Here is a 229,683-nt window from a genome sequence, read left to right as displayed (position 1 = left end):
GTCAGCGGAGTCGTCGCGGCCTGCAGCGTGGACACGCGGTGCCGCAGGCGGGACGGCAGGACCTGCTCCAGTTTCGCCAGCGCCCGTACGGACGCCTCCTCCATCCCCTCGACCGCGTGCCCCGCCCCCGCCCGCAGCCCGACCGCGATGGCCACCGCCTCCTCGTCGTCGAGGACGAGCGGGGGCATGGCCTTGCCCGCGACGAGCCGGTAGCCGCCGTCGGAGCCCTTGGTCGCCTGGACGGGGTAGCCCAGTTCGCGCAGGCGGTCGATGTCCCGCCGGACCGTGCGGCGGGAGACCCCGAGCCGGCCGGCGAGCTCGCCGCCGGGCCATTCGCGGGGCGTCTGGAGGAGGGAGAGGAGCGTCAGGAGCCGTGCCGGGGTGTCCGTCGTCATGACTTCGAGAATGCCGTAGAAGTAGGACACGATCTGACCTAATGGAGTCATAGCTTCATGGCATGACCTCCACCGAGACCACCTCCACCGCTCCGCGGCCCGCCGCGGGTGACCGGCGCCGCTGGTTCGCCCTCGCCATCGTGATGACCGCGGCCTTCATGGACCTCGTCGACGTCACGATCGTCAACATCGCCATCCCGTCCATCCGGCAGGACGCCGGCGCCTCCGTCAGCCAGATCCAGTGGATCACCGCGGGTTACGCCCTGGCCTTCGCCGCGGGGCTGATCACCGGAGGGCGGCTCGGTGACATCCACGGGCGCAAGCGGCTGTTCCTCGTCGGGATCGGCGGGTTCACGCTCGCGTCGGCGCTGTGCGGCTTCGCCGCGAACCCGGAGATGCTGGTCGCGGCCCGGATCCTGCAGGGCGGCATGGCGGCGATGATGGTGCCGCAGGTCCTGTCGATCGTGCACGCGACCTTCCCCGCGCACGAGCGCGGCAAGGTGTTCGGGCTGTTCGGCGCGGTCGTCGGGCTGGGGGCCGTGTCCGGTCCGCTGCTCGGGGCGCTGCTGACCGAGTGGAACCTCTTCGGGCTGGAGTGGCGGCCGATCTTCCTCATCAACCTGCCGGTCGGAATCATGGGGCTGGTGCTCGGGAGCCGTTTCATCACCGAGTCCAAGGCCCCGCGGGCGCTGAAGCTGGACCTGGTGGGCGTGGCCATGGTCGTGCTCGGACTGCTGATGCTGCTCTACCCGCTGACCCGCGGCGAGGAGCTGGACTGGCCGGTGTGGGGGTACGTGTCGATGGCCGGCGCACCCCTCGTGTTCGCGGCGCTGGTGGCGTACGAGAGGCGCAAGGCCGCGCGGGACGGGTCGCCGCTGGTCGAGCTGTCGCTGTTCAGGGTGAAGAGCTTCGCGGCCGGGATCGCCGTGCAGACGGTGTTCGGGGTCGGGCTCGGCATCTTCTTCCTGGTGTGGACGCTGTACATGCAGACCGGGCTGGGCTGGAGCCCGCTGCGGGCCGGGCTGACCGGGGTGCCGTTCTCGCTCGCCGTCTCCACGGCCGCGGGACTGTCCGTGCAGGTGCTCGTGCCGCGGTTCGGGCGCGGGGTGCTCCAGGCCGGTGCGCTGCTGATGGCGGTGGGCGTGCTGCTCTACCTGTGGGAGGCCGAGCGGTACGGCATGGCGATCAGCTCGTGGCAGATGGCGTTGCCGCTGGTCGTGATGGGCGTCGGCATGGGCCTGATCGTCGCCCCGCTCACCGACGCGGTGCTCTCCGAGGTGCCGCGCGAGCACGCCGGTTCGGCGTCGGGACTCATCAACACCGTGCAGCAGATGGGCAACGCGCTCGGGCTCGGGCTGGTGTCGGTGGTGTTCTTCGGGGTCATCGGCGACGACCTGCGGCCGGAGCAGGTGGGCCCGGCCTTCGTGGACGCCTTCCAGCACGCGCTCGGATGGGTCGCGGCGGTGATGGGCGTCATCTTCCTGCTGATGTTCGCGCTGCCGAAGCGGCCCGCGCAGCACGTGGAGGGGGCGGCCGAGCTTCCGGCACAGGCGGAGCAGGAGCCCGCACTCGTCTCCTGACATCCGAGATCAGGGGCCCGGTACCGGCTGCGGTACCGGGCCCTCTGCCGTCCCCGGACACAACCGTCCGTTGGAAGCTCCACGGAAGTCCGTTCATGCCCGAATGGCATCCGAACCTGTTTACTTTCCGGAAATCCGGGCGTAGCCTCCCGTCTGAAACCACACGTTCGGGCATCGGTCGGAGGCGAGCGGACATGTACGCACCGGAACGGCAGCAGGAGATCCTCCGGCTCGCCCGTGACGGCGGGCGGGTGGACGTCGTCTCGCTGGCCGAGGAGTTCCAGGTCACCGCCGAGACCATCCGGCGCGACCTGAAGGCCCTCGACCGCGCGGGCCTGCTGCGCCGGGTGCACGGCGGGGCCATCCCGGCCGGGCGCCTCGACTTCGAGCCGGACCTCGCCGAGCGCGAGACGACCGCGGCCGACGAGAAGGACCACATCGCCAAGGCCGCCCTCGCCGAACTGCCGGCCGAGGGCACCCTGATCCTCGACGCCGGTACGACCGTGGCCCGCCTGGCCGCCGCCGTGCCGCTGGAGGCCTCGCTCACCGTCGTCACGCACAGCCTGCCGATCGCGGCCCGCCTCGCGGACCACCCCGGCATCCAGCTCCATCTGGTCGGGGGGCGCGTACGGCACCGTACGCGCGCCGCCGTGGACGCCTGGGCGCTGCGGGCGTACGGCGAGATCCGGGCCGATGTCCTCTTCGTGGCGGCCAACGGCTTCTCCGCCGAGCACGGCCTCACCACTCCCGACCTCGCCGAGGCCGCGGTCAAGCGCGCGGCGCTCGCCGCCGCCCGCCGCGTGGTGCTGCTCGCCGACTCCTCCAAGCACGGCCAGGAGCACTTCGCCCGCTTCGGTGACCTGAGCGATGTGGACCTGCTGATCACCGACAGCGGGCTGAGCCCCGACGACGCCGCCGTGATCGAGCGCGGCGGCACGGAAGTGCTGTGTGTCTAGAAACGAGTGCGCATGATCCTCACGGTCACCCCGAACCCGTCCCTGGACCGTACGTACGAGGTCCCGTCCCTGGAGCGCGGCGAGGTCATCCGCGCCACCGGTGAACGCATGGACCCCGGCGGCAAGGGCGTCAACGTCTCGCGTGCCGTCTCGGCCGCCGGACAGCGCACGGTCGCGGTCCTGCCGCTGGGCGGGGCGCCGGGGGCCCTCGTCGCCGACCTGCTCGACGCGCAGGGCATCGAGGTCGCACCGGTACCGGTCGCCGGAGCCACCCGGTCGAACATCGCGCTCGCCGAGTCGGACGGGGTGCTCACGAAGATCAACGCGCCGGGTCCCGAACTGTCCGCAGCCGAGCAGGAGTTGCTGCTGGAGACGGTCCGCACGCAGTCGCGTGACGCCTCGTGGATCGCGTGCTGCGGAAGCCTGCCCCGCGGGCTCGCGCCCTCCTGGTACGCCGAGGTGGTCGCGCGGGCGCACGCCGGAGGCGCTCGGATCGCGCTGGACGCCTCGGGGCGCGCGCTCCTGGAGGCGCTGCGCGAACGGCCCGACGTGGTCAAGCCGAACGCCGAGGAACTGGCGGAGGCCGTCGGACGCCCCCTGTCCACGGTGGGCGACGCGGTGAAGGCGGCCGAGGAGCTGCGTGAGATGGGTGCGCGGGCGGTGCTCGCGAGCCTGGGCGCCGACGGGCAGCTGCTCGTGGACGGCACGGGTGCCTGGTTCGGCAGCGCGCGCGTGGACGCCGTACGCAGCAATGTCGGCGCCGGCGACTCGTCCCTGGCCGGCTTCCTGATCGCCGGCGGCAGCGGCCCCGGGGCCCTCGCCTCCGCGGTCGCCCACGGCGCGGCGGCCGTTCAGCTGCCCGGCAGCGTCATGCCGACACCGGACGACCTCGACCCGGCCGCGGTGACGGTCACGGCCGAGGTGCCGGTGGACCGTGTGCTGACGGAGCCGGTGACATGACCGGCCCGACGCTTTCCCCAACGGTGGCGAACCGTACGGCGATGAACCACGCCGTGCCGAACCGTACGGCGACCAACCGAGCGGTGGTGAACCCCGCTGCCACCACCCCCGAGACCCCACACCGCTGCACCCCCGTCCCCCTCCCCACCGCCCACCCCACTCCCCGGGCGATACGCGTGCGAAGGAGCCCGCGATGAGCGACATGATCACCGCGGACCTGGTCGATCTCGACCTGTCCGCCGATACCAAGGAAGCGGCGGCGCGTGCCCTCGCCGAGCGCATGGTCGCCCTGGGCCGGGTGACCGACCTGGAGGGCTTCCTCGCCGACGTGGCCGCCCGCGAGGCCCAGATGCCGACCGGCCTCGACGGCGGCATCGGCATCCCGCACTGCCGCAGCGAACACGTCACCGAGCCGACGCTCGCCTTCGGGCGCAGCTCCGCAGGGATCGACTTCGGTGCCGCGGACGGACCCGCCGACCTGATCTTCCTGATCGCCGCACCGGCCGGTGCGGACGACGCCCACCTGACGATCCTCTCCTCCCTCGCGCGGCAGCTGATGAACACCGAGTTCACGGACGCGCTGCGGGCCGCGGGGAACGCGGAGAGCGCGGCCGCGCTGATCCGCGGGGACGAGCCGCCGGCGCAGGACGCCGGCGAAGACTCCGCCGGCGAAGACTCCGTTGCGGCATCGGCGGCGGCCTCCGCCGATGCCGCAACGGCCACTCCCGACGTTCCCGAGGCCCCCTTCCGGATCGTCGCCGTCACCTCCTGCCCGACCGGTATCGCCCACACCTACATGGCGGCCGAGTCCCTGGAGAACGCCGGCCGCGAGGCGGGCGTCGAACTCGTCGTCGAAACCCAGGGCTCGGCCGGCTTCGACCGGCTCGACCCGGCTGTCATCGCGGCGGCGGACGGCGTGATCTTCGCGCACGACGTCCCCGTACGCGACAAGGACCGCTTCGCCGGCAAGCCCACCGTCGACGTCGGCGTGAAGGCGGGCATCAACCGGCCCGCGGAACTCATCACCGAAGTGCGCGCAAAAGCCGTGCGCGGTGAGGTGACGGCGGGCGCCGCGGGCGCGGGGACGCCTGTCGAGCGGGCCGGCGAGCCCGGCGACGGCTACGGCACCAAGCTGCGCAAGTGGCTGATGACCGGCGTGAGTTACATGGTCCCGTTCGTCGCCGCGGGCGGTCTGCTGCTCGCCCTCGGGTTCGCGATCGGCGGCTGGCAGATCGCGAGCGCGCCCTCGGTCATGAAGCACTTCTCCTGGACCGAGATCGACAGCTGGGGCGCCCTGCTGTTCCAGATCGGCCAGGTCGCCTTCGGCTTCCTCATCCCGGTCCTCGCCGGATACATCGCGTACGGCATGGCGGACCGCCCCGGTCTCGTCCCTGGCTTCGTCGGCGGAATGATCGCCTCCAACATCGCCGCGGGCTTCCTCGGCGGTCTGGTCGCCGGTCTGCTGGCCGGTGGTGTGGTCCTCGCGATCCAGCGGATCAAGATCCCGCCGGTGTTGCGCGGCATCATGCCGGTGGTGGTGATCCCGCTGATCTCCTCGCTCATCGTGGGCTTCCTGATGTTCGTAGTGATCGGCAAGCCCATCGCCGAGGCCCAGAAGGGCATGACGGACTGGCTCAACGGCCTCTCCGGTTCCAACGCCATCCTGCTCGGCATCCTGCTCGGCCTGATGATGTGCTTCGACCTCGGCGGCCCGGTCAACAAGGTCGCGTACGCCTTCGCCACCGCCGGAATCGCCGTGCAGGACCCGAGCGACTCCGCGATGAAGGTCATGGCCGCAGTGATGGCCGCGGGCATGGTCCCGCCGCTGGGCATGGCGCTCGCGACCACCGTCCGCAAGAAGCTCTTCACCGAGACCGAGCGCGAGAACGGCAAGGCCGCCTGGGTCCTTGGCGCGTCCTTCATCTCCGAGGGCGCGATCCCGTTCGCGGCGGCCGACCCGCTGCGCGTCATCCCGGCCTCGATGGCGGGCGGCGCGGTCACCGGCGCCCTGTCGATGGCCTTCGGCGCCACCCTGCGCGCCCCGCACGGCGGCATCTTCGTGGTCCCGCTGATCGGCAGCCCGTTCCTCTACCTGATCGCCATCGCGGCGGGCGTGTGCGTCACGACCGCCCTGGTGGTCGGCCTGAAGAGCATGCGCAAGCCGGCGCCGGGGACCACGGCCACCGCGGCGACGGATGCCACCGGCACCCCGGCGACCGAGCGGAAGCAGCCGGTCGCCGCGTGAACCGCGCCCCTTTGGGGCGGCTGTGAGTCGTTCACGGCACCTGCGAGATACGTCACGGTCCGGGGCAGAAGTCCCGGACCGTGGTGTCTACTGGAACGCATGCCTGAGCACCACTCCGTCTACCAGCTGCTTGGTATGACCCTGCTCGTCCTGGTGACCGTCGCCTGGGGGATCGGGCTGGCCTTCATGCTGCGCCGCGGTCGCTACAAGACCGTGCCGTGGCACTACGGACGCGGTCTGCCGGCCCTGCCCCACCAACGACGGGCCGCCCCCGGACGCGAGTGCGTCGAGCTGACCCCGGCGGAGGAGGACGCGTTCGCGGGTCTGGTACGACAACTCGGCGGCGGCCGCTGACACGGGCGCCGCAACCGGGACCTACGTGAGCATCCGCGCCCGGGGTGTGAGCCAGGTCAGGAGACCTGAGCCGCGCGCCGCTCCATGGCGTCGCGGGCCGCGTCCTCGGTGACGTACACCTCGCACATGTGCCGTCCGTCGGGCGTCGCCGTGTGCTCGACCTCCCACAGGGAGATCTCCGCTCCGTCGCGCAGCAGGAACGCATGCTCGTACAGCGAGAAGCCCAGTCCGGCACGCCCCGCCCGGCACGGGCGCCCGAACGCCTGCGTGATCTGGTGGGCGAACGCCTCCGCCAGCCGCGCGGCCGTCTCCGGGCCCGGCCGGTCCGTGTTCTCCGCGCGGCGCAGCAGCCGGCGCGCGTGGTCCGCGGAGTCGTCCGGGACGTAGGCGTGCCGCGGCGCGTACACAGGCGAGAGCTGCACCGTCACCGGGAGCTCGAAGTCCGGGGTGTCGGGCGGTAAGGGAAGCCGCGCGGTCGCCGCACGCAGCTCCTCCTCGTCGACGTACACCTCGTGCTGCGGAACGCTGTCCCGCGCGGTGTTGTGGACGAGCTCCCACAGAGTGAGCGCCGAGCCGTCGGCGAGCAGCCACGTGTGCCGGTACGTCTCCCGGTGCAGCCCCGCGCTGTGATGCGCGGAGTGCAGCGAACTGTCGTACGCCAGCGCGCAGTCCAGTTGCCGTATCGCCTCGTCGGGCAGCTCGAAGGAGTTCAGGGCACGACCGAGGAGCCGCGCGAGATGCTCCTCCGGAGACTCGGGCGACTCGTGTGGTTCGTACGCTGCCGTCTCGTACGGAACGCTCAAGGCTTCTCCCGGCGTTGCTGCATGTCACCTTGTGGGTGCATACCGTAGCCCCTCGGTCGGACATCATGTCCGGGAACCGAGAAAACGTACGCCCGGAAAACGACCGGGCCGCGCGGGAAATTCCCACGCGGCCGACGATCCGTCAAAACCCCCCGGTCAGACAGGGCTTGCGACGATCAGGAGGTGCCGACGGCGCTGCCCGCGACCCACTCGTCCCACGACATGTTCCAGCCGTTCAGCCCGTTGTCGGGCGCCACCGTCTTGTCGGGGGAGTTCTTCACGATCACCACGTCCCCGATCAGCGAGTTGTCGTAGAACCACTTGGCCGGAGTGTCCGACTGCCCGCCCTTGACGTCCCGCAGCCCGACACAGCCGTGGCTGGTGGCGGTGCGCCCGAAGGGCGGATTCCCCTTGTTGTACCAGTAGTTGCCGTGGATGAAGGTCCCCGACTGCGTCAGCCGCATCGCGTCCGGCACGTCGGGGATGTCGTACGCGTTGGCGAGGGCGACCGTCCGGCTGTCCATGCGGATCTTCTTGTACTTCTCGGAGATCACCATCTGCCCGTTGTACGTGGTGAACTCCGGGCTGCCCGTGGAGATCGGCACCGACTGGACGGTCCGCCCGTCCCGCACGACCTTCATGGTCTGGGTGTCCGCGTCCACGGTGGACACCTGCGAGCGCCCCACGGTGAAGCTGACGGTCTTCTCCTGCACGCCGGTGACCCCGCCCGCGCCCTCGACCCCGTCCAGGTCGATCTTCATCGTGACCTTGGAGCCGGCCTTCCAGTACTCCTCGGGCCGGAAGTCGAGCCGCTGCGCCCCGAACCAGTGCCCGACCACCTGCTGCCCACTGCTGGAGCTGACCTCGATGTGGGACTGCACGGCCTTCTTGTCGCTGATCGCCTTGTCGAAGGTGAACGACACCGGCATCCCCACGCCGACCGTCGTGCCGTTGTCCGGCGTGTACGTCCCGACGAAGCTGTTCGCCTTGGAGACGGTCGTGAAGACGGACTTCGCGGTCACGGCCTTGCCGTCCGAGTCCTTCGCCGTCGCGGCTATCTCGTACTTCGTCCCCCGCTCCAGCTGCTCCTCGGGCTTCCAGCCCTTCCCGCCCGCGACCATCTCCCCGGACACTTGCTGCCCCGTGCCGGCCACCGTCATCTTCACGCCGGTCAGCGTGCCGTCGCTGACCTTCACGCCGATCGAGTTGATGGACGCGCCCGTCGAACCGTTCTTGGCGGAGATGGCGATCTGCGCCGCGGAGGTCTTCGCGGGGTCCTTGCCGCCCTTGCCTTCACTCTTGCCGTCGGAGTCGCCTCCGCACGCGGTGAGGGTGAGGGCGCCGACCATCAGGACGGCACAGGCCCCCAGTGCGCGCCGCGCTGCTATGTCCGGCGTTGTCACGGGCTGCTCCAGATTGGTGTGATGTGCGTTGTCCGCTCCACTTGGTCAAGAAAGAGGGACCCGGTCCCCGCCCGGGTTCCCTACCAGCGCGACGAATGCCATCACGTGACAGAACCAGGACGGAATGGGGGTGCCGGGTCAGGTTGTGGGGCGGCTGCGGGTCGGTGGGGGCTGGTCGCGCAGTTCCCCGCGGTGCCGCTGCGCTGGGCTTGGACGGGGCGCCTATCGGGGTGCCGGGTGAGGTTGTCGGGCGGCTGCGGGCCGGTGGGGGCTGGTCGCGCAGTTCCCCGCGCCCCTGGGGGGTGCAGTCACCTGCGCCAGGACGGACACCCAAGGGGCGCGGGGAACTGCGCACAACGCCCGCCCCCACCGAACCCGCACACACAGCCACAGGCATCACTCGCCGTACAGCTCCCGATAGGCCGGCCACACCCCACCCGCCCCCTCCACCGACTCCGCCGCCCACACCGCCCGCACAATCGCGCGCGTCACCACATCCGCACCCGCGGCGAGCACCGCGTTGAGCGCGAGCGGGTCCAAGGCGTCGAGCGGCCGCGCCCCCGTGGCCAGGGCGAACACCGTGTCGCCGTCGTGCAACAGGTGCACCGGCCGCACGGCACGCGCGATGCCGTCGTGCGCGGTCCCCGCCACCTTCTGGGCCTGCGCCTTCGACAGTTCCGCATCCGTGGCCACCACCGCGAGCGTGGTGTTCAGAGGGGGCGGCGCATTCCTCGCCGTGGTCTCGGCGAGCCGCTGTCGCGCCGCGTCGTGCACCCGCTGCTCCGGATACCGCACCCGCCCGTCGAACAACTCCCCGTACAGAACCCCCGTCTCCGGATCCGACACCGCCCCCACCGCGTTGGCCACCACCAACGCCGCCACGGTGATCCCCGAGGGCAGCACGACACTCGCCGTCCCCACCCCGCCCTTCATCGCCCCGACCGCGGCCCCCGTCCCCGCCCCCACACACCCTTCCGCCACCTCCGCACCGAAGGCACTCGCCGCGGCGGCCTCGACAGCGGCCCGCCCGGTCGCCGCGTCCGGCCGGGCCCGGAAGTCACCGCCCCGCCCGAGATCGAAGACACACGCGGCAGGCACGACCGGCACCACATGCGTGGGATCGGGTCCGACCCGCACCCCCCGCCCCTGCTCCTCCAGCCAGGCCATCACCCCGGAGGCCGCGTCCAGCCCGTACGCGCTGCCCCCGGTCAGCACGATCGCCTCGACCTTCTGCACCAGGTTGCGCGGGTCGAGCGCGTCGGTCTCCTTGGTGCCGGGACCTCCGCCGCGCACGTCCACCGCGGCGACGGCCCCGCCCTCCGGGGCGAGCACGACGGTGGTGCCGGTGAGCCAACCGCCGCCGGTACGCGTCGCGTGCCCCACCCGCACCCCGGTGACATCCGTCAGAGCGTCAACTGTCATGGGACCAGTCTCGTCCAGGCACCACCTCGACCCGCCGAGATCAGGAGGTCACGCCACCCGAACTGCCGGCAACGCCGCGAGGAGCAGATGGCCGCTCCCACGGTGCGGGTCCGGCAGGGCCGTACCCTGGATCCATGAGCAGCGCCCCCCGCCCCGAGCCCCGCGAGCCCAAGCCCGCGCTGGTCTTCGACGATCCGCTGGACCAGCAGTCCTCGGACGACACCGACCGAGGCTGGGGCGACCGGCCGCGCACCGACAGCGACAGCGCGGCCGACCTGAAGCGCTTCCTCGACGAGAAGCCGCCCCACCACCTGTGACCGGGCCGCACGGACCTACTCGCTAGCGTCCGTCGTGGCCCGAGCCCCGCTGGGCGACCAGGGCGTCGCGGATCTCCTTGAGGACCTCCAGCTCGGTCACCTCCATGACCTCGCGCGTGCCCTCCTTCGCCTTCCGGCGGGCCTCCATCCGGGCCAGGTACTTCGACATCGGCAGGACCATCAGGAAGTAGACGACGGCCGCGGTGATCACGAACGTGAGCGTGGCTCCGAGGACCGAGCCCCAGAGAATCCGTACGCCCGACGCGTGGTCGCCGGTACCCGTGCAAGGGCCCTTGAGGCACGAGTTGTAGCTGTCGAGGTTCTTCGTGCCGATCGCCCCCACCAGCGGGTTGATCACGCCCTTCACCACCGAGTTGACGATGTTGGTGAAGGCGGCGCCGATGACCACCGCGACTGCCAGATCGATGACATTCCCGCGCATCAGAAAGGCCTTGAAGCCCTCCAGGACGCTCGGCTTCTTCTCGCTCACCCAGAGGCCTCTTCTCGCACGCGCACGTTGTGGAACAAACAGCTCCGCAACCTACGTCAACGCCAGGTGGGCCTGCCCCATGGGGTAGCTCCAAAGGGCGGCTCAACACAGCGTCACCGCCAGCCGTGCCGTCGCGCCCGCGCCCGCGAGGCGTGCCGCCGTGGACCGCGGCACCGAGAGCACGATCAGCGCCCCGCCCTCGCTCACACCGTCCGCCGGCTCCGGCACCTTCGTCACCCGCGCCCCGCGGGCGACCACTCGGGCGTCCCCGCCCAGCGCCGACTCCTCGGCGGCGATGACGTCGACCCGGTCCCCGGGGCGCAGCAGCCGGACCGTCGCACCGTCGGCGATCCGTACCGGCGCCGACACCGTCTCCACGGCCCGGTGTTCGCGCACGGGCCGGGCTGCCGGATGACCCCGCGCCCCGTCGCCGCCCCGAGGGCCCGCCGCCACCAGCGCGGCCGCGGTGACGGCCAGACCGAGCGCCACGGCACGCCTGCGGCTGCGGACGAGTTGCCGTAGTCGATACCGACCGCGTCCTACTCGGACCGGCGCGAAGTGCGGGACCTCGCAGGTCGGGGGAGCGTCGGTGCCGGGCGGGCACGGAAGGAGGGGAGAGGGCGAGGGAGCGAAGGACATGTGGACCACCACCAGCGACGGGACATCGGCTTGCGCTGCCACGATGCGGCCTCGCGCCGAATGCCGCTGAGCCCGGTGGACTACCTGCCGGTTGTGGAAAACTTCCTCACCCGAACGAGGACTTCCGCCTCAACCCGGGCGCCGGCTAGGGCAGTTCGAACCCGGGGTCCATCCCGCCCAGTGCGCCGACGCACAGGCAGTCCCGCTCGTCCTGCGCCGGCAGCGCCGCCACCGCGTCGAACAGCACACCCCGCAGCCGGTCCACGTTCGCCGCGAACACCCGCAGCACCTCGTCGTGCGAGACGCCCTCACCGGTCTCGGCGCCCGCGTCGAGATCGGTGACCAGGGTCAACGACGTGTAGCAGAGTTCCAGTTCGCGGGCGAGGGACGCCTCGGGGTGACCGGTCATGCCCACCACCGACCAGCCTTGCGCCTGGTGCCACAGCGATTCGGCGCGGGTCGAGAAGCGCGGACCCTCGATCACGACGAGCGTGCCGCCGTCCACCGCCTCCCAGTCCCGCCCGCGGGCCGCCTTCAGCGCGGCCGCCCGTCCGGCGGGGCAGTAGGGGTCGGCCAGTGACACGTGCACCACGTTCGGCACGGCCCCGTCCGGCAGCGGCAGCCCGTCGAAGTACGTCCCCGCCCGGGACTTCGTACGGTCGACCAGTTGGTCGGGCACCAGCAGGGTGCCCGGGCCGTATTCCGGGCGCAGTCCGCCCACGGCGCACGGCCCCAGGACCTGGCGTGCTCCCACCGACCTGAGCGCCCACAGGTTGGCCCGGTAGTTGATCCGGTGGGGCGGCAGATGGTGGCCGCGTCCGTGCCGGGGCAGGAAGGCGACCCGCCGGCCGGCGACCTCGCCGAGGAAGAGGGAGTCGCTGGGCGGACCGTAGGGGGTCTCCACCTGGACCTCGGTCACGTCCTCGAGGAACGAGTAGAAGCCCGAGCCGCCGATTACGCCGATCTCTGCGTTCGCCATGAGCAGCACAGTATCCGGCCCCGAAAACCCCCGGCGACCGGCCCGGACAACGCCGAAAACCCTGCCGTCCCGTGACGGCAGGGTTCACAAGTGCGAGCTATGCGGCGGAGCTGCTGCTGGACGAGGTGCCCGAGCTCGACGACTTCGTGTCCGAGGAGGACGAGGAAGACGACGACGAGGACGACTCGGACGACGACGTGGACGTCGACGGCTTCGAGGACGACGACGCCGGCGAGCTGCTCGACGAGGAGCCGCGGCTGTCGTTGCGGTAGAAGCCGGAGCCCTTGAAGACGATGCCGACCGCGGAGAACACCTTCTTGAGGCGGCCCTGGCAATTCGGGCACTCGGTCAGAGCGTCGTCGGTGAACTTCTGCACCGCCTCGAGGCCCTCGCCGCACTCGGTGCACTGGTACTGATAGGTGGGCACTGTCTTCCTCCTGGCACTCTCACTCAATGAGTGCTAACGATGGTCCATAGTGACGCATTCCCGGGGATCAGTCCACTGCCACCGGCACTCGGTGACCGACGCCACGTGCGACCGTCCGCGCGCGAGGCCGGGTGGCGAGGTGTGAACGCAGCGCCACCAGGGTCACCAGGGCGAGCAGTGTGCCGCCCATCGGCACCAGGAACCCGGCGCCGCCCCAGAAGCGGTCCTCCAGCTGTCCGGCGATCGTGACGGCGGCCGCCTGGCCGAGCGCCACCGCCCCGGTCAGCCAGGTGAAGGCCTCGGTGCGGGCGCCGGCCGGGACCAGGTTCTCCACCAGGGTGTAGCCGGTGATCAGGGCGGGCGCGATGCACATGCCGACCAGGAGGCCGAGGCCGGCCAGGACGAGCACCGAGTGCGCGGCCCACAGGCCGGAGGCCGTCAGCGCGAGGGCGCCGTAGGCGACGACCAGCCGCCGCCGGGGGGCCACTTTCCAGGCGATCGCACCGCAGACCAGGCCGGAGAGCATGTTGCCCGCGGCGAAGACGCCGTACAGGACACCGTTCAGGCCGGGCTCGCCGATCGACTCGCTGAACGCGGCCAGGGAGACCTGCATGCCGCCGAAGACGGAACCGATGCCCAGGAAGGTCACGATCAGGACGCGCACCCCGGGGACGCGCAGCGCCGGCGTGTGCTCCACGCGCGTGTGCTCCCCGAGAGCGACGGAGGGCTGCGTGCTCTTCTGCGCGGCGAACAGCAGGCCGCCCAGCAGCGTCAGGGACGCCTCCGTCAGCAGGCCCGCGGCAGGGTGGACGGCGGTGCACAGGGCGGTGGCCAGCAGCGGGCCGAAGACGAAGGTCAGCTCGTCCGTGACGGACTCGAAGGCGGCCGCCGTGGTCATCAGGGGGGAGCCCTGGAGCTTGACTCCCCAGCGGGCGCGCACCATGGGCCCGACCTGCGGCACCGAGGCGCCGGTGGGCACGGCCGCGACGAACAGCGCCCACAAGGGCGCGTGCGCGAGGGCGAGAGCCGTCAGGGACAGGCCCGCCAGGGTGTGCACCAGGACGCCGGGGACCAGCACGGCGCGCTGCCCGTAGCGGTCCGCGAGACGGCCGCTGTAGGGCGCGAACAGCGCCATGGCGACACCGGTGACGGCCGCGACGGCGCCCGCCGCGCCGTAGGAGCCGGTGGTGTGCTGCACGAGCAGCACGAGGGAGAGGGTGAGCATCGCGAACGGCTGGCGTGCCGCGAAGCCGGGGAGCAGGAACGTCCAGGCGCCGCGGGTACGCAGCAGCTGTCCGTATCCCGGGCGGGAGGAGGTGACCGTGGATGCCACGGCCCGTGCCTTTCTGCCGCCTGGTAGCGCGGCTCCCTTTCCCAAGGGAGGGCGCCGAGAGCTGTCCTCTTGCGCGGACTGCGGTAGATGCCGAAGACCGCTCTCAGGGACGTCTCGGCCGCCATACGGTCGCGCCAGCTCTGCGTCAGGCAGAGTTGGTTCGATCAGGGGTCGGTGACCATCGTACAGGGGGCGCGTAACACACCCTTAACGTGCGCTGTCGGTGCCGTCCGTGCCCAGCCAGTCGGCCAGCTTGCCGCCGTGGCCCACCGCGCGCAGCCGCCGTTCGGCGGCGTCGCGGACCGGGTCGGTGGCGACCACGAGGAGTTCGTCCCCGCGCCGCAGCACGGTCGTGGGCAGCGGGACGAACGATTTTTCATCGCGGACGACGAGGGTGACCGCGGCCCCGGCCGGCAGCCGCAGCTCGTTGACCTCGACGCCGTGCATCCGGGACCCGGCGGGGATCGCGACGGACAGCAGGTGCCCGCGCAGCCGCTCCAGGGGCGCCGACTCGATCCCGAGGTCGGCGGCGTCGGAGTCGCCGCCCAGCCGCAGTGTGCGCGCCAGCCAGGGCAGTGTCGGGCCCTGGACGAGGGTGTAGACGACGACCAGGACGAAGACGATGTTGAAGACGCGACGGCTGCCCTCGACACCGCTCACCATGGGGATCGTCGCCAGGATGATGGGCACGGCGCCGCGCAGTCCGGCCCAGGACATGAGCGTCTGCTCCTGCCACGGCACCCGGAACGGCGTCAGGCACAGGAAGACGCTCAGCGGCCGGGCCACCATGGTCAGCACCAGCCCTATGACGAGCCCGGGCAGTACGTCGTCGCCCAGCTCGTGCGGCGTGACCAGCAGGCCGAGCAGGACGAACATGCCGATCTGGGCGATCCAGCCGAGCCCGTCCGCGAAGCCGCGGGTGGCGGGCCAGTGCGGCAGCTTGGCGTTGCCCATCGCCATGGCGGCGAGATAGACCGCGAGGAACCCGCTGCCGTGCGCCAGCGCGCCCGCCGCGTACGCGGTGACCGCGATCGCCATGACCGCGATCGGATACAGGCCGGAGGCGGGCAGGGCGACGTGCCGCAGGCCCCAGGAGCCCAGCCAGCCCACCGCGATGCCGATGGCGGCGCCGATGGCCAGCTCCAGCGTTATCTCGCCGAGCAGCGTGTACCAGTGCTCGACCGGACCGGTCTGGGAGAAGGCGACCACCAGGATGACCACGGGGGCGTCGTTGAAGCCGGACTCGGCCTCCAGGGTGCCCGTCACGCGCGCGGGAAGCGGGATCTTGCGCAGGACCGAGAAGACCGCCGCCGCGTCGGTCGAGGAGACGACCGCCCCGATGATGAGCGCCTGGCGCCATTCGAGGCCGATCAGGTAGTGCGCGGCCGTCGCCGTGACCCCGACGCTCACCGCGACCCCGCCCAGCGCCAGCGCGGTGGCGGCCGGCAGGGCCGGTTTGATCTCCTTCCACTTCGTGCCGAGTCCGCCCTCGGCCAGGATCACGACCAGGGCCGCGTACCCGATGACCTGGGTCAGCTCGGCGTTGTCGAAGTGGATGTCGCCGATGCCGTCCTGGCCCATGGCGATGCCGATCCCCAGGTAGACGAGCAGGCTGGGGAGCCCGCTGCGCGAGGAGATCCGGACCGCTGCCACGGCGACGAGCAGGACGAGCGAGCAGACGAACAGGAGCTGGTTGAGGTGGTGGACAGTCAGCGGCCGTTCCCTTCCCTGGCTCACCGCATCACGCGCGTGTGAGCTCACGTACATAGGACACGAAGCGGTGGAGCAGCGCATCCAAGTACTTCGTTACCTTACCTAACTCTTGACGATTTCTTGACGCTTCGCGCGGCAAGATCGAACGCTCGTCCGCGTTCGTACCCGACTCCGCGTCAAGTCCGCCTGGGCCCTGCGCCTATGGTTGCTCCAGCGCTCAGTCGAAAGCACAGCCCGCCCTGCCGCTCGCGTTAGGACAGCAAGGACAGCGATGCCCCCCACCACCACCGCCTCATCGGGTCAGCAGCCCGGCAAGTCCGGCAGGAAGAAGGGGCGCCGAGCCCGCCTGATCGTTCTCGTCCTCGTACTGGCCGTCATCGGCGGTGTCGCCTTCGGCGGGTACTGGTCGGTGAGCACCGTCCGCGCGTCCTTCCCGCAGACCAAGGGTTCGACGGAGCTCGTGGGCCTGTCGGGCCCCGTGGACGTCAAACGCGACAGTTACGGCATTCCGCAGATCTACGCCTCCTCGGACGAGGACCTGTTCATGGCGCAGGGCTTCGTCCAGGCGCAGGACCGGTTCTACGAGATGGACGTGCGCCGGCACCTGACCTCCGGGCGCCTGTCGGAGATGTTCGGCAAGGGCCAGGTCGAGGACGACGAGTTCCTGCGCACGCTGGGCTGGGACCGGGTCGCGAAGAAGGAGTACGACACCAAACTGTCGGCCTCCACCAAGAAGTACCTCCAGGCCTACGCCAAGGGGGTCAACGCCTACCTCCAGGGCAGGAGCGGCAAGGACATCTCCCTGGAGTACGCGGCGCTCGCCTTCGAGAACGACTACAAGCCCGAGAAGTGGACCCCGGTCGACTCGCTCGCGTGGCTCAAGGCGATGGCCTGGGACCTGCGCGGCAACATGAAGGACGAGATCGACCGCGCCCTGATGACCAGCCGCCTCGGCCCGAAGCAGATCGCCGACCTGTACCCGGAGTACCCGTACAGCCGCAACCAGGCGATCGTCCAGGAGGGCCAGTACAACGAGCTGACCGAGACCTTCGAGCAGAACGGCAGCTCGCAGGAGAACGGCCTGTCCGGCACGGGAACGTCCACGAGCGGCACCGGAACGTCCACGAGCGGCACCGGCACCTCCACGAGCGGCTCGGGAACGGCCGCGGGCGGCACCGGGACGGGCACGTCGGCCTCGACCTCCTCCTCGACCGCCTCGGCCCTCCAGAGCCAGCTCTCCGGTCTCAACGACGTCCTGGACGACATCCCCACGGCCGTCGGCGTCAACGGCCAGGGCATCGGCTCCAACTCGTGGGTCGTCGCCGGCTCGCACACCATCACCGGCAAGCCGCTGCTCGCCAACGACCCGCACCTGTCCGCCTCGCTGCCGTCCGTCTGGTACCAGATGGGCCTGCACTGCCGGACCGTCTCCAGCAAGTGCCAGTACGACGTCTCCGGCTACACCTTCGCGGGCATGCCCGGCGTGATCATCGGACACAACGCGAAGATCGCCTGGGGCATGACGAACTCCGGCGTCGACGTCACCGACCTCTACCTGGAGAAGCTCTCCGGCGACGGCTACCTGTACGGCGGCAAGACGGTTCCCTTCACCACGCGCGAGGAGACCATCAAGGTCGCCGGCGGCACCTCCAAGAAGATCGTCGTCCGTGAGACGAACAACGGCCCCCTGCTCTCCGACCGCTCCGACGAACTCGTGAAGGTCGGCAAGAAGGCCACCGTCGACAACGCGGCCCCCGACCGCGGCGACGGCTACGGCGTCGCGCTGCGCTGGACCGCGCTCGACCCCGGCACCTCCATGGACGCCGTGTTCGCGATGGACAGGGCCTCGGACTGGAGCGAATTCCGCGCGGCGGCCGCGTTGTTCGACGTGCCCTCGCAGAATCTCGTCTACGCCGACTCCGAGAACATCGGCTACACGCTGCCCGGCCGCATCCCGATCCGCGCGAAGGGCGACACCGGTGCCATCCCGGCCCCGGGCTGGAACCCGAAGTACACCTGGACCGGCAAGTACATCGAGCAGGACGAGCTGCCCTACGAGTACAACCCGGAGCGCGGCTACATCGTCACCGCCAACCAGGCCGTGGTCGACAAGGACAAGTACCCCTACACGCTCACCACGGACTGGGGCTACGGCACCCGCAGCCAGCGCATCACCGACCTGATCGAGCAGAAGATCAAGGGCGGCGGCAAGGTCTCCACCGACGACATGCGCCAGATGCAGCTCGACAACAGCAGCGAGATCGCCAAGCTGCTCGTACCGAAGCTGCTGAAGATCGACGTCGAGGACAAGGACGTCCGTCAGGCGCAGGAGCTCCTGGAGGGCTGGGACTACACCCAGGACGCCGACTCGGCCGCGGCCGCCTACTTCAACGCCGTCTGGCGCAACATCCTCAAGCTCGCCTTCGGCAACAAGCTGCCCAAGGAGCTGCGGGTCAAGGGCCAGTGCCTGTGGGTCGACCCGGTCAACACCGTCGGGCCCGCGGACGAGACGGACAAGGTCCGCGAGTGCGGCCAGCGCGACGCCGACCAGGCGCAGCCCGACGGCGGCGACCGCTGGTTCGAGGTGGTGCGCAAGCTCATGGACGACGAGAACAGCGACTGGTGGAAGACCCCGGCCGGCGTGGGCGACCGTCCCAAGGCCGACAACCGCGACGAGTTGTTCAAGCGCGCCTTGATCGACGCCCGCTGGGAGCTGACCGCGAAGCTCGGCAAGGACATCGACACCTGGAGCTGGGGCCGGCTGCACCGCCTGTTCCTGAAGAACCAGACCCTGGGCATCGAGGGCCCCGGCTTCGTCCAGTACATGCTCAACCGCGGCCCCTGGAAGCTCAGCGGCGGTGAGGCGACGGTCAACGCGACCGGCTGGAACGCCGCGGGCGGCTACGGCGTCGTCTGGGTGCCGTCGATGCGCATGGTGGTCAACCTCGGCGACCTCGACAAGTCGAAGTGGATCAACCTCACAGGCGCCTCCGGGCACGCCTACAGCGCGCACTACACCGACCAGACCGGCAAGTGGGTCAAGGGCGAGCTGCTGGACTGGTCCTTCTCGGACGACGCCGTCGACAAGAGCACCACCGACACGCTGGTGCTCAAGCCGTGAGCTGAGGCGGCAGACCGCAAAAGGGCCCTCCACACGCGCGTGGAGGGCCCTTCCTCATGCGGAGGCGCGGAAGCGGCGCACACCCGACGGCGTCACCACCGCGTCCACCGGCCGGTCGTGCGCCTCTTCCGGGACCTGCGCGACGACCTCGGAGTCGTACAGGAGCACCACCAGCGCCGGTCGTGCGCCCGCGCGTTCCAGGCGCGCGAGCACCCGGTCGTACGACCCCCCGCCGCGCCCCAGGCGCATCCCGCGCCCGTCCACCGCGAGGCCGGGCAGCAGCACGACGTCGGCGCCGGTCACGGCGTCCGGGCCCAGACGCTCCCCGGCGGGCTCGAAGAGGGCCATTTTCCCGCCGTGTTGGACGCGCGTGACAGAGCCCTCGCCGGTGTAGGCGCCCCAGTCCAGATCGTTGTCCGGCAGCAGCGCCGGGAGCAGGACCCGCACGCCCCGCTCGCGCAGCGCGTCGAGGAGGGTGAGCGTGCCGGGTTCGCTCCCCACGGAGACGTACGCCGCCACCGTGCGCGCACGCGCCAGCTCGGGCAGCCCGAGGGCCCGGCCGGCCAGCGCGGAAGCCGCTTCCCGCACGTCATCGGCCGTCAACCTGTTCCTCACCGCCAGGTACTCTCGTCGCAACGTTCGCTTGTCAGGCTCGGTGGGACGTCCGACATGACTCAAGGTCTGCACCCGTACCCTTTCAATGCGCTCATATAAGAGCTTATTAACCGGAGCCACAGATTCCAGGCAAAGGCACCGGATAGGGTTGCGGACATGACTCAGTCGCACCCTCGGATCAGCAAGGCTGTCATTCCGGCAGCAGGGCTCGGCACCCGCTTCCTGCCCGCCACCAAGGCCACTCCCAAGGAGATGCTGCCGGTGGTCGACAAGCCGGCGATCCAGTACGTGGTCGAGGAGGCCGTCTCGGCGGGCCTCGATGACGTCCTCATGATCACGGGACGCAACAAGCGCCCCCTGGAGGACCACTTCGACCGCAACTACGAGCTCGAGTCCGCCCTCCAGAAGAAGGGCGACGCCGACCGGCTCGCCAAGGTCCAGCAGTCCAGCGACCTCGCCACCATGCACTACGTGCGCCAGGGCGACCCCCGCGGTCTCGGCCACGCGGTCCTGTGCGCGGCCCCCCACGTGGGCCAGGAGCCCTTCGCGGTCCTCCTCGGCGACGACCTGATCGACGCCCGCGACCCCCTGCTCAAGCGGATGATCGAGGTGCAGGAGCAGCACGGCGGCAGCGTCATCGCGCTCATGGAGGTCGCGCCCGAGCAGATCCACCTCTACGGCTGTGCCGTCGTCGAGGAGACCGAGGACAGCGACGTCGTCCGGGTGAGCGGCCTCGTCGAGAAGCCGGACGCGGCCGACGCCCCGTCGAACTACGCGGTCATCGGCCGCTACGTCCTCGACCCGCGCATCTTCGACATACTCCGCAAGACCGAACCGGGCCGGGGCAACGAGATCCAGCTCACCGACGCGCTCCAGCAGCTCGCGCAGGACGAGAAGGTCGGCGGCCCCGTGCACGGCGTCGTCTTCAAGGGCCGCCGCTATGACACCGGCGACCGCGGCGACTATCTGCGTGCCATTGTCAGACTCGCGTGCGAACGTGAAGACCTGGGCCCGGACTTCCGGACCTGGCTTCGCCGTTACGTAGCCGAGGAGATGTAGGCATTTGAGCAGCGCCGCGCCCCGCCCCGCCGACCAGGACCACCTCTGGTCGGTGGACGAACACCTGGAGGACATCCTCGCGACCGTCCGCCCCCTCGAACCCATCGAGCTGCAACTGCTCGACGCCCAGGGCTGCGTCCTGGTCGAGGACGTCACGGTCCCGGTGTCCCTGCCCCCGTTCGACAACAGCTCCATGGACGGGTACGCGGTACGGGTCGCGGACGTGACGGGCGCGAGCGAGGAGTTCCCGGCCGTCCTGGACGTCGTCGGGGACGTGGCGGCGGGCCAGGCCGAGCTGCTCGAGGTCGGCCCCGGGCAGGCCGCCCGCATCATGACCGGCGCCCCGCTGCCGCCCGGCGCCGAGACCGTCGTGCCCGTCGAGTGGACCGACGGAGGCCTCGGCGAGGGCCCGGTCAGCGGGATGCGCGCCCGCAGCCTCGCCCCCGAGGGCGCCGAGGGGTACGTGCACGTGTACCGGCCCGCCGAGGCACGCGCCCATGTGCGTGCCCAGGGCAGCGACGTCCGCGCCGGCGACCGCGCCCTGGACGCCGGAACCGTCCTCGGCCCGCCGCAGATCGCTCTGCTGGCCGCCATCGGCCGCGGCACCGTCCGCGTGCGCCCGCGCCCGCGCGTGGTCGTCATGTCCACCGGCAGCGAACTCGTCCAGCCCGACGAGGGTCTCGGCACCGGCCAGATCTACGACTCCAACAGCTTCGCCCTCACCGCGGCCGCCCGGGACGCCGGCGCCATCGCCTACCGCGTGGGCGCCGTCGCCGACGACGCCGAGACCCTGCGCGCCACCATCGAGGACCAGCTCGTCCGCGCCGACCTCCTGGTCACCACGGGTGGCGTCAGCGTCGGGGCGTACGACGTCGTCAAGGAGGCGCTGTCCTCCGTCGGCGACGCGGACGAGCCGGGCAGCGGCATCGACTTCCGCAAGCTGGCCATGCAGCCCGGCAAACCCCAGGGCTTCGGCACCATCGGCCCCGACCACACTCCGCTGCTGGCCCTGCCGGGCAACCCGGTGTCGTCGTACGTCTCCTTCGAACTGTTCGTCCGCCCCGCGATCCGCGCCCTCATGGGCCTCGACGACGTCCACCGGCCGCGGACCAGGGCCACCCTGACCGCGGACAAGGCGCTGACCTCGCCCAAGGGCCGCCGGCAGTTCCTGCGCGGCGCGTACGCCGACGGCTTTGTCAGCCCGGTCGGCGGCGCCGGCTCCCACCTGGTGGCCGCCCTCGCACAGGCCGACGCGCTGATCGTCGTACCGGAGGACGTGGAGTCCGTGGAGCCCGGCACCGAGGTCGAAGTGGTCCTGCTCGGCTGACCACTCCAGGTTGGCGGTACCGTGTCGCGCACAACAGGCCGGACCGGGAGCGCCGCACAACCATGAGTACGCAGGACCGACTGACGCACATCGACGAGGCGGGAGCCGCCCGTATGGTCGATGTCTCCGGCAAGGACGTCACCGCACGCACCGCGCGCGCGAGTGGACGCGTCCTCGTCTCGCCCCGAGTGATCGAGCTGCTGCGCGGCGAGGGTGTCCCCAAGGGCGACGCCCTGGCCACCGCGCGGATCGCGGGAATCATGGGCGCCAAACGCACCCCCGACCTCATCCCGCTGTGCCACCCGTTGTCGGTGTCCGGTGTGAAACTGGATCTGTCGGTCGCGGACGACGCCGTGGAGATCCTCGCCACCGTGAAGACCACGGACCGCACGGGCGTCGAGATGGAGGCCCTCACCGCGGTCTCCGTCGCCGCGCTCACCGTGATCGACATGGTCAAGGCGGTCGACAAGGGAGCGGTCATCACGGACGTACGGGTCGAGGAGAAGACGGGCGGCAAGTCGGGCGACTGGAGCCGGGCATGACGTATCGCGCTCTTGTGGTCACCGCGTCCAACCGGGCCGCCGCCGGTGTCTACGAGGACAAGGGCGGCCCGCTGATCGCCGACGGCCTGAAGAGGTTCGGCTTCACCGTCGACGGCCCTCAGGTCGTCCCCGACGGCGACCCCGTGGAGGCCGCCCTGCGAGCCGGTGCCGAGGCCGGATACGACGTCATCGTCACCACCGGCGGCACCGGCATCTCGCCCACCGACCGCACCCCCGAGGCGACCCGCGCGGTGATCGACCACGAGGTGCCGGGCATCGCGGAGGCCATCCGGGCGTTCGGACGCGAGAAGGTGCCGACCGCCGCGCTCTCCCGCGGCCTGGCCGGGGTGGCGGGACGCACGCTGATCGTCAATCTGCCGGGTTCCAGTGGCGGGGTGAAGGACGGACTGGCCGTCCTGGAGCCCCTGTTGATCCACGCCGTCGACCAGATCCGCGGCGGCGACCATCCCAGACCCGGTGCCGGCAGTGGGGGTGCGAGCTGAACAGCCCGTCCTGGCCCGTCGTACTGGCGGACGGCGATGTCGTCCTGAGGCCGATAAAGATGCGCGACCAGCGGGTCTGGCGCGAGGTCAACCGGCGCAACCGGGACTGGCTGCGCCCCTGGGAGGCGACCATCCCGCCGCCCACCCCGAGCGGCCCGATCGCGCACCGCCCGACCTACCGCCAGATGGTCCGCCACCTGAGGTCCGAGGCGAACGCGGGGCGGATGCTGCCGTTCGTCATCGAGTACCGGGGCCAGCTCGTCGGGCAGTTGACGGTCGCCGGGATCACCTGGGGCTCGATGTGCTCGGGGCACGTCGGCTACTGGGTGGACCAGTCCGTGGCCGGGCGCGGAGTGATGCCGACCGCTGTGGCGCTTGTCGTGGACCACTGTTTCCGCACGGTCGGTCTGCACCGCATCGAGGTCTGCATTCGCCCCGAGAACGTGCCCAGCCGACGGGTCGTGGAGAAACTCGGATTCCGCGAGGAGGGACTGCGGCCGCGCTATCTCCACATCGACGGGGCCTGGCGGGACCATCTCGTGTTCGCCCTCACCGCGGAAGAGGTACCCGACGGGCTGCTCAGGCGCTGGCAGCGGGCCCGCTCCAGCGGAACACCGCACGACAATCCCGCATAGCCGGGAAATGGAATACGTGTTCGAAAATGATCGGTGCATGACCGTCTCAGGACATTGAATTCCCGACTGAGGCGGCCTGCTGATCGGATCGGTCGGAAAAAAAGCTCGAAATATCAGCCAGATCGTGCGACACACCGGCGCAATTGGCAGATGGCCTCACGCAAACCCCTCTACCGTGTGAGGCGTGAGCAGCAGCGGCCTCATCTACGCAGTCATTGTCGGGGCCTGGGCCGCCTACTTGGTGCCGATGTGGCTCCGTAGGCAGGACGAGCTGAACGAGGCCCGTCCGACGGAACGCTTCAGCACCGCCATCCGGCTGCTGTCCGGACGGGCGGGCATGGAGCGTCGATACGCCAAGGACCTGCGCGCGCGCTCCGCCGACGAGGGGGAGCACGGCGCCGACGAACCGGATGTCGTCACCGACTCGGTGGACGTCCGGGCCTTCGCCATGCCTCCGACCCGTCCGCAGACCCAGGCGACGGTCCAGCCGCCGGCCTCCGAGCGCCAGGCGCCGCGCGAACACGCGCGGGAAGCCGAGCCGGAGCGCGGGCGGCAGGCGGGGCGGGAAGCAGGGCACGGCGACCCGGCGCGCGCGAAGACCAGCGCGCCCGCGCCCGAACCCGGTGGCGCCCCGACGCGGAAGCAGACACCCGCGTCCGCCGCCCGGCGCACGGCCGCCGCGGAAGCGGCCGCGGCGCGCGCCCGGCGTGTGAAGGTGCTCGCGCGCCGACGGCGTACGACGGTGATGCTCTTTCTCGCCTTCACGCTCGGCGCGATCGTCGCCGCCGTGGGAGGACTCGCCTTCCTGTGGGCGCCCGGCGTGCCCGCGGTGATGCTCAGCGCGTACATCGCGTACCTGCGCTCCCAGGAACGCCGACGCTTCGCCTACCAGATGGACCGGCGCCGCGCCGAGGCCGCCGCCCAGCACCTGCGGGAGCGGGCCCGTCAGCCGCGCCGGCGCGCGTCCGTGAGCACCGGTGCGGACGCCGACGAAGCGGACGAGGGACCAGGGGCGCAGACCGATCCCGGGCTCTCCGCGCTCGCCGCCGACCGGCGCGCCCTCGTCGAGCAGACCGACCACGCCGAGTGGGTCGACCAGCAGCGCGAGCGGCAGCGCAGGCCGGGACACGGGGACAGCTGGGACCCGGTACCGGTGCCGCTGCCGACGTACGTGACCGCGCCGGTCGCTCCGCGGGCCACCGCGGACGTGGACCTCGGCGCGCCGGACGCCTGGAGTTCGGCCCGGTCCAGCACCGTGGCCCCCGAGCACTCCGGCCAGGAGGCGGCGCCCGAAGCGGACGACGGGGGAGCGGCGGACGGGTCCGACGACGCGGACGACAAGCCCGACGCGGACGGCCGTACCGACGCCCGCCGCGCCGCCTCCGCACGCAGGGCACGCGAGCGCGGCCGTACGCCGCTCTTCGACCAGTACGAGGAAGGCGAGCGGCCGCGCGCGGCCAACGAGTGAGGGACGGGGCCGGAATCAGCGGGCCCTGACCAGCCGGGAACGGATTTCCAAGCATCCGGACGGGGATGCTAGAGTTTCACTCGTTGCAAGGGCCTGTGGCGCAGTCCGGTAGCGCACCTCGTTCGCATCGAGGGGGCCAGGGGTTCGAATCCCCTCAGGTCCACGCATCATGAAGACCCGCTCCTGAATCAGGAGCGGGTCTTCTGTCATCCGTGGGGTGGTCTCACAGGGGCTTCGCGAAGCAGCGGCTCTCCTCGAAGTGGCGGTAGTAGCCGAACTTGACGCAGAGTTCGTAGCCGCTGGAGGTGTACAGGGCGATCGCCTCCGGCTGCTTGGTGCCGGTCTCCAGGACCATGCGCAGCCGGCCCGCCGCGCGGGCGTCCTCCTCCAGCGCCGCCAGAACACGGCGGGCGAGACCGCGGCCGCGCATCTGCTCGATCACGTACATGCGCTTGAGCTCGGCGTCGCCGTCCAGGTTGCCCTCGCCGTTCGCGTCCTGGGAACGCCAGCCGCCCGTGGCGACGGGGCTGTCGTTCTCGTCGTACACGATCAGGTACACGCCGTTCGGCGGATCGAAGTCCGTCGGGGCCAGCTCGGTGGCGTCGCCGCCGTCGCCGTAGCGGACGTGGTACTCGGCCTGGACCCGGTCGTTGAGCTTGACGGCGTCGGGGTGGTCGAAGGGGACACGGCGGATCATCATGCCCTCCAGTGTGCCGGTATCGTTCCCGGGTGCTCACTGTGACCTCCGCCAATGTGAACGGGCTGCGCGCCGCCGCGAAGAAGGGCTTCGTGGAGTGGCTCGCGGAGACCTCCGCCGATGTGCTCTGTCTGCAGGAGGTGCGCGCCGAGCCGCAGCAACTGCCCGACAGTGTCCGTGCTCCCGAGGGCTGGCACGTGGTGCACGCGCCCGCCGCCGCCAAGGGCCGCGCCGGCGTCTCCCTCTACACCCGCCGCGAGCCCGACCGGGTCCAGGTCGGCTTCGGGTCGGCCGAGTTCGACACCAGCGGGCGCTACGTCGAGGCGGACCTGCCCGGCGTCACCGTCGCCTCCCTCTACCTGCCCTCCGGCGAGGTCGGCACCGAGCGGCAGGACGAGAAGGTCCGCTTCATGGACGAGTTCCTCGCCCACCTGAAGGACCTGCGGGCACGCTCCGCCGCCGACGGCCGCGAAGTCGTCGTCTGCGGCGACTGGAACATCGCCCACCAGCAGGCCGACCTGAAGAACTGGCGCGCCAACCAGAAGAGCTCCGGGTTCCTGCCGGAGGAGCGCGCCTGGCTCACGCAGGTGTTCGACGAGAACGACGGCGGTTACGTCGACGTCGTGCGCGCACTGCACCCGGACGTCGAGGGGCCGTACTCGTGGTGGTCCTACCGGGGACGGGCCTTCGACAACGATTCAGGATGGCGGATCGACCTCCACGTCTCCACGCCGGGGCTCGCGGCGAAGGCCGTCAAGGGGTATGTCGAACGTGCCGCCACGCACGCCGAGCGCTGGTCGGACCACGCGCCAGTGACGGTCGTCTACGAGCTCTAGCCCACCTTCAGTCCCGCTTCCGCAACCGCCGGTCCAGCGCCAGGGACAGTTCCGCCTCCACCACGCTGCGGGCCAGGGGGCGAAGGCGGTGGAGGTCGTTCTCGTCGGCGTGGCGGAGGACGAGTTCGGCGAACATCTCGGCCAGGGCGTCGGCGTGCTGGCGGACGTGTCTGCCGGCCGCCAGGACTTCGGCGAGGGGGATGCCCTCGCGGACCAGGGCGGAGGAGACGTCCAGGAGGCGGCGGCTGATGTGGACGATCTCGTCGCCGTCGGTGCCGAGGTAGCCGAGGTCGAGCGCGGCCGCGAGGTTCTCCGCGGTGACCTCGCCCTCGAAGCGGGCGGCGAGTTCCTCGGGGGTGAGGCGGACCGGCTCCTCCTCCGTCGGTGCGACTCCCAGGACGTCGGCCACGTCACGGCCGTGGTCCAGGGCCTCGGCGAGTTCCGCGATGCCGGTGAGGGTGTGGCCGCGCTCCAGGAGGGCCGCGATCGTGCGCAGTCGGGCCAGGTGGTGGTCGTCGTACCAGGCGATGCGGCCCTCGCGGCGAGGGGGCGGGATCAGTTTGCGTTCGCGGTAGAAGCGCAGGGTGCGCACTGTGATGCCGGCCAGGCGGGCCAGTTCCTCCATGCGGTATTCGCGCTTCTCCGTCACGCCCGAACTTTATGTCGTACCCCCGGGTACCCGCGGCGGCAGCCGCTGATGTCAACGCCCTTCCCCCCGACCCCTACCCATCGGTACGGAGCTGCTCTACCCTCCGATTGCGCCAGTGTTCACTGGCAGAGTCGGGCAGGGAAGGCAGCGGGCATGGCCGAACACGAACATGTGCGGGTGGCGGTGGTCGGATCCGGGTTCGGAGGACTGGGGGCCGCCGTACGACTGCGGCGGGAGGGTGTCACCGACTTCGTCGTGCTGGAGCGGGCCGACAGTGTGGGCGGCACGTGGCGGGACAACAGTTATCCGGGGTGTGCCTGCGATGTGCCGTCCCATCTGTACTCGTTCTCCTTCGCGCCCCATCCCGACTGGCCGCGCACCTTCTCCGGGCAGGAGCACATCCGCGCCTATCTTGAGCAGGTGACGGACGTCTTCCGGCTCCGCCCGCACATCCGCCTCAACTCCGAGGTGAAGCGGATGACCTGGGACGGCGAGAAGTTGCGGTGGGACATCGAGACAACCAGTGGCCGGCTGTCGGCCGACCTCGTCGTCTCCGCCACCGGGCCGCTCTCCGATCCCAAGATCCCGGACATCCCGGGGCTGGACTCCTTCCCCGGCAAGGTCTTCCACTCCGCCCGCTGGGACCGCGACTACGACCTGCGTGGCAAGCGGATCGCCATGGTGGGGACGGGTGCCTCGGCCATCCAGATCGTCCCGGCCGTCCAGCCGCTCGCCCAGCACGTCACGCTGTTCCAGCGCACCCCGCCCTGGGTCCTGCCCCGCATCGACCGGGCGATCAGCGGCGCCGAGCGCCGGCTGCACCGGCTGCTGCCCTTCACCACCCAGGTCCGGCGCGGACTGCAGTGGGGGATCAGGGAGTTGCAGGTCCAGGCGTTCACCAAGCGCCCGGGTGAGCTCGGTGCCGTGGAGCAGCTGGCCAAGCGGAACATGGCCCGTGCCGTCAAGGACCCGGCCCTTCGCGCCAAGCTCACCCCCGACTACCGCATCGGCTGCAAGCGGATCCTGCTGAGCAGCACCTACTACCCGGCGCTCGCCCAGCCCAACGTGGACGTGGTCGCGAGCGGGCTCAGCCGCGTCGAGGGGTCGACACTCGTCGCCGCCGACGGCACCGAGGCCCAGGTCGACGCGATCGTCTTCGGCACGGGCTTCCACGTCACCGACATGCCGATCGCCGACCGGGTCGTCGGCGCGGACGGGCGGACGCTCGCCGAGGCGTGGAAGGGCGGGATGGAGGCGCTGCGCGGTGCCTCCGCCGCCGGGTTCCCCAACTGGATGACCATCATCGGGCCCAACACCGGCCTCGGGAACTCCTCGATGATCCTCATGATCGAGTCCCAGCTGAACTACCTGGCCGACTTCGTGCGCCAACTCGACGTCCTCGGCGGCCGGGTCGCCCTCGACGCCCGCCCCTCCGCGGTACGGGACTGGAACCACCGGGTGCAGGAGCGCATGAAGCGCACGGTGTGGAACACCGGCGGCTGCACCAGCTGGTACATGGACGCGAACGGCCGCAACACCACGATCTGGCCGGGTACGACGACCGAGTTCCGGCGGGCGACCCGGCGGGTGGACCTCGCCGAGTACGAGGTGCTGCGGCCTGCCGAGCAGCGGGGCGCGGTCACCGAGGAGAGCGCGGAGGCCGCCGTATGAGCCGTATGAGTCATGTCGTCTCCGGGCCGTACGCCCCGCCCGCCCCGGCGCGCGAGCTCACCGCCTTCTCCGCCGACGGCGCTCGCCTGCATGTGGAGGTGCACGGCCCCGAGGACGCGCCCCCCGTCGTCCTCGCCCACGGCTGGACCTGCTCCACCGCCTTCTGGGCCGCCCAGATCCGCGAACTCGCCGTGGACCACCGGGTCATCGCGTACGACCAGCGCGGCCACGGACGCAGCCCGGCGAGCCCCGCCTGCAGTGCGGACGGGCTCGCCGACGACCTCGAGGCCGTGCTGGAGGCGGCCCTCGGGGCAGGCGAGAAGGCGGTGGTCGTCGGTCACTCCATGGGCGGGATGACGGTGATGGCGGCGGCGGAGCGCCCCGCGTTCCGGGACCACGCGGCCGCCGTCCTGCTGTGCAGCACCGGTTCGTCGCGGCTGGTCGCCGAGTCGACCCTCGTCCCGATCCGGGCCGGGCGGCTGCGCACCTGGCTGACCCGGCGCGTCCTCGGGGCGCGGGCGCCGCTCGGACCGGTCACGCCACTGGCCCTGCGGATCCTCAAGTACGGGACGATGGGCCCCGGTTCGGCCCCGCACATGGTGGAGGCGTGCGCGCGAATAGTGCACGCGTGCCCGCGCAAGGTGCGCTACGCCTGGTCGCAGGTCCTCGGTCTGCTCGATCTGGATCACGGCGTACGGCAGCTCACCGCGCCGGTGGCCGTTGTCGTCGGTACGGCCGACCGGCTCACCCCGCCCGTGCACGCACACCGGTTGGCCGCCGCGCTGCCGAACTGCCTCGGGGTCACCGAACTGCCCGGCATCGGCCACATGACACCCATCGAGGCGCCGGAACCGGTCAGCGCGCGGATCCGCGAACTCGTCACCACGTACGTCCAGGTCAAGGAGGGCGCATGAGCAGGGTCGGACTCGAAGGACAGGTCGCGGTCGTCACCGGAGCGGCGCGGGGCGTGGGGGAGTTGCTCGCCCGGAAGCTGTCCGCGCGCGGGGCGAAGGTCGCGCTGGTGGGCCTCGAACCGGACGCGCTCAAGCAGCTCTCCGAGCGGCTGCACGGCGACAGCGACCACTGGTACGCCGACGTCACCGACCACGCGGCGATGGCCCGGGTCGCTCAGGAGGTCAAGGCGCGGTTCGGGAAGGTCGACATCGTGGTCGCCAACGCGGGGGTCGCGACCGGCGGGCCCTTCGTCGACTCCGATCCGGAGGCGTGGCGGCGGGTGATCGAGGTCAACCTCATCGGATCGGCCGTCACCGCCAGGGCGTTCCTGCCGGTGCTGATGGAGAGCCGGGGCTATCTGCTGCAGATCGCCTCCCTCGCCGCGATCACCCCGGCGCCGATGATGACCGCGTACTGCGCGTCCAAGTCCGGTGTTGAGGCGTTCGCGCACAGCCTGCGGGCCGAGGTCGGTCACAAGGGCGTGGGGGTCGGGGTCGGTTATCTGTCGTGGACCGACACGGACATGGTGCGCGGGGCCGACCAGGACGCCGTCATGCGGGAGTTGCGACAGCGGCTGCCGTGGCCGGCCAACAAGACGTATCCGCTGGGTCCGGCGGTCGAGCGGATCGTGGCCGGGATCGAGCGGCGGTCGAGCCATGTGTACGGGCAGGGGTGGCTGCGCGGGATGCAGGGGATGCGCGGGTACCTGCCGGGGCTCATCGGGAGCGTTGGGCAGCGGGAGATGCGGCGGTTCGGACAGCGGTTGGAGGGGATGAGGGTGGGACTCGTCGGTGCAGGTGGGGCGGCGGACGAGGAGGCTCGCGCTACGCACCGTAACTGATCGAAATGCGTTCTTTGTCCGGGCGTGTGAATCTGGTCGAGGCCCCGGCCAGGGGCCTTTCCCCCTCACCCCCACGGGAGTGAACCCACATGGGTATCAAGGACCAGTTCCAGGACAAGTCCGAGCAGTGGCAGCAGCAGGCCAAGCAGAAGGCCGAGCAGGCCAAGGAGAAGGGCCAGCGGAGTCGCCCGGGTCAGGGCCAGGGCCCGGACCGCGACCGCATGCGGGACGAGGAGTCCGAGCGGATGCGCCGCGAGGAGCAGGAGCGGCTCGACCCCGACTTCGACATGTAGGTAGTCGCTGCTTGACGCGTGGGGTGCCCTCTCCTTGTTGGGAGGGCACCCTGCGTTTCGCTGGTTGCGCAGTTCCCCGCGCCCCTAGGGAGTTCCCCTGGGCGGCAGCTTCGGACGGGACCGGTCCGGCACGTCGCGGTAGTCCGGAGGTGTGGCCGGAGGGTTCGTCTTCAGTAGGTTCAGCGCCAGCGTTACCGCGTCGTCCAGTTGGGCGTGGCGGCCCTCCGCCCAGTCCAGCGGGGTGCGCAGGATCTCCAGGTCCGGGGTGACGCCCTGGTTCTCGATCGACCAGCCGTACGCGTCGAACCACGCCGCGTTCATCGGGACGGTGATCACCGTGCCGTCACCGAGCTGGTGGCGGCCGGTCATGCCGACCACTCCGCCCCAGGTGCGCTGGCCCACCACCGGGCCGAGGCCGAGGAGTTTGAAGGCCGCCGTGATCATGTCGCCGTCCGAGGAGGTCGCCTCGTCGGCCAGGGCGACGACCGGGCCGCGCGGGGCGTTCGAGGCGTACGACACCGGCTGGGCGTTTCTCGTCAGGTCCCAGCCAAGGATCGTGCGGGTCAGTTTCTCCACCACCAGCTCGCTGATGTGGCCGCCCGCGTTGCCGCGCACGTCGACGATGAGGGCGGGCCGGGAGACCTCCATGCGCAGGTCCCGGTTGAACTGGGCCCAGCCCGAGCCGCCCATGTCGGGGATGTGCAGATAGCCGCAGCGGCCGCCGCTCAACTCCCGTACGACGGCCCGGCGTTTGGCCACCCAGTCCTGGTAGCGCAGGGGGCGTTCGTCGAGGAGCGGGACCACCGCCACCCGGCGGGCCCCGCCCTCGCCCTCGGCCGGGGCGAACGTCAGCTCCACCGTCGTACCGCCCGCCGCCGCGAGCAGGGGATACGGGCCCGTGACCGCGTCGACCGGGCGGCCGTCCACGTGGGTGAGGACCGCGCCCTCGCGGATGCCCGTGCCGGCCAGCGGGGAGCGGGCCCTGGAGTCCGAGGAGTCGCCGGGCAGGATCCGCCGGACCGTCCAACCCCCGTCTCTGAGAACGAAGTTGGCGCCCAGCAGGCCCTGGCGGCGCTGATAGTGGGATGGGCCCTCGTTGCGGCGGGCGGCGGTGACGTAGGCGTGGGAGGTGCCCAGTTCGCCGAGGACCTCGCGCAGCAGGTCGGCGAACTCGTCGGGGGAGGCGACCCGTTCGAGCAGCGGGCGGTACTGGTCGAGCACCGCGTCCCAGTCGATGCCGCACATCCCCGGGTCCCAGAAGTAGGCCCGGATCAGGCGGCCGGCCTCCTCGTAGGACTGGCGCCACTCGGCGGCCGGGTCGACCTCGTGGAGGATGCGGCGCAGGTCGATCCAGACGGTCGAGTCGCTGTCGCCGGACTCGGTGGCGGGCGTGGCGCGCAGCTCGCCCTCGTCCACCACGACCAGCCGGGAACCGTCGCCGCTGACCGCGAACCAGTCCAGGTGCTCGACCAGTTCGGTCTTCTTCGCCTTGCCGATGGCGAAGTGTTCGAGGGTCGGGCGCTCGGAGGTGTCGTCCGGATCGACGAAGGTCTCGCCGAGGGCCCCCGAGATGGGCCAGCGCAGCCAGACCAGGCCGCCGCCCGCGACGGGGTACAGCGCCGAGTACTTGGAGGCGGGGACCGGGAAGGGGGTCACCCGGCTCTCCAGACCTTCGAGTTCGACGGTCACCGCCCCGCCCTCGCCGTTCTCGTCCTCGACCGGGTCCAGGCCTCCGGCGGCCGGGCGGCCCTCCGGGGTCAGGGCGAAGGGGGACGGGGTGGCCGAGGACAGCGGCACCAGGTAGGGGCGGCAGCCGAGCGGGAAGGACAGATCGCCGGTGTGCACGTCGTAGACCGGGTCGAAGCCCCGCCAGGAGAGGAAGGCCAGGTAGCGGCCGTCGCGGGTGAAGACCGGGTTCTCGTCCTCGAAGCGGCCGTTGGTGACGTCGACGATCAGGCGGTCCCCTCCTCCCTTCGGGGAAATGCGGGCCATCTTGATCTGGCGCAACGAGCGGCCGATCCCCGGGTGCGACCACGTCAGCCAGGCGCCGTCCGGGGAGAAGGCGAGGTCCCGGACCGGGCCGTTGACCGAGCGGACGAGCTCGGTGACCTCGCCGTCGGAGTCCTCCGTGGCGTCGAGGAGCAGCACGCGTCCGTCGTGCGAGGCGATGGCCAGGCGCTCGCCCTGCGGGTCCGAGACCAGCTCCAGGACCCGGCCCAGCCCGCCCGAGGCCGGCCGTCGCGGCTCGCGGTCACCGGTCGCCCGGGGCAGATAGGCGATCTCGACGGCGTCCTCGCCCTCCGCGTCCGTCACGTACGCGACCTGGCCGGCGGAACCGAGCATCTCCGGGAGCCGGACCCGTACCCCCGGGGTGTCCGTGATCGTGCGGGCCGGGCCGTCCCGGTGGGTCAGCCAGTACAGGCTGCCGCGGACGACGACGGCGCTCGCCCGACCCGTCTCGTCGACCGAGATGCCGTCCACGTGCTGGGCGGCGGGCACCTGGTACGTACGGCGTCCGGCGCGCGGGCCGCTCAGCCGTACGTCGAGTTTGCGGGCCTCGGCCGAGAGGTCGTCGACGATCCACAGGTCGCCCCCGCACTGGTACACCACCCGGGTGCCGTCGCTGGCGGCGTGCCGGGCGTAGAAGGCGTCGTGATCGGTGTGGCGGCGCAGGTCGGAGCCGTCGTGGGCGCAGGAGTAGAGGTTGCCGACGCCCTCGTGGTCGGAGAGGAAGGCAATCCGGTCGCCGACGAACATGGGGGAGTGGAGGTGGCCGCCGAGGTCGGGCAGCAGGCGTTCGCCGTGCAGCCAGAGGCGGCCCGTGGCGCCGCCCCGGTAGCGCTTCCACGCGGCCGGTTCGTGCGGCGGGGTGCCGGTGAGGAGCAGGGTCTTGCGGTCGGCGACCTGGATGTCGGAGACCGGGCCCCACGGGAGTTTGTGGCCGGGGGAGCCGTCGGCGGGGACCTTGTAGGCCCAGGTGAAGTAGGAGAAGGGCTCGCCGTGGGAGGCGACGGCGAGGATGGTGCCCCCGTTGTCTCCTTCGGGCGGCGTCCAGCCGGTGACCTGGGTGTCGGCGCTGCCCCAGTAGGTGAGCCGGCGGCCCGGCCCGCCGTCCACGTCCGCGAGGTGGATCTCGGGCACGAGACTGCGCCAGCTCGTATACGCGATGTGGCGGCCGTCGGGCGAGAAGCGCGGGTGGCCGACCTTGGTGCGGTCGACGGTCAGGCGCCAGGCGCGGCCCGGACCGTCGAGTGGGGCCAGCCAGAGGTCGTCCTCGGCCACGAAGCACAACAGGTCGCCGCTCAGATGCGGAAGGCGCAGATAGCTCACCTCCCCATGCTTTTCCCGGGGATGGACCGGAGCAACTTATGAAAAATCGGTCGGCGGTGACTGGCGGACGGCCCGGGTGACCCACAACACGAACGAAACCGTTTCGTTTCGTTGGTGGATGCGCTACATTCGTGTCGTACGAAACAGTGTCGTTCGAACTCCCGGAGCGGAAAGGGTGAGTGACATGACCGAGGTGTCTACCGCGCGTCGTAGCCGTATCACCCCCGAGCGCGAGGCCGAACTGTACGAGGCCGTGCTCGAACTGCTCCGCGAGGTCGGCTACGACGCCCTCACCATGGACGCCGTCGCCGCGCGCACCCGTTCCAGCAAGGCCACGCTCTACCGTCAGTGGGGCGGCAAGGCCGAACTGGTGGCCAAGGCCGTGCGGCACTCCAAGCCGGGCGGTATCGGTCTCGACGCGATCGACACCGGGTCGCTCAAGGGCGACCTGCACGCGCTCACCATGCGCTCGGACGACTGCACGATGGAGCAGAACTCCGCGCTCATGCGGGGGCTGGCCATGGCGATCCACGGCAACCCGGATCTCCTGAAGGCGTTCCGCGCGCATCTCATCGAACCCGAGATGGCGGAGTTCCGCCGAGTGGTGCAGCGGGCGATCGACCGGGGTGAGGTGCGCCCCGACAACCCGGCGATCGAGTTCATGATCCACATGATGATCGGCGGGTTCGCGGCCCGCACGATGATCGACGAGCTGCCGCCGACGCAGGCCTTCCTCCTTTCGTACATCGACGCCGTGGTCCTCCCCGCCCTCGGCGTTCCGACCGACTGACCCCAGTCTCCCTGCAAGCCCTCCACCTGACGTAACCGCTCACGTCGTCGGGCTGATCCCCCCTGCCCCGAAAACCCACGACCTGACCGGGAGTACGCCTTCGTGGCCACTTTCCTCTACCGTCTCGGCCGGCTCGCCTTCCGGCGACGGCACTTCGTCGCCCTGATGTGGGTGGCCCTGCTGACGCTCGCGGGCGTCGGCGCGATCAGTGCCCCCGCCGCCGGATCCACCTCCTTCTCCATCCCTGGCACGGAGGCGCAGAAGGCCTTCGACCTGCTGGAACAGCGTTTCCCCGGAGCCAGTGCCGACGGCGCCACCGGGCGCATGGTCTTCAAGGCGCCCGAGGGCGAGAAGATGACCGACGCCGCCAACAGGACGACCGTCGCGAAGACCGTCAAGGAACTCGGCGACGGCTCCGAGGTCGTCTCCGTCACCGACCCGTTCACGACGAACGCGGTGAGCAAGGACGGCACGGTCGCCTACCTCTCGGTGAAGTACGACGCTCCCGCCGTCGGGCTCAAGGACGCGACCAAGGACGCCCTGGAGACCGCCGGTGACGAAGCCCGGGCCACCGGCCTGACCGTCGACCTCGGAGGCGACGCGCTCCAGGCCCAGCCCGACGCGGGGGGAGTCGGCGAGGCCATCGGTCTCGCCATCGCCGCGGTCGTCCTGGTCATCACCCTGGGCTCGATGATCGCGGCCGGGCTGCCGCTGCTGACCGCGATCATCGGTGTCGGGATCGGCGTCTCCACCATCACCGCCCTCGCCAAGGCGCTCGACCTCGGCAGCACCACCAACACCCTCGCGGCGATGATCGGCCTCGCGGTCGGCATCGACTACGCGCTGTTCATCGTCTCCCGCTACCGCGCCGAGCTGGCCGAGGGCCGCGACCGCGAGGAGGCGGTGGGCCGGGCCACCGGCACCGCCGGTTCCGCGGTGGTCTTCGCGGGCCTGACCGTCGTGATCGCGCTGGCCGGTCTCTCGGTCGTCAACGTGCCGATGCTGACCAAGATGGGCCTCGCCGCGGCCGGCACCGTCGTGATCGCCGTCCTCATCGCGCTGACCATGATCCCGGCGCTGCTCGGATACGCGGGCGGCAAGGTCCGCCCGGCGGGCGAGAAGCGCAAGAAGACCACCGGGAAGGCCGCCTCTTCGGAGAGGCCGGTGAAGCCGGTGAAGCCCAACCTCGGCACCCGCTGGGCGAGCTTCGTCATCCGCCGTCCGGCCGCCGTGCTGCTGCTCGGCGTGGTCGGTCTCGGCGCCGTCGCGCTGCCGGTCAGCCAGTTGGAGCTGGGCCTGCCCGACGACGGTTCGCAGCCGACGTCCACGACCCAGCGCCGCGCCTACGACCTCCTCTCGGAGGGCTTCGGGCCCGGCTTCAACGGCCCCCTGATGATCGTCGTCGACGCCAAGAACAGCGACGACCCGAAGGCCGCGGCCGCCACGGTGACCGACGGGATCAAGGGGCTCCAGGACGTCGTCACGGTCACTCCGGCGACCTTCAACAAGGCCGGCGACACCGCGACCATCACGGTCGTCCCCGACTCCAAGCCGTCCTCGGCCCGGACCGAGGACCTGGTGCACGCCATCCGTGACGACATCGCGTCCAAGGCGGACGCGGACGTCCTGGTCACCGGCACGACGGCGATGAACATCGACTTCTCGCAGAAGCTGAGCGACGCCCTCATCCCGTACCTGGCCCTGGTTGTGGGCCTGGCCTTCCTCCTCCTGATCGTGGTCTTCCGCTCGATCCTCGTCCCGCTGAAGGCGGCCCTCGGCTTCCTGCTGTCGGTGCTCGCCGCGCTCGGTGCCGTGGTCGCGGTCTTCCAGTGGGGCTGGCTCGGCGGTGCGCTCGGCGTCGAGGAGACCGGCCCGATCATGTCGATGATGCCGATCTTCATGGTCGGCGTGGTCTTCGGCCTCGCGATGGACTACGAGGTCTTCCTCGTGACCCGCATGCGCGAGGCGTACGTCCACGGCGAGTCCCCGAGCCAGGCCATCGTCACCGGCTTCAAGCACAGCGCCCGGGTCGTGGTCGCCGCCGCGGTCATCATGATGGCCGTCTTCGGAGGCTTCATCAGCTCCGGCGAGTCGATGATCAAGATGATCGGCTTCGGCCTCGCGATCGCCGTCCTCTTCGACGCGTTCGTGGTCCGCATGGCGATCGTCCCCGCGGTCCTCGCCCTGCTCGGCCACCGCGCCTGGTGGCTGCCGAAGTGGCTGGACCGCGCGCTGCCCAACGTCGACGTCGAGGGCGAGGGCCTGCGTACGCAGGTGGAGAAGGACGCGGACCCGGACGAGGACCGGGAGCTGGTACGCGTCTGACGCCTACCGCGTGAGAGAGGCCGGCCGGTGAGGGGATGCCCTCACCGGCCTTCTTCTGTCGTGGACCGGCCGAGATAGGTGACCGGCCCGGGATCCGGTACGGCGATCTCATGGAAGCCGAGACGGTCGTAGAAGGCACGCGCGGGCGTGTTGGCGGACACCATCGACAGATGTACGGCGGCCACGCCCCGCTCGTGCAGCGCGCGCAGGAAGCTCTCCATGAGCGCGCGCCCGTACCCGCGCCCCTGCCACTCGGGGAGCAGGTCGATGTGCAAGTGGGCGGGGTAGGCGGCGACTTCGGGCACGAGCATCCGCTCGGGGCGGTGCAGGAGCGCGACGATCTCCTCGTCGGGGGTGCGCGGCTCGTGGCGGGGCTCCGGATAGCGGCCGGCCACCAGGGGCAGCCACTTCGCGCGGTAGTTCTCGACGAACCGGGGCGTGTCGGCGGTTCCGACGATGTACCCCACGGCGTGTCCCGCCCCGTCGTCCAGCACGAAGGCCAACTCCGGTTCGAGACGGACGTACGGCGCCGCGAAGGCCGCGGGGAAGACACCGGGGTCCTTGTAGTGCGGGCGGCTGTCCCGGCCGGCGTGGGCGGTGCGGACGCAGATGTCCTCGACGGCGTTGTGGTCGCGCGGGTGGTAGGGGCGAACGGCGGGAGACGGGGTGGGTGGTGGGGTCATCGAAGCATCCTGCACGACGGGAAGCGGGCAGGGGAACGAAGGCGGAAGGCGACGGTGAATTCAGTCGTGACGTTTGTATCCGGCAGCTAACCTGCCGGGCATGACGCCTTCGGACTCTGCAGCCCACCCGCGTTTCGCCGAGGCCCTGCGCGAGTTGGGGCTCGACGGGCTCATCGCGCAGGTCCGCCGCTTCCCGGACGCCACCCGTACCGCCGCCGAGGCCGCCGCGGCCATCGGGTGCGAGCTGAGTGAGATCTGCAAGTCGCTGATCTTCGCGGCGGACGGGGTGCCGGTGCTGGTGCTCATGGACGGGGCTTCCCGGGTCGACCTCGAGCGGGTCCAGGAGGAGCTCGGCGCCGGCAAGGTCACCCGGGCCAAGGCCGACGTCGTACGGGAGACGACCGGGTACGCCATCGGGGGCGTGCCGCCCTTCGGGCACCGTACGAAGACCCGGGTGCTGGCCGATCGCTCGCTGTTCGACCATGACCTCGTCTGGGCCGCCGCCGGCACTCCGTACGCGGTGTTCCCCATCGCGCCCGAGGACCTGGTCGCCCACGCCGGTGCCACCCTCGTGGACGTCCGAGAGCGCACCGCGTGACGCCGGTCGTCACCGCGGCCGTCCTCCTCGCCGCCGTCACGCACGCCTGTTGGAACGCCATCGCGCACCAAGTCACCGACAAGCTGGTCGGGTTCACGCTGATCTCGGGCGGGGGGATGCTCATCGGGCTGGTGATCATCCCGTTCGCGGCGGTCCCGGCGGCGGGCGCGTGGCCGTATCTCCTCGCCTCGTCCTGCATCCACATGGCGTACTACGCGCTGCTGATGACGTCCTTCCGGCTCGGTGACTTCGGGCAGGCGTATCCGATCGCGCGCGGCACCGCGCCCCTGGTCGTGACCGTGCTGGCCGCCCTCTTCGCGCACGAGGTGCCGGACGGGTGGGCCGCCGCCGGAATCGCCCTGTCCTGCGCGGGACTCACCGGCGTCGCGCTGTGGGGGCTGCGCGGCCGCAGGCCCGACTGGGCGGCGATCGGCGCCGCGTTGGCCACCGGACTCACCATCGCCGCGTACACCGTCGTCGACGGGCTCGGCGTGCGCGCCTCCGGCTCCTCCCTCGGGTACATCGCCTGGCTGATGGCGGTACAGGGGGTCGTGATCCCGGTGTACGCCCTCACGCGGTGGCGCGGCCGATCCGTGGCCGTACTGAGGCCGTTCGCCTGGATCGGACTCGTCGGCGCCGCACTGTCCGTCGCCGCGTACGGACTCGTCCTGTGGGCCCAGACCAAGGCCGAACTCGCCCCCGTCGCCGCCCTGCGCGAGTCCTCGATCATCGTCGGCGCGGCCATCGGAGCCGTGTTCTTCAAGGAACGGTTCGGGGCGCCGAGGATCCTCGCGGCGGGGCTGCTGGTCGCGGGCATCGGGCTGATGCTGCACGCCGGTTAGCCGTCCGGCGGACGGGCTTCTCCCAAGCGCTGCCCAAGTCCGGCCCAACGCCGCCCCTTCGTTTGCCTACTTGCCGATGCCTTGACGGTTCGTTCCCTGGGAGTTCAGTCAACCGTCTGCGTCCGGGGTTGGTGTCGTCCCTAAGGTCCCTGCGGACCGCGAAAGAAGGGACGCAAGGGACTCATGGACGCACTCCACGCAGTCCGGGCCCGGGGGATCACCAAGTGCTTCGGTGACGTCGTGGCGCTCGACGGCGTCGACCTTGACGTGACGCGGGGTCAGATCCACGGCCTGGTCGGGCCGAACGGCGCCGGCAAGACGACCCTGCTCGGACTCCTGCTGGGCCTCGCCGTCGCCGACGGCGGGCAACTGGAGATCCTGGGCGTGCCGGTCGGGCGGGCCCTCTCCGCTCCCGACGGGGTCGCCGGATTCGTGGACGGGCCCGGTCTCTACCCCTCGCTCACCGCCCGGCAGAACCTCGCCGCGCTGGCCGGACTCCGCGGCCAGGACGCGCCGACCGCCGGCATCGACGACGTGCTCGACCAGGTCGGGCTCACCGACGTCGCCGACGACAAGGCCCGCGGTTACTCCCTCGGCATGCGTCAGCGACTCGGGCTGGCCGCCGCGCTGCTGACCCGGCCACGGCTGCTGGTGCTCGACGAGCCGTCCAACGGCCTTGACCCGGCCGGTAAACGGCATGTGCACGGAGTCCTGAACCGGCTCACCGCGGACGGCACGAGTGTGGTGCTCTCCAGCCACCGCATGGACGACCTGGAGGCACTGTGCTCCGAGGTCACCATCCTCGCCACCGGGCGGGTCGTGTTCTCGGGCCCGCTCGGCAAACTGGCCGCCGAGAGCCGTGAACTCGACTACCGGGTACGGACGTCCGACCCGGAGGCCGCCCGGCGGCTGGCCGAGGGCACGGACGGCATCCGGATCGTCGACGACACCGGACGGCAGACGCGGGATGCCGACGTGCTCGTCGTGCGCGCACTGGTGCCCGCCCTCGACGACCTGGTGACGCGGCTCGTGACGGCGGGCGTCGCGGTGCGCGAACTCGCGCCCGTGGTCTCGCCCTTGGAGGCCGCTTTCCTGGCCCTGACCGATGATCAGGAGACCAGTAGATGAGTACGACAGTCACCGCGTCCCCCACCCCCGTGCGGCCCGTCTCGGTCCCGCGAAGCTACCGCTTCGAGCTCGTCAAGCTCGTCTCGCAGTGGCGGATCCGCCTCCTCGTCCTCGTCTGCTGGATCGCCCCGGGCCTCTTCGTCGCCGGGGTGAGCGAGCAGAGCACGCTGCCCTCCGACACGCTCTTCGGCCGCTGGATGCACGCCACCGGGTGGGCCGGACCGCTGGTGATCCTCGGTTTCGCGGGTACCTGGGCGCTTCCGCTGCTGACCTCGGTGGTCGCCGGTGACGTGTTCGCCGTCGAGGACCGGCTCGGCACCTGGCGGCACCTGCTGGTGGCGGTCCGCTCGCCGCGGCGGATCTTCGCGGCGAAGGTGCTGGCCAGTCTCACCGTGATCCTGCTGCTCGTGGCCGGCCTGGCCTGCTCCAGCGCCGCGGGCGGGCTCGCGTCCGTCGGCAACCAGCCGCTCGTCGGCCTCGACGGCCACGTGCTGACCCCTTCCGATGCCGCCGGGAGCGTCCTGCTCGCCTGGGTCGCCGCCCTCGCCCCGACCCTGGCCCTCGCCGCGATCGGCCTGCTCGGCTCGGTCGCCCTCGGACGGTCCCCGATGGGACTGCTGCTGCCCCCGCTGGTCGCGCTCGGCATGCAGGTCGCCCAGATGCTGCCGCTGCCCGTCGCCGTACGCCTGGCCCTGCCGGGTTACGCCTTCCTCTCCTGGAACGGCCTGTTCACCGCCCCGGCCCAGCTCGCCCCGCTCCTGATCGGCGTCGCCGTCAGCCTGGCGTGGGCTGTGCTCGCGACCGTACTGGCCCATCTGCTGTTCCTGCGGCGGGACTTCACCAACCTCGCCTGCGACGGTGGCGGGCGCCGCGCGTTCACCGTGGGCGTGCTGCCCCTGGCCGCGCTGACCGCTCTCACCGTCGCGGTGATCGCCACCGCGACCGACTCGACAGGCATCACGCAGGCCAAGGTCCAGCGCTCCCTCGCCACGGCCTTCGCCCACCTCTACCGCCTGCAGACCGAACAACTCCACCGCCCCGCCGTCACCGAGGCCGAGCTCAAGGCCTCGGCGGCGTGCACCAAGAGCGACGGCCAGGCCGCTCAACGGGGGGCGGGCAATGACTGGCGGTGTGTCGTGACCTGGCACCTGCCCGGCGTACCGGTGGCGGGGACGGCTGTCTATCAGCTGGACGTCGGATCGGACGGGCGGTTCGTCGCCGACGGCGACGGACCGAAGGAAGTGAACGGCTACTTCCTGGTGCGAACCTCCACCGGGGACGCACCCAACCCGCTGTGGCAGTTCGACGGCAACGTCGAGCTGCTGGACACCACCTCGAAGGGATAGTCCCATGCAGGTAACTCGGCAGCGCCGCAGCAGCGCGCGGGCCAGACGCCTCAGCCGCCGGACCACGCTGGTGACGGCCGGTATCGCCGTCGCCCTCGGCGTCACCGGCACCGCGGTCGCCTCCACCTACCAGTTCGGCACCCGGCAGGTCGCCCAGGACACCGCCAAGGGCGAGGTCATCTCCAGCGACCAGTACCTCAAGCCGTACGGCAGCCGGACCGTCATCAACGACGGCAAGATCATGTCGTCCACGGTCAGCCCGGACGGCACCCACCTCGCGGCCTCGGTCACCGACGGCGACGCCTCGCTGGTGATCATGGACCTGGCGGCCGGTCAGGTGAAGCAGAAGATCGGCGCCAACGCGGCGGACGACCTGCGCATCACCAGCACCGCGGTCGGCCAGGAGGGACCCGTCTACTCGCCCGACGGCAAGCAGCTGTGGCTGGGCCAGGCGAACGGCTACACGAAGTTCACCGTGAACGCGGACGGCACCCTCTCCGCCCCGACGGCCGTCCCCATCCCGGCCGTCGGCAGCCAGCAGGCGCTCGTGGGCGCCGCGGTGTTCTCGGCGGACGGGTCCACCGTGTACTCCGCGGTCAACGGCCAGAACCGGGTCGTCGCCCTCGACGCCGTCACCGGGACCATCCAGCAGAGCTGGGCCGTCGGCAACGCCCCACGCGGCATCGCGCTGGTCGGCGGCAAGTTGTACGTCAGCAACGAGGGCGGGCGTCCGGCCAGGCCCGGCGAGACGACGATGAACTCCTACGGCACCCAGGTGCCCGCCGACCCCGCCACCGGCGCCGCGACCACCGGCACGGTCAGCGTCATCGACATCCGTGCGGACAAGCCCGTCCGGACCATCGACGTGGGTCTGCACCCGACCGCCGTGTACGCGAAGAACGGCACGGTGTTCGTCACCAACACCGCCGACAACAATGTGTCGGTCATCGACACCCGCAAGGACAAGGTCGTCCAGACCATCGCCACCCAGCCGTGGCCCGAGGCGAAGGTCGGCTACGAGCCCGACGCGGTCACCCTCACCGACGACGGCCACCTGCTGGTGACGCTGGGCCGCGCGAACGCGGTCGCCGTCTACCGGTACAGGTCCCCGAAGGAACCGGCGAGTTACGTCGGCCTGCTCCCCACCGACTACTTCCCCGCCGAGGTCACCACGGTCGGCAAGAAGGTCGTCGTCTCCAACACCCGCGGCATCGACGCCCGCCGCCCCACGGCCGCCTCCGGACACGGCACCCACGACACCACGTCGAGCCTCACCGAGTTCACGCTGCCGAGCGACCTCGTGATCAGGTCCCGGACGGCCAAGGTGTTCCAGCAGAACGGCTGGACGCCCGGCTCGGTCACCACGGCCAAGGGCGCCGGCCACGCCAAGCCGGTCCCGGTCCCGGCCCGCCTCGGCGACCCCTCGACGATCAAGCACGTCTTCCTGCTCGTCAAGGAGAACCGCACCTACGACCAGGTCTACGGCGACCTCCCGCAGGGCGACGGCGACCCGGCGCTCACCACCTTCGGCGCGAACGTCACGCCCAACCAGCACGCCCTGGCCCAGCAGTTCGGCCTCTACGACAACTTCTACGACATCGGCACCAACTCCGCCGAGGGCCACAACTGGCTGATGCAGTCGGACAACCCGGAGTACACCGAGTCCTCCGCCGGTGAGTACACGCGCAGTTACGACACCGAGAACGACGTGCTCGGCCACCAGAAGTCCGGATTCATCTGGACCGGCGCGCAGGCGGCCGGCAAGTCGGTCAAGGACTTCGGCGAGTTCCAGTCGACCGAGTCCAAGCCGGCCGGCGCCACCTGGCAGAACCTGTACTGCGACAGCAAGACCATGGCCGCGACCGGGGCGCAGACCCAGTACCCCATCCAGACCGGCTCGGCGATTCCCTCCCTCAACGACGTGACCGTGCAGGGCTTCCCGATGTTCGACCTCGACGTCCCGGACGTCTACAAGGAACAGATCTGGCAGCAGGACTTCGAGAAGAACGGCCCGGCGAACCTGAACATGTTCTGGTTCTCCAACGACCACACCGGCGGCCCGGCCAACGCGTCCGCCGAGGTCGCCGACAACGACCTCGCCGTTGGCCGCATGGTCGACGAGATCTCCCACAGCAGGTACTGGAAGGACTCGGCGATCTTCGTCGTCGAGGACGACTCCCAGAACGGTCTCGACCACGTCGACGGCCACCGCGCCCCGGTCCAGGTCATCAGCCCCTACGCCCAGCACGGCACCGTCGACAGCCGCTACTACACGCAGATCACCATGATCCGCACCGTCGAGCAGATCCTCGGGATCCACCCGATGAACCAGAAGGACAGCGCGGCCACGCCGATGTACGGGGCCTTCACGGGCAAGCCGGACACCACCCCGTTCACCGCGGTCCCCAACCGCACCTCCCTCACCCTCGGCGTGAGCCCCACGCCCTCCTGCGGCGCGGACACCCCGGCCGCCCAGGACGCCGCCGCGGCACCCGCGCCGACCTCTGCCGCGGTGCCGCAGGCCAAGCAGGTACTCGCCGCGCAGTGGAAGACCTGGGCCTCGCACCAGCGCCTGAGCGGCGCGCACGCCGTGCCGGACTACGCGAACGCCGAGCAGATGAACCGTTACACCTGGTACCAGACGCACGCCTGGACCAAGCCGTACCCCGGCGACAAGTTGGTCTACGCACCGAACGACGTGCCCGGCGCCTACCTCCCGTCGGCGGAGTCCGACGGCTGACGGCTGACGGCTGACGGCTGACGGCGTCTCCGGCGGCCACGTGTGCGGTGGCCGCCGGAGGAGCACTCTGGAAGCAGAGGTTTCCGGAGGTGACCGACATGACGCACACCACTGTGGGATGGCACGTCGAGCTGGAGTTCCGGGAGGACGAACGGCACACGGAGGCGGTCGCGCTGGTGCGCCTGCCCGACGGGAGCGAGGTAAGGGCACGCGGACACGCCAGCCGCCATCGCAGCGACTCGAATCAGCCGCGGGTCGGTGAGGAGGTCGCGGGGGCGCGGGCGCTGAACGAACTCGCGATGCAGTTGCTGACCAAGGCGCACGACGAGATCGACGAGGCGTCCGGGCGGACGTCGCACACGATCAACGTGTAGCCGTCACAGGGCCGCCCGCACCGCCCTGACCAGCGCCTGCGCCCGGGGGTCCGCCGTGACCGTCTTGCGGAAGCCGTTGGTGACATAGCCGAAGGCGATGCCCGTCTCCGGGTCGGCGAAGCCGAGGGAGCCACCACGCCCGGGGTGTCCGAAGGAGCCCGCACCGAGGAACGGCGAGGCGCTGCCGTGCAGCATGTAGCCCAGGCCGAACCGGGTGTTCACGACCAGCACGCGGTCCGGGCCCGCCGACTCCTCGGTGCGGGCGAGTTCGACCGTGGCCGGGGCGAAGAGCCGTACCCCGTCGATCTCGCCGACCAGCGCCGCGTAGATCCTCGCCAGCCCGTCCGCCGTCGCGATGCCGTTGGTGGCGGGCAGGGCGCTCGCCCGGTACTCCGGTGCGTTCTGGTCGGGGAAGGGGGTGATCGCGGCGAAGGCGCGGCGGGTGAGGGAGCCGGGGTCCTCGTAGGCCTCGGTGACGGACCGCTTGGGGCGGGCGCGCAGGGCGCCGGTGGGCTCGGGGCCCTCGACCCGTCCGACCCGTCCCGTCCGTCCGGCGGCTTCCTCCTCCTGCGGCAGCCCGAGCCAGAACTCGGCCCCCAGCGGCCCGGCGATCTCCCGCGCGATCCACTCGCCGGCCCCGCGCCCGGTCACCCGGCGCACCAGCTCGTCCAGGATCCAGCCGTACGTCAGCGCGTGGTACCCGTGGTCCGTGCCGGGCTCCCAGACAGGTGCCTGCGCGGCGACGGCCTCGGGGCCCTTCAGCGGGTCCAGGGCCTGCTCGGGGGTGAGCGGCCGGTCGATCACCGGCAGGCCCGCCCGGTGGTTCAGCACGTGCCGGACCAGCACCCGCTCCTTGCCGCGCGCCTTGAACTCGGGCCAGTACTCCGCCACCGGCGCGTCCAGGTCCAGCGCCCCGCGCTGGTGCAGCAGCAGGGGTACGGCGGCGGCGACGCCCTTGGTCGCCGAGCGCACGACCTGCGCGGTGCCGCGCTCCCAGGGCTCGGTGCCGTCGATGTCCCTGGTACCGGCCCACAGGTCGACCACCTTGCGCCCGTCCCGGTACACGGCGACCGCCGCGCCCCGGTCCCCGAGCGCCTCGAAGTTCCGCGCGAACACGTCCCTGACCGGCTCGAAGCCCTCGGCGACCGCGCCGTTCACGTCCACGCCCGTACTCCTCCTGCTGCCGCCCGGTGCCTGTCTCAGCCAAGCAGAATCGTCACGTCGATGTTCCCGCGGGTCGCGTTCGAGTACGGGCAGACCTCATGAGCCGCGTCCACCAGCTTCGCCGCGAGGCCCGCGTCGAGGATGGGGAGGGAGACGCTCAGGGCGACCGCGAGGCCGTAGCCGCGGTGCTTGTTGGGGCCGATGCCCACCTTCGCGGCGACCGTGGAACCGGTCAGGTCGTAGCCCTCGCGGTTGCCGACGAGGATCAGCGCGTTGTGGAAGCAGGCGCTGTAGCCGGCGGCGAACAGCTGCTCCGGGTTGGTGCCGTTGCCGTCCCCGCCGAGCGCCGGCGGCATCGCGACCTTCAGCTCGATCTGGCCGTCCTGGCTGGTGACGAAGCCGTCCCGGCCGCCGTGGGCGGTGGCCTCGGCGACGTACATGATCTTCGTCGGCCGGGTGTCGACGGCGGTTTCCTCAAGCATGGCTGGTCTCCCCCCGGAGAGGTGCGCGCAAATACATCGTGCACAAGGTACCGGCCGGTAGGTCGGGGCCGGGCCACCAGGGGGTGGCAACCTCGGGTAACAGGTGGTCAGCGGGGGCGCTCGGAAGCCTCGTGCGCCTTTTCCGCGAGCCCCCACAGGTTCTCGCGCAGTCTCGCGGCCTCCGTGGTGTCGAGCCCGGTCGCGGAGAGGAGGGCGCCGGGGACGGCTGCCGCGCGTTCCCTGAGTTCCTCCGCGCGCCCCGTGCACGCCACCAGCACCGAGCGCTCGTCGCTCGCCGCGCGCTCCCGGCGTACGAACCCCGCGCTCTCCAGCCGCTTGAGCAACGGCGAGACCGTGCCGTAGTCGAGGCGCAGGGCGGCTGCCAGCTCCTTCACGGTCGTCTGACCGCGCTCCCACAGCACCAGCAGCACGAGGTACTGCGGATAGGTGAGCCCGAGCTCGTCGAGGAGCGGCCGGTACGCGGCGGTCACCGCGCGCTGGGCGGCGTACAGCGCGAAGCACAACTGGTCGTCCAGCAGCAGCGATCCGGTGTCCTCTTGGTTCGTCACGCGCCCATTGTCACGGACCGCGGATCGAATCCGAAGGGCAACTCCAGCCGGTGGGCCCGCATCAGCTCGTCGTCGGCGAGGAGTTCGGCGGTCCTCCCGTCCGCGGCGATCGTGCCCTCGCTCAGGATCAGCGAGCGCGGGCACAGCTCCAGCGCGTACGGCAGGTCGTGCGTGACCATCAGGACCGTCACGTCCAGCGAGCGCAGGATGTCGGCCAGTTCGCGGCGGGAGGCCGGGTCGAGGTTGGAGGAGGGCTCGTCCAGGACGAGGATCTCCGGCTCCATCGCCAGCACGGTGGCCACCGCCACCCGGCGCCGCTGGCCGAAGGAGAGGTGGTGCGGGGGCCGGTCCTTGAACTCCGCCATGCCGACTTGGGTCAGCGCCCGGTCCACGCGCTCCTCCAGCTCGGGCCCCCTGAGCCCGGCCGCCGCCGGTCCGAACGCCACGTCCTCGCGCACGGTCGGCATGAAGAGCTGGTCGTCGGGGTCCTGGAAGACGATCCCGACCCGGCGCCGGATCTCGGCCATGTGCTTCTTGCCCACGGGCAGCCCGGCGACCTTCACCGTGCCCAGCCCGCCGCTCAGGATGCCGTTGAGGTGCAGCACGAGGGTCGTCTTGCCGGCGCCGTTCGGGCCGAGCAGCGCGACCCGCTCGCCGCGCGCGATCGAGAAGTCCACGCCGAACAGGGCCTGATGCCCGTCGGGGTAGGCGAAGGCGAGGCCGGAGACCTCCAGGGACGCGGTGCTCACAAGGTCGCTCACAGGGCCCATCCCACCACGCAGACGACAAGGGCGGCGACGGGGAGCGCGAGGGCGTACGACCACTGCGCCCGGGACGCGGTCACCTCGTCGATGACCGGCATCGAACCGGCGTACCCCCGGCTGACCATGGCCAGGTGCACGCGCTCGCCGCGCTCGTAGGAGCGGATGAACAGCGCGCCCGCCGACTTCGCGAGGACACCCCAGTGCTTGACGCCGCTCGCTTCGAACCCCCGCGACTCCCGGGCGATCCGCATCCGCCGCATCTCGTCGGTGATGACATCGCCGTAGCGGATCATGAAGGAGGCGATCTGGACCAGCAGTGGCGGGAGCCTGAGCCGTTGCAGTCCGAGCAGCACCGAGCGCAGTTCGGTGGTGGACGCCAGCAGCACCGACGCGGCGACCCCCAGCGTGCCCTTGGCGAGCACGTTCCAGGCGCCCCACAGGCCGCTCACGCTCAGGGAGACCCCGAGCACCTCGACCCGCTCGCCCTCCGCGACGAACGGCATCAGCACCGCGAACGCCACGAACGGCACCTCGATCAGCAGCCGCTTCAGCAGGAAGCCGGCCGGCACGCGCGCGGCGTACGCGACGACGCCCAGGAGGACGGCGTACAGGCCGAACGCCCACATCGCCTCGCGCGGGGTCGAGACGACGACCACCACGAAGCCGAAGGCCGCCGCGAGTTTCGTGTGCGGCGGCAGGGCGTGCACCGGCGAGTGTCCGTGCCGGTAGAGCCGGTGCGCGTGTCCGGCGCCCACGTCAGACGCCCGTCCCGACGGGGCTGGTGTCGGCCGTACGGCGCCTGCGGACCGCCCAGAACACCGTGCTGCCCGCGACGACGGTCACACCGACGCCGATCACGCCCGCCAGCCCCCCGGACAGGCGGGCATCCTCGACGTCCTTCACGCCGTAGTCGGCGAGCGGGGAGTCCGAGGTGGCGTGCTTCTCGGTCTTCGCGTCGATGCCCTTGTCGGCGGCGACCTTCTCCAGGCCGTCGGGGCTGGCGGAGGCGTAGAAGCTGACGAACCCGGCGAGCACCAGGGAGGTGACCAGACCGGTGATCCACACCTTGCGGTGCGAACGGGCGGCGGCGACAGGCGCGGTGTCCGGTACGTCGACCAGCTCACCGTCGACCCGCAGCTTCAGCTTCTGCTGGAGGCCGCGGGCGCCGTACACCAGGTCGGGGCGTACGGCGACGACGGCACCGACGGTCAGCGCGGTGATGGCCGCCTCGCCGATGCCGATCAGGACGTGGACGCCGATCATCGCGGTGGCGACCTTGCCGATGGAGACGTCGGTGGTGCCGCCGACGGCGTAGATCAGGGTGAAGGCGACGGCGGCGGCGGGCACCGAGAGCACGGCGGCCACGAAGGAGGCCGCGGTGATCGAACCGCGCCGGCGCGGGAGCACCTTCACCAGCCCGCGGAAGACGGCGTACGCCACGACCGTGGTGACGACGGCCATGTCGGTGATGTTCACGCCGAGCGCGGTCAGGCCGCCGTCCGCGAAGAGGATGCCCTGCATGAGCAGGACGACCGAGACGCAGAGGACCCCGGTGTAGGGGCCCACGAGGATCGCGGCGAGGGCTCCGCCGAGGAGGTGTCCGCTGGTCCCCGCGGCGACCGGGAAGTTCAGCATCTGCACGGCGAAGATGAACGCCGCGACGAGGCCGGCCAGGGGCGCGGTGCGTTCGTCCAGTTCACGGCGGGCGCCGCGCAGGCTCACCGCGACGGCGGCCGCGGCGACGACTCCGGTCGCTGCCGAGATGGGGGCGTCTATGAATCCGTCAGGCACATGCACCGTTCGATGATAGTGGCTTGTTGCGAACTCTTTGCAAGAGGGCCTTGTCGCGAACAGCAACTCACGGGCTTTCGGCCCAGGGGGCGGAACACGGGAAATGTGCGACTCTGGGAGGGGGGTGGACGCACAGCTTCCGCACAGGTCACGCAGCGTGAGAGGGCCGTCACGATGTCCGTAGTCGAACAGTACGCGCGAGCCCACATCGTTTCGGACGCGGACATCGCCGAGGACGAGGCAGTCCCGGTGGTCCTGCGCTACGACCCGGAGACCGACCCGCGCTCGGTACGGATCGGTCTGCCGGGCACCCACGAGTGGACCTTCTCGCGAGCCCTGCTGGAGCAGGGACTCAGGGCTCCGGTCGGCACCGGCGAGGTGCGGGTGTGGCCGTGCGGACGGGTGCAGGCCGTGGTGGAGTTCCACTCGCCGCAGGGCGTGTCGGTGGTGCAGTTCGAGCAGAAGGCCCTGCTCAGGTTCCTGCGACGGACGTACACGGCCACGGCACCCGTACGGGGTTAGCCGTGCGGGCTCAGCCGCCCATCTTCAGCAGGGTCGCCACGATCGGGCCCGCCGTGTCGCCGCCGTGGCCGCCCGCCTGGACCACGCCCGCCGCCGCGAGGTCGCCCCGGTACGCGGTGAACCAGCCGTTCGGCTTCTTCTGGCCGTCGACCTCCGCGGAGCCGGTCTTCGCGCCGACGTTGCCGTACACCCCGGACATCGCCTCGGCCGCCGTGCCGTAGCCCGCCGTGTACGCCATCAGCTCACGCAGCTGCGAGAGCGTGCCCGCCGACATCGTGCGCGAGGCGGTGGCCAGCGTGCGGCCGTCGACCGAGGGGGAGACCAGGTAGGGCTGCTTGAAGGTGCCCGACTCCACGGTGGCGGAGACCGACGCCATGTTCAGCGGGTTCATCCGCACCCCGCCCTGGCCGATGAGCGAGGCCGCCTTCTGGGCCGCGCTCTGCACCGGCACCGAGCCGTCGAAGGACGGGACGCCGATCGCCCAGTTGTTCATCGACAGGCCGAAGACCTGTTGGGCCTGCTTGGTCAGGCTGTCGTTGTCCAGCTTGCCCGCCTGGCTGATGAAGGCGGTGTTGCAGGAGCGGGCGAAGCTCGCCTTGAAGGTGCCGCCCTTGATCTCGAACTTGTCGTCGTTCTGGAACTTCCAGCCGCCGTACGTGAAGTACTTCGGGCACGGGTGCGCCTTGTCCGGCGAGGCGAGGTCCTTCTCGATCAGCAGCGAGGAGGTGATGACCTTCATCGTGGAACCCGGGGCGAGGGAGCCCTGGAGGGCGGTGTCGAAGCCGTGGCTCGCGTTCGCCACCGCGAGGATCTCGCCGGTCGAGGGGCGCAGGACCACGACGGAGGACCGCGCCTGCTTGGCGACCTGCGCCTCGGCCGCCGCCTGGAGCGTCGGGTTCAGGGTGGTCTTCACGGTGCCCGGGGTGCCCTTGCTGAGCTCCACCAGCGTCTTGTCGGAGGACTTGGAGTCCTTCCCGCGGACCACCCGCAGCTCGATGCCGGCCTTGCCGCCGGCCTTCTTGCCGTACTTCTCGCGCAGGCCGTCCAGGACCGTGCCGAGGGACGGGTACTTCGCCTCGGTGATCTCGCCGCCGTCCCGGTCGACCGCCTTGATCGGCGGGGTCCCGGACTCCCCGGTGACCAGGGTGTCCCCGTCCTTCAGGTCGGGGTGCACGACCGAGGCGGTCCAGCCGACCCGCGGCTTCCCGGTGGCGGTGTCGCGGACGACGGTCAGTGCACTGTCGTACGTCAGCGGCTTGCTGGTGCCCTTGTACGTCACCGTCGCCTTGACGGAGAAGGGCACCTTGTCGCCGGCGCGGGTGCCCGGGGTGAGGGTGACACCGGTGATGTGGGCGTCCTTGGCGTAGCCGGTGAGCAGGGCGGTGGCGGCCTTGGTGTCGCTCGTCGCGGCGGCCGCCGCGCTCACCCTGCCCTGCTGCCAGGAGGTGAGGAAGGTGGTTGCGGTGGTGGTGACCTCGGTCGCCGACAGCGGGCCGGTCTTGACCTTCGGCTTGTGGTCCGCGGCGGACACGGACGTGTTCTGCGTCCGGTCGTCGGCCGCGGCCCCGGCGCCGTACAGCGCGTAGCCGCCGAGGCCGGCGCCGGCGACGACCACGGCGATCAGCCCGCCGACCACGGCGGGCCTGGTCTTCCGTCGCTCGGCGACGCGCCTTCTGTTACCCACGACTTACGCTTCCTCCGCGCTTCTCAGGGTCCCCGTTGCCCTCATGCACCTCAACGACTGCCACAGCCTAGAGTCCCTGTCCTGCGCGGGTGACGTCAGCCGGCGGCTCGTAGCACAGCTGCGACAATCGGGCCGGCCGCGTCGCCGCCGTGGCCGCCCTCCTCCGTCATGGCCGCCGCGGCCATGTCGTTGCGGAAGCCGGTGAACCAGCTGTTGGACACCTGCTGTCCGTCGACCTCCGCGGAACCGGTCTTCGCGCCGATGTCCCCGCCGAGCCCCGCCATCGCCCTGGCCGCCGTGCCCTGGGTCGCGGTGAGCCGCATCATCTGCTTCAGCTGGGAGGCGGTGTTGTACGGCAGCCCCTTGGCGGTGGCCAGTTCGCGGCTGTCGAGCTTCGGCGAGACCAGGTAGGGCTGGCGGAAGGCGCCGGTGATCGCGGTGGCCGTCACCGAGGCCATGTTCAGCGGGTTCATCTGGACCTGGCCCTGGCCTATCGCGTTCGCCGCGCGGTCCGGACCGCTGACCGCGGGCACCTTCCCGTCGAAGGAGACGATGCCGGTCTTCCAGTCCTCGCCGATCCCGAACCGGTTCTGGGCCTCCAGCGTCAGCGACTCGTCGGTCAGCGGCTTCTCGTCGATCAGCTTGATGAAGGCGGTGTTGCAGGACCGCATGAAGCTGTTGGCCAGCGAGGCGCTCTCGTTGGGCTGCATGCCGGTGAGGTTCTTGAAGGTCTGCCCCTGCCACACGGCGTCCGGCGGACAGGGCGCCGGGCCGTTCATCGAGGTCACGCCGTTGTCGATGAGCATCGCGGCGGTGATGATCTTCATGGTGGAGCCGGGGGCCTTGGTGCCCTCGAAGGCCGCGTTGAAGCCGTCCGTACGGTTGTTGGCCACGGCCAGCACCTCGCCGGTGCTGGGCTTGACGGCGACGACCGACGACTGGCCGTACAGCTTCACCGCCTTCTCGGCGGCCGCCTGCGCGCTCGCGCTGATGGTGGTCTGCAACTTCCCCGCCCTGCCCTCGGCGAGGGTCAGCAGCGAGGTGTCGGGGCTCTGGTCCGGGTGCTTGATGACCAGCTCGATGCCGGGGGTGCCGCCGGCCTCGCTGCCGTACCTCTCGCGCAGGGCGTCCAGGACCGGGCCGAGCGAGGGGTACTTCTCCTTGGTCAGCACCTTGCCGTCCCGGGCCACCGCCTCGATGGACGGGTTCGCGGACTTGCCGGTGACGAGCCGGTCGTCCCGCTGGAGCTTCGGGTACACCAGGGCGGGCTGCCAGTCGACGAGCGCCTTGCCGGTGGTCACCCCGCGCACGACGGTCAGCTTGCTCGTGTACGCCAGCGGCTTCGACTTGCCGTCGTACGACACCGTCGCCTTCACGCTGTACGGCACGGTCGCGCCGGTCGCCGTGCCGGGCGTGATGTGCACCCGGCCGATGTGCGCGTCCGCCCCGTAGGCCGTCAGCAGTACCTCGGCCGCCGTGCCGTTGTTCGTCAGCGCGGCCGCGCTCGCCGCGTCACCCTTCTCCCAGGCGGCGAAGAAGTCCTTGGAGGTCTCCTTGACCTCGTCGGCGGTGGGGGGCCCGCTCCGCTTGGTCTCCCCGACCCCGCCGCTCCCGTCGTCGCTCAACGCCGACACGAAGTTGTACGCCCCGTACCCGGCCCCGCCGACCATCACGGCGAACACCGTGCTGACGACAGCGACCTTCACCCCCTTGGCCATGGTGTGGCCCCCTCCCCGATTTCCCCGTTGTTGTGGGAACTCTAAGCGGGAGGTGTGACACGCGGGGTAAGAGTTTCCTGATTCGCCGGAGCAAGTGCTCAATCACATACGTGAATATCAGCCCGCTATACCCAGGTATCCAGCCACATCCGCGACCGCCAGTCGTCGATCGGAATGCTCGTGCCGGTGTACAGGGGCCAGAAGTAGATGAAGTTCCAGGTGATCAGCAGGACCAGGACTCCGGCCGCCGTGGCGCCTGCCACCCGGCGGGTCTCGGTGGCGCGTGGCGGGCCGAGGAGGGCGCCGACGAGCATGGCCACGGCCAGGCAGAGGAACGGCAGGAAGACGATCGTGTAGAAGAAGAAGATCGTGCGTTCCTGGTAGTTGAACCAGGGGAGGTACCCGGCCGCGATCCCGCAGGCGATGGCGCCGGCCCGCCAGTCGCGGCGGAAGAACCAGCGCCACAGGACGTACAGGACCGCGAAGCAGGCGGCCCACCACAGCAGCGGTGTGCCGATCGCGAGGACCTCACGCGCGCACTTCTCGCCCGCGTTCACCGGGCAGCCGTCGGTGCCGGGCGCGGGGGACTCGTAGAAGTACGAGACCGGGCGGCCGTCGACGATCCAGCTCCACGGGTTGGACATGTACGTGTGCGGCGAGGACAGGTGGACGTTGAAGTTGTAGACCTCGTGCTCGTAGTGGACCAGGCTGCGCCACCAGTCGGGCAGGAAGGTCCAGCTGCCGCCCTTGCCGTCGTTCGCGGCCCAGTTGCGGTAGTAGCCGCCGGTGCCGTCGGCGGGGGAGAGGATCCAGCCGATCCACGAGGTGATGTAGGTGACGACCGCGACCGGCACCATGGCCAGGAACGCGATGCCGAGGTCGTACTTGAGGACCGCCACATAAGGCTCACGGGCGCCCGCGACCTTGCGGGAGCCGACGTCCCACAGGACCGTCATGATGCCGAAGGCGATGAGGAAGAACACGCCGTTCCATTTGGTGCCGATGGCCAGACCGAGGAGCAGGCCCGCCAGCCAGCGGTAGGGGCGCCACCCCAGGCGCAGGGTGTCCGCGATGTGCGCGTCGGGGCGCACGAGGCCGTAGGAGTCGACCGGCAGCGCGGCCGCGAGTTTCTCCCGTGCCCGGTCGCGGTCGATGACCAGGCAGGCGAACGCGGCGAGCACGAAGAACATCAGCACACCGTCGAGCAGCGCGGTCCGCGCCATCACGAAGGCCAGGCCGTCCACGGTCATCAGCGCGCCCGCCAGGCAGCCCAGGAACGTGGAGCGGAAGAGGCGGCGGCCCACCCGGCACACGATCAGCACCGACAGCGTCCCCAGCAGCGCCGTCATGAACCGCCAGCCGAACGGGTCGAACCCGAACATCAGCTCGCCGAGTCCGATGACGTACTTGCCGACCGGCGGATGCACGACATAGGCGGCGTCGGTCGGCAGCGCGACGTGCCCGTTCGAGGACAGGATCTGGCTGTCGACGTTCTTGCCCCAGCTGAGCTCGAAGCCGCGGTGGACGAGCGCCCACGCGTCCTTGGCGTAGTACGTCTCGTCGAATATCACCTTCTTCGGGCTGCCCAGGTTCCAGAACCGCATCAGCCCCGCCACCAGCGTCACCAGCAGCGGACCCAGCCAGCCCGACCAGCGCGTGACCCGCTCGGCGAGCGCCCCGGGCACGCCCAGGACCTGCCACATCCGCGGGCTCGGCGCGACGAAGGGCGGCACCAGGCGCTCACGCACATCGCTGCCCGTCTCGGCCGTGTAGCCGAAACGGCGCAGCCTCTGCTGCCATGACGGCCGCCGGTCCTGGGGGGCCTGGTCCTGCCGGGTGTCCGTGGAGGACGCGGTACTGGTCACCGCGCCATCGTAAGGAACGGCGCTGTGTGAGTCCCGTGCATGGGCGGATGCGTCCCCTTCGGGGCGTCCCTGGGAGGATGGGGACGTGACTGGAACCCTTGTCTTGGCGGGCACCCCCATCGGCGACATCGCGGACGCTCCTCCCCGGCTCGCGGAGGAACTGGCCGGGGCCGACGTGGTCGCGGCCGAGGACACCCGGCGGCTGCGGCGGCTGACCCAGGGGCTCGGCGTGACGCCCAAGGGGCGGATCGTGTCCTACTTCGAGGGCAACGAGGCCGCCCGTACGCCCGAACTCGTCGAGGAACTCCTCGGCGGTGCGCGCGTGCTGCTCGTCACCGACGCCGGGATGCCCTCGGTGTCCGACCCCGGGTACCGGCTGGTGGCCGCGGCCGTGGAGAAGGACATCCGGGTCACCGCCGTACCGGGACCGTCCGCGGTGCTCACCGCGCTCGCGCTGTCCGGGCTGCCCGTGGACCGGTTCTGCTTCGAGGGGTTCCTGCCGCGCAAGGGCGGGGAGCGGCTGTCGCGGCTGCGGGAGGTCGCCGACGAGCGGCGCACCCTGGTGTACTTCGAGGCTCCGCACCGGCTCGACGACACCCTGGCGGCCATGGCCGAGGTGTTCGGGGCGGAGCGGCGGGCGGCGGTGTGCCGGGAGCTGACGAAGACGTACGAGGAGGTCAAGCGGGGGGCGCTGGGCGCGCTCGCCGAGTGGGCCGCGGACGGGGTCCGCGGGGAGATCACCGTCGTCGTCGAGGGGGCGCCCGAGAAGGGGGCCGGGGAGATCGACGACGTGGAACTGGTGCGCAGGGTGCGGGTGCGCGAGGAGGCGGGGGAGCGGCGCAAGGAGGCCATCGCCGCGGTGGCCGTCGAGGCCCAGGTCCCCAAGAGGGTCGTTTTCGACGCGGTCGTCGCGGCGAAGAACGCCACTCCCTGACCCGCCGCATGAGGTGGGTCACACCCCCTCTGAGCAGGGCGCATGACTTCTGAGCGTGCGCCCCATGTGCTCGCAAAGCGGTGTCTCGGAATGCAAAGCTCCGGGCCCCCTGGCGGGGCGGTTTGGCAAGCAACGCCCAAATCGGCTCCAACAGTCGGCAGGGCTGTCGCCTTCGTGCCCCGGGAGGCGTCCACTGGGGTGAGGGACGTACCCGTCCTTCGAACCAGCGGACACACAGGAGCTGGAATGAGCGAGATCGCAGGGCACCCCGGTGCGACGGCAGTCGTCAACGAGTCCTACTCCTTCGCCTGCATGCGCTGCGGGCACGGGTGGGAGCAGTCGTACGAGATAGAGCACCACGTCGACGGCGACGGTCGCGAGTTCGTGCAGTACTGGGTCGACGGACGGGTCGTGCCCTCGCCGCTCTCCAGGCCCTCGTGCGAGAACTGCGACCACCACGTCGTACGGATCATGCGGCCCGGCCGGGTCGCCTCCGCCCGTGACGCGGCGCACCGCGGGCAGCCCGCGCCCGCCGCCGGGCCCGTGCAGGCGCCGGCGGGCGGGGGCGAGGCGTCCGCCCAGGAGCACCACTGGCACCTGGCCGACCTGCTGCACGTCTTCCAGCGCAAGGCGGGCTGACCGCTCCGGCATCCGGGTGGGCATGCCCCTTTCGTAGGATCGGGGCATGCCTTCGAACAGCCCCCGCGAGAAGAACGCGGCCCCGCCGCTCCCGGCGCCCCTGCGGGTCCCGGTCGCCGACTCCCACACCCACCTGGACATGCAGGACGGGACCGTGGAGGAGGGGCTCGCCAAAGCCGCGTCGGTCGGGGTGACCACGGTCGTCCAGGTGGGCTGCGACGTACGGGGCTCCCGCTGGGCGGCCGAGACGGCGGACCGGTACGACGCCGTCCACGCCACCGTCGCCCTGCACCCCAACGAGGCGCCCCGGATCGTCCACGGCGACCCCGACGGCTGGTCCCGGCAGGGGGCGCGCAAGGCGGGGGGCACGGCGGCGCTCGACGAGGCGCTCGCCGAGATCGACCGCCTGGCCGGGCTCCCGCAGGTCAAGGGCGTCGGCGAGACCGGCCTCGATCACTTCCGCACCGGGCCCGAGGGCAAGGAGGCGCAGGAGGCGTCCTTCCGCGCCCACATCGAGATGGCCAAGCGGCACGGCAAGGCGCTCGTCATCCACGACCGGGACGCCCACGCGGACGTCCTGCGCGTGCTGAAGGAGGAGGGCGCCCCCGAGCGCACCGTCTTCCACTGCTACTCCGGTGACGCCGAGATGGCGCGGATCTGCGCCGCCGCCGGATACTTCATGTCCTTCGCCGGCAACGTCACCTTCAAGAACGCCCAGAATCTGCGGGACGCGGTGGCCGTGGCCCCGCTGGAGCTGTTGCTGGTGGAGACGGACGCGCCCTTTCTGACGCCGGCGCCGTACCGCGGACGGCCCAACGTCCCCTATCTCATTCCGGTCACGGTGCGTGCCATGGCCGCCGTGCGCGGCATCGACGAGGACGCGCTGGCCACGGCACTCGCCGCCAACACCGCACGCGCCTTCGGGTACTGACCCCCTCGAACGTAACTCCGGGTAGCCGAGTCGCTTTGGAGAGTGACGGTGGCTCCGCTAGGTTCTGTGGGCCCGATCCGGACCCCTCTGGACCCCTCGGCCCCTGGAGCGTGTCGGCGTGAGCAACTCGCAGTACGAGACGTATCAGGCGTACGAGCCGTACGAACCCCTGCCGTACGGCGGTTTCGACGCGCCCCCCGCCGATCCGCACACCGTGGAGACCCTCGCGTACGGCGTGTACGGGGCGCCGGAGGCGGCGCGGACGCTGGCGTACGAGGACACGTACAGGCCCGCGTACGAGGCCCCGGAGCCGGTGCTTCCGCAGCAGACACAGGGGCGGCGGGCGGCCCGCCGGCGTCGGGCGCGGTACACCGAGCGGCCGGACAGCGCGATGCGCCGGCTGCTTCCGCAGGCGCTGGTCGTCGCGTTCCTCGCGGGCGGCACCACGGCCTTCGTCGCCAAGGACAAGGCGATCGAGCTGAGCGTGGACGGCAAGCCGCGCACCCTGCACACCTTCGCGGACGACGTGAGTGAACTGCTCGCCGAGGAGGGCGTCGCCGTCGGTGCGCACGACGTGGTCGCGCCCGCGCCCGGCGAACCGCTCGCCAGCGGGGACGAGATCGCGGTCCGGTACGGGCGTCCCCTGCGGCTCACCCTCGACGGACACCGGCGTGAGGTGTGGACCACGGCACGGACCGTGGACGGAGCGCTCGAACAGCTCGGGGTGCGAGCGGAGGGCGCGTATGTGTCCACCTCGCGCTCCCAGCGGATCGGACGGGAGGGGCTCGCGCTCGACGTGCGGACCGAGCGGTCCGTGACGATCATGGCCGACGGCCGGGCGCGCACGATCCGGACGAACGCGGCGACCGTGGCGGAGGCCGTCGAGCAGGCCGGGGTCACCCTGAGCGGGATGGACACCACCTCGGTGGCGCCGGAGAGCTTTCCCCGCGAGGGGCAGACCGTCACGGTGCTGCGGATCACCGCGACGAGGGAAGTGCGCGAGGAGCAGATCCCCTTCCGCGTACGGCGGAGCGAGGACGCCACCGTCTTCAGGGGCACCGAGATCGTGGAACAGGCGGGCCGGCCGGGGATCCGGCGGGTCACGTACTCCCTGCGCACCGTCAACGGCGTGAAGCAGAAGCCGCGGCGGCTCAGGACCGAGGTGGTGCGCGAGCCACGGGACCAGGTGGTGAGAGTCGGAACGAAACCGATGCCCACCTCCGTGCAGGGCGCGGACCACCTGAACTGGCAGGGCCTGGCGCACTGCGAGTCCGGCGGCCGCCCGAACGCGGTGGACCCCTCGGGGACCTACGGCGGCCTCTACCAGTTCGACACCAGGACCTGGCAGGCGCTGGGCGGCTCGGGACGACCGCAGGACGCCCCCGCCGCGGAGCAGACGTTGCGGGCGAAGAAGTTGTACGTACGGCGCGGGGCGAGCCCCTGGCCGCACTGCGGCGGCCGGTTGCACGGGTGAGTGAAGCACCACCCCCGCCCCGTACCCTTGGGGCCGTGAGCAGCAGCCCCTCCCCAGACGCCCTCCTCGGCCCCGCCGACATCCGTGAACTCGCGGCCGTCCTAGGGGTCCGCCCCACCAAGCAGCGCGGCCAGAACTTCGTGATCGACGCGAACACGGTCCGCCGTATCGTCCGGACCGCGGGCGTCCGCCCCGACGACGTGGTGGTGGAGGTGGGGCCCGGGCTCGGCTCGCTCACCCTGGCGCTGCTGGAAGCGGCCGACCGTGTCACCGCCGTCGAGATCGACGACGTACTCGCCTCCGCGCTGCCCGCCACCATCGCGGCCCGCATGCCCGACCGCGCGGACCGGTTCGCGCTGGTGCACTCCGACGCCATGCACGTCAGCGACCTCCCCGGCCCCGCGCCGACCGCACTCGTCGCGAACCTCCCCTACAACGTCGCCGTACCCGTGCTGCTGCACATGCTCGAGACCTTCCCGAGCATCGAGCGCACCCTCGTCATGGTGCAGGCCGAGGTCGCCGACCGGCTCGCCGCGCCGCCCGGCTCGAAGGTGTACGGCGTCCCGTCCGTGAAGGCCAACTGGTACGCCGAGGTCAAGCGGGCCGGGTCGATCGGGCGCACCGTCTTCTGGCCGGCGCCGAACGTCGACAGCGGGCTCGTCGCGCTCATCCGCAGGACCGAGCCGATCAAGACCACCGCGTCGAGGCGCGAGGTGTTCGCCGTCGTGGACGCCGCCTTCGCCCAGCGCCGCAAGACCCTGCGGGCCGCGCTCGCCGGGTGGGCGGGTTCGGCCGCGGCCGCCGAGACCGCCCTCGTGGCGGCCGGGGTCTCGCCCCAGGCCCGTGGTGAGTCGCTCACCGTCGAGGAGTTCGCGCGGATTGCCGAGAACAAGGAGTCCAGTCAGCAGTGAGCGTCACCGTCCGCGTCCCCGCCAAGGTCAACGTCCAGCTCGCCGTCGGCGCCGCCCGCCCCGACGGCTTCCACGACCTGGCCAACGTCTTCCTCGCGGTCGGCCTCTACGACGAGGTGACCGTGACGCCGGCCGAGGAGCTCCGCGTCACCTGCTCGGGTCCGGACGCCGGCCAGGTGCCCCTGGACCGTACGAACCTGGCGGCGCGCGCGGCAATCGCCCTCGCCAAGCGCCACGGTCTGGATCCCGCCGTGCACCTCCACATCGCCAAGGACATCCCCGTCGCCGGCGGCATGGCGGGCGGCAGCGCGGACGGCGCCGGCGCGCTGCTGGCCTGCGACGCGCTGTGGGGTACGGGTGCTTCCCGCGGCGAACTGCTCGACATCTGCGCCGAGTTGGGCAGTGACGTGCCGTTCAGCCTGGTCGGCGGGGCCGCGCTCGGCACCGGGCGCGGGGAGAAGCTCAGGACGCTCGACGTCGGCGGCACCTTCTCGTGGGTGTTCGCCATGGCCGGGCGCGGGCTGTCGACCCCGGCCGTCTTCCGGGAGTTCGACCGGCTCACCGAGGGCCTCGACATCCCCGAGCCCGTGGCCTCCGAGTACCTGCTCGACGCGCTGGCCGGGGGCGACCCGGACGCGCTCGCCGCCGCCGTCTCCAACGACCTCCAGCCCGCGGCCCTCTCGCTCTTCCCGGAACTCGCCGGCACCCTCGCGGCCGGCAGCGCCGCGGGCGCCCTCGCCGGGCTCGTCTCTGGATCGGGCCCGACCACGGCGTTCCTCGCCCGCGACAGCGAGGCGGCGGCGAGGATCGCGGACGCCCTGCGCGCCTCCGGCACCTGCCGGACGGTGCGGGTCGCGTCGGGGCCGGCGCCGGGTGCGACGGTGATGGGGGCGTAGCGGGCGGACTACCCTGGAGGGTCGATCGATCCCCCTGGGCAGGAGAGAAATGGCCGTCAATCTGGTCAATGTCGAGAACGTCAGCAAGGTGTACGGCACCCGTGCCCTGCTGGACGGTGTCTCGCTCGGCGTCTCCGAGGGCGATCGCATCGGCGTCGTGGGCCGCAACGGCGACGGCAAGACCACCCTGATCCGCATGCTCGCCAAGCTGGAGGACACCGACACCGGACGCGTCACGCACTCCGGCGGACTGCGCCTCGGGGTCCTCACCCAGCACGACTCCCTCGACCCGGCCGCCACCGTCCGGCACGAGGTCATCCGGGACATGGCCGACCACGAGTGGGCCGGCAACTCCAAGATCCGCGACGTGCTGACCGGACTGTTCGGCGGACTCGACCTGCCCGGCTTCCCGCAGGGCCTCGACACCGTCATCGCGCCGCTCTCCGGTGGCGAGCGCCGCCGTATCGCCCTCGCCAAGCTGCTCATCGAGGAACAGGACCTGATCGTCCTCGACGAGCCCACCAACCACCTCGACGTCGAGGGCATCGCCTGGCTGGCGAAGCACCTGCGCGAGCGGCGCTCGGCCCTCGTCTGCGTCACCCACGACCGGTGGTTCCTCGACCAGGTCTGCACCCGCATGTGGGACGTGCAGAAGGGCGACGTCTTCGAGTACGAGGGCGGGTACTCCGACTACGTCTTCGCGCGTGCCGAGCGCGAGCGGATCGCCGCCACCGAGGAGACCAAGCGGCAGAACCTCGTCCGCAAGGAGCTGGCCTGGCTCAGGCGCGGCGCCCCCGCGCGTACGTCCAAGCCGCGGTTCCGTGTCGAGGCCGCCAACGAGCTCATCGCCGACGTGCCGCCGCCGCGGGACAGCAGCGAACTGATGAAGTTCGCGTCGACGCGGCTGGGCAAGACCGTCTTCGAGCTGGAGGACGTGACCGTCCAGGCCGGGCCCAAGGTCCTGCTGAAGCATGTGACGTGGCAGCTGGGCCCCGGGGACCGGATCGGTCTCGTCGGGGTCAACGGGGCCGGGAAGACGTCCTTGCTGCGCGCGATGGCCGAGGCCGCGTGGACCGAGGGCGAGACCCAGCCCGCGGCCGGGCGGGTCGTGGTCGGCAGGACCGTCAAGCTCGCCTACCTGTCCCAGGAGGTCGCCGAACTCGACCCCGCCCTGCGGGTGTTGGAGGCCGTCCAGCAGGTGCGGGAGCGCGTCGACCTCGGCAAGGGGCGCGAGATGACCGCCGGGCAACTGTGCGAGACCTTCGGCTTCAACAAGGAGAAGCAGTGGACGCCGGTCGGGGACCTGTCCGGTGGTGAGCGGCGGCGGCTGCAGCTGCTGCGGCTGCTGATGGACGAGCCGAACGTGCTGTTCCTGGACGAGCCGACGAACGATCTGGACATCGAGACGCTGACCCATCTGGAGGACGTCCTCGACGGCTGGCCCGGCTCGATGATCGTCATCTCCCACGACCGGTTCTTCGTCGAGCGCACGACCGACCGGGTCTTCGCGCTGCTCGGGGACGCCAGCCTGCGGATGCTGCCCCGGGGCATCGACGAGTACCTGGAGCGACGGCAGCGGATGGAGGAGGCGGCCGCGGCTTCGGCGCCGGTGGTGGTGAAGCCGGTGGCCGAGAAGAGCTCCGCGGATCAGCGGACCGCCAAGAAGGAGCTCCAGAAGATCGAGCGGCAGCTCGACAAGATCTCCGAGAAGGAGAGCAAGCTGCACGCCCGGATCGCCGACAACGCCACCGACTTCGCGAAGGTGGCCTCCCTCGACGCCGAGCTGCGCGATCTGGCCGGGGAGCGGGAAGAGCTGGAGATGCGGTGGCTGGAGCTGGCCGAGGACGCGTGAAGGTGCGGCACGTGAAGGTGCGGCACATCGTCCTCGAACGACAGGAAAGCCAGGAATTCAGTCCTTCCGGGACACTTCTCACCGGTAGGGGAAGCGCAACGTCGAACTAGCGTGTAGCTTCCGGGGGCATGAAGGGCGGTGGGGCCTTCACGCGGATCCATGGGGGGACTGGGGGGTTGCTCGATGGGAGTTCGGCTCATGGTGGTCGACGACCACCGATTGCTCGCCGAGGCGCTGGCCTCGGCGTTGAAACTGCGCGGGCACCGGGTGCTCGCGGCGGCCGCGCCTGCCGCGGGGGCGGCGGAGCTGGTGATCAGCCGGGCGCCCGAGGTGTGCCTGCTGGGGACGGCCACGCCGGCCGAACCGGGGATGTTCGACCCGGTCGTGAAGATCAAGGCGGAGCGGCCGCAGGTGGCGGTGCTGGTGCTGGGGCCGGTGCCGAGTCCGCGCGGGATCGCGGCCGCCTTTGCTGCGGGGGCCTGCGGTTATGTGCGGCACGACGAGCGGATCGAGGGGGTCGAGCGGGCGATCATGAAGGCCCGCGCGGGGGAGGCGGCGGTCGCCCCGCAGTTGCTTCAGGGGGCCTTCAGCGAGCTGCTCAATCCCGCGGCCCAGCCGGACGACGAGGGGCAGCGGCTGCTGCAGATGCTGACGCCTCGGGAGGTGGAGGTGCTGGTGCGGGTGGCCGACGGGGAGGACACGCGGCTGATCGCGGCGGGGATGGGGATAGCGCCGTCCACTGCGCGCACGCATGTGCAGCGGGTGCTGATGAAACTGGGGGTGGGGTCTCGGTTGGAGGCGGCGGCCTTGGCTGCGCGGACGGGGTTGTTGGACCGGGCGGGGCCGGTGGGAGGGCCTCCGGCGGGTTGACGGGTGGGTGCGGGTGCGGGTGCGGGCGCGGTGGGGGCGGGCGTCGTGCGCAGTTCCCCGCGCCCCTGAATGCCTGCGGCGGCCCGTTGCGGTCCGGGAGGTGCCGGGGTGGGGGTGTCCGTACACGGGAGCACGAGTCCCACCCAGGGGCGCGGGGAACTGCGCGACCGGCCCCCACCGTCCCGCAGTCGCCCGACCACCTGACCCGGCACCTCCCTGGGCGCTGTCGCTACTCGGTCCGTTCCTCACTCGGCGCCGGCGCCGGAGGAGGCGTTGGGCGCATCTTCAGCCAGACCAGGAAGAAGATGCCCAGGAGCAGCATGCCGAGGCCGGTCCAGAGGTTGATGTTGATGCCCTCTGCCTTGTCGAGGGTGGCGTCGGAGGGGTTGATGCCGGCGATCGTGACGATGATGCCGTAGAGGACGAACAGGCCGCCGATGATGCGGCGCAGGTCGAAGATGCGGGCCGCGGTGGCCGACTTGGCCTGGAGTTCGGAGACTTCCCGCTGGACGTCGTGTTCGGACATGGTTCCTCGATTCGGCCGGGATCAGAACGAGAACGGGATGTAGCAGACGGCCGCCAGCACCACCGCGCCCCAGCCCAGCAGGGCCGGCCTGCGGTACCAGGCGTCGTCACCGACGGCGGGGGGCTCGGTCATGCCGGGGGACGTCGTGCCGTAGACGAGGCCCTGGAGTTCCTCGGCGGGCTTGGGGGCCGTGAACAGGGAGACGGCGACCATGACCACCGCGCCCGCCACGAAGCCCACGATCGCGGAGACGAAGTTGGCGCCCTGGTCGGAGGGGATGTCGATGATGCCCTGCTTGTAGATCCAGAAGTAGTTCACCATCGCCGCGACCGTGCCGGCCAGCAGGCCCCAGAAGCCGGACTTCACGGACGCGCGCTTCCAGAACATGCCGACGATGAAGACGACGAACATCGGCACGTTGAAGAAGGAGAACAGCGTCTGGAGGTAGCTCATGATGTTCGAGAAGGACGAGGCGAGGAACGCTGTTCCCACTGACGCGCAGACGCCGATCACCGTGATCAGGCGGCCGAAGCGGACGTAGTACGTGTCGTCACGGCCCCGCACCACATAGCGGCCCCAGATGTCGTTCGTGAACACCGTGTTGAAGGACGAGACGTTGGCGGCCATGCCCGCCATGAAGGCGGCCAGGAGACCGGTGACCGCGATGCCCAGGACGCCGTTCGGCAGGAGCTGTTCCATCAGGTAGGGGATGGCGTCGTTGTACTGGTAGCCCGAGTCGGCGGTGCCGAAGCCGGGGATCAGGGCCGCCGCCGTCAGACCCGGGATCATCACCAGGAACACGATGAAGATCTTGGGGAAGGCCGCGATGAGGGGGGTGCGCTGGGCCGCGCTCAGGTTCTTCGCCGACAGCGCCCGCTGGACCTCGGCGAAGTTCGTCGTCCAGTAGCCGAAGGACAGGACGAAGCCGAGGCCCAGCACGATCGTCAGCCAGTTCGCACCCAGCGGGTTCGCGCTGCCGATGCCCGTACCGCCCCACGCCGTCGTGAAGTCGGCGCCGTGCTCCGCCGTCAGCTTGTCGGTCAGGCCGTCCCAGCCGCCGACCTTCTTCAGGCCCAGGACGACCAGGGGGATCAGGGCCGCCAGGATCACGAAGAACTGGAGGACCTCGTTGTAGATCGCGGAGGACAGGCCGCCGAGGGTGATGTAGGCGAGCACGAAGGCGCCGGCCACGACGATGGCCACCCACTGCGGCCAGCCCAGCAGGGCCTCGACCACGATCGCCAGGGCGTAGAGGTTCACGCCCGCGATCAGGATGGCCGCGAAGGCGAAGAGGGCCGAGCTGAGCAGGTGGGCCCACTTGTCGAAGCGCAGCAGGAGCATCTCGGGGACCGAGCGCACCTTGCTGCCGTAGTAGAAGGGCATCATCACCAGGCCGAGGAAGACCATGGCCGGGATGGCGCCGATCCAGTACCAGTGGACCGTGTAGGCGCCGTACTGCGCGCTGTTGGCGGCCATCCCCAGGATCTCCGTGGCGGCCAGGTTGGCGGAGATGAAGGCGAGACCCGTGATCCAGGCAGGCAGTGAGCGGCCGGAGAGGAAGAAGTCCAGGCTCGTCTTCACCGAGCGGCGGGCCGCGAAGCCGATGCCGAGGACCACGACGAAGTAGATCCCGAGGATCGTGTAGTCGAGCCAGTTGGTGGGGAGCCTCAGCTCGGCCGCGAGGTATGCGGTTTCTACGCCTTTTGTGGGGTTTTGCATAGTCAGCAATTGAACACCTCGACTGATGCGCTTTGTTTGATTCCGATGTTGACGCGACTGCGCGGTTATGGTTACTTGTGTTTAGTTATGTTTGACTGAAGGAGTCCAGCGGTGAAGAAGACCTCGACCCGGCTGGCCGACGGTCGCGAGCTCATCTACTACGACCTGCGCGACGACACCGTCCGCGACGCCGTGGACCGGCGGCCGCTGGAGCGGACTGTCACCACGTCCGAGGTTCGTCGGGATCCGCTGCTCGGCGACTCCGTGGCCATCGCCTCGCACCGACAGGGGCGCACCTACCACCCGCCCGCCGACGAGTGCCCGCTGTGCCCCTCGCAGGGTGAGCGGCTGAGTGAGATCCCGGACTCGTCGTACGACGCCGTGGTCTTCGAGAACCGTTTCCCCTCGCTGGCCGGTGACTCGGGCCGTTGTGAGGTCGTCTGCTTCACCTCGGACCACAACGCGTCCTTCGCGGACCTCACGGAGGAGCAGGCACGGCTCGTCCTGGACGCATGGACCGACCGGACGTCGGAGCTGTCGCATCTGCCCTCCGTGGAGCAGGTCTTCTGTTTCGAGAACCGGGGTGCGGAGATCGGTGTGACCCTGGGTCACCCCCATGGCCAGATCTACGCCTACCCCTTCACCACGCCGCGCACCGCCCTGATGCTGCGTTCTCTCGCGGCCCACAAGGAGGCGACCGGAGGGGAGAACCTCTTCGACGCCGTCGTGGCGAGCGAGCTCGCCGGTGAGCGGGTCGTCCTGGAGGGTGAGCACTGGGTCGCCTTCGTGCCCCACGCGGCGCACTGGCCGTACGAGGTGCACCTGTATCCCAAGCGCCGGGTGCCGGATCTGCTCGGCCTGGACGAGGAGGCCCGCACAGAGTTCCCCAAGGTCTATCTGGAACTCTTGAGGTGCTTCGACCGGATCTTCGGGGACAGTGAGCCCGCTACGCCGTACATCGCCGCCTGGCACCAGGCGCCTTTCGGTCAGCTGGAGGAGTTCGAGGGCGTGAGCCGCGACGACTTCGCGCTGCATCTCGAGCTTTTCACCATTCGCCGTACGTCCGGCAAGCTGAAGTTCCTCGCGGGCTCCGAGTCGGGCATGAACGTCTTCATCAACGACATCAGTCCGGAAGCCGCGGCACAGCGACTGCGAGAGGTAGCGAGTTCATGAAGTACCTGGTGACAGGTGGCGCGGGGTATGTCGGCGGGGTCGTGGCCCAGCACTTGCTGGAGGCGGGGCACGAGGTCGTCGTCCTCGACAACCTCTCCACCGGCTTCCGCGAGGGTGTCCCGGCCGGGGCCGCCTTCATCGAGGGTGACATCCGCGACGCCGCCAAGTGGCTCGACCGCTCTTTCGACGGCGTGCTCCACTTCGCCGCGTCCTCGCAGGTCGGCGAGTCGGTCGTGAAGCCCGAGAAGTACTGGGAGAACAACGTCGGCGGCACCATGGCGCTGCTCGGCGCGATGCGCGAGGCCGGTGTCAAGAAGCTCGTCTTCTCCTCCACGGCCGCCACGTACGGGGAGCCCGAGGAGGTGCCGATCGTCGAGTCGGCGCCGACCAGGCCCACCAACCCGTACGGCGCCTCCAAGCTCGCCGTCGACTTCATGATCACCAGCGAGGCGAACGCGCACGGCCTCGGTGCCGTGTCCCTGCGCTACTTCAACGTGGCCGGCGCGTACGGCAGGCAGGGCGAGCGGCACGACCCCGAGTCGCACCTCATCCCGCTGATCCTCCAGGTCGCCCAGGGCAAGCGGGAGGCGATCAACGTCTTCGGCGAGGACTACCCGACCCCGGACGGCACCTGCGTGCGCGACTACATCCACGTCGCCGACCTGGCCGAGGCCCACCTCCTCGCCATCGAGGCGGCCACCGCGGGCGAGCACCTCATCTGCAACCTCGGCAACGGCGAGGGTTTCTCCGTCCGCCAGGTCATCGAGACCGTCCGACAGGTAACCGGGCACCCGATCCCCGAGGTCGTGGCCCCGCGCCGGGGCGGCGACCCGGCCACCCTGGTCGCCTCCGCCGCCACCGCCCGCGAGAAGCTGGGCTGGAACCCGTCCCGCGCGGATCTCGCGGGGATCGTCGCGGACGCGTGGGAGTTCGCTCAGACCATCGCAGGGGAGCAGTAGTGGCGGCACAGCAGGTCCGGGACGGTTTCGTCGAGCTCTACGGAACCGAGCCCGAGGGTGTCTGGTCGGCGCCGGGCCGCGTCAACCTCATCGGTGAGCACACCGACTACAACGACGGCTTCGTGATGCCCTTCGCGCTGCCGCACACCGCGGTCGCGGCCGTCTCCCGGCGCACGGACGGCGTCCTGCGCCTGCACTCCTCGGACGTCGAGGGCGGGGTCGTGGAACTGCGCCTGGACGACCTCGCGCCGGAGAGCGACCGGAACTGGACCGCGTACCCGGCCGGTGTCGTCTGGGCGCTGCGCGAGGCCGGACACCCCGTCACCGGCGCGGACGTCCATCTGACCTCCACGGTCCCCGCGGGCGCGGGCCTGTCCTCCTCGGCGGCCCTGGAGGTCGTCGTCGCGCTCGCGCTGAACGACCTGTACGACCTCGGCCTCCAGCGCTGGCAGCTGGCCCGGCTGTGCCAGCGCGCCGAGAACGTCTACGTCGGCGCCCCCACCGGGATCATGGACCAGACCGCGTCCGCCTGCTGCGAGGCCGGCCACGCCCTGTTCCTCGACACCCGGGACCTCTCCCAGAAGCAGATCCCCTTCGACCTCGCCGCCGAGGGCATGGTCCTGCTCGTCGTCGACACCCGCGTCAAGCACTCGCACAGCGAGGGTGAGTACGGCAAGCGCCGTGCGGGCTGCGAGCGGGGCGCGGCACTGCTGGGCGTGGACGCGCTGCGGGACATCCCCTACGGCGAGCTCGACGCGGCCCTCGGCCGGCTCGGCGACGACGAGGAGGCCGTACGCCTGGTCCGCCACATCGTCACCGAGGACGAGCGGGTCGAGAAGACCGTCGCCCTGCTGGAGTCGGGCGAGACCCGCGCGATCGGCCCCGTGCTGATCGCCGGACACGCCTCGCTGCGCGACGACTTCCGGATCTCCTGCCCGGAGCTGGACCTGGTCGTCGACACCGCCCTCGCCTCGGGTGCCCTGGGCGCGCGGATGACCGGCGGCGGCTTCGGCGGCTCGGCGATCGTGCTGGCGGAGGCGGCCGACGTGGAGACGATCACCAAGGCGGTCCAAGAGGCCTTCGCCGGGGCGGAGTTCACCGCCCCGCGGGTGTTCGAGGCGGTGCCCTCGGCCGGAGCGCGGCGCCTGGTCTGAGACCGGCCGACCGCTGTTTTGCCCGGCTTGATCCGAACTTGGGGAAAGCCGGGCCTCTCCCTGACATACGCCCCAGTAACGTCGGAGCGTGAGTCGAGGGCGCCTTCGCATCCTGTCGGCGATCGGCATCGGCTGCTACGCGCTCGCCGCGATCGTCGGCTTCTACCTCCTGGCGGACCACCAGGGCTACGGTCTTCTGGTGCCCCTGTGGATCGCGCACGGCGTGCTCCTCGCCCTGCTGCTGACGAAGCTGTGCGCGGACGGGACGGGCCTGTCCGCGGCACTGCTGGTGGTGGGGGCCTCCCTGATGGCCGTCCACATCGCCGACCTGGCCCGCGACGACCTCACCCTGGAGCGGCGGGGCGAACGGATCACCGCCACCGTCGTACGCGACTGGCCCGCCCCGGACCGGGGGCGGCAGACGGACACCTACGACTACGCCCTCGCCCGCCACGACGGCAGCAGGCTCCCGGGCCCCGCCCTCCAGGCCGGCTCCGGCAGCTTCGCCGTGGGGCAGACCGTCACCGTGCTCGCGGACCCCGAGGGCGTCCTGCGTCCCCACATCCCGGGCGACGCGGACGCGACCGGTGACGTGCTGGGCGTAGGAGCGCTGGCGCTGATCGCGCTCGGCGTCGTCGCGGCCACCACCCGCCGGGGCGCGACCGTCGCCCGCCGGCGGGAGGAACGGGCCAGGGTGGCGGAACAGGAACACACGCTCCGCGAGGCACTGCGCACGGCCTCGGCCGACGACCACGGGGTCATCGAGGTGCACCCCGCGCACTACCCCGACGTCTCGCACCGCCGCGCGGCCGGTATCGCCGGGCAGCTGGGGCTTGAGCCGGCGGACGAGCCGGGCTCCTGGCGCTTCAGACGGTGAGCCGCTTGGTCAGCGTGTACTCCGTGGCCCCCGGCGGATAGTCCGGGATCACGCACACCACCTCGTAGCCCTGCTTCTTGTAGAACTCCGGCGCCTGGAAGTCCCACGTCTCCAGGCGTGCGGCGGTGCAGCCGCGGCCGCGCCGGGCCATGCGCTCCGCCCGTGCCAGCAACTGCGAACCCAGGCCCGCCCCGCGGTGCCGTCCGTCCACCCACAGACAGGTCACGTGCAGCCAGCTCGTCCAGGTGTGGCCGACCAGTCCGCCCGCGAGAGCTCCGGAGTCGTCCAACGCCCAGACGTGGAGCGGAAGTTCCCGTTCACCTGGGGTTCCGCGCAGCGCGCGCAGCACCGGGGAGGCCGCCGTGTTGGTGTCCCGCAGCCGCTTGCGGAGCAGATCCTGCCGGGCTTTGTCGACTTCTGTCTCCAGACGAAACATGCGGCTCACCATAAACGCAGCGGACAGCCAGTTCTGCAAATAACCTTCCGCTCCTGCCCCCCGGCCGTACCCTGATGAACAGCACCGGTGGGGGCCGGTGCTGATCAGGGGGCGAGACAGTAGTCGGGTACGGCGCCCGAAGTGGGGGTAGCAGTTCTTGCGCGGCGGCGGCCGTGCGGCCATCGCGCTTCGGGCGTCGTACCCGCGGCGGTGTCGTCCCCGAGTCGTCCTCAGACGAAGACGATGGGGTATCCCCTGCTCTTCGAGAGCTTGGGGAAGGGGGTTTCGTGGTTCGTATCCGAGTCCTGGTCGTCGACGACCATCGCATCTTCGCCGAGTCGCTCGCCGCCGCACTGGCGGCCGAGCCCGACGTGGAGGTCTCCGCGGCCGGCAGCGGTCCCGCCGCGCTGCGCAGTCTGGAGCGCGCGGCCGCCGAGGGCCGCCGTTTCGACGTGCTGCTCGTCGACGCCGATCTGGGCGGCAACGTCCAGGGCATCAGGCCCGCCGTGTCCGTGCCGGACGCCAACGAGGACGGGCTGGTCGACGGCATATCGCTGGTCGCCGGGGTCCGTACGGGGCAGCCGGCGGTCCGTATCGTCGTGCTCGCCGAGAAGGACGATCCGCGGCGGGCGGCGCTCGCCCTGCAGGCCGGCGCCTCGGGCTGGGTGGCCAAGGACTGCTCGCTGTCCCGGCTGCTCACCGTCATCCGGGGGGTGCTGCGCGACGAGACGCATCTGCCGCCCGCCCTGCTCACCGGCGTGCTGCGGGAACTCACCGCCGCCCGCAAGCACCGCACCGAGAGCGAGCGGCTGGTGGAGTCCCTCACCCCGCGCGAGCGGGAGGTGCTGCGCTGCATGGTGGCCGGGCTCGGCCGCAAGGCGGTCGCGGAGAGACTGTTCCTGTCCCCGCACACCGTGCGCACCCACATGCAGAACGTCCTCGGCAAACTGGGCGTCCACTCCACCCTGGCCGCCGTCGCCCTGGCGCGGCGCGCGGGCGTGGGACCGGTGGACCTAGCCGGGGATGTTGTCGAACGGGGCGGTCAGCTGGCGTAGCAGCCCGGCCAGTTCCCCGCGCTGGGCGCGGGAGAGCTCGGCGAGGATCGCGCGCTCCTGTTCCAGCAGGCCGGCGAGAGCCTGGTCCGCGCGGTCCTGGCCGTCCTCGGTGAGCCGGACCAGCACCCCGCGCCGGTCGCTCGGATCGGGCAGCCGCTCCACCAGGCCCTTCTTGGCCAGCCGGTCGATGCGGTTGGTCATCGTGCCCGAGGTGACCAGGGTCTGCGTCAGAAGCTGCCCCGGCGAGAGCTGATACGGCGTCCCCGCGCGCCGGAGCGCGGTCAGCACATCGAACTCCCAGGGCTCCAGGCTGTGCTCCGCGAAGGCCAGCCGGCGTGCCCGGTCCAGATGCCGGGCCAGTCTGCTCACCCGGCTGAGCACCTCGAGCGGTTCCACGTCGAGGTCAGGGCGCTCCCGGCGCCACGCAGCGACCAGCCGATCGACCTCGTCCTCCATGACGATCAGTGTAGTGGTTGTGTCGATGTGAAGTCTCTTGATGTGAAGCATCTTGACATCAAGATAAAAAGTTGAGGACAGTGGATCCCATGACGACTTGGGACCCTGCCCAGTACCTCCGCCACGCGGACCACCGCGCCCGCCCCTTCACCGACCTCCTCGCCCGCGTCCCGGAACTTCCGGGGGACGCGCCCGTGATCGCCGACCTGGGCTGCGGCCCCGGCAACGTGACGACGCTGCTCGCCGCGCGCTGGCCCACGGCCCGCATCACCGGCTACGACAACTCGGCCGAGATGCTCGACAAGGCGCGGGTCGAGTACGCGGGCCCCACGCCCGGCGGCGGCAGCCTCGACTTCGCCCACGCGGACGTCCGCACCTGGACGCCCGCACAGCCGTACGACCTCATCGTCAGCAACGCCACGCTCCAGTGGGTGCCGGGGCACGTCTCCCGCTTCCCGGACTGGATCGAGGGCCTCGCCCCCGGCGGCACCTTCGCCTTCCAGGTCCCCGGCAACTTCGACTCCCCGAGCCACCGCCTGATGCGCGACCTCGCCGGGGCGATGGGCCTCGCGGAGACCCTGCGCCACGACGACGCCGTCCTCGCCGCCCAGGACTACCTGACGGCGCTGGCCGACCTGGGCTGCGAGGTGGACGCGTGGGAGACGACGTACGTGCACCTGTTGCAGGGGGAGGACCCGGTCCTGGACTGGGTGAAGGGCACCGGTCTGCGCCCGGTCCTGGCCGCCCTCGCCGACGACCCGGCGGCGCGGGAGAGCTTCCTGGACGAGTACCGGGCAGCCCTGCGCGAGGCGTATCCGGCGGGCCGGCACGGCACACCGTTCCCGTTCCGCCGCATCTTCGCGGTGGCCCGCAGGGAGGGCTGATGCCAGTCCTGCGACCCCGTGGGCAACCGGCTGGAGTTCGTGGTTTGACCGGGGCGGTCCGGGTCACCCGCAGTGATGACAGCGGACTCTGCTAGCGCTGGGAGTGAGTACGGTGGCGGAAGACCAGAAGGCCAAGGCCAAGAAGGAACAGGTCAAGGGCAAGGCCAAGGAAGCCGTGGGCCGTGCGGTCGGCAACGAGCGCATGGAGGCCGAGGGTCGCGCGGGGCAGTCCAAGGGCGACGCGCGCCAGGCCAAGGAAAAGGCCAAGGACACCTTCAAGCACTGACACCCACGCGAACGCAGCGGCCCGTGCACCCCTGGGTGCACGGGCCGTCGGCGTAGTTCCGGTGACGGGTCAGCTCTTGCGGCGGCCTATCAGGCGCGGCTTCGCCTCCAGGCCGTCCAGGCCGTGCCAGGCCAGGTTCACCAGATGTGCCGCCACCTCGGCCTTCTTCGGGCGGCGCACGTCGAGCCACCACTGGCCGGTCAGGGCGACCATGCCGACCAGGGCCTGGGCGTAGAGGGGGGCGAGCTTCGGGTCGAAGCCGCGTCGCTTGAACTCGCGGCCCAGGATGTCCTCGACCTGGGTGGCGATGTCCGAGATCAGGGAGGCGAAGGACCCCGTGGACTGGGGGATCGGGGAGTCGCGGACCAGGATGCGGAAGCCGTCGGTGTGCTCCTCGATGTAGTCGAGGAGGGCGAAGGCCGCCTGTTCGCACAGTTCGCGGGGGTGGCCGGCGGTCAGGGAACTCGTCACCATGTCCAGCAGGCGCCGCATCTCACGGTCCACCACCACCGCGTACAGCCCCTCCTTGCCGCCGAAGTGCTCGTACACCACCGGCTTGGAGACGCCCGCCTTCGCGGCGATCTCCTCCACCGACGTGGCCTCGAAGCCCTTCGAGGCGAAGAGTGTGCGACCGATCTCCAGAAGCTGGGCGCGGCGCTCGGCCCCCGTCATCCGGGTGCGCCGCACGCGCCGCGGCTTCGCTTCGCTGCTCGGGGTACTGCTGGAGTCGGTCGCCACGGCGTCCATCATGCCGCCTCGGCGGCCTCCTCCTTGCGCCCGGAGCCGTCCCCGCCCGTGATCCGGCGTGAATCGATACGCGAGCGTGACGGCCAGCGCACGTCGTACGCCCAGCCCAGCATCTCGAACCAGCGGATGATCCGCGCCGAGGAGTCCACCTGCCCCCGCATCACCCCGTGCCGCGCCGAGGTCGGGTCGGCGTGGTGCAGGTTGTGCCAGGACTCACCGCAGGACAGCACGGCCAGCCACCACACGTTGCCCGAGCGGTCCCGCGACTTGAAGGGCCGCTTGCCGACCGCGTGACAGATCGAGTTGATCGACCAGGTCACGTGGTGCAGCAGGCAGACGCGGACCAGGGAGCCCCAGAAGAAGCCGGTGAACGCGCCCCACCAGGACATCGTCACCAGACCACCGATCACGGCGGGCAGGGCGAGGGAGAGCATCGTCCAGTAGAGGAACTGCCGGGAGATCGCCCGGATGGCCCCGTCCTTGATCAGATCGGGGGCGTACTTTTCCTGCGGGGTGCGCTCCTCGTCGAACATCCAGCCGATGTGCGCCCACCACAGGCCCTTCATCAGCGCCGGAAGGGTCTCGCCGAAACGCCACGGCGAATGCGGGTCGCCCTCGGCGTCCGAGAACTTGTGGTGCTTGCGGTGGTCGGCGACCCAGCGCACCAGCGGGCCCTCCACCGCCAGTGAGCCGGCGATGGCGAGCGCGATGCGCAGCGGGCGCTTCGCCTTGAAGGAGCCGTGGGTGAAGTAGCGGTGGAAGCCGATCGTGACGCCGTGGCAGCCCAGGAAGTAGAAGAAGACCAGCAGACCGAGGTCCAGCCAGCTCACTCCCCAGCCCCACGCCAGCGGCACCGCCGCGAGGAGCGCGAGGAAGGGGACGACGATGAAGAGGAGAAGGGCGAGCTGCTCGACCGTCCCCTTCGTCTCGCCGCCAAGGGTCGCTGCGGGGTGTGGGGGGTCGTCATTTGGCTTCGGGGCGTCTGCGATCACATCGGAGCGCGTGGTCATGGGCGTCCCCTGTGGGGTTTCGAGGATTGGAGACTGGTGCCGGGGTGCGGGAATCCTTCACGGGGGTCCGTGACGACGGTCCCTACGGTTCCGTAACCTACGGCATCGTAAGTATGGCAGTGGGGCGCCCGGCGGCAAGAGCCCGAGAGTCTGCGCGTCCGCATGGACACCTATCCTTGGAGTCGGTCGGACAGCGCGGTCCGCTCTGAATTCTTCCCGGATGGCCCGGCCGTATGCGGCGGCTGCCGCACGACCGCACTCCGGGTTCCCCTGCCGGACGAGCTTCAACACTGCAAGGAGCCGCACCTGTGAGCAGTGCCGACGACCTGACCATGAGCGCCACGTCGACCAGTACCGAGCTGCGCGCCGACATCCGACGGCTGGGCGACCTCCTGGGCGAGACCCTCGTCCGCCAGGAGGGCCCCGAGCTGCTGGACCTCGTCGAGAAGGTGCGCCGCCTCACCCGTGAGGACGGCGAGGCCGCCGCCGAGCTGCTGCGTGGCATCGAACTGGAGACCGCCGCCAAGCTGGTGCGCGCCTTCTCCACCTACTTCCACCTGGCCAACGTCACCGAGCAGGTGCACCGTGGCCGCGAACTGCGGGCCAGACGCGCCGCCGAGGGCGGCCTTCTCGCCCGTACGGCCGACCGCCTCAAGGACGCCGACCCCGAGCACCTGCGCCAGACCGTCTCCAACCTCAACGTCCGCCCGGTCTTCACCGCCCACCCGACCGAGGCCGCCCGCCGCTCGGTGCTGAACAAGCTCCGCCGGATCGCCGCGCTCCTGGAGTTGCCCGTCATAGAGGCGGACCGGCGCCGCTACGACACCCGTCTGGCCGAGAACATCGACCTCGTCTGGCAGACCGACGAGCTGCGCGTGGTGCGCCCCGAGCCCGCCGACGAGGCCCGCAACGCCATCTACTACCTCGACGAGCTGCACGCCGGCGCCGTCGGGGACGTCCTGGAGGACCTGACGGCCGAGCTGGAGCGCGTCGGCGTCAAGATCCCCGACGCGACCCGCCCCCTGACCTTCGGCACCTGGATCGGCGGCGACCGCGACGGCAACCCCAACGTCACGCCCCAGGTCACCTGGGACGTCCTGATCCTCCAGCACGAGCACGGCATCAACGACGCCCTGGAGCTCATCGACGAGCTGCGCGGCTTCCTGTCGAACTCCATCCGCTACACCGGCGCCACCGAGGAGCTCCTGGAGTCCCTCAAGCTCGACCTGGAGCGCCTGCCGGAGATCAGCCCCCGCTACAAGCGCCTCAACGCCGAGGAGCCGTACCGTCTCAAGGCCACCTGCATCCGGCAGAAGCTGGAGAACACCAAGACCCGCCTGGCCAAGGGCATCCCGCACGAGGACGGCCGCGACTACCTCGGCACCGGCGAACTGCTGCACGACCTGACCCTGATCCAGACCTCGCTCCGGGAACACCGCGGCGGGCTCTTCGCCGACGGCCGGATGAACCGCACCATCCGCACCCTGTCCGCCTTCGGTCTCCAGCTCGCCACCATGGACGTCCGCGAGCACGCCGACGCCCACCACCACGCCCTCGGCCAGCTCTTCGACCGGCTCGGCGAGGAGTCCTGGCGGTATGTGGACATGCCCCGCGAGTACCGGGCCAAGCTGCTCGCGAAGGAGCTGCGCTCGCGCCGGCCCCTCGCGCCGACCCCGGCTCCGGTCGACGCGGCCGGCGAGAAGACCCTCGGGGTCTTCCAGACCGTGAAGCGGGCCCTGGAGGTCTTCGGACCCGAGGTCATCGAGTCGTACATCATCTCCATGTGCCAGGGCGCCGACGACGTCTTCGCGGCGGCCGTGCTGGCCCGCGAGGCCGGCCTGCTCGACCTGCACGCCGGCTGGGCGAAGATCGGCATCGTGCCGCTCCTGGAGACCACCGACGAGCTCAAGGCCGCCGACACCATCCTGGAGGACATGCTCTCCGACCCCTCGTACCGCAGGCTCGTGGCGCTGCGCGGGGACGTCCAGGAGGTCATGCTCGGCTACTCCGACTCCTCCAAGTTCGGCGGCATCACGACCAGCCAGTGGGAGATCCACCGGGCCCAGCGGCGGCTGCGCGACGTCGCCCACCGGTACGGCGTCCGGCTGCGCCTGTTCCACGGCCGCGGCGGCACCGTCGGCCGCGGCGGCGGCCCCTCCCACGACGCCATCCTCGCCCAGCCCTGGGGCACCCTGGAGGGCGAGATCAAGGTGACCGAACAGGGCGAGGTCATCTCGGACAAGTACCTCGTGCCGTCCCTGGCCCGGGAGAACCTGGAACTCACGGTCGCCGCCACCCTCCAGGCGTCCGCCCTGCACACCGCGCCCCGCCAGTCCGACGAGGCCCTGGCCCGCTGGGACGCGGCCATGGACGTGGTGTCGGACGCCGCGCACGCCGCGTACCGCAGGCTCGTCGAGGACCCGGACCTGCCGACGTACTTCCTCGCGTCGACGCCGGTGGACCAGCTCGCCGACCTGCACCTCGGCTCACGGCCCTCCCGACGCCCCGGCTCGGGCGTCTCCCTCGACGGACTGCGGGCCATCCCGTGGGTGTTCGGCTGGACCCAGTCCCGGCAGATCGTGCCCGGCTGGTTCGGCGTCGGCTCCGGTCTGAAGGCGCTGCGCGAGGCGGGCCTGGACACCGTGCTCGACGAGATGCACGAGCAGTGGCACTTCTTCCGGAACTTCATCTCCAACGTCGAGATGACGCTCGCGAAGACCGACCTGCGCATCGCCCGCCACTACGTCGAGACCCTCGTCCCCGCCGAGCTCCAGCACGTCTTCGCCGACATCGAGGCGGAGCACGAGCTCACCGTCCGCGAGGTCCTGAAGATCACGGGCGAGGCCGAACTCCTCGACGCCACCCCGGTCCTGAAGCAGACGTTCGCCATCCGCGACGCCTACCTGGACCCGATCTCCTACCTGCAGGTGACGCTGCTCAAGCGCCACCGCGAGGCGGCCGCCGCCGGCGAACCCGCCGACCCGCTGCTGGCCCGAGCCCTGCTCCTCACGGTCAACGGCGTGGCCGCGGGTCTGCGCAACACCGGCTGACCTCCGGACACGAAAAAGCGGTGCCCCCGAGACTCGGGGGCACCGCTTTTTCGGTTCTACGTCAGGCCCGGCGCCGCCTGACCACGAGGTAACCGCCCGCCGCCGTCAGCGCGGCGGCGACCCCCGCCAGCAGGCCGACGGGAGCGCTGTTGCCGGTCTCGGCGAGGTCACCGGTGGAGCCCTGCGCGGAAGCGGATGCGGAGGGAGAGGCCGACGCGGAGGCCCCGGCCTCGGCGGATCCGCCGGGCTCGGTGCTGGGGTCGGCACTGGGCTCCGAGCCGGGCTCGCCGCTGGGAGACGCGGACTCGCCCGACCCCGGAGTACCGGAGGCCGACGTGCTGGGCGTGGCCGTACCGCCGCCGCCTTCCTCCTCCGTGCAGTCGGTCCAGAAGACCTTGTGCTTGGCGGCGCCCTTCTCTCCCTCGAAGTTCCAGAAGAGCTTGTAGTGCCCGTCGGGCAGCGACAGGTCCTCCGTACGGCCGTGCCCGTCGGAGTCCAGCGTGATCTCGCCGGACTGCACGGTGTCGCCCTTGACCTCGGCCGTCGGAGCCCAGGCCTCGATGTGCCAGTCGACCTCCTGGACGGCGTCGAAGCCGAAGGCGTCGAGGTAGAAGGTGCAGACGTGCGGCTCGTTCTTGCGGAGCTCTTCGCCGGTGGCGGCGTCGTGGATCTTCACGGTGCCGTTGTCACCGGGAGCGGTGGCGTGGGCGGCGGGGGCGACCAGGAAGGCCGCCGAGGCGACGGCGGACAGGACGCCGAAGCGGGTGAGGGTGCGCATGGGGCAGTAATCCATCTTCGAGAGTGGAACGGGAAGATGTGGAGGGGGCGGCTCAGCTTCCAGCGCGGACTGACCTCTGGTCAATCACGAACAGAGAACACTCAGGTTCTCCACAGAAGCAGAGAACGGCGAAAGCCGTCAGACGGTCACGAAAGCCGCCGTGAGCAGCGCGAATCCCGACCCCGCCAGCACCCACGCGAGCCGGGTCCGGCGCAACCCGCCCGCCACGACCACCGACGCGAGCAACAGCGCCCCGCCCATCGGCACCCAGGAATAGAGCACGCCGGCCGGTCCGGACCGTACGAGCTCATCGGTGCCGGGCTTGACCACGACCGGGTAGGTCTGCCCCTTGCGCACGGCCACGGTGTTCTCGATGACGGCCCGCGCCCGTGCCCGCGACCCGTGGGACAACGGGGTGTACGGGCCCGTGCAGGCATCCTCGGCACACCGCGTCACCTTGACCCTGCCCTGCTCACGGCCCTTGGTGAGCATCACGTACTGGGCGCTGCCCCAGGACGCCCACACCCCGGCGATCAGGATCACCAGCGCGAGGGTGCCCATCGACGCGAACCGCCCGAACCGCAGTGCGGCGGTCGAGGTCCGGCGGGCGGAGGCGGCGAGGGCAGGCATGGCCGGGATCATTGGCCATGGGATTACGCAAGTCAATTCGGGCTAGGAGTTGTACGTGCTCTGCGCCCGCTCGAGCCCCTCGATCACCAGAGCCTCCACCGCGTCGGCCGCGCGGTCCACGAAGTAGCCGAGCTCCTTGCGCTCGCTCGACGAGAAGTCCTTCAGCACGAAGTCCGCGACCTCCATACGGCCCGGCGGGCGCCCGATCCCGAACCGCACCCGGTGGTACTCCGACCCGAACGCCTTCGTCATCGACTTCAGCCCGTTGTGACCGTTGTCCCCGCCGCCCAGCTTCAGCCGCAGGGTGCCGTAGCCGATGTCCAGCTCGTCGTGGATCGCCACGATGTTGGCGACCGGCACCTTGTAGAAGTCCTTGAGCGCGTTCACCGGACCGCCGGACACATTCATGAAGGACATCGGCTTCGCCAGAATCACCCGCCGGTTCGCGGGGCCGGGCGGACCGATCCGCCCCTCCACGACCTGCGCCTGCGCTTTCCCGGCCCGCTTGAACCGGCCCCCGACCCGCTCGGCCAGCAGATCGGCCACCATGAAGCCCACGTTGTGCCGATGGCCCGCGTACTCGGGTCCCGGATTGCCCAGTCCCACGATGAGCCAGGGCCCGTTGGCGTCGGTCGTCACGTCCATGTCTCCTTGATACGTGGTCTCCGTGCTGTCCGGCCTCCGTGATACGCGCCGACCGCCGCCCCCGAAGGGAGCGGCGGCCGACAGCCGGTATCGCGGCGAGGATCAGGCCTCGGTGGACTCGGACTCGCCCTCCGCCGGGGCCTCCTCGGCCTGGGCGGCCAGGATCTGGAGGACGACCGCGTCCTCGTCCGTCAGCAGCGTGGTGCCCTCGGGCAGCGGGATGTCCTTGGCGAGGATGGAGTCACCGGCCTCCAGGCCCGCGATGGAGACGGTGACCGACTCCGGGATGTGCGTGGCCTCGGCCTCGACGTTCAGCGTGCTGAGCACGTGCTCCAGCAGGTAGGCGCCCGGCGCCAGCTCGCCCTCGGTGTGGACGTAGACCTCGACGTTGACCTTCTCGCCGCGGTTCACCAGGAGCAGGTCGACGTGCTCGAGGAAGCCCTTGATGGCGTCGCGCTGCACGGCCTTCGGGATCGCCAGCTGGGTCTTGCCCTCGATGTCCAGGGTGAGCAGGACGTTCGGGGTACGCAGGGCGAGCTGAAGCTCGTGGCCCGGCAGCGTGATGTGCACCGGCTCGGCACCGTGACCGTAGACCACGGCGGGAACCTTGCTGTCACGGCGGATACGGCGGGCGGCACCCTTGCCGAACTCGGTGCGGGTCTCAGCGGTGAGCTTGACGTCGGCCATGGTCACTCCTCGTAGAACAGTTGGGGAAGGGGTCACCCGGCCAAACAATCGGCCTGCTACGAAGAGCGCGTCGATAACGGACCGCCGGCACCTGCGCGAACAGGTACGGCCTCCCTCGCCGAGCAACTTCAGCAGCTTACTCGGAGGGGGAGGCCGTCACCAAAACGATCTTCTGCAGAACCCTTACTGCTCGTCGAACAGGCTGGTCACGGACCCGTCCTCGAACACCTCACGCACCGCGCTCGCGATCGTCGGCGCGATCGACAGCACCGTCAGCTTGTCCAGGTCCGCACCCAGCTCACCCGGCGTCGGCAGGGTGTTGGTGAACACGAACTCGCCCACCCGGGAGTTCTTCAGCCGGTCCGCGGCCGGACCGGACAGCACACCGTGGGTGGCCGTCACGATGACGTCCTCCGCGCCGTGCGCGAACAGCGCGTCCGCGGCGGCGCAGATGGTGCCACCCGTGTCGATCATGTCGTCGACCAGGACACACACCCGACCCTTGACCTCGCCCACGACCTCGTGGACCGTCACCTGGTTCGCCACGTCCTTGTCGCGCCGCTTGTGCACGATCGCCAGCGGCGCACCCAGCCGGTCGCACCAGCGGTCCGCGACCCGCACCCGGCCCGCGTCCGGGGACACGACCGTCAGCTTGTTCCGGTCGACCTTGCGGCCCACGTAGTCCGCCAGCAGCGGAAGCGCGAACAGGTGGTCCACCGGACCGTCGAAGAAGCCCTGGATCTGGTCCGTGTGCAGATCGACGGTGAGGAGGCGGTCCGCACCCGCCGTCTTCATCAGGTCCGCGATCAGCCGCGCCGAGATCGGTTCACGGCCACGGTGCTTCTTGTCCTGCCGCGCGTAACCGTAGAACGGCACGATGACCGTGATGGAGCGGGCCGACGCACGCTTCAGCGCGTCGATCATGATCAGCTGCTCCATGATCCACTGGTTGATCGGAGCCGTGTGGCTCTGGATCACGAAGCAGTCCGCGCCACGCGCCGACTCCTGGTAACGGACGTAGATCTCGCCGTTCGCGAAGTCGAAGGCCTTGGTCGGGACGACCCCGACACCCAACTGCTGGGCGACCTCCTCGGCAAGCTCGGGGTGGGCGCGGCCGGAGAAGAACATCATCTTCTTCTCGCCGGTCGTCTTGATCCCGGTCACAGCTGTCTCCTCAGAGGTGTTTCAACTGGGTGTGCAGTTATCACGGTACGACGACTTCGGCGCACGTGTTTCCGGTCAGTCCTCGCTCGAGCCCTCCCGGGAAGCCGCCTCGGCGGCCTGCGCCGCCGCGCTCCCCGGACGCTTGCGGGCCACCCAGCCCTCGATATTCCGCTGCTGGCCACGGGCCACGGCCAGCGAACCGGGCGGCACATCCTTCGTGATCACCGACCCCGCGGCGGTGTACGCGCCGTCCCCGACCGTGACAGGCGCCACAAACATGTTGTCCGAACCCGTACGGCAGTGCGACCCGACGGTCGTGTGGTGCTTGTCCTGACCGTCGTAGTTCACGAACACGCTCGCGGCACCGATGTTCGTGTACTCACCGATCGTCGCGTCCCCGACATAGGAGAGATGCGGGACCTTCGTCCCCTCCCCGATGGAGGCGTTCTTCGTCTCGACGTACGTCCCGATCTTGCCTTTCGCGCCCAGCCGGGTGCCGGGACGGAGATAGGCGTACGGCCCGACGCTCGCGCCGGCGCCGATGTGGGCGCTGTCGGAGACCGTGGTGTCGACCCGGGCGCCGGCTTCGACGACGGTGTCCTTCAGCCGGCTGTTGGGGCCCACCTCGGCGCCCTCACCCACATGCGTCGAGCCGTGCAGCTGCGTGCCCGGGTGGACGACGGCGTCCTGCCCGAAGGTGACGGTGACGTCGACCCAGGTGGTGGCCGGGTCGATGACGGTGACCCCGGAGAGCATGGCGCGGGTCAGCAGCCGGTCGTTGAGGATCCGCCGTGCCTCGGAGAGCTGCACCCGGTTGTTGATCCCGGCGATCTCATGGTGATCGGCGGCGACACACGCACCGACGCGGTGCCCGGCCTCGCGCAGAATGCCGAGCACGTCCGTCAGGTACTCCTCGCCCTGGGAGTTGTCGGTCCGCACCTTGCCCAGCGCGTCCGCGAGCAACTGCCCGTCGAAGGCGAAGACTCCGGAGTTGATCTCCCGGATGGCCCGCTGCGTCTCGGAGGCGTCCTTGTGCTCGACGATCTCGGTCACGGCACCGGTGGTCTCGTCCCGCACGATCCGCCCGTACCCCGTCGCGTCCGGCACCTCGGCGCTCAGCACGGTGACCGCGTTCCCGTCCGCGGAGTGCGTGGCGGCAAGGGCGTTGAGGGTCTCGCCGGTCAGCAGGGGGGTGTCCCCGCACACGACGACGACGGTCCCCTCGACGCGGCCGCCGAGCTCCTCCAACGCCATCCGTACGGCGTGCCCGGTGCCGTTCTGCTGCGCCTGCACGGCCGTGCGCACGTCGGCGTCGGTGCCGGCGAGGTGGGCGGTGACCTTCTCCCGGGCGTGCCCCACGACCACGACGAGGTTCTCGGGGTCCAACTCACGGGCGGCGGCGAGCACATGACCCACGAGGGACCGTCCGCACAGCTCATGCAGGACCTTGGGTGTGGCCGACTTCATACGGGTGCCCTCACCCGCTGCGAGAACAACGACGGCTGCCGGGCGAATGGCGCTCACGGGATGCCCTTCGGCTGTGGAGGGGGTGGGGTGACATCCGCAGGATACCGGGGCGTTTCCGGGGGGACATGAGAGTGGGCCCCGACAGTGCTGTCAGGGCCCGAACAGGGTGCGAAGAAGATGCGGCTCCCCCGCCAGGACTCGAACCCGGACAGATGGCACCAAAAGCCACAGTGCTGCCAATTACACCACGGGGGAACAACTTCGGCTAAACCGGACATCTGGTCAGGCTGCCGAGTGGCGGCTCCTACTATGCCGTACCACCAGCCCTCGACGCGACGGTGTAGATCGACGCGCTCGGGCGGTTTCGTGGTCGATCGGTCACTCAAGGTGGTGTAGGCCAGTCGTCGAAATGCACCGGAAAACCTGCGGGCGCCGAACGTAGGCTGGAGGCATGACCACGACGGGGGAAGACACCACCGCGGCTCAGACGGGGCCGTGGTGGTGGGCACGGTGGCGTAGTGCGGTGCTGGACGTGGGCCTGGCGTCCGCGTCCGCGGTGGAGTGTGCGTTCGAGGGGATCCGGTTCGCCGAGGACGCGGGGATCCCGATGGCCGCGGGGATCGTGTTCGGGGTGCTGGCGGGGTCGGTGCTGGTCGTCCGGCGCAAGTGGCCGATCGCCGTCGTGCTGGTGAGCATCGCCATCACGCCCGCCCAGATGGGCTACCTCATGGGCATCGTCGGCCTGTACACGCTCGCCGCGTCCGAGCTGCCGCGCCGGATCATCGGCTCGCTGGCGGGGATGTCCCTCGTCGGGATGCTGATCGTGATGTTCGTGCGGGTGCGGCAGGACATGGCCCACGACGAACTGGACCTGGGGGACTGGTTCGTCCCCTTCGCCTCGATCACCACCGCGATCGGCATGACCGCCCCGCCGCTGCTGCTCGGGCTGTACGTCGGGGCCCGGCGCCGGCTCATGGAGAGCCTGCGGGAGCGGGCCGACGACCTGGAGCGGGAGCTGCAGCTGCTGGCCGAGCGGGCCGAGGAGCGGGCCGAGTGGGCGCGGGGCGAGGAGCGGACCCGTATCGCCCGCGAGATGCACGACGTCGTCGCGCACCGGGTGAGCCTGATGGTGGTGCACGCGGCCGCGCTTCAGGCCGTCGCCCGCAAGGACCCCGAGAAGGCCGTCAGGAACGCCGCGCTGGTGGGGGACATGGGGCGGCAGGCGCTCACCGAGCTGCGGGAGATGCTCGGGGTGCTGCGCAGCGGGGACGGGTTCGGGCGCCAGGAGCGGGCGGCGGTGCCGCTCGTCGCGGTGGGCGTGGCGGCGGCCGCGGCGGCCTCCCGGGTCGTGGACGAGGCCGACGGGCCGTGCCTGGACGATCTGGAGACGCTGATCGGGCAGTCGGCCGCGGCGGGGATGGCCGTGGATCTGTCCGTGGAGGGCGATGTGCGGTCGTACGCCGCGCAGATCGAGCAGACGGCGTTCCGCGTGGTGCAGGAGGCGTTGACCAACGTCCACAAGCACGCCGCGGGTGCGAAGACGCACGTACGGCTGGCGCACCGGGTGTCGGAGATCGCGATGCAGGTGGAGAACGAACCGCCGCCGGAGGTGCCGTCGCTCGCGTCGGCCCGGCTGCCGTCGGGGGGCAACGGCCTGGTGGGGATGAAGGAGCGGGTCTCCGCGCTGGGCGGGGTGTTCGTGTCGGGGCCGACGGAGGCGGGGGGTTTCCGGGTGTCGGCGGTGATTCCGGCGGCGTAGGCGCCTCGCGTCAGCCCGCGCCCCTTGCGTCAGCCCGCGACGAGACGGGCCGGTTCGATGCCGGAGACGAGGCCGGTCAGGGCCTGGTCGATGTCGGGGCCGAGGTACCAGTCGCCGGTGTGGTCGAGGGCGTAGACGCGGCCCTCGGTGTCGATGGCGAGGAGGGCCTGGGTGTCGGTCTCGGCGCCGACGGGGCAGACCTCGGTGTCGAGGGCGCGGCCGAGGTCGGCGAGGGTGCGGGCCATGTGGAGGCCGTGCAGGGGGTCGAGGTGGAGGTGGGCGGGGGCGACCTGGCGGCCGGGGCCGGCGGGGGTCAGGTGCAGTCCGCCGAACTCGGCCCAGGCCTCGACGGCGGCCGGGAACACGGCGTGCCGGTGTCCGGCCGGTGAGGTGTGCTCGCGCAGGGCGTCGGCCCAGATCTCGGCCTGCTTTATGTCCCAACGTCCGGGCTGCCAGCCGGCGGCGCGCAGAGCGGCGTCGACGGGGACGGGGAAGCGGGTGGTACCGGTGCGGTCGGGGTGCATCTGCCCTTCGCGTTCGTCGAGGTCATGGGTGGGCGCCGGGGTGCGTGGGGCGCCGTCGTACGGGTGGTACGGGTCGTGCCGGTGGGGGGTGTCAGCCGCCGTTCGTCGTCGGGTCGACGATGCGTACGCCGAAGTGGGCGCTCAGGGCGGTGCAGGCGCGGCAGGGGGTGGCGAAGCTGCCGTGCAGCGGGTCGCCGTCCTCGCGGATGCGGCGGGCGGTGAGTTTGGCCTGCTTGAGGGCGCGGCGGGCCTCGCCGTTGGTCATCGGCTTGCGGGCGGCGCGCTTGCTGCGGGCGGCGTCGGCGGCGGCGATGTGCCGGGATATGAGCATGGTCTCGGCGCAGCGGCCGGTGAAGCGGTCGCGCCGGTCGCTGCCGAGGGTGTCGAGGAAGTCCTGGACGAGCGGGTGCAGCGGTGGGGCCTGGTCGCCGCGGGCTGCGGTGGAGGTGAGGGTGGTGCCGCGCACGGAGAGGGCGGCGGCGACCGTGGGCAGTATGCCGTCGCGGCGGTGGCGGAGCACGGGCGCCTGGGGTCTTTCGGCGCTGCTCCAGCCGATGCGGGGATCGCCGTGGGCGCCGGCGTGCGGGCCGCCGTTCGCGCCGGTCGTCGTGGGCGTGTGCGGTCCTGTGTCCGGTCCCGTCTGCGTCGTGTTCATGATCGTCATCCCCTCCCGAGCATCCCCCCGGAGGTCACAGACTGCCAAATGGCGTGGCTCGCGGGGAAGCTGGGGCGTGCGACACGCCCGGGTTCGGGCGGGCTGTCACGGTGGGGTGACGGCTGGTCACGGAAGCGGAGGGGGCCTGGCCGGTGCCCGGTGACCGGTGTCGTCGTACCGCATAGGCTGTCGGCACCGCGATCCAAGTGGTCGCCGCGATGCGCGCGGTTGACGCGTGGAGACGGACGAGACAGTCGATACGGCGCGTGGCGGCCCTGCATTTGCCCAGGGTCGCCGCGGGTCGTACCAGAGCGCCGCAGGGGGCTTTCGCCATGACGACAGGTCGGCTCGGGCAACAAGCCGCGCCGCCGAACGCGGCCTATGCCGGGCAGGTCGTGCACTTTCCGGATCCGGTCCGGGCCGCGCGTCACCCGAGAGGGGTACGGGTGGACGAGCATGGCTACCCCGACTTCTCGCCCTACGCGCGTGCCGCCGCGGAGATCGCCGAGCCGCCGGAGGGCTTCGGGGTCGACGAGTTGCGGCTGACGGACTACGTCTCGGCGAACGCGGCGCTCGCCGCGACCGGTCACGACCTGTGGGACACGGTGCCGGCGGTGGCGACGCCGCACGGCTGGACGTGGCATCACGTGGTGGGTTCGCGGCGGCTCGAGCTGGTCCCCGTCGAGGTGAAGGCGCTGCTGCGGCATCACGGGGGGATCGCGACGACGCGTGTCGACCAGAACAAGCGGGGGACGCGGCCGTTGCAGGAGACGCGGCCGGCGCACTTCGGTCTGCCGAAGTCGGCCGTCGCCGTGACGGAGTCACAGGTGCAGGGGGTCGAGGAGGATCTCGGCTACCGGCTGCCGGGCGCGTACCGCTCCTTCCTGAAGGCGGCGGGCGGATCGGCCCCGGTGGGCACCGCCCTGGACGCGGAGCTGGGGCTCCTGGTCGACCAGCCGTTCTTCACGGTCCGCGACGAGGCGGCGGTCAACGACCTCGTGTACGTCAACAAGTGCCTGCGGGACCACCTGACGAAGGACTACCTCGGTGTCGGCTTCGTCCAGGGCGGTCTGCTGGCCGTGAAGGTGAAGGGCGAGGGCATCGGATCGGTCTGGTTCTGCGCCTACGACGACGCGCGCGACGTCGACCCTTCGATGCCGCCGGCCGAGCGCGTGGAACGTCTGCTGCTGCCCTGCGGCGCGGACTTCGACGTGTTCCTGTCCCGACTGGCCGGTAATCCGCCGGAGTTGGAGACGGTGGCGAACCTGATGGTGGACGGCGGGTTCGCCCGTTCCGTTCCCGTGTCTTCTTCCGTGTCGGGGGAGTGAGCTTCAGCGATGGTGACGTTCGCGCAGGCGCAGGAGCGCGCGGAAGAGTGGATCAACGGGGATGTGCCGTCGTACCAGCACCGTGAGGTGCGGGTGCGGGAGTTCGACCTCGGGTTCGTGGTGTGGGCCGAGGACCGGGCGGAGGGGCCCCGTTCGGACGGGGGCGCGCAGCGGCTGGTGATCGCCCGGGACAGCGGGGACGCCACGCTGTGGCCCTCGCTGCCGGTGGGCGAGGTGATTCGCCGGTACGAGGAGGAGTACGGGCGGGAGGCCGGGGGTGGCGACGGGGACGCGGGGGCCGCGTCCGCGGCGTCCCGGGTCGATCTGAATCAGACGTCGTTCCTTCTCTCGCCGCCGGAGTGGTTGCAGGACGCGGCGGACAAGTTGGGGATCGGCGGGCCCGGGGGAGCGGGTGCCGGTTCGGGCGCCGCGCCGGGGGTGCCTGCCGAGGCGAGGCCGTGGACCGGGACCGACACCAACGGGGGCGAGGATCTCTCGGTGGCGTTGCCGGAGACGGTGTTCTCGGCGCCGGTGAGCGGTGACGGGGGCGGGGTCGGTGGCGGTGGTCGCGGTACGGGGGAAGAGGCTTCGGCGGTCTTGGAGGGGTCGGAGATCTCTGAGGTCTCGGAGGACTCCGAGGGGTCGGAGGGCTTGGAGGGCTTGGACTCCAGGACTGCGCGGATTTCCGGGGGCGGTCGGTCGTCGTCCGGGGTGCCGTCTGCGTACGGCTACCCGCAGGGGGCTGGTGGGGGTGCGGGGGCGTCTCAGCCGCAGGGTGTGCCTGGCGCTCCCGGTGCTCCGGGGCCCGCGCCGAGTGCCGGGGACATCGCCGATGTCGCCACCAGCAAGTTGGCACCTCCCTCGCGGGGGGCGCAGGCCGGGGGACCGACCCCGCCGCCTCCGCCGGGTCCCCCCGGGGTGCCCGGTGCACAGCCGGGGAACTCGCCCACGCCGCCCCCTCCCGGTGCGCCGGGGGGCGGGTATGTGCCCACCCAGTTCGTGTCGGCGCCGGGTGTCGAGGGGCCTTCGGGGTCGGGGGCGCCGTCGGCCCCTGGTGCTCCCACTGCGGGTGCGCCGGGCGGTTACGGGTTCCCGGGTGCTCCGCAGCCGTCCGGTGGGCCGGGCGGGCCTCAGGCTCCTGGCGCTCACGGTGCGGCACAGTTCCCGAGCGCTCCGGGTGAACCCGCCGGTCGTCGGTCCCCCGGTGTCCCGGGCGCACCGCAAGCGCCCGGTGCCCCCGGTGCGCCGCACCCTCCTGGCGACCCCGGGATTCCGCGGAACGTACCCGGAGCCGTGCATCACGCGGAAACCGTGCTGTCCGCACCTCCGGTGAGCGGCGGCCCCGGCGTGCCTCCGCCGCCGCAGGCCCCCGGCTCTCCCGGTGCCCCGGGCGCTCCCGGTATCCCCGGCGCCGCTCCGGGTGCTCCGCAGCCGATGCCGCCCGGCGCGATGCCGCCCCCGCCTCCGGGTGCCGTACCGTCCCCGGGCCCGATGCCTCCGCCGGGCGGGCCGATGCCGGGGCACCCCGCAGCCGGACAGCCCACACCGGGCCACCCCGCTCCCGTGCACCCCGCCCCCGCTCCGCCGCCGGCCTACGGCTACCCCCAGCAGTCGCAGCCCACCGTCGGGCCCGGGTACCAGGCCGTCCTTCGGTACCGTGCGCAGGACGGGTCGGAGCAGCAGTTGATCCGGCGGTCGGCGCCGGGGACGCCGCACCCGGAGTGGCAGATCTTCCACGAGCTGCGCGGCATGAACGTCCCCCCGGACCAAGTGCTGGAGCTGCACACCGAGTTGGAGTCCTGCGAGCTGCCGGGGGCGTACTGCGCGCGGATGATCCGCGAACAGTGGCCGCAGGCGCGGATCGCGAGCATCGCCCCGTACGGCACGGATCACGCGAGCCGTCAGCAGGGCATGCAGCAACTGCTGGCCCATCAGGGGGAGTTGCACCAGGTGGCGGACGGCCCCGCCCGTCCCGCGCCGGTGCGTGCGCCGTTGCCGCCCGTGCAGGCCGCGCCGCCGATCCCGCCGGAGGGTGTGGCGCAGGAGCTGGCCGGGGCTTTCGGGCCGGGGATCTTCCGGTTCGAGCAGGTCGCGGTGGACCGCCAGGGCGTGCCGCCGGTCGTCGCGCACTCGCTGGTCGTGGCGGGGCTGCCGCTGGACATGGGCCCGTTCTTCTGGGCACAGGCCCAGCCGGGGCGGCCGGTGCCGACGCTGGCCGAGCTGGCGGCCGAGCGCGGGGTGCGGCCGGCCTCCGACGCGGGCTCGTACCTCGTCATGGGCAGCGACTTCGGCAAGGCGATCTGTGTGCAGTACGGCACGGCCAACATCGTCGCCGTGCCCGTGGAGTCCGGGCCGGGTGGTGCGCCGGTACCGCCGCAGTTCGTGAACACGGGCCTGCCCGAGTTCCAGCGCTGTCTGGCACTGCTCGGCCGGATGTGGCGCCTTCGCTTCGGCCTGAACCAGGAGCAGGCGGGCCGCTGGACCGTCGACTTCCAGGCCCAGCTGGCCTCGCTCGATCCGGCGGCGCTGGGTTCGCCGGAGAGCTGGTGGTCGGTGTTGCTCGAACAGATGTGGGACGGGCTGCTGTGACGCCCGGCCGCCGCTGAGCCACGCGCGTGGAGGGCCGGACCCGGTCGTGTGACCGGGTCCGGCCCTTTTGTGCGCGCATCCGATTTGTGCGCGCATCCGATGACGCGACGACCCCGTGTCGACCTCGTGCCCCTCCGGAGCCTTTCTGCGGAGTGTCGCGTTATGAACATTTCCGTCCGATACATCAAGATGTGCGCGAAATCATCATTTCGCGTCCGTTTGCGTGGTCGGTGGAGAGGGGTTCCAGGATGAGCAGCGCACCGGTGTCGCCCCCGGGGTTCGTGGCCGTACGGGGGCGCGGCTACCGCCCCGAACAGGTGGACGCGTACGCCGCCGCCCTGTCCCGGGACCGCGACGCCGCCTGGGAACGGGCCGCCCGGCTCACCGTGCTCGCCCGGGAGATGGAGGCCGAGGCGGTGCGGATGCGGGAGGTCGTGGCGACGCTGGTCCCGCAGGCGTACGAGGCCCTCGGCGAGGGGGCGCGGCACCTCTTCGAGCTGGGGCAGGAGGAGGCCGCGGCCGTTCGGGAGAGAGGGCGGCAGGAGGCGCAGCGCCTCACGGACGAGGCGCGGGCGCACGCCGACGGTCTACTGGGTGCCGCACAGGCGCACGCCGATGCCGTGCGCGCCGAGGCCGACGAACGCGCTCGTCAGCGGCTGCTCGTCGCGCGCGCCGAGGCCGACGAGATCCGTGTCACCGCCCGGCGTGAGGTGAAACAGGGGCGCGGGGAGGCGCTCGCCGCGTTGCGCGACGTACGCCAGCGCACCATCGCGATGCTCGCCGAGCAGGCCAAGGAGCAGGCGGAGCGGTGGGCCGAGGTGGAGCGGGCCGAGGAGAAACGGATGGCCGAGGCGGACGCGCGGGACTCCGAACGGGTGGCGCGGGCGGAGGCGGCTCTGTCGGACGCGCGGCGGGAGTTCGCGGAGGCGGAGGCATCGCTGGGCCGGCGCGAGGAGGACGCACGCGCGCGTGCGGCGGAGATCCTCGCGGAGGCGCGGGCCCAGGAGGAGCGGATCGCCGACGAGACGGAACGGGTACTGCGGAAGCACGCGGAGCGCTGGGACGAGATGCAGGCACAGATGGACCACGTACGCAGCAGCCTGACGGCCCTCACGGGGAGAGCGGCAACGGAGTAACAGCGTGCGACGCCGGCCCGACCGGACCGGTCAGCCGACAGCGCAGTCCCAACACCGGCCACCCGCACCCACCCAGGACCGACAGCGCAGTCCAGACACCGGCCACCCGCACCCACCCAGCACCGACAGCGCAGCCCCGACGCCAGCCACCCGCACCCACCCAGGGGCGCGGGGAACTGCGCGACCAGCCCCCACCGACCCGCAGCCGGGCCAGCCGAGCCAGTTGGGGCGGCCGGGCCGGGCAGGCCACCCGCCCAGCGGCGCAGACCCGACACCGTTCACCCGCACCCACCCAGGGGCGCGGGGAACTGCGCGCCAAGCCCCCACCGACCCGCACCCGACACTCAACGCCCCCCGACTCACCCCCTCCGCACAGCCCCCGCCAAGATCCACCCCTCCACCGCCTCGTACTGCCGCCGCTGCTCCTCCGCCTTCCGCCGCCCGGAGGCGACCGTCCCCAGCCATCCGAACAAGAACCCCGCCGGAATCGACACCAGCCCCGTCGTCGTGAACGGCAGCCAGTTGAAGTCGGCCTCGGGGAACGCGGACACAGGTGACCCGGAGACGAGATTCGTGCCCGGCATCAGCAGGAGCACCGTCACCGTGCCGCCGATCAGCGTGCACAGCAGCCCCGTTCGCGTGTAGCGCCGCCAGAACAGGCTGTACACGAGCGCCGGCGCCAGCGCGGACGCGCCGACGCAGAAGGACAGGATCACCAGCGGCTGCAGACTGCGGTGCTGGATCAGCGTCGCGAGGAAGATCGTGGGGACACCGACCGCCAGCGCCGACACCCGGGCCAGCAGGATCTCCCGGTGCGCCGGCATCGACCGCGCCCGCGCCGCGAACACGTCGTGCGCCAGGGAGTTGGCGCAGGCGAGGATCATGCCGGCGACGGACGCGAGCAGGGTGAGGAAGAGCGCCGTGGTGACCGTCGTGAAGAGAAACGTCTCTCCGGTCGACACCTCGGGCCCGAACACCGCCCGCGAGCCCAACAGATACGCCGTGTTCCCCTGCGGATCCGCCTCCGCGATCACCGCCCGCCCGATCATCGCCGTCGCCCCGACCCCGACAACCGTGATGACCAGGACGAACACGGCCACCGACGACACCGCCCACGACATCGAACGGCGCACCTGACGGGCGCTGGACGCGGTGTACATGCGCATGGTGACGTGCGGCAGACACGCCCCGCCGATGACGACCGCGAGCTGCGAGGTGATCATGTCGAGGCGCGGATACGGCCCGCCCGCGAACTCCAGCCCCGAGCGCAGGTAGTCCGGCCCCACCCCGCTCTGCCGGGCCGCCGTGTCGAACAGCGCCGCGGGGTTCCAGTCGAACCGGTGCATGACGAGTACGGCGATCACGGCGCCCGAGCCGAGGAGCATGACGATCTTCAGGATCTGGATGAGGGCGGTGCCCTTCATGCCGCCGATGGCCGCGTAGCTGATCATCAGGATGCCGAGGCCGATGATGAAGCCGGTCTTCAGCGAGTCGCCGGAGAACCCGAGGAGGAACGCCAGCAGTTGGCCCGCGCCGGCGAGCTGCACCAGCATCAGCGGCAGCAGTGCGGCGAGGGTGACCACGCACGCGGCGACACGTACCGCACGTCCCGGCATCCGGCGTGCGAGCGCGTCGCCCATGGTGAACCGGCCCGCGTTGCGCAGGGGTTCGGCCAGCAGGAACATCAGCAGCATCAGCGACAGGACCGTGCTCAGCGCGAGGACGATGCCGTCGTAGCCGCAGAGCGCGATGACGCCGCCCGTGCCGAGGACGGTCGCGGCGGAGATGTAGTCGCCCGCGATGGCGAGGCCGTTGCGCAGGGCGGACAGGGAGTTGTAGCCGGTGTAGAACTCGTCGAGGTCGTCGCGGTCCGGGCCGGTCATCACGCACAGCAGGAGGGTGATGGTGGCGACGGCGGAGAACGCCACCAGGCTCATCGCCTGGGCGGAGTCGCTGAAGCCGGTCATCGCGCCGCCGCCCCTCGCCGGGCGTCCACCTCGGACTGCTTGCGGATGCGGTCCGCGAGCGGGTCGACGTAGCGGCGCGCGGTGTGCTCGTAGACGGCGATCGCCAGCCAGGTGACGGGCAGTTGGAGCAGGGCGAGGAGCAGTCCTGTGGGCAGTCCGTCGGTGACGCTGCTCGCCATGAAGGACGGCGCGTACGCGGACAGCACCAGGAAGAGCGTGAAGTAACCGAGCGCGGTGAGCGTGGCGGTGCGCCGCTGCCAGCGGTAGGCGCTGCGCAGGATCCGCAGGTCGCTGTGGTGGCCGAGCGGATCGCGGTGGCTGGGGCGGTGCCGGGCCGGTTGGGGCGGCGGGGCGGGGGGCTGCCAGGGATAGGTGGGGTACGGCTGTGACGGGTCGTAAGACACCCGGTGCTCCTTGCGAGGCTCGGGTCCGGCGCGGCGGACCGCAGGGAGTTGGGGGGTGGACGGGGGAGCGGAGCCCCGCACGTTACTCGGCGGTCCGGAGTTGTACAGCCCTTTCGACAAACTGATCGGTCGGTATGCGCTTACTTCTCTGACCTGCGGTGTTACCCCCGTTAACTCAGACTTTTGGTCTCACCGGAGCGTGCTCGGTCCCTTACACCGGGCGCATGGACGGCTCGCTCACTGCTCCTCGAGCACCGGGAACCGCCGCGGCGCCAGCACCAGCAGCACCGCGAACGCCAGGGCCGCCGCGCATCCCGCGCCCACGTAGACCGCGTGCACCGCGTCCGCGATGGCCGCGCGGGTGGCCTCCGGGGCCGTGCCGGCGTCCAACGCGCGCGTGATGGAGTCGAGGTCGCTCGCGCCGCCCAGGCGACTCGCCAGGACGCCGTTCGCGACCGCGCCGAAGACCGCCGCGCCCACCGTCTGGCCGGTCTGGCGGCAGAAGAGGACGGAGGCCGTCGTCGTGCCGCGTTCCGCCCAGCCGACCGTCGACTGGACCCCGACGATCAGGGGGAGTTGGAACAGGCCCAGCGCACCGCCCAGGAGCAGCATCAGCAGGGTCGGTTGCCAGGCCGCGCCCGGGTAGGGGAGGAAGGGGAAGGCGAACAGGATCAGGGCGGCCGTACCGATGCCCAGCATCGCCGTGTTGCGGAAGCCGATGCGCCGGTAGACGTGCTGGCTCAGGGCCGCCGACACCGGCCAGCTCAACGTCCATACGGACAGCACGAATCCGGCGGCGACCGGGGCGAGGCCGAGCACCGACTGGGCGTACGTCGGCAGGAAGACCGTGGGGGCCACCATGAGGAGTCCCAGGGCGCCCAGGGCCAGGTTCACCGCGGCGATCGTGCGGCGGCGCCAGACCCAGCCGGGGATGATCGGCTCGGCCGCCCGGCGTTCGATCAGGACCACGGCGGCCACCAGGGCGAGTCCCGTGCCGAACAGGCCCAGCGACGGCCACGACAGCCACGGCCAGGCCACCCCGCCCTGCACGAGCGCCGTCAGCAGCACACCGCCGCACGCGAACACCGCGAGCGCGCCCGCCCAGTCGACACGCGTACGCGTGGCCGTCGTTCCGCGCAAGGAGCGCTGCGGCTCGTGCAGGTGACGGGCGACCAGCCACAGCGCGACCGCGCCGATCGGCAGGTTCACCAGGAAGATCCACCGCCAGTCCGCGTACGCCGCGAGCACCCCGCCGATCCCCGGCCCCGCTACCGCCGCCACCGCCCACACCGTGGACAGCTTGGCCTGGATCTTCGGGCGCTGCTCCAGCGGGTAGAGATCGGCGGCGAGCGTCTGGACCGTGCCCTGCAGGGCCCCGCCGCCGAGCCCCTGCACGATCCGGAACGCGATCAGCGCCCCCATGTTCCACGCCACCGCGCACAGCAGCGAGCCGAGCAGGAACAGCGCCGAGCCCGCGATCAGCACCGGCTTGCGCCCGAAGGTGTCGGACAGCTTGCCGTACACCGGCAGCGTCACCGTCACGGCCAGCAGATAGCCGGAGAACAGCCAGGAGAAGACCGAGAAACCGCCCAGGTCGCCGACGATCTGCGGGACCGCCGTGGAGACGATGGTGGCGTCCAGGGCCGCGAGCGCCATCGCGAGCATCAGGGCGGCCACGACGGCCCCGCGCCGGTTCGTGGAGACGTGCCGCGCGGGCTCCCGTATCGCCGGCTTCGTGTCGTCCACGCGGATTCCTTCCCCCTGCATCTATCTGCCGGCGACCACTCTCCCACTTGCCCCTCACGTGGCGGCAGGGTGCAGTCTCGGTGCGGCCGAGGGTGGAGCCGACCCCTAGATCGCGTCCACCTGGCGGTGGACTGCCCCTAGGGGTACCTCCGCACTACGGCTGGGGGAGGGTTCGTACCGCCGGAGGAGGAGAAGGGCCATGGTCCGTCCTTAACCTGGCTTTACGCCGCTGGGGAGCGGTGGGGGAGGGGCGACCGGATCGGCGGGGGTGGGGTTTTCCCCCGTAGAAGAGGGTGCTGAGCACCAGGGCGCCGCACCGCCGCACGGCACCAGACTGAACGCCGTACCCAAGCAGGCACCAGTACGTACCGAACGCCGGGCGGCCCCGGCGGCTCATTTGCTGACCGATATAGGAGACTTACCGTGACATCGGCTGTAACCATCACCAGGCACGGGGGCACTGGAGGGCGTACGGCCGTTGCCGCGCGGGCGCGGCAGGTCGTCAAGGCGTACGGGTCCGGGGAGACCCGGGTCGTCGCCCTGGACCAGGTGGACGTGGACATCGCTCGCGGACAGTTCACCGCGATCATGGGCCCCTCGGGGTCCGGCAAGTCCACCCTCATGCACTGCCTCGCCGGTCTCGACACCGTGACGAGCGGTCAGATCCACCTCGACGACACCGAGATCACCGGTCTGAAGGACAAGAAGCTCACCCAACTGCGCCGGGACCGCGTCGGGTTCATCTTCCAGGCCTTCAACCTGCTGCCGACGCTCAACGCGCTCGAGAACATCACGCTGCCCATGGACATCGCCGGGCGCAAGCCGGACAAGCAGTGGCTCGCGCGGGTCGTCGACACCGTGGGGCTCTCGGACCGGCTCAAGCACCGGCCCACCCAGCTCTCCGGCGGACAGCAGCAGCGCGTCGCCGTGGCCCGCGCCCTGGCCGCGCGTCCCGAGATCATCTTCGGTGACGAGCCGACCGGAAACCTCGACTCGCGCGCGGGCGCCGAGGTACTGGGCTTCCTGCGCCGCTCCGTCGACGAGCTCGGGCAGACCATCGTCATGGTCACGCACGACCCGGTGGCCGCCTCGTACGCGGACCGTGTGCTGTACCTCGCCGACGGCCGGATCGTCGACGAGATGCACAAGCCGACCGCGGAGGCCGTCCTGGACCGCATGAAGGACTTCGACGCCCGGGGGCGCACGTCATGACCGTCATGAAGACCTCCATGCGCAACTTCTTCGCGCACAAGGGACGCATGGCCCTGTCGGCTGTGGCGGTCCTGCTGTCGGTCGCCTTCGTCTGCGGGACGCTGGTGTTCACCGACACGATGAACACCACCTTCGACAAGCTCTTCGCGGCCACCTCCTCGGACGTGACGGTGAGCGCCAAGGGCGCCTCCGACAGCGGCGAGACCACCTCGGACAACGGCAAGCCGCCGGTCATGCCGGCCTCCGTGCTCGGCAAGGTGCGCCAGGCGCAGGGCGTGCAGACGGCGGAGGGGACCGTCTTCTCGACCTCGGTGACCGTCGTGGACGCCGACAAGGACAGCCTCTCGCCGTCCGGCGGCGGCCCGACCATCGTCGGCAACTGGAACCGCAACGACGCCCGCACCATGAAGATCACCTCCGGTGCGGCGCCGAAGAACTCCGGCCAGGTCATGGTCGACAAGGACACCGTCGACAAGCACCACCTGAAGCTCGGTGACGAGATCGGCGTGATCAGCGCGGTCGGCACGCACACCGCGAAGATCTCCGGCGTCGCCGAGTTCGAGGTCACCAACCCCGGTGCGGCGATCTTCTACCTGGACACCAGGACCGCCCAGAAGACGCTCGTCGGTGAGTCGAACGTGTTCACGAACGTCAACGTCACGGCCGCGTCCGGGGTCACCGACGACCAGCTCAAGAAGAACGTCGCCGCCGAACTCGGCGGCTCTTACAAGGTGCAGACGGCCAAGGAGACCGCCGACGCCAACCAGAAGGACGTCGAGGGCTTCATGAACGTCATGAAGTACGCGATGCTCGGCTTCGCCGGGATCGCCTTCCTCGTCGGCATCTTCCTGATCATCAACACCTTCTCGATGCTGGTCGCGCAGCGGACGAGGGAGATCGGGCTGATGCGGGCCGTCGGCTCCTCCCGCGGACAGGTCAACCGGTCCGTGCTGGTCGAGGCGCTCCTCCTGGGCGTGTTCGGATCGGTGCTCGGGGTCGGCGCGGGCGTCGGGCTCGCGGTCGGTCTGATGAAGCTCATGGGCTCCCTGGGCATCCACCTGTCGACCAGCGACCTGACCATCGCCTGGACGACCCCGGTGGTCGGCCTGCTCCTCGGCGTGGTCGTCACCGTCCTCGCCGCCTGGCTGCCGGCCCGCCGCGCCGGCAAGGTCTCCCCGATGGCCGCCCTGCGCGACGCGGGCGCCCCGGCCGACGCCAAGGCGGGCCGCGTACGGGCCCTGCTGGGCACGGTGCTGACCGGCGCCGGTGCGGGCCTGCTCTACCTGGCCGCCACCGCCGACAAGGCCAAGGAGGGCTCCGCCTGGCTGGGCCTCGGCGTGGTGTTCTCCCTGATCGGCTTCGTCGTGATCGGCCCGCTCCTCGCGGGCGTCGTGGTGCGCGTCCTGGGCGCGATCGTCCTCAGGATGTTCGGCCCGATCGGCCGCCTGGCCGAGCGCAACGCCCTGCGCAACTCGCGCCGTACCGGTGCCACGGGCGCCGCCCTGATGATCGGCCTCGCGCTGGTCGCCTGTCTGGCGGTCGTCGGCTCGTCCATGGTCGCCTCGGCGACGGACGAGCTCGACAAGACGGTCGGCACCGACTTCATCATCCAGTCCGACAGCGGGCAGCTGGTCACCCCGGCCGCGGTCAGGGCCGTGAAGGACACCCCGGGCCTGGCGCACGTCACCGAGTACAGGACGACGGAGGCCGACTACACGACCCCCGACGGCAAGACGCTCAAGGACACCGACATCACGGCGGCCGACCCGACGTACGCGACCGACCTGCAGACCAAGACGGTGGCGGGCGAGCTCGCCGACGCCTACAAGCCCGACTCGATGTCCGTGCACGAGAAGTTCGCCAAGGCGCACGGCATCCACCTGGGCTCGAAGATCAAGGTCGCCTTCAAGGACGGCGCGACCGCCGAGCTGACGGTCCGGGCGATCACCAGCAGCGACGTCGTCATCGACGCCGGCTCGAAGTACATCTCGATCGCCACGCTCGCCAAGTACGTGCCGGCCGACAAGATGCCGCTCGACCAGTTGGTCTTCGCCAACGCCGAGGACGGGCAGCAGGACGCCGCGTACAAGTCCCTGAAGTCGGCGCTGCACGAGTACCCGCAGTACACCGTGCGCGACCAGACCGACTACAAGGAGGCGTTCAAGGACCAGATCGGCCAGCTCCTGAACATGATCTACGGCCTGCTGGCCCTCGCGATCATCGTCGCCATCCTGGGTGTCGTGAACACTCTGGCGCTCTCGGTGGTCGAGCGGACCCGGGAGATCGGCCTCATGCGGGCGATCGGCCTCTCGCGGCGCCAGCTGCGGCGGATGATCCGCATGGAGTCGGTGGTGATCGCCCTCTTCGGCGCACTGCTGGGGCTGGGTCTGGGCATGGGCTGGGGCGCCACCGCCCAGAAGCTCCTCGCCCTGGAGGGCCTGAAGGTCCTGGACATCCCCTGGCCGACGATCATCGGGGTCTTCGTCGGCTCGGCCTTCGTGGGCCTGTTCGCCGCCCTCGTCCCGGCGTTCCGGGCGGGCCGGATGAACGTCCTGAACGCGATCGCGACCGAGTAGCCACCCCTGGGGACGGGGGAACACGGGGGAACGCCCGGCGCCGAGAAGTCACGGGGGACTTCTCGGCGCCGGGTTCTTTGCCGTCCCCGGCAAGCAGCTCGCGGGTTCTTCGCCGTCCACCGGGCACCCGGGGGTGAGACGGAGTTGTCCACAGGGCACTCGCCGGCGGGGCAGGGTTGTCCACAGGCTCCGACGGCGGGGCCGGCGCCGTCGTAGGCTGGAGACCCCCCGGCCCTTCGTTGTGTCGGGTCCTTCGCGTTGCCCACCCCCCGAAAACCCCCGGACGAAAGCCGCCCCGAATGAGCCTGCACGGTCTGCTCGACGCCGTCGTCAAGGATCCCGCCCTCGCGGAAGCGATCACGGCGGCCCAGGACGGCAACCGCATGCACGTCGACCTGGTCGGCCCCCCGGCGGCCCGCCCCTTCGCGATCGCCGCACTCGCGCGTGAGGCCGGCCGGCCGGTGCTCGCGGTGACGGCGACGGGCCGTGAGGCGGAGGACCTGGCCGCCGCCCTGCGCTCCCTGCTCCCCTCGGAAGGGGTCGTGGAGTACCCGTCCTGGGAGACCCTCCCGCACGAGCGCCTCAGCCCCCGCTCCGACACCGTCGGCCGCCGTCTGGCCGTTCTGCGGCGCCTGTCCCACCCCCGCCCCGACGACCCCGAGACCGGCCCGGTCTCCGTGGTCGTCGCGCCTGTACGATCCGTGCTCCAGCCGCAGGTCAAGGGCCTCGGCGACCTGGAACCTGTGGCCCTGCGGACCGGCCAGACCGCCGACCTGAACGCGATCGTGGAGGCCCTCGCCGCCGCCGCGTACGCGCGCGTGGAGCTCGTCGAGAAGCGGGGCGAGTTCGCCGTACGAGGCGGCATCCTCGACGTCTTCCCACCCACCGAGGAACACCCCCTGCGCGTGGAGTTCTGGGGCGACGACGTCGAGGAGATCCGCTACTTCAAGGTCGCCGACCAGCGCTCCCTGGAGGTCGCCGATCACGGCCTGTGGGCCCCGCCCTGCCGCGAACTGCTCCTGACGGACGACGTACGCGCACGTGCGCGTGCCCTCGCCGAGGAGCACCCGGAGCTCGGCGACCTGCTCGGCAGGATCGCCGAGGGGATCGCCGTGGAGGGCATGGAGTCCCTGGCTCCGGTCCTCGTCGACGACATGGAACTGCTGATCGACGTCCTGCCCAAGGGCTCCATGGCCGTCGTCTGCGATCCGGAGCGGGTCCGCACGCGTGCGTCCGACCTCGTGGCCACCTCGCAGGAGTTCCTCCAGGCCTCCTGGGCGGCCACCGCGGGCGGCGGCGAGGCGCCCATCGACGTCGGCGCGGCCTCCCTGTGGTCGATCGCCGACGTCCGCGACCGCGCGCGCGAGCTGGACATGATGTGGTGGTCGGTGTCGCCGTTCGCCGCGGATCTCGAACTGGAGGCGGACACCCTCAAGCTCGGCATGCACGCGCCCGAGACCTACCGCGGCGACACCGCCAAGGCGCTCGCCGACACCAAGGGCTGGCTCGCCGACGGCTGGCGCGCGGTCTTCGTGACCGAGGCGCACGGCCCCGCGGCCCGTACCGTCGAGGTGCTCGGCGGCGAGGGCATCGCGGCCCGCCTCGACGCGGAGCTCGAATCCCTGAGCCCGTCCGTCGTGCACGTGGCGTGCGGCTCCATCGAGTACGGCTTCGTCGACCCGGCGCTCAGACTCGCCGTCCTGACGGAGACCGACCTGACCGGGCAGAAGGCGGCCGGCAAGGACGGCGCCCGGATGCCCGCCCGGCGCCGCAAGACGATCGACCCGCTCACCCTGGAGGCGGGCGACTACATCGTCCACGAACAGCACGGCGTGGGCCGCTACATCGAGATGGTCCAGCGGACCGTGCAGGGCGCCACGCGCGAGTACCTCGTCGTCGAGTACGCCCCCGCCAAGCGCGGCCAGCCCGGCGACCGGCTCTACATCCCCACCGACCAGCTGGAGCAGATCACCAAGTACGTCGGCGGCGAGTCCCCCACGCTGCACCGGCTCGGCGGCGCCGACTGGACCAAGACCAAGGCACGCGCGAAGAAGGCCGTCAAGGAGATCGCCGCCGACCTGATCAAGCTGTACAGCGCGCGCATGGCGGCCCCCGGGTACACCTTCGGCCCGGACACCCCGTGGCAGCGCGAGCTGGAGGACGCCTTCCCGTACGTGGAGACGCCCGACCAGCTCACCACCATCGCCGAGGTCAAGGAGGACATGGAGAAGTCGGTCCCCATGGACCGCCTGATCTGCGGCGACGTCGGCTACGGCAAGACGGAGATCGCGGTCAGGGCAGCCTTCAAGGCCGTCCAGGACGGCAAGCAGGTCGCCGTCCTCGTCCCGACGACCCTGCTGGTGCAGCAGCACTTCGGGACGTTCAGCGAGCGGTACTCCCAGTTCCCCGTGGTCGTGAAGGCGCTCAGCCGCTTCCAGACCGACACCGAGGCGAAGGCCACCCTGGAGGGCCTGCGCGAGGGCTCCGTGGACGTCGTCATCGGCACCCACCGGCTGTTCTCCTCGGAGACCAAATTCAAGGATCTCGGCCTGGTCATCGTCGACGAGGAGCAGCGCTTCGGCGTCGAGCACAAGGAGCAGCTGAAGAAGCTCCGCGCCAACGTCGACGTGCTGACCATGTCCGCGACGCCGATCCCCAGGACCTTGGAGATGGCGGTCACCGGCATCCGCGAGATGTCGACGATCACCACGCCCCCGGAGGAGCGCCACCCGGTGCTCACCTTCGTCGGGCCGTACGAGGAGAAGCAGATCGGTGCCGCCATCCGCCGTGAACTGCTGCGCGAGGGCCAGGTCTTCTACATCCACAACCGGGTCGAGTCGATCGACCGGGCGGCCGCGCGGCTGCGCGAGATCGTCCCCGAGGCGCGGATCGCCATCGCCCACGGCCAGATGTCGGAGCAGGCCCTGGAACAGGTCGTCGTCGACTTCTGGGAGAAGAAGTTCGACGTCCTCGTCTCGACCACGATCGTCGAGTCGGGCATCGACATCGCCAACGCGAACACGCTGATCGTGGAGCGCGGCGACAACTTCGGCCTGTCCCAGCTGCACCAGCTGCGCGGCCGGGTGGGCCGTGGCCGCGAGCGCGGTTACGCCTACTTCCTGTACCCGCCGGAGAAGCCGCTGACGGAGACGGCACACGAACGCCTCGCGACGATCGCCCAGCACACCGAGATGGGCGCGGGCATGTACGTCGCGATGAAGGACCTCGAGATCCGCGGCGCGGGCAACCTCCTCGGCGGCGAGCAGTCCGGGCACATCGCGGGCGTCGGCTTCGACCTGTACGTCCGCATGGTCGGCGAGGCCGTCGCGGACTACCGGGCCTCCCTGGAGGGCGGCGTCGAGGAGGAACCGCCGCTGGAGGTCAAGATCGAGCTCCCGGTCGACGCGCACGTCCCGCACGACTACGCGCCGGGCGAGCGGCTGCGCCTGCAGGCCTACCGCGCGATCGCCTCGGTGAACACCGAGGAGGACATCAAGGCCGTACGCGAGGAACTCGTCGACCGGTACGGCAAGTTGCCCGAGCCGGTGGAGAACCTGCTGCTGGTGGCCGGGCTTCGGATGCTCGCCCGCGCGTGTGGCGTCGGCGAGGTCGTCCTCCAGGGCACCAACATCCGCTTCGCACCGGTGGAGCTGCGGGAGTCCCAGGAACTGCGGCTCAAGCGGCTCTACCCGGGCACCGTCATCAAGCCGGCCGCACACCAGGTGCTGGTACCGCGCCCGAAGACCGCGAAGGTCGGCGGAAAGCCGCTGGTCGGGCGGGAGTTGCTGGGGTGGGTGGGGGAATTCCTCACGTCGATCCTGGGGTCTTGACGGGGTGAGTCGGGGGCGGGCGGCGCGGGGGCGTCGGGTGTTCGGGCGTGCCGGTTGCGCGACGCGGCGCCGTCGTCAGGGGTCCTGCCGGTGGGCGTGTGCCGGGTGATGTCTCCGGCCGGCCGGGCTCTTGCAGGGACGGCCGCCCATGGTCGCCTCCCCGGCGCGGGGAGGCCCCGGCCAAGTCCCCTCGCTCAGGGCGCGACCCGGTCGAGTCGCTCGCCGCGATCGGCGCCGCGTCCGTGGAGCGCTTCGAGAGCCGAGGCTGGAGCGCCGGGGAGTGGCAGTCCGCGCGCGGGCGTCCGACGGCCCGTGGTGTGGTCGGCGAGCACGGCGAGGCGGCCAGGGATGCCGGCCGCGGCCTCCGCCACCGCGGCCAAGTCGCCGCTGTTGCTCGGCAACTTCTGGAGCGCAGTGCTCTCCTCCGGACCTCTCCCGCCCGGGACGACCCTCGGCATCGGCAAGTCGGGCCGTGATAGGCAGGACGGATGCTCGGACGACTCCCCCTCGCGGAACAACTGGACGCGTTCCGTTCCACGCTCGGCCGGAACGAGATCCTGACCGAGGTGATGGCCAGGACGGCGACGCTTGACCTGCCGGGCTGGTACGTGACGGCGGGCTGCCTGTTCCAGACGGTGTGGAACGTGGTCACCGGCAGACCCCCGGCCCACGGCATCAGGGACTACGACGTCTTCTACTTCGACGACAGCGACCTCTCCTGGCAGGCCGAGGACGTCGTGGTCAAGGCAGGCCAGGAGGTGTTCGGCGGCCTGCAGGCCGAGGTGGAGATCCGCAACGAGGCCCGGGTGCACCTCTGGTACGAGCGGAAGTTCCAAGTGCCGTGCCCGCCGCACGACTCCACCGAGTCCGCGATCGACCGCTTCGCCGCGACCACGTGCTGTCTGGGCGTGCGGCTGGAGCCCGATGGTGAGTGGCGTGTCTACGCGCCCCACGGACTGTCCGACGTGTTCAACCTTGTGGTCCGGCCCAACCCGGTGCTCGCTCCGAGAGAGGTCTACGAGGCCAAGACCGCGCGCTGGAAGGGGGAATGGCCGGAGCTCACGGTGCTGCCGTGGCCGGCCGGTCCACCGGCATGACCCCTCGGGCACGCGAAACCGCCCGCGGGGCTGTGTCGCCCGTTCGGTCGTTGACGCCCTGGACCTCCTGAATGCCGCGGTGCGCCCGCTGGCTACGGTGTGCGTGACGTCGTTCGAGGGAAGGCGCTTCCTGCGGGGGCGGACCGGGTTGCAAGGGGAGGGGCGCACGTGATGCGTCTGAGGGGCGGGGCTGCGGCCGCCGTCGTGCTGGTGTTCGCCGTGGCCGGGTGCAAGGCGGAGACGACCACAGGATCCGGCGGTCCCGAGGAGACCGGAGGCGCGGGCGGTTCGGGTGCGGCCCTGAGCGCTGCCGAGTCGCTCACCGTGAAGGGGCGCGCCCCCAAGACGGGTTATGAGCGGGAGAAGTTCGGCACCGCGTGGGCGGACACCGACTCGAACGAGTGCGACACCCGCGACGACATACTCAAACGTGACCTGGAGGACGTGAAGTTCACCCGCGGGGACTGCAAGGTCTCCTACGGCGTGCTCGAGTCGGATCCGTACTCGGGCAAGGAGGTGACCTACCGCCGGGGTCGCAGCCAGGTGGACATCGACCACGTGGTCGCGCTCTCCGACGCCTGGCAGAAGGGGGCCAAGTACTGGGACCCCAGCAAGCGGATAGCTCTCGCCAACGACCCGCTCAACCTCCTGGCCGTCGATGCGAGCACCAACCGTTCCAAGGGGGACGGTGACACGGCGACCTGGCTGCCGCCGAACAAGGCGTACCGGTGCACGTATGTGGCCGCCCAGGTCGCGGTGAAGAAGAAGTACGACCTGTGGGTCACGGCCGCCGAGAAGTCCGCGATGGAGAAGGTCCTCTCGGGCTGCCCCGGCCAGAAGCTCCCGGCCGGCGGCAATCCGACGGCGGCGCCGCCGCGGTTCCACGCCGACTGAGGGCCGGGCCGTCGGCGGGAGGGAAATGCGCCTTCCGGCGGGGCGGGGCCGTGCCTACGGTGATCGTATGGAGCTGAAGATTTCGACTCTCGCCGAGCGTCCCGAGATGCGGGAGCGCGTTCTCGGCATGGCCAGCAGCTGGCCCGAGTTCGTCACCGAGGACCTCGTGGGCAACGCCCACTACGCACGGATCTCCGGCGAACTCCCCGAGTACGTGCTGTTCGCCGAGGACGAGCGGGGCGAGGTCGTCGCGCACGGCCACAGCGTGCCCTTCGCCCTCCACACCGAGGGCCGCGGCGAACTGCCCGCCCGCGGCTGGGACGAGGTGCTGGTGTGGGCCTTCAGCGACCTGCGCCGTGGCGTACGGCCCGACACGGTCAGCGCGATCTCGGTCGTCGTCGATCCGCGCGTCCAGGGCCACGGGCTGTCCGCCCGGATGCTCTCGGCGATGCGTGACAACGCCCGCGCCCAGGGCTTCGGCGAGGTCGTCGCCCCCGTCCGCCCCAGCGCCAAGCACCTGGAACCGCACACCCCGATCGAGGAGTACGCCCGTCGCGTACGCCCCGACGGCCTGCCGCACGATCCCTGGCTGCGCGTGCACGTCCGGGCCGGTGCCCAGGTGCACGCCGTGGCGCCGGCCTCCATGACGGTGTCCGGCTCGCTGGAGCAGTGGCGCCGCTGGACCGGACTGCCCTTCGACGCCCAGGGTGACATCGAGGTGCCCGGGGCGCTGGTGCCGGTGCGGTGCGAGCCGGAGCGCGGGTACGCGGTGTATGTCGAGCCCAACGTGTGGATGCGGCACGCCCTTTGAGCGTGCCGCATCCGCGGGGACCGCGCCCAGGCGCACCGGTCCCGGTGGCTCAGCCGCCCAGGGCGTCGAGGTCCAGGATCTCGCCGGCCGGCTTCTGCGCAGGGACCGGTTCGTCGAAGTCGCTGAAGGTGACGGACCCCTGGTCGGCACCGGCCGTGCTGTCCATGCGCAGCAGATACGGCTTGCCCTCGGTGGCGACGTACAGCGTGTAGCGCTCCTTGCCGTCCTTCTCGTGCAGCGTGATCGCCGGTGTCCCGTCGACGGTGGCCGTCTTGCCGCGGGTGGCGTCGGAGTTGCCGTCCTCGGCGCCGTCGAGCACCGTGCCCAGGTCGCAGAAGTCCTCGAACTCCTTGGCGTCCGCGCCCGTCGCCTTCGACTTGGTCCACTTGCCGGCCAGCATGGCCACGGCCGCGTCGGTGTCCGCCTTCGACTCACCCTTGCCCTGCTCGCGCAGAAGCGTCTCGTCGAACTTCATGTACACGGTGTCGCCGGTCTTGATCAGGTCGGCCTTGCCCTTGCCGCCCATGCCGATGGTGCCGGCGCACTCGCCCTTCTTGTTCGCGAGGACGTCGAGGCTGATGGTGCCGCCGCTCTCGTCGTCGGGGATGTCCCCCTTCACTCGCAGCGAAGAGGCGTCGGTCGTGGCCTGCATGGCCCGGTCGGCTATCTCACCGCCGGTCAGCCCGGCGAAGGGCTCCTTCTTCGCGGCCGACTTGCCCGGCGCGGCGGATGCGCTGGACGCGCTCGTCCCGCTGTCGGCCTTGTCCTGGCCCGGCTGGCAGCCGGTGAGTCCTGCGGTGGCCGCGGCGGCGATGCAGAGAGCGGCGAGTGCGGTACGACGCATGGCGATTCCTTGGTGGGGATGCGGTGGTGTGAGGTCATGAGATGCGGGGCGCGCTGTGCGTGGGGTGCGGCCATGGGCGACCACCGTCACGCGGCAGTCGCTCGTTCGCTGGGTCAATAAGACCAGAGGCTGTGAACCGAGTCAACACGATTCACGCGAACCACTGGGTACACGGCGTGAATGGGTGGATCTTGCGTGCATCGGTATGCTCGGCGTCACACGCGGCCGCAGGGCTGGTGCGGTACGACGAGGGGAGCGGGCGGGTGCAGGACAACGCGACTGAGGTGACCGCCGCCGGTATCGCACGGCTGGCCGGTGTGGGCCGCGCGGCCGTCAGCAACTGGCGCCGCCGACACGCCGACTTCCCGAGGCCCGTCGGCGGCACCGAGACCAGCCCCTCCTTCGCGCTAGCCGAGGTCGAGTCCTGGCTGCGCAAGCAGGGAAAACTCGCCGAGGTCCCCCTCCGTGAACGCGTCTGGCAGCAGCTCTCCGGCCACCCCGACGGCCCGGTCACCGCACTGATCCACGCGGGCTGCGTCCTGCTGCTGATCCACGACCGCCCGCCGGTCTGGCTGGAGGTGAGCGCCGGCTCCGACGAGCGCCTGGCGGAGATGCTCCCGGGGGCGCTGCGGGAGGTGTTCACACCACGATTCGGGGCTGAGTCGGCAACGGGCACCGCGTCGGTCAAGAGCAGCTCTTCCGCTGTGAACACCCTGGAGTCGGTTCACCCCGCCGTCCACACCCCCACCGCCCCGGAACTCCTCCCCTCCGCCCCTCTCCTGCGCGGCGTCGCCGAGCTGGCCGCCGAGCTGGGCGCCCGCCAGACCTTCGAGTTCCTGCTCGGCCGGCACCTCGACGCCAACCCGCGCCAGTACACGCTCACCCCCGCCGACCTGGCCGGTCTCATGGCCGACCTCGCCGGCCCCGCCCGCACCGTCCTGGACCCGGCCTGCGGCACCGGCGCCCTCCTGCGGGCCGCCGCCACCCGTCCCGACCAGCAGCTCTACGCACAGGACAGCGCCCCCGAACTCGCCGCGCTCACCACGCTCCGACTCGCCCTGCACACCTGGTCCACCGTGCGCGGCGCCACTGGCGACACCCTGCGCGCCGACGCCCACCCGCACCTGCGCGCCGACGTCGTGCTGTGCCACCCGCCGTTCAACGAGCGCAACTGGGGCCACGACGAACTCGCCTACGACCCCCGCTGGGAGTACGGCTTCCCCGCCCGCACCGAGTCCGAGCTGGCCTGGGTCCAGCACGCGCTCGCCCGCCTCAAGGACGGCGGCGCCGGTGTCCTGCTCATGCCGCCCGCGGCAGCGTCCCGCCGCTCCGGCCGCCGTATCCGCGCCGACCTGCTGCGCCGCGGTGCCCTGCGCGCCGTGATCGCCCTTCCGGTCGGGGCGGCACCGCCGTACAACATCCCCCTGCACCTGTGGGTGCTGCGCCGCCCGGAGAGGGCGCCCGCGCAGCCGGAGGTGCTCCTCGTCGACGTGGGGCAGTTCGCCGGTGAGGGGCGGGGCGGGGCGGACTGGCGGACCGTGCGCGAAGCCGTCCTCGACGCCTGGCAGGCCTTCGGACGACCCGGCCGCTTCACCGAACGGCCCGGTCTGGCACGCGCGCTGCCCGTCATCGACCTCCTCGACGACGACGTGGACCTCGCCCCCGCCCGCCATCTGCCGCCCCCCTCGGCGGCCGACGGCGCCGAACAGCTCACGGCGGTGCGCGAGTTGCTCGGGGAGACCCTGCGCCTGACCGCGGACCTCGCCCCGCCGCGCGCCGACACCGCGCACCCCGCGCGGTGGCCGCTCATCACCATCGGCGAACTCGCGCGCGGGGGCGCCCTGATGCTGCGCACGGGTGGAAGCGGCGGCCACGCACGCGTGCCCGTCCTCACCGACCACGACGTCCTCTCCGGCACCGTCCCCTCCGGGACGCTGCCCGAGAGCGACGAGGAGGCCGTACTGACCGAAGTGGGCGATGTCGTCGTACCGGTGCTCGGCGGGGGCTCGATGGCGCGCGTGATCGACGCGACGACCGGGGGAGCCGCCCTAGGGCGCAACCTCGTGCTGCTGCGCCCCGATCCCGCGGCGCTCGACCCCTGGTTCCTCGCCGGCTTCCTGCGCGGCACCGCCAACAACCGCCAGGCCAGCAGCTACGCCTCCACCGCGACCCGCCTGGACGTGCGCAGGCTCCAGTTGCCCCGCCTCCCGCTCGACGAACAACGGCGCTACGGCGAACGCTTCCGCACGCTCGACGAGTTCGAGCGTGCGCTCCGGCACGCGGGTCGGCTCGGGGAGCAGCTCGTGCGCGGGATGTACGACGGGCTCACCGATGGAACGGTCGCGCCCGACTGATCAGGACGACAACGGTTCGGTACAACCCGTGACCGGTTGTCGGTATCGGCCTATACGCTCGAACCCCACATCGAATCCCGGTTCAGGAGCGTTCATGTACGGCCACGGCGCGGTGCCGCCCGCCCGCAGCTCGGGCACCGTCATCACCTTGCGCGTGCTGCTCGCCGCCGCCGGTTTCCTCTCGTGCGGCCTGCTCGCCTGCGCTCCGCTGCTCCGGGTCGCCTTCCTGCGCGGACGGTCGGTCGACTGGGTGCTGGCATGGGCGAGCCTTCCGCTGTCCATCGCGTGCTTCGCGGTGGTCGGCACCCTGCCGGAGAGCGACGCCCGGACCGACGTCGCCATGGGGCTGGTCATGCTCTTCGGCCTCTTCAGCAGCGTCTACTTCCTGGTGATCGACATCCGGGTGCACCAGCAGAGGCGGTTCGCCGGCTACCCGCCGCCCCAGGGCCCGACCGTCCACAGCGGCTACGGCTATCCGCAGCCGACGCCGCCGTACACCTCCACGCTCCTGCATCAGCCACAGCCTCAGGGGCAGCCGCAACCTCATTCGCAGCCACTGGTTCCTCCGGCCCCTGCCCCTGCCCCTGCCCCTGGCCCCGGCGTCGTCCCGCCCCCGCCGCCGCAGCGCCCGGCGCCCGCCCGCATCGACCAGGTGCGCGCCGAACTCGACGAGCTCAGCGACTATCTGCGCAAGCACGAAGGCAGCCAAGGCGGCAGCCACGACGGCAACCCCGAGGGCGGCAGGTGACCGCGGCGGCAGGACGTGTCGTCGCCGACCGCTACGCACTGTCCACGCTCATCGGGCAGGGCGGCATGGGACAGGTGTGGACGGCCTACGACCAACGGCTGGACCGGCGCGTGGCGGTGAAGCTGCTGCGCCCCGACAAGGTGGCCGGGCAGGAGGCCGACGAGCTGCGCCGCCGGTTCGTGCGGGAGTGCCGGGTGACCGCGCAGGTCGACCACCCCGGGCTCGTCACCGTGCACGACGCGGGCAGCGAGGGCGAGGAGCTGTTCCTCGTCATGCAGTACGTCGACGGCGCGGACCTCTCCGACCATCTCGCCGAGCACGACCCGTACCCCTGGCAGTGGGCGGTCGCGGTCGCCGCGCAACTGTGCGCCGTACTGAGCGCCGTGCACGCCGTGCCGATCGTCCACCGCGACCTCAAGCCGCGCAACGTGATGGTGAAGCAGGACGGCACGGTCACCGTCCTCGACCTCGGCGTCGCCTCCGTCATGGACACCGACACCACCCGCCTCACCCACACCGGCTCACCGATCGGCTCGCCCGCCTACATGGCGCCCGAGCAGGCCATGGGCGGCGCGGTCGGCCCGTACACCGACCTGTACGCACTCGGCGTACTGCTCCACGAACTCCTCAGCGGCGACGTCCCGTTCGCCGGCTCCACCGCGCTCGGCGTACTGCACCGGCACCTGTACGAGCCTCCGCTGCCCGTGCGCCGCACCCGCCCCGAGGTCCCCGAGGCCCTCGAAGCGCTCGTCCTGCGGCTGCTCGCCAAGGACCCGCAGCACCGCCCGGCCTCCGCACAGGACGTCTACGAGGACCTGGCGCTGCTCCTGCCCGCGCGCGGAACGCCCACCGGAGCACCCCTGGACCCCACACGCCCCTTCCTCCGTCCGCACGCCCCCTGGCCGGACCGCGCGCGTACGCCCGCGCACCAGCCCGCTCCCGTCTCACCCGCCCCCGACAAGGCCGAGAAGCCGGACGTCGCGCGCGCGGTCGACGAGGTCAAGCAGCTCCTCGGCGAGGGCCGCATCACCCAGGCCGTCGACATCCTCGGCGCCATCCTGCCCGCGGCCGCCGAACAGCACGGCGCCAACTCCCCGGTCGTACGCACCCTGCGCAAGCAGTACGCCGCCACCCTCATGGACGACGGCCAGTACCGGCGCGCCCTGCCCGAACTGCGCCGCCTCGCCGACGAACGCGCCACCGAGGCCGGCCACGCCGACCCGCAGTCCCTGCGCTTCCGCTACGACGCCGCCCAGTGCCTGGAACAACTCGGCGAACCCGCGGCCGCACTGGCCGAGTACCGGGCCCTGCTGCCGTACTACGAGAACCAGTACGTGGCCGGCGACCCCGAACTCGCCCACGACGTCCGCCGCCGCATCGGCCACCTCCTGCTCGCCGTCGGCGACCGGGCCGCCGCCCACGACACCCTCGTGCGGCTGCTGCACGACGTGGAGCGCGTCCAGGGACCGGGTCACCCGCTCGCGGTGGAGGTCCGCCGGACGCTCCAGTGGCTGGGACAGGTGCGGGGCTAGGGGCTGGGCTAGGGGCGGGTCACAAGGCCCCGCCGCTTGGCTCTACGCTTCGTTTCCACCAAGTACGCATGTACAGCACAATCACGGCACGATCACCGGCACGAGCAACAGCACATCCAGGGGTGGGGTAGTCCATGTCGTCCAGGTCCAGCCATCGGCAGTCGAAGAAGCGCAGATACATCACGTGGGGCGTCGCCGGAGCCGCCGTGGTCGCCGGCGCGGGCCTCGCCGCGCAGAGCTCGATGGCCGCGACCACCTGGCCCGCGCAGAAGACGTACACCGGCCGCGCCTTCGACACCTGCGCGGCCCCCTCCCTGTCCGCGATGAAGGCATGGAAGGGCGGCCTCTACGGCGCCGCCGCCGTCTACGTCGGCGGCAAGAACCGCGGCTGCGCCCAGCCCAACCTCACCGCCTCCTGGGTCAAGTCCGTCAGCACGGCCGGCTGGAAGCTCATCCCGCTCTACGTCGGCGCCCAGCCGCCCTGCCAGACCGGCTCCAGCCCCGAGAAGCTCACCGCCTCCACCGCCGCCTCCCTGGGCGCGAAGGACGGCGCGGACGCGGTCGCCAAGGCCTCCGCGCTCGGCATGAAGACCGGCAGCCCGATCTACCTGGACATGGAGGCGTACGACATCACGAACAAGGCGTGCAACGACGCCGTGCTCACCTATGTGCGCGCCTTCGACAAGACCTTGCGCGCGAAGACGTACCGCGCGGGCTACTACGGCTTCACCAGCTCCAGTGCCAAGGCGATCGCCAACGCGACCGACAAGACGGACCTGCCGGGCAACCTCTGGTACGCGCTGTGGGACAAGCAGAACACCACGACGGCGGACTGGCCGTTCGGCAAGACCCAGTACACCGATCACAGCCGCGGCCACCAGTACATGGTCAACAGCAAGGAGACGCGGAACGGCTACACGATCACCGTGGACCGCGACGCCTGGGACGGCCCGGTGGCCATCACCGGCTGACCCCGGCACGCGCGCGTGCGTGCGGTGAATGCGCGGCGGTGCCCGAAGTCCCGGCGAATCGTTGGTCGAATGGGTTGGCCAGAGCCGGTCCCCTGCCTACCATCGATCACCGCAAGACCTTGTGCACCGTCGCACAATCTCCTCGGGAGGCCTCCTTGCACCGCCGTCGTCGCACCGCGCTCGTCCTCTCCGCCGCCCTCGCCGCCGCGGCACCCCTGCTCACCGCCTGCGGAAACGAGGCGCATCCCGGCGCTGCGGCCGTCGTCGGCGGGCAGCGGATCACCGTCTCCCAGCTGGAGAACCGGGTGACCGAGGTGCGTGACGCGCAGCGGGCCGCCGTCACGGACGAGACGCAGTACAAGCAGGCCATCGCCAAGACCGGCACTCTCACCCGTGACGTCCTGCACGGCATGGTCCTGGACCGGGTACTGCACCGGGCGGCCGCCGACGCGGGCGTGTCCGTGACCCGCAAGGAGGTCCAGGAGCTGCGGTCCGGCCTGGAGGAGCAGGCGGGCGGCGCCAAGGGCCTGGAGACGACCTGGCTCCAGCGGTACGGCATCGCACCCGAACGCCTCGACGACAACCTCCGCCTCCAGCTGGAGGCCCAGAAACTCGCCGGGAAGCTCGGCACCGACACCAGCGACCCCGCCTTCTGGAACGCCCTGAGCAAGGCGTCCAGGCAACTCGACGTCGACCTCAACCCGCGCTACGGCACCTGGGACGTCAAGAAGAGCACCCGCGTCGACGCCAAGACCCCGTGGGTACGGGAGGTCACGGCGGCGGGGAGCGAACAGACCGCGTAGCGACCAGAGCTCGCAGGGAACGGAGCCGCAGCGGAAAAGGGCGCAGCAGGCAGAGTGCGCGGCGGGCGGATGATCGTACGATCACCCCGCCACCCCCTGCCTGTGGACAACCCGATCGCCCCGTCGGCGCCGTGCGTTAGCTTCGAACTGTGAACGCAACCGGCTTCGAGCCCGCCCCCGACCAGGACACCGACCCGGCGTCCGCCCCCGGCCGCATCGTCCTGCTCACCACCAGCCACCGCGTCGCCCCCGGCCTGCTGTCCTGGCCCGCCTGGCAGGCGCTGCACGAAGCGGACCGTGTTCTGTGCGCGGACGGTGCCCACCCTCAGCTGCCGTATCTGCGGGAGGCGGGGATACCGGTCGACGAGACGGCCCCGACCGCGGAGGAACTGGTCCGAGCGTGCGCGGGCGGATACACGGTGGTCGTGGTGGCCACGGGTGAGGGCGAGCCGGCCCTCACGGACGGTCTGGCCCGCCTCGCCGGATCCGGACGCGTGCAGATGCCCGCGCTGGAGCTGCTCCCCGCCTCATACGACCTGCCCGGCGCCCGGCTCCTCGACCTCGTCCAGGTCATGGACCGCATCCGCGCCGAGTGCCCGTGGTCCTCCCAGCAGACCCACGAGGGCCTCGCGAAGTACGGCATCGAGGAGGCGTACGAACTCGTCGAGGCGATCGAGGAGGGCGACCGCGACGAACTGCGCGAGGAACTCGGGGACGTGCTGCTCCAGGTCGTCTTCCACTCCCGGATCGCCGAGGAGGACCCGGACGCGCCCTTCTCCGTCGACGACGTCGCCGGTGGCATCGTCGCCAAACTCATCCACCGCCACCCGCACGTCTTCGGCGACGAGACGGCCAGCACCCCCGAAGAGGTCAAGGCCCACTGGCTGCGCACCAAGGCGATAGAGAAACAGCGCACCTCGGTGACCGAGGGCATCCCCCTCGGCCAGCCCGGCCTCGCCCTCGCGGCCAAGCTGGCGTCGAGGGTGCGGACGGCGGGGCTGGACGTCCCCCTCCCGAAGACCGAGGGCATCGGCTACGAACTCCTCGCCCTGGCCACCCGCGCCGAGGCCGAGGGCGTCGACCCGGAGGCGGCGCTGAGGGCTGCGGCACGGGTGTATCGGGACGCGATCCGGGAGGTGGAGGGGTCAGGGGGGCTGAGGGGATGAGAGGGGGGAAGTAGCGCCGGTTGGGTGGGGGAGGGGCCTGGCAGGTGGGAGGAGGGAGGGCCCTCGGCACGTGAGGGAAACGGCAACGAGAACACCCCCCCACCCCGCCGGATAACGTCAAGGAGTGACCGACCAGCCCCCCGCCACCCCCGCCGCCCCCGCCTCCCCTACCTCCCCCGCCCCCGAGCTCTTCACCTGGGAGTTCGCCACCGACCCCTACCCCGCCTACGCCTGGCTCCGGGAGCACGCCCCCGTACACAGGACCCGGTTGCCCAGTGGGGTGGAGGCCTGGCTCGTCACGCGGTACGGCGATGCCAAGCAGGCCCTCGCCGACCAGCGGCTCAGCAAGAACCCGGCGCATCACGACGAGCCCGCGCACGCCAAGGGCAAGACCGGTATTCCGGGGGAACGCAAGGCGGAGCTGATGACGCATCTGCTGAACATCGACCCACCGGACCACACCAGGCTCCGACGGCTCGTCAGCAAGGCGTTCACGCCCAGGAGGGTCGCCGAGTTCGCCCCCCGGGTGCAGGAGTTGACCGACCGTCTCATCGACGGCTTCGCGGCCACGGGCACCGCCGACCTCATCCACGAGTTCGCCTTCCCGCTCCCCATCTACGCGATCTGCGACCTGCTCGGCGTCCCGCGCGAGGACCAGGACGACTTCCGGGACTGGGCGGGCATGATGATCCGTCACGGCGGCGGGCCGCGAGGCGGGGTGGCGCGGTCCGTGAAGAAGATGCGCGGCTATCTCGCCGAGCTCATCCACCGGAAGCGGGAAGCGCTGCCCGACGAGCCCCCTCCCGGTGAGGACCTCATCTCCGCGCTCATCCGCGCCTCCGACCACGGGGAGCACCTCACCGAGAACGAAGCCGCGGCCATGGCCTTCATCCTCTTGTTCGCAGGTTTCGAAACCACCGTCAATTTGATCGGAAACGGCGCCTACGCCCTCCTCACCCACCCCGAGCAGCGCGACCGGCTGCAGGAATCCCTGGCCAGGCAGGAGAGGGGCCTCCTGGAGACCGGTGTGGAGGAACTGCTGCGGTACGACGGCCCGGTGGAACTGGCCACCTGGCGGTTCGCCACCGAACCCCTGCGGATCGGCGGGCAGGACATCGCCGCGGGTGACCCGGTGCTCGTCGTGCTCGCCGCCGCGGACCGGGATCCGGAGCGGTTCGCCGACCCCGACGTGCTCGATCTGTCCCGCCGTGACAATCAGCACCTCGGTTACGGCCACGGCATCCACTACTGCCTCGGTGCCCCGCTCGCCCGCCTGGAGGGCCAGACCGCGCTCGCCACCCTCCTCACCCGCCTCCCGGATCTCCAACTGGCGGTCGATTCGGCTGATTTGCGGTGGCGCGGGGGCCTCATCATGCGTGGACTGCGTACTTTGCCCGTGGAGTTCACGCCCGTCCGGTAATCGACCGAGAGGCCCGGCCTGTCCCCGCATGGAGCGGGTAAACATGACGAGTCCTCAAGTTTGTGATCCTCACGTGATCTACGCGGCATTAACTTGTGACAAGTGATCGAACCCCTATACGTTCACGGACCAGCGCGGTGCCCCGCACCACTCGCCGCGCCGGTATTTGCTGTCTCGGGAAAGGTCCCCTCATGCTCTCCGGGAACGGTCGTCACCGTCGCCCCCGTCAGGCTCCCGCTCTCCTTGTGGCGGCCGGTGTGACGGGCTCCGCCATCGCGATCCCACTGCTCGGAGCAACCGGGGCGAGCGCCGCCACCGGCACCACCTGGGACCGGGTCGCGGAGTGCGAGAGTGGCGGCTCCTGGAGCGCCAACGACGCCAACGGCTACTACGGCGGCCTCCAGATGTCCCAGGAGAACTGGGAGAAGTACGGCGGCCTCGAATACGCCGAGACGGCGGACCTGGCCAGCCGTAACCAGCAGATAGCCGTGGCCGAGAAGCTCCTCGCGGACCAGGGCATCGCCGCCTGGCCCACCTGCGGTCTGCTCGGCGGTCTCAGCAAGGACTCGAGTGCGGCCGACGTCGACACGGGCGTGGGGAGCGAGACGCCCTCGCCCTCGGCATCCGACTCGTCGACATCATCCGGTTCGTCCGGATCGTCTGGTTCCTCCGACTCGTCGGGCGCCGGGGAGTCTTCCGGTCTGCTCGGCGCGCTGGACGGTTCGTCCGCCACGCCCTCGCCGTCGGCCACCGCCTCCAATGGCGACAGTTCGGCCAAGTCGGGCAAAAAGAACTCTTCGCCTTCCAAGGGATCCGCCGCGGAGGACGCACAGCCTTCCGACAACTCGCCCGTGGTCAGCCCGGAAGAGGACGAAGCGGACAAGTCGTGGCAGCAGGGCAGCTCTTCGGCCCTCGTGGACGTCGGCGCCCTCGGTTCCGGCAAGCACCGCGGCGGCAGCGCCGAGGAGATTGCGACGAAGAGCACAGCCTCCTCCCCGGCCGGCCGGCATGCCGCGGGCACCTACACCGTCCAGGAGGGCGACTCGCTCGCCTCCATCGCCGACTCCCTTGGCCTCGACGGCGGATGGCGTGCCCTCTACGCCGAGAACAAGGACCGCATCGGGGCCGACCCGAGCGGCATCGTCGCCGGTCAGACCCTCGACACAGGGGTTGAATAGGGCTGAAAAGGCCTGAAAAACAGCGGGAGTTCACGTCACACTTCGCACTGAATGTCCATATTGGTGAAAGTGTGGGATGAGTCTCAGAAGCCCTGATCGTCTTTGAAATTCCGCCGAGCCCGTGTCTACGGTCGTGACCGCTCGGCAACCCGAGCCCCGTCCGTCGCAACGCCGAATCCTGCCAGCGACGGAACGGGAACAGTCGTCGCGTCAAGCGCCGTAGGCAGGAGCGGGGGACCCAAGGTAAGCGCCGGGCCCAGCAGTTCACGCTGGACCGGCTTGGGGTGAAGCCGCGCATCGCGAGATGTGCGGCCGGGCAACTCAACCGGCCCGAACCCGACAGCTCACCTCGTAGGCGTCGGTGAGGGGATCCACCATGCTGTTTTCCGGTAAGGGCAAGCACCGTCGTCCGTCCAAGGCCACCCGTGCCGCCGCGCTTGCCGGTGTCACCGGTGTCGCCATCGCCGCCCCGCTGATGGCGGCCGGCAACGCCTCCGCCGCCACCGCCTCCGAGTGGGACACCGTCGCCCAGTGCGAGTCCGGCGGCAACTGGTCCATCAACACCGGCAACGGCTACTACGGCGGCCTGCAGTTCTCGGCCTCCACCTGGGCCGCGTACGGCGGCACGCAGTACGCCGCGCAGGCCAACCAGGCCAGCAAGTCCCAGCAGATCGCCGTCGCCGAGAAGGTCCTCGCCTCCCAGGGCAAGGGTGCCTGGCCGGTCTGCGGCAAGGGCCTGTCCAGCGCCGGCTACAGCGGCAGCAGCTCGTCCTCCTCCAGCTCCTCGAACTCCAGCTCCTCGAACACGAGCAGCCGTTCGACCGAGAAGCAGAGCGCCTCGCGTTCGGCGGACCGTCCGGCCGCCAAGAAGACCGTCACCACCCCGACCGGCAAGAAGGTCAAGAAGGGTGACGGCGAGTACAAGGTCGTCAAGGGTGACACCCTCAGCTCGATCGCCGAGAAGCACAAGGTCAAGGGCGGCTGGCAGAAGCTGTTCAAGCTGAACAAGGACATCATCACCGACGCGGACTTCATCTACCCGGGTCAGCAGCTGCACCTCAAGTAGGGCCCAGCTGAACCACAGCGCCCTCACAACCGTGTCCTTCAGGATGAAGGCCTCGTGAGGGTCGCCCCCCGTCCCCACGGGCTCCCCGCTCCGGTGCGTGTTCCCCCGTACGCACCGGGGCGGGGTTTTTTCATGTCCCGTCGAGGCACGTCTTTGTTCAGTTCGGAAACAATTTACTCTCGGTTCTGTCCAGGGGGCGGTCCACACGGTGGCCGAACCCCCGGAGCCGGTTAGGCTCGGTCTCGCAGAACCCACCGCGGTCCCGGCGGACCGTGTCACATCCCAAGAAGGAGATGCTCGTGCCGTCCATCGACGTCGTCGTAGCCCGGGAAATCCTGGACTCCCGAGGCAACCCCACGGTCGAGGTCGAGGTCGGCCTCGACGACGGCAGCACCGGTCGTGCCGCCGTCCCCTCCGGCGCCTCCACGGGCGCCTTCGAGGCCATCGAGCTCCGCGACGGTGACCCGAACCGCTACCACGGCAAGGGTGTCGAGAAGGCCGTGCTGGCCGTCATCGAGCAGATCGGCCCGGAGCTCGTCGGGTACGACGCCACCGAGCAGCGTCTGATCGACCAGGCGATGTTCGACCTGGACGCCACCGACAACAAGGGCTCCCTCGGCGCCAACGCCATCCTCGGCGTCTCGCTCGCCGTCGCCCACGCCGCCTCCGAGGCCAGCGACCTCCCGCTCTTCCGCTACCTGGGCGGCCCGAACGCGCACCTGCTGCCGGTGCCGATGATGAACATCCTGAACGGCGGCTCGCACGCCGACTCCAACGTGGACATCCAGGAGTTCATGATTGCCCCGATCGGCGCGGAGTCCTTCTCCGAGGCCCTGCGCTGGGGCGCCGAGGTCTACCACACCCTCAAGAAGGTGCTGAAGACCAAGGGCCTGTCCACCGGCCTCGGCGACGAGGGCGGCTTCGCCCCGAACCTGGAGTCCAACCGCGCCGCGCTCGACCTCATCATCGAGGCCGTCAAGCAGGCCGGCTACGTCCCCGGCGAGCAGATCGCGCTCGCGCTCGACGTCGCCGCGTCCGAGTTCTACAAGGACGGCACGTACGAGTTCGAGGGCAAGTCCCGCTCGGCCGCCGAGATGACCGAGTACTACGAGGAGCTCGTGGCGGCCTACCCGCTCGTCTCCATCGAGGACCCGCTGTTCGAGGACGACTGGGCCGGCTGGAAGGTCATCACCGACAAGCTGGGCGACAAGGTCCAGATCGTCGGCGACGACCTGTTCGTCACCAACCCGGAGCGCCTGGCCCGCGGTATCGAGGAGGGCAGCGCCAACGCCCTGCTCGTCAAGGTGAACCAGATCGGCTCGCTGACCGAGACCCTGGACGCCGTCGAGATGGCCCAGCGCAACGGCTTCAAGTGCATGATGTCCCACCGCTCCGGCGAGACCGAGGACGTCACCATCGCCGACCTCGCCGTCGCGGTGAACTGCGGCCAGATCAAGACCGGCGCCCCGGCCCGCTCGGACCGCGTCGCCAAGTACAACCAGCTCCTGCGCATCGAGGAGATCCTCGACGACGCGGCGGTGTACGCCGGCCGCAGCGCGTTCCCGCGCTTCAAGGGCTGAGCAGCTTCAAGGGCTGACCCAAGCAGGGCCAAGCCTTAGCCAGTCGTACGTACGTCCCCGTACCGGTCCCGTACCGTGTGCGGGGACGTACGTACGTAGAAGGGGAGGCGGAGAGCCGATGGCCGTGAAGGACCGGGACCGTTTCTCCACCACGACCAGGATCAGGCTGCTCGGCGAGCAGACCGCGGCCCGGGTCTACCGTTCCCAGACCAAGCGGCAGGCCCGCCGCTCCCGGCTGACCGGCCGGGCCGCGCTGCTCGCCCTCGTGCTGTGCACGCTGGTGGTGGCGCTGGCGTACCCGATAAGGCAGTACGTCTCCCAGCGCGCCGAGATCGCCGATCTCCAGCGGGAGAAGGCGCGGGCCGCCGAGCGGGTCGAGAAGCTGCGCGACCTCAAGGCGCGCTGGCAGGACGACGCGTACGCGGAGCAGCAGATCCGGCAGCGGCTGCACTACGTGCTGCCGGGGGAGACGGGCTTCGTCGTCGTCGACCCGGACGCGGCGCGGCAGTCCCGCGCCGACCTGGGCGCGGCCGACCGCCCCTGGTACGCGAACGTCTGGGACGGGGTCGACAAGTCCGACGCTTCCGACCAGTGAACCGACCGATGGACCGATAGAAAGACAGGCATGGAAACGCCTCCGCCCTCCACCCCGCGCACCGAGCCGACCGACGCGGATGTCGAGGCCTTCAAGCAGCAGCTCGGGCGGCCGCCGCGCGGGCTGCGGGCGATCGCGCACCGGTGCCCGTGCGGGCAGCCGGACGTCGTGGAGACCGCGCCCCGGCTGCCGGACGGCACGCCCTTCCCGACGACGTACTACCTGACGTGCCCGCGCGCCGCCTCGGCGATCGGCACGCTGGAGGCGAACGGCGTCATGAAGGAGATGACGGAGCGGCTGCAGAGCGATCCGGAGCTCGCGAAGGCGTACCGGGCCGCGCACGAGGACTACCTCGCGCGCCGCGACGCCATCGAGGTCCTGGAGGGCTTTCCGAGCGCGGGCGGCATGCCGGACCGGGTGAAGTGCCTGCACGTGCTGGTGGGCCACTCGCTGGCCGCCGGCCCGGGCGTCAACCCGCTGGGCGACGAGGCGATCGCGATGCTGCCGGAGTGGTGGCGCAAGGGGGCCTGCGTGACCCTGACCGAGCAGCAGGAGGACCCCAAGTGACCCGTGTCGCCGCCGTCGACTGCGGTACGAACTCGATCCGGCTCCTCGTCGCGGACTGCGACCCGGAGACCGGTGAACTGGTCGACCTGGACCGGCGTATGACCATCGTGCGGCTCGGGCAGGGGGTCGACCGGACCGGGCGGCTCGCGCCCGAGGCGCTGGAGCGGACCTTCGCCGCGTGCCGGGAGTACGCGGCGGTCATCAAGGAGCACGGGGCCGAGCGGCTGCGGTTCGTCGCCACCTCCGCCTCCCGGGACGCCGAGAACCGGGACGAGTTCGTGCGCGGGGTCCTGGACATCCTCGGGGTCGAGCCCGAGGTCATCTCCGGGGACCAGGAGGCGGAGTTCTCCTTCACCGGGGCGACCAAGGAGCTGGGGGGCAGCGACCACCTGGCCAGGCCCTACCTCGTGGTGGACATCGGCGGCGGGTCGACGGAGTTCGTGGTGGGCGACGACCATGTGCGTGCCGCACGTTCCGTGGACATCGGCTGTGTGCGGATGACCGAACGGCATCTGGTGCGGGACGGGGTCGTCAGCGACCCGCCCACCGACGCGCAGATCGCCGCCATGAGGAGCGACATCGAGGCCGCTCTCGACCTCGCCGAGGAGACCGTCCCGCTGCGCGAGGCACGCACGCTGGTGGGGCTCGCCGGGTCCGTCACCACCGTGTCGGCGATCGCGCAGGAGCTGCCCGAGTACGACTCGGAGGCCATCCACCACTCCCGGGTCTCCCACGACCGCGTCCGCGAGATCACCGACTGGCTGCTGCACTCCACCCACGCCGAGCGCGCGGCCGTGCCCTCCATGCATCCGGGGCGCGTGGACGTCATCGCCGCCGGGGCCCTCGTACTCCTCGCGATCATGGAGCGGATCGGGGCCGAGGAGGTCGTCGTGAGCGAGCACGACATCCTCGACGGCATCGCGTGGTCGATCGCGTAGGCGCTGTCGGCACCTCTGCTGAGCAGGCAGAACAACGTATGAGCGCGTTCGGGGGGCCCTTCGGGGCCCCTCTTTGACGTGTCGCCGAGAAAGTTCGTGAAGTTCTTCACAAGGAATTGGGTCCCGTCGGACGACGAATGTGGTCCGGTTGACCCTTCCGGGGGCTCAACACCCGTGTGAACACGTTCAAAACGGTGGGATGCGGGCTTCGGGGGAGGGGTGCACGCGGGGTCCGCGAGGGCCCCTCACGGGACCGGTTCCGGCACGGAGAGGCAGCTCACGCGGCATTGACAACGGGTCGCCGGATACGCTGGTTCCCGTTCCGCGCCATGACGTGGATCACGCGAGTCGCGGAGGATAACACACCCCTTGCAAGAGCTTGTGAAGGGGCGCACGAGCGACCCCCCTGAGGCGGGTGGATACTCGATGGCATGAGCACCACGGAGCGTCCCAGGATCCTCGTAGTAGGCGGTGGGTACGTAGGCCTGTACGCAGCTCGGCGCATTCTCAAGAAGATGCGCTACGGCGAGGCGACCGTCACGGTCGTCGACCCCCGGTCGTACATGACCTACCAGCCCTTCCTCCCCGAAACCGCCGCCGGCAACATCTCCCCGCGCCACGTCGTCGTCCCGCTGCGACGTGTGCTGCCGAAGGCGGAGGTGCTCACCGGCCGGGTCACCACCATCGACCAGGACCGCAAGGTCGCCACGATCGCCCCCCTCGTGGGTGAGGCGTACGAGCTGCCCTTCGACTACCTGGTGATCGCGCTCGGCGCGGTCTCCCGCACCTTCCCGATCCCCGGCCTCGCCGAGCAGGGCATCGGCATGAAGGGCATCGAGGAGGCCATCGGCCTGCGCAACCACGTGCTTGAGCAGCTCGACAAGGCCGACTCCACGACCGACGAGGAGATCCGCCGCAAGGCGCTCACCTTCGTCTTCATCGGCGGTGGCTTCGCGGGTGCGGAGACCATCGGCGAGGTCGAGGACATGGCCCGCGACGCGGCCAAGTACTACAGCAACGTCTCGCGCGAGGACATGCGGTTCATCCTCGTCGACGCCGCCGACAAGATCCTTCCCGAGGTCGGCCCCAAGCTCGGCCAGTACGGCAAGGAGCACCTGGAGAGCCGGGGCGTGGAGATCTACCTCTCCACCTCGATGGACTCCTGCGTCGACGGCCACGTGGTCCTCAAGAACGGCCTGGAGGTCGACTCCAGCACCATCGTGTGGACCGCCGGCGTCAAGCCGAACCCGGTCCTTTCCCGCTACGGCCTCCCGCTGGGCCCGCGCGGTCACGTGGACACCGCCCCGACCCTCCAGGTCCAGGGCACCGACTACATCTGGGCCGCCGGCGACAACGCCCAGGTCCCGGACGTCGCCGCCCGCAAGGCCGGCGTCGAGAACGCCTGGTGCCCGCCGAACGCCCAGCACGCGCTGCGCCAGGCGCGGGTCCTCGGCGACAACGTGATCTCCGGGATGCGGGGCTTCCCGCAGAAGGAGTACAGCCACTCCAACAAGGGTGCTGTCGCGGGTCTCGGCCTGCACAAGGGCGTCGCGATGATCGTCATGGGCAAGATGAAGATCAAGCTCAAGGGCCGTCTCGCCTGGTACATGCACCGCGGCTACCACGGTCTGGCCATGCCGACCTGGAACCGCAAGATCCGCGTCTTCGCCGACTGGACCCTCGGCATGTTCCTCAAGCGCGAGGTCGTCTCCCTCGGCGCCATGGAGAACCCGCGCGAGGAGTTCTACGAGGCCGCGCGGCCCGTGCCGGCCGCCGAGCCGAAGAAGACCGAGGCGAAGGCCTCCTGACTCCCTCCGGTCACCTGACCGGTCCGGGTCGCTGATCCACCCCGAAGGACCTCCCGCCATCCGTGGTGCGGGAGGTCCTTCGGCGTTCCCGCGCTTCCCGTGCCCACCGGGTGTACATGGCTGCTACATGTGTTTTGCCCAGACGTGACCCGTCGAAGGGACTGCGCTCCGGCATGGCGCTGTTTACCCGGGTGGACAATTCCGGGATCCTCGTCACGGAGGTGTGCGCCATGGCAGGTGCCGCGCTGCGGCTCAGAGCCCTCTTCGAGCAGTTGCTGGGAGTACCGCTACCGGTGCGGATCCGCGCCTGGGACGGTTCGGAGGCCGGGCCGCCCGACGCGCCCGCGCTGGTCGTGCGCAACCGGCGTGCCGTACGCCGGCTGCTGTTCAAACCGGGCGAGCTGGGGCTGGCCCGCGCCTGGGTCGCGGGAGACGTGGACGTCGACGGCGACCTCTACACCGCCCTCGGCCTGATCTCCGGACTCGTCTGGGAGCGCGGGGAGGACGCCAGGACCCTCTGGCAGGCCCTGCGCGAACCCGAGGTGCGCTCCGCCGTACGCGGACTCGTCGCCCTCGCCGGGCCGCCGCTGCCGCCCGCCCCGCCGCCCGAGGAGGTCCGCCGGGTCCGCGGCCATCTGCACACCCGGCGCAGCGACAAACGGGCCATCAGCCACCACTACGACGTCGGCAACTCCTTCTACGAGATCGTCCTCGGCCCGTCGATGGTGTACTCGTGCGCCTACTGGGCGGCGCCCGAACCCGAGGGCACCCTGGAGCAGGCCCAGCGCGACAAGCTGGACCTCGTCTGCCGCAAGCTCGGCCTGACGTCCGGTCAGAGACTCCTCGACGTCGGCTGCGGCTGGGGTTCGATGGCCATCCACGCCGCCCGCGAGTACGGCGTGAGCGTCGTCGGCATCACCCTCTCCCAGGAGCAGGCGGCCTACGCCCGCAAGCGCGTCGCCGACGAGGGGCTCACCGACCGCGTCGAGATCCGGGTGCAGGACTACCGGGACGTCACCGACGGGCCGTACGACGCCATCTCCTCCATCGGCATGGCCGAACACGTGGGCGCCGAACGGTACCTGGAGTACGCCGAGGACCTGCTCAAGCTGTTGAAGCCCGGCGGACGGCTCCTCAACCACCAGATCGCCCGGCGCCCGCACACCGACGAATCGGCTTACCACGTCGACGAGTTCATCGATTCCTACGTCTTCCCCGACGGCGAACTCGCCCCCCTCGGCACCACCGTGACCATGCTGGAGCGGGCCGGGTTCGAGGTGCGGGACGTCGAGTCGATCCGCGAGCACTACGCCCACACCCTGCGCCGCTGGGTCACCAACCTGGAGGCCCAGTGGCAGCGCGCGGTCCGGATCGCCGGCCCCGGGCGGGCCCGGGTGTGGCTGCTGTACATGGCCGCGAGCGCCCTGGCCTTCGAACGCAACCGCATCGGCGTCAACCAGGTCCTCGCCGTCAGAGGCACCGAATCCGGTGCGTCCGGGCTGCCGTTGCGCGCCCGCACCTGGAACTGAGGCGAGCGGTCCACGAGTGGGGGCCCGTTGCCGGGCAACGGGCCCCCACTGTCGTACGGCCGGCTCGGCTCACTCGGCCTTGATCGCCGCCAGCATGTTCATGCGGGCCGCTCGGCGGGCCGGCCACAGGGCGGCGAGGATGCCGACCGTCGCCGCGAGCAGCAGGAAGACCGCCATCCGGGCCCAGGGCAGGACGAGTTCGTACGTGGCCATCTTCGTGCCGAGGAGCTCACCGGCCGCCCAGCCGAAGAAGACGCCCAGGCCGATGCCGAGGACCCCGCCGAACAGGGAGATGACCAGGGACTCCAGACGGACCATCCGCTTGATGCCCTTGCGGTCCAGGCCGATCGCGCGGAGCATGCCGATCTCCTGGGAGCGCTCGAACACCGACATCGCGAGGGTGTTGATGACCCCGAGGACCGCGACGATCACCGCCATCGCCAGGAGGCCGTAGAGCATGTTCAGCATCAGTGTGAACATCTGCGCGATGGAGTCGGACAGGTCCTTCTTGTCCTGGACCTTGATGGCCGGGTTGGAGCCGAGGGCCTTCTCCAGCCGGTCCTTGGCCGCGTCGGAGGCGCCGTCGGACGTCTTCAGCATGACCTGCATGTCGGACAGGTCGCTCAGGTGCGGACTGAGCGTCGCGGTGTCGAGCATGATGCCGCTGATCAGCTCGTTGCCCTCGTAGACCCCGGCGACCGTGAGCTTCTGCGCCTTGCCGTCCTCGTAGTGGACGGTGAAGGTGGAACCCGCCTTCCAGCCGAAGGACTTGGCCCTGTCCTTGTCCACGACCACCTCGCTGCCGCCGACCTTGAACGCGCCGTCGTCCATCTTGAGGTCGGTCAGCTCACCGATCGCCGAGCCGTTGACGCCCGTCAGGTACTCGGTCTCGCCGTCGATGCGGGAGGCCGCGTTGCGCAGCGGGCTGACGGCGGTGACGTCGTCGACCTTCGCCAGCTTCTTCTCGACGTCCGCCGAGAGTTCGTTGCCGTTCGCCATGGAGACGACGTAGTCCGCCTTGACGGCCGCCGACGCCATCTTGTCGATCGACTTCTGGAGACTGCCCGCCATCACCGTCATGCCGGTGATCAGAGTGAGGCCGATCATCAGCGCGGAGGCCGTGGCGGCCGTACGGCGCGGATTGCGCACCGAGTTCTGGCGGGCCAGCTTCCCGGAGACGCCGAACACACGCAGCAGCGGGGCCGCGGCCGCGATCAGCGGGCGGGACAGGAGAGGGGTGAGGATGAAGACGCCGATGATCAGCAGGACCGCGCCCATGCCCATGGGAGCCTGGCCGTCCGAGCCCTCCATGGTCGTCGCGGCCAGGATGACGGCGACCCCCGCCCCGCTGAACAGCGCGCCCAGCGTGTTGCGCAGCACCAGCGACTTGGTGGTCGCCTTGGCGTGCACACTGCTCATCGCCGCGACCGGCGGGATCTTCGCGGCCCTGCGGCCCGGGAGCCAGGCCGCCAGCATGGTGATCAGGACGCCGACCGCGAGAGCCGTGCCCACCGTGCCCGGCGTGATGATGAGCGGTCCGTCCGGGACCGTCGCCCCGAGCGTGCCCATCAGCGACCTGAGCCCGGCCCCGATGCCGATGCCGGCCACGAGACCCGTCACGGCGGCGATCAGGCCCACCACGAACGCCTCGATCAGCACCGACCGCGTGACCTGCCTGCGAGACGCGCCGACCGCCCTGAGCAGGGCCAGCTCCTTGGTGCGCTGGGCGACCAGCATGGTGAAGGTGTTGGCGATGATGAAGGTGCCGACGAACAGCGCGATGCCGGCGAAGACCAGCAGGCCCTGCTTGAGACCGGCCATCGAGGAGGAGATCAACTCGGCCTGACTGTCGGCGAGTTCCTTCCCGGTCTCGGTCTCCACCAGATTGGCGGGGAGCGCCTTGTCCAGCGCCGCGCGCAGCGCGGTCTGGGAGGTGCCGGAGGCCGCCTTCACGTCGATCTCGTCGTACGTCCCCGGCTTGCCGAACAGTTTCTGGGCGGTGGCCGTGTCGAACAGCGCGAGGCTGCCGCCGGCGGCGACATTGCCGTCGTCGGTGGTGAAGATGCCGGTGACGACCGGCTTGAGGACCGGGCCGTCGACCGAGATGCGTACGGTGTCGCCGACCTTGTAGCCGGCCCGCTTCGCGGTCTCGGAGTCGATCGCGACCTGGTTCGCGCCGTGCGGCGCGGCGCCCTCGGCGAGCGGGTACCGGGGGTCCTTGTCCCCGTAGTAGTTGCCGCCCTGCGACTGGAAGCCGCCGCCGACGAGCTTGCCGTCCTTGTCGGCGATGGCGGTGAAGCCGCTCACCACGCCGATGGCGTTCGCGGCGCCCGGAACCCCGGCGCTCTTCTCCAGCAGCGCCTGGGTCAGATCGGGGTTCTTCCCGATCGTGTTGCCCTTGTCCTCACGGGACTTGGCGGTGACGGCGACGTCGACCTGGTCGAAGCCCTTGGCCGAACTCTTCTGGAAGGCCTCGGAGATGGTGTTGGTGAAGACGAGGGTGCCGGACACGAACGCCACGCCGAGCATCACGGCGAGCACGGTCATGAGCAGTCTGGCCTTGTGCGCGAGTACGTTGCGCAGGGCGGTGCGGAACATCAGGAGGTGCGGCCCTTCGCGTCGAACTGCTTCAGGAAATCAAGCACGTTGTCGGCCGTGGGCTTGTACATCTCGTCCACGATCCGGCCGTCCGCGAGGAACACCACCCGGTCCGCGTACGCCGCGGCCACCGGGTCGTGGGTCACCATGACGACCGTCTGCCCCAGCTCCCGGACCGAGTTGCGCAGGAAGCCCAGGACCTCGGCGCCGGCGCGCGAGTCGAGGTTTCCGGTCGGCTCGTCACCGAAGATGATGTCGGGCTTGGACGCGAGAGCCCGGGCGACGGCGACGCGCTGCTGCTGGCCGCCGGAGAGCTGGGCGGGGCGATGGCTGAGGCGGTCCCGCAGCCCGACCATCCCGATGACCGACTCCAGCCACTGCTTGTCCGGCTTGCGGCCGGCGATGTCCATCGGGAGGGTGATGTTCTCCAGGGCCGTCAGGGTCGGCAGCAGGTTGAACGCCTGGAAGATGAAGCCGATCTTGTCCCGCCGCAGCTTGGTCAGCTGCTTGTCCTTCAGGGAGCCCAGCTCGGTGTCGCCGATGCGGACCGAACCGGAGGAGAAGGTGTCGAGGCCGGCCACGCAGTGCATCAGCGTGGACTTGCCGGAACCGGACGGGCCCATGATCGCGGTGAACTCGGCCTGGCGGAACTCGACGGTGACCCGGTCCAGGGCGACCACCTGGGTCTCGCCCTGTCCGTAGATCTTCGAAAGATCCGTGGCGCGTGCGGCCACGGTGGTGGGCCGGCCGGCGACGGTTGTGGTGGTCACGGGATGGAACTCCTAGCGGGACGACATCGTTGAAGGACGTCTTCCATCGTGGTCGCCGGATCCCGTCGTGTAGTCAGCCGCAGTTCTGGTTCCGAAGGCAGACTTCGGAGGGACCGCGCCGCTCGGTGTCATACCTGGGGATGACGGCGGCCCCTGGGGCATGCGCGAAGAACAGGTGGAGCGTCCTCGTTCGGGCGGTGAAATTCCGTCATTCCGCATGCGCGGCCGGGTGCCGCGCGTAACGCTATTGGCAAGTGCGGATGGCGTGTTCCACGGTCTGATGCACCCTCAGGCGCCAATAAAATAAGACAACATCGGTCCGCCCGTCCGCTGTTCGGGGGATGTATCCCGATAGGCTCGGAACCTCGACGCGGAGCCCATGGCCTGCCCGGATGGTGGAATGCAGACACGGCGAGCTTAAACCTCGCTGCCCCTTCGCGGGCGTGCCGGTTCAAGTCCGGCTCCGGGCACTTTTCCGCCCACGCGAGTTCTCACGCGTGGGCCGGCCGTCCTGTCGTCAGCCCTCGTAGACGGTCAGTACGGCACCGTCGATCTCGATCCGGCGGCCGGCGCGCAGGCCGTCGCGGCGCAGTGTTCTCAGACAGGTGTGGAACAGGGGCAGCTCGTCCGCGTCCAGGACGGCGGCGGCCAGTTCCACGAGTTCGGTCACTGACTGATCGGTCAGTACCTCGGGCAGCTCACCGGAGAGCAGAACGACTGATTCTCCGGCGGGCCCGCGGACCACGGCCGTGGCCGGCCCGCCATGCACGAACAACACATTCCCCCCTGGGAGCCCGGGGTCGTACGGCTCTCGCTCCTCGGGCAGGACGAGAGACTAGCGGGGGAGTCCGGCACTTTCGGGCACAGTCGAATTCTTTTTCCGACTCCTCGGAAGAGTGAACATCCGCGGTCGCGGAGCGCCGGGACCGGCTTCCGGACGGTCACTTGGGGGGCGCGGGGTGTGGGGGGTTGCGCGCTTGGGGTGGTCTCGGAAGACGCGGGCGCGGGGGGCGTGCGTGCAGGGCGGGCCGGCGCGGATCCGGTGGCATGCGGCGTCGGGGGCGCAGGGCGCCGGTGGGGTGTGGGCTCGGGGTTGAGGAGGGTCCTCCTCGGGGGGTGGGCCGGGCTTCGGGTGGTCGCTTGTGCGGTGCGGGCGGCGTGAGCCTTACGGGCTGGGGCCGCAGGGGCGCGCGCGGCGGGTTGTTGGAAGGCCGGCGCCGAGGCGGGCGGGCTCCAGGTGGCCGTGTGCGCGGCGCGGAGCCGGTCCCTCGGGGGCGCTCGCGGGGTACGGCCTCAGGCGGGCGGGGCGGTCTCCGGTGGTCGCCCGCGTGGTGCGGGGGCCGAAGCGCGGCCGGGTGGGGTGGCTCGAACGGCCGCTCGGCGGCGTCCGGGTGGGCGTGGCGCCGGGGTGGGTCGGCTGGGAGCCCCGCCTGCGCTGTGCGGAGCCGGGAGCCTCGCCGCGTGGGCCGGGTCCGGACGGCCGCCCGCCCGCCCGGCGTGGGGGCGGGGGCCGGCGGCTACTTCTTGGGGGTGCGGTCCAGCAGGGACTCAACAAGGGCGGCCACGTGGCGGCGGTCGTCGGGTGAGAGTTTCTGGAGGCTGGCGATCAGGAGGTCCACCTCGGGGTCGGCCGGGTGGGCGACGGTGCCGGCCGGGGTGCCGTACACGTGGATGCCGCAGGCCTCCGCGGCGGCGCGGCGGACGGTGTCCAACGGGAGTTCCAGGCCCTTGGACAGTCCCTCCAGGGTCGTCGACTGGGGCATGCGGACGACGCGGTCGGTGGTCGCCAGGTGGTGGACGGTGGAACGCGGGATGCCGCCGCGGCGCGCCACGTCGCCGTAGGACCAGCCCTTGCGGTCCAGGCGCTCACGGATCAACTGCTGGAGTGCGTTGGCCACGGGTGGGTCACTTCCTGCTCGCCGCTCGGCGGAACCGTCCATGTCGGGGCCGATTCTACGGGCGGCCCCACCCGCCGCCGAAAGGGTGATTCCCCGAACGGGTTGCGCAGTGGCCCCACGAGGCCCTAGTGTCCAATCTCGTTGGACAGCACGTCCGACCAAGTTGGACAGAGTGTGGGGGGAACCTGACTCGGTCCGACCGGAAATGCCCATCCCTGAGGGGGAATTGATCATGATGGACGCTCACGAGCTCGAGGCCGAGTCCGCGGAACTGCTGCCCGGCCGCGAGGCCCTCGGCCGTCTGAAGTTCAGCTTCAACAAGACGACCAACGTCACCAAGCACATCGCCAACGTCGAGGCCCACAACTCGTCCCTGGCCGTCAACGACCACTCCCTGGCCTCGGCCGCCGCCTCGCAGGCCGGCCAGAACATCACGGTCACCCAGTAACACCCGCGCACCACCTCGAACCCGATCCGCATCACCTGAAAGGACGTCCGACATGAGCATGGACATGCACGAGCTGGAGACCGAGTCCGCCGAGCTGCTGCCGGGCCGCGAGGCCCTGGGCCGTCTGAAGTTCAGCTTCAACAAGACGACCAACGTCACCAAGCACATCGCCAACATCCAGGCGGACAACCAGTCCGCGGCGCTCAACGACCACTCCTCCTACTCGGTCGCCGAGTCGCAGGCCTCGCAGTCGATCGTCGTCAAGCAGTAGCGCCGGCGTGATCCGGCCGTCGGGGTGGGCCGCCCGTACCAGCGGTGCGGTCCACCCCGACGGCCGTGCCAGGGGGGAAGCGGGGAGGACGTGGGGGGAGACCACATATGACAGTGCTCGGAGACGGGCCCCCGACGCTGTGCGACCCGGGGCCGGTGCCCGGGCCGGGCGGCTGGCCGGTGACGTACGAGCAGGTGGCGACGGGCAGCCTGCCGGTCGTCGACCAGCGGCTCGTGCCGCGGCTGAGCGCGGGACTGCGACTGCACGGCGAGTACCAGGGATCGGGCTTCACCGAGCCCAAGTACATCGCCCGTCGGGGGGACGGGCAGGTCGTACAGCTGTCGCGGCTGCTGTACCTCGTGGCGTCGTCCGTGGACGGCGAACGCGACACCGAGTCGATCGCCCACCGGGTGAGCGCGAGATTCGGCCGCGAGGTCAGCGGCGAGAACATCCGCTTCCTGGTGGAGAAGAAGCTCGAACCGCTCGGGGTCACGGTCCCCGAGGGCCAGGAGAGCGACGAGGTCGACGCACCGCGCTCCGACCTGCTGCTCGCCCTCAAGGGCCACCGGATCATCTTCGACGAGCGGCGCACGGCACGGATCGCGCGGATGTTCGCGTGGCTGCACCGGCCGGTCGTGGTCGCGGCCGTGCTGCTCACGACCGTGGCCATGGACGTGTGGCTGTTCGGTTTCTTCGGGGCGATCGAGCCGGTCCTGGAGGTCCTCGACCAGCCGGTGCTGATCCTCATCGTCTTCGCCCTGACCGTGGCCTCGCTCGTCTTCCACGAGTTCGGTCACGCCTCCGCGTGCAGTTACGGCGGCGCCCGGCCCGGGTGCATCGGCTGCGGGATCTTCCTCATCTGGCCGTCGATGTACACGGACGTGACGGACGTGTACCGGATCGGACGCGGCGGCCGGATCAGGACCGACCTGGGCGGCGTCTACTTCAACGTGGTCTTCATGCTCGGCATGGCCGGGCTGTACTTCGCCACGGGGGAGCCGTTCTTCCTGGCCGCCGTGTATCTCGGGCACTTCGAGATCCTCGAACAGCTGATGCCGGCGGTGCGGCTGGACGGCTACTACATCCTGGGCGACCTCGCCGGGGTCCCGGACCTCTACGGCAAGATCAAGCCGATCCTGCTCGGACTGGTGCCGGGCAGGAAGGGACGGGCCGCGCGCAAAGAGGTCGCCGGGCTGAAGAAGTCGGCGCGGACCATCGTCGCCGCGTGGGTGCTCACCATGGTCCCGCTGATCATCGGCGAGATGGGCTACGCGCTGTGGAACCTGCCCCGGATCATCGCCACGATGACCCGGTCCATGGTCGAGCAGTTCTCCGGCACCGGGTCGGCCTTCGCGGACGGCCGGCTCGTCGAGGGGCTCGTCGGGGTGCTGGGCTGTCTGATGCTGCTGATCCCGATGGGCGGTGTCGTCTATCTCACCGTGAAGATCGGGGGGCGGATCCTGCGGGCCGCGAAGCGGTCCACGGCGGGGCGGCCCCGGTTGCGGGTGGCGCTGTGCGCGGTGGTCCTCGCCGGGCTGACCGGTCTCAGCTACGCCTGGACGTCCGGACTGACGCCCCAGCCGCTCCCGAAGAAGCCCCCGATCGCGCCGATCCTCCAGCCCGGGGTCTCGACGGAGGAACCACGGCCCCGGCAGGCCACGACCCCCGACGGCGACGCCTCGACGTCGGACACGGACACCTCGGCCGACCCGGCGGGCACCGGTCCCGGTGCGGGCTCACCCTCGGCGGGCCGTTCCCAGGACTCCGCCGCGCCCACCCCGGGGGCGTCCTCCGACGCCTCGACGTCCGCCGCACCGGCGTCGTCGGCGACAGCACCGGGCTCGGCGTCGGGGGGTTCCTCCCGCGGGGCGGCGTCCTCGACGCAGGGCACGTCGGCGGACCCGGAACCCTCCTCCCCCGGCACGGAACCGGCCACCCCCGTCTCGTCCCCGACCCCGTCGGAGAGCATCCCGCCCTCACCCGTCGAGACGCCGTCACCATCAGCGGCCAGCGGGTCACCGGGGGCGTCCTGAGGGGGGAAGGGCGACAACCGATCGGACGGCGGGGGGAGGACCGGTGGCCGCCTGCCGCCGTGGGCCGACCGTCCGTATCCCCGCTGCGGGCTGACAGCCCGTGTCCCCGCCGTGGGCCGACGGCCCGTATCCCACCTCCCCACACCCGCCCCCGCCCCCGCGCCCCTACTCATCCATCCACCCGAGGAGACCCCTTGAGCAGCCACCGAAAACCCCGTACCTCCAGCCCGTTGACCCGGCGTGCCGTTCGCGTGGGGCTGTTCGCCGCCGGTGTCGCCGGTGTGGCGACCGCCGTGCCGGCACAGGCCGCCACCGGCGGGCCCACCAAGGTCGCCGTCGCGTCGGACCACGTCTTCAGCCACGCCGACCGCCACGACCACACCGAGGAGAAGGACTCGTTCACCATCCGGCAGTTCGGCAAGGTGAACGCCGCCGCCGTGCGCAACCAGGCCAACGCGGTCTCCTCGGGCTGCACCGCCGACGACGACTGCCGTTCGGTCGCGCTGTCGTTCCAGATCGTCACCGTCGCGGGCGAGCACACCCGCCTGAACGCCGTGAACCTCAGCGACGCCGCCAACAAGAGCTGCACCGGCTGCCAGACCCTGGCCGGCGCCTACCAGTTCGTGGTCTCCACGCCCGCCCCGCTCACCCTCGACTCCGCCCACCGCCGCCAACTCGCCGACATCCACCGCCGACTGGACGCCCTGACCCGCTCCGACGTCCCCGCGACCGACCTGCGCACGCGCGCCGACGCCCTCGCCGCCGAGGTCAACACCGTCCTCGAGGACGCCGTGGCCCACGCTCCGAAGGGGGACGCGCAGGAGGACGTCACCATGCACCGCCACCTGGACGGCTGGCCCGGCCGCTGACCCGTCCGGCCGCCGGGCCCGCGGCAGCCTTCCGCGGGCCCGGCGGCCGCACAGACCGTTGACATCGGCAGACCTCGGGCGCAGACTCGCCACACGAAAATGAAAGAAATTTCACCAGGCGAACAGCGACCATAGAGGTCTCCGAAGGGAACGCCCGTGCGCACCACTGTCGGCATCATCGGAGCCGGCCCCGCCGGCCTCCTCCTCGCCCGGCTCCTCCACAACGCCGGCATCGACTCGGTCGTCCTGGAGAGCCGCGACCGCGCCTACGTCGAGCACCGCCAGCGCGCCGGGATCCTGGAGCAGGGCACGGTCGACGTGCTGCGCGCGGCCGGCGCCGGGGAGCGCATGGACCGCGAGGGACTCCCGCACGACGGCATCGAGCTGCGCCACGACAGGAAGCGCCACCGCGTCGACTTCCCCGCCCTCACCGGCGGCCGGTCCGTGATGGTCTACGCCCAGACCGAGGTCTGCAAGGACCTCATCGCCCTCCAGCTCAAGGACGGCGGCCCGCTGCTGTTCGAGGCGGAGGCCCTGGCCGTCGAGGGCGCCGACACCGACACCCCGCGCGTCCGGTTCCGGCACGAGGGGCGCGAGGACGTCCTGGAGTGCGAGTACGTCGTCGGCTGCGACGGCTTCTGGGGAGTGGCGAGGAAGGCGATCCCCGCCGAACTGACCCAGGTCTTCGAACGGACGTACCCCTTCGCCTGGCTCGGCATCCTCGCCGACGTCCCGCCCTCCCACGACGAACTCGTCTACGCCCGCCACGACCGCGGCTTCGCCCTGCTTTCCATGCGCTCCCCGTCCGTCTCCCGCCTCTACCTCCAGGTCCCGGAGGGCACGGACGCCGAGAGCTGGGGCGACGAGGAGATCTGGGACGAACTCGAGCGCCGCTTCGAGACGGACGACGACTGGAAGCTCGACAGGGGACCGATCACCCAGAAGTCGGTCACCCCGATGCGCTCCTACGTCCACGAGCCCATGCGCCACGGCCGTCTCTTCCTCGCCGGCGACGCGGCGCACATCGTCCCGCCCACCGGCGCCAAGGGCCTGAACCTCGCCGTGGGGGACGTCGTGACCTTCGCGAGGGCACTGACCCACCAAAAGGAGACCGGTTCGGCCGAGCACCTCGACGCGTACTCGGAGACCTGCCTGCGGCGGGTGTGGCAGGCCGAACGGTTCTCGTACGACATGACGAGCCTCCTGCACCGGGCGCCCGACGCCACTCCCTTCGAGGACCGGATGCAGCGGGCCCGGCTGGAGCGGATCGCCGGGTCGCGGGCCGCCGAGACCGACCTTGCCGAGGGCTACACCGGCTTCCCCTTCGAGTGAGGCCCCTCCGGTGCCGGGAATCACGCGTACGCGTAGCGTGTTGGCCAGCACATCGAGGGAAGATCCTCCTCAAGCACTAGGGTCATTCCTTTGCCTACCCATTACTCTTGAGGGCAAGGTCCACACACGGTGGCCATGGAGGAGTGAAATGAGGAGCAGCAACCCGGTCTTCTCGCGACGGGGGTTCAGCCGCGACAACGGCTACGCGGGCTTCAACACCGCGCCGCAGGCCGGGGCCGCAGCCGTGGGCACGCAGGGCAACCCCTACGCGCAGCCGCAGGGCAACCCGTACGCGACCAACCCCTATGCCCAGGACCTTCAGCAGGGCGCGCCGCCGCAGACCCCGGTGACCACCGGCCGGATGACGATGGACGACGTCGTCCTGCGCACCGGCACCACGCTCGGCATCCTGATCGTCACCGCCGCGCTCGCCTGGGCGCTGCTGCCCGTCGACGACGCCAACATCGGCCGCTCGTACGGCATCGGCATCGGTGCCGCGCTGGTCGGCATGGTCCTGGCGTTCGTGCAGTCCTTCAAGCGCAAGGCCTCGCCCGCGCTGATCGTGTCGTACGCCGCGTTCGAAGGTGTGTTCCTCGGCGTCGTCTCCAGCGTGGTCGACAACCGCATCGCGAGCGGCGCGGCCATGCAGGCCGTGATCGGCACGCTGGCGGTCTTCGCCGCCGTGCTCGTGGCGTACAAGGCAGGCTGGATCCGCGTCAACCGGCGGTTCTACGGCTTCGTCATGGCGGCCGCGCTCGGCTTCATGCTGCTGATGGTGGTCAACCTGCTGTTCGCCGCCTTCGGCGGCGGTGACGGCCTCGGCTTCCGCAGCGGCGGCCTCGGCATTCTGTTCGGCATCATCGGTGTCCTGCTCGGCGCGTGCTTCCTCGCCCTCGACTTCAAGCAGGTCGAGGACGGCATCGCCTACGGCGCCCCGCGCGAGGAGGCGTGGCTGGCCGCGTTCGGTCTCACGCTGACGCTGGTGTGGATCTACATGGAGTTCCTGCGGCTCGTCGCGATCCTCAACAGCAGCGACTAGTCCTCGACGGTCGCACGGTTCGTACGGCGAAGGGCCCCCGGTCGCAACCGGGGGCCCTTCGGCATGTGCGCAGCTCAGAAGTACCTGCGCGCGGCCCTCCTCAGGTCGTACTCGTGGATGATCGCCTTGGCGTGGCCGTACGCGAGGTTGTGTTCGTGGCGGAGCCAGCTGACCTTTTCCTCGAAGCGGAAGAGCGCCGGGCCTTCGTCGACGGTGCGGAGCCAGTCGGAGACTTCACGACCGGTGCAATGGGGGATGCGGGCGAGCATGTTGCGGTGGGTCTCCTCGGAGAGGACGTGGGACATCGGCGCCTCCGGACGCAAAGGGGATGTAAGCCGGTCCTTCAGGTCACGGTGCCTGAGCCTTCGCCCGTTGGCAACAGTCCCGGTGGGACACGTACGGTTGGCCGGTGGCTGATACTTCGCGTCTGACCCGGGCTGTGGACCACTTCGCCGACCGTCTGCGGGCCGCTCCGCAGAGCCGGCTGCAACGGGGCGCCGCCGCCGAAGCACTGGGCCTGGCCCGGGAGTTCGCCCGCCGGACGCAGGCCCTGGAGGAGCCCGGGACCGAGCCGCGCGAGATGCCGGACGTGGGCATGTTCGCCGCCGCCGACCAGATCACCGTGGCCGTGCACGACTTGGCCCTCGTCCTGACGGACGAGGGCCAAGTGGAAGAAGCACTGGAACTGGTGGCGCAGGCCCAGCGGCGTGCCGGAGTGTGACTCCCGCGCCGCAGCCCGGCTCCTACAGGGACGCTATGACCCGGTCCGCCAGGATGTAGACGTTCTCCTCGCCGCAGGCGAACGTCAGCGTGTACGCGCCCGAGACCCCCGAGCCGCCCAGCAGTACCGGGGTCTCGCCCGCGCGCAGGGCCGCGGAGAGGCGTTCGGCCGTCTCGCGGTGGCCCGGGGTCATGCAGAGCGTCGTGCCGTCGGCGAAGACGTAGACGTCCAGGGTGCCGAGGGGGCCCGGGCGGACGTCGGCCAGTTCGGTGCCGGAGGCGGCCAGTTCCTCCAGGGCCGCCACCGTGCGCTCATGGTCGCCCACGGTCGGTGAGCCGACCGGCACGAAGTCCGGGTGGGAGGGGTGACGGCGCCGGGCCGCGGCCAGTTCGGGACTCTCCCCGGCGAACTCGTCCGCGTCGGCCGAGGACTCCGACACCGACTCCAGCGGCTCCAGGCCCACGAAATCGGCCTGCCGGGGCAGGAACAGCTCACTGTCGGGCAGGCCGAGCAGCGAGGGTGCGTCGGAGGCTTCACGGGCCTCCTGGGCGGCCCAGAAGGCCCGCGCCTCGGCGAGCTCACGCTCGCGCTCCTCGGCGAGGGCCTCGGCCACGGCGGCGCGTATCTCGTCGACGTCAGCGGCGGGACGGGCGGCCGGCACGAGACCCCGTACCGAGGCGGGGTTGTTCCTGGCGAGCTCGGTGTGCAGGGCGGCGACCTGTCGGCGCAGCACCATGAGGGTGCGCAGAACAGCGACGCCCACGGCGCCCGTGGCGGCCGTGGTGACCAGCAAGGCGATCGGCATGGCGCTCACTGACGTACTCCCGGTTCAAAGTCGACCCCCGACTTCCTACATCAGCTTGAAGGGCGGACTATCCAGCTGTCAGTGCGTAACGTCACGAATCGGACAGGACTTTGGGTCCGGGGTTCGTGGTGAAACGGCTCTGAGCTGCGCAAATCCCTCTGGGGAGGGAGATAGGTCACATCCTGAGGGAGATTGGATCACAAATCGGCCCAGAACCTTGGGGTTTCCCAGGTTCTGGGCCGGAGGGTGACACTCAGTCCCCGTACGCACACGGAGAGTTGGGGATCAGCTCAGGCGCTCGATGACCATCGCCATGCCCTGGCCGCCGCCCACGCACATGGTCTCCAGACCGAACTGCTTGTCGTGGAACTGGAGGGAGTTGATGAGCGTGCCGGTGATCCGGGCGCCGGTCATGCCGAAGGGGTGGCCGACGGCGATCGCGCCGCCGTTCACGTTCAGCTTCTCCAGCGGGATGTTCAACTCGCGGTAGGAGGGGATCACCTGGGCGGCGAACGCCTCGTTGATCTCGACCAGGTCGATGTCGTCGATCGTGAGACCGGCGCGGCGCAGGGCCTGGTTCGACGCGTCCACCGGGCCCAGACCCATGATCTCGGGGGACAGACCCGAGACCCCGGTCGACACGATGCGGGCGAGCGGGGTCAGACCGAGCTCGCGGGCCTTGGTGTCGGACATGATCACGACCGCGGCGGCACCGTCGTTGAGCGGGCAGCAGTTGGCGGCGGTGACCAGGCCGTCGGGGCGGAACACCGGCTTGAGGCCCTGGACGCCTTCGAGCGTGACACCGGCGCGCGGGCCGTCGTCCTTGGAGACGACCGTGCCGTCGGGCAGCGTGACCGGGGTGATCTCGCGCTCCCAGAAACCGTTCTTGATGGCTTCCTCGGCGAGGTTCTGCGAGCGGACACCGAACTCGTCCATGTCCTGGCGGGTGATGCCCTTGAGACGGGCCAGGTTCTCGGCGGTCTGTCCCATCGCGATGTACGGGTCGGGGAGCAGACCGTCCTCGCGCGGGTCGTGCCAGGTCGTGCCCTCCTGGGCGGCGGTGGCCGCGGTGCGGGCCTGCGCCTCGTCGAAGAGCGGGTTGGTGGTGCCCGGGAGGCCGTCCGAGCTGCCCTTGGCGTAGCGGGAGACCGTCTCGACACCGGCCGAGATGAAGACGTCGCCCTCGCCGGCCTTGATGGCGTGCAGGGCCATGCGGCTCGTCTGCAGCGAGGAGGAACAGTAACGGGTGATCGTGCAGCCCGGCAGGTGGTCCATGCCCATCTGCACGGCGACGATGCGGCCCAGGTTGTAGCCCTGCTCGCCGCCGGGGAGGCCGCAGCCGAGCATCAGGTCGTCGATGTCGCGCGGGTCCAGCTCGGGGACCTTGGCGAGGGCGGCCTGGATGATCGTGGCGGTGAGGTCGTCGGGGCGCAGGTCCTTGAGCGAGCCCTTGACGGCGCGGCCGATGGGGGAGCGGGCGGTCGAGACGATCACGGCTTCGGGCATCACGGCTCCATTGGCGTACGGGGTGTTCTTCCGACTGGGCTGCTTGGGAAGTTACCCGTACGTATGGCCTGGGTCACGGGGATGACGGTGTGACCTATGTCTAAGCGCTTGCTTTCCTCGCCTCGGCCGCCCCGCCACCCCCACCCGGCCCCCCGCACCTCACACACCCGACGGACGGGGATCGCCCGGACCGGCGGTCGCGGCAGGGGTCGGCTCCGTTGCCCGCACCCGCCGCCTCCGCCTGCGCTTCAGTAGTGCCCAGGGCCCCGTCGGACCCGTCGGCATCGCGGCCGCGACCTCCGTGCCCGCCTCCGAGGCCGCCTCCGCCGCCGCCCTCGCCACCGGCAGGAAGCCCTCGCGGCGGGAGACGTCCGGACGGTCCTCGTCGGCCGGCCACAGGCTCAGGGCCGCGCACACCGTCGGCAGCACCGCCATCGCCGCCGTCGCATAACCCTCCGCCGAGGGGTGGTAGTGGTCCGGACCGAACAGCTCGCGCGGATTCGCCTCGAACTCCGGGCCCAGCAGATCGCCCAGCGACACCGTGCGGCCGCCCTGTTCCACCGCGCCGATCGTCTGGGCCGCCGCCAGCTGACGCGAGGCCCGGCGGGCCAGCCACCGCAGCGGCTGCTGTACCGGCTCGATCGTCCCCAGGTCGGGACAGGTGCCGACCACGACCTCGGCACCGGCGGTGCGCAGCCGCCGTACCGCCGAGGACAGATGCCGCACCGAACGCGTCGCCGGCATCCGGTGCGTGACGTCATTCGCACCGATCATGATCACGCAGATGTCCGGGACCCGGTCGGGGTCGGCCAGCGTCAGCGCCACCTGCCGGTCCAGATCGTCCGAGGTGGCCCCGGGGAGGGCGACATTACGGAGCTCCACCGGACGCTCCGCCACCGCAGCCAGACCGGACGCCAGCAGCGCGCCCGGCGTCTGCCCCGCCCGGTTGACCCCCTGGCCCGCGGCCGTCGAGTCGCCCAGTATGGTCAGCCGCAGCGCCGGCTCGCCCGCGGTGGCATAGACGTGGCCGTACCGGCCCTCGGCCCGCGGGACGTGCGGCGGCGTCGTGCCGTTGGCCACCTGCCGCCTGGCCAGCCGTACCTCCGCCAGCAGCAGGCCCATGGCCGCCGCGCCGGCCAGACCGATCCCGCCGCCGCCGTATGCCGCGCCGGCCGCGATCCGCCGGGCCACCCTCGCCCTCGACATGCTCGTCATACGTCGCCGCCACCTCCGTCGTACCCGCTACACCCACTCCTTGCCCCGCACGGACGGTGGCCCAATCCCCACCGGGAGTGAACGGCCGTCATGGCGCCCGATCAGGCCATAGGCTGGCTGGACCACTGGACCACTTCTTTTGCAAGCATCCGGAGACAACGGTGCAATTCCACGACTCGATGATCAGCCTCGTCGGCAACACCCCGCTGGTGAGGCTCAACAGCGTGACCAAGGGCATCAAGGCGACCGTCCTGGCCAAGGTCGAGTACTTCAACCCCGGCGGCTCCGTGAAGGACCGCATCGCCCTGCGCATGATCGAGGCGGCGGAGGAGAGCGGGGCGCTGAAGCCCGGGGGCACCATCGTCGAGCCGACCAGCGGCAACACCGGGGTCGGGCTCGCCATCGTGGCGCAGCAGAAGGGGTACAAGTGCATCTTCGTGTGCCCCGACAAGGTGTCCACCGACAAGATCAACGTCCTTCGGGCCTACGGCGCCGAGGTCGTCGTCTGCCCGACCGCCGTGGACCCCGAGCACCCGGACTCGTACTACAACGTCTCCGACCGGCTGGTGCGCGAGACGCCCGGCGCGTGGAAGCCCGACCAGTACTCCAACCCCAACAACCCGCTCTCGCACTATCACTCCACCGGCCCCGAGCTGTGGGAGCAGACGGAGGGGAAGATCACCCACTTCGTGGCGGGCGTCGGCACCGGCGGCACCATCTCCGGCACCGGCCGGTACCTCAAGGACTCCAGCGACGGCAAGGTCCAGGTCATCGGCGCCGACCCCGAGGGGTCCGTGTACTCCGGCGGGTCCGGGCGGCCGTATCTCGTCGAGGGCGTCGGTGAGGACTTCTGGCCGACCGCCTACGACCGGACCGTCGCCGACGAGATCGTCGCGGTGTCGGACAAGGACTCCTTCCAGATGACCCGCCGCCTCGCCAAGGAGGAGGGCCTGCTGGTGGGCGGCTCCTGCGGCATGGCCGTCGTCGCGGCCCTGCGCGTCGCCGAGCGCCTGGACGAGAACGGCGTCGTGGTGGTCCTGCTCCCGGACAGCGGACGCGGGTACCTCTCGAAGATCTTCAATGATGAGTGGATGGCCGACTACGGTTTCCTGGAGGACGAGGGTCCCAGCGCCCGCGTCGCCGACGTCCTCAACGACAAGGTGCACGGCGCCATCCCCTCTCTCGTCCACATGCACCCGGACGAGACGGTGGGCGAGGCCATCGAGGTGCTGCGGGAGTACGGCGTCTCGCAGATGCCGATCGTCAAGCCGGGCGCCGGTCACCCGGACGTGATGGCCGCGGAGGTCGTCGGCTCCGTCGTCGAGCGCGAGCTGCTGGACGCCCTGTTCACCCAGCGGGCCTCGCTGGAGGACCCGCTGGAGAAGCACATGTCGCCCCCGCTGCCCCAGGTGGGCTCCGGTGAACCGGTCGGCGACCTGATGTCGGTCCTCGGCTCGGCGGACGCCGCGATCGTCCTCGTGGAGGGCAAGCCCACCGGAGTCATCAGCCGCCAGGACCTGCTCGCCTTCCTCGCCAAGGGCGGGAAGTAGCGGCAAACGTCCGGTGAACCCCGGATGACGGCGGCGGACTTGCGGTTTCCTACCGTAAGGGTGGACTTCGCGGAACTGGTACGAGGGCGTCACGTCCGCGCAGCACACGCTTAACACGGGTCCGGCACATTGGTGGATGTCGGCAGGGCGGGAGCGGCTCCCCGCCCCGGCCGGCGCCGAACGTCCAAGGACCTCCGGAGCGGCTCCCGGACCTCCATGGACGCCGGACGTGAGACCTGGCCTGACCCGGTCCACGTCCCTCGCGGGGACCGCCGTCGTCCCGCCCCCCGGTAACGGGGGTGCGGCGGTCCCCGCGCATATTCTTTTCTGCTCTTTTCTGCTCTTTCCTACGCGCTCGTGCTGGTCCAACTGGCCAGCAGCGCAAGCCTCTCCGCCGTCTCCGACCCCGGCTCCGGCGTGTACGCCACGAGCGTCCGGTCGGGGGTCTCCGGCAGAACCAGGGACTCGTACGGCAGGGTCAGCAGGCCCGCCACCGGGTGCCGGACGCGTTTGACGCCGTACATGCACGCCTTGACCTGGTGGTCGGCCCACAGCCGGCGGAAGTCCTCGCTCTTGAGGGAGAGTTCGCCGACGAGGTCGCGCAGTGCGGGGTCGTCGGGGTGGGCGCCCGCGTTCAGGCGCAGATGGGCCACGCTCTGGGAGGCGACCGCGGCGAAGTCGGGATAGAGGTCGCGGCCCTCCGGCTCCAGGAAGAGCTGGCGGACGATGTTGCGGCGGGCGGGAGCCATGCGGCTGTAGCCGCTCAGCGCGTCGGCGAGGGCGTTCCAGGCGAGCACGTCCATCCTGGGCCCGAGGACGAAGGCGGGGGTGCGGTCCATGCTGTCGAGCAGCAGTTGGACCCCGGGGCGCACGCCTGGCGCGGCCTCGCGGCGCGGGCCCGCCTTCTTCCTCGTCGGCCGGGCCACCGCACGCAGATAGGCGTGCTCGGTCTCGTCCAGGCGCAGCACGCGCGCGATGGCGTCCAGGACCGCGTCCGAAACTCCCCCGGACTTCGTCCCGGAGGGGCCCCCAGGCCCCCTGCCCTGCTCCAGCCGGATGTAGTAGTCGACGCTCACTCCGGCCAGTTGCGCCACCTCTTCCCGGCGCAGACCGGGCACGCGGCGCCTGCCGTGCGAGGGCAGCCCCACCTCCTCGGGCCGGATGCGGGCGCGGCGTGAGCGCAGGAAGTCTCCGAGGTCCCCGTCCATGGGTTCGATCGTAGGGGAGATCGCGGTTTCGAACCTGGTACTGGCAGACCCAGGAAAAGCGCATCCCTGGGTACGGCTGCCCGGACGCCGCAGGGTGGTGGACGAGGCCGGGGAGCGACCCCGGCGGAGATCCCACCGAGGAGCACATCGATGTCGTACGAGAATCTGGCCGGACGTACCGCCGTCGTCACCGGAGCGGCGAGCGGCATCGGAGAGGCCACGGCCGCGCTGCTGGCCGCGCAGGGGGCGCGGGTCGCGCTGCTCGCGCGGCGCGGTGAGCGGCTGGAGGCGATCGCCGGGAAGATCCGGGCCGACGGCGGTCAGGCGCTGGCCGTGGTCGCCGACGTCACCGACGACGCGTCCGTGGCGGCGGCCGTGGAGAGCGTCCACGCCGCCTACGGCACCGTCGACCTGGTCGTGAACAACGCGGGCGTGATGCTGCCGAACCCGATCGCCGACGCCCGTGTCGACGAGTGGCAGCGGATGATCGACACCAATGTCACCGGCGTTCTGCGCGTCATCGGGGCCCTCGCCGCTGACCTGAACGAGGCGGCCGCGCAGGGGCGCAGCGCGGACCTGGTGAACGTCTCGTCCATCGGCGCGCACGTCACCAACTTCACCAACTACGCGGTGTACGGGGCGACGAAGGCCGCGGTCACCCATCTCTCGGCGCTGCTGCGCACCGAGTTCGGGCCGCGAGGGGTGCGGGTCACCAACATCGAGCCCGGGCTGACGGAGAGTGAGCTGACCACGCACATCGACGACGACGGGCTGCGGGAGCAGGTCGTCGGGATGGCCGAGGCGATGGGCACGCTGGCGGCCACGGAGCTCGCCGACCTCGTCGCCTACGTCACCAGCCGGCCGCGGCACGTCAATCTGCGGCAGGTCATGGTGCTGCCGACCGCGCAGGTGTGAGCGTCGGGTCAGCCCTCCCAGTCGCTGCTCGGGGAGGACGGCTTCGCGCGGCGGCCCCGGAAGAGGTCCGGGTTGACGCGCAGCGCCTGGAAGGCGTTGACGCCGACGATGCCGACCCAGGAGACCAGCAGACCGGGCAGGTGGGCGACGCCGCCGCCGATCGCGGAGAGCGGGATCGCCAGCACCAGGGAGACGATGCCGAAGCCGAAGCGTTCGCCGAAGGAGTCGGTGGACTTGGGGGAGCGGGCGCCCCGGGCCGTGACCATCTGCTGCTCGGCGAGCTGCCGGCGCAGGCGGCGGTCCACGGCGCCGTCGATCCGCTGGTCGACCTTCTCCAGGAACGAGTCGACCAGCGCGGACTCGTACTCCTCGCCCAGTTCCCTGCGGGCCTGCAGGGTGGCGTTGAGTTCCTTCTTGAGTTCGGGGTCCCGCTCATCCATTGGGGTCATGGAACCCACGGTAGGCAGCCGGAACGCCCGCTGCACTGGGGTTATCCCCCCTGTTGCGGCGGGGGTCCTTCCTAGCCTTCTTCCTACGCCAGCCCGTGCTGCTTCGCGTACGCGTTCGCCACGTCCTCCGGGTCCTTCTTGTCGTTGTCGACCTGGCTGTTGAGCCGGGTGAGCTGCTCGGTGGTGAGGACGTTCCCGAGGCGGGCGAGCGCCTTGCGGACGGTGTCGTCGGCCTTGCGGTCGGCGACGAGGGGGACGATGTGCTGGCTGGGGATGAGGTTCTTGGGGTCGGTCAGCACGACCCAGTCGTGGGCCGCGATGTCGGTGTCGGTGGTGAAGAGGTTCGCCACGTCGACGTCGCCCTTCTTCAGGGCGCCCTTGACCAGGGGGCCGTCCGAGTCGAGGGACTTGAACTCCTTGAACTCGACGCCGTACACGTCCTTGAGGCCGACCGCGCCCACCCGGCGCTTCTTGACCTCGGGGGCGGCGCCGATGACCAGCTCGCCGTTCTGCTTCGCGAGGTCGGCGAGGGTGGTCAGGCCGTACTTGCGTGCGGTCGCCCGGGTGACGACGAAGCAGTCGGAGTCGGCCGCCTGCCCGTACGGGAGCACCTGGAGTCCGGCGGGCAGGGCCAGGGTGAGGGCGTTCTGCATGGTGCCGGGCTCGGCGGAGGCGTCCTTCGGGGCGAGGTAGTTGAGGAGGGCGCCCTGGTACTCGGGCAGCAGGTCGATGTCGCCCGCCTTGAGGGCCGGGATCACGATCTCGCGGGTGCCGAGGTTGGGGCGGACCCTGACCTTCACGCCGGCCTGCTGGAGCACGGCCGCGTACAGGTATCCGAGGACCTGGTTCTCGGTGAAGTTGGCGGTGCCGATGGTGACCCCGCCCTTGCTGGAGCCGCTGCCACCGGCGGCCGTGCCGCCGCCGTCGAGGGAGGTGACGCCGCTGGAGCAGGCGGCGAGGGCGGGGACGGAGGCCGCTGCGAAGAGGCCGCCGAGGAGGGTGCGTCGGTTCATCGGGGGTCCTTACTCGGTGCGGTGGCGGAAGAGGAAGCGCTGGAGGGCGGAGAGCGACAGGTCGAGGGTCACGGCGATCACGGCGACCAGCACCGCCCCGCCGAGCACCTGGACCAGGTCGCGCTGGGCGAGGCCGTCGAAGACGTAGCGGCCCAGGCCGCCGAAGGAGACGTAGGCCGCGATGGTCGCGGTGGCGACGACCTGGATCAGTGCCAGGCGCAGGCCGGTCATGATCAGGGGGAGGGCGAGGGGCAGTTCGATCCGGAAGAGGACCTGGTGGCCGCGCATGCCCTGGCCGCGGGCGGCGTCGCGTACGTCCGGGTCGACGGCGGTCATGCCGGCGTAGGTGTTGGTGACGATCGCCGGGACCGCGAGGGCGACCAGGGCGACGTAGACCGGGAGCATGGACAGGCCGCCGGCCAGGAAGACCAGCACGACCAGGCCGACGGTCGGCAGGGCGCGGCCGAAGGAGGCGAGGTTGATCGCGAGGAAGGCCCCCTTGCCGGTGTGGCCGATCAGCAGGCCGAGGGGGAGGCCGATCGCGGCCGCGACGAGGGTCGCGAGGAGCGAGTACTGGAGGTGCTCGGCGAGGCGGTGGGCGATGCCGTCGGTTCCCGTCCACTGGGAGCCGCTGGTCAGCCAGGAGCCGAGGTTCTTGATGAGTTCGTACATGTCAGGCTCGCCTCCGCCGCCACGGTGTCAGGACGTACTGAAGGGCCACCAGCAGGGCGTCCGCGACCACGGCGAGCAGAAGCGTGAGGACCACGCCCACGATCACCGGGGTCGGGAAGTCGCGCTGGAAGCCGTCGGTGAAGAGCTGGCCGAGGCCGCCGTCGCCGATGTAGGTGGCGACCGAGACCAGGGAGATCGACATGACGGTCGCGATCCGCACGCCCGCCATGATCACCGGGAGCGCGAGGGGGAGTTCGACGGTGAGGAGCGTGCGCAGGGAGCGCGTGCCCATCGCCTTCGCGGCCTCCTTGGTCTTCGCGGGGACCGAGTCCAGGCCCTCGACGGTGTTCCGCAGCAGGACGACCAGGGTGTAGACCGTCAGGCCGATCACGGTCGTGGTGCGGGTCAGGCCGCTGACCGGCAGCAGAAGCACGAAGATCGCGATGGACGGGATCGTGAACAGGACGTTCGAGAGCCCGAGCAGGAAGCCGCGCAGGGGGCGGATCCGGTGGGCGACCACCGCGAGGGGCAGCGAGATCAGCAGGCCGAGGAAGACGGCGCTGAGGGCTGCCTGGAGGTGGGAGACCGTGAGGGTGGTCAGGTCGTCGGTGTGGCCGGATATCCACGACCAGTCGATGGTCATGCGGCCACCCGGGCTTCCGAGTGGGCGCGGCCGGCGTGCCGGTGGATGTCGTCGCGGGAGGTGACACCGGTCAGGATGCCGTCGGCGTCGACGCGGGCGACCAGACCGGTGGGGGAGGCGAGGGACTCGTCGAGGGCGGCGAGCAGGGAGTCACCGTCCTTCAGGGGCCGTACGGGGACCTCGGTCACCTGCGAGGCCCAGTGGAGGGGCTTGCCCGCCTCGTCGAGTACGAGGGCCCAGGTGTCCCCCTCCGGTGCCGGGCCCTGCGGGACCTCGGCCAGGGTCTTCAGCGAGAGCAGCTTCAGGCCGCGCTCGGCGCCGAGGAAGTCGGCCACGAAGTCGTCGGCCGGGCGTGCGAGGAGTTCGGCGGGCGGGGCGCACTGGACGAGGTGACCGCCGGTGCGGAAGATCGCGATGCGGTCGCCGAGGCGTACGGCTTCGTCGATGTCGTGGGTGACGAAGACGATGGTCTTGTTCAACTCCTTCTGGAGTCGGAGCAGTTCGTCCTGGAGCTGGGTGCGCACCACCGGGTCGACCGCGCCGAAGGGTTCGTCCATGAGGAGGACCGGCGGGTCGGCGGCGAGGGCGCGGGCGACGCCGACCCGCTGCTGCTGGCCGCCGGAGAGCTGGTGCGGGTACCGCTTGCCGGCCTCGGCGGTCAGGCCGACGGTCTCCAGCAGTTCCGCCGCCCGGGCCCGGGCCTTCCTGCGGCCGTGGCCGAGCAGGAGCGGGACGGTGGCGATGTTGTCCAGCACCGTGCGGTGCGGGAAGAGGCCGGACTGCTGGATGACGTAGCCGATGGAGCGGCGCAGTTCGGCCGCGTCCTGGTCGGTGACGTCCTTGCCGCCGACCTTGATGGTGCCGGAGGTCGGTTCGACCATCCGGTTGATCATTCTGAGGGTGGTCGTCTTGCCGCAACCGGAGGATCCGACGAGGACGGTCACGCCGCCTTCCGGCATGTCGAGGGTGAGATCGTGCACTGCTGTCGTGCCGTTGGGGAAGCGCTTGTGGACCGTGTCGAACTGGATCATGAGATGTCCCTTGCCCGGCTGTATAACGTCATGCAGAGTTCTCGGTAGCTGAATAGGTTGTCAACGGTTCGGTGTTAATCCGAGGTAACGGATGACCGCCAGGCAAGATCAGGTGTCCGCTTGAGGGGAGTTTGGGCTTGATGTCGTCTCGGATCGTGGACGCGTCGGATCCCGTCGCGGTCGGGCACACCGGTCTGGTGGTCCTCGACGGGATCGCACTCGACGTCGCGGACGTGGTCCGCCTCGCCGACGGGAGCGCGCGGCCGGTGCCCGGGACCGACGCGATGAAGCGGGTCACGGAGTCCTGGGACGTCGCCCGGCAGATCGCCGCGACCGGGCGCGTCTACGGCCGCTCGACCGGCGTCGGCGCGAACCGGAACGAGGACGTGCCCACCGAGGCGGCCGCCGAACACGGGCTGCGGCTGCTGCGCAGCCACGCCGGCGCGATCGGCGAGGAACTCCCCGCCCGGCAGGTCCGCGCGATGCTCGCGGTACGGGCCAACCAGCTCCTGGCGGGCGGCGCGGGCCTGCGGCCGACGGTCGTCACGGCCCTGTGCGAGGCGCTGGAGAGCGGCGCGTACCCGGTCGTCAACGAGTTCGGCTCGGTGGGCACCGGGGACATCGCGGCACTGGCCCAGGTGGGGCTGGCGCTGGCGGGGGAGCATCCCTGGAGGGAGGCCGGCGCCCCCGAGCCCCAGCTCCTCGACAACAACGACGCCCTCGCCTTCATCAGCAGCAACGCCCTCACGCTCGCCCAGGCCGCCCTCGCGCTGCACGAGCTGCGCGGGCTCGTCGAGGCCACGCAGGTCGTCGGGGCGCTGTCGCTGCTCGCTGTGGACGGGTCGCACGAGGCGTACGCCGCTCCCGTGCACGCGGCCCGGCCGCACCGCGGGTCCGTCGAAGTGGCCCGGCGGATGCGGCAGTTGATCGGCGCCGAGGACCGGCCCACCCCACCGCTGGGCCGCATCCAGGACCCGTACGGCTTCCGGTGCCTGCCCCAGATCCACGGGCCCGCCCACGACGCGGCCGACGCCCTGGAGGAGGTCCTCGCGATCGAGATCAACGCGGCCGCCGAGAACCCCCTCATCTGTCCCGAGGACATGGCCGCCTACCACCACGGCGGCTTCTACCAGGCCCAACTCGCCCTCGCCCTGGACCACTTCAGGCTGGCCCTCACCCAGGTCGCCCGTCTGTCCACGTCCCGGCTCTCCACGCTCAACGAGCCCGCCTTCACCCGCCTCAGGCCCTTCCTCGCCGACCCGGAGCCCGCCTCCTCCGGCGTGATGATCCTGGAGTACGCCGCCGGAGCCGCCCTCGGCGATCTGCGGGCCTTCTCCGCGCCCGCCTCGCTCGGCCACGCTGTACTCTCCCGGGGCGTCGAGGAACAGGCCAGCTTCGCCTCGCTCGCCGCCCGTCAGACACTGCGCGCGTGCGGCGCGTACCGTCTCGTCGTCGGCTGCGAACTCGTGGCCGCCGTACGGGCGCTGCGCCAGCGCGACCTCCGGCCCGACCCGGACCTCCCGGTGGGCCGCGCGCTGGAACTCGCCGAGGCGGTGCTCGAAGAGGACCCGGCCGACCGGCCGCTCACGGGCGACGTGACGGCGGCGGCCGCGCTGCTCGACCGGTTCACGGACATCTGGAGGGGGATCGAGGCATGAGCGACATGGGCGGGGCGATGGGCGGGGCGGGTGTGACGGACACGCCCGCGGGACGGCTTCAGGCACTGTTCGAGGGGCACCGGCTCACGCCGACCCAGCGGCGCATCGCGCACAGCATGGTGCGGCGGGCCGCCGACGTGCCCTTCCTGTCCAGCGTGGAGCTGGCCGAACTGGCCGGGGTCAGTCAGCCCTCCGTCACCCGCTTCGCCGTCGCCCTCGGCTTCGACGGCTACCCCGCCCTGCGCCGGCACCTGCGTGAGGTCGCGCCCGCCGAACAGACGGCGGCCTCGGCGTCGTACAACGAGTACCAGCAGGCCGTCGAGGCCGAGATCGAGAACCTCAGGCATCTGGCGGAGGTCCTCGCCGACCCGCGACCGGTGCAGAGGGCCGGGCGGCTGCTCGCCGCCTCCCGCCCGCTGCCGGTGCTCGGACTGCGGGCCGCCGCCTCCCAGGCGTACGGCTTCGCGTACTTCGCCGCCAAGGTCCATCCGGACGTACGGCTGCTCAACGAGGGCGGCACGATGATCCACGACCGGATCGACGCCGCCGTCCGCGCGGGCGCCTCGGCCCTGCTGTGCTTCGCGCTGCCCCGGCATCCCCGCGAGGTCGTCGACACCCTCGCCTACGCCAAGGAGGCGGGCCTGAGCGTCGTCACGGTCGCCGACTCCGCCTTCGCCCCGGTCGCCAAGGTCTCCGACCTGCTGCTGCCCGCCGCCGTCGGCACCGGCCTCGCGTTCGACACGGCCTGCGCGCCCATGCTGCTCGGCCGGGTGCTGCTGGAGGCGATGTGCGACGACCTGCCGGACGCGCAGGCCCGGCTTGAGGAGTTCGACGTGCGGGCCGCTTCCCGCGGACTCTTCGTCGAGTAGGGCGTTTTTTCACACTCGTCTCACGTTCGCTCGCTACTCTCCCGGACCGGCAGGACTGTGCCAGGACGACGAGGAGGCGGGACGTGGCACGTGCAGATCGCAGGGTTCAGGGGCTGGCTCGGGTGGCCGTCGTCGTGCGCGCCGGGGCGGCGCCCCTGTGGTGGCTCGGAGTGTTCGCGGCGGGCGTCGGGCTGCTGATCCCGGGCCTGACCGGGCGCCGGATCGGGGTGATGGCGGGCGCGGCGCTGTTCGTCGTCGCGGTCGCCGTGGTGTCGTACGGTCGTCGCAAGCGGTACACGGAGCTGGGGCGGGCGGCCGCTCGCGCGGGCCGGCACGACGTGCTCCAGGACCGTGCGGTCAGTGTGCGCAACTGGCGCCGCGGGCACCGCTGGTGGCTGCTGCTGGCCTGGCTGGTCGCACTGGGGAGTTCGTTCGCGGTGCCCGTCGCGGGCGGCATGCTGCTCGCCGGGTGCGGTACGGGCCTGCGGCTCAAGGCCGCCTGGCTGGGGCGGCTCGAGCGGGCCGAGGACGCGCTGCTGTGGGTGCGGGTCGACTGGCTCGCCGCGAACGGCGGACGCCCGGCCGGCAAGGCGGTCAAGGCGTACCGCAGCACGGGTATCGCGGCGGGCGACGCGGCCCCGGGAGGAGCGCGCCGCCGCACCGCGGCACTCGTCTAGTTCCGGTGCTCCCGGGTCACACCTCCAGGTCGTTCTCGATCTGCCTGAGCTGGTGGCGGGCCATCGCGAGGTTGGACCGCTTGGCGTCCAGGACCAGGTAGAGGAAGAGGCCGTTGCCGCCGCGTCCGCTGATCAGGCGGATCAGGTGGTACTGGTCGGACAGGGTGATCAGGATGTCCTCGATCTGGGCCTTGAGGCCGAGGTGCTCCATCGTGCGCATCTTCGCGCGGACCACGTCGGTGTTGCCGGCGGCGGCCACGTTCAAATCGAAGGTCTTGCTGCCGCCCATGGTGCCGAGCGCCATGCCGCTGGTGTAGTCGACGAGCGCGACGCCGGTCGCGCCCTCGATGGAGGCGAGAGCCTCTTTCAGCGCGGTTTCGGTGTTGGCCATGACTGTGTCTCCTCGGTTCTCTAACTTTCGGTGGTGGTGGTGCGGGCCGCCGTCGGTGCGGTGGCCGCGGCGCGCGGGTCCTCGGGCTTGGCCCGGGATGTGCGAGCCGCTCTGGCACGTGCCGGAGCGGGCTTCGCGGGCGCCTTCGTGATGGCTTCGGTGTGCTCGGCGGCCGCGTCGCCGACGAGCTCTGCGATCCGGGCGCCCGCACGGCGGCCCTCCAGATGGAGGCGGCCGACGTTGACCCGGTCCTGCGCGAGCAGCGTGACGACGGCCCCGGCGCCCGCCGGGTACGTGGCGACGTAGCCGTACACGCCCCGCACGAGCAGTTCGCGCAGGTCCCCCTGGCCGGTCCCGTCGGCCAGCCGGGCGGCGAGCGCCCGGGTGGCCCCGGTGAGCGCGGCCACGGTCTCCGGATCGACGCCCGGGGTGTCCTGGGCCAGGACGAGACCGTCGGCGTCGGCCGCGAGGGCGCCGGTGAGCTGCGGCACCCTGGCTCTGAGCCGGCGCAGCTCCTCCAGGATCGCGTCCTGAGCTGCTGCCATCAGGTCTCTCCTCTCGGCGCGGGTCCGCTGCCGTTCAAAGGGCCTCCAGCGCATCCCTGAGCCTCTTCAGCAAGGTGACGTGGGGATCGACGGGCTCGACGGGTCCGACGAGGGAACCGTCGCCCGGCGGTCCGGGCCGAGGCTCGGTGAAGGACACCGCCGGGCGGGGCGAGACCACTCCGGCCGCCACCAGCCGCCGTATGTCCACCAGGGTGTGGAAGGCCGGGCGGCCCAGCTCGCGCGCGATCTGCGACGCCGTGCGGACGCCGTCCACGTGGGCCAGCACCGCCTGCCGCCGGGCCGGGAGCGGCGGGGGCGCGGGGCGGTGCTCCCGGGTCAGCGGCGCCTCGTCCGGCAGGGCGTCCGGCCAGATGCGGTGCAGCAGGTCGCGGCGGCGCAGGGTCTCGCGCTCCAGGTCGGCGACCGGGACGGGACGCGGGACACCGGGGGGGTCGTCGGGTTCCCGGGGCACGCCGGCGGGCTCGTCCGGTCCGTCCTCGGTGCCGTAGCGGAAGCGGCCGGGGGTGCTGCTCGGGGCGAGGGCGAAGTAGGCCGCGTCGTACAGCGCGGTCAGCCGGCACAGCTCCAGGGCGCCCGCGGTGAGCAGTCCGCCCGCGACCAGCCTGCGGCCCGCCCAGTGGACGACCTCGGCGCCGGTGAGGCGGCGGGCCCCGGTGCCGGCGCCGCCGGTGCTCGCGATGCTCTCGGCCAGGGCCTGCCGCCAGATGTCGGCGTCCAGCGTGCCGTGGGCGGCGAGGAGGACGTCGGCGCCGGGGGCGGCCGGGCTCTCGGCGTGCACCACCTTGCCGTCGGCGAGGTGCAGGGTGCCGCGCTCGCGCACCAGGACTCCGGTGGCGCGCTCGGCGGCCAGCCGGGTCAGCATCGGCGAGACACCGCCCCAGCCGCGGTCCAGGGCGGACGCCTTGTCGCGCACCGGCAGCCTGGGCGGCGGGGTGGCGGGCGTGGTTCTGACGGCCGTCATCCGAGCTCCAGCCGTCCGGCCATCTCGCCGAGCCGGATCCGGGCCAGTGCGAGGTTGCCTTCCGCGCGGGCCAGCCACAGGTGCAGGAACACACTGCTGTCGAAGGACGTCGGCACGAACCGCAGGACGTGGTAGCTGTCCCGGTTGCTGAGGATGAGGTCCTCGACCGGTGGGTCCGGCTCCGGCCCGCCGGCCCCCGCCTCAGTGGCCGGGGAACTCCCGGAGGCGAAGGCGCGCTGCTCGGCGGCGAGCCGGGCGAGCTCGGCGGCCTCCGCGGCGGCCGCCTCCTGGTCGCCGCCGGGGGCTTCCCCCACGGCGCCCAGGGCCAGCCCGCTGATCCAGTCGACCAGCGCGGCCCCCCGCGCACCCGGCAGTCGCATGGCTTCCAGCAGGCACTCGTCGATTCCCTGCACCGTGGCTCCCCTCCCGCCTGGGGTTCGGCTGAGTGACGCCGAAACTACGCAACGTGTGCGCGACGGGTGAGGAATCTGGCATTTTCCGGTGGAACATGCTCCGGGTGGCTAGAGTGGGTCAACTTGCCTTGCTTGCGCGGGCATTGATCAGCGCACCCGCCGGGCGCGTGTCAACTGCTCCCGGGTGCGCGGAGGGTGGTGAGCGCACCGGCGTGCGCCCCTCCGGATTCGGCCACGATCGAGGCGAGCGTCTGGGGATCCCGCACGGTCGCGAAGCGGATGCCTCCCGCATGGTCGGGGGCGAAGCCGTAAATGCCCGGCCGGGCCAGCGAGTTGTACGCGTAGTGGTGCGCGAAGTAGTACGCGCCCGTGTCCAGCGCCGCCGCGTAGTCCCCCTGGTCGAGCAACGGCAGCGCACGCCCCTCGGCGAGCAGGTCGCCCGCGAAACACGCCGGACCGGCGACGTCCTGCACCACCTCGGGCCCGCTCTTGGGCCGCCCCTTGCCGTCGTACGCGGCGATCCTCAGCGGCCACGACCCCGGTACGTACACCGTCCGCGTCGCCACCTGCACGCCCGCGTGCGTCACCGCGACCGGCCGCCCGCCCGCGCTCTTGGCGTACTCCACCCGCGCCACGATCGTGCCGTGCTTGGCCAGCAGTGACCGGCCGAACTCGGTGACCAGCCCGTACCGCCCGTCGAACAGCCCCGGCACCGCCTCCTTGAGCGTGCGCGCGTACTGCGTGTACGTCGGTGTCGTCACGTCCGAGGCGAAGTTCACCGGCAGCCCGCCGCCGATGTCGATCGTGTCGATCTGCGGCCGCCCGATCCGCCGGTTGATCTCCTCGGCGAGCGCGTACGTCTGCGCGACCCCCTCGGTCATCAGGGAGAGCGGGATGCCCTGCGAGCCGGTGTGCGCGTGCAGCCGGGAAAGCCAGGGCCGGTCGAGATAGGCGCGCACGACCCACTCGCGCGCCCCCTCGTCCCGCAGTGCCACCCCGAACTTCGAGGTCGCCGTGGCCGTGGAGGTCGCCCCGATGGAGCCGCCGCCGACCTGCGGGTTGACCCGGATGCCGAGCGGCGAGCGGCTGACCGCGGACCGCATGAGGCCGTCGATGCGGTCCAGCTCCTGCGGGTTGTCCGCGTTGACGGCGATCCCCAGCGCCAGCGCCTCCCTGAGTTCGGCCGGCGTCTTGGCGGGCGAGTCCAGGACCGTCCGGTCCGGCGACAGCCCCGCCGCGCGCGCCAGCGCGAGTTCGCCCGGGCTCGCCACCTCCGCGCCGATGCCCTCCTCGCGCAGCAGCCGCAGCACCGGCACCAGCGGGGTCGCCTTCACCGCGAAGGCGTGCAGCACCGGGGTGCCCGGCGCGGTGACCTCGGCGAAGGCCGCGCGGAGCTCCGCCGCGGACTCCCGGATGCCGGTGACGTCGAGCAGCCCGACGATGGGGGAGTCCGGTCCCAGCAGGCCCTGCTCCACCGCCGCCCGCACCGCCTCGTCCCGGCGGGCGGTCCGTCCTTCGCCGGTGTTGCCGTACTCGTCCATCACGTCCCCGTCCTGCTCGTCACCCGCGCCTTGGATGTCCAGCCAAACATCCCTGTCCTACCGACGCTGACGCGAGAACGTATTGACTAGTTCTATTCAGAAAGCCAGGATGTGAATATCGACAGTCCGCAGCAGAGGCCCCCAGGAGGCAGACCATGTCAGGACCCCGCCCCGTCCGAGCGCCGCGCGGTACGGAACTGAGCGCCCTGGGATGGCAGCAGGAGGCCGCCCTGCGGATGCTCCAGAACAACCTGGACCCCGAGGTCGCCGAACACCCCGACAAGCTCGTCGTCTACGGCGGCACCGGCAAGGCCGCCCGTGACTGGCGCTCCTTCGACGCCATGGTCCGCACCCTGCGCACCCTCAAGCAGGACGAGACCATGCTGGTCCAGTCCGGCCGCCCCGTCGGCGTCATGCAGACCCACGAGTGGGCCCCGCGTGTCCTGATCGCCAACTCCAACCTCGTCGGCGACTGGGCCAACTGGGAGGAGTTCCGCCGCCTGGAGGCCCTCGGCCTGACCATGTACGGCCAGATGACCGCCGGTTCCTGGATCTACATCGGCACCCAGGGCATCCTCCAGGGCACCTACGAGACCTTCTCCGCCGTCGCCGCCAAGAAGTTCGGCGGCACCCTGGCCGGGACCATCACCCTCACCGCCGGCCTCGGCGGCATGGGCGGCGCCCAGCCCCTCGCGGTCACCATGAACGACGGCGTCGCGATCTGTATCGACGTCGACCCGCGCGCGATCGAGCGCCGCATCGAGCACCGCTACCTGGACGTGAAGGCCGACTCCCTGGAGCACGCCCTCCAGCTCGCCGTCGAGGCCCGCGACGCCCGCCGCCCGCTCTCCATCGGCCTCCTCGGCAACGCGGCCGAACTGCTCCCGCGCATGCTCGCCGAGGGCGCTCCCATCGACATCGTCACCGACCAGACCTCGGCCCACGACCCGCTGGCGTATCTGCCGGTGGGCGTGGACTTCGACGACATGGCCGACGCGGCCGCCAAGGACCCGGCGGGCTTCACCACGCGGGCCCGCGAGTCGATGGCCCGCCATGTCGAGGCCATGGTCGGCTTCATGGACGCCGGTGCCGAGGTCTTCGACTACGGCAACTCGATCCGGGGCGAGGCCCGACTCGCCGGGTACGACCGGGCGTTCGCCTTCCCCGGGTTCGTCCCCGCCTACATCCGGCCGCTGTTCTGCGAGGGCAAGGGCCCCTTCCGCTGGGCCGCGCTGTCCGGTGAGGCGTCCGACATCGCCAAGACCGACAAGGCGATCCTGGAACTGTTCCCCGAGAACGAGTCCCTCGCCCGCTGGATCAAGATGGCCGGAGAGCGGGTCCACTTCCAGGGCCTGCCCGCGCGCATCTGCTGGCTCGGCTACGGCGAGCGCGACAAGGCCGGCGAGCGCTTCAACGACATGGTGGCGAGCGGAGAGCTGGCGGCACCGCTGGCCATCGGACGGGATCACCTGGACGCCGGGTCCGTCGCCTCCCCGTACCGGGAGACCGAGGCCATGCTCGACGGCTCCGACGCGATCGCCGACTGGCCGCTGCTGAACGCCATGGTCAATGTGGCGTCGGGCGCGTCCTGGGTGTCGATCCACCACGGGGGCGGCGTGGGCATGGGCCGGTCCATCCACGCCGGTCAGGTGACGGTGGCCGACGGCACGAAGCTGGGCGGGGAGAAGGTCCGGCGCGTGCTGACCAACGACCCCGGCATGGGCGTCATCCGGCATGTGGACGCCGGATACGACATCGCGGAGTCCGTCGCCGACGAGCGGGGCGTGCGCGTGCCGATGCGTGAAGGTGAGGACGCGTGACGGTGGACGGCGACTCCGGAACGGCTCGACGCCCCGGCACCTCCTCCTTTCACGAGATGTGGCGCGAGCTGCTCCCCATCGGCCGGCACCCCGGCTCGCACGGCTACCGCCGGTTCGCCTGGACCGGGGCCGACACCGAATGCCGGGCCTGGTTCAAGGAGCAGGCCGAAGCCCGAGGACTGACCTACGAGGTCGACCGGAACGGCAACCAGTGGGCCTGGCTGGGCGACCCCGACCGGGGGGACGCCGTCGTCACCGGGTCGCACCTGGACTCCGTACCCGACGGGGGCGCCTTCGACGGACCCCTCGGAGTCGTGTCCTCCTTCGCCGCGCTCGACGAACTCCGGGCGCGGCGGGCCGAGTTCACCAAGCCCCTCGCCCTCGTCAACTTCGGTGACGAGGAGGGCGCCCGCTTCGGGCTCGCCTGCGTCGGGTCCCGCCTCACCGCCGGGCAGCTCACCGCCGAGCAGGCGCACCTGCTGACCGACGGGGACGGCGTCACGCTCCCGCGGGCCATGGAGGCCGCCGGACACGACCCCGACGCCATCGGCGCCGACCCGGAGCGGCTCGCCCGCATCGGCGCCTTCGTCGAGCTGCACGTCGAGCAGGGCAGGGCGTTGGACCTCTCCGGGGACCGGGTCGGCATCGCGAGCGCCATCTGGCCGCACGGCCGCTGGCGGTTCGACTTCCGCGGCGAGGCCAATCACGCCGGGACGACCCGCCTCGTGGACCGGCGCGACCCCATGCTGTCGTACGCCGAGACCGTGCTCGCGGCCCGCCGGGAGGCCGAACTCGCCGGTGCCGTCGCCACCTTCGGCAAGATCGCCGTCGAGCCGAACGGCGTCAACGCCATCCCCTCCCTGGTGCGCGGCTGGCTCGACTCCCGCGCCGCCGACCAGGAGAGCCTCGACCAGGTGGTCGGCGGCATCGAGAAGGCGGCCGGGGAGTACGCGCAGGCGCACGGCATCGCCCTCGACGTGGTCCGGGAGTCCTTCACCCCCGTCGTCGAGTTCGACCACGCCCTGCGCGACGAACTCGCCCGCATCCTGGGCACCGACACCGATCTCAAGGTGCCCGTCCTGGGAACCGGAGCCGGACACGACGCCGGGATCCTCTCCGGGCACATCCCGACCGCCATGCTGTTCGTGCGCAACCCCACCGGCGTCTCGCACTCCCCGGCGGAGTTCGCCGCCGAGGACGACTGCGTGGCCGGCGTCCTCGCGCTCGCCGACGTACTGGAAGGGCTGGCCTGCAGGTGACAGCGAAGACCTACTGGCTGGAGCACGCCTGGCTCGGCACCCACGTCGAGCCGGGCGTGGCCGTGACGGTGTCGACCAGCGGCTCCGCCGCGGGGGCGGACGGCCGGATCGCCTCCGTCCGCACGGACACCGACACCCCGCCCCCCGGCGCCGAGATCCTGCGCGGACTGACCCTGCCGGGCCTGGCCAACGCCCACTCGCACGCCTTCCACCGGGCCCTGCGCGGCACCGTCCAGGTCGGCTCCGGAACCTTCTGGACCTGGCGCGAGGTCATGTACGCCACCGCCGGCCGGCTCACCCCCGACACCTACCGCGACCTCGCCCGTGCCGTGTACGCGGAGATGGCGCTGGCCGGTGTCACGGCGGTGGGCGAGTTCCACTACCTGCACCACGCCCCCGGCGGCACCCCCTACGCCGACCCCAACGCCATGGGCGAGGCGCTGATCGAGGCCGCCGCCGACGCCGGCATCCGCATCACCCTCCTCGACACCGCCTACCTCTCCGCCGGCTTCGGGCAGCCGCCCAACACCCACCAACTGCGCTTCTCCGACGGCAGCGCGCAGGCCTGGGCCGAACGCTGTTCAGTTCTCAAGGACCGGGATCACGCGAGGATCGGTGCGGCGATCCACTCCGTACGGGCCGTGCCCGCCGCCCAGTTGGCGACCGTGGCGCGCTGGGCCGAGGAGCGGCGGGCCCCGCTCCACGTCCACCTGTCCGAGCAGACCGCCGAGAACGACGCGTGCCGTGCCGCCCACGGGTGCACGCCCACCGAACTGCTCGCCGAGCACGGTGTCCTCGGGCCGCGCACCACCGGCGTCCACAACACCCACCTCACCGACGAGGACATCGCGCTGATCGGCGGCAGCGGCACCGGCACCTGCATGTGCCCGACGACCGAGCGGGACCTCGCCGACGGCATCGGACCGGCCGTGGCCCTCCAGAGGGCGGGCTCGCCCCTGTCCCTCGGCTCCGACAGCCACGCCGTCATCGACCTGCTCGAAGAGGCACGCGCGATGGAGCTCGACGAGCGCCTGCGCACCCGCACGCGAGGTCACTGGACGGCGGCGGCCCTCCTGCGGGCGGCCTCGGCCGACGGCCACGCGGCCCTCGGCTGGGACGGTGCGGGCACCCTGGAGCCCGGTGCGCTCGCCGACTTCACCACCGTCGCGCTCGACTCGGTCAGGACGGCAGGGCCGCCTCCGCGGCTCGGGGCCGAGACGGCCGTATTCGCCGCGTCGGCAGCAGACGTGTCGCACACGGTCGTGGGAGGCCGGCACGTCGTGCGGGACGGGGTCCACGCGCTGGTGCCGGATGTGCCGAAAGCCCTCGCGGACGCCGTCGCAGCGCTGCACGGATGACACCGGGCCGCCCGCCCCCACGGCGGCCCGCCCCCGAACCCGCCCCCACCGCAGACCAGGCCACCGAGGACGCCATGAGCAACGCGACGACCGTCAGCCCCGCCCACTCCGCGAGCACCGCAAGCACGCTCATCACCAACATCGCCGCCCTGGTCACCAATGACCCCTCCCTCGGTGACGGAACCCCCCTCGGACTGATCCAGGGCGCGGCCGTCGTCATCGAGGGCGATCGCGTCGTGTGGACCGGTGATCAAAGCAAAGCACCCGCCACTGACAATCGGGTCGACGCGGGCGGCCGGGCGGTCCTGCCCGGCTTCGTCGACTCCCACAGCCACCTCGTCTTCGCGGGCGACCGCACCCAGGAGTTCAACGCCCGCATGTCGGGGCGGCCCTACAGCGCGGGCGGCATCCGTACGACGGTCGCCGCGACCCGCGCCGCCACGGACGCCGAACTGGAGGCGAACCTCACCCGCTACCTCGCCGAGGCCCTCCGCCAGGGCACGACCACCTTCGAGACCAAGTCCGGCTACGGCCTGACCGTCGGGGACGAGGCGAGGGCCCTGCGCATCGCCGCCGCCCACACCGACGAGGTCACCTACCTCGGCGCCCACATCGTGTCGCCCGACTACGCGCACGACCCGGCGGCCTACGTCTCCCTCGTCACCGGCGAGATGCTCGACGCCTGCGCCCCGTACGCCCGTTGGATCGACGTCTTCTGCGAGAAGGGTGCCTTCGACGGCGACCAGGCCCGCGCGATCCTCACGGCCGGCAAGGCGAAGGGCCTGCACCCCCGCGTCCACGCCAACCAGCTCTCCCACGGCCCCGGCGTACAGCTGGCCGTCGAGGTCGACGCGGCCAGCGCCGACCACTGCACCCACCTCACCGCCGAGGACGTGGACGCCCTGGCGAACAGCCGTACGGTCGCCACGCTCCTGCCCGGCGCCGAGTTCTCCACGCGCGCCGAGTGGCCCGACGCCCGCCGCCTCCTGGACGCCGGCGTCACCGTCGCCCTGTCCACGGACTGCAACCCGGGCTCCTCCTTCACCTCCTCGGTCCCCTTCTGCATCGCCCTCGCGGTACGCGACATGCGGATGACCCCCGACGAGGCCCTCTGGTCGGCCACGGCGGGCGGAGCGGCCGCCCTCCGCCGCGACGACATCGGCCGCCTCACCCCGGGCGCCCAGGCCGACCTGATCCTCCTGGACGCCCCGAGCCATGTGCACCTGGCCTACCGGCCGGGGGTGCCGCTGGTCAGCGGAGTCTGGCGGCGCGGCACACGCGTGGTCTGACGGCAGCCGCCGCTACGCCGCTCCCGCCCGCCACCGCTGCTCCGCGCCCCCGGTCAGCGGCTCCAGCGAGACCTTGGCCCCGCCTCCCGGTGTCATCCCCGTCGCGATGGCGATCGCCGGGCGGATCACCCCGTCGGGGTCGACCGTGAAGCGCAGGTTGTCGCCGTTGCGGCCCTCGACCGAGTCGCAGGACCAGATGCCGAGGCCCTTGTCGACGTCGCCGCGGCTGTCCAGGCAGAAGTCGGGGTCGGCGGACGACTGGAGGACGCCTCGGGCGGTGTCGACGCGCCAGCGCTGGGAGCCGGCCGAGGTGCAGGGGGCCGTGACGACGTCCGTGCCCTCGGCGAAGTCGCCGTGGACGTCCAGGCAGCGTCCCGTGGCGACGTTGACCACCTGGGCGTAGGAGCCGCCCGGCGCGCGGAAGGGCGGCGGACTCGTCCGGCGGGGCGGTGCCGGGCTCTTCGTGGGGGAGGGGGTCGGCGGCCTGGTCGACGGGGAGGGGGACGGCGAGGGCGAGACCGTCGTCGTCACCGTCACCTGCGGTGGGCCGGGCAGCGCCACGCCCACTGAAGCAGAGGCCGAAGCCGAGGCCGACACGTCCGCCGGAGAGTCGCCCTCCTGCGGCACCAGGAACAGCAACAGCGGCACCAGAGCCACTCCCAGCGCCGCCGAGGCCAGGACGAGCGGACGCGGCCTCGGCCACGTGCCGGACGCCGTACGGGACCCCGCCCGCGGTCGTGCCTGCGGCTCGGGCGCGCTCCGCGCCGCGTACGCCGCCCCGCCCCACGGCAGCAGACCCTCCGCCAGGGCCGCCCGCGGAGTGTCCCGCAGCGCGCACAGTTCCTCGTGGGCCGCCGTGCAGTGCGGGCAGTGGGCCATGTGGGCGTGCAGGTCGGCGCTGACGCGGGGGCTGTCCGGTCGTACGGACTCCTCGATGAGGCGGTGGAAGTCCGCGCACCGGGGGTCGTCCGAGGCGGCCAGGCGCAGTCTCAGGCACGTGCGGGCCAGGGAGTGCAGGGCCCCCTCCGTGCCGTGGACCACGTCCGCGCGGGTGAGGCCCAGGTGGTCGGCGGTGCGCTGCTCCGGCTCGCCCTCCACCAGGCCGTACCAGACGAGGCCCTGGGTGCGGGCCGGCAGCGACTCGAAGGCGGCGAGCACGGGCGGCACCGGGCCCGCCGGCCCCGCCGTGTTCAGGAGCAGCAGGACGCCCGGGTCCAGGCCCGCCGCGCGGTCGTCGCCGGCCCACGCGGCCGCCGACCGGGCCGTCAGCAGCAGGAGCCGGTGGCGCCACGGGACGCCGGGGTCGACCCCGCGGGCGGTCTCCCGGGCGGCGAGGGTGAAGGTCTGCGCGGCCAGCTGCCGGGCGGCGCTCTCCCCGGCCGTGCAGAGGCGGGCGTAGGCCAGCACCGAGGGCTGGTGGCGGGCGCGAAGCTCCACCAGGGCCGCGTACGCCGTGGCCGTGTCGGCGCGCAGCAGCTCCGTGAGCCGGGCGTCGGACGCCCCGTCGGGGCGAGTCATGCGCACCCTCCTCCTGACGTACCGGCCAGTCTGTGAGGGACCATAGTGAGGGAAGCGCACCGTGGGGGAAAGGGTTTCGCCGAGTAACCGCGACGGGCCCCGCACGCACGGTGCCCGGTGTCCCACCGGACACCGGGCACACGCGCAGGTCAGTGGTGCCGACGCGTCACTCCTCGACGGTCAGCGCCTTGCGCAGTCGTACCAGAGTCCGCGACAGCAGCCGCGAGACATGCATCTGCGAGATCCCGAGCTCGTCGCCGATCTCCGACTGGGTCATGCCCGCGACGAAGCGCAGCGAGAGGATCTGACGGTCCCGGGAAGGGAGTGCGGCGATCAGCGGCTTCAGGGACTCGACGTACTCGATGCCCTCGAGGCCGTGGTCCTCGTAACCGATCCGGTCGGCCAGCGCGCTCTCGGAGTCGTCCTCCTCCGGCTGGGCGTCCAGCGAGGCGGCGGTGTACGCGTTGGACGCCGCCATGCCCTCGACGACCTGCTCCTTCGAGAGCCCGAGGCGTTCGGCGAGCTCGCCCACGGTGGGGGCGCGGTCGAGCTTCTGGGCCAGCTCGTCGCCTGCCTTGGCCAGGTCGAGCCGGAGCTCCTGGAGGCGGCGCGGGACCCGCACCGACCAGGACGTGTCGCGGAAGAAGCGCTTGATCTCGCCGACGATGGTTGGCATCGCGAAGGTGGGGAACTCCACCCCCCGGCTGAGTTCGAAGCGGTCGATCGCCTTGATCAGGCCGATGGTGCCGACCTGGATGATGTCCTCCATCGGCTCACTGCGGGAGCGGAAGCGGGAGGCGGCGAACTTGACCAGGGCGAGATTCAGTTCGACGAGCGTGTTGCGGACGTACGAATACTCGTGCGTGCCCTCCTCCAGCGACTCCAGCCGCGCGAAGAGGGTCTTGGAGAGGGCTCGCGCGTCCACGGCCCCCACCTCTTCGAAGGGCGGGATGTCCGGGAGCCCGGCGAGCACATCGTCATCGCCGTTCTGCTCGATGGGATTCAGATGTTCCGGGGGGGATGTCGACGTCGCCTGTGGGGTATGCGAGGCGTCGAGCCGGGGTGACATGATGTCCTCCATCGTTCTCGGCATATGGCTGCCGAAGCCAGTTCGTGCACTGCGGTGTGCGGCGCCTCCAAAGCCGACCGTGTCGAGTACGTGTCTGTACTAGCCCTACCCGGTTTCCCGACACGATCGCAAGTGCGTTCTGTGCGGTTATGTCCGTTTGTGAATGATTGTTCGGGTGTCGGAGGGTGTGGAGAAGGCGTAGTGTTCGAGGGCGTCATCAGCAGCCACGACGTCGGGAGAGAGAGACGGCATGGACCGCGGGACGGTCGGCAGCGCACAGTCTGGCCGGCTTCTGGTTGAGGTGCGGCAAGAGGGCTCCAGCGCCGTCGTGACTCCAGCAGGTGAGTTGGATCACCACACGGCCGATTTGTTGCGTGAGCCACTCGAGGAGTGCCTCGCCAAGGGGAAGAGCCGGCTTGTCGTCGACTGCACACGGCTGGAGTTCTGTGACTCCACCGGACTGAATGTGCTGCTGGGGGCACGGCTGAAGGCCGAGGCGGCAGGGGGTGCCGTACATCTTGCGGGCATGCTGCCCGTCGTGGCACGGGTCTTCGAGATCACGGGGGCCGACGCGGTCTTCACCGTGCACGACACGCTGGAGGAGGCCCTGGCCGACGAGCCCGGTGACTGAGGCGGCGAGTCGGGTGGCGGCCCCGGTGGCCCCGCTCATGCCCCGTTCGTCTCCTCCGGCCGGTGTCCACCGGGTGTCACACCCCTTATGGCGGACATACGTCCCGAATGGAGGGGTGTTCTACCCGTCCGCCCGGGCAGGAGACATCCGTACTGACTGTTCGGTGAGCGACCACGCAGCGACGTTTTGAATCGTGAACCGGTGAATCGGTGAGGTGAAGCGCTGATGAGCACCACCCGGCCCTACTCGCCGGGCGACCGTGACCCGGAGCCCGGCGTGGAGCCTGGCGGCGAAGCAGAGGTGCCGACGGGACGGCAGGTCCGCCGGCTGAGCTTCGAGGGGGAGAGCGGGGTCGTCCCGCTCGCGCGCGACTTCACCCGGCAGGCGCTGTACGCGTGGGGGTGGCTGCCGGCGGCGTCCGCGGACCAGCGGGCCGCCGCGGAGGACGTGCTGCTGGTCGTCTCGGAGCTGGTGACGAACGCGTGTCTGCACGCGGAGGGCCCGGACCAGCTGTGGATCTCCTGCGACAACAAGGTGATCCGGCTCGAGGTGTCGGACCGCGGGACCGGACAGCCGGCGCCTCGCACTCCGCACCGGGCGGGACGGCCCGGCGGGCACGGCATGTTCATCGTGCAGCGCCTCTGCCTCGACTGGGGAGTGGTACGGGCTCCCGGGATGACCGGCAAGACCGTGTGGGCGGAGCTCGGCGCACCCGCCTAGCCGCCGTCCGGCGCTCTCCCGCGGGTGTCCCCACAGTTCCGCCACTTACTTTCTCTTCCTTCCTCCGGTGCCCCGGCGTACCTTGACGGCCGATCTGATGTGCCGTCAGGAACGAGTAAGGGGAGCGGAACCGTGTCGTACCCGAAACGAACCGCCGCGCTCGCGTCCGTCGCGGCTCTGGCCGGCTCGGCGGTGCTGATGGCCGCCCCCGCTGCCCGTGCCGCGGTCGTGAACGTCAACTACCAGTGCAAGACGCCGATCGGTGACAAGAGCGCCGTCTCGCCCATCGACATCAAGGGCGTCAAGAGCGGCGGCGGCTACAAGCTCACCATGTCCTGGCAGAAGGGCGTCTCCTCCAGCCCGGTCGACCTCGGCAAGGGCGCGATGAACCCGAGCGCGACCATCAAGCTGGGCGGCGCGGACAGCGGGACCGTGAACGTGACCGGGCCCGCCAACCAGGCCGTGGTCCCCGCCAACACCCCCATCAAGATCAACGACCTGACCGGGACGTACACCCCGAAGAAGTCCGGCAAGGTCACCTTCACACCGGGCGTGCTCACCATCAAGGCACTCGGTACGACGACCACCTGCACGCCGACCAACAGCCCCGGCGCCGCGCTGACCCTGGACGTCACCGCCGCCTCGGGCTCCTCCGGCGGCACTCAGAGCGACAGCGGCGGCGACGAGAGCGCCGCACTCCCGCAGACCGGCCCCGAGGACTCGGCGATCGCTCTCGGCACGCTCGGCGGCACGGTGCTGCTCGCCGGCGCGGCGGGCACGCTGTGGCTGACCCGGCGCCACCAGGCCGCCCGCGTACGCCGCTGAGCGGCCCGGTCCAGGCGGTCCGGCCCGCCCGGCGCCGCGGTGGCGGGCGCCGGTCGGTCTCTCGTACGGCGCCCGAGGCGTCGTACGGCCGCATCCGGGCCCGAATCCCCGGTACGGAAGCCGAGTTGACGGGAGCGACGACGTGAGCCCGAGTGGCAGGGTGCGGTGGGCGGTGCTGGCGGCGGTGCTCGCGCTGCTGCTCGCGCCGCTCGCGGGGACGGCGGCCGCGGCGGACAAGCCGAGCGTGAAGCTGTCCAAGTCCCAGGCGGGGACCGGCGGTTCGATCACCGTGAGCGGCAGCGGCTGGCGCGAGCGGGCGCTGCTGATGATCCTGGTGTGCGGACAGGCGGTGCCCTCGCGCGGAGTGCCGGGCGGCACCAACTCCTGTGCCAACGCGGACGGCCGGGCCGTCACGACGGACGCGAAGGGGCGCTTCAGCAGGAAGCTGCCCGTCGCCGAGCCGCCGGTGCCCTGTCCCTGCGTGGTGCACGTGGCCACCGTGACCGGGGCGAAGGCCGAGGCCGACGCGATCTTCCAGGTGGCCGGGCACGCCGTGGAACCGCTGCCCGCCCAGACGGACGGCGGGCGGCTGTCCGTCCTCACCGACACCGCGCTCGACGGCTCCGGGGGCCTGCTCACCTGGTTCGGGGCGCCCCCCGCCCGCACCCTCGTGTTCACCGTCGGAAACGTCGGCACCTCCGCCGTCCGGAACCCGGTCTTCCAAGTGGGCACCGCGCACGGCGTGTTCGCCCCGCAGTGGGAGGAACAGCAGTGGCGCGGCACGATCAGGCCGGGCGGGAAGGCGCGGATCGAACTGCCCGTCGAGCTCACGGGCGGCGCGCACGGCGAGTACACCGTCTCGCTGAAGTACGGCGGCAAGGTACTGGCCGAGCAGCCCTGGGGAGTGGGCCGGCCCTGGGGCGTGACCCTGTTCTGGATCCTGGTCTGCCTGGTGGTGCCCGCGGCGCTGTTCCGCATCGGCATGGCGGTGGTGGACCGGGTACGGCCCCGGCCCGCCGGAGGTGTCCGGCACCGCGGCCTGCGGCTGCCCGAACTCGCCCTGCGCCTGCCGGGGTTCAAGCCCTCCACGGCCGCGCACGCGGCCCCCTCGACGTCCACCCTGCCGTGGTTCACCCCGGACGCCGATCCGGGCACGGCCGGTGGCCGGCTCTCCGCACCGCACGACGACAGCCCGACGAGTCCCACGACTCCCACCAGAGAGGGTTCCACGTGAGCAAGCGAAGGAGAGTCCCACCGGCCGGCGGGCCGCGACGAGCGAGCGCGGCCGGTGCGGCGCTGGTGCTGGCCGGTGCGGGCGTGGTCCTGGGCCTCGCGGCCGGCCCCGCCCAGGCCGCGGAGGTGTCGTTCGCGACCCGGTGCGTGCCGCCCGCCGGCGTCGGCCTCGACCCCGTCGACGGCACCACCAAGGTCGAGATCACCGCTCCGGCCGGCGCGAAGGCCGGTGACGAGATCGACGTGGTGTGGAAGTTCACCCAGGCCGCGTCCAAGAACCCGAACATCATCGACCTGCCGGCGAACTCGGTCCAGCCGACCGGGACGTTGAAGGTGTCCGGCGCGCAGAGCGCCGACCTCGCGATGACCGGCCCGCGCGAGAACCCGGCCATCCCCAAGGGCGGCGCCATGGTGCTGTCCGACATGAAGGGCACGCTGAAGCTGACGGCGGCCGGGCAGGTCACCCTGACGCCCGGCGCCTACACGGTGAACGCGATGGGCACGAACACGGTGTGCACGCCGACGGAGACGGTTCCGGCGGCGGGGACGATCGACGTGGCCGCGGGGAACGGCACGTCGACACCGACCCCGACACCGACGCCTGATCCGACGGACACCGCCACCCCCACACCGACGCCCACCCCGACCGACACGGCCACGGCCGGCCCGAGCGCCACCTCCTCCGACGACGGCCAGACCGACTTCACCGGCAAGGCGGTCGACATCCCCTACACCTGCCAGTCGCCCCTCGGCGAGAAGAAGGCCACCTCCACGATCCAGGTCAACGCCAAGAAGAACGGCGGCAGTTACGGCCTGACCGTGCAGTTCAAGAACTCCCCGATGGACAGCCCCGCCGACATCCCGGCGAACTCGGTCAAGCCCTCCATGGACGTGGTGCTGGGCGGCGACGACACGGGCTCGGTCCATGTCGAGGGCCCCACCAACTCCGCGGCCATCAAGTCGGGCGACCCGATAGAGATCCCGGACATGACGGGCACGTACAAGCCGGGTGCGACCGGGGAGTCGACACTGTCGCCGGGTGTGCTGACGATCGAGGCCCTGGGTACGACCACGACCTGCAAGCCGGACAAGACGCAGGTCTCCCTGACCCTGACCACGAAGGAGCAGGAGGGCGGGGCGTCGGGTGGTTCGTCGTCCTCCGGCGGCTCCTCGTCCGGTACGTCGACGAGCGGCGGCCTGGCTGCCACGGGCGCGGACGACCACGCGGCCCTGAAGGCGCTGGGCCTGGTGGCGGGCACGGCGGTGCTGCTGGGCGGCGCGATCTTCACCTTCATGCCGGGAAGGCGGACCAGGTAACGCGCTCAGGGGCGCGGGGAACCGCGCACGGCACGTGAAGCGACGGGGCCGTCGGAACCCACCCGGATTCCAACGGCCCCGTCGTTTCTGGTGCCGGCCCTAACGAACGTCCCCCATGAGGGACTTCACCTTGCGCCGGTACATCCACACGGCGAACCCGGCGAGAGCCGCCAGCGCCGCCTCACCGAACACCGCGGGGGTCCCGCTGAGGTCGGCCCCGGCGATCGCCGGGTTGGACAGCAGGCCGGTGATCGAGTCGCCGGCGGTGACCGCGAGGAACCAGACGCCCATCATCTGCGAGGCGTACTTCGCGGGAGCCATCTTCGTCGTCACCGACAGGCCGACCGGGGAGAGGCACAGCTCACCCACGGTCTGGATGAAGTAGATGCCCACCAGCCACATCGGGCTGACCGCGGTGCCGTTCGCCGCCATCGCGATCGGGATCAGGAAGAAGAAGAACGAGACGCCGACCAGGAACAGACCCATCGCGAACTTCACGATGGTGCCGGGCTCCTTGCCCTTGCGGTTCAGCCACACCCACAGCCAGGCGAAGACCGGGGCCAGCGCCATGATGAACAGCGGGTTCAACGACTGGTACCAGGAGGTCGGGAAGGCGAAGCCGAGCAGGGAGCCGGCCGTCTTCTGGTCGTTCGAGCCGAACGCCTGGACCGTGGACGCGCCCTGGTCGTAGATCATCCAGAACAGGGCGGCCGCGACGAAGAACCAGATGTAGCCGGACATCTTCGACTGCTCGCCGGCCGTCAGCTCCTTGTCCCGCTTGATGCGCAGCAGCACACCCGCCGGGACGACCAGGCCGATGACGGTGAGCGGGATCATCGCCCAGTTCAGTGTGAAGTGGCCGGTGATGCCGACGACGCCGTAGAAGACGGTCGCGGCGATCAGCCAGAACAGGCCCTTGCGCAGCCAGGCCGCGCGCTCCTCGGCCGCCAGCGGCTTGGGGACGACGTTGCTGACCGGGCTCAGGTTGCGGGTGCCGAGCAGGAACGCGGCCAGACCGATCGCCATGCCGACCGCGGCCATGCCGAAGCCGAGGTGCCAGCTGACCTCCTGGCCGACGGTGCCGACGGCCAGCGGGGCGAAGAAGGCGCCCGCGTTGATGCCCATGTAGAAGATCGTGAAGCCGCCGTCGCGGCGCGGGTCGTCCGGGCCGTCGTACAGGTGGCCCACCATCGTGGAGATGTTGGCCTTGAGCAGCCCGGAACCGGCCGCGACGAGCGCGAGGCCGGCGAAGAACGGCGCCTGGCCACCGGGCAGCGCCAGCGTGAGATGGCCGGCCATGATCGTGACGGCGGCGATGGCGACCGTCTTGCGGGGGCCCCAGACGCGGTCGCCGAGCCAGCCGCCGGGCATGGCGAGCAGATAGACCATCGCCGAGTAGACGGAGACGATCACGGTGGTGGTCGCGAGGTCCATCGCGAGGCCGCCGCCCATGCTGCCCTTGCCGGCGTCGGGGCCGCCGGAGAGCAGGTAGACGGTGAGCAGGGCTTTCATCCCGTAGTAGGAGAACCTCTCCCACATCTCGGTCATGAAGAGGGTGGCCAGTCCGCGGGGGTGGCCGAAGAAGGCTTTGTCGGAACCGGGGGTGCCCTCAGTCACCGAGTCCTTCGTCAGGCTGGACGCCATGGTCGTTCCTTGCTGGTGGGGATCACCGCACACAAAAGAGACCTTCAGCGACGGATGCGCGCCAAAGGTCCCCACGATGCGACAGGCAGTTGATTCACCATACGACAGGATACTGACGGAAATGGAAGGACTTGAGAGGTGAATCACAGGTGACCGAGGAACCGTACACCTGATTTCTAAGGTCCTTACTGAATTGGCACCCCATAGTCACAGGTTCACCCCCCAGCCATGAAAGGTAAGAACCACTGGGTCGTGATCACACCCCAGCATGTGTCAGGAGCGGTCTACCATCAGCTCATGACCCGTGTACTGCTCGCCGAGGACGATGCGTCCATTTCGGAGCCGCTGGCCCGCGCCCTGCGCCGGGAAGGGTACGAGGTCGAGGTGCGTGAGGACGGCCCCACCGCACTCGACGCCGGAATGCAGGGCGGCATCGACCTGGTCGTCCTCGACCTGGGTCTGCCCGGCATGGACGGCCTCGAGGTGGCCCGCCGACTGCGCGCCGAGGGCCACGCCGTACCGATCCTCATCCTGACCGCACGTGCCGACGAGGTGGACACCGTCGTCGGTCTCGACGCGGGCGCCGACGACTACGTGACCAAGCCCTTCCGCCTCGCCGAGCTGCTCGCCCGGGTCCGGGCCCTGCTGCGGCGCGGGGCGGCCGAGCCGGCCCAGCCGCCGGCCACCCACGGGGTGCGGATCGACGTCGAGTCGCACCGGGCGTGGATGGGCGACGAGGAACTCCAGCTCACCGCGAAGGAGTTCGACCTGCTCCGGGTCCTGGTGCGGGACGCGGGCCGCGTGGTGACCCGGGACCAGCTGATGCGCGAGGTCTGGGACACCACGTGGTGGTCCTCGACCAAGACGCTCGACATGCACATCTCCTGGCTCCGCAAGAAGCTCGGCGACGACGCGGCCAACCCGCGGTACATCGCGACGGTACGAGGAGTGGGCTTCCGCTTCGAGAAGAGCTGAACCCCCGGGTATCCGTCGGGGTATCCGGCCGGCAGGTAAGAGGACATGCGCCGTCGACTGATCCAGTCCACGCTCGCCGTGGTGCTCGTGGTGATCGCCGTCTTCGGCGTCTCCCTCGTCATCGTCGAGACCCGCACCATCAGCAACAGCGCCCAGGAGCGGGTGGATTCCGAGGCGATCCGGCTGGCCGGGATCGTGGACAGCCGGCTCTTCGCCGCGGAGGACGTGACCGCGGAGATCCTGCGCGACCAGGTCGCGCAGGAACGGTACGCCGTGATCCGGATTCCCGGGCAGGACCCGATCGAGGTCGGTGCCCGGCCCACCGGTGAGGTCATCCGCTCCACCGAGAAGGGCGAGGAGGGCGAGACGGTCACCGTGCAGGAGCCGCGCTCCTCGGTGACCCGGGAGGTCGGCCGTACGCTCCTGATCATCGGTCTGGTGGCACTGCTCGCGGTGATCGCCGCGGTGCTGCTCGCGATCCGCCAGGCCAACAAGCTGGCCTCACCGCTGACCGACCTCGCCGAGACCGCGGAACGCCTCGGCTCCGGCGACCCACGGCCCCGGCACAAGCGCTACGGCGTCCCGGAGCTGGACCGGGTCGCCGATGTGCTGGACTCCTCGGCCGAGCGCATCGCGCGCATGCTGACGGCGGAGCGGCGCCTGGCCGCCGACGCCTCCCACCAGCTCCGCACGCCCCTGACGGCCCTGTCCATGCGTCTGGAGGAGATCACCCTCACCGACGACCCGGACACGGTGAAGGAGGAGGCGAACGTCGCGCTGACCCAGGTGGAGCGCCTGACGGACGTGGTCGAACGGCTGCTGACCAACTCCCGCGACCCCCGGGCCGGCAACGCGGTCACCTTCGACCTCGACGAGGTCATCCAGCAGCAGCTCGCGGAGTGGCGGCCCGCCTACCGCAGTGCGGGCCGGGCGATCGTCAGCTCGGGCAAACGGCACCTCACGGCTGTCGGTACGCCGGGTGCGGTGGCCCAGGTCCTGGCCGCGCTGATCGAGAACTCCCTCATGCACGGCGGCGGCACGGTGGCGCTGCGCACCCGCGTCACCGGCAACCAGGCCGTCATCGAGGTCACCGACGAGGGCCCCGGCGTCCCCGCCGACCTCGGCGCCCGCATCTTCGAGCGCACGATCAGCGGCCGCAACTCCACGGGCATCGGCCTCGCGGTCGCCCGAGACCTGGCGGAGGCCGACGGCGGCCGCCTGGAAATGCTCCAGGCCCAGCCCCCGGTCTTCGGCCTGTTCCTCTCCCGCACCCCGCTGAAGTCGTCACTGCCGGACGAGGACGAGCCGACGGTGCGGTGAGCCTCCGGCGGGTGAGCGGGGTCGGGTGCGGGTTCGGTGGGGGCGGGTGTTTTTGCGCAGTTCCCCGCGCCCCTGGGTGCCTGCGGCGGCCCGTTGCGGTCCGGTGGGGGTTTGTGTAGCGCGTGCGGTGTCAGAGTGCTCGCTGCCGGGGGCGGCCCTTGCGGGTGGCTGCCTGTTCCACTTCCTCCAGGAAGTGCTCCGCGCTCGCCACCGCCTCGCGGGCCGGGAGGGTCTTGAAGACCCAGCTGCGGTAGGACCAGAAGCGGAAGAGGGTGGCTATGCCGATGCCGACGAACTTGAAGATGTTGCTCTGCAGGGGGCTGTCCCAGCCGAAGCCGTAGGTCGCGGCGTACAGGATGCCGTTCTCGATGACCAGGCCGACCACGCTGAACAGCAGGAACAGGGTCAGTTCCTTCGTACGGCCGCTCTTGTCGCGGTCGCGGTAGGTGAAGTAACGGAACCCTATGTAGTTGAAGACGATCGACACCACCGTGGCGACAACACTCGCCCGGACCACCGGCAGGTCGGTGAGATGCCGGACGACGTTGAAGACGACGAGGTTGACGAGGAGCCCCGCTCCGCCGACCGCACCGAATTTGGCGACCTCGCGAAGGACCCTTCGCAGCCCTGAGGAACCATGTCCCATGGTCGTACAGGCCCCCAGTCGATTGGATTCGTCAACTCAGCCCATGCTAACCACCCGTCTTGCCCGTTTGCCTGTGGATGAACTCACACACAGGGAAACAAGCTGGTAAGAGGACCGGTAAGAGGCGCGGGATCCGGCCGCCGTGGCGCGACCGATACCCTGGGGTCGTGACGTTCCCGGTAGTCGGCATGGTCGGCGGGGGCCAGCTCGCGCGTATGACACACGAGGCAGGCATCCCGCTCGGCATCAGGTTCAAGCTCCTCAGTGACACCCCTCAGGATTCCGCGGCGCAGGTGGTGAGCGACGTCGTCATCGGCGACTATCGCGACCTCGACACGCTGCGCGAGTTCGCGCGCGGGTGCGATGTGATCACCTTCGATCACGAACACGTGCCCACCGAGCACCTCAGGGCCCTGGAGGCGGACGGCATCCCCGTGCGCCCCGGCCCCGACGCGCTCGTGCACGCCCAGGACAAGGGCGTGATGCGCGCGAGACTCGACGCGATCGGCGTGCCGTGCCCACGGCACCGGATCGTCAGCGATCCCGAGGACGTGGCGGCCTTCGCGGCGGAGGGCGACGGCTTCCCCGTCGTCCTCAAGACCGTCCGCGGCGGCTACGACGGCAAGGGCGTGTGGGTGGTCGACTCCGCCGAGGAGGCCGAAGACCCCTTCCGGGCCGGCGTCCCCGTCCTCGCGGAGGAGAAGGTCGGCTACGTCCGCGAGCTGGCCGCCAACGTCGTACGGTCGCCGCACGGCCAGGCCGTCGCCTACCCGGTCGTCGAGTCCCAGCAGGTGAACGGCGTCTGCGACACCGTGATCGCCCCCGCGCCCGGCCTCGACGAGACCCTCGCCCTCAAGGCCGAGGAGCTGGCCCTCAACATCGCCAAGGAACTGGACGTCGTCGGCCACCTCGCCGTCGAGCTGTTCCAGACCCGCGACGGCCGCATCCTCGTCAACGAACTCGCGATGCGCCCGCACAACTCCGGCCACTGGTCGATGGACGGCGCGATCACCTCCCAGTTCGCCAACCACGTCCGGGCCGTCCTCGACCTGCCGCTCGGCGACCCGCGCCCCCGCGCGAAGTGGACCGTGATGGTCAACGTCCTCGGCGGCGACTTCCCCGACATGTACTCCGCGTACCTGCACTGCATGGCCCGCGACCCCAAGCTGAAGATCCATATGTACGGCAAGGACGTGAAGCCCGGCCGCAAGGTGGGCCACGTCAACACCTACGGCGACGACCTGGACGACGTTCTCGAACGCGCACGTCACGCTGCCGGCTACCTGAGAGGCACGATCACCGAATGAGCCCCGTTGTTGGCATCGTCATGGGTTCGGACTCCGACTGGCCCGTCATGGAGGCCGCCGCCCAGGCCCTCGACGAGTTCGAGATCGCGTACGAGGTGGACGTCGTCTCCGCGCACCGCATGCCGCGCGAGATGATCGCGTACGGCGAGCAGGCGGCCGAGCGGGGCCTCAAGGTGATCATCGCCGGCGCGGGTGGGGCCGCCCACCTTCCCGGCATGCTCGCCTCCGTCACCCCCCTCCCGGTCATCGGGGTCCCGGTCCCGCTGAAGTACCTCGACGGCATGGACTCGCTGCTTTCCATCGTGCAGATGCCGGCCGGCGTCCCCGTCGCGACCGTCTCCGTCGGCGGCGCCCGCAACGCCGGGCTGCTCGCGGCCCGCATCCTCGCCGCGCACGACGAGGAACTCCTCGGCCGGATGCGGGAGTTCCAGCAGGAGCTCAACGACCAGGCCACCGAGAAGGGCAAGCGCCTGCGGTCCAAGGTCGAGGGCTCCAACGGCTTCGGCTTCGGCAAGTGACGGCCACCGGTTCGGCGGCGACGGCCCGGGAGCTCCTCGCCGAGTTCCCGGTCGTCGACGGCCACAACGACCTCCCGTGGGCGCTGCGCGAACAGGTCCGCTACGACCTCGACGCGCGGGACATCGCCGCCGACCAGTCGGCCCATCTGCACACCGACCTGGCGCGGCTCAGGGCCGGCGGGGTGGGCGCGCAGTACTGGTCGGTGTACGTGCGCTCGGACCTGCCCGGCGCGGTACCGGCAACACTGGAACAGATCGACTGCGTACGGCAGTTGATCGCGCGGTACCCGTCGCAGTTGCGGGCCGCGCTCACCGCCGCGGACATGGAGGCGGCGCGCGCGGAAGGCCGTATCGCCTCGCTCATGGGCGCCGAGGGCGGCCACTCCATCGCCAACTCCCTCGCCACGCTACGCGCGTTGTACGCGCTCGGCGTGCGTTACATGACCCTCACCCACAACGACAACGTGGACTGGGCGGATTCGGCGACGGACGAACCCGGCGTCGGGGGGCTCTCGGCCTTCGGCCGTGCGGTGGTTGGGGAGATGAACCGCGAGGGCATGCTCGTGGACCTCTCGCACGTGGCGGCGACGACCATGCGGGACGCGCTGGACGCGAGCGAGGCACCGGTGATCTTCTCGCACTCCTCCGCGCGGGCCGTGTGCGACCACCCGCGCAACATCCCCGACGACGTCCTGGAACGCCTCCCGTCCAACGGCGGCATGGCGATGGTGACGTTCGTCCCGAAGTTCGTCCTCCAGGCCGCCGTGGACTGGACGGCCGCGGCCGACGAGAACATGCGCGAGCACGGCTTCCACCACCTCGCGACCACGCCCGAGGCGATGAAGGTGCACCGCTCCTTCGAGGAGCGCAACCCGCGCCCGGTCGCCACGGTCTCGACGGTCGCCGACCACCTGGACCACATGCGCGAGGTGGCCGGCGTGGACCACATCGGCATCGGCGGCGACTACGACGGCACGGCGTTCACCCCGGACGGCCTCGACGACGTATCCGGTTATCCCCACCTCATCGCCGAACTCCTGGACCGCGGCTGGTCCCGCGCCGACCTCGCCAAGCTCACCTGGCAGAACGCGGTCCGGGTGCTGGGCGCGGCGGAGGACGTGGCACGGGAGCTGCAGGCGAAGCGAGGCCCGTCCAACGCGACGCTCTCCGAGCTCGACGGCTGAGGGCCCGGGGCCCGCGTACGTCAGCGGCGCCACGACGGCCGAGGACGACGGCGGGCCCGGTGGCCGGGCGGCGTGCGGTACCCGGACCGGCGTACCCCCGAACGCCCCGCCCACCAGGAAGGCCCCCGCGCTCCGTGCGACGGTGACCGTACGGCGATCAGGAAGATCACGACGTACGGAGCCCGTCATGGCAGACCTCCAGGACGAACTGCAGCCCGCGGCCGACGTGGAAGAGCTGCCCCGGGTCTTCGGGGCCGTGCCGGAGCTGTACACCCCGGGCTCCGGCCAGGGCGGCGAGCTCCTGGAGCGGGCCCGGGCACTCCTGGCCGCACACCCCGTCGCCGACGGCTACAGCGGACTGCCCTGGGCGCTGCGCCACCTGCCCTGGTTCGACCTGGAGGTCGGCGAGAGCGCCGTGGACACGGACGTACCGAGGCTCAGGGAGGGGCATGTGGGCGCCCTGATGTGGTCGCTGCACCTGCCCGAGGGGCTCGACGGGGACCGGGCCGTCGGCGCCACCCTGGAACAGCTCGACCTGGTGAAGACCGTCGTACGCAACCATCCCGAGGGCCTGCGCCTGGCCCGCACCGCGGGACAGGCCACCGACGCCCACAACTGCGGCCGCATCGCCGTCCTGCTCGGCCCCGCCGGTGCCGCCGCACTCGGCGACTCGCTCGGGATCCTGCGCTCCCTGCACGCCCTCGGCCTGCGTGCCCTCACCCTGACCGGGGTGTCCTGGGCGAGCGAGGCGGGGCTGACCCGGTTCGGCGAGGAGGTGCTGCGCGAGATGAACCGGCTCGGAGTCCTCGCCGACCTCTCCGGTGCCTCCGACGCCACTGTCCGGCGGACCCTGACGGTGGCCAAGGCGCCCGTGCTCTTCACCCGCTCCGCCGCCCGCGCCCTGCGCCCCCACCCGGCCAACCTCCCCGACGACCTGCTCGCCCGGCTCGGCGCCGCGAAGGGCCTGTGCATGGTGCCGCTGACCGCCGAGCAGACCGGCCCGACGGTCCGGGACGTCGCCGACCACCTCGACCATGTGCGCGCGGTCGCCGGTGCCGAGTCCGTGGGCCTGTCCGGCACCTACGACGCCGGCACCGCCCACCCACAGGAGCTCGGCGACGCCTCCTGCTACCCCCACCTGGTCGCCGAGCTGCTGCGCCGCGGCTGGGACGAGGCCGAGCTCGCCCTGCTGACCTGGGGCAACGTCCAGCGGCTGCTGCGCGAGTCCGACTTCACCGCGCAGGCGGCCCAGATGCGGCGCGAGCCGTCCACGGCGAAGATCGCGGACCTCGACGGCTGACCGGACCTACAGCGGGTCGATCCGGCACAGGCAGAACGGATGCCCCGCCGGATCCGCGTACACCCGGAAGTCCTCCTTGTCCTCGGCGTGCAGCAGCCGTGCGCCCAGCGCCAGCACCTTGGCCTCGGCCGCGTCGATCTCCTCCCACGTGGTCCCGCCGTCGAAGTCCAGGTGGAACTGCTGGGAGTTGCGGTCCGCCCGCGGCCACTCGGGCGGGGTGAGTCCCGGGGCGCTCTGGAAGGCCAGCCGGGGGCCGCCGGGGACGCGCAGGACCACCCAGTCGGGGTCGTCGTCCTCCGGGGTGCCGCCCACGATCCCGGCGTAGAAACGGGCGAGCGCGCGGGGGTCGGGGCAGTCGATCACGACGGAACGGAAACGTGCGACGGTCACGAGAGATCCTCCTGGTCAGGACAGTTTGTTCAGCAGGCGCAGAGGCAGAACGGGTGCCCAGCCGGGTCCGCGTACACACGGAACGTGCGGGAGCGGTCCTCGGTGTCCAGCGGCTTCGCCCCGAGCGCCAGCACCTCCTTCTCGGCCGCGTCCAGGTCCTGGACGGTCAGGTCCAGGTGGAACTGCTGCGAGGCGTCGGGGGCCGGCCACTTCGGCGGTACGAAACCGGGGGCGGCCTGGAAGGCCAGCGACGGTCCGCCGGGGGTCCTGAGGTCCACCCACTCGCCCTCGCCCTCGACGGTGCCGCCGAGGACAGCGGCGTAGAAACCGGCGAGCGCGCGGGGGTCAGGACAGTCCAGTACGACGGCTCCGAGTCCGGCGACGGCCATGGCTTCCTCCTTGAAGCGCGGTTACCTGTAGAAGCGGGTAACCAGTAACGGTTACCGCATGCTCCCGCATCGGGGGTAACGTCGCAAGGGAATTGCCTAGCTAGGTAGCGTGCAGCCATGAGTGAGCGATCCCCCGCGCCCGGGGGACTGGCCCTGGTCGAGTCCCTGGTGAACACCGTGGACCTGGAGTCGGGTGCCGATTCGCTGGACACCCCGGAGGGGCGGGAGCGGTTCGGGATCGCCGAGGGCGAGGTGGCGCAGGCGCGTGAACTCCGGGAGTCGCTGCGGGTCGCGCTGCTGGCCCATGCCGGGCATCCGCCGCATCGCGCGGTGACGCCGCTCGGGGAGTTGCTGGCGGCGGCGCCCCTGGTCCTGACGGTGGCCGCCTCGGACGGCTCGGCCGCCCTCGCCCCCGCCGACGCCCGGCCCCTGCTCTCCCGCGTCGCCGCCGCCGTCGCCGAGTCGCTGGTCGCGGGCACCTGGATCCGCCTGAAGGCCTGTGAGGCCGTGGACTGTCACTGGGCGTACTACGACCGGAGCCCGGCGGGGCGGGGCCGGTGGTGCTCCATGCAGGTGTGCGGGGCGCGCGCGAAGATGCGGCGGTACCGGGGGAAGAGCACGCCCTAGGGGCACCTGGGTGGGGGTGGTCGGGAGGGTGCGGCCAGGACGGCCGCCGCACCCGCCTACGCGCCCTCCTCACCTCCGCGCGGGGCGCTCGCCGCGGCCCGCGACCCCACCAGGAGCAGGCACAGCACCGAGACCCCTGCCACCAGACCGGCCAGCACCAGCAGCGGGTCCAGCGGCCGGACCGTGGACGCGGCCGTCTGGGTCACAGCCGGCTGCGCCGCCTGCGAGGACTGCGGCGACGGTGCCATCTGCGGTACGGCGCCCTGGGACGCCGTGGGGGAGGGCGACGAGCCGGCACGGGGCGCCGCGGCGCTGCGGCTCGTCGTCATGCCCGGCATCGTGGAGTGCTGTTCCTGACTCGTGGCCGGCTGTGTGTGCTCGTGTTGCGTCGGGGCCGCCGGGGTGGGTTTCGGAGCCGGGGCCGCCGCCCGGACCGTGATGCCCGCCGTCATGTCCGGGTGGACCGTGCAGACGTAGCCGTAGGAGCCGGCCGTGGTGAAGGTGAAGCTCCAGCTCTGGCCCTTGTTCAGCATGGGGGAGTGGATCGAGAGCGGGCCGGAGGTGGTCTTCACGTCGTGCGGGGCCGTGTCGTAGTTGGTCCAGGTGACCGTGGACCCCGCGGGCACGCTCAAGGACGCCGGCGAGAAGGCGTACCCCTTCATGGCCACGGAGTAGCCCGCCGCCGACGCCTCGTGGCCGTACGGCAGCATCCCCAGGGCGAGCAGGGCGAGCACCGCCGCGGCTCGCAGCACCCCCCTCACGCGAACTCCACCGCGACGAGCAGCCTGAGGCGCGTGGCCGGCAGCCGCCACGGCAGCCGGAATCCGGTGGCCCGGCGCAGCAGCCGGTACGGCAGCTTGGCCGTGCCCACGACGAGCAGCCGGTCCTCGGCCCGCTCGACCACCCGCAGCCGCAGCAGGACGGGGAAGGCGACGTCGTTCAGGTGGAGGTCGCCGGTGAGCTGGAGCCGGTCGCCGGGGACCGCGTCGACCTGCTCGGAGGTGAGGACGGCCCGCAGTTCACGGTCGTCGAACTCGAAGCGGAACGACGGCTGTGCGGCGTCCAGGGGCATCTCCATGGACGCCCCGGCGAGCGGTACCCGCCGGCGCCGTACCGGCAAAGGCCCGTACCAGGCGGTGAGTTCGGCGAGCGAGCGGCCCGGGGCCACGGTGAGGTGCCGGGGCGGAGGAACGGTGGGCAGGGTGACGGTTGTCATCCCGAACTCCTTGGAAAGCGGTTCCCGAAATGTGGTGAGGGTGTGGAGAATGGTCATGGACGCCGTTCCGGCCGGCTGAGCCCCGGCCGGAACGGCGTCCACCCATGTGTCAGCAGTTGGCGGTGAGGAAGTCCGTGGTGGGCGTGAGCATGTGCCCGGCCCAGACGGTGTGCATCTTCACGTAGCTGTCGACGTCGAGCAGGTCGGTGACCTGCTGTCCGAGCGATTCCTCCAGGTGTGCCGAGTAGATGTGCTGGAGCAGCACGGTGAGGGTGTCGTCGGCCACCGAGCCACCGTCACTGACGGCCGGCTTGAGGATGGACTCGATCCACACGGTGTGCATCTTGAGGTACGAGTCGAGCGCAAGCGCGTCCTGCACCTGCTGGCCCGGGGACTCCGACAGGTGCGCCGCGTAGAGGTGCTGCAGGATCGGCAGCAGCTCGTTGTCGATGCTGGCGCACTGCTCGGAGCCGGAGCCACCGCCGGAGGTCGGTGTGGCCGTCGGGGTGGCGGTGGGCGTGCCGGTGGGCTTCACCGTCGGGGTGGGGGTGGCCGTCGGAGTGGCCGTGGGGGTGCCGGTCGGCTTCACGGTCGGGGTGGGCGTGGGCGTCGTACCGCCACCGCCACCGCCGCCGGACGCGGCGACCACCTTCACGGACGACACCATGTCCGGGTGCACCGCGCAGTAGTACTCGTACGTCCCCACCTTGGTGAAGGTGTACGACCACGACTGACCCTGCTTGAGAGTCCCCGAGTCGAAGGCCACCGGGGCCTTGGTCGTGGTCACCGTGTGCGGGGCGCTGTCGTGGTTGGTCCACTGGACGGTCTGGCCGGCCTCGACGACGAGCTGCTTACCGTCGCCGAACTTGTAGCTCATGATGTCGACCTGGTAGTCCGGCTTGGCGGCCGCGGCAGGCTGGACCTCGGCAGCGGCGGCAGCGGGCGCCTGAGCCGCGCCCGCGGTCTGCTGCGAGGAACTCGTGGCACTCGAGGCCACGTTCAGCAGTCCGAGACTGAGCACGGCCGCGAGTGCCGCGCCGAGCCCCACGAACAGCAGGGACCGGCCCCCGGACCTACCGGCCTCGGCCGTCGGCGGCTGGAGCCGCCGCTCGCCGGTCTCATCGCTTCTTTTCACTTCAACTCCTATTGTTTCCCAGGGAGTTGTTTCCCATGGAGTTCAGCGGCCAGGATCGGCCGTGACCAGCAGACTCGTCACGGCGAGGACGACGAGGACCAGCCCCGTCTCGACCGCGACCGAGTAACCGAAGGGCCGCACGGTGGCGGCGTCGCCGCGCAGCAGCACGGCGAGATCGAGACGGGTGCGCACCCACTGGCGGCTCGCGTACGCGGCCACCAGGACGCCCCCGAGGACGGCCGTCTTGACGAGCAGCAGATGCCCGTACGAGGTGTGCAGCAGGGCGCCGTACGACCCCACCACCTGCCAGGCGAGCACCAGCCCGGCGCCGACGATGCCCGTGACGCTCACGGCCGCGAGCTTCGAGTAGCCCGGCACGACCCGCGCCAGCTCTCCGGCCCGGCGGCGCGGCAGTACGGCCAGCGCGAGCATGGCGAGCCCGCCGATCCACAGCGCGGCCCCCAGCAGGTGCACGAAGTCGGCGACGGCGCCCCAAGTGGGCTCGCTGCCCTCGGAGTTGTGGCCCGTCATCCCGGTCGTGCGCAGCAGCCCGAAGGTCACGGCGAGGGCGCCCACCCGCCAGCCCGGCGAGCGGGAGGTGGCCGGGCCGCCCTGGAGCAGGGCGCTGAGCACCACGGCCCCGAGCACCCACATCAGCCCGCGCGCGGCGAGCACGATGCCGGGTTCGGTGGCCAGGACGTCCGCGTAGGTCGCCGGGCGCAGGGCGTCCCGCAGGCCGCCGAGGGAGGTGTAGGCGCCCTGGAGTCCGACGGCCGCCACGGTCGCCAGCAGCCCGACCGGCCAGGCGAGCCCCAGCAGCACCCGGGCCCGCGGTTCGTGGGTGCCGCCCGGCCACAGGAGCGCGACGAACGCCAGTCCGCCGACGAACAGGGCCAGCGCGAGATATCCGGCCCAGCGGGCGGCGACGAGACCCTTGCGGACCGAGGGGGACGGTCCGGGAGCGGCGGCAGGGGTCTCGTCGCCGCTGGCCTTTGTGGCGGCCGCGCCGGCGGTGAAGGCGATCCGGCCGGAGGAGGCGTGCCCGTCCTTCTCGTCCACGACGGACCAGACGACGGCGAACTTCCCGTCCGCCGGGCTGTTGAGGGCGACCCGCACGACACTCTTCTTCGCCGTGTGCGACACCGGCAGCCGGTCGCCGTCCACCGTCAGCACCCGTACGTCGGCCAGGTCGACGGCCTCGTCGAAGGTGAGGACGAGGCTGCCGGGCGCCTTCTTCAGGTCGGCCCCGTCCTTGGGGGAGGAGCTCACCAACCCGGTGTGGGCGACGGCGGGCTGGACCGCGCCGAACAGGGCGCAGAGCAGGGCGGCGAGGAGCAACAGGGTCCGGCGCAGGGTCCTCACGGGGTCGCCTCCGGCTGCGGGGAGGCGGAGGCCGGGGCGAGGATGCCGCCCAGGAGGCTCGAGGCGGGGGCGAGCCCGACGCAGGGAGAGGAGGTCGGCGACGGGGAGGGGGTCGCCGCCGGGCCGTCCAGGAGGCCGAACACGGAGTCGGTGACCCCGACGAGCAGCGGCTGTACGAGGGTGACCTCGCCGTCCGCGCAGGTGCCCGAGGGGGAGGGCGCGGGGGTGGTGGGCGCGGGCGTGGTGGGTGTGGGGGACCCGGTGCCCGGGACCGGCGTGGTCCCGTGGCCGGCGTGCCCGCCGCCCTGGCCGCCACCGGAGCCGACGGGGACGGTACCGGTCACCACGCCCCCGCCGCCGGTGCCGTACCCGCCGCCGTATCCGAGGCCTCCGCCGACTCCGCCGATTCCACCGGCTCCACCGACTCCGCCGTACGACGGCAACTCCCCGGATCCCCCCGGGGCTTGACCGGCCCCCGGGGAGGTCGTCGTCGGTGCCATGGCGGCCGGCGGGGTGACCGCCGGAGCGGCCTCGGCCGCGCCGGAGGCGGGGGCGCCGATGCCCGACGCGTAGCCCAGCACGATCACCACGGTGCCGACGAGCGCCCCGGCGACCAGTTCGTCGCGGTGGTCGCGGGCGGAGGCTCGGGTCGCCCTGCGGAACAAGGGCATGACTCACTCCTGACATGCTCATCTCAATCCGACCGGAGAACGCGGCCGATGACGAACAGTGGAGTGGAGGGTGGATTCCGCATCACTACGCACCGGTTAACCGATGGTTGCCTACCTCTCCATTACGGGGGTGCGGTCTGTGAGAACGGTCGATTCCGCACTGTGCTCGAATGCAAATCGAACTCGTGTTGAGGATTCCGGGGAGGGCTGGCATATGCCTGGTTTGGAGGTGCTTCCGGCCACCACGACACGACAGGGCCCCGGCGCTGGAGTACGCCGGGGCCCTGTGCGGCCTGCTTTCGGGATCAGGCGGTCGGCCGCCCCATCGCCCGGTACGTCCACCCGGCCTTCCGCCACAGCACCGGATCCAGGGCGTTGCGGCCGTCCAGGACGACCTTTGCCGTCGCGACCTCGCCGAGGGCCGCCGGGTCCAGTTCGCGGAACTCCCGCCACTCCGTGAGGTGGAGGACGACGTCGGCACCCCGGACCGCGTCCACGGCGGTGTCGGCGTAGCCGAGGGTCGGGAACAGGCGGCGGGCGTTGTCCATGCCCTTCGGGTCGTAGACCGTGACCTGGCCGCCCTGGAGGTGGATCTGCCCGGCGACGTTCAGCGCGGGGGAGTCGCGGACGTCGTCCGAGTCGGGCTTGAAGGTGGCGCCGAGCACCGCGACCCGCTTGCCGAGGAACGGTCCGCCGCCCAGGATCTGCCGGGCCAGCTCCACCATCTGGCCGCGCTGACGCATGTTGATCGAGTCGATCTCGCGCAGGAACGTCAGCGCCTGGTCGGCGCCGAGCTCACCCGCCCGGGCCATGAAGGCGCGGATGTCCTTCGGCAGACAGCCGCCGCCGAAGCCGATCCCGGCCCGCAGGAACTTCTTCCCGATCCGGTCGTCGTAGCCGATGGCCTCCGCCAGCTTCGCCACATCGCCGTCCGCGGCCTCGCACACCTCCGCCATGGCGTTGATGAAGGAGATCTTCGTGGCCAGGAAGGAGTTCGCGGAGGTCTTCACCAGCTCGGCCGTCGGGAAGTCCGTCACCACGAACGGCGTGCCCTCGCCGAGCGGCGTCGCGTACACCTCGCGCAGCAGCTTCTCCGCGCGCTCGCTGCGCACGCCGACGACGATCCGGTCCGGGTGCAGCGTGTCGTCCACCGCGAAGCCCTCGCGCAGGAACTCGGGGTTCCAGGCCAGCTCGGCGTCCGCGCCGGCGGGGGAGTGGTCGGCCAGGTAGCGGGCCAGCCGGTCGGCGGAACCCACCGGCACCGTCGACTTGCCGACGACCAGGGCCGGGCGGGTCAGGTGCGGGGCCAGAGAGGCGATCGCGGAGTCGACGTACGACATGTCGCAGGCGTACTCGCCGTGCCGCTGCGGGGTGTTCACGCAGACGAAGTGCACGTCACCGAAGGCGCCGACCTCGGCGAAGTCCATGGTGAAGCGGAGCCGGCCGGTGGAGCCCTCGATGCCGGCGACATGCTTGCGCAGCAGGTCCTCCAGGCCGGGCTCGTACATCGGGACCTCGCCCCGCTGGAGCATCTCGATCTTCTCGGGCACCACGTCGAGCCCCAGGACCTCGAAACCGAGCTCGGCCAAGGCCGCGGCGTGGGTGGCGCCGAGGTAGCCGGTGCCGATCACGGTGATCTTGAGGGCCATGGAGACTCCAGAAAGGGGGACGGTCCGGTGCGCGCCCGAGCATAGTCGGAGCGCCTGACGGGCAGCTTTCCCGCTGTCGCCAAGCTCACGTCGTCACTCCCGTGGGCGGACCCCTAAAATTTGAGTTACTTAACGGTAATTAGCACAGGCATTGCAGCGTCCTTGGAGCGTGAGAGACCTTGGCCGGATCGGCTGACTTCGACCTGTACCGCCCGTCCGAGGAGCACGACATGCTCCGGGACGCCATCCGCTCGCTGGTGGAGGCGAAGATCGCGCCCTACGCCGCAGCGGTCGACGAGGAGGCCCGCTTCCCGCGCGAGGCGCTGGACGCGCTGGTGGCCAACGACCTGCACGCCGTGCACGTCCCCGAGGAGTTCGGCGGCGCGGGCGCCGACGCGCTGGCCACGGTGATCGTGATCGAGGAGGTCGCACGCGCCTGCGTGAGCTCCTCCCTCATCCCCGCCGTGAACAAGCTGGGCTCGCTCCCGGTGATCCTCTCGGGTTCCGAGGACCTGAAGAAGAAGTACCTGTCGCCGCTCGCCAAGGGCGACGCGATGTTCTCCTACGCCCTCTCCGAGCCGGACGCCGGCTCCGACGCGGCCGGCATGAAGACCAAGGCGGTCCGCGACGGCGACCACTGGATCCTCAACGGCGTCAAGCGCTGGATCACCAACGCGGGCGAGTCCGAGTACTACACGGTGATGGCCGTGACGGACCCGACGAAGCGCTCGAAGGGCATCTCGGCGTTCGTCGTCGAGAAGTCCGACGAGGGCGTCTCCTTCGGCGCCCCGGAGAAGAAGCTCGGCATCAAGGGCTCCCCGACCCGCGAGGTCTACTTCGACAACGTCCGCATCCCCGCCGACCGCATCATCGGCGAGGAGGGCACCGGCTTCGCCACCGCGATGAAGACCCTGGACCACACCCGCATCACCATCGCCGCCCAGGCCCTCGGTGTCGCCCAGGGCGCCTTCGACTACGCCAAGGGCTACGTCCAGGAGCGCAAGCAGTTCGGCAAGGCCATCGCCGACTTCCAGGGCATCCAGTTCATGCTCGCCGACATGGCCATGAAGATCGAGGCCGCCCGTGCCCTGACCTACCAGGCCGCGGCCGCCTCGGAGCGCCTCGACAAGAACCTCACCTTCCAGGGCGCGGCGGCCAAGTGCTTCGCCTCGGACGTGGCCATGGAGGTCACCACGGACGCGGTCCAGCTCCTCGGCGGGTACGGGTACACCCGGGACTACCCGGTGGAGCGGATGATGCGCGACGCGAAGATCACGCAGATCTACGAGGGCACGAACCAGGTCCAGCGGATCGTGATGGCGCGCAACCTGCCGTAACCGGTCGGCGTGGCGACGACCGAGCCCCCGGACGCGTTCCGGGGGCTTTGTCGTACTGCGGGTGGGGCATTCCGGGGCGGATTGGTCGCGTCCGTCCGATGGCGCACGGCCGGGGAGGGGCGTAGGACGGAAGGGCACGGGGGCCCGTCCCGGGCCCCCGCGTCCCCGAGGAGGAGCCATGACCCAGGCCGAGAGCATGACCGCGATGAGCAAGGAGATGCAGGACTGCGTGGCGGCGTGCATGGAGTGCCACAGCGTCTGCGAGGAGACCATGAGCTCCTGCATGCAGATGGGCGGCCAGGCGCAGATGCAGATCATGCGCGCGCTCATCGACTGTGCCGAGATGACCCGCATGTGCGCGGACATGATGATGCGCCGCTCGCCCATGTCGGCCGAGATGTGCGCGATGTGCGCCAAGGCGTGCGAGATGTGCGCCGAGGCGTGTATGTCCATGCCGGACGATCCCCAGATGATGCGCTGCGCACAGGCGTGTCGTCGCTGTATGGAGACCTGTCGCGCGATGTCGGGCATGGCGATGTGACGCCGGCCGGCTGACAGCGGTCCAGGGGCCGGGGGCATCCGCCGGGATGTCCCCGGCCCTGGGTGCGGCAGGCTGGGGTCCATGACACACGCGAACGCGACCGAGGCCTTCGACGCCGCCGAGCGCGAGATGTGGAAGGACCGCACCGAGGCCTACGCCGGCAGCTTCGCGCGCCTGTGCGCCCATCCCGTGGAGGCCCTGCTGGACGCCGCCGGGGTCGAGGCGGGTACGCGCGTCCTCGACGTCGGCACCGGCACCGGTACGGCGGCCGTGGCGGCGCGGGCGCGCGACGCCCTGGTGAGTGCCGTGGACGCCGATGCCGGGATGGTGGCGGCGGCGCGGGCCCGCGGGGTCGACGCGCGCACCGGTGTACTTCCTGAACTCCCTTACGGTGACGGCGAGTTCGATGCCGTCGTCGGCAACTTCGTCCTCAACCACGTGGGCCGCCCCCGAGCCGCCCTCGCCGAACTCCACCGCCTCCTGCGCCCCGGCGGCCGGATCGCCCTCACGACGTGGAGCGCCCGGCGCGGCGCGGGACAGGACCTGCTCGGCCGGGCCTGCGAGGCGGGCGGGGCCGTACCGCCGGCCTACCTCCCGCGGCTGGATCCGCCGCAGGACTGGAGCCGTACGGCGGACGGCCTCGCCGAACTGCTCGGTGAGGCCGGATTCATCGAGGCGGAGGCGGCCGAACTCGCCTGGGACCACCGGGCCGGTGTCGAGGAGTGGTGGAGCGGTGCCGCGGGCGGTGTCGCCACGATAGGACTGGTCGTCACCTCGCAGGACCCGGGGACCGTCGTACGGATCCGGCGGGAGTACGACCGGCTGTGTGCCGAACACACGGTGGCGGAAGGGCGGTTGGCCCTTCCGCACATCGCGCTGCTCGGTTCGGGACGGCGGGCTTGAGGGCCCTGGCCCTCAGTTGCCCGAGACAGTGAACCTCAGTTGCCCGAGACCGTGACCTTCTCGTCGTTCTTCAGCTCGTCGACCAGCGTCTTGACCTTGGCCTTGTCCCAGACCAGGTTGCCGCCCGTGGAGCCGGAGATCGGCATGTTCATGGACGTGCCGTCACCGCCGTTGACGCCCTTCATCGCCCAGAACATCTTGCCCAGGTCGTACAGGCCCATGTCCTTGTCGACGATCAGCGAGTCCAGGCCCGCGCCCATCGTCGGGTAGAGCTTGAAGGGGTTCAGGATGGTGCTCGGGGTGGCGACCTGGTTGGCGAGCGCGTTGAGGAACTTCTGCTGGTTCTTCGTGCGGTCGAGGTCGGAGCCCGCGAGGGCGTACCGGGTGCGGACGAAGGCGAGCGCCTGGTCGCCGTTCAGGGTCTGCTTGCCCGCGGTGAAGTCGGCACCGGACTTGGTGTCCTTCATGCCGCCCTTCGGGATGTCGATCTCGACCCCGCCGACCGCGTCCACGATGTTCGCGAAGCCGGCGAAGCCGATCTCGACGTAGTGGTCGATCTTCAGGCCGGTGTTGTACTCGACCGTGCGCACCAGCAGCTCGGGGCCGTCCTCGGCGTAGGCGGCGTTCAGCTTCACGTGCCGGCCCGTGCCCTTGTACGTCTTGCCGGACTCGGAGCCGACGAAGCTCGGGATCTCCACGTTCGAGTCACGCGGCAGCGAGATCAGGGTGTCGCCGTTGCTGCCGGTGTGCAGGATCATCATCGAGTCGGTGCGCTTGCCCGCGGCGGAGCCGGTGTGCAGCTGCTTCTTCTGCTCGGAGGAGAGCCCGGCGCGGCTGTCGGAGCCGACGATCAGGTAGTTGGTGCCGTCGCCCTGGTCCGGCCGGTCGATGACCTTGGACAGGTCGACCTCGCGGTTGAGCTTGGAGTCGGCCCAGAAGTAGGTGGAGACGGTCGTCACGACCAGGCCGGTGATGACGACGATCGCGGTCCACTTGATCCGCTTGCGCCAGTTCGGCGCGGGCCGCGGACCACGGCCGCCGCCCGGATCGCCGGGGTCGCCGTAACCGCCGCCCCCGGAGCCGCCGTAGACCTGGCCCGTGTTGTAGCCGCTGTCGTACGCGTCGTAGTCACCGCCGCCGTGACCCTGGCCGTTGACGTACGACGGCTGCTGGGGCACGCCGTTTCCGTACGGCGGCGCGGACGGGCTCCGGCGGCCGTACGCGCCCTGCCCGGGCGCCCCCTGATCGCGGCGGACCTGCCGCATCACGCGGGCGCTCTCGGGCTGTGCGCTCGCGCTGCCGCGTCCGTACCGGTCGCGGTCGTCGCCGGACCATCCCTCGGGCCAATCGTTCATGGGGCCCAGTGTGCAGGTACCCGCTGGGGCCTATACAAGGGTCGTCGGAAAATCAGGTCAGCGCTGTTGCCAAGCTGACACAAATTCCCGAATTGTCATCAGGCATAGGGTGAGGGACATGACAGACCAGGCCACCGCCGCCGCACCAGGCACACCGGAGATCCCGGAGACGCCGGAGATCCCCGGCAAGCCCACCTCGGCGTCCCGCACCACGCTGAGCCACATCATGACCCAGGCCGACACCAACCTCCTCGGTACCGTGCACGGTGGCGTGATCATGAAGCTGGTGGACGACGCGGCTGGCGCGGTGGCCGGCCGTCACAGCGGCGGGCCCGCGGTCACCGCCTCCATGGACGAGATGGCGTTCCTGGAGCCGGTCCGGGTGGGTGACCTCGTCCATGTGAAGGCGCAGGTCAACTGGACCGGCCGGACCTCGATGGAGGTCGGTGTGCGGGTCCTGGCGGAGCGCTGGAACGAGTCCACGCCCGCCACCCAGGTCGGCTCCGCCTACCTCGTCTTCGCGGCGGTCGACGCCGACGGCAGGCCGCGCCGGGTCCCTCCGGTGCTCCCGGAGACGGAACGCGATGAGCGCCGTTACCAGGAGGCGCAGATCCGCCGCACCCACCGCCTCGCGCGCCGCCGGGCGATCATGGAGCTGCGGGAGAAGCGGGCGGCGGAGGGGTTCGAGGACTGAGCCCGCCCCGTGAGAGAGCTCACGGACAGCGCTCCGCCTACACGCACCCCACCTCGTCCCCCGTGACCACTCCGAACTCCCCCTGCAGCTCGTCCTCGGCCCGTACCTTGCGTACCCGGTCGAAGTCCGTGCCCGCGAGCACCTTCAGCACCGCCCCCTGGCCCTTCACCGCCCGCAGTTCGCTTCCGGGCAGGGCCGCCGCCAGGGAGCGGGCCGAGCGGTCCCAGCGGGGGTCGTAGGCGATGACCGTGCGCTTCAGGGTGCGGTCGGCCGAGTCGACCGGGTTGCCCGTCGTACGGAATCCCGTCGAGGCCAGTGCCGCGTCGACCCGCTTGCCGAGTCCGTCCGTCGCCGTGCCGTTCTCGACCTGGACGCGGATCTGCTGCGGGGAGACCGGGACCAGCATGGCCCTGCTCTTCGGCTGGTGCGCGGCCAGCGGCTGGTCCTCGCGCAGGGCCTTGAAGAGCCGCTCGGACTTCACGGGGTCCCACTTCAGAGTCGAGCCCACGCCCTTGACGGCGTATCCCATCTGTCCGATCGGCACGGTCGTGAACTCCGAGGAGGAGGGGGAGAAGTTCCGCATCGCCCGGCCCAGGTCGAGCAGTTCGTCCGTGCCGAAGCCCTTGTCGGCCCGTACGGAGCCGAGGACGGCCCGGGCCACATCGCGGAACTTCATCGGGTTCAGGAGGACGCCCGACGAGGTGGCCCGCCCGATCAGTGCCGCCAGGAAGCGCTGCTGCCGCTTCATCCGGCCGAGGTCGGAGGAGCCGTCGGCGTGCCGGGCGCGGACGTACTGGAGTGCCTGCCCGCCCATCAGCCGGTGCCGGCCCGCCGCGAGGTCGAGGCCGGTGTACGCGTCCTTCAGCGGGTCGGCGTTGCAGATCTCGACGCCGCCGAGCACGTCCACCGTCCTCATGAAGCTGGTGAAGTCGACCTCCAGATAGTGGTCGATCTTCACATGGGTCATGGACTCCACGGTCCGGACGGTCAGCTGCGGCCCGCCCTCCGCGTACGCCGCGTTGATCTTGATGGGGTGTCCGTGATGGCGCTCCCCCGTGGTCGCGTCGACGTGCGCCGGGGTCGTGGCGTACGAGTCGCGCGGCAGGCTCACCACGCTCGCCCGCTCCCGGTCGTCCGAGATGTGCACGATCATGATCGTGTCGGTGCAGTGGCAGGGTGCTCCGCCCAGCCGGTACTTCTGGCGCTCCGCCTCGGTGATCCTGTCGCGGCCGTCGGTGCCGACCAGCAGCACGTTCATGCCGTGTCCGGCGCGCGGCCGGTTCTTCATGTCCTTGAAGGGGTCCACGCGCGTGATGTCCGCGTCGAGGCTGGTCATCACCGCGTGCCCGATCCCGGCGGAGGCGAGCACGACGACGGACAGGGTGGTCACCGCCCGCATGGCCCAGCGGGGCCGCTTGCGTGGTGCGGGGGGCCGCGGGGGCCTGCGCTGCGGGGGGCGAGGGCGGGCGGCGGAGGGCCGGGGGGGTGTGGTGGGCATGCGGGGACACCTCCGCGAGGAACAGCCGAACGAGGGATCTTGAGCACCGTAGGCCCATACGATCTGCGACGACCGGCGCCGCCCCGGGCGGGGCGCGATGGTGTCCCCCGTTCGCGGTAACGTGAGCACCCTATGAACGCCAAGCCCGACGTGCGGCCCCCCGCTGTGTCTGTGATCATGCCCGTCCTCAACGAGGAGCGGCATCTGCGCGGAGCCGTCGAAGCGATCCTCGCGCAGGAGTACGCCGGCGAGATGGAGGTCGTGATCGCCCTCGGTCCCTCCACGGACCGCACGGACGAGATCGCGGCCCAGCTCGTGGCCGAGACTGCATCTTTTCAAAGCAAGCGCGTCCACACCGTCCCGAACCCCACCGGCCGCACCCCCGCCGCCCTCAACGCCGCGATCAAGGCCTCCCGCCATCCGATCGTCGTCCGCGTCGACGGGCACGGCATGCTCTCGCCGAACTACATCGCGACCGCCGTACGGCTCCTGGAGGAGACCGGCGCGCAGAACGTCGGCGGCATCATGCACGCCGAGGGCGAGAACGACTGGGAGCACGCGGTCGCCGCCGCGATGACCTCGAAGATCGGCGTGGGCAACGCGGCCTTCCACACGGGCGGTGCGGCGCAGGCCGCCGAGACCGTGTACCTCGGGGTGTTCCGCCGTGAGGCCCTCGAGCAACAGGGCGGCTACAACGAGGAGTTCATCCGCGCCCAGGACTGGGAGCTGAACTTCCGGATCCGTGAGGCGGGCGGGCTCATCTGGTTCTCGCCCGAGCTCAGGGTGTCGTACCGCCCGCGGCCGAGTGTGAAGGCCCTCGCCAAGCAGTACAAGGACTACGGCCGTTGGCGGCACGTCGTCGCCCGCTACCACGAGGGCTCCATCAACCTGCGCTACCTCGCTCCGCCGGCCGCGGTGTGCGCGATCGCGGCCGGGATCGTGGCCGGCGCCGCGCTGACCCCGCTCGGCTTCGTGATCCCCGGCGGCTATCTCGCGGCGATCGTCCTCGGCTCGCTGCCCGCGGGCAAGGGGCTGCCGCTGAAGGCACGGCTCCAGATCCCCGTCGCCCTCGCCACCATGCACATGTCGTGGGGCTACGGCTTTCTGACCAGCCCGCGCTCCCTGGCCAGGCGGGTCATCGCCTCGCGGCGGCCGGCCGTGCTGAACAAGGTGTGAACTCAAGGACGGCGCCCCTCAGGACCGAGGGGCGCCTTCGTCACCAGGTGAAGCCCGGGTTGACGTGCATGCAGGCCGTGTCGTCCGCGCCGTTGAGGGCCTCAGCGGTCTTCGGGGTCGTGTCGTCCTCCTTGGGCGCCTTGTACGTCGCCCCCTCGCGCCAGTCGGCGCCCACGACGAGCGTGACCCCGGAGACATCGGTCGACTTCTTCACCGAACTCACAGGGATACCCAGGGACTTGGCGACCGCCTCGGCGTCGCCCCGCAGTTCCGCGCTCGGATAGCGCACGAGCGTCGTCGCCTCGCTCAGTGACGCGGAACGGTCGGAGACGGCCTTCTCGAAGCCCTTGTCCACCAGCAGCGCGGCCACCGTGCTCGCGCGTCCGCGCGCCGCGGCCAGGCTGTCGGTGCGGGTGCCGTTCTGGACCAGGACCCCGATCTCGTCCTTGGCGGCGGCCGGGTCGTCGGAGGCCGCCTCGGTCTTGCCGGCGGTCGCCTTCTTCGCGTCCTTGCCGTCCAGCGCGATGTCCTCGCGCACCAGCCGGAAGAGCTGCTCGGCGTCCTCGGTGGGCTCCACGCGCGCGCCGACGTAGCGGTTGGGCATGGTCGTCATGGTGATGCGCGCCGGCTCCACCTTGCGCAGCTCGTTGCTGAGGTCGTAGAGCTTCTTCACGGTGCCGAGCCCCGAGTCGACGGTGACGGCCTTCGTGGCCTGCTCGGCGAGCTTGCGCAGCTTGTTCGGGCTGCTGAGGGTGGCGTTGTCGCGCAGCTCGCGCACCATCGAGTTCATGTACATGTGCTGGGCCTTCGCGCGGGCGAGGTCGCTGCCGTCCTCGAAGCCGTAGCGGGTGCGCAGCCACTGCAGGGCCTGCTCGCCCTTGACCGGGTGCGTGCCCTTCTCCAGCTTCAGGCCGGAGCCGTGGCCCTGGCTGTCCCGCGAGAGGATGTTGGCGTCCACGCAGACCGGCACGCCGCCGATGGCGTCGGCCATGGACACCACGCCGGAGAAGTCGACCATCATGAAGTGGTCGATGTGGATGCCGGTGAGTTCCTGCCAGGTGGCCACCGTGCAGCCAGGACCGCCGTGGCCGAGGCTCTGGTTGGCCATCACCCGCCCGTCGCTCGCCGCGTACACCTTGCCGTCGTCCGGGTCGGTGCACTTGGGGACCTTGACGAGGGTGTCGCGGGGCATGCTGACGACCGAGAGGTTGCTGCGGTCGGCGGACAGGTGCAGCAGCATCTGCACGTCGGCGAGCGGCGTGGAGCCGAAGGTCTCCTTGGCGCCGCCGAGTTCCTGGTTCTCCTTGCTGTCCCGGGCGTCGGAGCCGATCAGCAGGATGTTCAGCGGGGTCTGGCCCGCTGCGTTCGGCGTCGGCTCGGCGACCTTGTTGTCGCCCAGGTTCAGGTCGTCCTGCTCGATGTTGGAGTTCAGGTGCCGGTAGTAGAGGTAGCCGGTTCCGGCCACCGCGAGTATCAGCACCGCGAGCGTGGCCGCGGACCATCTGAGCATCTGGTGTTTGCGCGGCGCCCTGCGGCTGCCGTGCCCGCTGTCCCCCTCGGTCGCCGGCGCGACTTCCTGCACGCTGTATTGCGTTGTCAACGTTCCCGTCCTCCCCACCCACCCCACCGGACCCGCGGTCATGCCACGGGCCCGCCGCACGTCTTAGACATACGACGGGGCCGTGAGGTTGCCCTATGAACCTGTGCGAGACCTGGGACCCGCCTCCGGGGGCCTCAGCTCGCGCACTGCGCCTTGTCGGCGGTGGACTTCTCCACGCCCGGCGTGGCGGCCGTGGCGGAGCTGAGCTTCACGCCCGCGCCCTTGAAGTCCTTGCCCAGGGTGAGGGTCATGGCGGGCAGGCCCTGGGAGTTGGTGACGCTCTTGCCGGGCTTCAGCGCGGAACCCGACAGGCCCATGATGTCCGCGAGGCGGCGGGCCTGGTCGGCCTGGTCGGGGGCGTACTCCAGGGTCGTCCTCGCGAGCGCCGCGTCGGCGTTGCCCGCGTTCTCGGACTTGGTCACGCCCGCCTCGGTCTGGAGGTAGGACAGCTGTTGCTGCGCGCTGCCCGCGACCGCACCGCCGTTGAGGATACGCACCCGTACGTCGGAGGCGGCGGACTTGGCGCCCTTGAGCCGGGCCGCGACCTCCGCCTTCTCCTTCTTCTCCTGCTTCTTGACCTCGGTGAAGGACACGTCGTTCTTGATCGCGTCGAAAATGGCGGGGGCCTGCGTCTCGTTGACGACCACCGTCGCCTTGACCGTCTCGGCGGGGTTGTCCTTGACCGGGATCGTCATGAAGCTGATGTTCTTCGTCGGCACCTTCTTCAGCTCCAGGGCGATGTCCTTGAGCACGCCGACCTTGCCGATCGCCTTGTCCACGGTCAGCGCGCCGGTCGCGGCCTCCGCCAGCTTCAGCAGCTTGGCGGGGCTGGTCAGGGTGTCGCCGGAGGTCATCTTGCGCATCAGCGAGCCCAGGAACTGCTGCTGCACCTTGATCCGGTCCAGGTCGCCCTCGTTGCCGAAGGCGTGCCGGGTGCGCACGAAGGCGAGGGCCTGCTCGCCCTCCACCTTCGACGTGCCCGCGGGCAGGACGAGCTTCGACTTCTTGTCGTTGACGGCCTTCTCCACGCAGACCTCGACGCCGTCGACCGCGGTGGTCAGGGTCTTCACGGCGTTGAAGTCGGCCATCACGAAGTGCTGGGGCTTGATGCCGGTGGTGGCCTCGACCGTGCGCATCGTGCAGCCCGGGTCGCGGCCGCTCTCACCGAGGCTCCTGTTGAAGCGGACGTCCTCCTGCCCCGCGACGACCTTCTGTGAGCCGTCCTCCTGCTTGGTCTCGCAGTCGGGTATGTCGACGATCAGGTCGCGCGGGATGCTGAGCGCGGTCGCGTTCGTCCGGTCCTTGGCCACGTGCAGCAGGATGTTGGTGTCGGCGTGGCCCACGCTGCCCGCGTCGCCGTAGCCCTCGTTGCCCTCACCGGTGCGCTTGTCGGTGCCGATGATGAGGATGTCGAAGGCCTCGTCCTTGCTGAAGTTGCTCGCGGCCGCGTCGCCGACATCGGCCGTGCCGACGTTGCCCTCCAGGTGCTTGAGGTAGACGTAGCCCGTCGTGGCACCGGCGACCAGGACGAAGGCCATGGTGCCGCCGGTCCACAGCAGCGCCTTCTTCGCCTTCGACTTCTTCTTGACCGGCCGGCGTCCGCGCCGCCCCGGCAGCGGTTCCTCGGGCGGCGCGCCCCGGCGCCTGCGCGGCGGCGGGACGTCCCGGCCGGGGGCCACGGGCGTGGTCGTACGACCACGCGGTGCTCCCGGCCGATTCGGGGAGGGCGCGGATCCCCGCTGACCGGGGACGGCCGACTGCGGTGCGGAAGGGCCCAGTCGCAGTTCGTATTCACCGGTGTTCGGATTGAGCACCCACTGGTCGGCGGGGTCGACGTCGTCCGCCCGCCCACGGCCTTGTGCGTCCACGGTTGTCCGAATCCTCCGTCAGGGCCACGCGGCGATCGCTGGATCGCTCACCCTATCCGCCCGGTCGGGCCTTGAGCGACGTGAGTTGTTCCCGTGCCGATTCTGCAAACAGGTACGTACGCCAGGACCCCAGCGTTCGACTACCACTGGTACACCCCGTACACGTCCATGCACTGCCCGGTGTCCGAGCCGTTGATGGCGTCCGTATTGCCCGGGAGATCACCGGCCCTGGCCTCGGACTGCTTCGGATACGCCGTCCCGGTACGCCAGTCGGCGCCCACGACGAGGGTGACCCCGGAGACATCGGTCGACTTCTTCACCGAACTCAAGGGAATTCCCAGGGACTTGGCGACGCGCTGGGCGTCACCCTCCAGATCGGCGCTCGGGTAGCGCACCACGGTCCGGTCCTCGGAGAGGCCCGCCGTCGCGTCCTTGGACGCCTGCGAGAAACCTTTCCGCACGAGCTCCTCGGCGATCGTGCCGGCGCGTCCGCCCACCGGGCCGAGCGTGGAGGTGGCCGTCGCGTTCTGCACGAGGACGCCGATCTCGCCGTCGGGCGCGGAAGGGGCCTTGGTGGCCTGCGCGGTCTTCTTCCCGGCGGAGCTCTTGCCGTTCTTGCCGTTCTTGTCGAGGGGCACGTCGTCGCGGAGCATCTCCCAGAGCTTGTCGGCGTTCGCGCCGTCGGGTACGACGTGGTCCTCGTTCTTAGGGTCCTGGACGTTCGGCATCGTCACCGAGGTGATGCGGTCCGTCGGCACCGACTTGAGCTGCATGCCCAGGTCGTAGAGGTCCTTGACCGAGCCGATCTCCTCGGACACCTTCAGGGACTTGGTGGCCGCCTCGGCCAGGCCCATCAGCCGCGGGGTGTCGGTGAAGACGTTCTGCCCCTTGAGCGTGCGCATCATCGAGTTCAGGTACATGTGCTGGGCCCTGGCCCGCATCAGGTCGCTGCCCCAGGCGTGCCGGGTGCGCAGCCACTGCAGGGCCTGCTTGCCCTTGACCTTGTGCGTGCCCGCCTTCATCTTCAGCCCGGAGCCGCCGGACACGTCGCGCGTCGGGCGGTCCCACACGTTCTGCTTCACACAGACGGAGACCCCGCCGATGGCGTCCGCCATCCGCACCACGCCGGAGAAGTCGATCGTCATCCAGTGGTCGATGTAGACGCCGGTGAGGTTCTGCCAGGTGGCGAGCGTGCAGCCCGCGCCGCCGCGGGCCAGGGAGAGGTTGATGATGTCGGTGGTCGCCGGGTACGTCCTGCCGGTGTCCGGGTCGGTGCACTTGGGGATGTCGACGCGGGTGTCGCGCGGGATGCTCACCATTGCCGCGCTCTTGCGGTCCGCGGACAGGTGGATGAGCATCTGCACATCGCCCAGCGGCGGGTTGCCGCGGTTGTCCCTGCTGCCGCCGAGCTTCACGTTCTCGTCGGAGTTACGGCTGTCCGAGCCGATCAGCAGGATGTTCAGCGGCGTCTGCCCGGCCGCGTTGGCCCCGGCCTTGTGTGCCTTGGAGTCACCGCTGCTGCGCTCACCCTTGCGGATGTTGTCGTTGAGATGCTGGTAGTAGAGGTATCCGGCGCCGGCCGTGCCGAGTATCAGCACGGCGAGCGTGGTCGCCGACCATCTCAGCACCCGGTGCTTGCGCTGGGCCCTGGCCCGCCGCCGCCCGTGCCGCCCGGGTTTCTCCGGACCGGCCCCCTGGGCGGGCCGTACATCCGCCCGCGCCCCCTCCTCGTGCACACTGCTGTGCCCCATCCCCTGTCTCCCCACCCTCACGCGCCGAACGAACGAAAAGACCTGCCGTACGACTGGTTAGACGCACGACAGGTCTCTTAGGTCACCGCGGAGCCGGCTCTCACTTGGCGCACTCGACCTTGTCGGCCGTGGACTGCTGCACCCCCTCGGGTGCCTTCGTCGCCGTGGTGAAGGAGACCCCGGCGCCCTTGAAGTCCTTGCCGAGGGTCAGGGTCATGGTGGGCAGGCCCTGGGAGTTGGTGACGCTCTTGCCGGGCTTCAGCGCCGAACCGGACAGCCCCATGATGGCCGCGAGGCGCCGCGCCTGGGCTGCCTGGTCGGGGGCGTACTCCAGGGTCGTCTTCGCCAGCGCCGCGTCCGCGTTGCCCGCGTTCTCCGACTTCAGCACGCCCTCCTCGTTCTGGAGGTACTCCAGCTCGGCCTGCGCGCTGCCCGCCACCGCACCGCCGTTGAGGATGCGCACCCGCACCTCGGACGCGGCGGACTTGGTGCCCTTCAGACGGGCCGCCGCCTCCGCGGCCTCCGCACTCTTGGAGGCGCTCGCCTTCTTCTTGACCTCGGTGAACGACACGTCGTTCTTGATCATGTCGAAGACCGTGGGGGCCGTCTCGTTGTTGAGGACGACCGTCGCCTTCACCTTCTCCGCCGGGTTGTCGACAACCGGCACGGTGGCGAACGTCAGGTTCTTCACGTTCAGCTTGCCCAGCTCCAGGCCGAGGTCCTTCAGCTTGCCGATGCTGTCGAGCTGCGAGTCGACGGTCAGCGCCTTCGTGCCCGCCTCGGCCAGCTTCAGCATCTTCGCCGGGTTGGTGAGCGTGTCGTTCGACTTCAGCTTGCGCATCAGCGCGCTCAGGAACTGCTGCTGCAGCCCGATCCGGCTCAGGTCACCGCCGAAGCCGACCGAGTGCCGGGTGCGCACGAACGCGAGGGCCTGCTCGCCCGAGATGGTGTGCGTGCCCTTGGACAGCTTGAGCTTGGAGTCCTCGTCGTCGATGTCCTTGGCCAGACAGACCTCGACTCCGCCGACCGCCGTGGTCAGCGTCTTGACCGCGTTGAAGTCGGCCACCATGAAGTTGTCGGCCTGGATCCCGGTGAGCTCCGTCACGGTCCGTACCGTGCAGCTGGGGGTGCGTTCGTCCTGACCGAGGCTGGTGTTGAAGCGGACGTCGTCGCTGCCCGGGATGACCTTGGTGGTGCCGTCCTCCTGCGTGGTCGGGCAGTCCGGCACATCCACGATCAGGTCGCGCGGGATGCTCAGCGCGGTCGCGTTCGTCCGGTCCTTGGAGACGTGCAGCAGGATCGTGGTGTCCGCGTGCCCGACGCTGTCCTTGTCGCCGTAGCTGCCGTTGCCCTTGCCGGTCCGCTTGTCGGTGCCGATCAGCAGGATGTTGATCGCCTTGTCGGACTGGAAGCCACCGGTGCTCGCGCCGTCGTCGGAGACGGAGGTGATGTTCCCGTTGAGGTGGCGGATGTAGAGGTAGCCGCCGCCCGCGGCCGCGACGAGCACGAAGGCCATCGTGCCGCCGGTCCACAGCAGCGCCTTCTTCGCCGTCGACTTCTTCTTGACGGGCCGGCGTCCGCGCCGCCCCGGCAGCGGTTCCTCGGGCGGCGCGCCCCGGCGCCTGCGCGGCGGCGGGACGTCCCGGCCGGGGACCACCGGAGTGGTCGTACGGCCGACGGGCGTGCCCGCCCTGCTGGGGGAGGGCATGGATCTACGGGGACCGGGAACACCCGACTGCGGTGCGGAAGGGGTCAGTCGCAGTTCGTATTCACCGGTGTGCGGGTTGAGTACCCACTGGTCGGCGGGGTCGATTTCGCCCGCCCGCCCACGGCCTTGTGCGTCCACGGTTGCTGAATCCTCCGTCGGCCGGATGCACCGGATCGCTCACACTAGCCGTCCGATTCGCCGACAGGGTACGGCGGTGACGCATTCCACGTCCCTACAACCGGGCAATCCGCCCATTTGCCCGGACGCGGCTTCGTCACCTTGGCAAACGCTTTACCCGCAGGTGTCCTGGGCGGCCGTGTTGCCGCGGAAGGCGGGGGTCCCGTCGCCGTTCTCAGATTCTCCATAGGGTTCTTCGTCATGAGAATCTTCTGAAACCTTCGGGGCTTTCTCCGTCACCTTCACCGGCGCATCCTTGCGCAACCGTTCGAAAAGCCGCCGGGCCTCGGGTTCGACGAGTTGATCACGATTGGCGTCGTAGACGTACGACTCCCGCGGCACGGTGAGGAATTGCACCCGCTCGGTGGGGATGTGCCTGAGTCCGCGTACGAGTTCGTACAGCCCGCGCAGACTCGCCAGTGCGGGATCGGTGGTGAGCGAGGAAGTCGCCGCGTCCAGCACGGGATAGAGCTTCACCGGATTCAGCAGTACGTCATTGCTCTGCACCTTGTTGACGAGTGCCCCGAGAAAGCGCTGCTGACGGTCCATCCGGCCGGTGTCGCTGCCGTTGCCGAGGGACTTGCGGGCCCGCACATAGCCGAGCGCCTCCTCGCCGTTCAGCGTCACCCGCCCGGCCGGAAGCCGCAGCCTGGCCGCCTTGTCGTCGATCGGTTCGGCGAGGCAGACATCGACCCCGTCGACGGCGTCCACCATGTCCTTGAAGCCATGGAAGTCGACGACCATGTGATGGTCCACGCGAATGTTCGTGAGTTTCTCGACGGTCCGGATCGTGCAGGCCGAACCGCCCAGCTGGAAGGCGTGGTTGAACATCGCGAACATGGGCTCACTGCGGGTCCCGTCCCGCCCCAGACAGGCCGGCACGTCCACCATCAGGTCCCGCGGCAGCGACACGGCGGTCGCGGCCCGCCGCCCGGCGGCCAGATGCAACAGGATCGTGGTGTCCGACCGCGCGGTCCCGGAGTCCCGCCCGTACCGCGCGTTCCCGTCGCCCGCCCGTGAGTCGGACCCGATCAGCAGGATGTTCTGCGCGCCCTTGACGAGCGAGGTCGGCCGGTCCTTCTCGTACCGGGCGAGCTCCGCGGCGGCGGCGTCGTCCGCGGTGATGTTCCCGTCGAGCTTGGCGTAGACGGCCCATCCGGTACCGCCGGCCGCCGTGGCGACCACGGCGCCGGCGAGCCCGGCACCGCGCAGCCACCGCCGTCGGCGCCGGCGTATGAACCCTTCACCGTCGGCCGACGCCCCGAGGCCGGGCCCGAGGCCGCGAGCAGTGTCGGTCACGAGTCGGCCCACCCCTCATGGCGTACGGGTCTGTCCGTACGACCATGACGCGTACCGCTTCCCGGGGGCGGCCGGTACTGCTCCACTCGGGTGACCGCACCCGGCGTCCGGCCGTCCGGTCACCGGCGTACGGCCGTGACCCGCTCACTCTCGATCCGCTTGGTGAGCCCTTCCTCGCCCAACTGCTCCAGATGACGGCACAGCACCACGGACCCCCCGTTGGCGAGCGCCCCGTACAGCCCGGCGTTCAACCCGTCCCACGTGTCGTACGACAGCCCCGACAGCACGCGATCCCCCGTCCCCTCGGCCCGGGCCCGCTCGACGACCTCCGCAGCGCTGAACTCCCGGCCGGCCACGACCAGCGCGGGCCCGTCCGGATCCACCGGCGCGAACGGAACGAACCGGTCACCCTGGCTCGGTACCTCCACGGCGTAGTCCACGAACCCGTCCGGCGTCTGCGGGAACCGGCCGCCCAGCGGCCGCAGGGCGAGAGCGACCCGCTCCCCGGAACACGCCCGGGCCGCCGCCAGCGAATCCGGCCCGCTCACCACGACGTCCGCCGCCGAAGGGTCGCCGCCCACGTCCGCGACCACCCCCACCGACGCACACGCCAGCAGCCACACCGCCGTCTGCCAGTGCGCGGGCAGCAGCAGCGCCACCCGGTCGCCGGGTGCCGCGGCGAGGTCGCCCTGGAGGAGGTTCGAGGTCTTGGCCACCCAATTGGCGAAGGTGGCCACGGACAATTCGACCCGTTCACCCGTGGCGTCGTCGTAGAAGGTCACCAGGGGGCGTCCGGGGTCCGCGGCGAGCGCGGAACGCAGCAGGTCGGCAGGGGTGCGATCGGTGGCGTTCATCCGCGAAAGCGTACGCGGGCCCGCGGCCGGACACCTCCGCGCGGGGCCACCGGTTCGGCGCAACGGCACCCGACGGCCCGTCAGTTCCCCGATGGACAGATTTATATGACTATGTCCAGGATCGGGAGCATGCGTGGACTTCTTGCTTCCTCGGTCGGCGTCACCTGCGCGGTCGCCCTCGCCCTTCCCCTCACCTCGTCCGCGGTCGCGGCGAGACCGGTGTCCTCCGCTGCCGTGAGACCGGCATCGGGCGCGGGAGCCCTCGGGGGCACCCAGTCGCTGCCCCTCGCGCCCCTCACCTCCCGGGACCGCACCCTCGCCCCGGTCGCCGAACAGGGCCTGCCACGCCGGGATGTCCGGCACTTCTCCCTCGTGGGCGTCATCTGGGACGACCCGGACGCCGTCCTGAACGGCCGCGTCCAGGTCCGCACCCGAGCGGTCGGCGCCGACACCTGGTCGGGCTGGCAGGACCTGGAGATCCACAACGACGACGCCGCCGACCCCGGCACGGCCGAGCGCACCTCCGGCCGCGTCCACGGCGCCACGGCACCGCTGTGGGTGGGCGACTCCGACGGAGTGGAGGTACGAGTCCGCGCCGAGGCCGACCGCAGGACCGAGGACACGGCCCGCGGCTCCCGTACGGCGACGACGACCGCCCCGCTTCCCGCCGGTCTGCGTCTGGAACTCGTGGACCCGGGGGAGAGCGCACCGGCGCCCACCGGCGAGGAGAGCGCGGCCGGCGCACCCCGGCGCGCTCTCGCACCACGCCCCGCGCCCACCGCCGACCCCGCCGATGCCGACGCCGCCAATGACGCTTCCGCCGCCAACTCCGGTCTCGTCGGCCTCGGCGCCACCGAGATCCCGGCGCTGGACCGGCAGCAGACCGAGCAGGAACTGTTCGCCCTGCGTGCGGCGGAGTTGACGGGGCAGCAGCGGGTGAAGCCGTACATCGGGCCGCGCCCGCGCATCGTCACCCGGCACGGCTGGGGCGCCGACGAGGGGCTGCGCGAGCGGACGTTCGTCTACACGAAGAAGGTCAAGGCGGCCTTCGTGCACCACACGGCGTCCGGCAACGGGTACCGCTGTACGCAGGCGGCCTCGCTCATTCGCGGTATCTACCGCTACCACGTCAAGAGCATGGGCTGGCGGGACATCGGCTACAACTTCCTCGTCGACAAGTGCGGAAACATCTACGAGGGCCGGGCGGGCGGCGTGGCGAGGCCGGTCCTCGGCGCCCACACCCTCGGCTTCAACTCCAACAGCATGGGGATCGCCGTTCTCGGCAGCTACGGCGCCAAGAAGCCGCCCGCCGCCGCGACGAGGGCCATCGCACAACTCGCCGCGTGGAAGCTCGGCCTGCACGGCGCCAACCCCAAGGGCAAGACGTATCTGAAGTCGGGCGGTGGCAACCGCTATCCGAAGGGTAAGAAGGTACGACTGAACGTGATCTCCGGTCACCGGGACGGCTTCGCCACGGAGTGCCCCGGACGGCAGCTCTATCGCAAACTCGGATCCACCCGCACGACAGCCGCCCGTCTCCAGGGCCGTTGACGGTCGGTTCGTACACCCGTTTCACCGCCGTCGGGGGGCAGGCGCGAATGCCGCACGGCCGCCGAAGGTGCAGCACAACGGTCTGCATACACTGGCCGGTCGAAAGGCAGTTCGGGCCGGTCCCGGGCAGGAAGCGGAGACGACAGGTGACAGAAGCGATCCTCCTGGTCGGCGGCAAGGGCACGAGGCTGCGGCCCCTCACGGTGCACACCCCGAAGCCCATGGTCCGCGCGGCAGGCGTCCCCTTCCTCACCCATCAGCTGGCCCGGGCCAGAGCGGCGGGCGTCGACCACATCGTCCTCGCGACGAGCTACCTCGCGGAGGTCTTCGAGCCGTACTTCGGCGACGGTTCGTCCCTCGGGCTCCACCTCGAGTACGTCACCGAGGAGGAGCCCCTCGGCACGGGCGGCGCGATCCGCAACGTGGCCGCCCGGCTGCACTCCGCCCCCGACGACCCGGTCCTGATCTTCAACGGTGACATCCTGACGGGCCTGGACATCAGGGCGCTGGTGCGCACACACGAGACCACGGGCGCCGACGTCTCCCTCCACCTCACCAAGGTGACGGACCCCCGGGCCTACGGACTGGTCCCCACCGACGACACGGGCCGGGTCCTCGCCTTCCTGGAAAAACCCCAGAGCCCCGAGGAGATCGTCACCGACCAGATCAACGCGGGCGCCTACGTCTTTCGCCGCTCGGTCATCGACACGATCCCGCAGGGCCGTCCGGTCTCGGTCGAACGCGAGACGTTCCCCGAACTCCTGTCGGCCGGAGCCCACCTCCAGGGCATGGTGGACTCGACGTACTGGCTCGACCTCGGCACCCCCGCCGCCTTCGTCCGCGGCTCGGCGGACCTGGTCCTCGGCCGGGCCCCCTCCCCGGCGGTACCCGGCCGCTGCGGCGACCGCCTGATACTGCCCACGGCAAGGGTCGCCGCCGACGCGAAGCTGACGGGCGGCACGGTGGTCGGCGAGGGCGCGTACATCGCGCAGGGCGCGCGAGTCGCCGGCTCGACGATCCTGCCGGGCGCGGTGATCGAACCGGGCGCCGTCATCACCGACTCCCTGATCGGCACCAGGGCCCGCGTGGGCGAACGCTCGGTCCTCACGGGCACGGTCATCGGCGACGGCGCGATCATCGGCGCCGACAACGAGCTGAGGGACGGCGCGCGGGTCTGGTGCGACGCGCAGATCCCGGCGGGAGCGGTCCGCTTCTCGTCGGACCAGTGAATCCGGAAAACCAGCCCCGACGGCGCCCCCACACCGGTCACAACCGCCCGATGTCTCCCCGGGTCATCTTCGGCGCCCGCCTGGGAGGCGTACGCCCACTCAGCAGGATCAACCGAGCCGCCCGATGCCGCTGCCCCGCGTACGGCTCCAGCAACGACAACATCGCCGCGTCATCCGCGTCCCGGTCCCCGGCGAGCGCGAACCCCACGATCCCCGGCAGATGCAGATCCCCCACGGTCACCGCGTCCGCCGCGCCGTGACTGCGCTGCACCACCTCCGCGGAGGTCCACGGCCCCACCCCCGGCACGACCTCCAACCGGGCCTGCGCGGCGGCCGGAGACATGCCCACCGCCTCCTCCAGCCGCGCGGCCACCCGCACGGCCCGCAGGATCGTCGAGGCCCGCTTGTTGTCCACCCCGGCCCGGTGCCACTCCCACGACGGAATCAACGCCCAGGTCCGGGGCGCCGGCATCACCCACAGCCGCCCACCCGCCGCGGGCCCGGGCGCCGGCTCCCCGAACTTCCGCACCAGCATCCGCCAGGCCCGGTACGCCTCGTCGGTGGTGACCTTCTGCTCCAGCACGGAAGGGATCAACGACTCCAGCACCAGCCCGGTCCGCGTCAGCCGCAACCCAGGCCGCCGATGCCAGGAATGCGCCACGACCCGATGCCGGGGCACGAAGGCGGAAGGATCGTCCGCGGCCCCGAGCAGCTCCGGCAGCCGCGCGAGCAGCCACTCACCCCCCGGCCCCCACGCCTCACCGCGCACCTCACCGCCGTACACGCACACCCGCAGGGTCCCCGGCCCGGCGGGCGTACGGCTGGCCCGCCACACGGACCCGTCCGGAAGAGCCCGGAAGGTGGGATCAGCGGGCCCGCGCCGCAGCGCCCCGAGCACCAGCCCGAGATCGACGGGCCACCCCGGCGTCCACCTCCGCACCAGCGGGGCCTGCACCGGCGCCGCTTCCCGCCGGGCGGCGGGCACGACGACCTCCCCGCCGCGCGTGGTCGTACGCGTGGGTCGCGGAGCGAAACGTCCTGCCACGAGTGAAGTCCTGGGATACGAGAGGAACCGGGGGAGCAGCCCTATGAGACTAGGCGCAAGCAGAGGTCCACTACCGCACCTCGATGAAGCTCCCCGCGTCCCGCTCCGGCCGGGGCCGGGGCTCCTCCGCCGGATGCCCGACCGCCACAGCCCCCATCGGATCCCAGTCCTCCGGCAGCCCCAGCACCTCGCGCACCACATCGCGGCAGAACATCGTGGACGACACCCACGCCGACCCCAGCCGCTCCCCGGCCAGCGCGACGAGGAAGTTCTGCACCCCGGCCCCCGCGGCGACGACGAACATCTCCCGCTCGGCCGCGTCCCGGCGCACATCGCCGTACGTGTGCGATCCGTCCATCACCAGACAGGGCACGACGAGATACGGCGCCTTGCGCAGCACGTCCCCGCGCCGCACCCGCTTGGCTATGGACTCCTCGGACTTCCCGTCCCGCCGCAGATCGGCGATCCAGGCGTCCCGCATGGCGTCCAGCAGCCCGGTCCGCGAGGCCTCGGACTCCAGCAGCACGAACCGCCACGGCGTGGTGTGGTGCGGCGCCGGCGCGGTGACGGCCGCGGCGACGGCCCGTCGCACGGCTCCGGGGTCGACGGGCTCGTCCGTGAAGGCCCGTACGGTACGGCGCTGGGTGACCGCCTCCCGGACCGCCTCCGAGGTGCCCAGCCGGAACATGTCGTCGCGCGCGTGGCGCACCATGGCCCGCGCCCCCTCCCCGTGACCCTCTGCCACGACATGCGCCAGCCCGCGCACGACGGCGACGGGCAGCCCGGCCGCCTTGCCCTTGACGAGATCACCGGCGGCGGCCAGTTCGTCGGCCGTCGCGACGACGGTCGCGCTCAGCGGATTGCCGTACGTGTCCGTCCCGCCCCGCAGATCGTCCAGCACCCGCACCCCGGCGGCGCCGATCGCGACATCGGTGAGCCCGGCGCGCCAGGGCCGCCCGAAGGTGTCGGTGACGACCACCCCGACGTCGACCCCGAGGGCGTCCCGCAGCCCGTCCCGGATCGCCCGCGCGGACGCGTCCGGGGCCTCGGGCAGCAACAGCACGGTCCCCGCAGGGGTGTTGGAGGCGTCCACCCCGGCGGCGGCCATCACCAGCCCCTGCCGGTTCTCCACGATCCTTAGCGGCCCGCGCCGCGCCACGACCCGCACGGTCTCGGCGTCGATCGCGGCCTCCCGGTCGCCCGCCTCGACGACCCGCCCCTCCGCCTTGGACACGATCTTCGAGGTGACGAGCAGAACGTCCCCGTCCACAAGCCCCGGCTCGGCGCCGGCGATCAGCTTGGCGAGATCGTCCCCCCGCGCGACCTCGGGCAGCCCGGAGACGGCCCACACGCGGTAACCCCCGCCCACCGCGCCACCGACAGCGTCGGACCCGGCCACCGCTTCCGGCGTCTCCGCCGCGCCCCGCGTCCCCTGCGACGCCTCGCTGCTCACGCTCCGCGCACCTCCTCCGCCCACTCCAGCGCCTCCTGTGCCATCCGCGCGGTCGCGTCGAGGTCGGTCATCATCAGCGGTACGGCCCGGCAGCGGATGCCGGCCGACTCGATCCGCTCGACCGCGCCGGCGTCCACGGTGTCGACGAGCCAGCCGTCCAGCAGCCCCGAGCCGTAGTGCTCGGCGACCGCCGCGGCCGTGGACTCGACGCCGACCGCTGCCAGCACCTTGTCCGCCATGCCGCGCACGGGCGCGTCCCCGACGATGGGGGACAGGCCCACGACGGGCACCCCGGCCTCGGCGATCGCCTCACGGATACCGGGCACGGCGAGGATGGTGCCGACGGACACGACGGGGTTGGACGGCGGGAACAGCACGACGTCCGCCTCCGCGATCGCCTCCAGGACCCCCGGCGCCGGCTTGGACTGCTCCGCGCCCACCGGCACGACCGCGTGGGCCGGCACGGACGCCCGCAGCCGCACCCAGTACTCCTGGAAGTGCACGGCCTTGCGCTCACCGTCGACCTCGACCGCGACATGCGTCTCGACCCGGTCGTCGGTCATCGGGATCAGCCGCACCCCCGGCTTCCACCGGTCGCACAGCGCCTCGGTCACCGCGCTCAGCGGATACCCGGCACCGATCATCTGCGTCCGCACGATGTGCGTGGCGAAGTCCCGGTCCCCGAGCCCGAACCACTCGGGCCCCACCCCGTACGCGGCGAGCTCCTCCTTGAGGTGGAAGGTCTCGTCTGCCCGCCCCCAGCCCTGCTCCTCGTTGATGCCGCCGCCGAGCGTGTACATCACCGTGTCGAGGTCCGGGCAGACCTTCAGTCCGAAGAGGTGGATGTCGTCCCCGGTGTTGCCGATGACCGTGATGTCCGCGTCCGGCGCGGCCTGCTTCAGACCACGCAGGAAACGGGCACCACCGATGCCGCCTGCCAGAACCACGATTCGCATGGAAGCCAGTCTTGCAGGCGGGTACGACATCGCGTCACGCGGTTACGACGTCCACCTCGTCGTAGGACTCACGGGCGGTGCAGGCCGTGTACATCGGCATCTCCGTCAGGCCCGGGTAGTAGACGTGCAGGCTCACCGCCGGCTCCAGCGCGTCGTTGACGACCTCGTGCACGTACCCCGGCGCGAACACCCGCTGCCCTCCCGCCCCCAGCGTGCGCGTGCCGCGTTCGGTCCGCTCGGTCAGCGCCCCCTCCAGGACGGTGAGGACCCCGGAGGAGCGGCCGTGGTCGTGCAGCCCGCTGCCCTGACCGGGGACCCAGGACAGCAGCCACACCTCGTAGCCGGGCCCGGTACGCAGCCGGTGGTACCAGCGGCTCGCCGCGTCGTACTGGACGAGGTGCGCCCACTGCGAGCGGTCGGCGGCGAGGGAGCGGGCGAGTCCGACGAAGTCGGCGACGGTGGCCGGGTGCTCGCTGGGGGCCTGGAGGAGGTGCGGGACCTCGAGGAGGTCGCCGGCGATCTGGAGGTCGTTGTCGCTGTTCATGGGGTGCGGTGGTCCTCGGCGAAGAGTGGGGGCTGGCTGGGTGTCACGTACCGTCCGCCCGGCTCACGGGAAGACAGGAATGCCCTGGTGCGGGCGGGGCACAAGCAGCCGAGTCACGGTGGACTCAGGAGCAGCCGGAGCGCGATGGGCTCAACAGCTGGAACAGCAACAACAGCTACAGCGAGCGCGGGCAGCACCGTGGGACCCGGCCGTGCGGGTCGAGGTGAGTGCCAAGTTCGCGAGCATGCCCACAAGGACAGCGGCTCACACCTTCACTGTCAACTCGACACCCTGGAAGTGGGACATGTTTCACCTCATCCGGTCCATCTCCATGGTGAAAGGTTTGTTCAGGCGTCGACCGGGACACATGGCGCACAACCGGGCGCACGGGCCGTGAGTTCACCGCGACTTCCCCGGGTGCGTACGGAACGAGTTCGAACTGACGGGCGTCCTTCCCTGCACAGGTCCCCAAGGCCTGGCGCGGCTCGGTAGCCCTCTCGGGTCTCGTCTGCCTGTCAAGGTTTATGCCGATTTGAACACTTTCAGCTAGGCCTTGGTTCCGCAGAGTGAATAAGGGGCCCAATAGCAGATCTCGGCTTGACTCGCCCGGAGCAGCACACTTGTAATTTCACTCGTGTCGTTCAGCCGAAATCGGTAACGGCCGTCACACGGGGACGCGAAGACAGACGAGGGGCGCACATGACCGAGCTGGTGCAGCAACTGCTGGTCGACGACGCGGACGAGGAACTCGGCTGGCAGGAGCGCGCACTGTGCGCCCAGACCGACCCCGAGTCCTTCTTTCCCGAGAAGGGCGGCTCCACCCGCGAGGCCAAGAAGGTCTGCCTCTCCTGCGAGGTCCGCTCCGAGTGCCTCGAATACGCCCTCGCCAACGACGAGCGCTTCGGCATCTGGGGTGGCCTGTCGGAACGCGAACGCCGCAGGCTGAAGAAGGCCGCCGTCTGAGGCGAGACAGGCTCCACCGCACTTTCCGTACGCAACCGAACGGCCCGTCGCACCTGGGTTATCCACAGGCGGCGGGCCGTCGTCCTGCCCAGCCGATAGTGTGGGCGCTCGTCCGAGACGCCTCGCCGCCCCCTCAGGGCACAGGCGTCCACCGCAGTCCACCGAACCGGGGCCCGTACCTCGATGTCCGTGCACAGCCACACGGCAGCCCAAGACCTCGCTGCCACCCCTGAGTTCCCGCGCCATGTGGTGACCGCGGTGCTCGTCTCCCACGACGGCGCCCGCTGGCTGCCCGACGCGCTCGCCGGGCTGCTCGGCCAGGAGCGCCCCGTCCAGTTCGCCATGGCCGCCGACACCGGCAGCGCGGACGACTCGGCCCAGCTGGTCACCGACGCCCTCGGCGCCGACCGGGTCCTGCACCTCGCCCGGCGCACCGGCTTCGGCCAGGCCGTCGAGGAGGCGAACCGCACCGCCCCCCTCCTCACCCCGGACGAGCTGCCGTACCTCAAGCGACCGAGCGGCTGGGACCCGGTCACGCGCACGTGGCGCGACGACGCCTACGACCTGCCGGAGCTGCCGCACGGCGAGCCGGTCCAGTGGCTGTGGCTGCTGCACGACGACTGCGCCCCCGAGCCCGACGCCCTGGCCCAGCTGCTGCGCGTCGTGGACAACGAACTGGACCTCGGCCGCGACGACGTCGCCGTCGTGGGCCCCAAGCTCCGCGGCTGGTACGACAAGCGGCAGCTCCTGGAGGTCGGCGTCTCCATCGCCAACTCCGGCCGCCGCTGGACGGGCCTGGACCGCCGCGAACAGGACCAGGGCCAGCACGACCACGTCCGGTCCGTCCTGTCGGTGTCCACCGCCGGCATGCTGATCCGCCGCGACCTCTTCGAGCAGCTCGGCGGCTTCGACCGGCGCCTGCCGCTCATGCGGGACGACGTCGACCTGTGCTGGCGCGCCCAGGCCGCCGGCCACCGCGTCCTCATCGCCCCCGAGGCCGTCGTACGCCATGCCGAGGCGGCCTCCCGTGAGCGCCGTGCCGTCGACTGCGCGGGCCGCACCACCGCCTCCCCGCACAAGGTCGACAAGGCCGGCGCCGCCTACACCCTGCTCGTCAACGCCCGTACGGCGGCGCTGCCCTGGGTGCTGGTGCGCCTGGTCGTCGGCACCCTGCTGCGGACCGTCGCCTACCTCGTCGGCAAGGTCCCCGGACAGGCTCTCGACGAGATCCGGGGTCTCCTCGGCACCCTGCTGCGGCCCGAGCGGATCATCGCCGGGCGGAACAGGCGCGGCACGCCGGTCGTCGACAAGGACGAGCTCAGACAGCTGTTCCCGCCGCCCGGCGCGACCGTGCGGGCCACCGTGGAGCAGGTCGCGGGCAACCTCTTCGGCGGCTCCGACGCCGAGGCATCCACGGCGGGACGCCACGGCGGCGGCATCGAGTCCGGCCCCGGCGGCGACGACGCCGAATTCCTGGAGATCGAACAGTTCGCCCGCCTCAAGCGCATCGCCCGCAAGCCGGGCCCGGTGCTCTTCCTGGCGCTGCTGCTGGTCGCCCTGGTCGCCTGCCGCAACCTCCTGGGCGGCGGCGCGCTGTCGGGCGGTGCCCTGCTGCCCGCGCCCGCCGACGCGAGCGAGCTGTGGTCGCGCTACGCGGACGCGTGGCACGCGGTGGGCGCCGGCGGCACCCCGTCCGCGCCGCCCTACCTGGCGATCATCGCCGCGCTGTCCTCCGTGCTGTTCGGCTCGACCGGTCTCGCCCTGACGGTCCTGCTGGTCTGCTCGGTGCCACTGGCCGGCTTCACGGCGTACTTCGCCTCCCGCCCGCTCGTCGAGTCCCGCCTTCTGCGCGCGTGGGCGGCCGTCGTCTACGCCTTCCTGCCCGCCGCCACCGGAGCCCTCGCCGGCGGCCGCGTCGGCACCGCCGTCCTCGCCGTCCTGCTGCCGCTCCTCGCGCGCGCGGGCGTCGCGGCCGGCGGCCTGACGCGCAGCACGGGCGCGCGTGGCAGTTGGCGCGCCACCTGGGCGTTCGCCCTCCTGCTCACGATCACCACCGCGTTCACGCCGATCATCTGGCCGATCACGCTGATCCTCGGCATCGGCCTGCTCGCCGTGCGCCGCACCGACATCACCGCCTACGGCCTGCGCTTTTTGGCCCAGTTCGGCACCCCCCTGCTGGTCCTCGCGCCCTGGTCGCTGTCGCTGCTCCCGTTCGGGTTCTTCCAGCAGGCGGGCCTGGAATACGGCTCCTCGGCCGCCTCCGCCCTCGACCTGCTCGGCGCGAGCCCCGGCGGACCCGGCACAGTCGACGGGCTGATGCTCATCGGCGTGGTGCTGGCAGCCCTGGCCGCTCTGCTGCGCAGCGAGCGGCAGTTCGGCATCTGGACGGCCTGGGCGGTGGCCCTGGTCGGCCTCGTCTTCGCGGTCCTGTCCAACGAATCGACCTGGGCCGGCCCCGCCACCCTCGTCTACGGCCTCGCCCTGCTCGCCGCCGCCGTGCTCGGCGCCGACGGGGCACGCGCACGCGTGGCCGAGCAGAGCTTCGGCTGGCGCCAGCCGGTCGCCGCCCTGATCGCCTTCGCCTCCGCCGCGGGCCCGCTGCTCGTCGCCGCCGGCTGGATGATCGGCGGCGCCGACGGACCGCTGGAGCGCCGCGACCCCGTCCAGGTGCCCGCGTTCGTCGCCGAGGAGAGCGGTACCCGCGACCAGGCCCGCACCCTCGTCCTCGACAGCGACTCCTCCGCCCACGTCGGCTACATGCTGGTGCGCGGCTCCGGCGCCCGCCTCGGCGACGCCGAACTCGCCGCGGCCGACGGTGAGAACGGCAAGCTGGACAAGGTCGTCGCCAACCTCGTCGCCGGCTCCGGCGCCGATCAGGCGGACCAGCTCGGCGGTTTCGCCGTGCGGTACGTCCTCGTCCACAAGGGCGCGCCCCGCGAGGTCACGCGCGTACTGGACGCCACGCCGGGCCTGACCCGGCTCAGCCAGCAGGACGGCAGCGGACTGTGGCGGGTCGACCAGGAGGTCGCGCGCGCGACGATCGTCGCGAAGTCCGGTGCGGGCACCGCGCAGCCGGTGGCCGCGGGCCCCGTCGACATCCACACCACGATCCCGTCCGGCGCCGACGGCCGCATCCTGCGCCTCGCCGACACCGCCGACGAGGGCTGGACGGCCACCCTGGACGGCAGCCCGCTCACCCGCACCACCGTCGACGGCTGGGCCCAGGGCTTCGAACTGCCCGCCTCCGGCGGCAAGCTGGACGTCACCTTCGACGACCCCTTCACCCACACCCTATGGCTGTGGATCCAGGGCTTCCTCGCCGTCGTCCTCGTGGTGATGGCCCTGCCCGGCCGCCGCCGTGACGTCGACGACGACCTCCCCGAGGAGCCGACGGTCCCCGCCCAGGCCGTGGCCGGCGAGGGCCGCCGCGCCCGCCGACTGCGCGCCCAGGCCGAGGCCGAGGAGAGCACCGGACCCGAGGACTTCCCCGCACCTCCGCAGGAGGCCCCCGCCGCGGTCCCGCAGCAGCAGTCCTACGGCGACTGGGACGCCCCGAGCCACGCGAACGCCGAGTACGGCACCTACGCCGGTGACCAGTACCAGGACACCGCCCAGCAGTACCCGGCGGGCGGCTACGACCAGCAGCCGTACCAGGCGGACCCCTACCAGGGCGGCCAGTACGACCCGTACGCCTACGGCGGGCAGAACCAGCAGACGCCGTACGACCAGACGTACGGCGGCCAGTACGAGCAGCAGCAGTACGACCAGGGCTACGACCCCGCGTACGACCCGGCGCAGCAGCAACCGGACCCCACCGGCAGTGAGCGCCCCGACGGGAGTCAGCAGTGAACCGCACCACCGTGTCCCTCATCGCCGGCACCGCCGCGCTCGCCGCCGTCACCGGGTTCGCCACGCTCAGCTCACCGAAGGCCGCGGGCACCGCCGGGACGGCCGTCGCGCTGCCCGTGGAGCGCACCAGCCTGCTGTGCCCGCAGCCCAGCACCTCCGACATAGCGGAGACGTCGTACACGTCCTTCACGCCCGTCACCAAGGACGCGGGGAGCGGCGGCAGGGCCGAACTCCAGGCGGCGGCCGAGGAATCGGACGGCAAGAGCAAGGGCAAGGGCAAGGGCAAGGGCAAGGGCAAGGGCAAGAAGGCCGGCAAGCCGGTCCTCGAACCCGGGGAGCCCGGCAAGCCCGCCACCGGTGACACCTCCGGCGGTGACGCACCGGCGCTCGTCGGCACCGCCGAGGGGGAGTTCGCGCCGGGCTGGACCGTCCAGGAGACCACCGAGGTCGCCGCGGGCTCCGGACGAGGGCTGCAGGGCGTCAACTGCTCGGCTCCCGACACCGAGTTCTGGTTTCCGGGCGCGAGCACGGCCGCCGACCGCACCGACTACGTGCATCTGACCAACCCCGACGACTCCGCCGCCGTCGTCGACATCGAGCTCTACGGCAAGGACGGCGCCCTGGACTCCACGCTGGGGGAGGGCATCACGGTCGCGCCGCACTCCAGCGACCCGATCCTGCTGTCCACGCTCACCGAGGAGAAGCAGGAGAACCTCACCGTCCATGTGAATGTCCGCAGCGGGCGCGTGGGCGCGGCCGTGCAGGCGCTGGACGACAAGCTCGGCGGCGACTGGCTGGCAGCATCCACCGACCCGTCCGGCAGCCTGGTGCTGCCCGGCATCCCGAAGGACGCCACCGCGGTGCGCCTGGTCGCCTTCGCGCCCGGCGACTCCGACGCCGACCTGAAGGTGCAGCTCGCATCCCCGTCCGGCCTGATCACCCCCGCCGGGAACGAGACGCTGCATGTGAAGGCCGGCATGACGGCCTCCGCCGACCTAGGTGACGTCACGCGCGGGGAGGCCGGTTCGCTGGTCCTGACCTCCACCGACACCTCCGTGCCGGTGGTCGCCGCGCTGCGGGTCGTCCGCGGCAAGGGCGACGACCAGGAGACGGCCTTCATCCCGGCCACGCGTCCCGTCGGCACCCGCGCGACGGTCGCCGACAACAGCGCCAAGGGCACCACGCTGTCCCTGACCGCCCCCACGCGCGGGGCCACCGTCAAGGTCACGGCCTCGGCGGGCAGCGAGGGCGGCGAGGCCGTCTCGAAGACGTTCACCCTCAAGGCGGGCACCACCCAGAATGTGGAGGCCCCCACCCCGACCGGCCTCAAGGGCACGTACGCCCTCACGGTGGAGCACGTCTCGGGCGGCCCGGTCTACGGCGCCCGCACCCTGGCGGCGACGGAGGACGGCGTCCCGGGCTTCACCATCCAGGCGCTCCCGAACGACCGGGGCATGGTGGCCGTGCCGGAGGCCGACCAGGACCTGTCCGTGCTCCAGAAGTAGCCCGGGACGATCCGCGGGCGGTTCAGTCCTCGCCGTACCGCGGATCGACCGTCTCGGGAGTGAGCCCCAGCAGCTCGGCCACCTGCTCCACGACGATCTCGTGCACCAGCGCCGCCCGCTCGTCGCGTCCCTTGGTGCGGATCTCCACCGGGCGCCGGTAGACGACCACGCGCGCGGGGCGCCCCTCACGCGCGGCGATCGTCCCGCCGAGCGGTACCGCCTCGTCGTTCCAGGACTGTCCGTCCAGCCGGGGTACCTCCAGGACCAGGAAGTCGATGTCGGCGAGCTGCGGCCAGCGCCGCTCAAGGCGCTCCACGGAGTCCTGCACCAGGTCCGCGAACGCCTCCGCCCGGCTCGCGGCGAGCGGCACCTGCGGCGGGGCGATCGGCCCGCGCATGCCCCGTCCGTGGCGATCACGGCGGCGGGGCCCGGGGCTGGTGGCGCGGGGCGGTACGGGGTTGTCCATCACTGGTGAAGGGTAATCCTCGCCGCCCTCCGGCGCCCGACCCCCACGCGGTACCCCGGACGCGGTCCTAAACCACGTACGCCCACCTCGTACGGCGTGTCGGCAGTTGGCCATTCCAGCCAAGGTTTCGGCTCGATTCCATATCTCTCCGAGCCGTCGATCTCAAGCCAATTGGCATGGTTTGGGTCGAGTGGTGACCGGACTCAGATGTGTTCGGTCCCTCGAAAAGGGGCGTCCGCGCAGGTCATGGTGGTGTGATCGGAGTGGCGTGTGGGGCGTTTCACAGCACGACACGGTGGAGTGACCTGGGGGAGAGTCGTCGCGGCCCGCTCAAGAGTGCGGTACCGTCCAACGTCGTGAGCCCTGTACGTCGCTGTTCGCGCACCGCTTGCGGCCGTCCCGCCGTCGCGACGCTGACGTACGTCTACGCCGACTCGACCGCGGTCCTCGGCCCGCTCGCCACCTACGCCGAACCCCACTGCTACGACCTGTGCGCCGAGCATTCCGAGCGCCTCACCGCCCCGCGCGGCTGGGAAGTCGTCCGGCTCCTCGACGCCTCGGCTCCGGCCCGGCCCAGCGGGGACGACCTGGAAGCGCTTGCCAACGCCGTGCGCGAGGCGGCCCGTCCGCAGGAGCGCGCCGCCGAGGCGGGCGGGGCCCGGCGGGCCGACCCGATGGAGGTCGCGCGCCGAGGTCATCTCCGGGTGCTGCGCTCTCCCGACAACTGACCTGTCCTGTCTCCTGCGGGCATCTCCTGCGGGCGTCGGAGTCCACTCGGCTCCCGCACAACCCGCTGTCACTGGCTACGGGTAGTTTGTGGTGACCGACAGGACTTTCAGAAGGGTTGGCCGTGGCTGATCTGTCACAGCTCGTGAAGGCGTACGACGTGCGCGGAGTCGTTCCCGACCAGTGGGACGAGACGCTCGCCGAGCTCTTCGGTGCCGCCTTCGTCCAGGTGACCGGGGCGAGCGCCATCGTGACGGGTCACGACATGCGGCCCACGTCTCCCGCCCTGTCGCGCGCCTTCGCCCGCGGAGCGGCCGCCCTCGGTGTGGACGTCACCGAGATCGGGCTGTGCTCGACCGACCAGCTGTACTACGCCTCCGGCGCGCTGAACCTGCCGGGCGCGATGTTCACGGCCTCCCACAATCCCGCCCAGTACAACGGCATCAAGATGTGCCGCGCGGGCGCCGCCCCGGTCGGCCAGGACACCGGGCTCGCCGAGATCCGCGAACTGGTCGAGCGGTGGAGCGAGACGGGCGCCCCGGAGCCGGCGGCCTCGACGGGGACGATCACCGATCGGGACACGCTGGAGGACTACGCGGCCCACCTGCTCTCCCTCGTCGACCTGACCTCCATCCGCCCCCTGAAGGTCGTCGTCGACGCGGGCAACGGCATGGGCGGCCACACCGTCCCGACCGTCTTCGCCGGACTACCCCTGGACACCGTCCCGATGTACTTCGAGCTGGACGGCACCTTCCCGAACCACGAGGCCAACCCCCTCGACCCGGCCAACATCGTCGACCTCCAGAAGCGCGTCCGCGAGGAGGGCGCCGACCTCGGCATCGCCTTCGACGGCGACGCCGACCGCTGCTTCGTCGTCGACGAGCACGGCGACCCGGTCTCCCCGTCCGCCGTCACCGCCCTCGTGGCCTCCCGGGAGCTCGCCAGGCACGGCGGCAAGGGCACGGTCATCCACAACCTGATCACGTCCTGGTCGGTCCCGGAGGTCGTCGAGGAGAACGGCGGCACACCGGTACGCACACGCGTGGGCCACTCCTTCATCAAGGCCGAGATGGCGAGGACCGGCGCCATCTTCGGCGGCGAGCACTCCGCGCACTACTACTTCAAGGACTTCTGGAACGCCGACACGGGCATGCTGGCGGCCCTGCACGTCCTGGCCGCGCTGGGGGGCCAGGAGGGCCCGCTGTCGTCCCTGGTGGCCCAGTACGACCGCTACGTCGGCTCCGGCGAGATCAACTCCACGGTCGCCGACCAGGCAGGCCGCTTGGAGGCCATAAAGACGGCCTACGAGGGCCAGGAGGGCGTGCAGCTCGACGAACTGGACGGCCTCACGATCACCACCCCCGACTGGTGGTTCAACGTCCGCCCCTCCAACACCGAACCCCTCCTGCGCCTGAACGCCGAGGCCAGGGACGAGGCGACGATGACGAAGGTCAGGGACGAGGTACTGGCGGTCATCAGGGCCTGACGGAACTCCCGGACCGAGGCGTGTTCGTGGGGCGAACCGCCGGCCGGTGCTGGGTGGGAGGCGCCGGCACGCATGCCCCATCCCGGACCCCGCAGGGTTGCTGCGCACAAGGCGGTCGGCCCGAGCATCGCAGTTCGTCCGGCCCGTGAGTGCGGGGCGCACCTCGATGGCCGACGGGGCCGGGTGGCGGGGCCTGGTCGGATTTGAGGCGGATCCCCGCGAGGCCGGGGACCGGCCCCGGCGGAGGTGCAGGGGCGGAGCCAGGGCCCCAGTGGCCGCAGATCTGTGGCCATTTCGCGCACCCGTCGCGGGGCGGGGCCCGGGAGGGGGCTGGAGCGGAGCCCGGTGGGCCCGGGCGGTCGCAGATCCGAGCCAGTCCAGCCAGTCCACGGGACACGTCCCCTCGCCCCAGTCGCTGTCCACGCGGCGCAGCCCCCGCGCGGGGCGAACCCGCGACGGGACCCCAACCGGCGACCTCGCCCCAACCCCCGCGCCCAACTCTCCCCGGCGGTACCCTGACCAGGCACATCCGCACAAGCAGCCGTATCGCCCCGAAGGGAACCCCCATGCCGCTCGAAGCCGGCCTCCTGGAGATCCTCGCCTGCCCGGCCTGTCACGCCCCCCTCAAGGACCAGGACAGCGAGCTGATCTGCACCGGCCGGGACTGCGGCCTGGCGTACCCCGTCCGCGACGGCATCCCCGTTCTCCTCGTCGACGAGGCCCGCCGCCCCGCGTAACGCCCCGCTGTCGCCGTAGGCGGGACAGCTCCCCGCTGCCGTGAGCGACAACGACACAGCGACCCACAGCGACCCCGGTGTCCCGGACCCGCGCGACCGACGACACCCGGTGAAGCGACAAGCCGGCGTCCCGGAGACCCGGCGATCGGAGGCTGCCGCCCATGCTCGACGAATCGCTGCTGGACACCCCCGAGGCCCTCTCGGAGGCCGACCGCCGAGGCCTGCTCCGCGGCGCCGCGGAGGCCGGCGCCCGCGTCCGCACAGCGGCCCGGCTCGCCGTCGAGGCCGGGGTGAACGACCTCAAGCCCGACGGCCGCCCGCGCGCGATCCTCATCGCGGGCCCCGGCGCCGCCGCCACCCACGTCGCCGACCTCCTCGGCACGCTCGCCGGCGCCGGCAGCCCCGTCACCCGCCTCGCCCCCACCGGCGTCGCCCCCGCCGCGGGCGCCCTGCGCTGGGAACTCCCGGGCTGGGCGGGCTCGGTCGACCTGCTTCTGATCGCGACCCCCGACGGCACTGAGCCGGGCCTGTCCCTGCTCGCCGACCAGGCCTACCGCCGCGGTTGCACGGTTGTCGCCGTGGCCCCCGCCCGCACCCCGCTCTTCGAGGCGGTCGAGGGCGCCCACGGCCTGTTCGTGCCCATGGCGACCGCCCCGTACGAGCAGGACACGTCCCTCACCGCATCCGCCCCCGGCGTCCTGTGGGCCCTGCTCACCCCGCTCCTCGCGATCCTCGACCGCACCGGCCTGCTCACCGCCCCGCCCGACACCCTCGAGAAGATCGCCGGTCGCCTCGACCACATCGCCGAGCGCTGCGGCCCCGCCATCGCGACCTACAGCAACCCGGCCAAGACCCTCGCCTCCGAACTCGCCGACGCGCTCCCGGTGATCTGGACCGAGGGCACCTCCGCAGGCCCGGCGGGCCGTCGTTTCGCCGCGGCCCTCGCCGAGCTCTCCGGCCGCCCGTCCGTGGTCTGCGAACTGCCCGAAGCCCTCGCCGCGCACAGCACGCTGCTCGCCGGACCGCTGGCCGCCAGCGCCGACCCCGACGACTTCTTCCGCGACCGTGTCGAGGAGTCCCCCGCGCTACGCGCACGCGTGGTGCTCCTTCGCGACCGTCCGATCGGCGGACTCAGCGCCGCCCCGGCCGCCCGTGACCTGGCCCTGAGCCACGACACGCCGATCAGCGAGCTGGAACCGGAGCCCGGGGGCGAGATCGAGACCCTCGCGGAACTGATCGCCGTCACGGATTTCGCCGCCGTTTACCTGGCGCTCGCCTCGGGGGCCTGACGTTTACGGGACGCCCTGAAAGCCGTACGTGGAGAAAGAGCCTGATGGACCGCCTCGAGAACACCGTCCGCCCCTACGCCTGGGGATCCACCACCGCCATCCCCGAACTCCTCGGCATCCGGCCGACCGGTGAACCGCAGGCGGAGATGTGGATGGGCGCCCACCCGGGAGCCCCCTCACGCACCGGCCGGGGCACCCTCGCCGAGGTCATCGACGCGGACCCGGAGAAGGAGCTCGGCGCCGAGGCGGTCGCCAAGTTCGGCCCCCGCCTGCCCTTCCTGCTCAAGATCCTCGCCGCGGGCGCCCCGCTCTCCCTCCAGGTGCACCCCGACCTCGCCCAGGCGAAGGAGGGTTACGACGACGAGGAGCGCCGCGGCATCCCCGTGGACGCGGGCCACCGCAACTACAAGGACGCCAACCACAAGCCCGAACTGATCTGCGCGCTCACGGAGTTCGACGGCCTGTGCGGCTTCCGTGAACCCGCGCGCGCGGCCGAGCTGCTCGACGCGCTCGGTGTCGACTCCCTCAAGCCGTACGTCGACCTCCTGCACGCCCGCCCCGAGGAGGCGGCCCTGCGCGAGGTCCTGACGGCCGTCCTGACCGCCGACCGCGAGGAGATGGCCCACACGGTCACCGAGGCCGCGGCCGCCTGCGCCCGCCTCGGCGGCGACCACGCCCCCTACGCCGCCATCGCCCACCATTACCCGGGTGACCCGGGCGTCATCGCCGCGATGCTCCTCCACCACGTCCGGCTCCAGCCCGGCGAGGCCCTGTTCCTCGGCGCCGGCATCCCGCACGCCTACCTCAGCGGCCTCGGCGTCGAGATCATGGCCAACTCCGACAACGTCCTGCGCTGCGGCCTGACCCCCAAGCACGTCGACGTCCCCGAGCTCCTGCGCATCGTCCGCTTCGAGGCCGCCGACCCGGGCGTACTGCGCCCCGAGGCGTCCCCCGACGGCGAGGAGGTCTACGAGACCCCCATCGACGAGTTCCGACTGTCCCGGTATGTCCTTCCCGAGGGCGTCGCCCCGCACGACCTGACCCGTCCGACCCCGCAGATTGTGCTCTGCACGGCAGGTTCCGTGCGAGTCGGGGCAGACGAACTGAGCCCCGGCCAGTCGGTGTTCGTACCGGCGGGCGAGAAGGCCGAGGTGTCGGGCGCGGGCACGGTCTTCCGGGCGACCGTGATCGTGTGACCGACATGGACCACTGAGACGTGTGATCGTATGACCGGCCCTGTGGACGGCTGAGACGTCCGTGCCGGCGGGGCTGCAAGAATGGCCCTCCGGCAAAGGACGGGCAAAGAGCCTGGACGGCGTAGAGGCACTTGAGGCGAAGGGACAACGCGACCAGATGAGCGCGTCAGGCGGAACCAGGGCGATCGTGGCGGCACTCGGCGCCAACCTCGCGATCGCGGCATCGAAGTTCGTGGCGTTCGCGTTCAGCGGCTCGTCCTCGATGCTCGCCGAGGGCGTGCACTCGCTCGCCGACTCCGGAAACCAGTTCCTGCTGCTCGTCGGCGGCAAGAAGGCCCAGCGCGAGGCCACCCCGCAACACCCCTTCGGCTACGGCCGCGAGCGCTACATCTACGCCTTCCTGGTCTCCATCGTCCTCTTCTCGGTCGGCGGCATGTTCGCCGTCTACGAGGGCTACGAGAAGATCAAGCACCCGCACGAGATCGAGCACTGGTACTGGCCGGTCGGTGTCCTCGTCTTCGCGATCATTGCCGAGGGCTTCTCCTTCCGGACGGCCATCAAGGAGTCCAACCCGCTGCGCGGCGACCTCTCCTGGAAGGAGTTCGTGCGCCGCGCCAAGGCGCCCGAGCTCCCGGTCGTGCTCCTGGAGGACTTCGGCGCACTCGTCGGCCTGGTCCTCGCCCTCGGCGGCGTCGGCCTGGCCCTGCTCACCGGCGACGGCATCTGGGACGGCATCGGCACCCTCTGCATCGGCATCCTGCTCATCCTGATCGCCCTGGTCCTGGCGGCGGAGACCAAGTCCCTGCTGCTCGGCGAGGCCGCCGGCGTCGAGGCGGTCCAGAAGATCGAGGCCGCGATCGTCGACGGCCACACCGTCACCGGCATCATCCACATGCGCACGCTCCACCTCGGCCCCGAGGAACTGCTGGTCGCCGCCAAGATCGCCGTCCAGCACGACGACACGGCCGGCGAAGTCGCCTCCGCGATCAACGCGGCCGAGTCCCGCATCCGCGAGGCCGTCCCGATCGCCCGTGTCATCTACCTCGAACCGGACATCTACAGCGAGGCCGAGGCCCTCAAGGGCCCCGACCGCGAGGCGACCCCGGGGGGACCGGCACAGCACCCCGCCGAGCACTGATCACCGGTCCGCAGCGGCCGTACGGGCCCGCGTTCCCGCAAACGGGTGCGCGGGCCCTTCGCTCACCTGATCTCGCTCAGCACGTCCAGCACAGCCCTCTTGTCCGGCGCCGTGAGAAGCCGCTCCCGGAATCCGGTGTCCATCAGCCTGCGCGACAACAGGGCCAGGATGCGCAGGTGTTCGTCGCCCGCGGCCGCCTCCGGCACGGAGATCATGAAGACCAGCCTGGCCTTCGTACCGTCCAGCGAGCCCCACTCGATGCCTTCGGCGGACCGTGCGAACCCGACGACGGGCGCGGTCACGGCGTCCGTCTTGGCATGCGGGATCGCTATCTCCTCCCCGAGTCCGGTGGTTCCCTGCTCCTCCCGCCGCAAGGCGGTGGCGATCAGCTCGTCCACGTCCACCACCTTGCCGGTCCGTGCGAGCAACTCCGCCATCTCCCGTACGGCCGCCGCCTTGTCCCGGGCATCGAGGCCGACCTTCACGGCCTGGTCGGTGAGATAGCCGGAGAGGACCTCGCGAGGGGCCTCCGCCGCGACGGCTCCGTCGGCAGCTGCCGCGTGGACACTGCTGGCTTCGGCCCCGGCGCCGCCTGTCCTGGCGGCCACATCGACGTCGACTTCAGCATCAACATCCGCATCCGCACCGACCTCGGCACTGGCGTCGGGTTCCGCGGCTTTCGGAGACTCGGCCGGTGTCGTCTCCGTGACAGGCGTGGGCGTGCTCAGCGGCGTGACGATTCGCTGTGCCACCACGGCTCCGGCGGCCCCTCCGGCCGCCGCACCGGCGCCCACCCCGACCAGCTCGGGCTCGAGCGGTTCGCCCACGCCCGGTCCGGTCACACGCGGCCCGGCCACCGGCGCCGCGTTCTTGCGCCGCCGCTCACCGATGTCGACCAGCATGACCGTCGTCAGCGCGGTGGCCACCGTGCCGATCAGCACGGCCATGAAGAACACCGGTACCCCGCTCACCGCACCCAGCACTGCCACGATCGGCCCGCCGTGCGGCACCGCGTCCTCGACCCCGGCGACACCGGCGATCGCGCCGGCCACCGCGCCACCGAGCATGTTGGCCGGGATGACCTGCGCGGGGCGCGCCGCCGCGAACGGGATCGCACCCTCGGAGATGCCGAAGCAGCCCATGAACAACGCGGCCAGCCCCGTCTCCCGCTCCTGCTCGGTGTAGAGCCGCTTTCGTATCAGCGTGGCCAGGCCCTGTCCCAGCGGCATGACGGGGATCGCGGCCGCGCACATGCCCATGACCGTCTGGTTGCCGGTCGCGATCAGCCCCGTGCCGAACAGGAACGCCGTCTTGTTGACCGGGCCGCCCATGTCGAACGCGATCATGAGCCCCAGAACCGCCCCCAGCAGGATCGCGCTGGTGCCGGTCATCCCGCCGAGCCAGTCGGTGAGGTGCTCGAACACCCAGGAGATCGGCTGCCCGATGACGTAGATGAAGAACAACCCGAGCGCCGTGGTCGCCACGATCGGGATCACGATGATCGGCATGATCGGCTGCACGAACTTCGGGACCCTGACCTTCTTGATCCACAGCACGAGATACCCGGCGAGGAACCCGGTCACGATCGCCCCGATGAACCCGGCGCCCGCCTTCGAGTCGTACAGCGACCCCGTGTTCGCGATCCAGCCGCCGATCATGCCGGGGGCGAGGGCCGGGCGGTCCCCGATGGCATAGGCGATGTATCCGGAAAGGATCGGCACCATCAGCGTGAAGCCGATGACGCCGATGTTGTTGACGTCCATCCAGAAGGAGTCCTTCGGGATGACCAGACCGCCGGACGGGTCGGTGTGCCCGCCGAGCGAGAGCGAGATCGCGATCAGCAGACCGCCGACCACCACGAACGGAATCATGTAGCTGACCCCGTTCATCAGCGCCTTGTAGCCGACGCTCCGCTCCTTGCCGCCGCCCGAGACGGACGCGGCCGGGGCCTCGCCCGACGTGTGCACCGGCGCCGACCGCACCCGCTCGATCAACCGCTCAGGTTGGTGAATCCCCTCCGCCACTCCCACGGTCAGAACCCGCTTGCCCACGAAACGGCTCAGGTCCACGTCCTTGTCCGCGGCGACGATGATCCCGTCCGCGGTGCTGACATCGTTGTCATCCAGGACGTTTTCAGCCCCGATCGATCCCTGCGTCTCCACCTTCATGTCGATGCCACGGCTCGCGGCGGCCTGCGCGAGCTTCTCCGCGGCCATGTACGTGTGCGCGATGCCGGTCGGGCACGCGGTCACCGCCAGCAGCTTCACCCGCTGTTGCTCTCTGCCGCCGCCCGTGGGGGGAGGTCCGTCCGGATTGGTCACGTCGATCTCCTCACGCCTTTGCCACACGGAAACGCCGCCCCGGACGCCCCGCAAGATCGATCAGCTGTGCCGATCGCTTCACATCTCCCCTCACCTGCCCAGGCCGCCCAAGGAGCAAAAGTTCCCGGATGACCTGGTCGGTTACCGCACGTTGCCGCCCGTTTCCCAGTTCGTACGCCGGCTGTCACCGCCGTCACGGCACCCTGTCAGGACGGCTGACGACACCCGGCCCGCGTCCCGGACCACGGCTCGTGATCGGCCTGATGTATTCGGAGGCGGACTGGGGTGCCCCGGCCGACCGGTGTAGCTTGGGACGGAGCCAGACGTCGCTGCTGATGGCGGTCGGGCGGTCCGCACGCGGACCGGCCGAGGGAGAGAGGGCCTCCGACGGACTGCGCTGCGCGCACCGGGCATGCCTGTGTCCTCTTCGGGCACCCCTGTGTCCGCCGCCGCGCAGACGAGCAGTACTTCCGCGCCCCAAACCCGAGGAGCAGCACCACATGACGACTGTCGACAACCGACAGGACTTCAAGGTCGCCGACCTCTCCCTGGCCGAGTTCGGCCGCAAGGAGATCACCCTCGCCGAGCACGAGATGCCCGGCCTGATGTCGATCCGCAAGGAGTACGCCGAGACGCAGCCGCTCGCCGGCGCCCGCGTCACCGGCTCCCTGCACATGACCGTGCAGACCGCCGTCCTCATCGAGACGCTCGTCGCCCTGGGTGCCGAGGTCCGCTGGGCGTCCTGCAACATCTTCTCCACCCAGGACCACGCGGCCGCCGCCATCGCCGTCGGCCCGAACGGCACCGTGGACAACCCCCAGGGTGTCCCGGTCTTCGCCTGGAAGGGCGAGACTCTGGAGGAGTACTGGTGGTGCACGGAGCAGGCGCTGACCTGGCCGAACACCCCCACCGGCGGCCCGAACATGATCCTGGACGACGGCGGTGACGCCACCCTCCTCGTCCACCAGGGCGTCGAGTACGAGAAGGCCGGCAAGGTCCCCTCCGTCGACACCGCCGAGTCCGACGAGCACCGCTGCGTCCTCGAACTCCTGCACCGCACCATCACCGACGGCTCGCAGAAGTGGACCCAGCTGGCCTCCGAGATCCGCGGCGTGACCGAGGAGACCACGACCGGCGTGCACCGCCTGTACGAGATGCAGCGCGACGGGGTTCTCCTGTTCCCGGCGATCAACGTGAACGACGCCGTGACCAAGTCGAAGTTCGACAACAAGTACGGCTGCCGGCACTCCCTGATCGACGGCATCAACCGTGCCACCGACGTCCTGATCGGCGGCAAGACCGCGGTCGTCCTGGGCTATGGCGATGTGGGCAAGGGCTGCGCGGAGTCGCTGCGCGGCCAGGGCGCCCGCGTCATCGTCACGGAGATCGACCCGATCTGCGCGCTGCAGGCGGCGATGGACGGCTACCAGGTCACGACGCTGGACGAGGTCGTCGAGACGGCCGACATCTTTATCACCACGACCGGCAACAAGGACATCATCATGGCCTCGGACATGGCCAGGATGAAGCACCAGGCGATCGTCGGGAACATCGGTCACTTCGACAACGAGATCGACATGGCCGGTCTCGCCAAGATCCCCGGCATCGTCAAGGACGAGGTCAAGCCGCAGGTCCACACCTGGAAGTTCCCCGACGGCAAGGTGCTCATCGTGCTGTCCGAGGGCCGCCTGCTGAACCTGGGCAACGCCACCGGCCACCCGTCGTTCGTGATGTCCAACTCCTTCGCGGACCAGACCCTGGCCCAGATCGAGCTGTTCACCAAGCCCGACGAGTACCCGACCGACGTCTACGTGCTGCCCAAGCACCTCGACGAGAAGGTCGCCCGCCTCCACCTGGACGCGCTCGGCGTGAAGCTGACCCGGCTGCGCCCGGAGCAGGCGGCGTACATCGGTGTCGAGGTCGACGGCCCGTACAAGTCGGACCACTACCGCTACTGAGCCGTACGGCACAGCAGTAGTACCTCCGAGGCAGGCCCCCGCACCCCCGTGTCGGGGGCCTGCCCCTTTGGCCTTGTGGACCCTTCTTCGGCCCTGCTTCCTCGCCGTGTGACCGTCAGGCCGGACAGCCCGTCAGAACCCAGGACACCCATGCCCCGCGGCCGTTATTCGCTCCACGATCCGCACGATCACACCCCCCTCGCGGAAGAACACTTCCAATGCGCCCCCGGCCCGTCCGGCTGGCGCTACGTCTCTCAACTGACCACCCCCGCGGGAGGTCACAGCGGCTCGGTCGACCTCACCCTCGACGAGCTCGGCCGCCCCATCCGTCTCGAACTGCACGCCGGGAGCTGGCAGGTGCGCGGTGCCGCGCTCGACGGCGTCACCTGGGTCCGCACGGACCCCACCGGGACCCACGCCACGGAAGGCAATGTCCCCGCCCACGCCTTCACCGGCACATCCCCCGCGTTCCTTGTCGCCACCACCCGTCTCCTGCGCCTCACCCCCTCCGCATCAGCAACTCGCGTACGCCTCGTGGCCTTCACGGAACCCGTCCTCGCCCCGCGCACCGTGGACCAGTCCTGGACCTTGCTGAAAAGAGAAGCACACGCCACTGACAACGGCCCGCTGACCGTGGAGGAATACCAGGTCACAGCGCTGGACACGGGCGAGCAGCACACCGTGCACATCGCCGGGGACGTGGTCCTCGCAGCCCCCGGAATCGAGCTGGAGGACCTCGAGTCACCGCCGTCGACGTTCCCCGAAACACCGCTCGACTGAACCGACCTCAGCGGATGCCCCCTCCGGCATCTGTGGGGCCGCGAGCACCGGCAGGATCACGCCGGCGGGACGAACCCGGAGGCGGGCCTGCCCTCCGACGGCACCGCGGGCGGGGGTCCGTCGGAGGACTCCTCGACCTGGACCCCAGGACGTTCCATGACCGGAGTCGCCTCGACGCCGTACGAGACAGGCGGCTGAGGAGAGGACGGATCCGCGGGCCGCGCCCCGGGGTAGGGGTAGCCGGCCTGCATCCCGAACGCAGGCCCGGGCACCACGCCAGGAGACGCCCCGGCCCCCGCCGCAACGCCGCCGAACGCCCGCCGGGACTCGCGGGCCTGCCGCTCCTGCACCACCGCCGCCAGATACGCGCCCGGCGGTACGTCCCGCGGCACCGGAGCCCCCGTACGCGCCGCGAGATCGGACGCCAGCCGCTCCGCCATGGCCCAGCCGACCTGGGGATCGAGTTGGTGCATCCGCGTCAGGTACTGACGGATGGCAAGCCACAGGCCATCGGGAACCGCCGACAGATCGAGTGGGGAGAACCGGCCGGCCAGCCAGGGCGGAGGCGGCGGCACGAATCCGCTCGGTGCCACGGGAATCCGCTCCCGCACGACCAGCGTCCCGGCGAACACATCACCGAGCCGACGCCCACGCGCCGAGACAAGCGAGGCGATACAGGCCACGACTCCGAACGTCATCAGAATCTCGACCACACCGATCGCACCCCGCACCAGCGCATGCCGGAACCGGATGGGCCCGCCGTCGTCCCGCACCACACGGAGCCCCACAGCGAGCTTCCCCAACGACCGACCATGGCTGAGCGTCTCGACCGCGATCGGCCCACCCACCAGGACGAGCAGGAACGCGGCGATGGACAGCGCCACCTGGGCCGCGTCGTCCAAAGACGCGGAAGCGGCCACCACCGCGACAGTCACGGCGATGTACACGACCACGGCCACGATCAGATCAATCAGCACGGCCAACGCCCTGCTGGGCAGCCTCGCGGGGCGCAATTCAAGCGCCACCGCCTCGCCCGTCACCAGCTCACTCACGCCCGCCGTCCTTCCCTGACCTGCCTCGTGAACGACCAGTCTGCCAAGCTGAGGGCGCATCGCGCCGCAGTACGACAAGCTGACATCCACGACGGACCGCCGACGATCAGCCGAGGAGCAGGCAAACCGATGGACCTCGACGTCTTCGTCACCGCCCACCGAGCCGAGTGGGACCGCCTCGACGCCCTGCTCCGGCGCCAGCGCCGCCTCAACGGCGTCGAGACGGACGAACTCGTCGCCCTCTACCAGCGCACCGCCACTCACCTCTCCCTGATCCAGTCCAGCGCCCCCGACCCCCAGCTCACCGGCCGACTCAGCCAACTCGTGGCACGCGCGCGTAGTGCCGTCACAGGAACCCGCCGCGCCTCTTGGCGCGATGTCACCCGCTTCCTGGCATACGGCTTCCCCGCCGCGGTCTACCGATCGCGACACTGGTGGGTGCCCACTGCGCTGCTGTCCACGGTCGTCGCAGCCCTCCTCGGCTGGTGGATCGGCACCCATCCAGAGGTGCAGTCCTCCATCGCGGCCCCCAGCGAACTACGCGAGCTCACCCGCCCCGGCGGCCAGTACGAGACGTACTACTCCAGCCATCCCGCCGCGTCCTTCGCCGCTCAGGTCTGGACGAACAACGCACAGGCCGCTGCAACATGTCTGGTCCTGGGCATCTTCCTGGGCCTCCCGGTGCTCTGGATCCTGTTCCAGAACATGCTCAACCTCGGTGTGGGCGTCGGCCTGATGTCCTCGGCCGGCCGCCTCGACACCTTTCTCGGCCTCGTACTTCCGCACGGACTCCTCGAACTCACCGCGGTGTTCGTCGCCGCCGGCACAGGTCTGCGTCTCGGCTGGACCTTGATCGATCCGGGCCCCCGCTCCCGACGGACCGCCCTGGCAGAGGAGGGCCGAGCCGCTGTGGGCATGGCGATAGGCCTCGCCCTGGTCCTGTTCATCTCGGGCGCCATAGAAGGCTTCGTCACGCCCTCGGGTCTGCCCACCTGGGCCCGCATAGCCATCGGGATCGTCGCGGAGCTGACCTTCCTCGCCTACGTCTTTGTCCTGGGCGGCCGGGCGGCGCGTGCGGGTGACACGGGCGACGTCGAGGCAACCGAACGCAGCGCCACCGTCCCTACTGCTGCTTGATGTGCGGGGGACCGTACCGAGCTGCTACTGTCTCCTTCGCCCCACAGGAGCCGTTGACACGGACGCTGTGGGGAGGTAGATTCGAACAGTTGCCTGGAGCCGGGTTCATCCCGCTCGGCAGCGGTGAGTGTCTGTCTGCTTCTGGAAATCCTGATTTCAAAGAAGCTACTTCCCGATAAATCGGAAACAGATGGCCGGTCAGTCCGGCCCGAAACTTCTGATAATGTTGGGAGCGCCGGAAAGGGAAACGCGAGAGCGGGAACCTGGAAAGCACCGAGGAAATCGGAACCGGAAACGGTCTGATAGAGTCGGAAACGCAAGACCGAAG

Annotated in this window: 204 protein-coding genes, 3 tRNA genes and 1 riboswitch (1 of these 208 only partly in view); of the genes, 117 read left to right on the top strand and 90 right to left on the bottom strand. The window is 71.1% G+C overall.

Going from position 1 to position 229,683, the window contains the following annotated elements:
* A protein-coding gene (locus ACGFWE_RS30310; protein WP_393603463.1) for a helix-turn-helix transcriptional regulator crosses the window boundary here: on the bottom strand, positions 1-395 show its beginning. It extends 619 nt beyond the left edge of the window; only the first 395 of its 1,014 coding nucleotides appear in the window; the start codon lies at positions 393-395; its stop codon lies off the left edge, out of view.
* A gap of 62 nt (positions 396-457) precedes the next feature.
* Between ACGFWE_RS30310 and ACGFWE_RS30305 the strand changes: the two genes are divergently transcribed.
* The 5 genes from ACGFWE_RS30305 (at position 458) to ACGFWE_RS30285 (ending at position 6,490) form a co-directional block, all read left to right on the top strand.
* Positions 458-1,975 carry an MFS transporter gene (locus ACGFWE_RS30305; protein WP_352388453.1) on the top strand — a complete coding sequence of 506 codons (1,518 nt, stop codon included), beginning with the start codon at positions 458-460 and terminating at the stop codon, positions 1,973-1,975.
* A gap of 194 nt (positions 1,976-2,169) precedes the next feature.
* A complete protein-coding gene (locus tag ACGFWE_RS30300; protein WP_393603011.1) occupies positions 2,170-2,931 on the top strand; it encodes a DeoR/GlpR family DNA-binding transcription regulator in 762 nt (253 codons plus the stop codon).
* Between the two features lie 12 nt (positions 2,932-2,943).
* Positions 2,944-3,891, top strand: coding sequence for a 1-phosphofructokinase (gene pfkB, locus ACGFWE_RS30295; protein ID WP_393603009.1), 948 nt, complete (start codon positions 2,944-2,946; stop codon positions 3,889-3,891).
* A 193-nt stretch (positions 3,892-4,084) separates the two neighbouring features.
* On the top strand, positions 4,085-6,136 hold the full coding sequence (locus tag ACGFWE_RS30290) for a fructose-specific PTS transporter subunit EIIC (protein WP_393603007.1): 2,052 nt from the start codon (positions 4,085-4,087) through the stop codon (positions 6,134-6,136).
* A gap of 99 nt (positions 6,137-6,235) precedes the next feature.
* Positions 6,236-6,490, top strand: a complete 255-nt coding sequence (locus ACGFWE_RS30285) for a hypothetical protein (protein ID WP_352388445.1) — start codon at positions 6,236-6,238, stop codon at positions 6,488-6,490.
* Positions 6,491-6,546: 56 nt separating this feature from the next.
* Here ACGFWE_RS30285 and ACGFWE_RS30280 read toward each other — a convergent pair whose 3' ends face one another.
* The 3 genes from ACGFWE_RS30280 to ACGFWE_RS30270 form a co-directional block, all read right to left on the bottom strand.
* Positions 6,547-7,293: a DUF6227 family protein gene (locus ACGFWE_RS30280; RefSeq protein WP_352388443.1), complete on the bottom strand. Its 747-nt coding sequence runs from the start codon at positions 7,291-7,293 to the stop codon at positions 6,547-6,549.
* A 176-nt stretch (positions 7,294-7,469) separates the two neighbouring features.
* Complete coding sequence (locus ACGFWE_RS30275) at positions 7,470-8,696, bottom strand: Ig-like domain-containing protein (RefSeq protein WP_393603004.1); 1,227 nt, start codon at positions 8,694-8,696, stop codon at positions 7,470-7,472.
* Positions 8,697-9,092: 396 nt separating this feature from the next.
* Entirely contained in the window at positions 9,093-10,118 is a 1,026-nt protein-coding gene (locus ACGFWE_RS30270) for a P1 family peptidase (protein ID WP_393603002.1), read from the bottom strand.
* A 134-nt stretch (positions 10,119-10,252) separates the two neighbouring features.
* Here ACGFWE_RS30270 and ACGFWE_RS30265 point away from each other — a divergent pair, with 134 nt between their 5' ends.
* Positions 10,253-10,435: a hypothetical protein gene (locus ACGFWE_RS30265; RefSeq protein WP_352388437.1), complete on the top strand. Its 183-nt coding sequence runs from the start codon at positions 10,253-10,255 to the stop codon at positions 10,433-10,435.
* A gap of 22 nt (positions 10,436-10,457) precedes the next feature.
* Here the strand turns inward: ACGFWE_RS30265 and mscL are convergent, their stop codons facing one another.
* The 6 genes from mscL to ACGFWE_RS30235 all read right to left on the bottom strand — a co-directional run bounded on the left by mscL (position 10,458) and on the right by ACGFWE_RS30235 (position 16,070).
* Positions 10,458-10,925: a large conductance mechanosensitive channel protein MscL gene (gene mscL / locus ACGFWE_RS30260; protein WP_352388435.1), complete on the bottom strand. Its 468-nt coding sequence runs from the start codon at positions 10,923-10,925 to the stop codon at positions 10,458-10,460.
* 102 nt (positions 10,926-11,027) lie between these two features.
* On the bottom strand, positions 11,028-11,564 hold the full coding sequence (locus tag ACGFWE_RS30255) for a hypothetical protein (RefSeq protein ID WP_352388888.1): 537 nt from the start codon (positions 11,562-11,564) through the stop codon (positions 11,028-11,030).
* Between the two features lie 145 nt (positions 11,565-11,709).
* Positions 11,710-12,543: an S-methyl-5'-thioadenosine phosphorylase gene (locus ACGFWE_RS30250; RefSeq protein WP_393603000.1), complete on the bottom strand. Its 834-nt coding sequence runs from the start codon at positions 12,541-12,543 to the stop codon at positions 11,710-11,712.
* Between the two features lie 97 nt (positions 12,544-12,640).
* On the bottom strand, positions 12,641-12,970 hold the full coding sequence (locus tag ACGFWE_RS30245) for an FmdB family zinc ribbon protein (protein WP_352388430.1): 330 nt from the start codon (positions 12,968-12,970) through the stop codon (positions 12,641-12,643).
* A gap of 67 nt (positions 12,971-13,037) precedes the next feature.
* On the bottom strand, positions 13,038-14,303 hold the full coding sequence (locus ACGFWE_RS30240; RefSeq protein ID WP_352388428.1) for an MFS transporter: 1,266 nt from the start codon (positions 14,301-14,303) through the stop codon (positions 13,038-13,040).
* Positions 14,304-14,510: 207 nt separating this feature from the next.
* Positions 14,511-16,070, bottom strand: coding sequence for a potassium/proton antiporter (locus tag ACGFWE_RS30235; RefSeq protein WP_352388426.1), 1,560 nt, complete (start codon positions 16,068-16,070; stop codon positions 14,511-14,513).
* Between the two features lie 217 nt (positions 16,071-16,287).
* Here ACGFWE_RS30235 and ACGFWE_RS30230 point away from each other — a divergent pair, with 217 nt between their 5' ends.
* Positions 16,288-19,137 (top strand): penicillin acylase family protein, encoded by a 2,850-nt coding sequence (locus ACGFWE_RS30230; RefSeq protein WP_393602997.1) that lies wholly within the window; start codon positions 16,288-16,290, stop codon positions 19,135-19,137.
* Between the two features lie 54 nt (positions 19,138-19,191).
* Here the strand turns inward: ACGFWE_RS30230 and ACGFWE_RS30225 are convergent, their stop codons facing one another.
* A complete protein-coding gene (locus ACGFWE_RS30225) occupies positions 19,192-19,815 on the bottom strand; it encodes a 5-formyltetrahydrofolate cyclo-ligase (protein ID WP_352388422.1) in 624 nt (207 codons plus the stop codon).
* A gap of 93 nt (positions 19,816-19,908) precedes the next feature.
* On the opposite strand from ACGFWE_RS30225, the gene galU reads away from it, so the two are divergent.
* From galU to ACGFWE_RS30190, 7 genes are all read left to right on the top strand, one after another.
* A complete protein-coding gene (gene galU / locus ACGFWE_RS30220; protein WP_352388420.1) occupies positions 19,909-20,811 on the top strand; it encodes a UTP--glucose-1-phosphate uridylyltransferase GalU in 903 nt (300 codons plus the stop codon).
* 4 nt (positions 20,812-20,815) lie between these two features.
* A complete protein-coding gene (gene glp / locus ACGFWE_RS30215) occupies positions 20,816-22,138 on the top strand; it encodes a gephyrin-like molybdotransferase Glp (protein ID WP_393602994.1) in 1,323 nt (440 codons plus the stop codon).
* A 62-nt stretch (positions 22,139-22,200) separates the two neighbouring features.
* Positions 22,201-22,680, top strand: coding sequence for a cyclic pyranopterin monophosphate synthase MoaC (moaC, locus tag ACGFWE_RS30210; RefSeq protein WP_053852462.1), 480 nt, complete (start codon positions 22,201-22,203; stop codon positions 22,678-22,680).
* On the top strand, positions 22,677-23,183 hold the full coding sequence (locus ACGFWE_RS30205) for a MogA/MoaB family molybdenum cofactor biosynthesis protein (protein ID WP_352388415.1): 507 nt from the start codon (positions 22,677-22,679) through the stop codon (positions 23,181-23,183). The genes moaC and ACGFWE_RS30205 overlap by 4 nt, the downstream gene beginning before the upstream one ends.
* Positions 23,180-23,818, top strand: a complete 639-nt coding sequence (locus tag ACGFWE_RS30200) for a GNAT family protein (RefSeq protein ID WP_352388887.1) — start codon at positions 23,180-23,182, stop codon at positions 23,816-23,818. Before ACGFWE_RS30205 ends, ACGFWE_RS30200 begins: the two co-directional genes overlap by 4 nt.
* A 184-nt stretch (positions 23,819-24,002) precedes the next feature.
* On the top strand, positions 24,003-25,286 hold the full coding sequence (gene glpR / locus ACGFWE_RS30195) for a gephyrin-like molybdotransferase receptor GlpR (RefSeq protein ID WP_393602992.1): 1,284 nt from the start codon (positions 24,003-24,005) through the stop codon (positions 25,284-25,286).
* A gap of 89 nt (positions 25,287-25,375) precedes the next feature.
* Positions 25,376-25,449: transfer RNA gene (locus ACGFWE_RS30190), tRNA-Ala, on the top strand.
* A 60-nt stretch (positions 25,450-25,509) separates the two neighbouring features.
* On the opposite strand, the gene ACGFWE_RS30185 is transcribed toward ACGFWE_RS30190, so the two are convergent.
* Positions 25,510-25,986, bottom strand: coding sequence for a GNAT family N-acetyltransferase (locus tag ACGFWE_RS30185; protein ID WP_352388411.1), 477 nt, complete (start codon positions 25,984-25,986; stop codon positions 25,510-25,512).
* 29 nt (positions 25,987-26,015) lie between these two features.
* On the opposite strand from ACGFWE_RS30185, the gene ACGFWE_RS30180 reads away from it, so the two are divergent.
* Positions 26,016-26,819, top strand: coding sequence for an exodeoxyribonuclease III (locus ACGFWE_RS30180; protein ID WP_352388409.1), 804 nt, complete (start codon positions 26,016-26,018; stop codon positions 26,817-26,819).
* Between the two features lie 7 nt (positions 26,820-26,826).
* Here ACGFWE_RS30180 and ACGFWE_RS30175 read toward each other — a convergent pair whose 3' ends face one another.
* Complete coding sequence (locus ACGFWE_RS30175; RefSeq protein ID WP_352388407.1) at positions 26,827-27,468, bottom strand: MerR family transcriptional regulator; 642 nt, start codon at positions 27,466-27,468, stop codon at positions 26,827-26,829.
* 153 nt (positions 27,469-27,621) lie between these two features.
* On the opposite strand from ACGFWE_RS30175, the gene ACGFWE_RS30170 reads away from it, so the two are divergent.
* The 4 genes from ACGFWE_RS30170 to ACGFWE_RS30155 all read left to right on the top strand — a co-directional run bounded on the left by ACGFWE_RS30170 (position 27,622) and on the right by ACGFWE_RS30155 (position 31,227).
* Positions 27,622-29,139, top strand: coding sequence for a flavin-containing monooxygenase (locus ACGFWE_RS30170; protein WP_393602989.1), 1,518 nt, complete (start codon positions 27,622-27,624; stop codon positions 29,137-29,139).
* A complete protein-coding gene (locus tag ACGFWE_RS30165) occupies positions 29,136-30,053 on the top strand; it encodes an alpha/beta fold hydrolase (RefSeq protein WP_393602987.1) in 918 nt (305 codons plus the stop codon). The genes ACGFWE_RS30170 and ACGFWE_RS30165 overlap by 4 nt, the downstream gene beginning before the upstream one ends.
* Complete coding sequence (locus ACGFWE_RS30160) at positions 30,050-30,934, top strand: SDR family oxidoreductase (protein WP_393602985.1); 885 nt, start codon at positions 30,050-30,052, stop codon at positions 30,932-30,934. Before ACGFWE_RS30165 ends, ACGFWE_RS30160 begins: the two co-directional genes overlap by 4 nt.
* An 89-nt stretch (positions 30,935-31,023) precedes the next feature.
* The gene (locus ACGFWE_RS30155; protein WP_352388399.1) at positions 31,024-31,227 is read left to right on the top strand and encodes a hypothetical protein; all 204 of its coding nucleotides are present in this window, start codon (positions 31,024-31,026) and stop codon (positions 31,225-31,227) included.
* 84 nt (positions 31,228-31,311) lie between these two features.
* Here the strand turns inward: ACGFWE_RS30155 and ACGFWE_RS30150 are convergent, their stop codons facing one another.
* A complete protein-coding gene (locus tag ACGFWE_RS30150; RefSeq protein ID WP_393602983.1) occupies positions 31,312-34,557 on the bottom strand; it encodes a S41 family peptidase in 3,246 nt (1,081 codons plus the stop codon).
* A gap of 184 nt (positions 34,558-34,741) precedes the next feature.
* Here ACGFWE_RS30150 and ACGFWE_RS30145 point away from each other — a divergent pair, with 184 nt between their 5' ends.
* Both ACGFWE_RS30145 and ACGFWE_RS30140 read left to right on the top strand, forming a co-directional pair.
* Positions 34,742-35,347: a TetR/AcrR family transcriptional regulator gene (locus tag ACGFWE_RS30145; protein WP_352388395.1), complete on the top strand. Its 606-nt coding sequence runs from the start codon at positions 34,742-34,744 to the stop codon at positions 35,345-35,347.
* Between the two features lie 102 nt (positions 35,348-35,449).
* A complete protein-coding gene (locus ACGFWE_RS30140; RefSeq protein WP_393602981.1) occupies positions 35,450-37,672 on the top strand; it encodes an MMPL family transporter in 2,223 nt (740 codons plus the stop codon).
* Positions 37,673-37,713: 41 nt separating this feature from the next.
* Here the strand turns inward: ACGFWE_RS30140 and ACGFWE_RS30135 are convergent, their stop codons facing one another.
* A complete protein-coding gene (locus ACGFWE_RS30135) occupies positions 37,714-38,355 on the bottom strand; it encodes a GNAT family N-acetyltransferase (protein ID WP_393602979.1) in 642 nt (213 codons plus the stop codon).
* Positions 38,356-38,455: 100 nt separating this feature from the next.
* Here ACGFWE_RS30135 and ACGFWE_RS30130 point away from each other — a divergent pair, with 100 nt between their 5' ends.
* From ACGFWE_RS30130 to ACGFWE_RS30105, 6 genes are all read left to right on the top strand, one after another.
* Complete coding sequence (locus ACGFWE_RS30130) at positions 38,456-38,953, top strand: YbaK/EbsC family protein (RefSeq protein ID WP_393602977.1); 498 nt, start codon at positions 38,456-38,458, stop codon at positions 38,951-38,953.
* Positions 38,950-39,795, top strand: coding sequence for an EamA family transporter (locus ACGFWE_RS30125; protein ID WP_393602975.1), 846 nt, complete (start codon positions 38,950-38,952; stop codon positions 39,793-39,795). Before ACGFWE_RS30130 ends, ACGFWE_RS30125 begins: the two co-directional genes overlap by 4 nt.
* A 183-nt stretch (positions 39,796-39,978) precedes the next feature.
* The gene (locus tag ACGFWE_RS30120; protein WP_393602973.1) at positions 39,979-40,923 is read left to right on the top strand and encodes an ABC transporter ATP-binding protein; all 945 of its coding nucleotides are present in this window, start codon (positions 39,979-39,981) and stop codon (positions 40,921-40,923) included.
* Complete coding sequence (locus ACGFWE_RS30115; protein ID WP_393602971.1) at positions 40,920-42,269, top strand: ABC transporter permease; 1,350 nt, start codon at positions 40,920-40,922, stop codon at positions 42,267-42,269. The genes ACGFWE_RS30120 and ACGFWE_RS30115 overlap by 4 nt, the downstream gene beginning before the upstream one ends.
* Before the next feature lie 4 nt (positions 42,270-42,273).
* Complete coding sequence (locus tag ACGFWE_RS30110; protein WP_393602969.1) at positions 42,274-45,009, top strand: phosphoesterase; 2,736 nt, start codon at positions 42,274-42,276, stop codon at positions 45,007-45,009.
* Positions 45,010-45,107: 98 nt separating this feature from the next.
* The gene (locus ACGFWE_RS30105) at positions 45,108-45,383 is read left to right on the top strand and encodes a DUF1876 domain-containing protein (protein WP_352388379.1); all 276 of its coding nucleotides are present in this window, start codon (positions 45,108-45,110) and stop codon (positions 45,381-45,383) included.
* Between the two features lie 3 nt (positions 45,384-45,386).
* On the opposite strand, the gene ACGFWE_RS30100 is transcribed toward ACGFWE_RS30105, so the two are convergent.
* The 6 genes from ACGFWE_RS30100 to ACGFWE_RS30075 form a co-directional block, all read right to left on the bottom strand.
* Entirely contained in the window at positions 45,387-46,547 is a 1,161-nt protein-coding gene (locus ACGFWE_RS30100) for a serine hydrolase domain-containing protein (protein WP_393602967.1), read from the bottom strand.
* A gap of 35 nt (positions 46,548-46,582) precedes the next feature.
* Positions 46,583-47,029 (bottom strand): organic hydroperoxide resistance protein, encoded by a 447-nt coding sequence (locus tag ACGFWE_RS30095; RefSeq protein ID WP_352388375.1) that lies wholly within the window; start codon positions 47,027-47,029, stop codon positions 46,583-46,585.
* Between the two features lie 107 nt (positions 47,030-47,136).
* On the bottom strand, positions 47,137-47,598 hold the full coding sequence (locus ACGFWE_RS30090) for a MarR family transcriptional regulator (RefSeq protein WP_352388373.1): 462 nt from the start codon (positions 47,596-47,598) through the stop codon (positions 47,137-47,139).
* Entirely contained in the window at positions 47,595-48,368 is a 774-nt protein-coding gene (locus tag ACGFWE_RS30085) for an ABC transporter ATP-binding protein (protein WP_352388371.1), read from the bottom strand. Before ACGFWE_RS30085 ends, ACGFWE_RS30090 begins: the two co-directional genes overlap by 4 nt.
* Positions 48,356-49,117 carry a cobalt ECF transporter T component CbiQ gene (cbiQ, locus tag ACGFWE_RS30080; RefSeq protein WP_352388369.1) on the bottom strand — a complete coding sequence of 254 codons (762 nt, stop codon included), beginning with the start codon at positions 49,115-49,117 and terminating at the stop codon, positions 48,356-48,358. Before cbiQ ends, ACGFWE_RS30085 begins: the two co-directional genes overlap by 13 nt.
* 1 nt (position 49,118) lies before the next feature.
* Positions 49,119-50,159 carry an energy-coupling factor ABC transporter permease gene (locus ACGFWE_RS30075; RefSeq protein ID WP_352388367.1) on the bottom strand — a complete coding sequence of 347 codons (1,041 nt, stop codon included), beginning with the start codon at positions 50,157-50,159 and terminating at the stop codon, positions 49,119-49,121.
* A gap of 168 nt (positions 50,160-50,327) precedes the next feature.
* Between ACGFWE_RS30075 and ACGFWE_RS30070 the strand changes: the two genes are divergently transcribed.
* Positions 50,328-50,675: an SsgA family sporulation/cell division regulator gene (locus ACGFWE_RS30070; RefSeq protein WP_352388365.1), complete on the top strand. Its 348-nt coding sequence runs from the start codon at positions 50,328-50,330 to the stop codon at positions 50,673-50,675.
* Between the two features lie 10 nt (positions 50,676-50,685).
* On the opposite strand, the gene ACGFWE_RS30065 is transcribed toward ACGFWE_RS30070, so the two are convergent.
* The 3 genes from ACGFWE_RS30065 to ACGFWE_RS30055 form a co-directional block, all read right to left on the bottom strand.
* Positions 50,686-52,359 (bottom strand): penicillin-binding transpeptidase domain-containing protein, encoded by a 1,674-nt coding sequence (locus ACGFWE_RS30065; protein ID WP_352388363.1) that lies wholly within the window; start codon positions 52,357-52,359, stop codon positions 50,686-50,688.
* 95 nt (positions 52,360-52,454) lie between these two features.
* Positions 52,455-54,077, bottom strand: coding sequence for a penicillin-binding transpeptidase domain-containing protein (locus tag ACGFWE_RS30060; protein WP_352388361.1), 1,623 nt, complete (start codon positions 54,075-54,077; stop codon positions 52,455-52,457).
* A 125-nt stretch (positions 54,078-54,202) separates the two neighbouring features.
* Positions 54,203-55,942, bottom strand: coding sequence for a dolichyl-phosphate-mannose--protein mannosyltransferase (locus ACGFWE_RS30055; protein WP_393602962.1), 1,740 nt, complete (start codon positions 55,940-55,942; stop codon positions 54,203-54,205).
* 85 nt (positions 55,943-56,027) lie between these two features.
* Between ACGFWE_RS30055 and rsmI the strand changes: the two genes are divergently transcribed.
* The 8 genes from rsmI to ACGFWE_RS30015 all read left to right on the top strand — a co-directional run bounded on the left by rsmI (position 56,028) and on the right by ACGFWE_RS30015 (position 64,449).
* Complete coding sequence (rsmI, locus tag ACGFWE_RS30050) at positions 56,028-56,876, top strand: 16S rRNA (cytidine(1402)-2'-O)-methyltransferase (RefSeq protein WP_352388357.1); 849 nt, start codon at positions 56,028-56,030, stop codon at positions 56,874-56,876.
* Positions 56,877-57,122: 246 nt separating this feature from the next.
* Positions 57,123-57,515 (top strand): hypothetical protein, encoded by a 393-nt coding sequence (locus ACGFWE_RS30045; protein WP_393602960.1) that lies wholly within the window; start codon positions 57,123-57,125, stop codon positions 57,513-57,515.
* A gap of 46 nt (positions 57,516-57,561) precedes the next feature.
* On the top strand, positions 57,562-58,446 hold the full coding sequence (locus ACGFWE_RS30040; RefSeq protein ID WP_393602958.1) for a TatD family hydrolase: 885 nt from the start codon (positions 57,562-57,564) through the stop codon (positions 58,444-58,446).
* Positions 58,447-58,564: 118 nt separating this feature from the next.
* On the top strand, positions 58,565-59,920 hold the full coding sequence (locus ACGFWE_RS30035; protein ID WP_393602956.1) for a ubiquitin-like domain-containing protein: 1,356 nt from the start codon (positions 58,565-58,567) through the stop codon (positions 59,918-59,920).
* 35 nt (positions 59,921-59,955) lie between these two features.
* Positions 59,956-60,831 (top strand): 16S rRNA (adenine(1518)-N(6)/adenine(1519)-N(6))-dimethyltransferase RsmA, encoded by an 876-nt coding sequence (rsmA, locus tag ACGFWE_RS30030; RefSeq protein WP_393602954.1) that lies wholly within the window; start codon positions 59,956-59,958, stop codon positions 60,829-60,831.
* Complete coding sequence (locus ACGFWE_RS30025) at positions 60,828-61,727, top strand: 4-(cytidine 5'-diphospho)-2-C-methyl-D-erythritol kinase (RefSeq protein ID WP_393602952.1); 900 nt, start codon at positions 60,828-60,830, stop codon at positions 61,725-61,727. The genes rsmA and ACGFWE_RS30025 overlap by 4 nt, the downstream gene beginning before the upstream one ends.
* A 49-nt stretch (positions 61,728-61,776) precedes the next feature.
* On the top strand, positions 61,777-63,579 hold the full coding sequence (locus ACGFWE_RS30020) for an ABC-F family ATP-binding cassette domain-containing protein (RefSeq protein WP_393602950.1): 1,803 nt from the start codon (positions 61,777-61,779) through the stop codon (positions 63,577-63,579).
* 183 nt (positions 63,580-63,762) lie between these two features.
* A complete protein-coding gene (locus tag ACGFWE_RS30015) occupies positions 63,763-64,449 on the top strand; it encodes a LuxR C-terminal-related transcriptional regulator (protein WP_352388343.1) in 687 nt (228 codons plus the stop codon).
* 229 nt (positions 64,450-64,678) lie between these two features.
* On the opposite strand, the gene ACGFWE_RS30010 is transcribed toward ACGFWE_RS30015, so the two are convergent.
* Positions 64,679-64,975, bottom strand: a complete 297-nt coding sequence (locus ACGFWE_RS30010) for a hypothetical protein (protein ID WP_352388341.1) — start codon at positions 64,973-64,975, stop codon at positions 64,679-64,681.
* A gap of 21 nt (positions 64,976-64,996) precedes the next feature.
* Positions 64,997-66,694 carry a sodium:solute symporter family protein gene (locus tag ACGFWE_RS30005; RefSeq protein ID WP_352388886.1) on the bottom strand — a complete coding sequence of 566 codons (1,698 nt, stop codon included), beginning with the start codon at positions 66,692-66,694 and terminating at the stop codon, positions 64,997-64,999.
* Between the two features lie 111 nt (positions 66,695-66,805).
* Between ACGFWE_RS30005 and galT the strand changes: the two genes are divergently transcribed.
* The 4 genes from galT (at position 66,806) to ACGFWE_RS29985 (ending at position 70,857) form a co-directional block, all read left to right on the top strand.
* Complete coding sequence (gene galT / locus ACGFWE_RS30000) at positions 66,806-67,867, top strand: galactose-1-phosphate uridylyltransferase (RefSeq protein ID WP_393602947.1); 1,062 nt, start codon at positions 66,806-66,808, stop codon at positions 67,865-67,867.
* Positions 67,864-68,826, top strand: a complete 963-nt coding sequence (galE, locus tag ACGFWE_RS29995) for a UDP-glucose 4-epimerase GalE (RefSeq protein WP_352388337.1) — start codon at positions 67,864-67,866, stop codon at positions 68,824-68,826. Before galT ends, galE begins: the two co-directional genes overlap by 4 nt.
* Positions 68,826-69,980, top strand: a complete 1,155-nt coding sequence (galK, locus tag ACGFWE_RS29990; RefSeq protein ID WP_393602945.1) for a galactokinase — start codon at positions 68,826-68,828, stop codon at positions 69,978-69,980. Before galE ends, galK begins: the two co-directional genes overlap by 1 nt.
* A gap of 88 nt (positions 69,981-70,068) precedes the next feature.
* The gene (locus tag ACGFWE_RS29985; RefSeq protein ID WP_393602943.1) at positions 70,069-70,857 is read left to right on the top strand and encodes a hypothetical protein; all 789 of its coding nucleotides are present in this window, start codon (positions 70,069-70,071) and stop codon (positions 70,855-70,857) included.
* On the opposite strand, the gene ACGFWE_RS29980 is transcribed toward ACGFWE_RS29985, so the two are convergent.
* Complete coding sequence (locus tag ACGFWE_RS29980) at positions 70,847-71,305, bottom strand: N-acetyltransferase (protein ID WP_352388331.1); 459 nt, start codon at positions 71,303-71,305, stop codon at positions 70,847-70,849. The genes ACGFWE_RS29985 and ACGFWE_RS29980 overlap by 11 nt on opposite strands.
* Before the next feature lie 275 nt (positions 71,306-71,580).
* Between ACGFWE_RS29980 and ACGFWE_RS29975 the strand changes: the two genes are divergently transcribed.
* Positions 71,581-72,348: a response regulator transcription factor gene (locus tag ACGFWE_RS29975; RefSeq protein ID WP_352388329.1), complete on the top strand. Its 768-nt coding sequence runs from the start codon at positions 71,581-71,583 to the stop codon at positions 72,346-72,348.
* On the opposite strand, the gene ACGFWE_RS29970 is transcribed toward ACGFWE_RS29975, so the two are convergent.
* Positions 72,307-72,804 carry a MarR family transcriptional regulator gene (locus ACGFWE_RS29970; protein ID WP_352388327.1) on the bottom strand — a complete coding sequence of 166 codons (498 nt, stop codon included), beginning with the start codon at positions 72,802-72,804 and terminating at the stop codon, positions 72,307-72,309. The two genes, ACGFWE_RS29975 and ACGFWE_RS29970, sit on opposite strands and share 42 nt — an antisense overlap.
* Positions 72,805-72,893: 89 nt before the next feature.
* Here ACGFWE_RS29970 and ACGFWE_RS29965 point away from each other — a divergent pair, with 89 nt between their 5' ends.
* Positions 72,894-73,688: a trans-aconitate 2-methyltransferase gene (locus tag ACGFWE_RS29965; RefSeq protein WP_352388325.1), complete on the top strand. Its 795-nt coding sequence runs from the start codon at positions 72,894-72,896 to the stop codon at positions 73,686-73,688.
* Between the two features lie 112 nt (positions 73,689-73,800).
* Positions 73,801-73,974 (top strand): CsbD family protein, encoded by a 174-nt coding sequence (locus tag ACGFWE_RS29960; protein ID WP_352388323.1) that lies wholly within the window; start codon positions 73,801-73,803, stop codon positions 73,972-73,974.
* Positions 73,975-74,043: 69 nt separating this feature from the next.
* On the opposite strand, the gene ACGFWE_RS29955 is transcribed toward ACGFWE_RS29960, so the two are convergent.
* Positions 74,044-74,724: a TetR/AcrR family transcriptional regulator gene (locus ACGFWE_RS29955; RefSeq protein WP_352388321.1), complete on the bottom strand. Its 681-nt coding sequence runs from the start codon at positions 74,722-74,724 to the stop codon at positions 74,044-74,046.
* Positions 74,721-75,731, bottom strand: coding sequence for a fatty acid desaturase (locus tag ACGFWE_RS29950; RefSeq protein ID WP_352388318.1), 1,011 nt, complete (start codon positions 75,729-75,731; stop codon positions 74,721-74,723). The genes ACGFWE_RS29955 and ACGFWE_RS29950 overlap by 4 nt, the downstream gene beginning before the upstream one ends.
* Positions 75,732-76,039: 308 nt before the next feature.
* On the opposite strand from ACGFWE_RS29950, the gene ppc reads away from it, so the two are divergent.
* Positions 76,040-78,781, top strand: coding sequence for a phosphoenolpyruvate carboxylase (gene ppc, locus ACGFWE_RS29945; protein ID WP_393602939.1), 2,742 nt, complete (start codon positions 76,040-76,042; stop codon positions 78,779-78,781).
* A gap of 61 nt (positions 78,782-78,842) precedes the next feature.
* On the opposite strand, the gene ACGFWE_RS29940 is transcribed toward ppc, so the two are convergent.
* The 7 genes from ACGFWE_RS29940 to ACGFWE_RS29910 form a co-directional block, all read right to left on the bottom strand.
* Positions 78,843-79,559, bottom strand: coding sequence for an LPXTG cell wall anchor domain-containing protein (locus ACGFWE_RS29940; protein WP_352388314.1), 717 nt, complete (start codon positions 79,557-79,559; stop codon positions 78,843-78,845).
* Between the two features lie 138 nt (positions 79,560-79,697).
* Positions 79,698-80,201: a hypothetical protein gene (locus tag ACGFWE_RS29935; RefSeq protein WP_352388312.1), complete on the bottom strand. Its 504-nt coding sequence runs from the start codon at positions 80,199-80,201 to the stop codon at positions 79,698-79,700.
* A gap of 30 nt (positions 80,202-80,231) precedes the next feature.
* On the bottom strand, positions 80,232-80,834 hold the full coding sequence (gene pth, locus ACGFWE_RS29930; protein ID WP_352388310.1) for an aminoacyl-tRNA hydrolase: 603 nt from the start codon (positions 80,832-80,834) through the stop codon (positions 80,232-80,234).
* A 102-nt stretch (positions 80,835-80,936) separates the two neighbouring features.
* Complete coding sequence (locus ACGFWE_RS29925) at positions 80,937-81,521, bottom strand: 50S ribosomal protein L25/general stress protein Ctc (protein ID WP_352388308.1); 585 nt, start codon at positions 81,519-81,521, stop codon at positions 80,937-80,939.
* Between the two features lie 183 nt (positions 81,522-81,704).
* Positions 81,705-82,685 carry a ribose-phosphate diphosphokinase gene (locus ACGFWE_RS29920; protein ID WP_352388306.1) on the bottom strand — a complete coding sequence of 327 codons (981 nt, stop codon included), beginning with the start codon at positions 82,683-82,685 and terminating at the stop codon, positions 81,705-81,707.
* 75 nt (positions 82,686-82,760) lie between these two features.
* On the bottom strand, positions 82,761-84,209 hold the full coding sequence (gene glmU, locus ACGFWE_RS29915) for a bifunctional UDP-N-acetylglucosamine diphosphorylase/glucosamine-1-phosphate N-acetyltransferase GlmU (protein WP_393602935.1): 1,449 nt from the start codon (positions 84,207-84,209) through the stop codon (positions 82,761-82,763).
* A gap of 126 nt (positions 84,210-84,335) precedes the next feature.
* Positions 84,336-84,407 (bottom strand) — tRNA-Gln (locus ACGFWE_RS29910).
* 196 nt (positions 84,408-84,603) lie between these two features.
* Here ACGFWE_RS29910 and ACGFWE_RS29905 point away from each other — a divergent pair.
* On the top strand, positions 84,604-85,911 hold the full coding sequence (locus ACGFWE_RS29905; protein ID WP_352388302.1) for a histidine kinase: 1,308 nt from the start codon (positions 84,604-84,606) through the stop codon (positions 85,909-85,911).
* A 29-nt stretch (positions 85,912-85,940) separates the two neighbouring features.
* Here the strand turns inward: ACGFWE_RS29905 and ACGFWE_RS29900 are convergent, their stop codons facing one another.
* Together ACGFWE_RS29900 and ACGFWE_RS29895 are read right to left on the bottom strand one after the other, a co-directional pair.
* On the bottom strand, positions 85,941-86,435 hold the full coding sequence (locus tag ACGFWE_RS29900; protein WP_352388300.1) for an SUKH-3 domain-containing protein: 495 nt from the start codon (positions 86,433-86,435) through the stop codon (positions 85,941-85,943).
* 91 nt (positions 86,436-86,526) lie between these two features.
* On the bottom strand, positions 86,527-87,099 hold the full coding sequence (locus ACGFWE_RS29895; protein WP_393602933.1) for a YwqJ-related putative deaminase: 573 nt from the start codon (positions 87,097-87,099) through the stop codon (positions 86,527-86,529).
* Positions 87,100-87,422: 323 nt separating this feature from the next.
* Between ACGFWE_RS29895 and ACGFWE_RS29890 the strand changes: the two genes are divergently transcribed.
* The 3 genes from ACGFWE_RS29890 (at position 87,423) to ACGFWE_RS29880 (ending at position 92,143) form a co-directional block, all read left to right on the top strand.
* Positions 87,423-88,418: an SMI1/KNR4 family protein gene (locus ACGFWE_RS29890; RefSeq protein WP_352388296.1), complete on the top strand. Its 996-nt coding sequence runs from the start codon at positions 87,423-87,425 to the stop codon at positions 88,416-88,418.
* Positions 88,419-88,427: 9 nt separating this feature from the next.
* Positions 88,428-91,007, top strand: coding sequence for an SUKH-4 family immunity protein (locus tag ACGFWE_RS29885; protein WP_393602931.1), 2,580 nt, complete (start codon positions 88,428-88,430; stop codon positions 91,005-91,007).
* Positions 91,008-91,255: 248 nt separating this feature from the next.
* Positions 91,256-92,143, top strand: a complete 888-nt coding sequence (locus ACGFWE_RS29880) for a cellulose-binding protein (RefSeq protein WP_393602929.1) — start codon at positions 91,256-91,258, stop codon at positions 92,141-92,143.
* 359 nt (positions 92,144-92,502) lie between these two features.
* Here ACGFWE_RS29880 and ACGFWE_RS29875 read toward each other — a convergent pair whose 3' ends face one another.
* The 3 genes from ACGFWE_RS29875 to ACGFWE_RS29865 all read right to left on the bottom strand — a co-directional run bounded on the left by ACGFWE_RS29875 (position 92,503) and on the right by ACGFWE_RS29865 (position 96,260).
* A complete protein-coding gene (locus ACGFWE_RS29875) occupies positions 92,503-94,110 on the bottom strand; it encodes a cation acetate symporter (RefSeq protein WP_352388290.1) in 1,608 nt (535 codons plus the stop codon).
* On the bottom strand, positions 94,107-94,514 hold the full coding sequence (locus ACGFWE_RS29870; protein WP_393602927.1) for a DUF485 domain-containing protein: 408 nt from the start codon (positions 94,512-94,514) through the stop codon (positions 94,107-94,109). The genes ACGFWE_RS29875 and ACGFWE_RS29870 overlap by 4 nt, the downstream gene beginning before the upstream one ends.
* 237 nt (positions 94,515-94,751) lie before the next feature.
* A complete protein-coding gene (locus ACGFWE_RS29865; protein WP_393602925.1) occupies positions 94,752-96,260 on the bottom strand; it encodes an MFS transporter in 1,509 nt (502 codons plus the stop codon).
* Positions 96,261-96,683: 423 nt separating this feature from the next.
* Between ACGFWE_RS29865 and ACGFWE_RS29860 the strand changes: the two genes are divergently transcribed.
* The 3 genes from ACGFWE_RS29860 to mfd all read left to right on the top strand — a co-directional run bounded on the left by ACGFWE_RS29860 (position 96,684) and on the right by mfd (position 103,878).
* Positions 96,684-97,472, top strand: a complete 789-nt coding sequence (locus tag ACGFWE_RS29860; RefSeq protein WP_352388284.1) for an ABC transporter ATP-binding protein — start codon at positions 96,684-96,686, stop codon at positions 97,470-97,472.
* Positions 97,469-100,048: an ABC transporter permease gene (locus tag ACGFWE_RS29855; RefSeq protein ID WP_393602923.1), complete on the top strand. Its 2,580-nt coding sequence runs from the start codon at positions 97,469-97,471 to the stop codon at positions 100,046-100,048. The genes ACGFWE_RS29860 and ACGFWE_RS29855 overlap by 4 nt, the downstream gene beginning before the upstream one ends.
* A gap of 299 nt (positions 100,049-100,347) precedes the next feature.
* Positions 100,348-103,878 (top strand): transcription-repair coupling factor, encoded by a 3,531-nt coding sequence (gene mfd, locus ACGFWE_RS29850; RefSeq protein ID WP_352388280.1) that lies wholly within the window; start codon positions 100,348-100,350, stop codon positions 103,876-103,878.
* A 194-nt stretch (positions 103,879-104,072) separates the two neighbouring features.
* Here the strand turns inward: mfd and ACGFWE_RS29845 are convergent, their stop codons facing one another.
* The gene (locus tag ACGFWE_RS29845; RefSeq protein ID WP_393602921.1) at positions 104,073-104,279 is read right to left on the bottom strand and encodes a hypothetical protein; all 207 of its coding nucleotides are present in this window, start codon (positions 104,277-104,279) and stop codon (positions 104,073-104,075) included.
* 87 nt (positions 104,280-104,366) lie between these two features.
* Here ACGFWE_RS29845 and ACGFWE_RS29840 point away from each other — a divergent pair, with 87 nt between their 5' ends.
* From ACGFWE_RS29840 to ACGFWE_RS29830, 3 genes are all read left to right on the top strand, one after another.
* Positions 104,367-104,975 carry a nucleotidyltransferase family protein gene (locus tag ACGFWE_RS29840; protein ID WP_393602919.1) on the top strand — a complete coding sequence of 203 codons (609 nt, stop codon included), beginning with the start codon at positions 104,367-104,369 and terminating at the stop codon, positions 104,973-104,975.
* 171 nt (positions 104,976-105,146) lie between these two features.
* Positions 105,147-105,869, top strand: a complete 723-nt coding sequence (locus ACGFWE_RS29835; protein WP_393603461.1) for an HNH endonuclease family protein — start codon at positions 105,147-105,149, stop codon at positions 105,867-105,869.
* 67 nt (positions 105,870-105,936) lie between these two features.
* Entirely contained in the window at positions 105,937-106,680 is a 744-nt protein-coding gene (locus ACGFWE_RS29830; protein ID WP_393602917.1) for an N-acetyltransferase, read from the top strand.
* Positions 106,681-106,729: 49 nt separating this feature from the next.
* Here the strand turns inward: ACGFWE_RS29830 and ACGFWE_RS29825 are convergent, their stop codons facing one another.
* Positions 106,730-107,524: a hypothetical protein gene (locus ACGFWE_RS29825; protein ID WP_352388274.1), complete on the bottom strand. Its 795-nt coding sequence runs from the start codon at positions 107,522-107,524 to the stop codon at positions 106,730-106,732.
* Positions 107,525-107,787: 263 nt separating this feature from the next.
* On the opposite strand from ACGFWE_RS29825, the gene ACGFWE_RS29820 reads away from it, so the two are divergent.
* The 15 genes from ACGFWE_RS29820 (at position 107,788) to ACGFWE_RS29750 (ending at position 125,779) form a co-directional block, all read left to right on the top strand.
* Positions 107,788-109,878, top strand: coding sequence for an N-6 DNA methylase (locus ACGFWE_RS29820; RefSeq protein WP_352388272.1), 2,091 nt, complete (start codon positions 107,788-107,790; stop codon positions 109,876-109,878).
* Between the two features lie 94 nt (positions 109,879-109,972).
* On the top strand, positions 109,973-110,626 hold the full coding sequence (locus tag ACGFWE_RS29815; RefSeq protein ID WP_393602915.1) for a hypothetical protein: 654 nt from the start codon (positions 109,973-109,975) through the stop codon (positions 110,624-110,626).
* Positions 110,627-110,664: 38 nt separating this feature from the next.
* Complete coding sequence (locus tag ACGFWE_RS29810) at positions 110,665-112,158, top strand: protein kinase (protein ID WP_393603459.1); 1,494 nt, start codon at positions 110,665-110,667, stop codon at positions 112,156-112,158.
* 134 nt (positions 112,159-112,292) lie between these two features.
* Entirely contained in the window at positions 112,293-113,129 is an 837-nt protein-coding gene (locus ACGFWE_RS29805; RefSeq protein ID WP_352388268.1) for a glycoside hydrolase domain-containing protein, read from the top strand.
* A 155-nt stretch (positions 113,130-113,284) separates the two neighbouring features.
* The gene (locus ACGFWE_RS29800; protein ID WP_393602913.1) at positions 113,285-113,932 is read left to right on the top strand and encodes a SurA N-terminal domain-containing protein; all 648 of its coding nucleotides are present in this window, start codon (positions 113,285-113,287) and stop codon (positions 113,930-113,932) included.
* A 149-nt stretch (positions 113,933-114,081) separates the two neighbouring features.
* Entirely contained in the window at positions 114,082-115,098 is a 1,017-nt protein-coding gene (locus ACGFWE_RS29795; protein ID WP_393602911.1) for a nucleoside triphosphate pyrophosphohydrolase, read from the top strand.
* A gap of 124 nt (positions 115,099-115,222) precedes the next feature.
* Positions 115,223-116,518: a cytochrome P450 gene (locus tag ACGFWE_RS29790; RefSeq protein ID WP_393602909.1), complete on the top strand. Its 1,296-nt coding sequence runs from the start codon at positions 115,223-115,225 to the stop codon at positions 116,516-116,518.
* A gap of 191 nt (positions 116,519-116,709) precedes the next feature.
* Positions 116,710-117,696 carry a transglycosylase family protein gene (locus ACGFWE_RS29785; RefSeq protein WP_352388260.1) on the top strand — a complete coding sequence of 329 codons (987 nt, stop codon included), beginning with the start codon at positions 116,710-116,712 and terminating at the stop codon, positions 117,694-117,696.
* Between the two features lie 205 nt (positions 117,697-117,901).
* A riboswitch (cyclic di-AMP (ydaO/yuaA leader) is annotated at positions 117,902-118,069 on the top strand.
* A gap of 3 nt (positions 118,070-118,072) precedes the next feature.
* Positions 118,073-118,762: a transglycosylase family protein gene (locus ACGFWE_RS29780; protein ID WP_352388258.1), complete on the top strand. Its 690-nt coding sequence runs from the start codon at positions 118,073-118,075 to the stop codon at positions 118,760-118,762.
* A gap of 293 nt (positions 118,763-119,055) precedes the next feature.
* Positions 119,056-120,342, top strand: coding sequence for a phosphopyruvate hydratase (gene eno, locus ACGFWE_RS29775; protein ID WP_352388883.1), 1,287 nt, complete (start codon positions 119,056-119,058; stop codon positions 120,340-120,342).
* 118 nt (positions 120,343-120,460) lie between these two features.
* Entirely contained in the window at positions 120,461-120,937 is a 477-nt protein-coding gene (locus tag ACGFWE_RS29770) for a septum formation initiator family protein (RefSeq protein WP_352388256.1), read from the top strand.
* A 30-nt stretch (positions 120,938-120,967) separates the two neighbouring features.
* Positions 120,968-121,504 carry a DUF501 domain-containing protein gene (locus ACGFWE_RS29765; protein ID WP_393602906.1) on the top strand — a complete coding sequence of 179 codons (537 nt, stop codon included), beginning with the start codon at positions 120,968-120,970 and terminating at the stop codon, positions 121,502-121,504.
* Positions 121,501-122,442 (top strand): Ppx/GppA phosphatase family protein, encoded by a 942-nt coding sequence (locus ACGFWE_RS29760; protein ID WP_352388252.1) that lies wholly within the window; start codon positions 121,501-121,503, stop codon positions 122,440-122,442. The genes ACGFWE_RS29765 and ACGFWE_RS29760 overlap by 4 nt, the downstream gene beginning before the upstream one ends.
* A 431-nt stretch (positions 122,443-122,873) precedes the next feature.
* Positions 122,874-124,250, top strand: coding sequence for an NAD(P)/FAD-dependent oxidoreductase (locus ACGFWE_RS29755; RefSeq protein ID WP_352388250.1), 1,377 nt, complete (start codon positions 122,874-122,876; stop codon positions 124,248-124,250).
* A 230-nt stretch (positions 124,251-124,480) separates the two neighbouring features.
* Entirely contained in the window at positions 124,481-125,779 is a 1,299-nt protein-coding gene (locus ACGFWE_RS29750) for a class I SAM-dependent methyltransferase (protein WP_352388882.1), read from the top strand.
* A gap of 69 nt (positions 125,780-125,848) precedes the next feature.
* Here ACGFWE_RS29750 and ACGFWE_RS29745 read toward each other — a convergent pair whose 3' ends face one another.
* Positions 125,849-128,377: an ABC transporter permease gene (locus ACGFWE_RS29745; protein ID WP_393602904.1), complete on the bottom strand. Its 2,529-nt coding sequence runs from the start codon at positions 128,375-128,377 to the stop codon at positions 125,849-125,851.
* Positions 128,377-129,147 carry an ABC transporter ATP-binding protein gene (locus ACGFWE_RS29740; protein ID WP_352388246.1) on the bottom strand — a complete coding sequence of 257 codons (771 nt, stop codon included), beginning with the start codon at positions 129,145-129,147 and terminating at the stop codon, positions 128,377-128,379. Before ACGFWE_RS29740 ends, ACGFWE_RS29745 begins: the two co-directional genes overlap by 1 nt.
* 386 nt (positions 129,148-129,533) lie before the next feature.
* Between ACGFWE_RS29740 and ACGFWE_RS29735 the strand changes: the two genes are divergently transcribed.
* Positions 129,534-129,617 (top strand) — tRNA-Leu (locus ACGFWE_RS29735).
* A gap of 47 nt (positions 129,618-129,664) precedes the next feature.
* Here the strand turns inward: ACGFWE_RS29735 and ACGFWE_RS29730 are convergent.
* Both ACGFWE_RS29730 and ACGFWE_RS29725 read right to left on the bottom strand, forming a co-directional pair.
* The gene (locus ACGFWE_RS29730) at positions 129,665-129,925 is read right to left on the bottom strand and encodes a hypothetical protein (RefSeq protein WP_328782245.1); all 261 of its coding nucleotides are present in this window, start codon (positions 129,923-129,925) and stop codon (positions 129,665-129,667) included.
* A gap of 739 nt (positions 129,926-130,664) precedes the next feature.
* Positions 130,665-131,045: a helix-turn-helix transcriptional regulator gene (locus ACGFWE_RS29725; RefSeq protein ID WP_352388243.1), complete on the bottom strand. Its 381-nt coding sequence runs from the start codon at positions 131,043-131,045 to the stop codon at positions 130,665-130,667.
* Positions 131,046-131,277: 232 nt separating this feature from the next.
* On the opposite strand from ACGFWE_RS29725, the gene ACGFWE_RS29720 reads away from it, so the two are divergent.
* The 6 genes from ACGFWE_RS29720 (at position 131,278) to ACGFWE_RS29695 (ending at position 137,037) form a co-directional block, all read left to right on the top strand.
* Positions 131,278-131,493: a hypothetical protein gene (locus ACGFWE_RS29720; RefSeq protein WP_352388241.1), complete on the top strand. Its 216-nt coding sequence runs from the start codon at positions 131,278-131,280 to the stop codon at positions 131,491-131,493.
* Between the two features lie 52 nt (positions 131,494-131,545).
* Positions 131,546-131,764 carry a hypothetical protein gene (locus tag ACGFWE_RS29715; RefSeq protein ID WP_007382551.1) on the top strand — a complete coding sequence of 73 codons (219 nt, stop codon included), beginning with the start codon at positions 131,546-131,548 and terminating at the stop codon, positions 131,762-131,764.
* Between the two features lie 107 nt (positions 131,765-131,871).
* Complete coding sequence (locus ACGFWE_RS29710) at positions 131,872-133,797, top strand: hypothetical protein (RefSeq protein ID WP_393602901.1); 1,926 nt, start codon at positions 131,872-131,874, stop codon at positions 133,795-133,797.
* Between the two features lie 194 nt (positions 133,798-133,991).
* Positions 133,992-134,666, top strand: a complete 675-nt coding sequence (locus ACGFWE_RS29705) for a hypothetical protein (protein ID WP_352388237.1) — start codon at positions 133,992-133,994, stop codon at positions 134,664-134,666.
* Positions 134,667-134,822: 156 nt separating this feature from the next.
* On the top strand, positions 134,823-135,998 hold the full coding sequence (locus ACGFWE_RS29700; RefSeq protein ID WP_393602899.1) for a 4-hydroxybenzoate 3-monooxygenase: 1,176 nt from the start codon (positions 134,823-134,825) through the stop codon (positions 135,996-135,998).
* A gap of 148 nt (positions 135,999-136,146) precedes the next feature.
* On the top strand, positions 136,147-137,037 hold the full coding sequence (locus ACGFWE_RS29695) for a Bax inhibitor-1/YccA family protein (RefSeq protein WP_352388233.1): 891 nt from the start codon (positions 136,147-136,149) through the stop codon (positions 137,035-137,037).
* Positions 137,038-137,111: 74 nt separating this feature from the next.
* Here the strand turns inward: ACGFWE_RS29695 and ACGFWE_RS29690 are convergent, their stop codons facing one another.
* A complete protein-coding gene (locus ACGFWE_RS29690) occupies positions 137,112-137,342 on the bottom strand; it encodes a DUF4287 domain-containing protein (RefSeq protein WP_020120819.1) in 231 nt (76 codons plus the stop codon).
* 104 nt (positions 137,343-137,446) lie between these two features.
* Here ACGFWE_RS29690 and ACGFWE_RS29685 point away from each other — a divergent pair, with 104 nt between their 5' ends.
* Positions 137,447-137,758 (top strand): hypothetical protein, encoded by a 312-nt coding sequence (locus ACGFWE_RS29685; protein ID WP_352388231.1) that lies wholly within the window; start codon positions 137,447-137,449, stop codon positions 137,756-137,758.
* Positions 137,759-137,780: 22 nt separating this feature from the next.
* Here the strand turns inward: ACGFWE_RS29685 and ACGFWE_RS29680 are convergent, their stop codons facing one another.
* The 3 genes from ACGFWE_RS29680 to ACGFWE_RS29670 all read right to left on the bottom strand — a co-directional run bounded on the left by ACGFWE_RS29680 (position 137,781) and on the right by ACGFWE_RS29670 (position 141,284).
* Positions 137,781-138,563 carry a hypothetical protein gene (locus ACGFWE_RS29680; protein ID WP_352388881.1) on the bottom strand — a complete coding sequence of 261 codons (783 nt, stop codon included), beginning with the start codon at positions 138,561-138,563 and terminating at the stop codon, positions 137,781-137,783.
* A gap of 285 nt (positions 138,564-138,848) precedes the next feature.
* Complete coding sequence (locus ACGFWE_RS29675) at positions 138,849-140,069, bottom strand: acetyl-CoA C-acetyltransferase (RefSeq protein ID WP_352388229.1); 1,221 nt, start codon at positions 140,067-140,069, stop codon at positions 138,849-138,851.
* A gap of 159 nt (positions 140,070-140,228) precedes the next feature.
* A complete protein-coding gene (locus tag ACGFWE_RS29670) occupies positions 140,229-141,284 on the bottom strand; it encodes an SGNH/GDSL hydrolase family protein (protein WP_352388227.1) in 1,056 nt (351 codons plus the stop codon).
* 161 nt (positions 141,285-141,445) lie between these two features.
* Between ACGFWE_RS29670 and ACGFWE_RS29665 the strand changes: the two genes are divergently transcribed.
* Positions 141,446-142,834, top strand: coding sequence for a cystathionine beta-synthase (locus tag ACGFWE_RS29665; RefSeq protein WP_352388225.1), 1,389 nt, complete (start codon positions 141,446-141,448; stop codon positions 142,832-142,834).
* 347 nt (positions 142,835-143,181) lie between these two features.
* On the opposite strand, the gene ACGFWE_RS29660 is transcribed toward ACGFWE_RS29665, so the two are convergent.
* On the bottom strand, positions 143,182-144,042 hold the full coding sequence (locus tag ACGFWE_RS29660) for a helix-turn-helix transcriptional regulator (RefSeq protein WP_393602896.1): 861 nt from the start codon (positions 144,040-144,042) through the stop codon (positions 143,182-143,184).
* A 150-nt stretch (positions 144,043-144,192) separates the two neighbouring features.
* Between ACGFWE_RS29660 and ACGFWE_RS29655 the strand changes: the two genes are divergently transcribed.
* Positions 144,193-144,957 (top strand): SDR family oxidoreductase, encoded by a 765-nt coding sequence (locus tag ACGFWE_RS29655; RefSeq protein ID WP_393602894.1) that lies wholly within the window; start codon positions 144,193-144,195, stop codon positions 144,955-144,957.
* 8 nt (positions 144,958-144,965) lie between these two features.
* On the opposite strand, the gene ACGFWE_RS29650 is transcribed toward ACGFWE_RS29655, so the two are convergent.
* The 5 genes from ACGFWE_RS29650 to ACGFWE_RS29630 all read right to left on the bottom strand — a co-directional run bounded on the left by ACGFWE_RS29650 (position 144,966) and on the right by ACGFWE_RS29630 (position 148,765).
* Positions 144,966-145,397: a hypothetical protein gene (locus ACGFWE_RS29650; RefSeq protein ID WP_306986656.1), complete on the bottom strand. Its 432-nt coding sequence runs from the start codon at positions 145,395-145,397 to the stop codon at positions 144,966-144,968.
* Between the two features lie 92 nt (positions 145,398-145,489).
* Entirely contained in the window at positions 145,490-146,419 is a 930-nt protein-coding gene (locus ACGFWE_RS29645; protein ID WP_393602892.1) for an ABC transporter substrate-binding protein, read from the bottom strand.
* A gap of 9 nt (positions 146,420-146,428) precedes the next feature.
* A complete protein-coding gene (locus tag ACGFWE_RS29640; RefSeq protein ID WP_393602890.1) occupies positions 146,429-147,091 on the bottom strand; it encodes an ABC transporter permease in 663 nt (220 codons plus the stop codon).
* A 1-nt stretch (position 147,092) separates the two neighbouring features.
* Positions 147,093-147,734 carry an ABC transporter permease gene (locus ACGFWE_RS29635; protein ID WP_393602888.1) on the bottom strand — a complete coding sequence of 214 codons (642 nt, stop codon included), beginning with the start codon at positions 147,732-147,734 and terminating at the stop codon, positions 147,093-147,095.
* Entirely contained in the window at positions 147,731-148,765 is a 1,035-nt protein-coding gene (locus tag ACGFWE_RS29630; RefSeq protein WP_352388213.1) for an ABC transporter ATP-binding protein, read from the bottom strand. The genes ACGFWE_RS29635 and ACGFWE_RS29630 overlap by 4 nt, the downstream gene beginning before the upstream one ends.
* A gap of 140 nt (positions 148,766-148,905) precedes the next feature.
* On the opposite strand from ACGFWE_RS29630, the gene ACGFWE_RS29625 reads away from it, so the two are divergent.
* The 3 genes from ACGFWE_RS29625 (at position 148,906) to ACGFWE_RS29615 (ending at position 151,969) form a co-directional block, all read left to right on the top strand.
* Complete coding sequence (locus ACGFWE_RS29625; protein ID WP_393602885.1) at positions 148,906-150,423, top strand: aromatic amino acid ammonia-lyase; 1,518 nt, start codon at positions 148,906-148,908, stop codon at positions 150,421-150,423.
* 5 nt (positions 150,424-150,428) lie between these two features.
* Positions 150,429-151,292 carry a MurR/RpiR family transcriptional regulator gene (locus ACGFWE_RS29620; protein WP_393603456.1) on the top strand — a complete coding sequence of 288 codons (864 nt, stop codon included), beginning with the start codon at positions 150,429-150,431 and terminating at the stop codon, positions 151,290-151,292.
* A gap of 83 nt (positions 151,293-151,375) precedes the next feature.
* On the top strand, positions 151,376-151,969 hold the full coding sequence (locus ACGFWE_RS29615) for a hypothetical protein (RefSeq protein WP_393602883.1): 594 nt from the start codon (positions 151,376-151,378) through the stop codon (positions 151,967-151,969).
* A gap of 16 nt (positions 151,970-151,985) precedes the next feature.
* On the opposite strand, the gene ACGFWE_RS29610 is transcribed toward ACGFWE_RS29615, so the two are convergent.
* The 5 genes from ACGFWE_RS29610 to ACGFWE_RS29590 form a co-directional block, all read right to left on the bottom strand.
* Positions 151,986-152,360 carry a hypothetical protein gene (locus ACGFWE_RS29610; RefSeq protein WP_057611596.1) on the bottom strand — a complete coding sequence of 125 codons (375 nt, stop codon included), beginning with the start codon at positions 152,358-152,360 and terminating at the stop codon, positions 151,986-151,988.
* 20 nt (positions 152,361-152,380) lie between these two features.
* Positions 152,381-152,905, bottom strand: coding sequence for a roadblock/LC7 domain-containing protein (locus tag ACGFWE_RS29605; RefSeq protein ID WP_352388206.1), 525 nt, complete (start codon positions 152,903-152,905; stop codon positions 152,381-152,383).
* Positions 152,906-152,939: 34 nt separating this feature from the next.
* Complete coding sequence (locus ACGFWE_RS29600) at positions 152,940-153,887, bottom strand: hypothetical protein (protein WP_393602881.1); 948 nt, start codon at positions 153,885-153,887, stop codon at positions 152,940-152,942.
* Positions 153,884-154,300 carry a hypothetical protein gene (locus tag ACGFWE_RS29595; protein WP_352388202.1) on the bottom strand — a complete coding sequence of 139 codons (417 nt, stop codon included), beginning with the start codon at positions 154,298-154,300 and terminating at the stop codon, positions 153,884-153,886. The genes ACGFWE_RS29600 and ACGFWE_RS29595 overlap by 4 nt, the downstream gene beginning before the upstream one ends.
* Positions 154,301-154,470: 170 nt before the next feature.
* Entirely contained in the window at positions 154,471-155,841 is a 1,371-nt protein-coding gene (locus ACGFWE_RS29590) for a diaminopimelate decarboxylase (protein WP_393603454.1), read from the bottom strand.
* Between the two features lie 155 nt (positions 155,842-155,996).
* Here ACGFWE_RS29590 and hutU point away from each other — a divergent pair, with 155 nt between their 5' ends.
* The 4 genes from hutU to hutI are packed head-to-tail and all read left to right on the top strand — an operon-like array spanning position 155,997 to position 161,567.
* Positions 155,997-157,661, top strand: a complete 1,665-nt coding sequence (gene hutU / locus ACGFWE_RS29585; protein WP_393602879.1) for a urocanate hydratase — start codon at positions 155,997-155,999, stop codon at positions 157,659-157,661.
* Between the two features lie 56 nt (positions 157,662-157,717).
* Positions 157,718-158,920, top strand: a complete 1,203-nt coding sequence (locus ACGFWE_RS29580) for an allantoate amidohydrolase (RefSeq protein ID WP_393603452.1) — start codon at positions 157,718-157,720, stop codon at positions 158,918-158,920.
* Positions 158,917-160,278, top strand: coding sequence for a formimidoylglutamate deiminase (locus ACGFWE_RS29575; protein ID WP_393602877.1), 1,362 nt, complete (start codon positions 158,917-158,919; stop codon positions 160,276-160,278). Before ACGFWE_RS29580 ends, ACGFWE_RS29575 begins: the two co-directional genes overlap by 4 nt.
* Entirely contained in the window at positions 160,275-161,567 is a 1,293-nt protein-coding gene (gene hutI, locus ACGFWE_RS29570; RefSeq protein WP_393602875.1) for an imidazolonepropionase, read from the top strand. Before ACGFWE_RS29575 ends, hutI begins: the two co-directional genes overlap by 4 nt.
* Before the next feature lie 12 nt (positions 161,568-161,579).
* On the opposite strand, the gene ACGFWE_RS29565 is transcribed toward hutI, so the two are convergent.
* Both ACGFWE_RS29565 and ACGFWE_RS29560 read right to left on the bottom strand, forming a co-directional pair.
* Positions 161,580-163,085 carry an RICIN domain-containing protein gene (locus ACGFWE_RS29565; protein ID WP_352388192.1) on the bottom strand — a complete coding sequence of 502 codons (1,506 nt, stop codon included), beginning with the start codon at positions 163,083-163,085 and terminating at the stop codon, positions 161,580-161,582.
* A gap of 166 nt (positions 163,086-163,251) precedes the next feature.
* Entirely contained in the window at positions 163,252-164,166 is a 915-nt protein-coding gene (locus ACGFWE_RS29560) for an RNA polymerase sigma factor SigF (RefSeq protein WP_393602873.1), read from the bottom strand.
* A gap of 238 nt (positions 164,167-164,404) precedes the next feature.
* Here ACGFWE_RS29560 and ACGFWE_RS29555 point away from each other — a divergent pair, with 238 nt between their 5' ends.
* The 5 genes from ACGFWE_RS29555 to ACGFWE_RS29535 all read left to right on the top strand — a co-directional run bounded on the left by ACGFWE_RS29555 (position 164,405) and on the right by ACGFWE_RS29535 (position 168,880).
* Positions 164,405-164,785, top strand: coding sequence for an STAS domain-containing protein (locus ACGFWE_RS29555; RefSeq protein ID WP_352388188.1), 381 nt, complete (start codon positions 164,405-164,407; stop codon positions 164,783-164,785).
* 225 nt (positions 164,786-165,010) lie between these two features.
* Positions 165,011-165,505: an ATP-binding protein gene (locus tag ACGFWE_RS29550; protein ID WP_352388186.1), complete on the top strand. Its 495-nt coding sequence runs from the start codon at positions 165,011-165,013 to the stop codon at positions 165,503-165,505.
* A 132-nt stretch (positions 165,506-165,637) separates the two neighbouring features.
* Positions 165,638-166,330 carry an LPXTG cell wall anchor domain-containing protein gene (locus tag ACGFWE_RS29545; protein ID WP_393602870.1) on the top strand — a complete coding sequence of 231 codons (693 nt, stop codon included), beginning with the start codon at positions 165,638-165,640 and terminating at the stop codon, positions 166,328-166,330.
* A gap of 142 nt (positions 166,331-166,472) precedes the next feature.
* Positions 166,473-167,564, top strand: a complete 1,092-nt coding sequence (locus ACGFWE_RS29540) for a hypothetical protein (RefSeq protein ID WP_393602868.1) — start codon at positions 166,473-166,475, stop codon at positions 167,562-167,564.
* A 65-nt stretch (positions 167,565-167,629) separates the two neighbouring features.
* Positions 167,630-168,880, top strand: a complete 1,251-nt coding sequence (locus tag ACGFWE_RS29535; RefSeq protein ID WP_393603450.1) for a hypothetical protein — start codon at positions 167,630-167,632, stop codon at positions 168,878-168,880.
* 99 nt (positions 168,881-168,979) lie between these two features.
* On the opposite strand, the gene ACGFWE_RS29530 is transcribed toward ACGFWE_RS29535, so the two are convergent.
* Positions 168,980-170,524: an oligopeptide:H+ symporter gene (locus ACGFWE_RS29530; RefSeq protein WP_352388180.1), complete on the bottom strand. Its 1,545-nt coding sequence runs from the start codon at positions 170,522-170,524 to the stop codon at positions 168,980-168,982.
* Between the two features lie 297 nt (positions 170,525-170,821).
* On the opposite strand from ACGFWE_RS29530, the gene ACGFWE_RS29525 reads away from it, so the two are divergent.
* Together ACGFWE_RS29525 and ACGFWE_RS29520 are read left to right on the top strand one after the other, a co-directional pair.
* Positions 170,822-171,499 (top strand): response regulator transcription factor, encoded by a 678-nt coding sequence (locus ACGFWE_RS29525; protein WP_007382513.1) that lies wholly within the window; start codon positions 170,822-170,824, stop codon positions 171,497-171,499.
* 45 nt (positions 171,500-171,544) lie between these two features.
* Positions 171,545-172,819, top strand: a complete 1,275-nt coding sequence (locus ACGFWE_RS29520; protein ID WP_352388178.1) for an ATP-binding protein — start codon at positions 171,545-171,547, stop codon at positions 172,817-172,819.
* 130 nt (positions 172,820-172,949) lie between these two features.
* Here the strand turns inward: ACGFWE_RS29520 and ACGFWE_RS29515 are convergent, their stop codons facing one another.
* Positions 172,950-173,465: a GtrA family protein gene (locus tag ACGFWE_RS29515; protein WP_352388176.1), complete on the bottom strand. Its 516-nt coding sequence runs from the start codon at positions 173,463-173,465 to the stop codon at positions 172,950-172,952.
* 167 nt (positions 173,466-173,632) lie between these two features.
* On the opposite strand from ACGFWE_RS29515, the gene ACGFWE_RS29510 reads away from it, so the two are divergent.
* The 4 genes from ACGFWE_RS29510 (at position 173,633) to ACGFWE_RS29495 (ending at position 177,774) form a co-directional block, all read left to right on the top strand.
* The gene (locus ACGFWE_RS29510; RefSeq protein ID WP_393602865.1) at positions 173,633-174,772 is read left to right on the top strand and encodes a 5-(carboxyamino)imidazole ribonucleotide synthase; all 1,140 of its coding nucleotides are present in this window, start codon (positions 173,633-173,635) and stop codon (positions 174,770-174,772) included.
* A 20-nt stretch (positions 174,773-174,792) separates the two neighbouring features.
* Positions 174,793-175,290, top strand: a complete 498-nt coding sequence (gene purE, locus ACGFWE_RS29505) for a 5-(carboxyamino)imidazole ribonucleotide mutase (protein WP_057611575.1) — start codon at positions 174,793-174,795, stop codon at positions 175,288-175,290.
* Complete coding sequence (locus ACGFWE_RS29500) at positions 175,287-176,474, top strand: dipeptidase (RefSeq protein WP_352388172.1); 1,188 nt, start codon at positions 175,287-175,289, stop codon at positions 176,472-176,474. The genes purE and ACGFWE_RS29500 overlap by 4 nt, the downstream gene beginning before the upstream one ends.
* A 187-nt stretch (positions 176,475-176,661) precedes the next feature.
* Positions 176,662-177,774 (top strand): dipeptidase, encoded by a 1,113-nt coding sequence (locus ACGFWE_RS29495; RefSeq protein WP_352388170.1) that lies wholly within the window; start codon positions 176,662-176,664, stop codon positions 177,772-177,774.
* 6 nt (positions 177,775-177,780) lie between these two features.
* On the opposite strand, the gene ACGFWE_RS29490 is transcribed toward ACGFWE_RS29495, so the two are convergent.
* Positions 177,781-178,164 carry a VOC family protein gene (locus ACGFWE_RS29490; RefSeq protein ID WP_352388168.1) on the bottom strand — a complete coding sequence of 128 codons (384 nt, stop codon included), beginning with the start codon at positions 178,162-178,164 and terminating at the stop codon, positions 177,781-177,783.
* A gap of 29 nt (positions 178,165-178,193) precedes the next feature.
* Entirely contained in the window at positions 178,194-178,553 is a 360-nt protein-coding gene (locus tag ACGFWE_RS29485; protein WP_352388166.1) for a VOC family protein, read from the bottom strand.
* 117 nt (positions 178,554-178,670) lie between these two features.
* On the opposite strand from ACGFWE_RS29485, the gene ACGFWE_RS29480 reads away from it, so the two are divergent.
* Positions 178,671-179,180, top strand: coding sequence for a CGNR zinc finger domain-containing protein (locus ACGFWE_RS29480; protein WP_352388164.1), 510 nt, complete (start codon positions 178,671-178,673; stop codon positions 179,178-179,180).
* A gap of 56 nt (positions 179,181-179,236) precedes the next feature.
* Here the strand turns inward: ACGFWE_RS29480 and ACGFWE_RS29475 are convergent, their stop codons facing one another.
* From ACGFWE_RS29475 to ACGFWE_RS29450, 6 genes are all read right to left on the bottom strand, one after another.
* The gene (locus tag ACGFWE_RS29475; RefSeq protein ID WP_393602862.1) at positions 179,237-179,941 is read right to left on the bottom strand and encodes a plastocyanin/azurin family copper-binding protein; all 705 of its coding nucleotides are present in this window, start codon (positions 179,939-179,941) and stop codon (positions 179,237-179,239) included.
* Positions 179,938-180,396, bottom strand: a complete 459-nt coding sequence (locus tag ACGFWE_RS29470; protein ID WP_352388160.1) for a hypothetical protein — start codon at positions 180,394-180,396, stop codon at positions 179,938-179,940. Before ACGFWE_RS29470 ends, ACGFWE_RS29475 begins: the two co-directional genes overlap by 4 nt.
* 109 nt (positions 180,397-180,505) lie before the next feature.
* The gene (locus tag ACGFWE_RS29465) at positions 180,506-181,531 is read right to left on the bottom strand and encodes a cupredoxin family copper-binding protein (protein ID WP_352388158.1); all 1,026 of its coding nucleotides are present in this window, start codon (positions 181,529-181,531) and stop codon (positions 180,506-180,508) included.
* A 42-nt stretch (positions 181,532-181,573) separates the two neighbouring features.
* On the bottom strand, positions 181,574-182,893 hold the full coding sequence (locus ACGFWE_RS29460) for a copper resistance CopC/CopD family protein (protein ID WP_393602859.1): 1,320 nt from the start codon (positions 182,891-182,893) through the stop codon (positions 181,574-181,576).
* On the bottom strand, positions 182,890-183,564 hold the full coding sequence (locus ACGFWE_RS29455; protein ID WP_352388154.1) for a hypothetical protein: 675 nt from the start codon (positions 183,562-183,564) through the stop codon (positions 182,890-182,892). The genes ACGFWE_RS29460 and ACGFWE_RS29455 overlap by 4 nt, the downstream gene beginning before the upstream one ends.
* Before the next feature lie 305 nt (positions 183,565-183,869).
* Positions 183,870-185,213: a UDP-glucose/GDP-mannose dehydrogenase family protein gene (locus ACGFWE_RS29450; protein WP_352388152.1), complete on the bottom strand. Its 1,344-nt coding sequence runs from the start codon at positions 185,211-185,213 to the stop codon at positions 183,870-183,872.
* 179 nt (positions 185,214-185,392) lie between these two features.
* Here ACGFWE_RS29450 and ACGFWE_RS29445 point away from each other — a divergent pair, with 179 nt between their 5' ends.
* From ACGFWE_RS29445 to ACGFWE_RS29435, 3 genes are all read left to right on the top strand, one after another.
* Positions 185,393-186,550 (top strand): acyl-CoA dehydrogenase, encoded by a 1,158-nt coding sequence (locus ACGFWE_RS29445; RefSeq protein ID WP_393602856.1) that lies wholly within the window; start codon positions 185,393-185,395, stop codon positions 186,548-186,550.
* Between the two features lie 178 nt (positions 186,551-186,728).
* Positions 186,729-187,091, top strand: a complete 363-nt coding sequence (locus ACGFWE_RS29440) for a four-helix bundle copper-binding protein (protein WP_352388148.1) — start codon at positions 186,729-186,731, stop codon at positions 187,089-187,091.
* Positions 187,092-187,172: 81 nt separating this feature from the next.
* Entirely contained in the window at positions 187,173-187,994 is an 822-nt protein-coding gene (locus tag ACGFWE_RS29435) for a class I SAM-dependent methyltransferase (protein WP_393602854.1), read from the top strand.
* A gap of 35 nt (positions 187,995-188,029) precedes the next feature.
* On the opposite strand, the gene ACGFWE_RS29430 is transcribed toward ACGFWE_RS29435, so the two are convergent.
* Positions 188,030-189,349 (bottom strand): LCP family protein, encoded by a 1,320-nt coding sequence (locus tag ACGFWE_RS29430; protein ID WP_352388144.1) that lies wholly within the window; start codon positions 189,347-189,349, stop codon positions 188,030-188,032.
* 118 nt (positions 189,350-189,467) lie between these two features.
* On the opposite strand from ACGFWE_RS29430, the gene ACGFWE_RS29425 reads away from it, so the two are divergent.
* Entirely contained in the window at positions 189,468-190,043 is a 576-nt protein-coding gene (locus ACGFWE_RS29425; protein ID WP_393602852.1) for an acyl-CoA thioesterase, read from the top strand.
* A 37-nt stretch (positions 190,044-190,080) separates the two neighbouring features.
* Here ACGFWE_RS29425 and ACGFWE_RS29420 read toward each other — a convergent pair whose 3' ends face one another.
* Positions 190,081-191,541 (bottom strand): LCP family protein, encoded by a 1,461-nt coding sequence (locus ACGFWE_RS29420; RefSeq protein WP_393602850.1) that lies wholly within the window; start codon positions 191,539-191,541, stop codon positions 190,081-190,083.
* Positions 191,542-191,673: 132 nt separating this feature from the next.
* On the opposite strand from ACGFWE_RS29420, the gene ACGFWE_RS29415 reads away from it, so the two are divergent.
* On the top strand, positions 191,674-192,717 hold the full coding sequence (locus ACGFWE_RS29415) for a glycosyltransferase family 2 protein (RefSeq protein ID WP_393602848.1): 1,044 nt from the start codon (positions 191,674-191,676) through the stop codon (positions 192,715-192,717).
* 40 nt (positions 192,718-192,757) lie between these two features.
* Here ACGFWE_RS29415 and ACGFWE_RS29410 read toward each other — a convergent pair whose 3' ends face one another.
* The 6 genes from ACGFWE_RS29410 to ACGFWE_RS29385 form a co-directional block, all read right to left on the bottom strand.
* Entirely contained in the window at positions 192,758-194,299 is a 1,542-nt protein-coding gene (locus tag ACGFWE_RS29410; protein ID WP_352388877.1) for an LCP family protein, read from the bottom strand.
* A 152-nt stretch (positions 194,300-194,451) separates the two neighbouring features.
* Positions 194,452-196,185, bottom strand: a complete 1,734-nt coding sequence (locus ACGFWE_RS29405; protein ID WP_352388136.1) for an LCP family protein — start codon at positions 196,183-196,185, stop codon at positions 194,452-194,454.
* 140 nt (positions 196,186-196,325) lie between these two features.
* Positions 196,326-197,936, bottom strand: coding sequence for an LCP family protein (locus ACGFWE_RS29400; protein ID WP_393602846.1), 1,611 nt, complete (start codon positions 197,934-197,936; stop codon positions 196,326-196,328).
* Positions 197,937-198,036: 100 nt separating this feature from the next.
* Positions 198,037-199,782: an LCP family protein gene (locus ACGFWE_RS29395; protein ID WP_393602844.1), complete on the bottom strand. Its 1,746-nt coding sequence runs from the start codon at positions 199,780-199,782 to the stop codon at positions 198,037-198,039.
* A gap of 153 nt (positions 199,783-199,935) precedes the next feature.
* Positions 199,936-201,120: an LCP family protein gene (locus ACGFWE_RS29390; protein WP_393602842.1), complete on the bottom strand. Its 1,185-nt coding sequence runs from the start codon at positions 201,118-201,120 to the stop codon at positions 199,936-199,938.
* Between the two features lie 119 nt (positions 201,121-201,239).
* Positions 201,240-201,974: a TIGR03089 family protein gene (locus ACGFWE_RS29385; RefSeq protein ID WP_393602840.1), complete on the bottom strand. Its 735-nt coding sequence runs from the start codon at positions 201,972-201,974 to the stop codon at positions 201,240-201,242.
* A gap of 129 nt (positions 201,975-202,103) precedes the next feature.
* Here ACGFWE_RS29385 and ACGFWE_RS29380 point away from each other — a divergent pair, with 129 nt between their 5' ends.
* Positions 202,104-203,525, top strand: a complete 1,422-nt coding sequence (locus ACGFWE_RS29380) for a peptidoglycan recognition protein (protein ID WP_393602838.1) — start codon at positions 202,104-202,106, stop codon at positions 203,523-203,525.
* Between the two features lie 146 nt (positions 203,526-203,671).
* Positions 203,672-204,754 (top strand): NDP-sugar synthase, encoded by a 1,083-nt coding sequence (locus ACGFWE_RS29375; protein ID WP_352388124.1) that lies wholly within the window; start codon positions 203,672-203,674, stop codon positions 204,752-204,754.
* A 37-nt stretch (positions 204,755-204,791) separates the two neighbouring features.
* Here the strand turns inward: ACGFWE_RS29375 and ACGFWE_RS29370 are convergent, their stop codons facing one another.
* The 4 genes from ACGFWE_RS29370 to ACGFWE_RS29355 all read right to left on the bottom strand — a co-directional run bounded on the left by ACGFWE_RS29370 (position 204,792) and on the right by ACGFWE_RS29355 (position 208,752).
* A complete protein-coding gene (locus tag ACGFWE_RS29370; RefSeq protein WP_352388122.1) occupies positions 204,792-205,799 on the bottom strand; it encodes a DNA-3-methyladenine glycosylase 2 family protein in 1,008 nt (335 codons plus the stop codon).
* Between the two features lie 70 nt (positions 205,800-205,869).
* Positions 205,870-207,198, bottom strand: a complete 1,329-nt coding sequence (locus ACGFWE_RS29365; RefSeq protein WP_393603448.1) for a coenzyme F420-0:L-glutamate ligase — start codon at positions 207,196-207,198, stop codon at positions 205,870-205,872.
* A gap of 50 nt (positions 207,199-207,248) precedes the next feature.
* Positions 207,249-208,208 (bottom strand): 2-phospho-L-lactate transferase, encoded by a 960-nt coding sequence (gene cofD / locus ACGFWE_RS29360; protein ID WP_393602835.1) that lies wholly within the window; start codon positions 208,206-208,208, stop codon positions 207,249-207,251.
* Positions 208,209-208,242: 34 nt separating this feature from the next.
* On the bottom strand, positions 208,243-208,752 hold the full coding sequence (locus ACGFWE_RS29355; protein WP_352388118.1) for a cysteine dioxygenase family protein: 510 nt from the start codon (positions 208,750-208,752) through the stop codon (positions 208,243-208,245).
* Positions 208,753-209,451: 699 nt separating this feature from the next.
* Between ACGFWE_RS29355 and ACGFWE_RS29350 the strand changes: the two genes are divergently transcribed.
* The 3 genes from ACGFWE_RS29350 (at position 209,452) to ACGFWE_RS29340 (ending at position 215,069) form a co-directional block, all read left to right on the top strand.
* Entirely contained in the window at positions 209,452-209,715 is a 264-nt protein-coding gene (locus ACGFWE_RS29350) for a WhiB family transcriptional regulator (RefSeq protein WP_003990679.1), read from the top strand.
* Between the two features lie 183 nt (positions 209,716-209,898).
* Entirely contained in the window at positions 209,899-213,564 is a 3,666-nt protein-coding gene (locus ACGFWE_RS29345; RefSeq protein ID WP_393602833.1) for a glycosyltransferase family 2 protein, read from the top strand.
* The gene (locus ACGFWE_RS29340; protein WP_393602831.1) at positions 213,561-215,069 is read left to right on the top strand and encodes a DUF5719 family protein; all 1,509 of its coding nucleotides are present in this window, start codon (positions 213,561-213,563) and stop codon (positions 215,067-215,069) included. Before ACGFWE_RS29345 ends, ACGFWE_RS29340 begins: the two co-directional genes overlap by 4 nt.
* A gap of 22 nt (positions 215,070-215,091) precedes the next feature.
* Here the strand turns inward: ACGFWE_RS29340 and ACGFWE_RS29335 are convergent, their stop codons facing one another.
* Positions 215,092-215,535 (bottom strand): metallopeptidase family protein, encoded by a 444-nt coding sequence (locus ACGFWE_RS29335; protein WP_352388875.1) that lies wholly within the window; start codon positions 215,533-215,535, stop codon positions 215,092-215,094.
* 305 nt (positions 215,536-215,840) lie between these two features.
* Here ACGFWE_RS29335 and ACGFWE_RS29330 point away from each other — a divergent pair, with 305 nt between their 5' ends.
* The 6 genes from ACGFWE_RS29330 to ACGFWE_RS29305 all read left to right on the top strand — a co-directional run bounded on the left by ACGFWE_RS29330 (position 215,841) and on the right by ACGFWE_RS29305 (position 222,107).
* Entirely contained in the window at positions 215,841-216,263 is a 423-nt protein-coding gene (locus tag ACGFWE_RS29330) for a DUF3499 domain-containing protein (RefSeq protein WP_352388874.1), read from the top strand.
* Between the two features lie 116 nt (positions 216,264-216,379).
* Positions 216,380-217,747, top strand: a complete 1,368-nt coding sequence (locus ACGFWE_RS29325; RefSeq protein ID WP_393602829.1) for a phosphomannomutase/phosphoglucomutase — start codon at positions 216,380-216,382, stop codon at positions 217,745-217,747.
* A gap of 566 nt (positions 217,748-218,313) precedes the next feature.
* Positions 218,314-218,484 carry a Trm112 family protein gene (locus ACGFWE_RS29320; protein WP_352388109.1) on the top strand — a complete coding sequence of 57 codons (171 nt, stop codon included), beginning with the start codon at positions 218,314-218,316 and terminating at the stop codon, positions 218,482-218,484.
* 161 nt (positions 218,485-218,645) lie between these two features.
* On the top strand, positions 218,646-219,773 hold the full coding sequence (locus tag ACGFWE_RS29315) for an SIS domain-containing protein (protein WP_352388107.1): 1,128 nt from the start codon (positions 218,646-218,648) through the stop codon (positions 219,771-219,773).
* 44 nt (positions 219,774-219,817) lie between these two features.
* Positions 219,818-220,969 carry a mannose-6-phosphate isomerase, class I gene (gene manA, locus ACGFWE_RS29310; RefSeq protein WP_393602826.1) on the top strand — a complete coding sequence of 384 codons (1,152 nt, stop codon included), beginning with the start codon at positions 219,818-219,820 and terminating at the stop codon, positions 220,967-220,969.
* 157 nt (positions 220,970-221,126) lie between these two features.
* On the top strand, positions 221,127-222,107 hold the full coding sequence (locus ACGFWE_RS29305; protein WP_393602824.1) for a cation diffusion facilitator family transporter: 981 nt from the start codon (positions 221,127-221,129) through the stop codon (positions 222,105-222,107).
* Between the two features lie 62 nt (positions 222,108-222,169).
* Here the strand turns inward: ACGFWE_RS29305 and ACGFWE_RS29300 are convergent, their stop codons facing one another.
* Complete coding sequence (locus ACGFWE_RS29300; protein ID WP_393602822.1) at positions 222,170-224,428, bottom strand: fructose-specific PTS transporter subunit EIIC; 2,259 nt, start codon at positions 224,426-224,428, stop codon at positions 222,170-222,172.
* A gap of 500 nt (positions 224,429-224,928) precedes the next feature.
* Between ACGFWE_RS29300 and ahcY the strand changes: the two genes are divergently transcribed.
* Positions 224,929-226,386: an adenosylhomocysteinase gene (gene ahcY, locus ACGFWE_RS29295; protein WP_393602820.1), complete on the top strand. Its 1,458-nt coding sequence runs from the start codon at positions 224,929-224,931 to the stop codon at positions 226,384-226,386.
* A gap of 150 nt (positions 226,387-226,536) precedes the next feature.
* A complete protein-coding gene (locus ACGFWE_RS29290) occupies positions 226,537-227,166 on the top strand; it encodes a hypothetical protein (protein WP_352388097.1) in 630 nt (209 codons plus the stop codon).
* A 56-nt stretch (positions 227,167-227,222) separates the two neighbouring features.
* On the opposite strand, the gene ACGFWE_RS29285 is transcribed toward ACGFWE_RS29290, so the two are convergent.
* Entirely contained in the window at positions 227,223-228,218 is a 996-nt protein-coding gene (locus ACGFWE_RS29285) for an RDD family protein (protein WP_352388095.1), read from the bottom strand.
* A gap of 129 nt (positions 228,219-228,347) precedes the next feature.
* On the opposite strand from ACGFWE_RS29285, the gene ACGFWE_RS29280 reads away from it, so the two are divergent.
* Complete coding sequence (locus ACGFWE_RS29280) at positions 228,348-229,355, top strand: stage II sporulation protein M (RefSeq protein WP_352388093.1); 1,008 nt, start codon at positions 228,348-228,350, stop codon at positions 229,353-229,355.
* Positions 229,356-229,683: the final 328 nt, after the last annotated feature.

The organism is Streptomyces sp. NPDC048523 (assembly GCF_043199815.1).
Lineage (GTDB): Bacteria > Actinomycetota > Actinomycetes > Streptomycetales > Streptomycetaceae > Streptomyces.
This window is presented reverse-complemented; position numbering and strand designations above follow the sequence as displayed.

Bases quoted from the DNA above. Each gene is read 5' to 3' on its own strand.
- ACGFWE_RS30305 (WP_352388453.1), top strand. From the start codon at position 458: ATGACCTCCACCGAGACCACCTCCACCGCTCCGCGGCCCGCCGCGGGT.
- ACGFWE_RS30300 (WP_393603011.1), top strand. From the start codon at position 2,170: ATGTACGCACCGGAACGGCAGCAGGAGATCCTCCGGCTCGCCCGTGAC.
- pfkB (WP_393603009.1), top strand. From the start codon at position 2,944: ATGATCCTCACGGTCACCCCGAACCCGTCCCTGGACCGTACGTACGAG.
- ACGFWE_RS30290 (WP_393603007.1), top strand. From the start codon at position 4,085: ATGAGCGACATGATCACCGCGGACCTGGTCGATCTCGACCTGTCCGCC.
- ACGFWE_RS30285 (WP_352388445.1), top strand. From the start codon at position 6,236: ATGCCTGAGCACCACTCCGTCTACCAGCTGCTTGGTATGACCCTGCTC.
- ACGFWE_RS30270 (WP_393603002.1), bottom strand. From the start codon at position 10,118: ATGACAGTTGACGCTCTGACGGATGTCACCGGGGTGCGGGTGGGGCAC.
- ACGFWE_RS30265 (WP_352388437.1), top strand. From the start codon at position 10,253: ATGAGCAGCGCCCCCCGCCCCGAGCCCCGCGAGCCCAAGCCCGCGCTG.
- ACGFWE_RS30255 (WP_352388888.1), bottom strand. From the start codon at position 11,564: ATGTCCTTCGCTCCCTCGCCCTCTCCCCTCCTTCCGTGCCCGCCCGGC.
- ACGFWE_RS30250 (WP_393603000.1), bottom strand. From the start codon at position 12,543: ATGGCGAACGCAGAGATCGGCGTAATCGGCGGCTCGGGCTTCTACTCG.
- ACGFWE_RS30235 (WP_352388426.1), bottom strand. From the start codon at position 16,070: ATGTACGTGAGCTCACACGCGCGTGATGCGGTGAGCCAGGGAAGGGAA.
- ACGFWE_RS30230 (WP_393602997.1), top strand. From the start codon at position 16,288: ATGCCCCCCACCACCACCGCCTCATCGGGTCAGCAGCCCGGCAAGTCC.
- galU (WP_352388420.1), top strand. From the start codon at position 19,909: ATGACTCAGTCGCACCCTCGGATCAGCAAGGCTGTCATTCCGGCAGCA.
- moaC (WP_053852462.1), top strand. From the start codon at position 22,201: ATGAGTACGCAGGACCGACTGACGCACATCGACGAGGCGGGAGCCGCC.
- ACGFWE_RS30205 (WP_352388415.1), top strand. From the start codon at position 22,677: ATGACGTATCGCGCTCTTGTGGTCACCGCGTCCAACCGGGCCGCCGCC.
- ACGFWE_RS30185 (WP_352388411.1), bottom strand. From the start codon at position 25,986: ATGATGATCCGCCGTGTCCCCTTCGACCACCCCGACGCCGTCAAGCTC.
- ACGFWE_RS30170 (WP_393602989.1), top strand. From the start codon at position 27,622: ATGGCCGAACACGAACATGTGCGGGTGGCGGTGGTCGGATCCGGGTTC.
- ACGFWE_RS30165 (WP_393602987.1), top strand. From the start codon at position 29,136: ATGAGCCGTATGAGTCATGTCGTCTCCGGGCCGTACGCCCCGCCCGCC.
- ACGFWE_RS30160 (WP_393602985.1), top strand. From the start codon at position 30,050: ATGAGCAGGGTCGGACTCGAAGGACAGGTCGCGGTCGTCACCGGAGCG.
- ACGFWE_RS30155 (WP_352388399.1), top strand. From the start codon at position 31,024: ATGGGTATCAAGGACCAGTTCCAGGACAAGTCCGAGCAGTGGCAGCAG.
- ACGFWE_RS30145 (WP_352388395.1), top strand. From the start codon at position 34,742: ATGACCGAGGTGTCTACCGCGCGTCGTAGCCGTATCACCCCCGAGCGC.
- ACGFWE_RS30135 (WP_393602979.1), bottom strand. From the start codon at position 38,355: ATGACCCCACCACCCACCCCGTCTCCCGCCGTTCGCCCCTACCACCCG.
- ACGFWE_RS30130 (WP_393602977.1), top strand. From the start codon at position 38,456: ATGACGCCTTCGGACTCTGCAGCCCACCCGCGTTTCGCCGAGGCCCTG.
- ACGFWE_RS30120 (WP_393602973.1), top strand. From the start codon at position 39,979: ATGGACGCACTCCACGCAGTCCGGGCCCGGGGGATCACCAAGTGCTTC.
- ACGFWE_RS30115 (WP_393602971.1), top strand. From the start codon at position 40,920: ATGAGTACGACAGTCACCGCGTCCCCCACCCCCGTGCGGCCCGTCTCG.
- ACGFWE_RS30110 (WP_393602969.1), top strand. From the start codon at position 42,274: ATGCAGGTAACTCGGCAGCGCCGCAGCAGCGCGCGGGCCAGACGCCTC.
- ACGFWE_RS30105 (WP_352388379.1), top strand. From the start codon at position 45,108: ATGACGCACACCACTGTGGGATGGCACGTCGAGCTGGAGTTCCGGGAG.
- ACGFWE_RS30095 (WP_352388375.1), bottom strand. From the start codon at position 47,029: ATGCTTGAGGAAACCGCCGTCGACACCCGGCCGACGAAGATCATGTAC.
- ACGFWE_RS30085 (WP_352388371.1), bottom strand. From the start codon at position 48,368: ATGGGCCCTGTGAGCGACCTTGTGAGCACCGCGTCCCTGGAGGTCTCC.
- ACGFWE_RS30070 (WP_352388365.1), top strand. From the start codon at position 50,328: ATGTCCGTAGTCGAACAGTACGCGCGAGCCCACATCGTTTCGGACGCG.
- ACGFWE_RS30060 (WP_352388361.1), bottom strand. From the start codon at position 54,077: ATGGCCAAGGGGGTGAAGGTCGCTGTCGTCAGCACGGTGTTCGCCGTG.
- ACGFWE_RS30045 (WP_393602960.1), top strand. From the start codon at position 57,123: ATGAGCGAGATCGCAGGGCACCCCGGTGCGACGGCAGTCGTCAACGAG.
- ACGFWE_RS30040 (WP_393602958.1), top strand. From the start codon at position 57,562: ATGCCTTCGAACAGCCCCCGCGAGAAGAACGCGGCCCCGCCGCTCCCG.
- ACGFWE_RS30020 (WP_393602950.1), top strand. From the start codon at position 61,777: ATGGCCGTCAATCTGGTCAATGTCGAGAACGTCAGCAAGGTGTACGGC.
- ACGFWE_RS30015 (WP_352388343.1), top strand. From the start codon at position 63,763: ATGGGAGTTCGGCTCATGGTGGTCGACGACCACCGATTGCTCGCCGAG.
- ACGFWE_RS30010 (WP_352388341.1), bottom strand. From the start codon at position 64,975: ATGTCCGAACACGACGTCCAGCGGGAAGTCTCCGAACTCCAGGCCAAG.
- ACGFWE_RS30005 (WP_352388886.1), bottom strand. From the start codon at position 66,694: ATGCAAAACCCCACAAAAGGCGTAGAAACCGCATACCTCGCGGCCGAG.
- galE (WP_352388337.1), top strand. From the start codon at position 67,864: ATGAAGTACCTGGTGACAGGTGGCGCGGGGTATGTCGGCGGGGTCGTG.
- ACGFWE_RS29980 (WP_352388331.1), bottom strand. From the start codon at position 71,305: ATGGTGAGCCGCATGTTTCGTCTGGAGACAGAAGTCGACAAAGCCCGG.
- ACGFWE_RS29970 (WP_352388327.1), bottom strand. From the start codon at position 72,804: ATGGAGGACGAGGTCGATCGGCTGGTCGCTGCGTGGCGCCGGGAGCGC.
- ACGFWE_RS29965 (WP_352388325.1), top strand. From the start codon at position 72,894: ATGACGACTTGGGACCCTGCCCAGTACCTCCGCCACGCGGACCACCGC.
- ACGFWE_RS29955 (WP_352388321.1), bottom strand. From the start codon at position 74,724: ATGATGGACGCCGTGGCGACCGACTCCAGCAGTACCCCGAGCAGCGAA.
- ACGFWE_RS29950 (WP_352388318.1), bottom strand. From the start codon at position 75,731: ATGACCACGCGCTCCGATGTGATCGCAGACGCCCCGAAGCCAAATGAC.
- ACGFWE_RS29940 (WP_352388314.1), bottom strand. From the start codon at position 79,559: ATGCGCACCCTCACCCGCTTCGGCGTCCTGTCCGCCGTCGCCTCGGCG.
- ACGFWE_RS29935 (WP_352388312.1), bottom strand. From the start codon at position 80,201: ATGATCCCGGCCATGCCTGCCCTCGCCGCCTCCGCCCGCCGGACCTCG.
- pth (WP_352388310.1), bottom strand. From the start codon at position 80,834: ATGGACGTGACGACCGACGCCAACGGGCCCTGGCTCATCGTGGGACTG.
- ACGFWE_RS29925 (WP_352388308.1), bottom strand. From the start codon at position 81,521: ATGGCCGACGTCAAGCTCACCGCTGAGACCCGCACCGAGTTCGGCAAG.
- ACGFWE_RS29905 (WP_352388302.1), top strand. From the start codon at position 84,604: ATGACCACGACGGGGGAAGACACCACCGCGGCTCAGACGGGGCCGTGG.
- ACGFWE_RS29900 (WP_352388300.1), bottom strand. From the start codon at position 86,435: ATGCACCCCGACCGCACCGGTACCACCCGCTTCCCCGTCCCCGTCGAC.
- ACGFWE_RS29895 (WP_393602933.1), bottom strand. From the start codon at position 87,099: ATGACGATCATGAACACGACGCAGACGGGACCGGACACAGGACCGCAC.
- ACGFWE_RS29890 (WP_352388296.1), top strand. From the start codon at position 87,423: ATGACGACAGGTCGGCTCGGGCAACAAGCCGCGCCGCCGAACGCGGCC.
- ACGFWE_RS29885 (WP_393602931.1), top strand. From the start codon at position 88,428: ATGGTGACGTTCGCGCAGGCGCAGGAGCGCGCGGAAGAGTGGATCAAC.
- ACGFWE_RS29880 (WP_393602929.1), top strand. From the start codon at position 91,256: ATGAGCAGCGCACCGGTGTCGCCCCCGGGGTTCGTGGCCGTACGGGGG.
- ACGFWE_RS29875 (WP_352388290.1), bottom strand. From the start codon at position 94,110: ATGACCGGCTTCAGCGACTCCGCCCAGGCGATGAGCCTGGTGGCGTTC.
- ACGFWE_RS29855 (WP_393602923.1), top strand. From the start codon at position 97,469: ATGACCGTCATGAAGACCTCCATGCGCAACTTCTTCGCGCACAAGGGA.
- mfd (WP_352388280.1), top strand. From the start codon at position 100,348: ATGAGCCTGCACGGTCTGCTCGACGCCGTCGTCAAGGATCCCGCCCTC.
- ACGFWE_RS29840 (WP_393602919.1), top strand. From the start codon at position 104,367: ATGCTCGGACGACTCCCCCTCGCGGAACAACTGGACGCGTTCCGTTCC.
- ACGFWE_RS29835 (WP_393603461.1), top strand. From the start codon at position 105,147: ATGCGTCTGAGGGGCGGGGCTGCGGCCGCCGTCGTGCTGGTGTTCGCC.
- ACGFWE_RS29830 (WP_393602917.1), top strand. From the start codon at position 105,937: ATGGAGCTGAAGATTTCGACTCTCGCCGAGCGTCCCGAGATGCGGGAG.
- ACGFWE_RS29825 (WP_352388274.1), bottom strand. From the start codon at position 107,524: ATGCGTCGTACCGCACTCGCCGCTCTCTGCATCGCCGCCGCGGCCACC.
- ACGFWE_RS29815 (WP_393602915.1), top strand. From the start codon at position 109,973: ATGTACGGCCACGGCGCGGTGCCGCCCGCCCGCAGCTCGGGCACCGTC.
- ACGFWE_RS29805 (WP_352388268.1), top strand. From the start codon at position 112,293: ATGTCGTCCAGGTCCAGCCATCGGCAGTCGAAGAAGCGCAGATACATC.
- ACGFWE_RS29785 (WP_352388260.1), top strand. From the start codon at position 116,710: ATGCTCTCCGGGAACGGTCGTCACCGTCGCCCCCGTCAGGCTCCCGCT.
- ACGFWE_RS29780 (WP_352388258.1), top strand. From the start codon at position 118,073: ATGCTGTTTTCCGGTAAGGGCAAGCACCGTCGTCCGTCCAAGGCCACC.
- eno (WP_352388883.1), top strand. From the start codon at position 119,056: ATGCTCGTGCCGTCCATCGACGTCGTCGTAGCCCGGGAAATCCTGGAC.
- ACGFWE_RS29770 (WP_352388256.1), top strand. From the start codon at position 120,461: ATGGCCGTGAAGGACCGGGACCGTTTCTCCACCACGACCAGGATCAGG.
- ACGFWE_RS29765 (WP_393602906.1), top strand. From the start codon at position 120,968: ATGGAAACGCCTCCGCCCTCCACCCCGCGCACCGAGCCGACCGACGCG.
- ACGFWE_RS29755 (WP_352388250.1), top strand. From the start codon at position 122,874: ATGAGCACCACGGAGCGTCCCAGGATCCTCGTAGTAGGCGGTGGGTAC.
- ACGFWE_RS29750 (WP_352388882.1), top strand. From the start codon at position 124,481: ATGGCAGGTGCCGCGCTGCGGCTCAGAGCCCTCTTCGAGCAGTTGCTG.
- ACGFWE_RS29745 (WP_393602904.1), bottom strand. From the start codon at position 128,377: ATGTTCCGCACCGCCCTGCGCAACGTACTCGCGCACAAGGCCAGACTG.
- ACGFWE_RS29720 (WP_352388241.1), top strand. From the start codon at position 131,278: ATGATGGACGCTCACGAGCTCGAGGCCGAGTCCGCGGAACTGCTGCCC.
- ACGFWE_RS29715 (WP_007382551.1), top strand. From the start codon at position 131,546: ATGAGCATGGACATGCACGAGCTGGAGACCGAGTCCGCCGAGCTGCTG.
- ACGFWE_RS29710 (WP_393602901.1), top strand. From the start codon at position 131,872: ATGACAGTGCTCGGAGACGGGCCCCCGACGCTGTGCGACCCGGGGCCG.
- ACGFWE_RS29695 (WP_352388233.1), top strand. From the start codon at position 136,147: ATGAGGAGCAGCAACCCGGTCTTCTCGCGACGGGGGTTCAGCCGCGAC.
- ACGFWE_RS29690 (WP_020120819.1), bottom strand. From the start codon at position 137,342: ATGTCCCACGTCCTCTCCGAGGAGACCCACCGCAACATGCTCGCCCGC.
- ACGFWE_RS29680 (WP_352388881.1), bottom strand. From the start codon at position 138,563: ATGCCGATCGCCTTGCTGGTCACCACGGCCGCCACGGGCGCCGTGGGC.
- ACGFWE_RS29675 (WP_352388229.1), bottom strand. From the start codon at position 140,069: ATGCCCGAAGCCGTGATCGTCTCGACCGCCCGCTCCCCCATCGGCCGC.
- ACGFWE_RS29670 (WP_352388227.1), bottom strand. From the start codon at position 141,284: ATGACGAGCATGTCGAGGGCGAGGGTGGCCCGGCGGATCGCGGCCGGC.
- ACGFWE_RS29660 (WP_393602896.1), bottom strand. From the start codon at position 144,042: ATGGACGGGGACCTCGGAGACTTCCTGCGCTCACGCCGCGCCCGCATC.
- ACGFWE_RS29655 (WP_393602894.1), top strand. From the start codon at position 144,193: ATGTCGTACGAGAATCTGGCCGGACGTACCGCCGTCGTCACCGGAGCG.
- ACGFWE_RS29650 (WP_306986656.1), bottom strand. From the start codon at position 145,397: ATGGATGAGCGGGACCCCGAACTCAAGAAGGAACTCAACGCCACCCTG.
- ACGFWE_RS29645 (WP_393602892.1), bottom strand. From the start codon at position 146,419: ATGAACCGACGCACCCTCCTCGGCGGCCTCTTCGCAGCGGCCTCCGTC.
- ACGFWE_RS29640 (WP_393602890.1), bottom strand. From the start codon at position 147,091: ATGTACGAACTCATCAAGAACCTCGGCTCCTGGCTGACCAGCGGCTCC.
- ACGFWE_RS29635 (WP_393602888.1), bottom strand. From the start codon at position 147,734: ATGACCATCGACTGGTCGTGGATATCCGGCCACACCGACGACCTGACC.
- ACGFWE_RS29630 (WP_352388213.1), bottom strand. From the start codon at position 148,765: ATGATCCAGTTCGACACGGTCCACAAGCGCTTCCCCAACGGCACGACA.
- ACGFWE_RS29625 (WP_393602885.1), top strand. From the start codon at position 148,906: ATGTCGTCTCGGATCGTGGACGCGTCGGATCCCGTCGCGGTCGGGCAC.
- ACGFWE_RS29620 (WP_393603456.1), top strand. From the start codon at position 150,429: ATGGGCGGGGCGATGGGCGGGGCGGGTGTGACGGACACGCCCGCGGGA.
- ACGFWE_RS29610 (WP_057611596.1), bottom strand. From the start codon at position 152,360: ATGGCCAACACCGAAACCGCGCTGAAAGAGGCTCTCGCCTCCATCGAG.
- ACGFWE_RS29605 (WP_352388206.1), bottom strand. From the start codon at position 152,905: ATGGCAGCAGCTCAGGACGCGATCCTGGAGGAGCTGCGCCGGCTCAGA.
- ACGFWE_RS29600 (WP_393602881.1), bottom strand. From the start codon at position 153,887: ATGACGGCCGTCAGAACCACGCCCGCCACCCCGCCGCCCAGGCTGCCG.
- ACGFWE_RS29590 (WP_393603454.1), bottom strand. From the start codon at position 155,841: ATGGACGAGTACGGCAACACCGGCGAAGGACGGACCGCCCGCCGGGAC.
- hutU (WP_393602879.1), top strand. From the start codon at position 155,997: ATGTCAGGACCCCGCCCCGTCCGAGCGCCGCGCGGTACGGAACTGAGC.
- ACGFWE_RS29580 (WP_393603452.1), top strand. From the start codon at position 157,718: ATGTGGCGCGAGCTGCTCCCCATCGGCCGGCACCCCGGCTCGCACGGC.
- hutI (WP_393602875.1), top strand. From the start codon at position 160,275: ATGACACCGGGCCGCCCGCCCCCACGGCGGCCCGCCCCCGAACCCGCC.
- ACGFWE_RS29565 (WP_352388192.1), bottom strand. From the start codon at position 163,085: ATGACTCGCCCCGACGGGGCGTCCGACGCCCGGCTCACGGAGCTGCTG.
- ACGFWE_RS29560 (WP_393602873.1), bottom strand. From the start codon at position 164,166: ATGGAGGACATCATGTCACCCCGGCTCGACGCCTCGCATACCCCACAG.
- ACGFWE_RS29555 (WP_352388188.1), top strand. From the start codon at position 164,405: ATGGACCGCGGGACGGTCGGCAGCGCACAGTCTGGCCGGCTTCTGGTT.
- ACGFWE_RS29550 (WP_352388186.1), top strand. From the start codon at position 165,011: ATGAGCACCACCCGGCCCTACTCGCCGGGCGACCGTGACCCGGAGCCC.
- ACGFWE_RS29530 (WP_352388180.1), bottom strand. From the start codon at position 170,524: ATGGCGTCCAGCCTGACGAAGGACTCGGTGACTGAGGGCACCCCCGGT.
- ACGFWE_RS29525 (WP_007382513.1), top strand. From the start codon at position 170,822: ATGACCCGTGTACTGCTCGCCGAGGACGATGCGTCCATTTCGGAGCCG.
- ACGFWE_RS29520 (WP_352388178.1), top strand. From the start codon at position 171,545: ATGCGCCGTCGACTGATCCAGTCCACGCTCGCCGTGGTGCTCGTGGTG.
- ACGFWE_RS29515 (WP_352388176.1), bottom strand. From the start codon at position 173,465: ATGGGACATGGTTCCTCAGGGCTGCGAAGGGTCCTTCGCGAGGTCGCC.
- purE (WP_057611575.1), top strand. From the start codon at position 174,793: ATGGGTTCGGACTCCGACTGGCCCGTCATGGAGGCCGCCGCCCAGGCC.
- ACGFWE_RS29495 (WP_352388170.1), top strand. From the start codon at position 176,662: ATGGCAGACCTCCAGGACGAACTGCAGCCCGCGGCCGACGTGGAAGAG.
- ACGFWE_RS29485 (WP_352388166.1), bottom strand. From the start codon at position 178,553: ATGGCCGTCGCCGGACTCGGAGCCGTCGTACTGGACTGTCCTGACCCC.
- ACGFWE_RS29480 (WP_352388164.1), top strand. From the start codon at position 178,671: ATGAGTGAGCGATCCCCCGCGCCCGGGGGACTGGCCCTGGTCGAGTCC.
- ACGFWE_RS29470 (WP_352388160.1), bottom strand. From the start codon at position 180,396: ATGACAACCGTCACCCTGCCCACCGTTCCTCCGCCCCGGCACCTCACC.
- ACGFWE_RS29455 (WP_352388154.1), bottom strand. From the start codon at position 183,564: ATGCCCTTGTTCCGCAGGGCGACCCGAGCCTCCGCCCGCGACCACCGC.
- ACGFWE_RS29450 (WP_352388152.1), bottom strand. From the start codon at position 185,213: ATGGCCCTCAAGATCACCGTGATCGGCACCGGCTACCTCGGCGCCACC.
- ACGFWE_RS29440 (WP_352388148.1), top strand. From the start codon at position 186,729: ATGACCCAGGCCGAGAGCATGACCGCGATGAGCAAGGAGATGCAGGAC.
- ACGFWE_RS29435 (WP_393602854.1), top strand. From the start codon at position 187,173: ATGACACACGCGAACGCGACCGAGGCCTTCGACGCCGCCGAGCGCGAG.
- ACGFWE_RS29430 (WP_352388144.1), bottom strand. From the start codon at position 189,349: ATGAACGATTGGCCCGAGGGATGGTCCGGCGACGACCGCGACCGGTAC.
- ACGFWE_RS29425 (WP_393602852.1), top strand. From the start codon at position 189,468: ATGACAGACCAGGCCACCGCCGCCGCACCAGGCACACCGGAGATCCCG.
- ACGFWE_RS29420 (WP_393602850.1), bottom strand. From the start codon at position 191,541: ATGCCCACCACACCCCCCCGGCCCTCCGCCGCCCGCCCTCGCCCCCCG.
- ACGFWE_RS29415 (WP_393602848.1), top strand. From the start codon at position 191,674: ATGAACGCCAAGCCCGACGTGCGGCCCCCCGCTGTGTCTGTGATCATG.
- ACGFWE_RS29400 (WP_393602846.1), bottom strand. From the start codon at position 197,936: ATGGGGCACAGCAGTGTGCACGAGGAGGGGGCGCGGGCGGATGTACGG.
- ACGFWE_RS29385 (WP_393602840.1), bottom strand. From the start codon at position 201,974: ATGAACGCCACCGATCGCACCCCTGCCGACCTGCTGCGTTCCGCGCTC.
- ACGFWE_RS29380 (WP_393602838.1), top strand. From the start codon at position 202,104: ATGCGTGGACTTCTTGCTTCCTCGGTCGGCGTCACCTGCGCGGTCGCC.
- cofD (WP_393602835.1), bottom strand. From the start codon at position 208,208: ATGCGAATCGTGGTTCTGGCAGGCGGCATCGGTGGTGCCCGTTTCCTG.
- ACGFWE_RS29355 (WP_352388118.1), bottom strand. From the start codon at position 208,752: ATGAACAGCGACAACGACCTCCAGATCGCCGGCGACCTCCTCGAGGTC.
- ACGFWE_RS29350 (WP_003990679.1), top strand. From the start codon at position 209,452: ATGACCGAGCTGGTGCAGCAACTGCTGGTCGACGACGCGGACGAGGAA.
- ACGFWE_RS29345 (WP_393602833.1), top strand. From the start codon at position 209,899: ATGTCCGTGCACAGCCACACGGCAGCCCAAGACCTCGCTGCCACCCCT.
- ACGFWE_RS29335 (WP_352388875.1), bottom strand. From the start codon at position 215,535: ATGGACAACCCCGTACCGCCCCGCGCCACCAGCCCCGGGCCCCGCCGC.
- ACGFWE_RS29320 (WP_352388109.1), top strand. From the start codon at position 218,314: ATGCCGCTCGAAGCCGGCCTCCTGGAGATCCTCGCCTGCCCGGCCTGT.
- ACGFWE_RS29315 (WP_352388107.1), top strand. From the start codon at position 218,646: ATGCTCGACGAATCGCTGCTGGACACCCCCGAGGCCCTCTCGGAGGCC.
- manA (WP_393602826.1), top strand. From the start codon at position 219,818: ATGGACCGCCTCGAGAACACCGTCCGCCCCTACGCCTGGGGATCCACC.
- ACGFWE_RS29305 (WP_393602824.1), top strand. From the start codon at position 221,127: ATGAGCGCGTCAGGCGGAACCAGGGCGATCGTGGCGGCACTCGGCGCC.
- ahcY (WP_393602820.1), top strand. From the start codon at position 224,929: ATGACGACTGTCGACAACCGACAGGACTTCAAGGTCGCCGACCTCTCC.
- ACGFWE_RS29290 (WP_352388097.1), top strand. From the start codon at position 226,537: ATGCCCCGCGGCCGTTATTCGCTCCACGATCCGCACGATCACACCCCC.
- ACGFWE_RS29280 (WP_352388093.1), top strand. From the start codon at position 228,348: ATGGACCTCGACGTCTTCGTCACCGCCCACCGAGCCGAGTGGGACCGC.